This is a genomic window from Vibrio sp. EJY3, from assembly GCF_000241385.1.
In the GTDB taxonomy this organism is placed as follows: domain Bacteria; phylum Pseudomonadota; class Gammaproteobacteria; order Enterobacterales; family Vibrionaceae; genus Vibrio; species Vibrio natriegens.
Map to the genome: position 1 here is coordinate 1497307 of NC_016614.1, position 230686 is coordinate 1727992.

Here is a 230686-nt window from a genome sequence, read left to right on the forward strand (position 1 = left end):
TATAACGTCTGCCTATTTTTTTACCTTCTACTTCAACATCGATTGGTAAATGTTGTCCCGGCAGATAATTAGGTAACTTGCCTTTGCTTGGTTCCAGCCAAAATGTCACAAAATCTTGTGCTATTTCTTCACGTTCGACGCAAGTTAACGTTAAACGCGCTGGAGAGTTATCCTCATAAAACTCCGGTTCCTTATATTCAAGCACTTCAACTTTGTCACCTTGGCGGATAATGCCCTCGTTACGCGCTACAAGGTTTTGCCCAAAAAAGACCCCGCCTCGCTCATTCGCGCGGAACTGTTGTAGTGTTTTCAGCGGCTCTTTACTCTCGCGGAACGTGCCTCTTTGCGTATTGACCGTCGTAAGAATGCAACGCTCACAAGGCTTAAGTGACTCGAATTCCACCTCGCCTATGCGAATTCGTTTCCAAGAATCCTCTTCAAACGGCGTCGTGTCTGCCACTACCAGATTAGTGCGAAACTGATCCATTGAGTGCTGCTCAGAGCTTCGCTTGTTCAACTCATCGAGAGAAGCCTGACTGATGACCAATACCGGATAACCGTCAGCAAAGCTCACATTATGACCAAACTTATCTCGTACTCGATTCGATTGCTCACCACAGAAAAGCAGTTCGACTCGTTGCCCTAAAACACGGGTAAACCAGTCGTCGGCTTCGTCCGTTGTGGTATAGGCGGTAAACGTGTCACTCCAAACCGTTGCCGACGTTTCCTGCATTTTGAAATCTTGATAACGGATTTTAAGCGGCTCCATACCTAAGGAGCTAAACACAACACCATCGGCGAGTATCGCAGATTTCACGGTGACCATTTGTGGGTACTTCCTTGCGGTGATCATCGAGCCATCTGCTTTGGCAATCATAAAACGGCGGTCAAAGCTCAAGCCTTGCTTTTCTACCCACGCAGACGAGAGAGCAACCCCTCCGACTGATTTAACCGGAAAGACATTTATTTGGGATAAGATGGGTTGTGACATGGCTTTCTTCCTGCAGTGCTTTTATTTGTTGCACTATTGTAAGGAGAAGTCTTAACTAATGTAAGGCATTGACTTAACTAAATCTAACCGTTGCGTTTTTTACAACACGCTGACCAAACGCTGATTGATAAAATGTGATACAAGACACATAATTCGCCACTCTTTTGACAACAACGACAAATTGACTAGAGGCTTATCATGGATACTAGAAAACTCGTTCTCATTTTACTGTGTATCTTTCTTCCACCTGTCGCGGTGTTCATGGAAAGAGGTTTCAATAAAGATTTCTTCATCAACTTAATTCTGACCTTTTTCTTCTTCCTGCCAGGTACGATTCATGCACTTTGGTTGACGATGAAATAACTTATCGCGCTTCCACAATCGTAGAAAAGTGAAAAATGGGATGAAATGTGAAGTCAATTCCTCTATCATCCTGTCGCCTAAGCGCAAGCGTTTGCTAACAATGCCAGTGCTTCGTTTAGGCTCCAATCAGACAACTTTTTCAATGGTGGGAGCAATTAATGACAACACTGACTATTACTCGTCCTGACGACTGGCACGTTCACTTACGCGATGGGGATGTTCTTAAAGACACCGTTCGCGATATCAGCCGCTACAACGGTCGCGCACTGATCATGCCAAACACCGTCCCACCTGTTACCAACACTGAAATGGCGTTAGCCTACCGCGATAGAATCCTTAAAGAACAGCACGGCGAGCAATTTGAACCTTTGATGTCGCTGTACCTAACCGATAACACCACTCCAGACGAAATTCGTGCCGCAAAAGCAACTGGCAAAATTGTTGCTGCAAAACTTTACCCAGCAGGCGCAACCACCAACTCAGACTCTGGCGTGACCAATGCAAAGAACATCTACCACGTTCTGGAAGCGATGGAAGAAGTCGGCATGCTACTGTTGGTTCATGGCGAAGTCACACATCACGACGTTGACATCTTCGACCGTGAAAAAGAGTTCCTTGATACGGTTCTTGCTCCTATCGTTAATGATTTTCCAAATCTAAAAATTGTTCTGGAACACATCACCACCGCTGACGCAGCTAACTTCGTTAAAAACGCGTCTGATAACGTTGCGGCGACAATCACTGCTCACCACCTACTTTTCAACCGCAACCACATGCTTGTCGGTGGCATTAAGCCACATTTCTACTGTCTGCCAATCCTAAAGCGTAATACCCACCAGCAAGCGCTGATTGAAGCGGCAACAAGCGGCAGTAAGAAGTTCTTCCTAGGTACAGATTCAGCGCCACATGCAAAAGGTGCAAAAGAATCAGCGTGTGGCTGTGCGGGTTCATACACCGCACACGCAGCCGTTGAGCTTTATGCTGAGGTATTCGACAAAGAAGGTAAACTGGAAAACCTGGAAGCATTTGCAAGCTTCAATGGCCCAGACTTCTACGGTATTGCTCGTAACACCGACACAATTACCTTAGAAAAAGCCGCTTGGGATGTGCCAGAAACAATGCCGTTTGGCAATGACATCGTTGTGCCTATCCGCGCGAACGAACAGATTGAATGGCAAGTTAAATAAGTACTTCACTTAAATAACTCAAATAAAAAAGGGTCATGACTTTCTATCAATAAAAGAAGTCATGACCCTTGTTGTTTTTTTGGTGATCTTAATTCCCACGCACCTTTTCTATCACTGTCCAGGCACCAACGACAAGCAAACCGGCAACAAACCCAATAAGACCGTTGAGTAAAATCGGTAACACTGCGGTGGCAAAAGAGTGACCACTAAAGTCCATCAGAATTGGCTCTACAAAGTGATGAATAGCTGGCACATTGTGCACAATGATGCCCCCACCAACCAAAAACATCGCTGCCGTACCCACTATGGTTAGCAATCTCATCAACTTCGGCGCAAAGGTTACCAGTGCGTTACCGACTTTTGCCATGAAGCCTTTTCCTTTCGCGCGCACCTCAAGGTACAAACCCAAGTCATCCAGCTTAACTATCCCAGCAACTAAGCCATAAACACCAATGGTCATCACTATCGCAATCAGGCTGACCACAATAACCTGAGTGACAAAACTGGCTTCTGAAACCGTACCTAAAGCTATCACGATGATTTCAGCAGAGAGAATAAAGTCGGTACGAATCGCCCCATTGACTTTCCGTTTCTCGAACTCTTCTACTGACTCTCCTTTATCCAACATCTCTTCTTTGTCTTCATGTGAGTGAGCATGGGGGAAGAGTTTCTCTAGTACTTTCTCTGTGCCTTCAAAGCAGAGGAAGAGACCACCAAGCAGAAGCAATGGCATGATCAACCACGGAATAATGGCGCTAATGAGTAGTGCAGAGGGCACCAAAATCAATTTATTCTTAAACGATCCCTTGGCAACTGCCCACACCACTGGTATTTCACGTTCAGAGGCAACACCTTGTACCTGCTGGGCGTTCAATGCTAAATCATCTCCTAACACACCTGCTGTCTTTTTTGCCGCCACTTTTGACATCACCGCGATGTCATCGAGTACCGTGGCAATGTCATCTAACAGTGTGAGTAAACTTGCTCCAGCCATTTTTTATCTCTTTAAATGCAATTAGTTACATTAAATCTAGTAAAAATTAAAATGTATCACCACAAATATGCTCAGCAAAGTGATTATCTGGCAAAGATTATGATAACGGACGGTATTTTATATTGCTGTCGAGATAAGACACGTCTAGTCTTGTCTTACCTTTGAGTAAACAAAAGAAAAAGTATAGATGAAAAGCGGATACACTTACCCAATTGGTACCCCAGGTCAACCTTGGGGCGCAGCTGAACGTAAAGCCTGGTTAGCAGAACGCGATGTAAAACGCAGCTATCAGGAAGAAGTCGTCAGTAAAATCGACGCACTTCGCGACCGTTTTGATGTCGAGCAATACGGCGCGCTCTCATATGACGAAGATCGTTTCCCACTATTTTGCATCAAAACACGCAACTGGGATTCAGTAAAACCTGTTGTTCTTGTCACCGGTGGCGTGCACGGCTACGAAACCAGTGGTGTACATGGAGCATTAAAATTCGTGGACACAGAAGCGGAGCGTTACGCAGAGCACTTCAATATCGTTGTTGCGCCATGCGTGAGCCCTTGGGGTTATGAGGTGATTAACCGTTGGAACCCAAACGCGATAGACCCGAACCGCTCTTTCTACGCAAACAGCCCTGCGGAAGAGTCCGCGAACCTTATCCAGCTGGTTGCGACACTGGGTGATGTATTGATGCACATTGATCTTCACGAGACAACTGACTCGGATGAAACAGAATTCCGCCCAGCTTTAGCCGCTCGCGATGGTATTGAATACATCGAAGGTTTGATTCCAGACGGCTTTTACACCGTCGGAGACACTGAGAATCCGCAACCAGAGTTCCAAAAAGCAGTGATTGAATCGGTAGCAAAAGTGACGCACATTGCCCCTGCGGACGATCAAGGCGAAATCATCGGATCACCTGTTGTTCAGTTTGGCGTGATCAACTACCCGATGGTGAAACTGGGATTATGTGGCGGTGTGACTAACTGCCAATATGGTACGACAACTGAAGTCTACCCAGACAGCCCAAAAGTCACTGACGAAGAATGTAATGACGCTCAGGTTGCAGCGATTGTTGGCGGACTGGATTACGTTCTGTCACAACTCAAGCCCGCTGTGTAAGCCGCTCATATCTTAATTTCATTCCAATAAGTTACCGCTTTCACTTTCATACAGTGCCCTACTATGAAAGTGGAAGCTTTCCTTTTATCAGTCTAAGACTACAACGCATTATTCAATGCCAGAAAGACACCCAGCGTACGTTCATCGCAGTGCATCGCCTTTATTTTTCTAGCGCTTTCTAGGATACTCTGCACATTATTTTTTAGTTGGAAAACTTCATGCCTCAAGCAAATTCCGTGGTTGTGCTCGACTTTGAAACCACTGGCCTCTCTCCTAACCTGGGTGACCGCGCAATTGAAATTGGAGCAGTAAAATTAGTTGATGGTGAGGTTGTCGATAGTTTTCAGCAGCTCATGAATCCGGGCTTCAGAGTAAGCTCATTCATTGAAAGTTATACTGGCATCACCAATAACATGTTACGCACCGCACCAAGCTGCGATGAGGTGATGGCATCGTTTAGTGAATTTATTGCCAATGAAAACCTCATCGCTCACAACGCCTCATTCGATAAACGATTTCTAGACGCGGAGCTTGAGAGAGTCAACAAAGGCTATTCAGGTGAGTTCGCTTGTTCGTTACTGGTGGCAAGACGACTGATTCAAGATGCGCCGTCACACAAACTTGGTGAGCTCGTTCGCTACAAAAACATCGAAAACGACGGTGTTTTTCACCGTGCGTTAGCAGATGCACAAATGACAGCTAAACTTTGGCTTCAAATGGTCGCGGAGTTAGAGCAATCAGGAATCAACAAGCCAAGCTTTCAGTTTATGCAAACCGTTAGTAAGACAGCAAAAGGCAAAGTGGATCTGCTACTCGCTAAAAGTCGTATTTAACGCGTCTAATTGAATGCATTTTTGGACAACGAAGAGAGTGACATTCGTTCTAAGTAGCCATTGCTTGTCAAATGAGAAAAGGCATAGGCGGTGACCACCTATGCCTTTAGAGCGAGGTTCAATTAACCGATCAGAGCGGGAATACCCGGAAGCTGACCAACTACAGCAAGGGAGCCGGCACAAACGACAAAGGCAACACCAGGAATCAGGTATTTATCTTTGCCCGATAGCTCGTTGGCGCGCTCATGGTCGCCGATAAGTCCGAGGTTATCCAGCAGCATAGTTATTGCCCAACCAAAGACTGGGTTAACGAATGCACAGGCAAAAATACAGATACCTGCACTGAGTGAATCTTTATGCTTATGTATCATCTGCATACCCGCTTCAAGAAGTGGTAAGAATACACCGACAATCAGCGCTACGCGCAGAACAGGCTCCCACATTGCTAGATCCATCGGGTACCCAATTACTGCTGCGGCAATACACATTAAACCCGTTAACAGCGCGCCTCCTGGAATAGGACGTTTGGCAATTGCCGCCGGAATCATGTACGTACCCCAAGAAGACGCTAGATTACCGCCACCTAATAGTGAGCCAACGCCCTGACGAATAGACGCTCCGACCATAGTGTCGTCGACATCCATTAGTACGCCTTTTGCTTCTTTTGGATAGTTAAGTTCTTGAAAAACACGATGACCAAGATAGTCAGGAGACCACATAGCGACGGCTAGTAGAGCAAATGGCGTAACGGCAATAAAGTGCTCCAGGGTTGGCCAGCCTAGTTGCCAGCCGGTATCTTCACCCCACCAGTAGAATGGACTGAAATTAGGCAGGCCCGGCTCCGTGGTAAAAGCAAACTCGGCGCCCATTGCATAAGCGACAATGCCCGCTAGTGCAGAACACAACGGGATGGCCAGCCAACGTTTGTTGATCTTGGCTAAGTAGGCATAAACCAACACCGTTAGACCAATGACCACAAACGAAATGTAACTTTGGTCCGTACTCGCAGCCCACACTTCAGTCTTATTAATCTGTCCGATCAACCCAACTGCGCCGAGGTAAATCAGCAACCCACCTCGAACCCCAATGCCAGTGAGGGTCATGAGTTTAGAACCACCCTTGGTAAAAGCGAGAATTAAACCAAAAGCACATACCATCAAGCCGAGAGCCAGTGGATGGCCCCCTGCTGCTGCAATCATTGGAATCAGCGGTATCATGGGGCCGTGAGTACCGGCTAAGTTTGCGTTCGGGTTTAGGATGGCAGAAAACAGGATAACGAACAGAGCGCCCGCGATAAGCAGTTCGTAACGCACGTTTTCTGCGACAAACTCAGGAGATAAACCGAACTGAGCAGCAAAGGCGGCAACCATAGCGGTTACCATAACCACTTTACCAATGGTTGCGGCTAATGCAGGTACCCAGTCTTCGATTTCAATACTGTAATCACGAGATGGTAAATGAATACCCCAGCGGCGAAAGCTCATGATGGTTAAATCATGGTTTAGAAAGTCTTCTCGATTTTCAAATTCATGCGGTTTTTTGCGCACATCCCTGTAAAAAGTCTTACTTGTGTCAGACATTTAGTTATCCTTTGTTATGTTTCGAAGTTGAACTATGTCAACCAGAGTTTCGCTTGGTATACAGACCTTCGACCAATACGAGACAACACCCTAAGTGCTACCGAGCACATTTATTGATTTCATAAACGAAGAAAACATGGATTTACTTCGCTAGTGAAAACAAGAAAACTGAAAAGTATCTTGCCAAACATTCACATCAAACATCGACGCCACACTAAGAAAGAGGTTTGGAGCCAATTTTTGAACTGAGCTTATTAAGCATGTATTGCTATCGGTAGGAATATTAGACATTAGTAAAAGAACAACAAAAATCTCACTTATTGCACAAAGATTTAACATCTCATTAGGACGTGCTGATCTTTCGTGAGTGATTTTTAAACAAAAAGCCAAGGGGGAACGCTCCAAGAGAAGCTATCTAGTGTCTACTGACGCGGAGGCTATTCAGTGTATTTTATTTCAGCCGTCTTGGAATAAACCGCAGGATGACTAAGCCAATGAAAACAAGCAGGATCAGAATGGCAATACGCCAGAAGATATGGTCCAGCACGTTGGTAGATAACCTTTCCAATTCATTGATATCGCGTTGTAGATGCGAGATTAGCTGCTGTAACTGATTGGCAAGATCGCTGGACGCCTGAATTAGCTCCAGTGGGTTGACTGGAGGTCCTCCTGCTAAATCAGTTGAACTCTCATCAAAGCGCGCTAATAAACGGTCAATATTGATACTCGCTTGGTTGGTTTTGTCAGCCAAATCCGAAGACGCCTTAACTAACTCTAGTGTCGCAGGCAACATCTGTTCTGCTTTGTTGCTACTGTTTGAAACTGACTCAAAGATCTGTTCCCGTTCATAGGCAATGTGTTCAAAAAGTTGGTTGAGCGCGAGCTCACGCTCTTTCTGGATGTCTTCAACAAGCTTATTTTCTAGTTCAGCGAGTGAGGTCGGATACGAAGCCAATGTCGATTGGAGTTCTTCAAACCTCTCTTTCGCTTCATCGTATCGAGCTAGCATCTCCTGAATCTCGGGAGAAGCAAGTATACGGTAAGCCGATAGTTCTACCTGCTCGCCTGCAATATAAGTCAAGCGACTGGAATACCACATTGCACGTTCGCCAAACAGCAATGCTCTATCAACGGTGCTCACAGCAGAATCGATCTCTTCGAGTAAACCTTTGGCTTCTTGTCGGTGCCGATGCTGAGGTATCCAACGAGCATCTGTGAAGGAGTCAAATCGGGTTAGCTCAACGACTAGCCTATCCGGATTTTCTTCGAGCCAAACATCTATCAAGTCACGAAGTACCTGTTGCTGCGAAGGTGTCAACAGCCGAGAGGAGCGCTGCCAAAGGCGATCTTCTGTTTTCTTCAATTGATTTAAAGCATCCTGAGCTCTTTCGACTCCCCATATTTTGGGTATCCAATAATTCTCGAAAGTTGAGCGTTGTAATGTTGATAACACAAGGAGATCGAGTAACGCGATATCGGGGCTTCGTCCTGCAGCTATTTCTGTTGCAGCCCCTAAACTGTTACGCATAAAGGACTGAACTAACACTCGTTCGTGACTATTTTCAGTTTTTGGTCGTAAGTGCAGGAAGGCAACTTCAGAAACAGAAGCGATGTAATCATCGGCCATCGACATGATTAACGATTGTAGTGCTAATTCATCCATTGCCAGTTGATTGGTGGCTTCAGCCTTTGTGAGATGCATTCCTGGGCTCGACATAACTAAGTCTTCAGGGATAATCGCACAGCTTGTTAATAGGAATAGTATGGATGAACTTGATAACAGTTTTAAGGACATGAATTGTCTTAGTAACATCCGCTGTCTCGTTTTATAGAGTTGAACATTTATCTAAGTACATTTACCTACAGCAGATGCTTATTAATTCTACTCAGCTATTAGAGTAAACATCATTTGGCAAAGAACATAAGGTTAACTTAAGTATTAGTTTCAACTGTTTTGAAAAGCCAGAAATTAGCGCTGTCTGTACAATCTCATCAGATTAGTCCGTTAGGAAACATGGTCGTTTTAGCGGTGAAAGTAGCTCAGACTCTTTTAAGAAGAAAAGATCGCTTATACACATTTACCACCCACTTTTTGTATAACCAGTTTATCTTTTCGTTTTTATAGTAATACCCTTCATCGTTCCTCAAAAGTAAACGCTACTGGTTTCACCAGACTAAGTGACTTACTATTCCAAATACTATTAAAGGTTTGTGGACCACTCATGAGCAGTAAAAATAACAAAAACCTCAGCATTCTTCTTAAGCTAAACACCTTTGTTTCTCCTTATAAGTGGCGAGTTACCGCAGCCTTGATCGCACTAGTCGCGACCGCAAGCCTGACGCTATCGGTGGGCTACGGAGTGCGCATGCTGATCGACCAAGGATTTGCTCAGCAGTCATTGCAAGAACTAACGAGTGCGATTCAGTTTATTGTCGGTGTCACTCTGTGTATTGCTATCGGTACTTTCTTTCGTTTCTATCTTGTTTCATCAGTAGGTGAACGCGTTAGCGCTGATATTCGCCTCGCGGTGTTTAACCATGTTATTTCTCTGCACCCGAGTTATTTTGAGACCAACAGCAGTGGCGATATTATGTCGCGTCTCACCACTGACACGACTTTGCTGCAGAGCATTATCGGCTCCTCATTTTCGATGGCCATGCGCAGTGCGTTAATGTGTATTGGCGCGATCATTATGTTGTTTGCGACCAACTTTAAACTCACGCTGATTGTACTGGCTTCTGTGCCATTCGTTTTGGTGCCTATTTTGGTCTATGGTCGACGAGTGCGTGCACTATCCCGCCAAAGCCAAGACTCCATGGCAGATGTGGGCAGCTATGCAGGAGAAGCGATAGAGCATATTAAAACAGTACAAAGCTTTAGCTCAGAACAACATGAGAAAGCCGCCTTTGCCGTGGAGGTAGAAAAAGCATTTGAGGTCGGTAGACAGCGAGTGAAGCAACGCGCGATTTTAATATCAGGTGTCATTGTTATCGTTTTTAGCGCGATTGCCGGCATGCTTTGGGTAGGTGGCAGCGATGTCATCCACGGTAAAATGTCCGCCGGCGACCTAGCAGCATTTGTGTTTTATGCCATTATGGTCGCCTCCTCCACAGCAACCATTTCTGAAGTACTTGGCGAGCTACAAAGGGCCGCTGGTGCCACTGAAAGGTTGATTGAGATTCTCCAAGTTGAAAGCGATATTAGTGCGCCGGACCATGCTTTACCGATAAGCACAACCATCTCAGCAGAGGTGGCATTTAGCTCAGTTAATTTCAACTATCCTTCTCGTCCCGACCAACCGGCCATTAAGGAATTAAATCTCACCGCTGAGCAAGGTAAAGTATTGGCGTTGGTTGGTCCGTCTGGTGCTGGTAAAACGACACTCTTCGAACTACTACAACGTTTTTACGACCCACAACAAGGTCAGGTTCTGTTTGGAGGCGTGGACATTCGCCAGTTTGACCCGAAAGAGCTTCGTCAGCAAATGGCACTCGTTCCTCAGCAACCCGCTTTATTTAGCCACGACGTATTCCACAATATTCGCTACGGCAACCCAGAGGCAACGGACGAACAAGTTATCGAAGCGGCGAAAAAAGCCCATGCACATGAGTTTATTGAAAAGCTGCCTGAAGGCTATCGCAGCTTTTTAGGCGAGCGCGGCGTAAGGCTATCAGGAGGACAAAAACAGCGAATTGCGATTGCGCGTGCCATTCTTAAAGATCCCAAAATCCTACTGCTTGATGAGGCCACCAGCGCCCTCGATAGCGAAAGTGAACATCATGTTCAGCAAGCGCTTGAGGCGCTAATGAAAGGCCGTACCACACTGATCATTGCTCATCGTTTATCGACCATCCAACATGCAGATAAGATAGCGGTTTTAGACAATGGCGCACTGGTTGATATTGGTAACCACCAATCATTGATGCAAAGCTGTGAGCTCTATCAGCGACTGGTGGCGTTGCAGTTTAAGCACTTAGGATAACGCTTACTTAAGCTCGTTATAAATCGTTGCCTGAGTGGGTATGAAATTGATTTCGACAGCTTCTACTTTCAGTGGAGACATGCGAAACCGTATGGATCCAGCTGTGGCTAGGACCATAAGGTGACACCCTTACCTTTTAAAAGTCAGAGCCTTACATGATTATAAGAACCATATAGTGACATTTATGGTTACCATAAAGTGTCATTTACTAAAAATCGGCAACGCCTTAGCAATTTGAATGTAAGAAACATTCTTACAGCTTTGCATGTCTATCATGCTTCAAAATAAGTGATCAGATAATCATGACAATACTAAACTGCTGCTGGGTTAAAAGTGCAGCAGTTTAGTATTAACTTGACTATTTGTTGTTCTCATCAGTTCAAACCAATTCAGCCCCGACACTCTCCCTTGATAGCGATTGCAATGACAAAGTCGCTTGGTAATTAAGGTAAGACAGAATCGCTTGGTGATCACAATACTGCTGTGAAGTATCGTAACTCAGAATTGGACAATTCCGTGTTACGAACAAGATCAATATGTATTCTAATCGGATGAGAAAATATATTGAAAACCTCTATACCCGTAACCAATTCTAATGAACACTACAGACATTCTTATAAAGAATACAGGCATTGCGATTAAGGGATACCTTGTTGACGACCAAAATGCAAATGAACCTCATTTAATTACGAAGTGCTGTATCAAGATGACCAGCTCGTTCGCATTACGCTTGAACATGCGTAATGAACCAAATTCCCTCTTTCAGCACGCTCTTAACAACTATTGGACTCATTTTTTCATTGAAATAGTTCTGCGCAGCATCACATTTCCTCTATCCCTTTGGGGATATGTTAAAACTCTATCAAAAAATAAACAATTCCATAACAAGTTATTGGAAAGGAATCTATTATGGAAGATACAATGCCACGAGTGTTCTTTCGCACGACGCAAATGCCGTGGTTAATTACGCTCTTATGTATGTCTTTAGTTGCGATAGCCAGTCATTACTTTTTTTCGGGCGGAGATGACTTTGGTGCTGCCTCGCTGTTACCCAGCACAATCGTTATTTGTCTTGCTCTAGTCACAAAAAGAACCCTTGAGCCTTTGATCGCAGGTTCGATTGCTGGCTTTCTGATTATCTCTCCTACTTCTGCTATACAAGACTTTACCGGTGCGGCACTTGAAGTTATGCAAGGGCCTGTGATGGGGTGGATACTCTTGCTGACAGGTCTTTTCGGCGGGTTAATCGCTCTGCTTCACCTGTCTGGTGGCACACTGGCGTTCAGTGAGCAGTTGCAGAAACATATCCACTCGCGTCGTCAAGCCTTATTCGCAAGTTGGATACTCGGCCTACTCATTTTTATTGATGACTATCTAAATGCCTTGACGGTCAGTGCTGCGATGAAAAATGTCACCGACAAGCTAAAAATCTCCAGAGAAATGCTAGCCTATATTGTCGACTCAACATCAGCGCCCGTATGCCTGCTTGTGCCGTTCTCTACTTGGGTGATTTACATCTCTGGATTATTAGAAGCAAACAATGTCACTGGAGCTGGCGATGGAATAACTTATTATTTTAGTCTAATCCCCTACTTAATTTACCCATGGATCGCGGTTGCCATTATTCCGATCGTGGCAATGGGGATAATCCCACCGCTTGGTGCGATGAAAAAAGCGGAAGCCAATCAAGTAACACCAAAAGAAGAAGTACAAAAGGACGCCCCAAGCAATCCTAAGGTAATGAATTTTATTCTGCCTATCGTAATCTTAATTACTGCAACCTGGTACTTTGATATCGATGCGTTAATCGGTGTAGGTTGCGCATTAGCAGCTTGCTTTCTGCTCTACACATTACAAGGAATTGCGACATTCAGCCGTCTATTTGATGAGATGATGCGTGGATTACAAAACATGTTGGTTCCCATTGGCATTGTATTCACAGCTTTTATCCTACAAATCGTCAACGAAAAACTAGGACTCACTTCTTTTATCATCAGCACAGTCACACCATATATGACCGCAAGCTGGTTGCCCGCGATCACCTTCGTCGTGTTATCGATCCTCACGTTTTCAACTGGTTCATTTTGGGGGATCTACGCGGTTTCATTTCCAATCATTGTTCCACTCGCCACTGCTCTAGATGCAAATTTACCACTCACTCTAGGGGCACTGATTTCGGCGGGCGCATTTGGCAGTCACGCCTGCTTCTTTGGGGATTCAACCGTAATAGCTGCGAAAGGATGTGGTATTTCCCCAGTACAACACGCCATAACTCAATTGCCATACACCCTCATTGCTGCAGCTGCCAGCTCAGCGCTTTTCGTAATACTTGCGTAAGGATTATATTCTATGAACAAGACTGGTTTTGCTTTTCACGAACACTGTATGTGGCATGATGCTGGCCCGTGTACTGTATTTGATGCTCCGGGAGGGTTCATTCAACCTGGACTCGCGGCCGAAAACCCAGAAACAAAACGCCGCTTCAAAAACCTAATCGAGGTCAGTGGACTTCATGAGGAACTAACTCCCATAACCGGGGAATTAGCAACACACGAAGATTTAAGTCGATTTCATACCCAGACGTATTTGCAAGAGCTGGAAGCAAAAAGTGATCAGCAGTTTGGTGATGCTGGTGTCTGCGCTCCTTTCCGACAGGATGCCTTTTATATAGCGAAACGTTCTACCGGGCTTGCCATCGCCACAATAGAGAGGGTTTTGACAGGCGATGTTGATAACGCTTACTGTCTTACTCGTCCTCCCGGTCATCATGCACAAAGCCACCAAGGGAATGGATTTTGTTTACTCGGCAATATTCCTATCGCGATTAAGGCCGCTCAGGCGAAAGGTTTGGTGAAAAAAGTGGCGGTCATCGATTGGGATGTCCACCATGGAAATGGAACGCAGGAAGCCTTTTATTCCAACCCGAATGTGTTGACGATGTCTATTCATCATGAAAATAACTACCCTGTAAATTCTGGCGCAATAGCAGAACGTGGCGACGGTGACGGTTTCGGATACAACCTAAATATTCCGCTCCCAGCAGGCTCAGGCATTGGGACATATAAGGCAACGATTGAGCAGATTATCGAACCTGCAATACGTCGTTTTAAACCAGAATTGATCGTCATTGCCTGCGGCTTTGATGCAAGTGCAATGGACCCTCTTGGCTGTATGATCTTAAATGCTGAAACGTATGGATGGATGACAAAGCGTATTATGAAACTTGCTGATAGTGTTTGCGACGGAAAGTTAGCGATGATTCACGAGGGCGGGTATTCTGAAGGGTATGTGCCATTTTGTGGCCATGCGGTAATCGAGGCTTTGAGCGGGAGTCAAATCCATGTTCCAGATCCGCTGGGAGCCGATATTGCCAACTGGGGGCAGCAATCTTTGCAGCCACATCAACAGGTGTTACTATCAGAGATCTTTCCGTTGCTGAATGACATCCACTAAGTAGAGAAATCGCCTTAATGTCAGTTTATCCATCCAGTTTGCAGCCGCTCGCCGAACTTGCATCGAAAGTAAGAACGCCTGATTTTTTACCTGCGTTTGGTCGGATGTTGGATGATTACTTCCCGGGGATTAATCTTGCCGTTTTCTTTTATCAGCAAGATCAACGCCCGGTAACTCTTGTTCATAACCTCTCTTATGAGCAGGAAGTGAAGGCGATTATCGCTCTGGATAATCATTATCAGAATGACCCATTTTATTTATATTGGCTCGAACATCGTACCCCAACTCTGAAGACATTAGACGAAGTCGTTTCTGATAGCTTCTATCAAAGCGATTTCTATCTTCAATACTACGCAAGGCTTGGGCTATATGATGAAGCTATGGCCTATTTTTCACTCTCAGAGAACCAGTGCATCTGTGTCTCGTTTGGATTTTACAATCACAGGAAACGGTATAAACGGGACGAAGCGATCTCTCTGATTCTCTACTTATTTCCCGTCCTTCAGGCATTGTTTGAACAGTACTGGCTCAGCAGTTTCCTACATGACAATATGTCGATAAATAACCAGTTATATGTTTCTGATCAATTTGCCGCTGACCTTCTGACTGAACGGGAAAGGCAAGTCGTTCAACTCATTCTTCAGGGGCTATCCAGTAAACAAATTGCGACTCAGTTAGGCATAGTACTGGGGACCGTAAAAAATCACCGCAAGAATATTTATAAGAAATTAAAGATCAACGGTCAGCAGGAGCTTTATCATCTTTTCTGGTTACATCAAAACCAAGAGCAACATAATATGCTCGCCAACGCGTCACCCTAACGTCCCTGCGTAACAGCAAAACCTTTGCACTACTCTATACTGATACAACTTCAACACTAATCAAGCCTGCCTATTTTAGATCTAACTTCACCATCACTTTCGCATCTACCTTATCGCAAATGCACTCTCCGATTGGCATCGCTGAGGTTGCTGCTGGTTATGGAGCATTGCACACATGCAGACTTCTGGCTGTTTCCGCAAACAAAAAATCGTGCACTAATGTGCCATCAGATAGCCGAACGGGCAGTCACAGGGTGCTCACCCGATGTCGTAGCTCAAATCTGGACAAAAATGAGCCAGCAAAGATGCTGGCTTTTAAAAAAACTAGGTAACGTTACGCAAACACTCGCAAGCGGTGTCCATCTGGGTCTAATGCAACAAAGTTAACGCCATATACAGACTCTTCACGTTCCTGAACAAATTCCACATCTAGTTGTTTCCACTGCTCGAACAAGTTATCTAGATCGGCGCGGCTCGTTGCAGGGATAGAAAGCTCTGTGCCGCCTCCTCTAACTAGGCTACTTGGCGTTAGTGCATCAGCTTCTTTCAGAGTAATCTTCACGTTTTCAGCAAACTCTACTACTGCAAAAGTTGGCGATAAAAGCTTTGGTTGACATTCAAATGCTTTCTCATAAAAAGCCATGCTAAGTTGGATGTTTTCTACATAAAGAACTATAGAATCAATAGCTAACATATTAATAAACCTTCATTTCTTGAATTACTAAATTAAGTATAAACAAAGGTACTGACAGTTTTTGTCAGTAGAAATTACGCTTATGTTCGATTTCCTCTAAAGCTTCCCACTCAGTTAGCAATACATGGCGAGAACGTTCGTATCTAGTCTTGAGTTGAGAAAAAGAGTGAATTCTATCCAGCCGGAAGTTACGGTAATCGCTTCGTATTTCGCACCATGCAACCAAAATATTGTGTTGATCAAACATACCTATAAGTATTGGCCACACAACCCTTTTTCTGATAACTCCTTTGGCATCTTCGTAAACAATTTCAGTTTTATTCTCTTTCTGGATCGTTGCTTTCAACTCTGTTAGCGAGACCATTAGCTTCGGAACTTTGAGAGCTGAAGCAACTCTAATGACACTCTCAGTATGCTTAGCTTCGTGCTCAGAGGGCAACACTGCTGAGATTTTAGCAATTGCGTCAATGGCAGCCTCGCTAAATTCTCCGTTAGCTTGCTTTGCCACCCATTCCGCTCCCAATCTGAGGGCTTCAAGCTCTTCTGAGCTAAACATCATTGGTGGTAAATCAAAGCTCGGCTTTAAGATATAACCCAGCCCAGCTTCTCCTTGGATATCTGCTCCTTGAGCTTGTAAAGTAGCAATATCACGATAGATAGTTCTTACACTTACGTTAAGCTGACTAGCCAGTTTCTCAGCTGAGATTGGGTATTTATAGCGTCGTAGTAGTTGAAGAAGATCTAGAAGGCGTTGACTTCGGGACATTGCAAAAACCCATAAAATAAAGAATATGCCTAATGTACTAAAAGAGAATCAACTGATCATTCAATTAAAAGATGTGTGAGCGACTTAATAATTAAATCGTCCACTGCCTTAACTCCTGAAACACGGAATGGGGCAAAGGTGAATCAGTGCAGACCTGGCTTCACCTGATTTGAAAAGGCAGCGACGACCGCTAAGTTACCTTGTGCATAATGATTCTCTATTCCATCAGATAACGTTTTTAAACATCGCAATATTAATCCCGAACTGCTTTCGCTTTGCCGTCCATCGCTGAAACTGTACTAAGTCACCCCTAACCCTTCTTCTACGTTAATCGGAAACACAGCATTCAATCCACCAGCCAATTACGAACGCACTTTTTGCCCCAACATAAGTATACAAAAGACATGCATTGCACACCTTTAGTGCGCAAAGAACACGCAAATAACCATAAGATAATGATTAATAATCATAATTTATAATGGCATTCAAATTGCTTTTGTATACAAGATACTAACCACGGATAGGTATGAGGAATCTCATGAATAACACATTCAAATTTATGTTCAGCACACTGGCTCTTTCGTTATCTGCAATGAGCATGAATGCTTACTCATCGACGCTGATCAAAGTACACAGCGATATGACTGAAGACAGCGCACAACAAGAAGGAATAGAGCGCTTTAAGGAGTTGGTAGAAACACGCTCCAATGGCGATTATGAAGTAAAAATCTACGCTAACAATGCGCTTGGCAATGACGTTGAAGTAGCACAGCAAATGCAGTTTGGTGCGGTACAGGCTGCGCCTATCCCAACCGCGAAGCTGAGTGGGTTTGATAAAGACCTACAGCTGATCGACATGCCTTTCCTATTCCCAAACCGTGAGGTTGCGTACGAGTTTCTTGATGGTGAGATTGGTAAAGAAGTACTGTCCGGTCTGCGTGCTTCCGGTTTCGAACCCGCAATGTTTTGGGAAAGCGGTTTTAAGCAGATGACTTGTAATGATCCAGTGACCACTCCAGAGGACATGAAAGACCGAAAAGTGCGTGTTATGGAGAGCCCACTTCTGATTTCTCAGTACAAAGCACTAGGCTCAAACCCAGTCCCAATCGCGTTCAGCGAAACCTACACCGCACTGCAGCAAGGCGTTGTCGAATGTCAGGAAAACCCTCTGGTATCTATCTCACAGATGAAGTTTTATGAAGTGCAGAAAGATCTGATGCTGACCAATCATGGCTACCTCGGCACTGCCTTCATATTCAGTAAAATTTGGTTTGACAGCCAGTCTGCCGACAACCAGAAATTACTAATCACTGCCGCTCAAGAAGCAGGTCAATACCAGCGTGAACGTTCAATTGCCCGTGAAGAAATCTACCTTAACGGTATTAAGCAGGCTGGCAGCACTCAGGTCACGTCACTAACGCCAGAACAATTAGGTGAGTTCCGCGACGCTATGACACCTGTATATAAAGAGTTTGGCGCGAAGCTGAGCGAGGGACTTTTGGAACGTGCTCAGAACGAACTCTCTGAATTGTCGGAACTGTAAGTTATCAATCGATAAACCTGCAATCAGTTATCCGTCTTTCAACCGACAACAAGGATCTCGGAAGAACGCTTATGTGGAATAGACTCAGTCGCTTACTGGCATTATTCGAAAACACCACAGTAGGTGTACTCATCATTTACTCTTCAGTGATGTTGTTCACCCAAATCATGGCCCGTGCTGTCTTTAATACATCATTCAGCTGGGCCGAGGAAAGCGTGCGGTACGCCATTATTTGGATGGTCTTTATGGCCAGCAGTATCGCCTTTCGAAACAATGCTCACATCAGTATTGATGTTATTAAGCAGATCATTCCAAAAGCACTACAAAAGCCCTTTCAGGTTTTTATTTGTTTGATCTGTCTGACGACGACCTTTCTGCTCGCCTGGTTCGGCTGGCAACTGACTTCTCGCATGATGATGTTTGGTCAACTCTCGTCAGCGATGGAGCTTCCAATGTACTGGTTTTATCTCGCCATTCCAGTGAGCTCTGCCTGTATGTTTATCCGAATCAGTGAATCCTTACTGGCACTGTTTATAAAACCAAAAACAGAGACCGACAACGTCTACGTAGGAGCATAATCATGGGCTACAGTTTTTTTGCATTAACCTCCGGCCTACTGGTTTTAGGGTTACCTATCTTTGTAGCTCTGATCCTTGCGGTCTTTGTCGGCCTTCACCTGAGCGGCAGTACACCATTAATGCTGATTATCCAACGGATGTTCTCCGGCCTGGACAGCTTTCCGCTAATGGCGATTCCGCTATTTATCTTGGCCGGTAACCTGATGAGCACCAGTGGCCTTTCTGCCAGAATACTGAAAGTTGCTCAACTGCTGGTCGGCCCGTTCCGTGGCGGGTTGGCAATGACCACGGTTACCGGTTCGATGTTTTTTGGCGCGATTTCCGGCTCCAGCCCGGCGACAGTGGTTTCGGTCGGCCGCTTAATCCTGCCATCAATGATCCAAGAAGGTTACGATCGTCAGTTCAGTGTAGGTCTGCTAATGGCGACTGGCGCCCTTGGCATCATCATTCCTCCGAGCATTTTCATGATCGTGTACGGTGCAATGGCGGGCGTTTCGATTGGTGCATTATTCATGGCGGGAATCGGGGCTGGTGCAGTTTACGGGATAGTTTTCCTTGCTTACTGCTACTACCGAGCACATCGCGCAGGTATGCAACCACAGCCATTTCCAAAACGCTCAGAACTATTGGCGGCCCTGAGAGAGGCAATCTGGGGGCTGGCAATACCAGTTATCATTTTAGGTGGCATTTACAGTGGTCTGTTTACCCCAACAGAAGCTGCTGCTGTTGCAGTGATCTATTCAGCCGCCGTTGGTTTATTTGTCTATCGCGATCTCACACCAAAAGATATTTGGAAAGTCTGTATTGATAGTGGCGTCGTCACCACTCAGGTCATGATCATTGTCTCTGCCGCCGCGGCATTTTCCTGGTATTTGACGACGTCAAGCCTGACCGACTCACTGTCAGCCTCACTATCTCAGTTGAGCGATAACCCACTAATGCTACTGCTGATCATTAACTGCATTGTACTCGTTGCAGGTATGTTCCTTGACCCGAACTCTATCGTAATCATTCTGGTGCCTTTAATCATTTCGGTCGCTCAATCAGCAGGTATCGACCTGGTGCATCTCGGGGTTATTCTGTGTGTGAACTGTGCGATCGGTATGTTCACCCCACCATTTGGTATGAACCTGTTTGTCGCCAGCAGTCTCGATAACGTCAGTTACGGTGAAGCTGTACGTGGCTCACTGCCGTTAGTCTGGCTTGCCCTGATTGTTCTCGTTCTCATCAATGCTTTTCCAGCTATCAGTTTATGGCTGCCAAGTGTTGTGATGCCTGGTATCTCGGGCTAACTACCAGCAGGAGTCAAAAGAGCAAAACTATGTCAGAACACCCAACCACTGAATCATTGCTGACCGAAAATGAGCAGCCGCTGGCGGACAGTATTCGAGTAACCTTATCCGATGACATCCTAGCCGGAGTTATCGCTGCAGGTACTCGTTTGGATGAGACTATGCTCGCCAGCCGCTTTCAGGTCTCGCGAACACCGATTCGTGAAGCCCTAAAACAACTCACCGCCAGCGGACTGGCAGAGCACCATCACAGACGCGGGGTATTTGTCAGCGAAGTCCCCGTTTCTCGATTGGCGGAAATGTTCGAATATGTGGCGGAAATGGAAGCATTGTGCGTTCGGCTTGCAACGATCAATATGACCCAGCAAGAACGTGAAAGCCTACTCGCCATTCATCTTGACAGCCACAAGCATGTGACCTCAGGGGATATCGACGCTTACGACAAGGCGAATATCAAGCTGCATGAGTCCTTGTTTCACGGCTGCCATAATCAATATGTGGAAGAAGCGGTCCTAAGCGCGAGAGCTAAAGTCGCTCCTTACCGTCGGGCGCAATTTAAGCTCCCTGACAGAGCGAAGTCTTCTTATTTCGAACATGGTGAGATCGTTAAAGCGGTGATAAAAGGGATGATTCACGAAGCCTCAGATTTAATGATCGCACACATTAATCAATCGTATCTTGCGTCCTCACGCTATGTCAGTCAGGAGGAAACGTACACGACGGTTAAGTAAACTATGAACAAAATCTCCACGTCGTGCGGCTGGTATCGTGCTGGTTCAGATATCGTGATAGGTCGCCAACCGTGATCACACTTGCTTCGTTCACACGCTAAAATCACTTTTGGACAAAAGCGTGTTACGAATGTTCTCGCCGACACACTTTTGGACAAAAGTGTGTTTCGGAAAATCTAATATTAGCAATTCTTGAATAACTACAGGTATGGCAAAATGAGTTGAGCAGAGCTAGTGCGATGAGTAAAATCGCACTAGTAAAAAGGTTATGTTTAGTCCAGGTGCGGATTAAGTATCCTTTACGTTAAATACAAAATTAGCAGCGGTGAGTTGCCGTTCGTTCAGCGAGCACCTCTTTGAACGTAAACATCCCATTCAGCGCAGCAGGAAAGCCAGCGTAAACAGACATCTGAATGATCACCTCTTTGAGCTCTTCTTCATTGCAACCCACATTAAGCGCGGCATTCAGATGCACTTTAAGTTGTGGGGCGCAGCTGCCTAATGCCGTTAACGCTGCCACCGTCGCAATTTCACGCGATTTCAAATCCAAGCCTTTGCGCGCATAGATATCTCCGAAAGGATACTCAATGGTGTATTTAGCCAAATCAGGACTGATATCTTGCAAGCTATCGATAACATTTTTCCCTGCTTCACCATCAATCTGTTCAAGTAGTTCAAATCCTTTTTCAAAGCGTGACGCTTCCATTGTATTACTCCTATGTGTTCAATAGGATCGCAGCATACAAGTTAGAGCTCACTCTAAATCAACACACTTTTCCATCTTTATACAGATTAATTTTGTCTTCCAAAGCCGAAAGATGGGATTGTTGTTGCTCAATAGTACCTATACGCACTCCCAAGGCTTTTTGGGAGTGCTTTGCTTTTTTACGCGCTTCTTTGAGGCGCACTGGGATTGGGCTAGTGAAAACCGAGTCTATGTTTTTGATGAGCCGAATTGGCAAGAAAAAAGCGGCCATCTGCATCGGCCGCTTTTGTTTCGTATTTACCAGTATGGCTGAGGTTTAAGATTCCTTAATCGGTAAAAGCTGCTTCACACACTGATCGTATAATGCCTGTCCTTGTTGTTATTCAAACGCTGTTATGACGCGGGTGGAGCATAATAAATATTCGAGAACGCTTCTAATAGTGTTCCTTCGCAATCAAACTCAAATCTAAATCTAATGTAAGGGACGCTACCAAATCTCGTAAATAGCAATGCTATATTAAAATCGTTGCCTTCAGTGAGCCCGTCTCGCTCTTGAATTTCTACGGTTGTCGATAGCTCATCCATTGGTTTCAGAGTATTACTTTCTACATCTAGATAATTGTCTTGATCAATAAATAACTTACAAACGGTATCTCGTCGAATCTTGGTATCATCTTGAGATATAACTTCATATAGACTTATTTGTAAAGGATCAAAGCGCTCCATCTCTGTAATGCCACTCCCTAAAGGAATATCTTGAAAATAAAGAGGGTTATCTTCAGCAATAGACTTACTATTCACCTGAACTATTTTACGAGTCCCTATAACCGTCAATGTAGAGGTATCGCTCAACTCATTGCCATCAATGGTACCCGTTGCTGTGATCGTCACTTCCCCTACAGCTACTCCTGTTGCGATACCATTCGCATCAATCGTCGCGATATCGGTATTGCTGCTTGTCCAACTTAGCACAGCTTCGGTGGTCACATCTTGCGTCGCACCCGTTGACAAAATCGCTGTGGCTTTAAACGGTTTCGTTAAACCCACTGGCGTAGTATCAAGTTCTGGTGTAACAACAAGATTAACAACCTCTGCATTGGTTACCGTCAATGTCGCGGTATCGCTAAATTCATTACCATTAACGGTACCCCTCGCTGTGATCGTCACTTCCCCTTCAGCTACGCCTGTTGCAATACCATTCGCATCAATCGTCGCGATATCGGTATTGCTGCTTGTCCAACTTAGCGCAGTCCTCGGTGGTCACATCTTGCGTCTCACCCGTTGACAAAATTGCTGTGGCTTTAAACGGTTTCGTTAAACCAACGAGAGTTGTATCAAGCTCCGGTGTAACAAGCAGATTAACCACCTCTGCATTGGTTACCGTAACTGTCGCTGTGTCTTTCACGGTCGAACCGTCGTTGTTTACCCCTTCTGCAGTAATCGTGACTGAGCCAGCAACCACACCGGTCACTAAACCGTCGGCGTCAATGGTCGCAATACTTGGGTCCGAAGAACGCCAAGTTAATGCTTCGTTCGTGGTGACATCCACCACTTTACTATTGGCTAGAACAGCATCGGCACGCATTTGTTGGGTCAACCCCACTGGCACTGACGAATTTTTCGGCGTCACTACCAGTGATTCTGCATTGTGAGACCACCCTGAAGGGATGTCTAATAACCCATCATCGCCGTTATTACAGCCCGCTAACAGCAAGCTCAACAACGTGATGGTATAAAACCATAGTTTTTTCATCATTATTATTCCATTCTCGTTATTCTGCCACTGACGACTCGTTCACTGCTTTCGTCTCTTCTACCGTGGTATCAAAGACCACCTCAACTCGGCGGTTTTGAGCACGGCCTTCTGCCGTTTCATTACTCGCGACTGGGCTTGATTCACCTGCTCCGCTAACCGTTAAGCGGGTACGGTCAACCCCTTGCTGCTCGAGATAATTTGCTACTGATTGAGCACGACGCTCTGATAAACGCTGGTTGTACGCTTCAGGTCCTGCACTGTCAGTGTGACCCACAATTCGCACCTTATCTTCTGGGTATTGCGTCAACTGCTCTGCTAACGATGCTAACTCGGCGTTGGCCGTCAGCTCAGACGAATCAAAATCAAATAGTGATCCGGCACTTAAAGATACTGTCGTGGTCGTCGTGACATATTGTGGCTCAGGCTCAACCACTGGGACGGGTTCTACTGGTACTACTTCTGGCTCTGACTGACCAAAGTGGTACGTCAAGCCAATCGAGGTGAAGTGTAAATCAGCCTGACCGATGTCATTATCTTCACCAATACCATCAATAAATTGGTATTCCCCGCGTACAGACCAGCGCTGAGATAAGCGATAGCTCATACCCAGTGACGCCAAGGTATTCCACTCGTGGCTATTCATCGAGTCTGTCGTCATGGACGCACTCTTATCAATGGACTGGTAAGCGCCGCCTAAGCGGGTGAATACATCAACACGCTCAGTCAGTGGGTAGCTCAACTTTACGGCCACTTCACCACCAGTCACCTCAGCAGCCAAGTCACCTTCCGGATAAGACGCATCCGGCTCACCATAAGCGGTGACGCCACCTTCTAATGCCAACCAATGGTTAAACTGGTAACCACCATACGCACCATAACCAAAGGTATCATCATTGCAGTCGTTCGCACTTGAGCCACAGGCGTCTTGATAAGCCGCCCAGCCCATTCGAGCACCAAGGTAAAAATGACCATTCTGATAAGCTGGGAAAGCACTGGATGCCATAACTGACGCGTCAGTCATCTCTTCAGCAGAAGACGGGGCTTCTGCAGCATAGGCAACGGAGCCCATCGCCACTTTGACCGCAACCAGCAAATAAGGAAGCGTTAATTTCATAAACAGTTACCACTCACAATTGATTGTTTAATGACAACAGGGGCCTTATCCGATGTTTTGCTTCTACGAAGCAAGAGCGGAGCGCCCTATTGTGTTTATCTGCGAGTAACGTTTGCAACTCCAAAGGCTAAGACCATGCCATATGCAAACCAGTTACCACTGCGCATTATTCAGTGTAGAAAAAAAAACGAATACTGGTTGAGTATTCGTTGATTTTTAACAATAAAAATTTTGTGTAGATGATACACAACCAGAACGGGCGCAAACACAAACCTCATCTATTTCACACATAAACCAGATTTATCATTTGTTTTTTTTATTCTCTTATTCAGGTTGTTATTGCCTCTTGCCAATGGATTGATTAACTCTCAGAATCGACTGGTCCTATCTATAGTTTCAACTACAGTAAAAGTCCCTTACATCTACACCCTACATCTATCGTTCATTCGCAGGCATATCTAATATTTCTATTTTTTATTCGGACGTACTTTGTTATCAAAATCCTCGAACAGGTTGATAAACCTCAATATACTTAATACTTAATACTTAATACTTAATACTTCTTGAGTCACGTTACTTCGTAGTACAAGTACCAATTGGCTGTAACATAAATAGTGGTAGTTCCCGACGAGTTTCAGATGGGGAATTGAGTCAAGTTATTCGAATTCTGTCGAACAAAGCTGTTTGTGCTCAATTGGTTTTATCGGATTTAACAACGCCATGAGTAACGGTTCACCAAGATCATCTTGCAAAAGGAGCTCCGGAATCACATCCAATACATGAAAAGAAACACCATTTTTCGCTGTCCAAATAACTTCATCGCCAGATTTGATTTCGACCAATATTTGTTTCATTGCTTATCGTTGCTGTGACCTACTTCAGACATGGCATTCATTGAATCTTCATTCTCATGTTATCTGTCTGAGTATTAAAAGTATTAACATTCGCGCGCATTATACATAGGCGGCAAGTATTAATTCATAAATCACACTTTCTTTTAGTATTTGTCAAATTTATAAATCAATGGGGGCACACCATAAACTCTGTAGTTCAAGAATCTATACCCATAACCATTGAAGATGCTTGATTTAAGATGAAATCAGGATATATGCAGACCCCAAGCCAAGCACATCGAACATATCGTTCACGGTAGACCTCATAACCATCGAAGCCAACCTTAATGTATTCAAGCCTTTAAAATGCATAAGAGGTTCTGTGCAAAAGGTGATAATCGAAAAATCATTGCCATTATCTGTGGCAATGTGAAGACAAAATTTGAAGTAGCCTTCCACAGTTCAGACGAGTTAACAAATTGTCGGATATGATTCGCACCACCAATTTTGGCCACCAAGTTTAGTGAGTCTAAAGCGCTTTAACATCCCTATTAGACCCAGCACCCTGATCTAAAAACTCATTTTTAATGCTTAAATATTTACTACACCACATGAGATATATTTGGGCAGATCACGACTGACTGAAAACCCGAATTTGTTCGACGAAACTGAAAATGGGGCATAAATGAGCTAGCTCGTTGGAATTTCTTCTGTGAAATGTCTTCGCCTTGCCTGCTTCGGATAACCTGAGTTTAGTTCAATCAAAGCTGGCGACTTTAATAAAATGCGATTTTAGATTGTGGGCCAAACCACGTCAGTCATGATTGTTGTAGCTATTATCAATTCAAATAATCAACTTGACCAGCTCCCAACTTTCACATCCAACAAGAGGCCAGTGAGTCCTTACAATACTAAGATGACTTTGCAGACATCAGAAAATGTAAGTCAAATTACGTTCGAGCACGATTAGACTGCACCGTAATTACCAGCAATCCTCTTTAGCGGAAAATTCCAAGACTTCGTAGGTTGATATGCAGACTGCCGTTCAGTTAATTAGAATCAGTTTAATTAATCGACAAGGATAAACTAAACAACAGAAATGGAGGCCATATAAATGAAATTGCTACTCCGTACCACTACAGGCCTTGATATTTGCTAATTCATTCCATTTTAACAAATGGGTCATTACAACAAAGGCATAACGCATCTAAAGAAACGGAAGGCTAAATAGCCTCCCGTTATAACTATAAACTTTTCGTCAACAGTACTTTGAAAAGACTAAGCTTCTACTGAAATACTTTCAACGCGTCCATTTGAGTGAGGCTCTTCTTTAATAAAGCCTTCGTGTAAGCGGTAGTAACGTCGGTAAATAATACCGCTGATGATCATCATGATTGCAGGCAAACCAATCATCATAAATTCAAGCCCCATAATCGTGCTTTCTGATTGTTCAACGTTTGGTACATAGCCAACAATCGCTAGACCGACACCAACAATGAAACCACCAGCTGCACCCGCGAATTTCACCAGCATGGTTTGTACTGAGAAAATAACACTTTCACTACGACGGCCTGTTTTGTGCTCACCATAGTCAACGACGTCAGCCAGCATTACCGTTTGCAGTGCGTTTGCAATACCCACACCAAACTTAATCGCAGCCCCAGCCATACCAATCATGAGCGCATTCGCTGGAGCAACAAACCCCATAACGAGCAGTAGTACACAAGAAACAACAGGAAAACCACATGCGATGAGCCATAAGTTTTTACGTGGAAGAGCCGCTGCGATACGAGGAAATAAGAATACACCAGCAACTTCAGCCACACCTGCTACCATCATGTACACGGGGAACAATTCAGCATCACCCAACGCGTAAGAGAAGTAGTAAATTGCAAAGCCACCAACCAAAAGGTTTGCGATTTGGAATGAAAGAACCGTACCGATCAAAGCTTTTAACTGGTCGTTTTTACCAATAATGGCCAGCACATCTTTGAAGTTAAATTTTTCTGCAGTTTTTGCGTTTGTAGGTGCAGCCTTTTCTTTTACGTTACGCGCAATCAGGAATGCACTCATAACAAACAGTACCGCAATCAGCATTGCCACGTTAAAGAAACCATCACCTTGGTTGCCGTTACCTAACTTACCCACAATATGTAAGCCATAAGTACCAGTGATGAACCAAGCAAGACTAGCGAATAAACGCGGCCAAACGACTAACTTTTCTCGTTCCTCGCGAGAGCTAGATAGCGCTGGAATCATTGACCAATAAGGGATGTCCATGATGGTGTAGGTTAGACCCCACAAGATGTAAGCCGCCGCGGCATAGATATACAGTGCCGTACCTTCAAACATGTGAGTACTGAAAAGACCAACCAACACAACTGCGTTTAATAACGTGCCGATCACAATCCATGGGCGGAATTTACCGAATCGAGAGCGGGTGTTATCAACGATCACGCCCATCATCGGGTCGGTGACTGCATCTACGATACGAGCCGCCAGAAAGATAGTACCAACAAATGCTGCGGACAACCCTGCCACATCAGTAAAGTAAAACATTAAGAAGATATAGATAGGAGCACAGGCAAAGTCTTTACCAAGTGCACCAAGACCGTATGAAGCCTTGGTCTGTAGAGTTATTTTATCAGACATAATCGTTCCTTAGTGCCGTACTGCCATGTATTCCCCTAACTAGAATCCATAACGTCGACGTATTGTATTTATATTTCGATGATAATGTTACTCACACACATAATGCCTTACTGTGATCCATAACCACTTCATGGAAACGTTTACAGTTAAGTTTTCAAAATGAGACATAGAGCAATAATTTTGTCTTTTCATTTAGGTGACTATTTAATTAATCATATATTAATCAATAATTTATAAATACAAACAATAAAGAAACCTCATGGATACGTTTTTAAGAGAACGCAAAAAGCCGCACAAACTTTAAGTCTGTACGGCATGAATTAATAAAATTTAAAAAAATAAAGATCTGGCGGTGCTGTGTTATTCGTTTACGCGTTCAAACTTCACCAACATCGCCGTTTCAGCATCTAAAATAGGCATGGTTAATCCCACTTCGGCACACCAATCACCGGAGAGTTCCCAATCAGACTCTGTCCATGGAGGCTGATAATTAACGATATCATCGTAATTCGAAGGCTTATCTAACACAGAGACGCGATATATCCCCTCAGGATCCAACCCAGGAACTCGTAAATGGCCACTGAGTGAATTGGTCGGCATAGCAAGCTGAGCGATCATTACCACGGCCTCGGATTGATCCTCTGAAACAACCGCATGGATTTGATGTGCTTTATCATCCGTTGGTACTCGCCATGTTCTGCCACTGTGTAGCAACGGACGCAATACTTTGTGTAGCCTGATGTAACGCTCAAACCCCTGCTTTTCTTGTAGTTCTTCTTTCACTGGATCGAGCTCGATGCCCATGTGACCAAACAGAGCGGTTAGCCCGCGAAATTCAATACTGTGACGACGACGCGTACTGTGACAATGACTGGCTCCGATATGGCTTCCCATCACTTCAGGTGGGAAGAAGTAGCTCATACCCCGTTGAATGGTTTGACGTTCAAGCGCGTCATTGTTGTCTGAAGCCCAGAACCGATGGGTACGCTTTAGTACTTCATAATCAATACGGCCGCCACCAGCCGCACAAGATTCGATCTCAACTTGTGGATGTTTTTCACGTACTTTATCCACTAACTCATAGTAGCGTCGAGTTTGATTGTGCGCTGCCGCTCGACCAAGGTGACCAGGCTGAACAACTTCACGGTTCATATCCCACTTGATATAAGCAATGTTGTAAGTTGACAGGAAGTGATCCAATCTTTCGAACAAGAAGTTAAAGGCATCATCATTTTGCAGGTTAATCACATACTGGTTGCGACCTGTCGGCTGATCGTATCCATCTACTGCAAGTAACCAGTCTGGATGCGTGCGGTACAAGTCAGAATCTTTGTTGATCATTTCTGGCTCGAACCACAAACCAAATTCCATACCCAGTACATTTACGTGGTCAACAATTGGTTTCAAACCATGTGGATATTTGGATTCACATAAGAACCAATCCCCTAACCCTGCTTTGTCGCCATTGCGGCCTTTGAACCAGCCATCGTCAATAATGAATCGCTCTACCCCCATTTCTGCCGATTGAGTGGCCATCGACATGATGTATTGCGGATCATGATCGAAGTAAATGCCTTCCCAGGTATTCAAGTGAATCGGACGCGGTTTGTCGCTAAAGTTGCGAGGCAAAATTGCATCGCGGACATGAGAATGGAAGTGATGGCTCATGCCATTCAAACCTGCACTACTGTGGCTTGCGTACAACCAAGGCGTAGTCACATTTTCACCTTCTTCTAGCGCGACTTCACCCGGTAGATAAATCACTTCTGCCTGCATGTAGCGGCGTCCATCCGCTTTCACATCCGCGCGCAATCTGTGGTTTCCACTCCAGGCAAGGTGGAATCCCCATACGTCACCATTCATTTCATCAAAGTGAGCCGTACCAGCAACAAATGCAGGGTAATGCTCATGAGAGGTACGACCGCGGCGATTTTCTTGTTGGTAACCACCCTGAGTTAAAGGTTGACGGACAGTCTGGAACTCATGTACCCAACGCCCGTAATACGTTAACAACTCATTTGCTCTTGCTGGCAACGGAAGTGTATTAGCAAGACGATTGACATGATACGTCCCCGCTTTGATGTTGGTTAGCGTGTGACGGGTCTTGACCACATCATGCTCATCCATCTGCAAAATGGTATTTAAGCGCAGGCCAGCAATAGTGTCTTCACTCTCGATAGCAATGCAGTTTTTACTCTGTTCGATTCGAGTAATAACAAATACGGGTGCCCAATCCTGCCCATCGCGATGGCCTTCCACTCCAGGGCTACTGAACACTCCGCGACCAAGCTCAGGATTCAGAGTCATGGATACGTCTTTGTCTAAACGCCCATAAGGGACCGGACGTTGTAAAGTGACACGATAACCTTCTAGGTCACCATTTACTTTCTGTCCCCAATGCAGGATCTCCGCATACTCACCCAACTCTACGATCAGTTGAGTCTCTTTACCTGCTAGCTCAATCAGCGTTTTGTCCGTCATCTTTTCTTACCTTGAAACTGAAATTTACGTCGCATCATAATGAAACGAACAAAATAATCTGTGAGCCAACCCCAAATCATGGAAACGTTTACAGATAAATTTTTCATACTGAGGCGAGCGTCATTTGGCCTAATACCCTCTTATATTTAACTCAAATCAGAAAGAGAATATAAGATTTTATTGTTGTAAAATCGGACAGAAAAACACAATAACCAATTGTAATTAAAGTAAAAAATCCCATGAAACTTACAAGCAAATAAGCCTAAAGACCACGCAGTTAAACCTTCAAACTCTTGCAGTGATCAAGCGACACTCGTATTCTTAATGCTTCGAGATTCATAATGAAGTGTCTCTCTTGGGTCCTAACTTTATATCCCAGCTTGACGATTCAGCATGTAACTGCGTGCATTGTGCCCGCGAACGCTTGTTGTTTATACTTCCTTGTCTCACATGCCCAATTGAGTTCAGTTGGGCTCTCTTTCATCCTATTGCACTCACCAAAACCCTCCCTGATAATTCTCCTTCCTGACAACCCAAGTAACATACGCCCTCACCCCGTAAACGCTTTCACGAAAAATACGGCAAAACCCCATTAAACAAAGCTAATAAGGCGATCTGAATCACACAAAATAACAAACAACCCCAGTTCAGAACAAAAATGCCAACCTCATCATGAAAACGTTTCCAGAGTTTATTTACACTGCACGGCGAGTTAGGACTCAAATAAAAATAAATCCATAAATAAAAATAGAATGGAGACACTTCATGAAACAAAAGACGCTTGTAAGAGCGCTTGGGTTAACCCTTGCCTTAGCACCGCTTGCTAGTATGGCTGCAGTGGAAAATGTGACTTACTTTGGCTACGCCAAATGGGGCAATATCTACACCGATAACGACGAACACAACGATGGTAAAGGCGAACGTAACGACGTGATTCGTGCTGGCCAAGGTTATGGTAACTACCGTTTGGGTAATGAGCTGAACTGGTGGGAAGCGGGTGTAAAAGCTGACGTATGGCAGCAAGGCGATGCGTACTTTGATACCACCCTTTACCTGGGCAGTGGCGAAAGCTGGGGTGACGTGAGTGTGATCCAAATGTGGTCAGCGGGTTACGGACTGTTTGACGGCCAAGCTGACGCTTCAATCTGGGCGGGTGAACGTTTCTACCGCCGTCATGAAGTGCACATGATCGACATTAAATACTGGGATACCTCAAGCACTGGTATCGGTATTGAAAACTGGGATCTCGGTTTTGCCAAAGGCCATTTTGCCTGGATGGCACCAAATTCGAGTGCAGATGGACGTAGCTTACACAATCTGGATGCACGCTTGAGCGGTATCGAACTAAGCGACAGCGCAGATCTTACTGTCGGTCTGAACTATGTTTTCACCCAAAATTCAAGCTACGACGAGAGTGACATCACCACTTCTGGCGCCATGTTTTCTGCACTATATCGTCAAGCCTGGAACTATGGTTCAAACACGTTTGCATTCCAATACGGCACTGATGCGCTTGCGGGTGGTTTAATGAGTGCAGAAGGCGGTTCTAATCGTAAATACAGCACCGGAGTAGAACACGATGGTTACAGCTGGCGAATTTTTAATTCCGGCGATCTGAACGTTAACGAAGATTTCCAAGTGATGTACTCCATTGCCTACCAAGACAATAACCTGGATAACAACGAAGGCGAAAAGTGGTTCAGCGTGGGTGCCCGGCCTCAATACAGCTGGACAGAATATATGGCGACCGCACTGGAAGTGGGTTACGAGTCAGTAGAAGCACAAAACGGTGCCGGCACAAACGATATGTACAAAGTCACGCTGGCGCAGATGTTCCAGGCTGGCAAAGGGGTTTGGGCTCGTCCATCTCTACGTTTATTCGCAACATACTCAGAAAAAACCGATGAATGGAACCGCGGCGGTGACGTTTATGGCGACTCACAAAGCATCAGCAAGAGCGACGTAGATGAAGTGACATTCGGCTTTAACGTCGAAACATGGTGGTAATGCACCAAAGCTACTATTTTGAACGCAATGGGGTGAGAGATTTGCTCACCCCGTAAAAGGACAAAACCGATGAAACTAAAACCGTTGGCAACTCTACTCATGGCAATGTCTCTTGGCGCATGCAGTAGCTTACCAGAACAAGCTTTTAATACTGATTTGAACACGCAGGCGTGCTGCTCAACATTAGACGCGTTACGTCTGACGACATTATCGACGCCTTTCCACCAGCAAGTGGTTATGGACGCCAATTTGCCAACACTGAGTAACGCGGTTTTATCGGGTTCAGAAACCGCTTCTTCACAAGCACTTCCTGTAACAAGCTACCGAATTACAGCAGATATGCCTTTCTCGCTATTAGTTCGTTCTTATATCGATAATAACGCGCTATTTGCTGCGAACATTCGTATTTATGATGGCAATTGGCAGCTAATTTCCAGCTACTCAGCAGAAACTTTCGACTATCAAACGACAGGAATGCGTGGATTAGAACGTATTGAGAGAGTCGTCACTATCAATCCACAACTTAATGGTGCGAAATACATTGTTATCGCGTCAGATAGTGCCCTGCTTGGTAAAGAGTTAACCCGAATTCATCCCGAACAAGTCTACGCAGATTCACAAAATATCATAGGCAACAAGCAATTACCTCTTACGGCGGAATACCAACCGTTTGGCGTGATTGACGTAACCACCAGTGCGTCAGACAACAATGCGGTACTGACACTCTTGGCTGAACTCGGCAAGAAGAATCCTGATACCCAACCACAAATGTCAGTACCACAAGCGACATCAACAGAGTCACCACAGGTATGGTCGCACTACCGGGAACAAATTGATGCGGCTCTTAAAGAGAGCAACGTAAAACAAGCAGCAGAAATCGCCAATAAAGCCGAAGAGCAAGGCATGACCCAAGCAAAAGACTATCTCGTGCAGCACTTAGCTAAATAGCGAGACAAATACAGAGATTTATCATTACGCGCGTGATGGACGTAGTGAAACAAGATTAGTTATAAAAAATTAAGTAGGAAACATGATGGCATTTTCAGATATTATTCAACGACGCGATTGGGAAAACCCACAATCAGTGAACATTCACTGCATGAAAGCACATAGTCCGCTTTCTAGCTATCGCAATATTGACCATGCCCGTGACGATATTCAAGCTCAGCGACAATCTCTCAATGGTCAGTGGAAGTTTAAGCTGTTCGAAGCGCCAGAGCAGGTCGACGGAGAGTTTATTGAAGCGCACTTCAATGATACCCACTGGGATGAAATTACTGTTCCTTCAAACTGGCAGATGCAAGGTTACGACAAGCCTATTTATGCCAACGTCAAATATCCATTTGAGGTGAACCCTCCGTTTGTACCAGCAGACAACCCAACCGGATGTTACCGCACAACGATTTCTGTTACTGAAGAAGAACTTACAAATACACAACGCATCATTTTTGACGGCGTTAACTCAGCTTTCCATTTATGGTGTAACGGTAAATGGGTTGGCTACAGCCAAGATAGCCGCCTTCCAGCTGAATTCGACCTAACACCTCATTTGGTCGCAGGAGAGAATGCTCTCGCAGTCATGGTGATCCGCTGGAGTGATGGCAGTTACTTAGAAGATCAGGATATGTGGTGGTTAAGCGGTATTTTCCGCGATGTGACTTTATTATCTAAACCACAACACTGTATTGAAGATGTGTTCATCACTCCGGATCTGGACGCCTGCTATCGCGACGGTTCTTTGTCTGTCGTGACCCATATTTCAGCGCCAGACACATACCAAGTTCAGGTTCAGTTATTTGATGGCGAGCAAGCCGTCACGAAACCTCGTATCGACACGCCAAATAATCGCCGGATTGACGAGCGCGGTTCATGGAATGACGTTGTGTTTCAAACCCTGCACGTTAATGATCCGCAAAAGTGGACAGCAGAAACACCAAACCTATATCGCCTTGTTGTCTCTCTACTGGACGAAAACGGTACACATCAGGAAAGCGAAGCCTATCAGGTAGGTTTCCGTAAAGTTGAGATCACCGATGGGCAACTGAAGTTAAATGGTCAACCACTGTTGATTCGCGGCGTGAACCGCCATGAACATCACCCAGAGCTCGGACATGTGATGACCGAGGAAGACATGGTTCGCGACATCTGTTTAATGAAACAGCATAACTTTAATGCGGTACGTACTTCCCACTACCCGAACCACCCTCGTTGGTACGAGTTGTGTGACCAATACGGCTTATATGTATGTGATGAAGCAAACATTGAGACTCATGGCATGCAGCCGATGAACCGTCTGTCGAGCGATCCTCAGTGGGCAAACGCCTACATGAGCCGCTACACGCAAATGGTCATGCGCGATAAGAACCACGCATCTATCATTATCTGGTCTTTGGGTAATGAATCTGGTCATGGCAGCAACCATAACGCCATATACGCTTGGTCTAAGCACTACGACCCATCACGTCCTATCCAGTACGAAGGTGGCGGCTCAAATACTACGGCTACCGACATCATTGCGCCAATGTATGCACGTGTTAATACGGTAATCGAAGACGAAGCGGTACCTAAGTGGCCGATCAAAAAATGGATTTCATTACCAAATGAAACACGTCCTCTTATCTTGTGTGAATACGCTCATGCGATGGGCAACAGTTTAGGTAGCTTTAACGAATACTGGGATGCTTTCCGCGAGTTTCCTCGCCTACAAGGCGGCTTCATCTGGGATTGGGTAGACCAAGGCTTGAGTCAATGGGATGAAAATGGCAAGCACTTCTGGGCATACGGCGGTGACTTCGGCGATGAAATAAATGACCGCCAGTTTTGTATTAACGGGCTGATATTCCCTGATCGCACCGTGCATCCAACATTAGAAGAAGCAAAATATTGCCAGCGCATGATCACAGTATCTCTCCAAGAGCAAACAAAAGAGCGTTGTAATCTGCTAGTCAACAATGAAAACCTTTTCCGCTCCACAGATAATGAACAGCTGAACTGGTCACTATTGGAAGACGGCAAAGTGATTAAGTCTGGCTCAGCACAGCTTGATATCGAAGCCAATAGCCAAGCCCTGTTGGAAATCGAACTAAGCTTCGAACCAAAAGCAGGCGCTGTGTATCACTTAAACACGGACATTACCTTAATCAAAGAGACACCATGGTCTCCTGCGGGTCATGTTTGCGCGACAGAACAATTTTCTGTGCGTAACTACGCGGGTCTGGTGATACCTAAACTGGAACCCAAACTAATTCCGTCTTTGATTCAACAAGATAACGCAATTTTGGTGGTTAGCTTAGACGAGAAGTATCAATGGCGCTGGGATCTCCACACTGGCTTACTGGTTGATTGGCAAGTAGAAGGCAAAGCGCAGATGCTGGCAGCGCCGCAAGACAACTTCTTCCGTGCGCCGCTGGATAACGACATTGGCGTCAGTGAAGTTGACAACGTCGATCCTGACGCTTGGATATGCCGATGGGACATGGCTGGTATTGGTCAGTGGGAACGTGAATGTGTCTCCTGCCAAAGCGAGACACTTGAGCAGGCCGTACAAGTGACCTCTATCTATGCCTACCACTTCAATGGAGACGTGCAGGCTATCACAACCTGGGTTCATACCCTAAACAATGATGGCAAAATGCAACTGGACGTGGAGGTTAAACTAGCGGATAACTTACCGCCTATGCCACGTATTGGTTTGGAAATGCAATTGCCACTACAAGAGCAAAATACCACGGTAACGTGGCAAGGTTTAGGTCCGTTTGAGAACTATCCGGATCGTTTAGCTGCTGCGCGATTCGGTCTTCATACTCAAACATTGGACCAAATGCACACACCTTATATTTTTCCTACCGACAGTGGCTTGCGCTGTGGTACCCGGAATTTAGAAATTAACGAGCTGATCATTTCTGGTGATTTTCAGTTTAGCGTTAGCCAATATGCACAGCACGCTTTGGCAGAAGCGAAGCACACCAATGAAATAGACAAAGAAGAACAGGTTTATCTGCGCCTGGATCATAAACATATGGGTGTAGGTGGTGATGACTCTTGGAGCCCGAGTGTACATAAGGAGTTCCAGCTTACAGACAATCACTATGCATACCGAGTATCGTTTCAGCCCGCTTAATAAGCCGATCTAGACCCTTTATCGTGTCAATCCCCAAACTCTGGTTTGGGGATTTTTTATTCAAATCACCCCGTAATCAGTACAAAACCTTTAAACACCGTCACTATTCTTATCTCACTAATTGAGTTCCTACTGCCTTCATAGTTAAATAGCTGAAATTAAAGATTCTGAGTTCCCTATGGCTACCATTAAAGACGTCGCAAAAGAAGCTGGTGTTTCGATTGCGACCGCATCACGCGTTATAAATAACGCCCCTCACACCAGTGAAGCTGCCATTGTTGCAGTGAAAGAAGCAATGGAAAAACTGGGTTATCGTCCGAATGCCAATGCTCGAGCTTTGGTCAGTAAATCTTCGAATGCGATTGGTGTGTTAGTCAACGACGTTTCCGCCCCTTTCTTTGGCACGATGGTTAAAGCCATCGATACCATCGCTAGTGAACAAGAAAAACAACTTCTCATCGGCAGTGGCTATCACGATGCGACCAAAGAGCGGAACGCAATAAACTTGCTGATTAACAGCCAATGTGAGTCTTTAGTCGTTCACAGTAAAGGGATGAGCGACTCAGAGCTCTGCAAGTTAGCAAAGGAAATTCCGGGTATGGTGTTAATCAACCGTATTGTTCCGGAGATTGCCTCTCGCTGTATTGCATTAGATAACCGTAAAGGCTCTTACATCGCTACCGAGCATTTGATTCGTAATGGTCACAGGCATATCGGCTACATTTGCTCCAGTCACGATATTGAAGATGCTCGCGACAGACGAGAAGGTTATCTGGACGCTCTGCGTGACAATGGCCTCGAAATCCGTGAAGAATATATTGAATATGGTGAACCCGATGAAACCGGTGGTGAACAAGCCATGGTGAATCTAGTGGCGAAGAACCTTCCAATCACTGCCGTCGCTACCTACAACGATTACATGGCTGCAGGCTGTATGACTCTGCTACAAGAGAATGGCATTCGCATCCCCGAAGATATGTCTGTAATTGGTTTCGATGATGGTCACATCGCCCGTTACATATACCCTCGCCTTACGACTATCCGTTACCCGATTCAGGTTATGGCAAACGAAGCTGTAAAGCTTTCGCTGAAGTTAATCAACAAGGAATCCATAGAAAGTACAGAATTTAAACTGTTTATACCAATATTAGTGAAGCGCTCTTCTGTAAGCTGTATAGAGAGCTAATATCACCGAGCAATTTCATCAATGTTGATCACTGTTTTTCGTACTTATCTCTACCTAACATGACCTCATATACCTGAAAAGTGATCAAGATTTATTTTTCACCGACACTATAATGTAAACGCTACCACAACATTAGCTATTTAAAATATAAGTGATAAAATCCAAAGCTTACAACCCAAACCTACTGGTTAATTTAAGTTGTTACATAACGGGGTTTCATACTTCCAGTTAAAATTTTTAACCACTAAAGGTTCTATATGGCAACGATTAAGGATGTGGCGAAAGAAGCACGAGTTTCGGTCGCAACCGTTTCACGTGTGTTAAACAAGTCACCTAAAGCAAGTCAATCATCAATCGATGCAGTGACCAAAGCGATGGGCAAGTTAGGCTACCGACCCAATGCAGCAGCCCGTGCACTGGTAAGCCAAAGCACTGATACGATGGGTGTGTTAGTCAGTGATGTGTCCGACCCATTCTTCGGCACACTGGTCAAATCAGTCGATAACGTCGCGCGTGAAAATGGCAAACATATCCTTATTGGTAACGGTTACCACAATCCTGAAGATGAGCGCCAAGCCCTGGAATTGCTAATCAATAGTCGTTGTGATGCAATCGTCATCCACTCCAAAGGACTGTCTGATAAAGAACTGATTGGTTACGCCAAAGAGGTAAAAGGCATGGTGCTGATCAATCGGCATATTCCCGAGTTAGCCAGTCGTTGTATTTCCCTTGATAACCGCAAAGGCGCATTCTTAGCAACGGAATATTTGATTCGTCACGGGCATCGAAAAATAGCTTGTATCACCTCTGCTCAGGATATTGAAGATACCGATGAACGCCTGCAAGGTTATCTGGATGCACTAAAAGAACATGGCATTGAGCTATCAAAAAATTATATCGAGTACGGTGAGCCAAACAGTGATGGCGGTGAAGTTGCGATGACGAATCTGTTAACCAAATCTTTGGAGATGACTGGCGTTGTCGCCTACAACGACTATATGGCAGCGGGTGCGTTGTCAGCATTAGATCAAAACGGCATTGAAGTACCCAGTAAGATATCGATGGTGGGGTTTGATGATGGCTTAATTGCACGCTTTGTTCATCCTCGCCTCACAACAGTTCGTTATCCAATCGAGATGATGGCTGAACGTGCTGCCCGCTTAGCTTTAGCACTGTCACGTGATGAACAGGTTGAAGATGAAACTATTATTTTCAGCCCAACATTAGTGCGCAGAAATTCTGTTGAGCGTTGTTGATTGTCTATATCTAATTGGCTACGAATCAAAAAAAGGTGGGCATAAAGCCCACCAAAAATGCTATCTAAAATTCAAACTGATACACGGTTCGATGCTGATAGCAATCCCCTGAGCTCAACGTCCCCTTGTTGAGTCCCCATTCTGGTTTATTTGGTCCATCAGGAAAGTATTGCGTTTCCAAGGCAAGGCCGTCATAAAGCGCGTAAGTTTTGCTTGCGCCCGGCACACCTGCTAAAAAGTTTCCAGAATAGAACTGTATGGCTGGTTTAGTGGTTTTGACCTTCATCACCACATCTTCTTTGGGTGCAATAAGAACCGCGGCAACAGACACACAATCGGTCACTTTAGGCTTGAACACAAAGGCGTGATCGTAGCCACCAGCGTTTTTCTGATCCTGCTCGCTAAGAAATGCCTGGCCAATAAGTTTTGGCTCAGTGAAATCAAAACTGGTACCAGAGACAGGTTTTTGTTCACCCGTAGGAATTAAACCCGCATCCGTTGGCAAGTAATGCTCTGCACTAAGCTGCAACGTATGGTCCAAACTTTTCGCGTTGCTCGCCTCGCCCGCCAAGTTAAAGTAAGCGTGGTTAGTTAAATTCACCGGAGAGGTTTTATCGGTATTCGCTTCATAGGCAATAACGAGTTCATTCTCGTCGGTTAACGTGTATGTGACTTTGACATCGAGATTGCCAGGATAACCTTGGTCACCATCAGGCGATCGAAGCGTAAAAACAACTTGTCGATCACTTTGTTCGGCAATCTTCCAGCGGCGTTTATCGAACCCATCTAAGCCACCGTGGAGCGAGTTTTCACCATTGTTAACACCAAGTTGATAATGCTCTCCATCGATCGCAAATTGACCGTTTGCAATACGGTTGGCAAAACGACCGACGATGGCACCAAAATAGGCGTCTTGCTTCATGTGTTCTGCCATATTTGGCGAGCGCAATAGCACTTCACGGTGTTCACCATCTAACGGCAGCGTGCAACTCAACCAAGTCGCACCAATATCCATAAACGATGCCGTCATACCATTTGCATTAGTAAGCTGGAGCAGATTCGCCGCTTGACCGTCAAACGATGGCGTTTGCATCATCGCTTGTTCTAATTGTTCAAAATATTCTTTCATCGCCTGCCCTTACAACGCTTCGATCAGACCTGCGCCATCCTGGGCTTTACAAACATAAATCGACGCTGTTAAACCTGTCGCAGCTTCATATTTAGCTTCTACCGTCGATTTCACTTCATCCACTAATGCAGGTGGAACCAACGTCACAATACAACCACCGAAGCCACCGCCGGTCATGCGCACACCTCCTTCTTCGCCAATCACCTCTTTCACCATCTCAACTAGGAGGTCGATTTCTTTGACGGTAATTTCGAAATCATCACGCATTGATGCATGAGACTGAGCCATCAGTTCACTCATTCGTTTAATATCATGCGAACGGAGCGCTTTTGCCGCTTCGACTGTGCGATCGTTTTCAGTGATCACGTGACGCGCACGTTTTGCCACCAATTCATCCAACTCAGAAACTTTCTCGTTGAACTGCTCAATGGTGACATCGCGTAGAGCTTTAACACCAAAGATTCGTGCCGCTTCTTCACACTGTTCACGACGAGTGTTGTATTCGCTGTCAACCAGACCACGTTTTTTATTCGAGTTAATGATCACGACTGCCATGTCCTCAGGCATAGAAACCGCTTGTGTTTCCAGGCTGCGGCAGTCCAATAACATGGCGTGGTTTTCACGGCCTTCTGCCGAAATCATTTGATCCATGATGCCGCAGTTACAACCAACAAATTCGTTCTCGGCTTGCTGACCATTTAATGCGATTTCCGACTGGCTTATTTCCAGGTTGAAGAGCACTTTGAACGTCTGACCAATCACGACTTCCAGTGCCGCTGATGAGCTCAACCCCGCACCTTGAGGAACATTGCCGCTGACAGAGATATCAGCACCGGTAAACTGGTAGCCACGAGCCAACAGACACTTCACGACACCGCGAATGTAGTTTGCCCACATTTTGTCTTCTTGGAATGTGATTTCTTGAGTGATATCGAATTCATCAATCGCGTTGGCGTAATCAACCGATATTACGCGTACTAGGTTGTCGTCACGCTTTGCCGCTGCAACAACCGTTTGGTAGTTGATCGCACATGGCAGTACAAAACCATCGTTGTAGTCGGTGTGTTCACCAATCAGGTTTACACGACCAGGTGCTTGGATAATGTGGCTTGGCGCATAGCCCAACACGTTCTCAAAAGACGCTTTCACATTTTGGATTAAATCAGACATAGGACGTACTCTTAAAACTTAAAGTTAATGTTGGGATAACGCGCTGAACCTAACTTTTTATCTATATCGTCGCGCCATCCCGTTGTTCGTTATCAGCCTAAATTTGAGGGCTTATTGTTCTTTGTAGTGCAAGTCACTGAGATCACGCAGACGCTGTGCCGCTTGCTCTGCGGTTAAGTCGCGTTGACTTTCGGCCAGCATTTCGTAACCCACCATAAACTTACGAACTGTCGCGCTGCGTAAAAGTGGCGGGTAGAACAATGCGTGAAGCTGCCAATGGTCGATGTCTGTGCCCTGTTCGAAGAAAGGGGCGTAGTGCCAGCCCATTGAGTAAGGGAAAGAACATTGGAATAGATTGTCATAACGGCTGGTCAGCTTTTTGATAGCAACAGCAAGATCGTCACGCTGCTCATTACTTAACTCGCTCATACGGCGAATGTGTGTTTTCGGTAGCAGCATGGTTTCGAATGGCCACGCCGCCCAGTACGGGACAACCGCAACCCAATGTTCGGTTTCAACGACGATACGGGAGCCATCTTTTAGCTCAGCTTGAACGTAATCCACCAGCAGGTTGCTACCGTGTTCCTGGTAGTAAGCCTTTAGGTTTTGCTCTTTACGTTCAATCTCGTTTGGTAAGAAGCTGTTCGCCCAGATTTGACCATGTGGGTGAGGCTGAGAACAGCCCATGGTTTCACCCTTATTCTCAAACGCTTGGACCCAAACATACTCTTTACCTAGCTCTTCAATTTGCTCATTCCACGTATCAATCACGCCACGGATTTTGTCTACCGGTAGTTCAGGTAAGGTTTTGCTGTGGTCAGGAGAGAAACAAATCACTCGGCTCAAACCGCGTACACCTTGGGTTTTGAATAGTGGGTTGTCTGATTCTGGCGCATCTGGTGAATCCACCATCAGAGCAGCGAAGTCGTTATTAAACACGTACGTGCCCTGATAATCTGGGTTAGCATCGCCAGAGATACGCTCATTTGTCGGACACAGGAAACACTTCTCATCGTAGCTTGGTAACTCATCAATCGCCGCTTTCTCATCCGCCCCACTCCAAGGACGTTTTGCACGGTGTGGTGAAACTAAAATCCATTGACCCGTTAGTGGGTTGTAACGGCGGTGTGGGTGATCCACTGGGTTAAATTCAACGTTCGACATTTTACTTACTCAACTTATTCTTCTTACTAGTCCGGCGCACTGCACCGGATGAAAATTAGTAACCTTGTGGGTTGTTAGATTGCCAATTCCAAGTATCGGCCGTCATTTCAGCAACGCTGCGTGTTGCTTTCCAACCAAGCTCGCGCTCTGCCTTGTCCGTGCTCGCCCAACATTCGGCGATATCACCCGGACGACGCGGGCACAATTCGTAAGGCACAGGTTTACCGCAGGCGGCACCGAAAGCTTCCACCATTTCAAGTACGCTAGAACCTTTACCTGTCCCTAGGTTGTATATGTGCAAGCCCGCTTTCTGCCCCACAGCTTTCAGTGCCGCAATGTGGCCATCAGCCAGGTCCATTACATGGACGTAATCACGCACACCTGTACCGTCCGGCGTTGGGTAGTCGTTACCAAATACGGAGAGCTTTTCACGACGACCAACCGCGACTTGTGCAATAAACGGCATCAAGTTGTTTGGAATGCCTTGCGGGTCTTCGCCCATGGTGCCTGATGGATGCGCACCAACAGGATTAAAGTAGCGCAGCAAAGTGATGCTCCAATCGCTTTCAGCATTGAACAAATCACTCAAACACGCTTCCACCATGTGTTTACTACTACCGTATGGGTTAGTGGTTGCACCTGTTGGTGAGTCTTCTGTAATCGGAACGATTTCTGGATCGCCGTAGACGGTTGCTGAGGAACTAAATACGATGCTCTTCACACCCGCTTTACGCATACTACGCGCCAACACCAATGAGCCATTGACATTGTTATCGTAATATTCCAATGGCTTGACAACTGACTCACCTACCGCTTTCAGACCTGCAAAGTGAATGACCGCTTGGATATCATGCTCAGCGAATACCGAATCCAAAAACGCTTCATCACGAATATCGCCTTGATAAAAAGTTGGCTGTTTGCCAGTTAGCGCTTCAATACGGCTCAATACTTCTGTTTTGGCGTTACACAAGTTATCGACAATGATGGGCTCCATGCCCGCCTCAATCATCTGAACGCATGTGTGACTGCCGATGTAACCCATACCACCTGTGACAAGTACTCTCACTTTTGCTTCTCCGCTGTTGCTGCTTCCTGCTCGTTACCGGACCTGATGCTCACTGAGCCAGCGTTATTCACACCAAGTCGATACGCCCAATTCTTCAATGGTTAAAAGTCTATCAACCAACACCGATTCAGTTCCGTGATCAAACTCAAATTAGTGTAAACGTTTCCATTAAATAAAAAGAAACATTTTAAGTTTTTTGTAGAAAAAGCGGGCGCAATCTGGCTAATTCACGAAAATCTAACAGTAATCACACGCAAATGACAAAATATAACTTACATAGCATCCAAAAGTCGCCACGAATATTGTAATCGTTACCACTAAGATTAACTGTCTGAAACTGCCAAGTGTCGTTTGAAGCAACTACTCGGAGCACCGCTGACTCTTCGTAGTTACAACGCACAAGTTGTGGGGACGTCACGATTAACGTGTTAAAAAGCTTACAAGGCTAGGTATGCTCGAAACTCAGTATATTGCTTAGAAACAGGCTATTTAGATACCATTACTCTTAAACTAAATTCGGCAACGAAGTCAGTAGCCTATGAGGCAGCTGTAATCGGCGGCCTCTTTCCACTTCTTGCGAGATCCATATTGTTTCTGGTGATCCAAGGCAATTTCTACCACTTCCATTCAGGAACAGACCAACAACGTTTGTCGGAGGACAATAAACTTTGATCGGAAACGTGCCTTTTCAAGCGATTCGTAGGCTATAAAAAGCTAAAGTTTGATCATTTTTAAGGAGCATTGCTACCAGAATCACTGTGGAAATGACAATAAAGTCTGATCAATCTCTAGCAAGCTTCTGGACAGTTCCGAGTTACGACCGATAGAGCATTCTGACTTTTCGGATTACTTCTAGTAGTACAACCATACAACCAGCCTACATGAGGCTTGTCAAAAAGGAGATAAGGCAGGCATGATAGTGCCACCACGGTAACTCCAACGCCTCTACTCTAATTTTATTCCATTATTGATATTTTCATTAAACTTATGGTTTTTGGCACCCAACGCTCTGAACCGGTTAAAGCTCAGGCAGACGTTGAATATATAATTTCCTGCAACTACCTATAATCAACTTCGAGGCAGCCTTCATAGCAAAAAAACCGTACAAAACAATATCTTGCTGTTTTGAATCTTGTATTAAAAGATATTTAGTTGCATAATTAAATTATATAACCTTCTGATTTTTTTATAAAAAACAATGACAAAAAACACTAATCGAAAACACCCAATCGCAAAACTTATCAATTTGATTATTTTACTGTTTGTCGTAGTTGCTATGACATTTGCAACTATTGAGTTCTTTGCTAGAGGTTGGTGTCAAAAGGCTCACGGCACTCCTGTTGATAAAAATTCAATCTGGGAATTAAGAACTTGCGCTAAGTACTATTGGGATATGGACTTAGAGAACCCTAACGGTTGGTAAATCAACTCTAAAAAAACGATTTCAAGCAACGTTCAAACTGGCTTGAGAGAAAAATAACCGGAGATACCCATGTCAGACGATTACGAGTACATTTCAATAAAAGACCGAATGAAAAGCTTTGCGGTTGGTCTAGGCGTCACGATGGTCATTGCCTTCTTACTTCTGAAGGGTTTTGACTTGCTCGGATACCTCGCAGTTCGCTACAACTGGTAAGAAAAAGAAGAACAACGAGCCTCCATTAATATGGGGGCTTTTTTATGGGGAGGCGATTTAAACATACACGGAACGCTTACGCAGCGATATTGCAGAATTATCTTTAGTCAAGTATTCCTATATACAGCTACGATACAGTCCCCCAGAATAATTATGACTTTTGCTCGTTAATCTGGGAGCCCCCCTCCTAAGCAACATTTCGGATAACTAAAAGTAATTTAATGGCAATCTTAAACCAAATCGTTTTGGGGCGTGCGACGTGAAGTCGTATGAAGCGCTGTTCACCGCTAAACGAGTGAACCATCTGTATCACCAGATGAACCTAGGAGCCTGAATAAAGTAGCGGCTCTGACAATGTAACGAAGGTTGGTATTTGCCAATCGGGATCGAAATCGCGAGAAGACGACCCTCCTGATAACCACAATCGGGTGAGTGCTAGGTAGTCAGCATGATGAACATAAGTGAATCCGCATAAGGTGCGTTATATGATGAATCAGCGGAAGTGGTTTAATACGCTGTGGCCAAAAGGCATGAGAGTCGGAAAGAGATTGCCCCATGCTCTTTCGTGATCATTGAACTCTCCGCACTATAGCGGGCATCTACACTGACATTGCGCGACATACGGAACACGGTAAACCTGTATCACTCCCTCTGGGAAAGTCTCTGCGACCGATAGTGATGCAGGCAGAGGATGTTGGAAAAAGCGAAGGCTGCATTGTAACGATGCAGATACAGATTCATATCTGATCACGAAAGTGAGCTGACTTCCGACTGGTCTTCCGTTGCAAGATAATTTGAAGAACTTTATTCAAGGAGAAACGCAAATGTTGATTTCAAAAGAGATTAGTGCCTCTCCTGACAGTGCTCAATGGCAATCCATCAATTGGAAAGCCGTTGAATCCCATGTTTTAAAGCTTCAGATGCGTATTGCAAAGGCAACACGAGAAGGTAAACACGGCAAAGCGAAAGCGTTGCAGTGGATACTGACTCACTCGCGTTCGGCAAAACTTCTTGCTGTTAAGCGGGTATCACAAAACAAAGGCAGTAAAACGCCTGGAATCGACGGCGTTATCTGGAACACAGATACGCGCCGCATGAAAGCAGTCAATCAATTGAGCAGAAAAGCTTATCAAGCCAAGCCGCTCAAACGTATCTACATCCCAAAGAAAAACGGCAAGCTCAGACCACTGGGTATCCCCTGCATGGTCGATAGAGCGCAACAAGCGCTTCATCTTCTTGCTCTGGAGCCAGTATCAGAAACATTTGCCGACCCTAACAGCTATGGTTTTAGGCCAAACCGCAGTACTGCCGATGCTATAGCGCAGTGCTTCAAGTGCTTGGCTATGAAACGATCTGCTCAATGGGTTCTTGAGGGTGACATCAAAGCCTGTTTCGATAAGATCGGACATCAATGGCTAATGGATAACATTGCCATCGATAAACGTATGTTGGAACAATGGTTAAAGTCTGGTTTTATGGACAAAGGGCTGTTCTATCGCACTGACGAGGGAACACCACAAGGCGGGGTCATATCCCCAACCTTGATGCTCATGACGCTTGCAGGACTTGAGCAGCGCATAAAGTCGACTGCACTCAAAAAGGGTGCTAGAGCCAACTTTATTGGATACGCCGACGATTTCGTCGTCACCTGTGCTTCAAAGGAAGTGCTGGAGAACGATATCAAACCGTTGATTGCTGATTTCTTAGCAGAAAGAGGCTTAACACTATCCGAAGAGAAAACGCATATTACTCATATCAGTAATGGTTTTGACTTCCTAGGTTTTAACCATAGAAAGTACAAAGGGAAATTGCTCATTAAACCGAGCAAATCCAACACACTACTGTTCTTGAGCAACTTGCGCGAACTCATCAAAAAGCACGCAACCATCCCTGTTAACGATTTAATCAAGTTGATAAATCCGAAACTCAGGGGCTGGTCGAATTACTATCGACACTGCGTGGCTAAACAGGTATTCGGATATGTAGGTCACAAGCTATTCCATACGTTATGGCATTGGGCTAAAAGGCGTCATCCAACAAAATCAAGAACTTGGATCGCGCTTAAATACTTCATCAACCGTCAAGGTCAATGGCAATTTCACGGTTGGCAGAAGATCATGAATATGGATTGTCAGTTCAATCTGTTTCAAATAGCTAAGGTGCCAATAGAGAGACATGTCAAAATCAGGAGTGCCGCTACGCCTTTTGATCCTCAATACCAAGAATACTTGGCAAAGAGAAAATCAAAGAAGCAATGCCGTAACTCTTGGCATGAACCTGCTCTCACTGCTTTATAAGTTGCTGGGTGCCAATCGGTGCCTTCGTGAAGGCTTGAGCCTAGTGCGGTGAAAGTTGCACGCTGGGTTCTTAGAGGGACGACACTTGGTAACAGGTGTCGTCTACTCGACAAAAGCAAGTTTAAGACAAGAAATTCACACTACCCTGCTGTCTCAAGTTGACGATAATGAGCCTCACGATCGCAGCTTCCGTTAAAACGATAATAATTTTGTTTGAAAATAAAATCACTTAGATACATTAAACTCTCTAGCTATGTGCAAAACGCAAGTTTTCTATGTTACGTATCCCCCCTTATATGCACATCAATTTGGGGATAAGCGATTTCAACATTATTCTCTTTGAACAGTTGATTGATTTTTTTGTTTACCAAGTGAAGAGTCGGCAAACGATCATCAATTGAGTTGATATGGAGCCGAAGTTCGAACTCCAGACTGCTGTCGCCAAAGGTCAGGAAATAAACTTGTGGTGCCGGAATGCTTAAGACAAGTGGAGTGTCTTCGACAGCCCGATACAGTAAGTCTTCAACGAGGTCTATATCTGAGTCATAGGCTACGCCAACAGGAATTACCACCCTTGTGACTGAATCAGTTAAGGACCAGTTGATAAGCTTATCGGTGATAAACACTTTGTTAGGAACGACAATCTCTTTATTGTCCCAGTCGATTATGGTTGTTGAACGGGTTTGAATTTTGCTGACGGTTCCCGAAAGCTCATTAATCGTAACTGTGTCCCCTATCCTTATTGGTCTCTCAAAGAGAAGTATTAAACCAGATATAAAGTTGGCGAAAATCTCCTGCAGACCAAAGCCTAAACCAACACCTATCGCTGCGACTAACCATTGCAATCGATCCCACTCAATACCGATAGTCGTAAACGAAATAACAATACCAAGCACCAAAATTATGTATCGTAGTAATGTGGTAATTGTATAGCCAGTACCAGGTGATAAGTTCATCCTACGTAAAATCAACAACTCTAACAGGCCTGGAATATTACGAATACTCACAAAGGAAATGACTAAAGTGAGTAGCGCATACATAAGAGATTTCAACGTGATATCAACCGCTTCTGCACCGCTACTTGCAGACGAAGTCGCTTGCCACAAGAGAATATTATCCATCCAGTTAGTTAGCTCCAACTGATTTGACCATATTGCAGAGAGCGTAATTACTAACAAGACCAAACAAAGTCCTTTCAATAGTGTCATTGACTGCTCGCTGATGGACTCCTTGTCTAAACCCTGCTCTTCCACATCAAATGCTGGCGCCTCTTCCGATAGCCCTTCATTTTCGCGCGCGATCTTTTCTTCTCGCTTTGCAAGAAAGCGTTGATAGCTCAGCTGCCTCTGCTCAAGTATCAACCAACGTTCACCGAGCTGATAAATCAAGAATATGCCGATTAGCGCGAATATATTCAGTTGTTGAAGTACGAGTATTTTCCATGATGCGACATACAACCCCAACATAGCCGTCATTATGACGACAAAAAAAGACCCGAGTACTGAATAATAAATAACAAAGAATCCGACACCGGATTGGAAATACGAGGGCAGATGAGCATTTACTTCCTCTATATTTAACGCACTTCGGTAAAGGATAAAAAGAAAAATGACCATCGTAAGATAGAGGATACGTAGGATTTCGGCATCCCCTTCCTGAGCGAATAAACGGCAAAAATGGAAGAAAACCAGGATCACAAGTAAAGGAAACATTATCACTCTTATTCGATGATGAATCGTATGGCACATTGCCTTTGACCATCGGAAATGCAACTCAAGCATTCCTTTCTTTCGGCTCAAATGATAGAGAAAACCCACACTCCACAAGAGGGCGAAACTCGCAATCATGGCTTCATCAAACAAAATCGATGGATGACGAGCCCAATTGAAATCGAGAAACCAAACACAAGTGAAGAAAAAGGCTGGAAGAATTGAAGACGCGACGAATGTAATCGTTAAGACTATGATGCTGTTAGAAAAGCTGTCTTTTAACGGGTGGCCAAATACCTTTTCTTGACGTAATGAGACAAGATCAAGTTTTAACCTCGACCACCAATTTAAAAAGAGCAATATCAGTGAGAGCGCACCGAAATACACTGATGAAAGTCGAACCTTCGCTAAGTCTAGATTTTGTGAAATTGAACTGACCAAGGATGTCACACCAAATAACTTTTTGGTGTCGAGGTTAAAAATGTTTTCCCAAATCGGCGAGTTACTGTAGGTCCAGACTTGGCGCTCTTTGAGAAAAACCCTGGCCTCCTCTAGCGCAACAGAATAATCACCAGAAACAGAAATTAACGTGTTTATCTGAGTTAAGAGTGCCTTATATAAAGACATTAACTCCTCAAGTTTCTCTAAGTCCACTTTTTCCAATGAGGTCGAATTATCAGGGTTAAGTATACTCTCCGCCCTTTCGGCCTTGGCAATCTCGTAAATTCGAATGTTTACCTGTGAGCGATAGTCCTGAAGACTTTCAATGTTTATTCTTTGAGGTAACGCTTGCAACATTTCCCTCGTATACGAACTGAATGCCGTCGTTTTACTCAGCCAATCTAGGTTGCTTTTTATCACCTCCATTTCATCCACAAGTTGGGCGTAATCTAGACTCTGCCTCTCCAAATCCGATGACATTTTGACGATTTCTCGTTTTACATTATCAATTTCTAATCCAAGTTTATGAGCGTTTGAAAAGTTCTTTTGGTTATATACGATTTCCTTCTCTATAAAGCTGTTACTACTGAACACTCTGGAATATGCCGTGTCATCCTCGCTGGTGAGTAAATAGACGGTAATCGACGTGACGATCATTACCATAAATGCAATGATATACGAGTAGATTTCCTTTTTTCTAATCACAAACACCTCTCACCAGTACGCAGACTCAGAAGACTCCATCTATTACAAATAGATTTACATTCCTCTGTTTTATCCCTGACTGAGCTCCTCAGCCAACTCTTCAAAAATTTCGGTCAGCGCGACGCCCAATCCCTTAGCCAGCGCTTCAGGTGTTTTTTCTGATAACTCAACTTTGCTTAATATTTTCTTATCAAAGATGATGCTTGGCCGAACACTAGTACTGTCCACTAAAATAAATTGTATTTCCATGATGGCTGTGGGTGCCTGCTCTTTTCTGAAGTCGCCAAATAATTTGGTCACCACAGTTTTGAGGACAAAATTGCTTGCGACTCCAGCGCTGTAGGGAACGGTATTCCCAACCACGCCAGAGCGAGTAAGCGCGGTTGGTATTTGATTTTCAATGATAGCACTCGGCTCAGTGATATAGCGGTTGTAATAGTCGCTTTCGAAACTAACGTCAGACAGCCGGAATACCATTTGAGTATCATTAAAAGGGCTATCAATACGCACGGCATCGATGAGTAACGTTTCGTATTTTTTCGAATAAGTCTTAGCTGTAAAATCAGCTACAATGGCGTAGTTCTTTGGGGCTTCTACAGGCTGACTCATGCTACAGCCAAATAATACAAGAAGACTAAAAATCAGTAGAAGGTATTTATTTTTATTCATATCTGACCACACTTGAATTGGATTAGTGATATTCATTGCCTTAATTAATTTTTAACTTCTCAGGCTCAGAACTGAATATGATACTGGATGGTTGATTCTTCAGAGTCTCAGAAAAGCTTTTTAAGTTCTCGACAGTGACCCTCAAGTCTTTAATGACATAATTAACATCTGACTGGTTGTCCGCCATAATCACATCTAACCTCACAGCCGCTCGATCCAAGTCTTTTATTAACCTATTGATATCGCCTTCATCATTGAGTGACGTATTCAGGTTTTTAGTGATTTGTGCAACGGAAGAGATGATCGCTTTCACTTCAGGATCCGAGACGACACCATTCACGTTCTTAACCATCTGATTAGTGTTAATCAACAGCTCTATCAATTGCATATTTAGACTTTCAGCGTCGACCTGCTCTATCTTGCTGTTAAGAGTGCCAATAAGTGTATTGATGTTACTTACGAGTGTATTGATATCAGCCTCATCCAGACGGTCAATTAAGTCCTGTATCCCTGAAACGATTTTGCCTGTAGAGCTTTTTGTTGATGGCACATATGGGTATTCAGGGACCCAGTCGAAGCTTAATCCTTCATCTGCGGTTGTGTAGTCAAAGGATAAGTACTGTTGCCCTGTAATACCGGCTAACTGTGTTGTCGCTCTAAGTCCTCGGTCAACCGAGATTTCAATACTTTTGTTCCACTCTTCGAGCGTCCTCTTTGACCCTGTAATCTCACTACGAACGACAACATAGGACTTCCTGTTTTCTCTTGGTACAGAGGATTCGTAAAAGACATCTGACAATTCTATTGAAACCACTTCACCAGCAGTGATTCCGCGATAGCGAACAGGAGCGCCAACCTCAAGACCGGACACTGACGCATCAAAATAGGTCTCAACGATCATCTTGGGTTCAAACAACGATCGCCCTCCCAAAATGAACAGAACGACAAATAATGAGACCAACGCTGAGACTACAAACAGCCCCAATTTATAACTGCTTTTTGAATCATCCATTACTTAGCTCACTCTCTTCTTTTAATGCATCTGGCTGCCGGTTGAAAAACTGGCGAACTCTCATGTCTCTACTTTCATCTCGTAAATCTTTAGGGCGTCCCTCTGCAATAATACTTTTAGATACCGGATCTAGCATGATTGCCCTATCGGCTATGGAGAAAATACTTTGTAACTCATGCGTCACTATGATGAATGTGTATCCCAGACTCTCTCTTAAATTTAATATGGTTTGGTCCAAGTTGGCGGCCGTGATCGGATCCAACCCGGCAGAAGGCTCATCCAACATCAAAATATTTGCGCCTATAGCCATAGCTCTGGCAATGCCCGCTCGCTTTAACATGCCTCCAGATAACTGGCTCGGCATAAGCTCCGCTGAATGCCCCATCTCCAGAAGTTCCAATAATGTTCGGGAAATTTTATTTTTTTCTTCAAGGCCGAGATTCGTAAACTCATCCAATGGGAAACGAACATTTTCCAGTATGTTTAACGATCCAAACAAAGCGCCACTTTGATACATGACCCCTAGCTCGCGTTGTATTGATGCCTTCTCGGATTCTCCTGCATGAACAATGCTCCTACCGTTAATTGAGATATCCCCGGAAATGGGCTCATAGAGACCGATAATGTGTTTCATCAAGCTGGATTTACCGCAACCTGAGCCACCTAAGATAACGAGGATTTCACCTCTGTTGACTCTAAAGGATGCGTTCTCTAACAGGATATTTTCGCCATATCCCATTTTTAAGTCCGCCACTACTACCGCATCACCTTTTTGTTGGTTATTTAATTTCGAGTTCATCAAGCTTCCTTAAGTTAGCAACACGGTAAAAAAACCATCAATAACCACTATCCAAATGATGCTACTCACTACTGCGCTTGTTGCCGCTAAGCCTACCGAAGTAGAACCTTGTCCAGTGGCCAGCCCTCTTTCACAGCCTATGACGGCGACAATGAACCCAAAAGTGGTGGCCTTAATCAAACCGAAAGCCAAATCCCAAACAGAAAGTGAGTTTAATAGTTGGTGATAATACTGAACAAAACTGATATCGAACTTCAGCAAGACAAGAGCGCCTCCCAGAACACCGATAATATTGGCAAGTACCGTCAATAGTGGCAGGACAAGAACAGAAGCATAAATCCGGGGTATAACCAGAAACTCGACGGGACTGATCCCGAAGGTACGCAACGCGTTTATCTCTTCATTCACTTTTTGAGTGCCTATTTCAGCGGCAAACGCAGCGCCAGTTCGACCTGCAAAGACGATTGCTGTCATAAGTGGGCCGAGTTCCCTAAACATAGAGATACCTATCCCATCAGCCACAAACAGAACGGCTCCAAATTGTTGAGCAACTAAGCCAATTTCAAATGCGATAATGACGCCCATTAGGAAACCAATTAACAAAATGATTGGGACTGCATCCGCCCCTGCCCTTGTCGCTATATTCGTGACCGTCGCCCAGTTAATATTTTTCCTTCGGTTGATTCCTAATTTAAAAACCAGGACACACTCTTTGATAAACCGAGCCACAGAACCAACATAAACAAGCATTTCCTTTGTTGTGTGTCCCACACGCTCGAAAAAGCTGATTTCTCTGCCCATATTATTAGGCGCGGTCTCTACTGGTGCTGGCGGTATAAGTTCGGCCAAACTGGGCTTAAGACCAATGATTGTAATTTCAGCACCAGGAGTTCTAAATCGGGTTTGTAAATCTGATAAAAACGCGACGCCCGATATATCTATAAAGGTTAAGTTGCTTGCATTCACCACAATGGGAGAATCTGGGTAAGTTTCCAATATCTTGTTCGCTTTATCCCACAAGTCGCCAACAATCGCAGAAGTAATGCTTTCAGCTAACTCAATTTCCAAATTGCTTTGATCCATAGACTTCCACTCGCCACCAAATAAAATCTTACATACTCAAAGATTCAGAACCTTTTAAGGACAGTATCCCCATAGTCACCTCGATTAAGCTTAGTCAAAATTTAAAGTTTTCAAGCGTGAATATGAGGCTAATTTGTTAATTAATGTGGATAAATCATTATCTGTTGCTCTGTATCAACTTTATCCACTTTGACATCACCACTCACCCAAACAAGCGTGTATAGTTCACTCCCTTCAGAAACCTGATATGGTTTACCGGAAGAGAATACGGGAAGATGCCCGGCACAATTGGGGCCGACTCATCAATTGCAAACACTATTTTGTCGTAGCGTGTCTCAATTAAATCTGCCGCATGTTTTGCACCTTATGGACCACCTACTTATTTATCGTGACCAAAGCCAAATAGATTGGTGCGCTCTGGCTGAAAACCCTCTTTGATTTTCATTTCCGCCGCTTCAAGAATTGCATGGATTTGGTCATCATTATCGAAAAACGCTCCCTCGACCAATCGCTTATGTAGGACGCGCTCCTACAAAATGTTTCGTCGAATAGGGACAAGTCTGCCCAAAATAAAAGACTCGCTTGCAGTGACAGTGACTCCTACGTTTTCTATGGCTTCACTTCATCTTTAAACGCTGGAGAATGGATAATACTTTTGGCAAAGATTCACGTCATTGTTGAATGTACTCAATTAATTAATATCCAAGGCTGCTCAATATCAACCTTTCTGACTGGGAAATATCCATGCACCATGGTATCTTGAAAATCTCACATTTCTCTGGTGTCTATCTTTATGAACTTTAGCTTAGAACAATTATTGGCTTTTATTGCTGTTTACAATGAGCTTTCATTCAGTAAAGCAGCAGTTAAACTCAATAAGCACAGAACAACGGTCGGTCAGGTAATTACAAATTTGGAAGACCAGTTAGCGGTGACGCTTTTTGAACGTGTTGGACGCTCTGTTAAGCCAACAGAAGAAGGCCAGTTGTTATACCACTATGCAAAGCAGACTGTTGAGCAAGCTCGGATCCTCGATAAGGTAGCACTTAGCCTTTCGTATGGAGGCCTAGAAAACATCACTATCGCGTACCCAAGTTTTATTCCACATAAAGTGTTGTCCGATCTCCGTGCCGAGCTAGCACAAGATTTTCCCTTGATGAGAGTGAACTTTATTGTTCGTAATAAGAATGAAATTAAGGATGGTATTGTTAGTGGAAGCATTCATTTCGGTATTGTCAATATTCACGAAAGCCAAGCAATTCATAGTTTAGATGCAACATTCCTAGGACATGTGGAGTTTGTCCCTTTTGTTAAAAAAGGAGGGAGGTTATCTAAAGTTAGCTCTCAAGAGGCTTATTCAGTATTAGCTAGGGAGCGTCAGTTTATATTACGGACTTTTGTTGAAGAAAACTTAAAAGAAAAAATTGTATTCAGTTCAGAGCACGAAGAAATAGACCAACTAGCACTCGCCATTAAGTTGGTTGGCGAAGATCTTGGCTGGGCTCTACTACCTAAAATTCTTTCTGAATCAGAGTATGCTACCGACCGTATAGAAGAACTCAAAATAGATCAAATATTAGAAGGACTCAAGTTTGGTGTTGCGTTGTGGTCCCCTCACTCTAAACAGGTCATGGACGTTAGGAAGTCAATTCTCACTGTACTAAATCGCTATGTGAATAAAATTAAAAATCAGTATAAGTGACTTATCAAATTGCGAGCCTGAATAAAGACCAAAGGCTCGCATAAAACCCTACTTTTAATTAAATTTCAACGCGTTAACCTATATGCTCAAACATCAAACATCAAACACATGAGTTATACACTACCTTGCCCGTGTTAGGTTCTCTGTTGATTCAAAAAATTTCTATTGAGTGATATTAAAAATTGCACTGGTCTAACTTAATGATGTCTTCAAACTAAATGATTTTCATCACCTTAGTAGAAGTTAAATGACTATGCATATCAAACGCCATTTATATGAAAATATCTTTTAATCAATCACTTAAGGAATTAAACCTACACTTAAAATCATTATCTAACTCTCCATTACACTCTTGGTGAGGATTTGATCATACATATGCGATTGTTCGTTAGTCGCATATTTAAATATTATGCCTTCAGACAACAAAAACACTCTCCCATTAACGGGGAATAGTATTTCTTTTTGGAGACATAATATGAAAAAATTCGCAGCAGCTTCAGCTATCATTCTTGCAACAATGGCCGCATCACCTGTATTCGCCGCTGACACCGACTGGTTCGCAGGTGTGGGTGTGGGTTACCAAAATGATCACCTATCTCATGACCAAAATGGTGAAGACGTAACGACTCAACTTCGTGGTGGTGCAATCATCAATGACCATCATCGTGTGATGGGGACTTATGGCTACATGGATAAATCTGAACAGCACTCTTTTCTAGCTTCTTATGACTACATGGTTCCAGTATACAAAGACATCAGTGTTTTTGTGGGTGCGTCAGCCGGCGTAGCGAAGAACGATATTAACGACCATAGCTCAACAGATTTTGTTTATGGTGGACAAGTAGGTGCTACTTATAAAATCAATGAAAACTGGTCAACAGATTTAACTTATCGCTACCTAGAGCAAGACTACGACGAAAAAAATACAAAAGTGGATAACTCTCAACAAGTATTCCTAACAGTTGATTACCATTTTTAATTTACTGAATTACTCTGATATTAAGCCACCATTTAGGTGGCTTTTTTATTGCCTGCTATAAACCTTAAGTGAGCAGCTTGTGTAGTGGTCAACAAATTCCGGACACAGATTTAAGCCGATTTTCGGCATTGACTGGAGACAGCCCATCATTGGCTTGATGAGGCCGTTGCCGATTGTAGTAGTCCATCAAATAGTAGCTGATATCTTTCTTCGCTTGAGTTTGGGTCAAGTAACCCGTTGCTGGTACCCATTCAGTTTTCAGGCTTCTAAATAGCCTCTCCATTGGAGCGTTGTCCCAACAGTTACCTCGACGACTCATGCTTTGGGTTATGCGATATCGCCAAAGTCTTTGACGAAATTTACGACTGCTGTACTGGCATCCCTGGTCTGAATGGAACATCACGTTTTGAGGCCGACCTCTTTGCTCCCAGGCCATATCTAGGGCTTTAGATGCTAATTCGGCATCAGGCTTATCCGATAGAGACCACCCCACAACGCGTCGGCTAAAGAGGTCAAGTACCACGGCGAGATAACTCCACTTCGAACCTGACCAGATATAAGTAATATCGCCGCACCACACTCGATTTGGAGCAACCACAGAGAATTCACGCTTCAGCAGATTCGGGATATCCAGCCGCTCTGATTTGGCCTGCTTATATCGATGCGAGCCTGGCTGTTTGCTCATCAGACCGGCTTCTTGCATTATCTTCCGCACCTTAAATCGCCCGATGTCGATGTTTTCTGAACGTAACATGGATACAAGGGCACGACTGCCAGCAGCACCTCGGCTCATGTTGAAGAGCTCTTTAATTCGGCTTGATAGCCGAATACGATTAGCATCCGGCTTTCTCTGTTTAAACTCGTAGTAACAGGAAGAAGCCACATTGAACAGTTCGCAAAGCATCTTGACCGGCTCATGCTCCCTTAACTGATCAATTAACGAGAACGTTCGAGTTCGTCCGACATTAAGAGAGCGGTGGCCTTTTTTAGTATGGCTTTCTCTCTTTCTAACCGACTAATTCTGGCTTCTAATTCCTGGATTTTTTGTTGTTCAGGCGTAAGGGCCTTGGCCGTCGGAGTTGTACCACCACGCTCAATCTTGAGTTGGTCGACCCACCGTCGTAAAGCTGTTTCACCCACATTCATGGAGCGTGCTGCTTCAGGTACTGAATATCCTTGGTCAAGAACCAAACTTGCAGCATCCATTTTGAATTCAGCAGAAAATGTACGTCGTTGTCGTTTTGTCATGGAACACCTCATTTATGGTGGAGACTTTACCACCTAATTTGGTGTCCGGGATCATTAAACCACTACATTGCCTAGCACAAAAGGTTTTTATAATAAGGTGTTTATAAAATAGATATAAATACCACATTCTATCGTTGTATTTAATAAATCTCGCTTTCAAAACATATCGGTTAAAGAGGCACCAATACCTATTATTTTCTGACTATGATTATAATAAATTAAGATCTCACTATAACCATTTTAGTATTTGCATAGCCTTGCAGAAGTGACAAAAATGGCACTGTAATTCTAGTATACACATAGCCATAAGGATCAATTCCCTAACTCCCTCGCGACATAACAATGAAATAAGGGCTAAAATTGCCCGTAGAGTTTTCTGTGATGAGATTATCGGACTCTGTAATAATGGTAAGGAAAGAATTTATACGCTTGATAGTCTAGATACGCACGAAGTTCAGCGAAAGGAGCCAGTTACGCAATCGTTCTATATTTAGAGAGTGTGAAGTTACTGCGGATATTAATGTCAGAGCATTACTAGGTATGAAAGGAAGAAATACGTCGGCGAACCGCTATTTTTGAGCTTTTGATTATGTGCATTCCAGTTGGTGATTTTTACTTCTGATGTACCCATCTGCTTTAGCCTATACTCTGCTCTCAAAGTAGCAGAGTAAGGGCTATTAGGAGCTTCCATCAATTGAGTCAACACCACCCTATGTATTACTTATATTCTATAACTCTCGCTAAATAGTTAAATTGACCTGAGTTACCGTGATAATTTCTATAAACGTCAACACTAAAGTAGTTAGGCAACGTCACATCTAAGTGTTCGAGAATCCCCTCTTCTAATGAGTCAAGAGTATCTCCAGTATGCGAATAAACGAATTGTTTATTTACCACTTCTAAGTTCAGTACCTTTGATTCCTTACGTGATACGTAGTTGTTTCTATCAACCCAAATCCCAAAAAATTCAACTATTTCATACCTTGAATCTTTATCTATCATAATAAAGGTTGCACCTTTTTCATATATATGATGCAGTTGTCTCATATCACTATCTATTTTCTGTTGGTCAAGAGATACACCATTTTGCGCCATTACACCGGCAGAAGCAGTTAACAAGACTAGTGATAATAAATTCTTATTCATTTATTTACCTACTTAAATTTATTTCGGGACTACTAAATCGATAGTAATAAATATTCTCACAGATGTTTCTATTCTACGAAACTCTCTGAACTAATCGAACTGCCAATATAATGGTTGCTCGAGAAATAGCATTACATATCAGATAGTATCTTAACTATAATATTTTCATTTCTATATGAAATTCTCAAAGCACTACATATCCAAAACTTAACTCACAATTTAATTAAAAATTTAAGAGTTTTATTTATTAGTGCAAAAGATGCAAGTGTTGCTCATAACCTAAATATATGGAAGTACTCTACTATCAAATATATTTAGGTATAAAAATGTTAAGCGATTTTGATCACGTTAAACTCATGCGTTGGCTCAACAAACTCGTATTGAGCACTGATTGTCTGAAGTTCCCATGTGTCGCAATCTTTAGTGACCTCTAAGACACCATAAACTGCGTTGTTTGTATGTTGAAATGCGGCTACTGGGGACATTCCTTTCATCAAGCACGCGGTGAAAACGGCTGAGATAAGATCTCCAACTCCGACAGGTTGCTTCGTGAACTCGATATTCGGCCTTTGCGTTAAATAACAAGCCTTCGGCGTCGCAAGTATCATTTGGAATTCATCAGATGCCGGTGTATGAAGGTGCTTAACTAAAACGGCTTTTGGCCCCATTTCCAACGCTTTTTTGCATGCGGTCACCGCATCATACAGTGTATTTATTTCCACGCCGGTTATCGCTGTGAGCTCGTACTGGTTTGGAACAATCACATCAGCGACAGGCACCAAAGAGCGGATGATTTCCTCTTGAACACCAGCTTCAACAATACAGCCTTTATCAGGGTCCCCCATGACAGGGTCACAAACATAAATAGCATTGTGGTTACGCTCTTTGATCAACGTCACTGCATCCACGACGGCTTTGCACTGATTAGCACTGCTTTGATAACCAGAAAGAACCGCATTACACTCTTCTAACTTTCCAATGTTATCTATACCTTTAATAAGCGTGCGAATATCATCTGAGCTTAACTTTTGTCCAGTCCATCCCTGTTCGTATTGAGTGTGATTAGAAAATTGTACTGTATTAATGGGCCATACCTCTAACCCCATACGTTGGATTGGAAATACAGCAGAACTGTTACCTGCATGCCCATAAACAACATGACTTTGAATTGAAATAATACCGCTCATAATTACTTTTTGACCTACGTAAATCTAGTTAGGCCTATATTAATTTTAATTTCAGAGTAACTGTTAATCGCATATGTAGGATCAAACTCTCTTTAAAGAACGTGTTCGAATTTGGGCAACTTACGTTAGTTCATGTCCTAATTGAGCTAAGTGTTATAACTAACTAAAAGTGAGTGAAATACGCCCCAAAAGCTGGCTTTCAGCGATTGGGGCGTTGTAAAAGGACTATAATGGACTATTTCAAACACAGCACACAGTATGTGCCATTTTCTATTTCAGCCCCTTCTACTTCATGCTCAAAGCCAGGGAATCGACTGTCCCACTCGCCCAGTTTAACTAGGTAGTCAATCTGAGGGCTGTTTTGTACATCAAACTTCTCACCTGACATCATCATTGGAATGCCCGGTGGGTATGGCATTACCGCATTCGCCGCAATACGGCCATGTAGTTGATCCGCTGGTACAAGCTCTACCTCATCTTTTACAAGACGCTGGAACGTCTCGCGAGGCGTGAATACTGGCTCAGGGAGTGATGAGTACGCACGGTTTAGTGAAGTACCTGGATCTTCATTCTTGATAAAATCAAACATTTGGTCACCCAAGTCTTTCAAGCCGAGACCTGCGTATCGCTCTGGGTTTGCTTTCACCAATTTTGGAATGGCTTGCTCTAACGGCGTGTTCTCATCGTACATGCGTTTGAAATCCAGCATAGTGTTCACCAATGTCGCCCATTTACCACGCGTGACACCAATACTGAACAGGAACATCACCTGGAAGTCTGTGGTACGTGTTGGAACAATGCCAAACTGACCTGCATAAGCAGTAAACAGTTCAGCAGGAACCCCTGACTCTTGCAAGTTTCCATCTTCATCCATCCCTGGAGTTAGTAGGCTGACTTTAACCGGATCAAGCATCACCCAGTTATCTTCTAACTCTGTAAAGCCGTGCCACTTGTCTTCAGGGTTTAAACGCCAGCAACCCTGCTCTGTTGACAAGAGTTCGAGCGGCGCTTCTTCAAAGTTGAAGGTTTCACCGGTCGCAGGATCAGTCACTACCTCGGCGTTCCATGGTTTAAAGAACCAGTCGCCTTCAGCAGCATGCTTCTTATGCACACGACCAATCGCTTGACGGAAACCAATCGCTTCTTCAATCGCTTCATTGGTCAGTAACTTACCACCATTGCCGTCCATCATTGCTGAGGCAATGTCATTTGACGCAACAATCGAGTACAGCGGAGACGTCGTCGCATGCATCATGTATGACTGGTTGAAACGATCGTGTGGGATAGAATCACGACCTTCACGCATGTGGATGTATGATGCTTGCGATAGTGCCGCTAACAACTTGTGCGTTGAGTGGGTCGCAAATACGGTTGGCGCATTTTCATCACTTTTTGCATCGTCACGCATCGCAAAGTGCTTATCGTAAATCGGGTTGAAACGCGCATAGCCGTACCATGCCTCATCCATGTGTACACGTGGCGAGCTTTGACCAAGTAGGTGCTCTGCTTTTTCTGCGTTATAGCACAGGCCGTCGTAAGTACAGCTCGTTAATACAGAATAAACCGCGTCTTTGTTATCTAAGTCTTTGGTTAATGGGCTTGTATTGACTTTATGTTGAATACTTTCTGCCGACATATCGCTGGCCGGTACTGGGCCGATAATGCCGTACTGGTTACGGGTCGGGACTAGGTATACTGGGCGAGCACCTGTTAGCATAAGTCCTTGTTCAACCGATTTATGACAGTTTCGGTCACAGATCGCAACTTCATCTTCAACCATACACGCTTGCATAATGGTACGGTTTGATTCAGATGTACCACCTACCACGTTGTAAGACCGATCAGCGCCAAAGACTTTAGCTGCGTATTTTTCGCTCTCCGCGATAGGACCAGAGTGATCAAGCAGTGAACCCAATTCACCACGCTCGATCCCCATATCGGTACGGAACAGGTTTTCACCATAAAAATCAAAGAACGCACGACCAACCGGTAGCTTAGTGAAAGCGATACCACCTTGGTGACCAGGTGCAGACCAAGAGTGCTCTTTACGCTGTGAGTACTTCGCCAATGCAGCTGCAAATGGAGGAAGTAGCTGATCACGGTAACGTGTTACCGCTGCAATCATACGGCCAGCGATAAAATCAGCAGTGTCTTGTAACATCCAAACGAACTCTGTGGTTTTCTTCATCACATCTTCGTTGATCGTTTTCACTTTATCGCTGTGTGTTGCCATTAGGAACACGGGAATATTGGCATGACGATTAGACAGTTCATCTAGAATGAGCTTCGCCGCAGCGTGGTCATCAGCGCCATTTTGCAGTTCCCAGTTCAAAAAGACACCGTGGATAGAAGCATCTGAAGAAGCCGTAGCGATACCATCATCAAAAGACGTGGCATGTGTAACGATCACATCGCGCATGTTTAGCTCTTCAATCAGTGCAGAAACGTTACGAAACATACTTGTGTTGAAAGCACTATCATCAATCACTAGCACTTTACTTTTTACTGGCTTATAACCTGTAGAAATCATGTTTTTTCCTCTATGCGCTCCTAGATTATGGAGCGAATTAAAAATTTATATCGTTTAAGTACGGTGAGGCCGAAAGCCCCACCATCGAACTCTTATTTCAAACAGTACAGGCTGTAATAAGCCTCACCCTGCTCGTTAGTTTCAATTTCAACGCCGTGAGTATCATGCTCAAAGCCCGGGAATAAGGCGTCGAAGTCTTGCAGAGCGAGCAAATAATCGATGACTGCGGTATTACCCGCTTCAACTTTTTCACCAGGCATCATCAACGGTATACCTGGCGGGTAAGGAACAACCTGCACGGCCACGACACGACCAACCATTTCTTCTACAGGCACGCGCTCTACATTCCCTTTAACCAACTGTCCGTAAGTTTCACGAGGGCTTTTAACGACATCTGGAAGTTGCGTAAATGCACTGTCCATATGCGTTAACATACCTGTGCCCGATATAGCGTTATGCATTTGCTGAGCAAGGTCTTTAATCCCCATATCCGCATAGCGCTGTGGATGTTCTTCAACCAAGTTTGGCAATACGATACTGAGTGGTGTGTTGGCATCGTAGTGACGCTTGAACTCCACTAAACCAGAGATCAACGAGCCCCACTTTCCTTTGGTTGCACCAATAGAAAATAAAACTAAGAATGAATAAGGCTCGGTTTTCTCAACCACAATACCTCTGCTAGACAGGAACGATGACACTAACGTCGCCGGGATACCGGTCTCCTCTAGTTCACCGCCAATATTCATGCCAGGAGTCAGTACGGTGGCTTTAATCGGATCAAGCATGCAGTAATCATCGCCTAGGTCGTCAAAGCCATGCCATTGTTCGTTCGGCTTTAGATACCAACAGCTTGCATCTGTTTTTAACTTCTTATCATCCACTTGAACGAACGGGACACCTTCAACCGCATCGGGTTGCCACATGTCAAACCACCAGTCGCTCTCATCACGCTCAAGGATTTGATCTTTGATACTGACGATGGCTTTACGAAACGCGATGGCTTCGCTGATGCACTCATCTGTAAGATATTCACCGGAATCGTCCATCATTTTGGCCGACACATCGGTCGACGCGATAATGCTGTATTGTGGCGAGGTCGACGTGTGCATCATAAACGCTTCATTAAACAGCGCAGGATCTACAGGAACCTTGCCTGAACGTAAGTGGATCATTGAAGCCTGTGAGAGAGCCGCGAGCAACTTGTGTGTTGAATGCGTCACGGAGATCGTAGCGTCATCTGGATGACGTTCGCCGCGGTGCATACCATAACGGCCTTCATAAAGCTCATTAAAGCGAGCATACGCATACCATGCCTCATCGTAGTGGATACGAGGTACTGACTCGCTTAATAGGCGCGTTGTGGTTTCAACGTTGTAGCACAAACCGTCATAGGTCGAGTTGGTTAATGCAGCAAGTACTGGCAGTGTCTCTTTGTCTGTGACAATTGGGCTTTCATCCATTTTCTGTTTGATAGCATCTTGTGTCATTTGATTGGAAGGTACCGGGCCAATCACACCACGAGCATTACGCTTAGGCACCATATAAATTGGCATTGCCCCGGACATATTTAATGCATAGTTCAATGACTTATGGCAGTTTCGGTCAACCAAAACCGTATCGCCATCTGTGACAGCGGAATGTAGGATAATTTCATTACTTGATGAACTCCCACCCACAGAAAAGTATGTATGGTCTGCGCCAAATACTCGAGCCGCATTTTTCTCCGCTTCTCCAACAGGACCGTTATGATCATTAAGGGAACCAAGCTCGCCGACCGATATAGAGAGGTCTGAACGCAGCATTTGCTCACCATAGAAATCAACAAAGGCTTTACCGACAGGCGTTTTCATGAAAGCCGTGCCACCTGTGTGGCCAGGGGTATGCCAAGAGTATTCATGCGAATCGTCAAAATTCACCATGGCACCAAAAAAAGGCGGTAGGATAGTGTCGAGATAACGCTTAGCGGCCGCCTTAATTCGTCCTGCTATAAACTTAGGGCTATCTTCAGGGACGTAGATAACACCATCCATAGCTTCAACAAATCTAAGTGGGATCGAAGATGAATGGTGTTTAGACATTCCAAGCAAAATGGGAATCCCCGAGCAACGCAAACGGATATTTTCAATGACTTGTAATGCTATCTCTTGATTTGACTGACATAGGTGCCAACTAATAATCACCGCGCTGTATGCAGGATTTGAAGAAGCATAAGTTGCAAAATCATCTAATGTTTTGCACACCTCTATATTAATATTATCTTGTTTTAGATAATTAGTAATTGATTCGACACTTTTTGCATTTGCATTGTTGTCACTTAAATCAGCGACTAACAATACAGGAAACTGATTTGCCAAACGCTCTGGTAGGTTGTGGGAATTCTTATTCACAGTTCCTCCTTAATAAGGATTAATTTAAGATTGTTGTTTCACATCAGGACGCCATTATGTTCTCTAACGCAAGGATATTTAAATCGCTTATGACGGATCAGATCATTCAAATAATCAATAAATAATCAATAAATAAAAACACTCATTAGATAATTGAACTTTTGTTTATCCTCTCATTAATTCCTAAGCATCCAATTTAGTACCCCTCACTCCAAAAAAAATTAAATCATTGATATTAATATAATAAAAACTCAACCTGTGTCCACCCCCCCCCTTCCAAAACCGACTAAGCTTCAGGTTTTGACGGACGCAATCATCCAAATGCGATTATGATAGCCGTCTAATTACTACTAATATCCCCACTCGATTTAAATCAACGTCGTAGTTTTCATACTGTTTAATTTTTAATATCAGTAATCAATAAAACTAGTCGAAATTTTAATTTGTATTGATTTAATCATTTTTAATCTATAACCATTTTCAATTTTTTGTGAGTTAAAAATAGAAATACGTGTAAATAAAAACACGTAAATTTCCATTTACACACAGAAAATAAATCTTTCAAAATTAAAACTTAACTCTAGGAGTTTAAAATGGCCGATTCTAATAACAAAAAGATGACGCTTACCGGGCTAACGACGTTAGTTGCGGTAAATATGATGGGCTCTGGCATTATCATGCTTCCATCATCTATGGCACAAATAGGAGCAATTTCACTCCTTTCGTGGATTGTTACCGCAATTGGCTCCATGGCAATCGCTTACTCATTTGCGCAACTTGGTGTGTTTTGTAACCGCTCAGGTGGCATGTCTGCCTACTCTGAGGAAGCGCATGGGAAATCCAGCTTTTTCATGGCGTCATTTCTTTATTACCTTTCTCTAGCAATTGGTAACGTTGCTATTGCTATTTCAGCGGTGGGATACTTGACACCATTTTTCCCCTGGCTGGGTACCGGAGCAACGCCACTGTTTGTCGGCGTAGTAGGTTTAATTTGGCTGACCATTGTTGCTAACTTTGGCGGGGCACGTTTAACCGGTAAAATTGGTGCAATTACAGTTTGGGGCGTCATCATCCCTGTTGCTGGTTTGGGTATTATCGGTTGGTTCTGGTTCTCGGCAGATACTTTTGCTCAAGCGTGGAACCCACAAAACCTGAAAATGTCAGATGCAATCGCGCAAAGTATTCCACTAACACTATGGGCATTCCTCGGTATGGAGTCTGCTGCGCAAAACTCCGACGCAGTCGAAAACCCTAAGAAAAATGTACCACTTGCGTGTCTGTTAGGTACGCTGGGCGCTGCAGTTATCTATGTTCTATCTACTGCCGTCATTCAAGGTATTGTTCCTAATGCTGAGTTAGCTAACTCTAGTGCGCCTTTTGCTTACGTTTACGCTCAAATGTTTAACCCATTCGTGGGTAATATCATCATGGCTCTAGCGGTAATTGCGTGTGTAGGCTCTCTGCTTGGCTGGCAGTTCACGCTGGCAGAAACAGCGAAATTTACGGCTGATTTCCGTATGTTCCCTAAAGTGTTTGCAAAACTAAACAAAGCTGGCGCGCCTGTAATTGGTATGGTGATTGCTGGTGTGATTCAAACACTGTTCGCGGTAACCACTATGTCTCCTGACGCAGCGGCGCAGTTTGGTAAATTGGTTGACCTTGCAGCCGTAACAAACATTGTTCCTTACATCACCGCAATCTCTGCACTGGTTATTGTCATGAAGAAAGCAAACGTAACGGGTAAAGCATTTACGCTGAACATCATTTGCATGCTGGTTGCGATTCTTTACAGCGCTTACGCACTTTACGCTTCAGGAATGGAAGCGGTATTTGGCGGCATGGTCGTGATGATGCTTTCTTATCTTCTTTACGGCTTCATTGCTTACCGTTTTGATAAAAAAGACACAACTCAAGCATCAGCCGAATCAAATAACTAATCAGTGGCAACACACCACTCATATTGATTAAAGAATTAGGAACATAGATATGTTAAATAAAAAATCATTGGTACAGAGTGCATTAGCACTATCCGTACTACTTCCTGTGACAATGAACGTTGCCTTTGCCAACGAAAACAGCCTAACGTTTGGCTACCTTGCTGATGAAGCACCGTTCTCATCTTTAAGCCAGGTAACCGGCCAACCAGAGGGCTACGCGATTGATCTTTGTAAAGCGGTTGCCAATTCGATGGACGTAGAGAGCAATAGTATTCAGTTTGTCCCTGTTACTCTAGACTCTGGACTACAAAAGCTTTCTAACAGCGAAATCGACATCTTATGTAGCGCGATCACACCAACGGCAGAGCGTCGTCAGCTGGCGAGCTTCTCGCTTCCCATCTTCCAAGGTGGCGTTAGCGCAGTGTTGAATCAAGATGCACAGCAAGACTTAAAACGTGTACTCGAAGGTAAACCTGCACACGAAGGTCCTAAATGGCGTGCCACTGTCAACCGTGGCCTTGCGAATCACACTTACGTCGTCCACAAGCAAACGGTGACAGAAGCCTGGGTTAAAGAGCAAGTTAAACGCCTTGGTGTTATTGCTAAGGTTGTCAGTGTTGATACTCACGAGCAAGGACTCGACATGGTTAACTCTGGTAAAGCAGACGCTTACTTCGCTGAAGTAGACTCTTTAAGCAGTGAAATGGCGAAAGGCGGTTTTGACAACCTAGAACTTTCAGGCCGTGTCTATGAGACAGCACTTCAATCACTAGCGGTTCCACGTAACAACGATGATTTTAGACTAAGCGTGGATAAGGCATTAAGTGCCGCATACCAAACTAACGAGTTCTCTGAACTGTTCCAACGTTACTTTGGTCAACAGCAAAGTCAGGACGTAATTCAATCTTACTCATTGAAGTAACTGACTCTGAACAATAAGCCCACTGTTGGAGATAACTTCCGGTGGGCTTGTTTACTCCCCTCAAATATTTGTTGAATTGACACACCAATGAAGGTTTATGATGACTGATAACACACCCGCCAAAACAAAGTCTTTAGGGTTTTGGACCTGTACGGCTTTGATCATTGGTAATATGATTGGCTCCGGTTTCTTCATAGCTCCTGCCGCACTCGCCCCTTACGGATCGGTTGCGATTATTGGTTGGGGCCTAATGGCAATGGCTGCGGTTTGTCTTGGCATTGTATTTGCCCGACTAGCACGAATTTCCCCATCAACAGGTGGACCCTATGCCTACACACGACTAGGTTTTGGCCGATTTACTGGCTTTTTAGTGGCCTGGGGTTACTGGATTTCCATTTGGGCCTCTTTACCCGCCATGGCTGCTGGTTTGGTTGGATATCTCAATAATCTTTTCCCTTTCCTTCATGAGTTGCGTGGCGTTAACGTTCTAATTGGCCTCGGCGCTATATGGTTAATTGCTGCGATTAATATCAAGGGTGTCAAAGAAGCCGGTATGTTTCAGGCGGTCACCGTCTACACCAAGCTGATCCCGTTTATTGGTATTAGTATCTTTGGGTTATTCTGGGTGGACTGGAGTCACTTTGCCGTATTAAACCCAAGTGACAAGCCGTTCTTTAGCGCTCTAGCGGCAACCGCTCCGTTGACGATGTTTGCTTTCTTGGGTATTGAATCAGCGACCGTGCCTGCTGGCGATGTAGAAAATGCCGATAAAACCATTCCACGCGCCACCATTGTCGGTACCTTGGTGTCTTCTCTAATTTATATTTTGGGGACAACCGTAGTACTGGGGGTACTGCCAAGAGAGTTTCTGATTCATTCCACTGCGCCGTTTGCCGATGCTGCTCACGTCATGTGGGGACCAACGGCGGCTACCATTATATCGATTGCCGCAGTTATTTCTTCCTTAGGTGCCATCAATGGCTGGACGTTACTCATGGGTCAGGTTCCTATGGCGGCAGCACGAGACGGTGCCATGCCCAAAGTGTTTGCGAAAGTGAACCGTGCTGGTTCTCCTAAGTACGGCATTTTAATTTCAGCTACCCTATCGAGCTTGCTGTTAATCGTCGATGTGTCAGGCGGCCAGGCAATGGCCACGTTTTACAATCTCATTGTCGACCTGTCGACTGATGCGGCCATGATCCCTTATGTATTCTGTTGTGTGGTAGAAGGCATTTTGTTTGTCAAAAAAGATAAGCTTTCTCGTGTGCTAAATATAAACGCTTATATTCCGATTGGCGCCATCGCATTCGTATTTTCTGTTGCGACTATTTACGGAAGTGGTCCTACTGCGGGGATGTGGAGCTTACTACTTCTGATGTGTGCAGTTCCGGTTTGGTTGATCATAGAAAAAGAAACACAAGATTCAAATAATGAGTAGTAACAGTACAAATGACAAAAAACTTATCCAATTTTCCATAACGATGGGTTGTCTCTATACGACGGCAGGAGTGGTATGGGGACTCCTCATACAATCGGGGATCATTCTTTTCGATGCGATATATTCTGGCGTGTCGATATTGCTCTCGATGATGACGATGTACGCACTGGTTATGATAAGTAAAGACAATAGCTTTGACTCAAACCAATTCCATCAGAGCAGTTTTCATATGGGTAGAACCGCTGTTGAACCGTTAGTGAACCTGGTTAAATCGTTCGTCATTATTTCTATCTGCCTCTATGGGTTTGTGAGCGCCGTATTGGTTTTGCATAACGGAGGCGCAGAAAATAATGAAAGCTTCTCGGGCATTGCTTATGGTCTCATCACCGCATTAATTTGTTTAAGCAGTTGGGGCTACTTAAAGTACTGCAGTCAGGAGCAGAACGACCTCATACAAGCCGAGTGTGAACAATGGTTAGTCGATGCGATATTCAGTCTTCTGGTGGTCGTTTCTTTTGTCATTAGCCACCTGATGATGACAACTGATTCTCTGAAGCACCTTGCTTCTTACGTCGACCCAATATCCGTGATTCTTGCTACGCTCTATTTTATTAAGGTTCCTATCACAAGATTGGTTAAGAGCATCAAAGAACTACTTGTCATGGCACCCGATGAGTCGGTTCAACAGGAAATCGAGGACATATTGCGCCCACTTTCGTCACGCTATTCATTTGACGATCATGTCGCGCGTATCACAAAAACCGGTCGACAGCTCTTCGTCGATATTACCTTTATCGATACCACCCCTTCTCGAATGTTTGAGATACAGGAACTGGACAAAATCCGTGTTGATGTCGAGTCGTGCCTAAAGCCACTGAGTAACCATCTTTGGCTCACTATCTCGTTTACTCATGATCGCTATTGGGCTTAGTCCGCCTTTTCTACACATCACGTAGAGGTTATAAAATGCAGAACAAAAAGATAGGTACTCTCTATGCCCTTTGTGGTGTGTTTATATTGAGTTTCGACAGTCTTCTGGTTAGGTTAGTCGACAGTTCACCGTGGAATCTGGTCTTCTGGAGAGGACTTTTCTTATCGGCAACCATTATCACACTCAAATATTTTGCATCGAGTAAGCATACATACGATGCTAAGCGATCACTTTCCATTGTGGACCTTATCGGTGGGTCTTCGTTTGCGATAGCAACCATCTTCTTTGTTCTGGCGATGAACAACACAGACGCGACAAGCACTTTAGCGATATTTAATACTGCCCCGCTGTTTGCCTCTTTCATCGCCTTCATCGTACTCCATGAAAAACTATCAACAGCTTTACTGGTTGCCATGATGGTTTCCATGTTGGGAATAGGAATAATTTTTCAACATGGTTTAGGTGTAGGTCAAGCCAAAGGGGATTATTACGCGCTCATTGCCGCTGTGGGATCGGCTTCTTATCTCGTAGCATTGAGAAAAAATCGTGGTGTAAACGGTCTCAGAATGCTCGTGATTGGAGGTTTAGTTATGTCCGCTGTCGCAATGATGAATGGTGCGGTGCCTGGCTCTCTAGGCGCTTTACAATTTATTTATATGGCTCTACTTGGCTGTGTAGTAGTTCCACTGTCTGGCTTTTTGATCTCTAAGTCATCCAATTATTTACCAGCAGGACAAACGTCCTTAGTGCTCTTGCTAGAGCTATTACTTGGTCCTCTTTGGCTGTTTTTAGTTCTCAACGAGCGCCCCGTCAAAGAGAACTTAATCGGAGGGAGCATTGTTTTGATAACGCTTATAGCTCATCGCCGTTGGGAACGACGCATTGAAAATACGCGCAGCAACAATGCCTTACCCATCATAAAATAGACACATATCTATAAATTTTGGCTTTTGATGGATACTGTCATACAAAAGCGATTACCTCTTCTATTCTGATTGCCTTATCTTTTCATTCATCAAGAAAACAGAGATAAACGCAATGAGCATAATGCCACATGAACTTGTCTGGGGAGAGGTCTATTTCCCTCCGCTACTACTGGTTATCGCATTGGCTTACATACTAACGCTGTTAGTGGGATCGATAGCAACCAAACTGGGGCTTCATAAGTACATTGCCTTCCCAGCGTTAGCCGAGATAAGTCTGATAGTTATTTTTACAGGCCTCGTTGGTCAGTTCATCACCATATTTTAAGGCGATCCCCGTGATTAAACGTTATTTCATCACTCTACTATTACTTTGTACCGCTGGTACTGTGTTTTACAGCTACTACCAAACATACGAAAATAACCCTTGGACCCGAGATGGCCAAGTTAGTGCTTATATTGTCTCAATAACGCCTCGCGTAACCGGACAAGTCACCGATATTTACGTGACTGACAACTCAAAGGTTAAAAAAGGCGATCTATTGTTTGAGATTGATCCGAGTATTTATCAAGCGACCTACAACAAAGCGTTAGCAAGTCAGAAACAAGCAGTCGCACTGTTATCTAAAGCGAAAAATGAAGAGCAACGTGCCTTAAAACTACAAAAGCGTACTCCCGGCGCAGTGCCAGTGCTGACTCTGAATAATTTAAGTAATGCGGTCGAAACGGCGATGGCGAATGTGGAGCTAGCAAAAGCCACTGTAGAAGAAGCGCATCTAAATCTCGATTTTACCAAAGTTTATGCACCTACCGATGGCTATATTACCAATCTAAACCTGCGCGTTGGTTCACAAGTAGTAGCTAACTCACCAGTGGTCGCTTTGATTGATGAAAATAGCTTTTGGATAGAGGGTTACTTCAAAGAGACTGATTTAGTTGGTGTCGACCCACAAGACAAAGCGTACGTCACCTTGCTCATGCACGATGACGTGGTATTAAAGGGTAAAATCAAGAGTATTGGATACGGCATCGCTAAGCAAGATGGCAGTACAGGTAACGATCTACTGCCTAACGTAAACCCTAATTTTCAATGGATACGTTTAGCTCAGCGCATTCCGATCAAAGTGACGCTAGACAAAATCCCCGAAAATCTACAGTTACGCGTGGGTATGACGGCTTCCGTTAAAATCATCAAAAACTAATTAGGTAGATTGCTATGTTTAATGCCTCGACGAAAGAAGCGATAAAAGCAGCACTCTCTATTGTTATCGCCATTTGCCTCGCCCTGTGGTTTCAATGGGAAAAACCATACTGGGCGGCGATTGCGGTTGCCGTCATGGCATTAAACGAGAGCTTCGCGCATTCACTGAACAAAGGCTACAACCGATTACTTGGGACTGTCGTAGGTATCGGATACGCTTTTTTTCTCATTGCTATGTTCTCTCAAGATCAGTTTTTGTTCTTAACCTTTTTTACCCTATTTCTTGGGGTATGTATTTTCATGTCAAGTGATGCCAAATATGGTTATGTATTTACGATGGGGTTTTCTGTCTGCTCCATCATCGCTTGTATGGGTGGGTTTGATAACCAAGCAACATTCCATTTTGCGTTGTTACGGGTACAAGAAACCATATTAGGCGTGATTACTTTTTCTGTGGTTTATCGACTCGTATGGCCAGTTAATACTGAACAACACTTCCTCAAATGTTTTGAGGCCGTTCGCTCTACATTACTCGAATCGGTCACAAATCCAGGCTCAGTCTTCACTGAATCTTTGGAGTCGAATACAGCAAACATTGAAAAGCTGTACCAACTCTTAAATCTACCACTTACAGGCAGTTATCGTTTAAAACAACATAGGAAAGTTTGGCGCAATCGAGTAGATGAACTCGCTCATATTCAAGCAACCTTGGTTGAATGTTCCGAGTCCAATACAAAACATAACCTCGACGACGAAAAGCTGATAGAACGACTAAAGAACTTTGATGCAAACAAGCCACAATACTCACTAGTTGATAACCAGAACGATCTTGTGATTCAACACGTTCAGACATCTTGGGAGCAAGAAAAACGCAGTTTTCTCCAGCACCTTAATGAAGATGGTCGTAAAGTTCTCCAAGGTGTGATCATGTTTGTCACATCTACATTAATTTGGATATATCTACCGATACCTGGAGGCTTTATATTCCCGTTGCTAGCTGGGGTATTCTCGTGTGTTTTACCCACAATGCCCCCTAGCGTTCTCAAAGACGGTTTTTTGGGCGTAATTGGGACCGGAACGGTCATTTTACTTCAATACGTATTTTTAATGCCATTATTGACCGAGTTGTGGCAACTGGCATTATTCTATTTCATTAACGTCATCGTTATCTGGAACATCTTTTCAACGCCAAAACTGATGATACATCGAGTTCTGGGTATTAACTTGTTAGTCGTACTTACGTCTGGAGCTTTAAACCTAACGCCGGTATATAAAATAGAAACACCGCTTCTTATGCTGACAAATATCTTGCTCACTCTGATGATAGCCAAAGTATTCAGCGACTTATTCAGAGTGCCTAGCAAAGCGTAAACACCCGAAATATCTGCCTCGTTAAATGCAATGTTTAATGAGGTTTTTATTTATTACAACGCTCCTTTCTATAGCCAATATTTCTCTAGCTTTCATCAGCAAACAACACCCTCACAGTTCACTCACACTCGCTGTATTGTCAATAAAAACCCGCTTAAAACTCTCAGGCTCATATATTCACACATCTCTTTAGAAAACAAGTTAAACAGGAGAACATTGAACGCTAAACCTTCATCAATCTAGTATCCTTTTAAGAATAAGAAATTGTTAAAATAGTATTTTACACACTAAAAATGAAAACTTTAAAAAATCATCAACGATATTTTACTATAGATTTTGTCTATTTCGTCAAATTAAGACCAGTGTGAATTTCATAAGTCAATGATTTATAGTGATTTAAGTGTAATGAGCAAATCAGGTTATTTACTTCCAATTACCACAGAGGATTGGATCATACATATGCGATTGTTCATTAGTCACATATTTAAATATTATGACCTCAGACAGCAAAAATAGCCTCCCGTTAGCGGGACAAAATATTCTTTTTGGAGACATAATATGAAAAAATTCGCAGCAGCTTCAGCTATCATTCTTGCAACAATGGCCGCATCACCTGTATTCGCCGCTGACACCGACTGGTTCGCAGGTGTGGGTGTGGGTTACCAAAATGATCACCTATCTCATGACCAAAATGGTGAAGACGTAACGACTCAACTTCGTGGTGGTGCAATCATCAATGACCATCATCGTGTAATGGGGACTTATGGCTACATGGATAAATCTGAACAGCACTCTTTTCTAGCTTCTTATGACTACATGGTTCCAGTATACAAAGACATCAGTGTTTTTGTGGGTGCGTCAGCCGGCGTAGCGAAGAACGATATTAACGACCATAGCTCAACAGATTTTGTTTATGGTGGACAAGTAGGTGCTACCTATAAAATCAATGAAAACTGGTCAACAGATTTAACTTATCGCTACCTAGAGCAAGACTACGACGAAAAAAATACAAAAGTGGATAACTCTCAACAAGTATTCCTAACAGTTGATTACCATTTTTAATTCGATTAGTTACTAAGAGTTAAGCCACCTTGGGGTGGCTTTTATTTAAAGTTAGAGAATTAAAAGTGGTCAACATAATGTCGACAAACAAGCTCTAGTTCTTTTGCCACTGAAATCTCCAATTTCTGAAAGTGCGAAGAGTATTTTTTACTGGACATTTTTTGTATAAGTTTGTAGAAAATGCCGAGTTAATGTATGTATCACTTTGTTTTATTTGGTAAGAATAAATGAAAATCCAAATTACAAATAGTTTTACACAACAGCCTGTGGCTCAAGACCTTCGCACACAAAGATATTAGAAAAGGTAGGTCAAAAGATGCTTTTGGCACGAAGGTAATAGTTTTGTTGAAACTCATCTTGGGGCACGAACGTGCCAGAACAGATCGACCTGATATGCTTTTGATGAATTTTTCACCAAATCATTAATTTGTGGTAAGTTGTGGTAATTCGTTTACCACAACTTACCAAAAGCCATTTTGGAGCAAAGGCTTTTGAGCGGTTGAATAGCCACCAACTTGATAGACACCTTTTAGTTAGACATTGGACCGCCACCGATCTCCTAGACAAATTTCGCCTATTCTTTATAGTGCCACTAAATAGTAGTTTTCCTCTCAATCAGCTTTACAGGCACCATCATTTTTACCAAGCTACTATTTTTATTGTTGATTTGATCGACAATGATCTTTACACACTCACGAGCCAATCGGCGGAAATCTTGGCGGAAGGTCGTTAACTGATAACTCAACCATTCAGTTTGTGGAATATTGTCGAAGCCAATGACTTTCAGATCTTGTGGAATACAAATGCCACATTCAATTCGAGCAATATCCATTACAGCCATCGCTAAGTTATCCGTCGCGCAAAATACTGCCTCTGGACGCTTATTATCTGTCAGCATTTCACGAATCTTATCCAGCGAACTTGAATAGTCGTAACTTGCTTCAATGATACGTGGCGTTTTACCAGTTAAATCTTCAAACTCAGAAACAAACCCGCTTTGGCGCTCATCATTAGTGAAGGTCGGCACTTCGCCAGTTAGATATACTACATTCTTCACGCCACTTGCATGAAGCAATTGAGCCGCTTGTTGCCCTGCTTCGTAATTATCACTGATAACATAACTACTTTTAGTACCTTCCACGACACGTGCATACTGAACGATAGGGATATTGAACTCTTCGCATTCTTCATAGAGTGACTTGTTAAACGTTGCCGAAGCAGCAATTACTCCATCCACGCGGTACTGGAAGATATTAGGGATCGAGTGATTATCTTTGTCGTCCACTTGCCAAGGAATCAACACTGCAGAGTATCCCTGCTTCTGCAATTCTGTTGAAATCAGTTGCAGTGTTTTCATGTGGATCGGGTAGTCCGCATCTGGAAATACCAAGCCAATCAACTTAGATTCGTTGGTGGTCAAGCTACGTGCAAAAGCATTGGGACGATAGTTTAGGGCTTTTGCGGCCTCGAATACCTTTTTCTTGGTCTTTTCTGACACAGAGCTACCCGGAACAAATACTCGTGATACGGTAGATTGTGAAACGCCAGCCAGTTTAGCGACGTCCTTCGATGTGACAGTTTGCTTTTCAGGATTCATTTAAGCTAATTCATAAGTCAGTTTAACTTTAATCAGGTTAACACATATAGTTACGTAGTCATAAAACGAATTAACTAGATATAAGAAAATAAAGGAGTAAGGTTTCCTTAAGAGCGTAAATTGGGTTGTACCCAAGCAGTGTATCACTTTCGGATGCGAAAAAGCCTTACCAAAAAAGGTAAGGCTGACTTATCGTTGCCATGCTCAATAATCCAGATGGGTTACATAACCGAAATCACTTGTCGAACAATGCTCAGAAGTAGTAGCGAATACCCGCCGCGAATTGATCGTCTCGGTTTTCAAATTTATTGCCATCGTATTGATCATTGCCTAAATCAAATTGGTACTCAGTCCAAACTAGGAATTTGTTTTTCTTGAAGTGATATTCGACACCAGGAATCAACAGGTTACGCTCGAAACCATTCGTTTCGTCACCACGATCTTTCAAGTAGTTATAGTTGATAGTCGGACGAAAGCCATTTACGAAATGGTAATAGGCAAAGAACTCACCGCCAAGTGTATCGAACAGGACATCACTTGACCCTTGACTAGCCGCTTCCCAGTTTTCGCCTATGTGGATAGTAAAACCAGTGTAGAACCCTTCATTACTGTAGTTGGTACCAACTAACAAAACACGCATGTGATCGCCGTCTTTCACCCCTACGGTAGCAGCGCTAAGGTCATCTAGTTCATTTTGGTGATAAGCAGCACCAAGTGTCAGGCCATCAACGGGCTTGTAGATGATTGACGCGCCAAGACCGTTTTTCAAAGAAGCAGTTGAGTTGCTGGCTAATGCAACATTTTCACGTGTAGTTTGGTAAGTAAAGCCGTAACTAATTCTCTCGTTAATTGAATTCCGGTAGGTGATGGAGTTTTCCGCTCGACCTGTACCAGATGAGATCCCCCAATCTGCGAGGTTATATACGCCTGAACCTCGTGAACCAAAGATACGGCCCATATCCGTAAACCATGCAATGTCATAAAAGGTTGACCATTGCTTAGTGCCCGCTGCTATTTTGCCGTATTTTTCATGCTGTACACCTGCATACAATAAGCGGTCATAAATATTGTCACCATTTGCGCCAGAGTTGTATCCCCACTCCGCGTGACCAAAGCCTACCCAGTCATTATCTAAACCCATTTGGCCTTTCAAACCAAAACGCGAGCTGCCGCTGTTCCACTCACCTTCATCATTGCCACCACGATCTTGGTAACGAGCTTCAAAACGACCGTCGAGGGTTAAACTGTCACCCGCGTCATTAGTAAAAGTGTGTGCAGCAAAGGTATTGCCAGAAGTCAGTGTGGTTAGGATCAGCGCAGAAAGAGCAGTTTTCTTCATCGTAATCTCCATATTTAGGTACTAGAAAGCCTCCAAGAGGCTTTATTCTCGGTAATAGTTTTATGTAAATAGGATGTACCCCATCCCTGAGGTACTAGTTGGGAGCATATCCCCTAAAGCGAGAAGACATTCAGGGGATACATCAGGGCAGATGACCGCCCTAAATACTTCTTAAAGAGAAGGGTTTAAGATTTTCTGAGTACGTTCGAATACGTCTAGCCCCTGCTGCTTTAACCAGTAAGGCAGGTCGATCAGAACCCAGTTTTCAGATAACTTGTCACCGTCGCGGTAGTAAACATCGACTACTTGCATATCTGCACGTACTTCACCACCTGTCATACCTAAGAAACCACCAATAGGCGTATTAGATAGGTTTGGCCAACCAAAGAAACAAGAGAAATTACCTTCTGCAAAACGACAAACGTGGCCGTTAAACTTCTTGTCTTTTAGGTTGTTACGGAACGGTAGCTGGTGCTGTTGTTGGTAGCGAGGGATCGTGTAAGAAGCACCGATACCACATGGGCCGTACCAGATCATATCTTTAGACCAACTCTTTTCTAATACTTCTGGTGGGCAACCCATTGCGCCACTATCATTAAGCGCAGATAAGTCATCAACCATCTTGTTGACTAAGGCCAGTGTTGCTACGCCTTCTTTTGGATCCGCATCTTCAAAAAGTAGACCATCGTGATTACGAGGACCCGGGTAAACGAAATGCTTACCGGTAGACGGTGGAAGTGGGTAACAACCTGCTTGGTCCATTGCACCTAAAAGGTCAAGGAAAAGACCCGTTTTAGTGATCTTGCCGTTTTCGACACAATTGAACTCTGCGTAACGGATGTTCATGATCTTGCCAGTTGGACGCATTCCTAAGTACTCGGCGTCGAATAGCCCCATGAAGTGTCCCATACTCATTACCCAGATTTCTCCAGCCGTTACTTCGTTCTCACCTCCGATAAAGATATCTTGACGACGCTGCATGCGAGTCATTGATTTCATTAAAGGAACCCAGAAAACATCAGCGGCTGCTTTAGCACCTTGTTGCTCTCGAAATGGATAAACGCCTCGCCATAGGTAGTTTTCTGAAGTGTGCGCTTTTAGTACTTCAGCAACGTTTTCATGAGTTGCATTTTCCATAGCGTCGAAGTATTGACGAACAACTCGTTTTGCTTCTTGGTATTTAGACATAATAAATCTCTCTTTATGCTGTCGAGTCAGCGTTGGGAACAGGACTCAAGTTTATTTTTTCATCCGGCTGGGCTGCCAGCCGGATATATATAATTTGATTAAGCGTTTGCTGATTCGGATGTTTTGTTCTTATCGAACAATCCGCCTTTTAGAGTCTCTGGCAATGAGAGCCATAGAAGAGCAGCAACAATCCATACGATTGGTGATCCCCACATCGCAGTTTGAAGATCGGTACGCTCTTGAATAAATATAAGCACCATAGGAGCGAACATGCCGATGATACGGCCACCGTGGAATAAAGCGGCGCCGAAACTGCGTAGATGCGATGGAAATAATTCTGAGAAATATCCCCCCCATACCGCAGAAGCTGAAAGGCCAAAGTTATAAATAAGGCCTAGTAGCGCTAACATGTTCAAGCTGCCAATCATCACATCACTTGGTGCAACAAAGAAAATAGACACCATAGTACCCGCGAGAATGAAGCCGAACGCGTTCACCTTACGACCAAATTTGTCCGCGATCGCCCCCCAAACCCATGCACCAAATAGCGAACCGAATGCAGAGATAGAAAAGATAAGGCCGATCGTTGCTCCATCAAACTGACGCACTTCTTTGAGGTATGTGGTGACAAAGCCTGAGAAAAATTGGTAACCATAAAAGTTAAGACCAGCGAGTAATAAACAGGTGATAGTAATCTTGCGGTAAGGTTGACTTAACATCTCACCCCACGACCCTTTTTTTACACTTGCTCCAGACGCTTCGTTGGCTGACTCTTCTTCACCATAAGCAATGGTCTTTTTGTCACTTGGTAAAATAAAAACCATGACAATAGCCGCCACTAGAGGAGGTACGCCACCAACCCACATTAGGCTCTGCCAAGGCGCATCAATGCTTGAAATAAACGCGGCATACGCACCCATGACCATCAAAGCAACGGAAAACATAGAAGAAGCAAAAGCGGTTAATTTTCCGCGTACTGTTGGCTGGAAAAGACCAATCATCATACTTACAGCGACTGTAAAGTAACCACCTAGAGAGATACCAACGATGAATCGCATTGCTGCCCATGTCGCGTAATCACTAAACATCATGTTCATAATCGTTGCGCCACCATTGAGCACGGTGATGACAATTAGCGTATTCTTTTTACCAAAGTTGGTTGCAAACCAAGCACATGACAATGCACCGATGAGCGCTCCTAGTGATTGCCAAGTATAAAACTGGGCAGTATCCGATAAACTAATGCCTTCATAAGCCTCTACAATGTATGGGCGTACGTAGTCAATAATTACAAAGTTGTAACAATAAAAAAAGTAACCAACCAATATCGCAAGATAAGCTGCCACCCTTTGAATCATAGGAACTTCGCTCATGTGTTTTTTAGCATTCATGACCGATAAACCTCTATTTATATTAATATATTTTCTATTTAAGTTAAATTTACACGATCGTTTTGTTGGATGTCTCCGAATTCGTGTCGTGGCTAATCATAAGGTTATCCATCACATTTGATCTGTGATCAAAGTCAATTTAAAAATGAATACGCACCCATTTGTTGATTTTTAGTGACATAGATCTCGTAAAATAGACTGCCTTGATAAATTTCAGACCATGTAAGTGATAAACATCACAGTTATCACGCGGTGATATCATAAAAAGTCTATTTTAAAGTAGTATCTCAGGATAATAACTAATCAACCAAAGCAGGAAAACCTCAAAATGGTTACGTACTCAAGCCTTGCGGTAATTATGTTATACATAGTAACTACCCTATTAATCAGCTACTTAGTAAATAAGCGTTACAGTATAGGTGGCGACTTTTCTACGGGGGGGAAGCAATTTGGCTGGTTTACTGCCGGGGTATCAATACTCGCGACTTACATTAGTGCAATGACTTTCGTAGGGATGCCTGGATGGGTTTACAGCTCTGGCATGGAAGCGATGAGTATTCACTTAAATTATCCTATCGTGATCTTTTTTACCGTTATTTTCTTTGTACCCGTTTTCTACAGATTGAAGTTAACCTCCATCTATGAGTACCTTGAGCACCGCTTTGGCGTTATCGCAAGAACCATCAATTCGACGGTGTTTCTTGTAGTCCAATGCATTTCGGCGGGCGTAATTCTATATGCTGTCGCACTGATTATTGTTCAGGTCCTGCCGATCAGTATTTCAGAAGCAATTATCTACATTAGTATTTTTACCGCTTGCTACACCTATTCAGGTGGTATCTCAACGGTGATTTGGACCGATATGTTGCAATCAGCGGTTTTAGTAGCCGCCAGTATTGCGATTTTTGCTACTTTGCTGACAGAGATAAATGCTTCAAGTCACCTATCGCAAGAGCATTTAAATATTATTAATTTCAACTTTGATTTAGGCGTCGATACTACCTTTTGGGCAGGGATTGTAGCGGTTAGTTTTCTTCACTTAAGTGTATATGGTACCAATCAACTGATTATCCAACGCACGCTGGCAACAAAATGTGAGAAGACGGCACAGAAGTCGATGTTGCTTTGTGGGTACGGTGCTTTTTTTATTTATCTGTTCTTTGCAGTCCTTGGGGTTTTACTCAGCGTTTTCTATCAGGATCAATCGATTGAAAATAGTAACGAAGTGATTTTGGATTTCGTATTCAATCATACCAATCCACTTGTCGTTGGGTTGGTCATCTCTGGTTTAAGTGCTGCCGCGATGTCAACCCTTGATTCAACTTATAACTCCATGGCGACGGTAGCAACGTTCGATATCTACAAACGTTTTATCCGCAAAGGAGCTAATGATGAACACTATGAAAAAGTAGCGAGGAAATTCAGCCTACTTGCCGCAGGGATAGTTGTTGTGCCAGCACTACTTGCGGTCTCAAATGAGTCTGTCCTCAAAACTATTGCCAGCTTGACCTCTATCTTTGTCGGAATTCGTTTGGGGTCATTCGTACTTGGATTGTTCTCGAGCAAAGCAAATGAGAAGGGTGTAATTATTGGTAGCCTCATGAGTATCATTGTGGTGTTTTCTGCAAGATACTTTGATATAGCGTGGCCTTGGTTTGCACCTATCGGTACATTTGTTTTCCTTTTGTTTGGTGTGTTGGTAAGTCTTCGTTGGGGCTCAGTCACGACCGAGCAACAAACCTTTATTAATCATCAAAAACATCTTTTTGCAAAGCCAACCACAAGCCATTATGGATTGCTGGTGTTTGCGGTAGCGACCATCATTGTTTGTATGGTCCTCCCCGACTGGCTCTATGCTGCATTGTCATAGCGAGTAAATTTATGCTGTCCATCTTTGATATATACAAAATTGGTGTAGGCCCTTCCAGCTCTCATACTAATGGTCCTATGATCGCGGGTTACCACTTTACACGTTTGATAGAATCAAACTTGGCAAAAGTGAAGCGTATTCAAGTTGATTTGTACGGATCACTTTCGTTAACAGGGATTGGCCACCATACAGACCGAGCCACCATATTAGGGCTATTGGGTAACAAACCTGACACTATTAATATTGCGTCTGCCAACAGCGCGATGCGCAAGGCGATTGACGAAGGCATGTTATCTGTCGATGGTCGCCATGACATCGAATTCAACTATAAAACCGATATGCTATTTCATGAGGAGAATCTTCCTCTACACGAAAATGGCATGACGATTACCGCATTCGATGAGCTAGGTAATCATGTTAGTTTTGAAACGTACTATTCAATTGGTGGTGGTTTTATTGTGACTGCCGACGAGTTGAATAATGGCAGTACAACCACATCTGTGAAAGTTGAGTTTCCATTCTCAACGGCTGATGAAATGCTAGCACAAGCTGACAAATATGGTATGAGCCTAGGTGGCATGATTCTGAAAAATGAACAAGCGTTTCAGGATATAGAGGCCATTAATCGTCGCGCCGATCAGATATGGGATGTAATGACAGGTTGTATGGAACGTGGCTTTGAGACAGAAGGCATTTTGGAGGGCGGTTTGAATGTTACCCGCCGAGCTCCAAACTTATTGAAAAAGCTCGAAGCGAACGCTGCCATAGAAAACGATCCTATGGAAATCATGGATTGGATAAACCTCTTCGCCTTTGCGGTCAGTGAAGAAAATGCAGCAGGAGGACAGGTTGTAACATCTCCAACTAATGGTGCGGCAGGCGTGATCCCAGCAGTATTGATGTACTATCACCGCTTTATCAACAAGCTAGATACTAAACAATTAATCGATTTCCTGGCCGTCTCTGGCGCAATTGGCATTTTGTACAAAACAAATGCCTCGATATCTGGTGCAGAAGTAGGTTGTCAGGGCGAAGTCGGAGTGTCTTCTTCAATGGCAGCAGCAGGCTTGACGGCGCTTCGCGGTGGAAGTAATGAGCAAATCTGTATTGCCGCTGAAATCGCAATGGAGCATTCACTAGGCATGACCTGTGATCCTATTGGTGGCTTGGTGCAAGTTCCTTGCATTGAACGCAATGCGATGGGGGCAATGAAGGCGATCAATGCATCACGGATGGCGCTCAAGCGTAATAGTAAATGCTTGATCTCGTTGGATAAGGTTATCGCAACCATGTACCAAACCGGTAAAGATATGAATAAGAAGTACCGTGAAACATCACTGGGTGGATTAGCTTTGATTCACTTAGCCCCACCTTGTGAATGATCCCTGCTTGTAAAATGCTAGCGTTGATAACGCTAGCATTTTACGAGGCAATCTATCCCTGAGATATAAGTATCTGTTTATGTATCGCCACTTCATCAATCAGAGTGAATTCCCTTCTTATTCCCCTAGGTCCAAACTCTACATGAGATATTCCCATAATATAGACTCGCTGCTGAGTAGGTTTACCCAACATACCATACCCCGAATGTGTGCCATTCAACGACCACCGGATTGCGGCTCTTGGCGACATCATAGGATCATTATTCCCCATCACATGTTCAATTTTAAACTCCGCATCAGGAACTGACGCGCGTAAGCTCATCCAAAACTGATCAATTTCTTTATGTGATAAGGCTCCTTGATTACCCGAATATTCGCCAATACAGGCTCGATCATAATTGCTAGGAATCACTGAAAATTCAGAATTCATAATGCGGTTCAGAATATCGCGGTACTTTTCTCCCCACTCAGTTTGATTACCAATACCGCGATACGGGCCTTGAATATCATTTTCGGGGAGAAACGGTTTAACGCAATGCGCTATTCCACCTTCTAACTCAATCAACTCTCTTGCATACTCTCTGGGTGTTTTTCCTAGTTGCATTGCAATGGCCGCTTGGTCTCTTACGAGCCACTCGTCATTAATTTGATCATTGACTGCATGGCAATCGGCCAAGATCCGATATTTTATTTGTTTTCCTGTCGGCTCACCATAAGCACCGTAGTGGCTATGTGTTGCAGTACAAATAAGACGATGCGAAGAAAGCATTCCTTGTTCAGGAGTTCCGGTCCAAATTACGTCTTCAGCATAAAGTTGACGATCCGGCAACTCCGCAAGTGTTGACATCGTGGCAGCTATCACTCCCTCATTACCTTTTACTATTGAAGCCGGCGAACGCACAATAATATCGGGGGCGTAATAGTGATTGAGCGTATGTACCCCTCTATCTTCCCAGATCGCTTTGGTGACACCGATGATATAGTCTGGGAAATCTTTCCATTTAGCGTTAAAACCTTTCATCATATCCTTGATATCCATCGTTAAAGACAAGTACTAGCCTTTTACTGCACCAGCGGTAAGACCGGATACAATTTGTTTTTGGAACACGATGACCAGCAAGAAGAGCGGCGCGGTAATTGATACGGCAGCGGCAACGGCTTCGACCTGATCTGTCATCGTGGTTTCTCTATTAAAATATTGAGTGATCGCAGGAACCATCGTTTGTGACTGCGCATCCAACAACAGTGAGGTAACTAAAAAGTCGTTGTACCCCAACAAGAATGAGAACAATCCGGCCGTAATGATACCTGGCCACGCCACCGGTAATACGGCACGTCGAAACGCTTCGAAACGAGTACAGCCATCCACCATTGCCGCTTCATCAAGATCTTGAGGGATATTTTGAAAGAATGAGCGGAGCATCCAAATTGTAAACGGTTGGTTTATGGCAACTAACACAATGATGATTGCCATTGGTTTGCCATATAGTGTTGGCGCTACCTCACTAAATAGACTAAAGAACCACCCAGTCCAAGCGCTTTCCCACAGTGGGGCAAGAATTTCGCTGGAATTAACAAACGCAGGTAGATAGCCAGCCACAAGCACAGAGTGCGGTAGTGCTCTTAATATCAACGCGATGATTAACAACCAAAATGCAAGACTAGAGTTGGTTCTTGACAGCGCGTAACCAGCTAAGGTTCCAATAGAGAGCGATATACAGACCACGCCCGCGGTCACCACCATCGAGTTGGTAAATTGGTTGTAGAAACCGTTTTCAATCCATACGGCCTGATAGTGCTGCCAAGTAAACCCTATCACTGGCTCAACTACTCCACCCAATAGTGGGATCTCCACCAATAAAAACGTCACTAGCTGGTTCACCGCTGGTACGACAATAAACGCGCATCCAACAATAGCCAAAGCATAAACTCCGACGGCAAAGAGCTTACTTACAGCCTCCGTTCTATGTTTGGAAAAATAGTGAACGACATCACTTCCGTATCGAGTAGGAGCCCTAAATACCAAATAACCAAAGGTAGCCCAGAGCATAAATTCAAATGTCGAGATGCCTCCAACCGATTCCAACGTTTCAAAACCCATCAAAACCTGCAGTGGATTAGTCGCAAAAGAGTCCATTGGCAATTTAAATGACATTACCGCAATCCAGACTAATGGAAATGAAGCAATTAGTACCCAGACCGCAAGCAGAATATTGGTGGTCAATTTAAGGCTTATCGGCTGGCGAAATGCCCTAGGGACGTCTGAAGTAATCATGATTTTATTCCTTAAATTTCTCAATTAGCTTCGTTTGTGATCACGCCAGGTACGACGCAAGACGGGTATCAAAAGGATAATAATCCCGACAAGAGTGAGCATGGACGAAGCAGATGCTCTTGAAATAGAGCGATTCCCCGTATTATCTGGAGTGAGCAGATCAAACGTGAGCCACTGCAGTGATATAACATGCGCTTCACTACTAAAACCGATAACTTCTTCAAACACTCGATACGCATCCATTAGATGCACCATTGAAACAAAAATGATGAGTGGCATTAGATGTGGGATGATCACTGAACGCGTTCTCTCCCAACGTGAGGCACCATCAACAATTGCCGCGTCTAACGTATCCTGGTTTACTGATTGCAGACCCGCATAAAAAATAATGAAAGCAAAAGGGGCGACGTGCCAAACACGATAAAACATCATCAATGTTTCGATTGTCCAAGACTGAGCAAACATCGAAAACTCGTAGCCTAGTAGATTCGATAAACCTGCACTAAGAATACCGTTACTTTCAAACAACCAACGGATTGATAACGCACCAATAACTGGCGTGATAATAAAAGGGAGTAGAGAGACAAATATTATAGGGCCTCTTAGTGACTTGACGGTATTGTGTACAGCAATCGCAAGCGCAAGGCCTAAGCCTAAGACCAAAGGTAAAGTTATCAAAGTGAAAGTTAAGGTGAAACGAAGCGCTTTATAGAAATCTATCGACAAAATACTTGATAAACTTTCACCGTCTCCCGTCAGCGCAGATATCACTCGAGACGGTTGTAGCATTTCCCAATAGCTACCCAAACCAACAAACTCTGTCACTTCAATCGCATTACCTTGGCTATCAAACGTAGGGCGACTGGTCACTTCCGTTGTACAAGTCTGGACTAAAAAACCGGGAGAACATTGTTCTATTTTAACTTCTTCATAAACAGGTTTCGTTACATGCAAGCTTTGCCAGAAAACACTTATCAAAGGGGCTGCAATAAAAAAAACCATCATAAAAATTGAGGGGGCAATAAATGCCAAAAAGGTACTGCGGCGCATTACTTTCTCCTAAATTAATGTATTCACACTATGTACCCACCACCTATCAGTAGATATGACCGTCCAAAGCGGGAAAGCTCGTGCTATAAATTCGCGATCATTAGAATTCAAGTGATGAGGTTTTTGTCTCCCCCATATTTACAATGATGAGGAAGACAACGTCATAGTGATTTACAGCAACCCTGACTCTTTTGCCGATGTAAGATATTTGGATTCAATTTCCTGCAGTGTGGCTTCCAGAGACAGATCTCCAATTAGGTAGCCTGATACTGTAGTCCCAAGCGCAGATTGCATCAGCCCCATAGGTGTGGAGGCCGGGTATGCAGGTGTTCCCGCTTGCGCATTCGCGATGGAACCCATCGAGTATTTACTTGGTTCAAAGCCTTTGATTAACCAAGTCGCAACCTCTTTGTTTTTATTCGCCATCTCTGGTGTTAGTGAAGATATGGCGGTACGAAATGCTGCTTCGGCTTCTTGGTCGGTAATATTGGCGGCAATCGTCACCCCATCCCACCACAGTGTTGACGCAGGTTTACCATTTGGCACAGCGGAAGGCGCCGCCGCAAACCCAACTTTTCCTGCGACTAAAGATTCGGTTTCATCATCAACCGCACTTGCTCTCGATGCCCATAAGTTTGCGATCGCCGCTTTATTCTGTTGAAGATTTTTCTGTACTATTGTTGAGTCTGCAATTAAGAACTCAGGATCCATATATTCGGAAAGTGCTTTCAGCATTTTAAGTGTTTTTTTGCCAGCTTCGCTGTTCACCATAGGCTGATTTGATTGGTCAAAAAACGCTCCACCGTAGCTAAGATATAGATTGCTAAACTCCATACCTAGATTCCAGCCCGTTTTATAAGTGCCAGTTAACGGATAGCGCATAATGCCAGCATCACGAATTTTTTGTGCAGCCTCTAATACTTCATCATAATTTTTTGGTGTGGAGATATTGAGTTGCTCCAGGATATCTTGGCGATAAACTAAATGTTGGGTGTTGATCATCATTGCAATCGCCATGATTTTACCATCGACTTTTATCAGCTGATTAGGCGATAAGTTTTGACCATATTTTGCGACTAACTCATCTAAAGGACGAATCGTTTTCTCATTAAGTAATGGTAACAGTGTTTCGTTTGACACCCCTGCAATATGGTAGAGTGCGGGGTTCGTAGCGAGAGCGGCAGGTTGTTTAACCTTAAATTCATTGTCGAGTTCTGCATGGAACTTTCCACATTTACTCATCTCGGTAGTCACCACTTTCCATGCTTGAAAACTGGCTGATAACGACTTAATTTCCGATTGATTCGAAAAATTGCAATCAGCGAATACGGAAGTTGTAACTAAGCTGGAGCTTAATACTACTAAACTAGCTATCTTTCTGAACATAATAAAATCCCTTTTACTTATCTACATCGGTTAAATACGTTGGCCTGTTTCTTTGTCAAACAGGTGGCAATGAGAAACATCGAGCTGGAAACTGACTGGCTGGGCAATATCTATACGAAAATGCTTATCGGCTTTCGCTGCAAATAAAGAACCTCCGGCTTTCACCGTAACCATAGTGGCATCACCGAGCAATTCCATGCTGTAAACCGGTGCGCTCACCGCAACTTGAGGTTCAATTTCTTGTCGTTTACGAGCCGCCGTTCCAAGTTCACTGTATGTGTTATAAATAGGAACAGAACTTAATGATTGATACTCCGTGACCACAGCATCCTCGGCCCGGTAACCTAGAATAACGTCGCCCTTAATATCGGGATTAAAACCGCCCAGGCGAATATTATCTGATTCGAATACGCCATCTTTGATTTTCCCTTCAATCAAGTTCATCGCGGGTGAGCCAATAAAACTCGCAACAAAAATATTGGCTGGATTGTTGTAGATTTCCGTCGGCGTTCCGACTTGCTGAATCTCTCCGCCGTTCATGACCACGACACGATCAGCAAGCGTCATTGCTTCTATCTGATCATGAGTAACGTAAATTGTGGTGACTTTAAGTTCATGCTGTAAGTGTTTGAGCTGAGCACGAGTGGATACGCGAAGTTTGGCGTCCAAGTTTGATAGTGGTTCATCCATGAGGAAAACGGTGGGTTCGCGTACGACCGCACGTGCTAAAGCAACGCGTTGGCGCTGGCCACCAGACAACTCCCTCGGATAGCGTTCGAGTAGATCACCTAGCTCAACCATGTCAGCGGCACGCTTAATCCTTTCATCATGAGTTTTAGGATCAACTTTTCTTACTTTGAGTGGAAAACGAATATTTTCATAGATGGTTAGATTTGGGTATAAGCCATAACTTTGAAACACCATAGCGACATCTCTGTCTTTTGGGTCAAGTTCATTTACCACTCGATCACCAATGTAAATTTCGCCACTTGAGGGATCCTCCAAACCCGCAATCATTCGCATTGTAGTTGTTTTCCCGCAACCTGAGGGACCAAGGAACACAACAAACTCTTGGTCTTTTATATCAAGGTTAACATTATTTACACCATAGACTTTCCCCCACTTTTTAGTCAGGGATTTCAGTTGAATTCTCGCCACACTTCCTCCGGAGTAACATTTTAGTAACATTCAAACAAACATTTCACACAATGCATACGAATGCAAAGAGTCTTGGAAATAAATTGTGAACAATGAGACATCCGACAAAAAACAAACAATAGATTAAATAACTATATACTGGCAATTATTACAAATAAAAAACCAACTTTAGATTGATTGACAAATTAGAATCACAAAAATTAACCTTAATTTAATCAAAAATACTTTTTACATGTAATTAAAAACTCCAATAAAATATGAAAAGTTCTTTTAAAACTCTTAAATATTGACTAGTTTTCGCTTATTAAATGATTGGATATGTATGCAAAAGACCGGTTTGAACAAATTAAGCTTGCCATACCCATGGAAGTTACAATGCCACTTTGTCGACCAGAAGCGTCTTGAAAACCAGCGATATAACTCGATAGCATTGGAATATGAAGAGCCCGCTCTTAACCTCTCCTGCCGTTTAATATGGAGCGTTCAACAAACAAGTTGTTAACAATCAAACCACCTTATTTTTATGGAGTATGAAATGACCTCGCATGTGTCAAATAAAGAACTGATCAATACACTTAACCAAGCTCTATATAATCATGAACCTGAACAGTTTGTTCACTTGTTAAACGAAACAATCTCACCGGATGCGCAGATCAACATGTGCTTCCCATTTGAAACCATTCATGGTCCTAAAGAGTACTACAACAAAGTATTCACGCCGCTTATTCAAGCAATTCCAGATCTCGAAAAGCGTGCTTATATCTTAATGGCCAATGAAGCAAATGGCGCTGAATGGGTCGGTGCTGGGGGTTACTACACCGGGACATTTGAACAATCCTGGCTAGGTATTCCACCAACAGGGAAACAAGTGTCCATGCGTTTTCATGAATTTTATCGCATACAAGAAGGAAAAGTTGTTGAAATACAGGCACTTTTGGACATTCCAGAACTAATGATACAAGCCGAATCCTGGCCAATGTCTCCTAGCCTTGGTCGAGAGTGGCATGTTCCATCCCCAGCAACACATGATGGTGTCATGCTAGGTCAAGCGGATAAGGGATTAACACAAGAAGCATTTGATGTGGTTAACAATATGCTACATGGTTTACTCAAACACGCTGAAGGTGGTGCAAAGGCAATGGGATTAGAGTCATACTGGCACCCTCGTTGCAGCTGGTATGGCCCCTCAACCATAGGCACTGCCAGAGGTATCCAAGGCTTTCGAAAGCATCATCAAATCCCTTTCTTAAACGCAATGCCAGATAGAACGACAATCTGGGAAAATGGCGTACTATTTGCCGAAAACAATTACGTGGCATTTACTGCTTGGCCTGGTATGAGTATGTCTCTCTCTGGCGATGGCTGGCTAGGCATCGCGCCGAGTGGAAAAGAAATCACAATGCGAAGTCTCGATTTTTGGCGCTGTGAAGGTTCACTTATTCGTGAAAACTGGGTACTGGTTGATATCCTAGATGCCTACAACCAATTGGGCGTAGATGTGTTTGCTCGTATGCGTGAATTAAATCAATCTCGTTTCCCACATTTATACCATTAAGCACAGTAAATAAATCTTAGTGAGAAGCTACTACAAATATATCACTCCTGAGGTATTTTTAACCAAGCAATGGCCGCGGTCTCTTAGGTTGAGTATTCTTCAATTATCTTTTTAATACAAAAAATTGGTGAGGCGTAAAGAGCCTCACCAATGAGCCTACTTTCAGGAACATGATTGGGGGTTATGCTTTTATAAGTTGACTCATATCTTCACGTACTTGTGGCACCGTCAGGCCTACAATAATCTGGAAACTCTCTTTATTGCGCACAACATTTACCGCTCCATACTGAGTAAAGAAGGCATTATCTTTGACCAAAGAAGTATCTTTAACTTTTACACGTAAACGTGTTGCACAATTGGTCAGTAGATCAATGTTGTCCTTACCTCCCAACCCTTCAACAAACGCAGACGCTTGAGATTTATCTTCTGACTCATTCGTTACTTCCTTAGCGTCTTTATAATCCGCTTTTGAGTAAAGCTTATTTTCAGCGCCATCTCGTCCAGGAGTAAGAATATTAAACTTCAAAATTAGCGTACGGAAAGTGACAAAATAAATTGCGGTAAATGTTAAACCCACCAAAATTTGAAGTGTATAAGTCATGGCATGATTTCCTGCCAAAGGTAGCCAGTTTTGGAAAACGAAATCTATCAAGCCAGTTTGGAAGTTACCTGAAACACCAAGCATAAAAGCAATAGTCGCCATTGTTGCGGACAACACTGCATGCAGAGCAAAAAGAGCAGGTGCAATAAACAAGAACGTAAATTCAATCGGCTCTGTGATACCTGTCAAGATGGCTGTAATCGCGGCACCTAGTACCAAACCCATCACCATTTTCTTATTTTCCTTCTTGGCCACAGAATACAGAGCTAACGCAATACCAGTACAACCAAATACCTTACCCATACCCGTTAGCATTAAGCCGCCTTGTGGGAACTGACTGGTTAAACTTTCTGGGTTTTGAGCAAACGTTTGCATATTTTCTATCCAATACGCCACTGTGCCACCATCCACAGCGACTGGACCATAGAACACGGGACCATAAACAAAGTGGTGTAACCCTGTCGGGATCATGATCCGCTCAAGGAATGTAAACAACCAAACACCTAACGAGCCCGCATCCACCAAGTACGCCTGTAAGTTATTGATACCATGTTGGATACTAGGCCAAGTGAAGCAAGTCACAACCGCCATTGCCACCATTAAAGGGAAACTGATGATAACAACCAAAGGCGTTCCACCAAATACCGCAGCCCAATCAGCCAGTTTTTTATCAAAAAAGCGATTGTGAACCCAAACCGAAATACTGGCGATGAGAATCGCCCCCAATAAATTGGTATCTAGGGTAAGGATACCACCAACTTCTGTTAGTCCACGCTCTCCTGCAACGTAATTCACGCCTAAGTCAGTTCCCCAAAACTGCAAAATGCCTCCGATGACATAGTTAAAGGTAATATAGGATACTAACGTTGCGAGAACTGCACGTCCTGAAGCTTTCTTTGCCAGTGCAATAGGAAGACCTACGGCAAAAATCAACGCCATATTCTTGAATACGGCTAGCGATGCCTGAAGAATGATCGTGGAGATTTTCGTCCAGGTACTGCCTTCTTGTGCCCAAGGAAAAACATCTTGGTTTAGTAGTACTACCGAAAATCCAAGTAGCATACCCGCGGCAGGGAAGAGTAAGACGGGGACAAACATCGCTGCCCCAAAACGTTGGATAATGTCTTTCATGTCAACCTCTTGTTATAGTCAAGAGCCTACAATTAGGCTCCCGTCATCCATTCGTTACTGAAAAAATTGTGGTAGATAAACTTTATTTTCTTCTAATAGTTGTTCGGTGATCGCTTTCGCTTTAGGGACGTTGATCACCGTACGGTTAAGCGTTAGTGCGTTGATAAGTTTTTGCTTACTACCTTCGTACCACGCATCGACCACCAGCTTCTCGTATCCCAATTGGCTTTCGATCATCGCTTTTTGGAAAGTTGGAATCGTCCCAACAGAGAACGCTTTTGGGCCATCGCAAGTCAATGCGGCAGGTACTTCCACCATCGCATCATCTTGCAGGTTAGAAATAGCACCATTGTTAGGTACAATAACTAGGTACACGTCACTCAAGTTGTAAGCCAGTGAAGCAGCAACGCGCACCATATACCTACCATGAATATCAGCATGTAAAGTTTCATACCTTGTTGTACCTGCTTCAATGATGCGATTGTTTAGGTCAAAGACGCGTTTTTCTCGGCCGTTGATAACTTGTCTTGCTCGCGTATTATTGATGTCTTCTTTAGCCACCATTTTTTCAGGATAAAGGTAATACTGAAGATAAGTATTTGGCAGGTACTCTGGGTTATCCTCAAGCATGACTTGCATATTCTTAAAGGTCGCCTGCCATGAAGGATCATCTGCAATCTCTGCATCAACGGCACTGATCCCTTCCTCTAATATGATTTCCTTAATACGCCCGGTAAGATCTTCGCCTTGCTTGTTGCGAATTTTTGTAAACCAACCGTAATGATTTAGTCCGAAGTACTCTGGAACAAAGTCCCAAATTTCACAGCCAAGAAGTTGAGCATAACTGACCATGATCGCCGCTGGCATATCACAAATATTGAGGATCTTTTTATCGTTAGGGAACTCACGATTGAGCGCCTCTGCGACGATAGCAGCAGGGTTGGTGTAGTTTAAAATCCACGCATCAGGGCAAGATTGACGAATATCATTGACCAGCTTAATCATATCGCCGATAGAACGCAGACCGTAAGCCATGCCACCTGCACCACACGTTTCCTGGCCTACACATGAGTTTGACAGCGGTATTTGCTCATCACGCTCACGCATGGCTAAGCCTCCGGTACGGATTTGGATAAAGAAAAAATCTGAATCTGCAAACGCTACTGACTTTTCAGTGGTGTAAACGAACTCTTCCACCTCAGGGTAATGCTCACGAAGTAAAATTTCTGTCGCTAAAGCATTAGACTGCTGGCGCTCTTCATCAATGTCATAGAACACTACTTTCTTAAGTGGAAAGTTTTCTTTTTCAGCAATTAAGCTGTTCATCATACCGAGTGTATAGGTGCTACCCGCACCAACGATAGTAAGATTTTGGCGTTTCATTAAATGCCCCTCTTATGCAATGCTTCAGTTAATAGGTCTGAGTTAAGTATTAATACTTTTAAGATACTTTTAAACTCAAAAAGTGTACAAAGAGATCTTGAATCACAAAATTAGTCTTACTAAAGATCTAAATACCTCTTCAGATCACATAATTTTGTTATCATGAATAGGTCAACCTGAGAGGGATTATGAAACCAAAGTATATTGAGATTGCCGAGTATTTAGAGCAGCAGATCAAAGAAGGTGTACTCGAGCCAAAATCCATGCTGCCCAAAGAGAGTGTTTTACAGGAGCAGTTTTCTGTCAGTAGAGTAACGATTAGAAAAAGCCTCAAAATACTGGTTGATAATGGACTGATATCACGTTCACGAGGCAGTGGCACCTATATCAATGATCCAAAAGCTCAGCATGATGCCTTGCATCTATTAGGATTTATTGAGGAAGTAAGCCGTCAAGGTAAATCTCCCAGCTCACAAGTGGTCAAGTTTGAACTTAAAAAGCCCTCACCACGTATTGCAGAAAAGCTCGGAGTCGATTTACGTGATGATACATATGAGATACATAGATTACGTTGTATCAACGATGAGCCCGAAATCTACGAAATAACTCATATGCCAGCGGATCTATTTCCAGATTTAAGTGTCGCAATTATGAGTGGGTCGAAGTATGAGTATATAGAAAAAGAAAAGGGTCTAACGATCACCAAAAGTCGACAATCGGTTAAACCCTATATTTTAGATGAAACTCTCGCAAAGCAGCTCAATGAAAAAGCTGAATCGGCAATTTTACAAGTTGAGTCCACAGGCTATTTAAGTTGTGGAAGACCCTTTGAGTATACCGTCAACTTTTTTAGACTACATCAATATAGCTTTGATTTTACGTCTACGCGTTCAAGCTGAACTAATGATTACTAGCGACAGACCGAGTAGAATTCGAGATTATTGAGCGCTTTCGTTGGAAGGAAGTATCCTTAAATGCGAGCCCTTTGTGAGCTCATTCATCAATTGTAATGGACTGAAAGCCAGTCTGATATATGAACGCCAACTCGCTTTGGATGCTCCATGGAAGATAGATGACCACACTCTGGTATGACATGGAGTGTCACGTCTGGAATATGCTCCGCCATAAGCAGATGATTTTCTATGGGGCACAGTAAGTCTTGCTTGCCCGTGATCACCAAAGTTGGCACAGTAATATCCGACAACAGTGGTCTAGAGTCTGGACGAGTTGCTAATGCATTAGCGTGCGCCTTAAATGCCTCAATACCAACTTTGAGAGCCATCCGTTCAATTCGTTCCGTTAACTCCTGTTGTGCGAGACGAGTTGGATGTATCAAAACTGGCATTAATACTTCTGGGGTAATTTGGTCAAACTCTCCTTCAACAGCACGTTTAACCAAAGCATCTCGCTTATCCGTTACCGCTTGTTTTTCATCTGCCGCATTTGTGTCCATCAAAATCAAACCTTTCACTCGCTCTGGCGCTTGCCGGTAAACTTCGAAAGCGAGTATTCCTCCCATTGATAGTCCACCCAACACAAACTCACTCGGCGCTTTTTGCAACATATCCTGGGCTAATTCTGACATGGTAGGTAGTGGCGCTAGTTCAATAGTAGAAGGAGCTACCCAATCGGGCAGCTCCTTATTTACCTCTTCAAACAGCGCATCATCACACAACAACCCAGGTAGCCAGATTAATGGTAAAGCTTGCGTCATGTTACACCCCTTATAACTTCTTAGGCTGATCCGAACCGAGGATACTGTATGTCAAACTGTTCCCACGCAGGTTTTTCAGTGAGTAAGATGTTCCTTTTGGTACATTCAGCACATCACCTCGTGTTAAAACCACTCTCGCTTGCTCACTTTCATGAGTGAGCTCAACTTCGGTGTCGCCATCAAAATTGATCAACACTTGCTTTTCTTCACGGTGATGCTGAGGAATTGAGCCACCCTCACACAATTCATAAGCCATGATGCTCACTTTATCTTCACTTTTCACTTGGAAGTCGTAATCTGCTAACGGGTGTCCTGTCAAAGCGTATTGCTTAACATTTTTAGAACCAAATTCGCTTGTGATCTCACGATAGTCTTTACGCAGCGCGACGAACGGCATCATTTCTTCAGCCGTGTAAGTATCAAATGTCGCCAACTCTTCGTTAGTTAGCAGTGGCATTAACTCGGAATCTTCTGGAACAGCATCACCATCAATCGTATCTACTAGTGTGCCATCGGCTTTAAGATATAAACCGTAACCTTGACTGTCCTTGATAACATTCGGGTGCCAAATTACGCCGCCGCCCGAATCATCACCACCTAATACCGAGAACATAAAACCGTAATCACGTCCGACGACTTCAAAACCTCGGAATAAATTGGTTGGAATAGAAATGACATCACCATGAGAAAGCACTGCTTCGTGCTCACCATCGTTGCCCCAGTAAAAGCGGAACTGACCTCTAAAAACGATAAACAATTCAGCTGTACGATGAGAATGCAGTGAATTTTTAATACCCGGAGGTTGACCCGCCGCACCGATGTTAAAACCTGCGGTTTCACGGATGTGTACGTGCTGGCGGCTACTTTCAGCCACACCGGCACCAATAATACAGAAGTTATCTTTCAGATCGCTTCCCGGAGTTCGGGCATCAATAAACGCACTTGTTCCTGGGATCAGCTCCATATAACGAACTAGGTTTTCATTTACTCTTTGTTGTAGAGACATCGTATTTGTCCTTTAAATCTTTCTAAACTGCCTAGCCAAAGGCTCTCCTAGCTTTTTATAAGCTCAGTGGGCGTCCACCATCGACTGCAATGGTATTGCCAGTTGAAAAGGTAAGTACATCGGCAGCAGCGTAAACCGCATTGGCGACTTCTTCATCATTGGCTAAACGTTTAAGTGGTGTTGATTGTTCTTGTTGGTTACGCCAATCATCATCCAAACCTTTCACAAACTCAGTATCTACCAGCCCAGGAGCGACCGCCAAAACACGAATATCTGGTGACAATGCACGAGCAAGCGAGCGGGTCATGTTCTCTGCGGCCGACTTACTAGCGCAGTAGGCAACATTACTGCCCATTGCGGTTTGCGCTGCAATAGAAGTAATATTCACAACGCAGCCTTTGGCTAGGCGCAGCGGTTTTTCAAACGCTCGGACCATAGCGAAAGGCGCTCGAACATTCACTTGGAAGATTTTATCAAACAGTGCGTCATCCAAGCCGTTTAGGTCTGAGTGAGCAACGAACTTTGTCATACCTGCGCAGTTGACCAACAAATCAAGCTTGTTACTGATTTCGCTGATTTGATTGGCAAATGAACTAATCGCTTGAGAGTTCGCAACATTAAGTTGGTAAGCATAATGGCCTCCCCCTTCCAGTTGATTGAGCACTTGCTCCGCGGCATCAGCATTGCTGTTGTAAGTAAGCACAACTTGATAGCCACTTTCTGCAAGTTTTTTACAGATGGCGGCCCCTAAACCGCCACTGCCGCCCGTAACTAAGGCGAGTTTTGTCATATTATGCCTCTTCTACTTTACCTTTGTATCGACGTACTCGAATGTCCGCTTGCTCTTTGTGGCCAGCAAAACCTTCAAGTGCACAGAGACGTGAGCAATACTCACCTACTTTCAACGATGCAGCCTCTGTAACGCGCTGATAAGTACAGGTTTTAATGAATTTACCAACCCATAAGCCACCTGTGTAACGCGCCGCTTTTTTAGTCGGTAGAGTGTGGTTAGTACCGATACACTTATCACCGTATGAAACGTTGGTTTCGCGCCCCAGGAATAGCGCACCGTAATTGGTCATATTCTCTAGGAAGTAGTTAGGATCTTGTGTCATCACCTGAACATGCTCAGAAGCGATATCATCTGCCACTTCGACCATCTCTTCATAAGAGTCACACACAATCACTTGACCATAATCTGCCCAAGCTTTACCTGCTACCTCCGCAGTCGGAAGAATCGTAAGCTGACGCTCTACTTCTTTAATAGTTTCATGCGCGAACTGCTCACTATTGGTTAGTAGCACAGCTGGAGAGTTGTAGCCATGCTCTGCCTGACCTAGCAAGTCTGCTGCCGCAAGTTCTGGATCACACCCTTTTTCGTCTGCAATAACCAGTGTCTCTGTAGGTCCTGCAAACAAATCAATACCGACACGACCAAATAGCTGGCGTTTTGCTTCAGCAACAAAGGCGTTACCTGGACCAACAATCATATCGACAGGTGCAATGGTTTCTGTCCCTAGCGCCATTGCGCCAACCGCTTGAACACCACCAAAACAGTAGATTTCATCGGCTCCTGCTAGCGCCATTGCAGCCACAATAGCAACGTTAGGTTGACCATTAAATGGTGGTGCACAAGCAATAACACGCTTCACCCCAGCCACTTTCGCCGTAAGAACACTCATATGTGCAGAAGCCACCAGTGGGTACTTGCCGCCAGGAATGTAACAACCAACGCTGTTAACCGGAATATTTTTGTGACCCAGAATCACACCAGGCATGGTTTCAACTTCGACATCTTTCATTGAGTCACGCTGGATTTGCGCGAAGTTACGTACTTGTGTTTGCGCAAATTCAATATCGTGACGAGTTGATTCGTCCAATGCATCGACACAAGCTTGGATTTGTTCATCGGTAAGACGGAATTGATCTGGAGACCAGTTATCAAATTTTTCTGATAATTCGCGAACAGCCTGATCACCTTTCGATTCAATACTCGCTAAAATATCCTCTACGATTTGACGTACTTTTGCATCATTCGATGCCGATAATTCTTCTGTAATTCCGTTTTTGATAAAGCGTGCCATGTGTGCTTCTCCTAGATAGTTTGATACTTACTTCGTTTTCCCATGCTTTTGGATACGAATGCAAAATCAGACTAAACACTATTTTAACATTTGACAAGTCATATCAACACAATGAGAATAACCACCTAAGGCACTGTAAAAAATGAATAAAAATAAAAATAAACGAAAAATATCATCGTTTTTATTTCACTTTTTAATCAAAAATGAGTTTTAGATCACATCAGTTTTACTCTTATTTTACATTTTGACGTGTTAGCTTTTGCATACCTTTGCAATGGAGCCATATATGACTACTTTCAAACAATCTCTGAATAAAGAAATTCTATTAGGTACATTTGTCAAAACGCCTCACCCGCACATTATTGAGGTACTCGCTCTGGCAGACTTATCATTTATCGTGTTGGATGCAGAACATGCGCCTTTCGATAGATCGTCGTTAGATACCTGCATCATGGCGGCAAGAGCAGATGAATTGGCTTGTATTGTCAGAGTTCAAGACACCGCACCTTCGACCATTCTGAATGCGTTAGATTGTGGAGCCACGGGTGTACAGATCCCTCATGTTTGTACTGCAGAACAAGCCGAGCAACTCGCCAGGATTTGCCATTATGGTGAGGGTGGTCGTGGCTACGCAGGATCAAGCCGCGCGGCAAAGTACGCGACTAAACCAATGGCACAGCACTTAAAAGACAGCCGTGCTAACACGGTCGTCATCGCACAAATAGAAGACCCTCAAGGCGTTGATAATGTTGAAGAGATTGCCTCCGTAGACGGCATTGACGCGCTGTTTATAGGTCAAGTCGATCTTACTGTTGCCTACGGTGCGAAAAGTGTCAACGAGGACATAGTCCGTGACGCGAGTATCAAGGTGATTCGAGCTGCAAAACTCGCCAATAAACCCGTTGGGATGTTTCTATCGACAGCAGAGCAAATAAAGGACTGGAAAGAGTTAGGGGTGAATTTTTTCTGCGTAGGTTCTGAGCATAAAATGATCATTGATGGTTTCAAACATGAAAGAAATGTGATGAATTCTTAAGTTTTCCCCGATAGTTAAATCATATTAATGATCTGGGCTAGACACGTAAATCGTCTAGCCCATAAACTCCTCTTGCATAAGGTTCTCATACCGATTTTTAAGGAGTATCACTATTAAAGCGAAAGTCACTTCGATTGACGTAGCAAAAATGCTTGGCGTCTCTCAATCGACAGTATCAAGAGCGTTTAGTCCTACAGCCAGCATCAGTGAAAAGAAACGCAAGATGGTTATGGATGCAGCAGCTAAACTTGGCTATACACCTAACGCTATTGCTCGCAGTTTGATTTCTAATCGCTCAGGGCTGATTGCTATTGCTCTGGATAGTGAACCCAACCCAATGTATGACATGCAATCGCGAGCGCTAGCCATGGAGATTCAGCGTCGTGGCGGCCAAGTCGTACTTTGCCCAATCGATAAAGGGGATTTGGATCTTGCTATATCCAGAGCAATCGAGTACCAGGTCGATGGTTTGATCATCGCCACCAGCCGCCTCACTTCGAGAGCCTTCGCTCAATGCGAAAAATTTGGCGTTCATTTAAGCCTGATTAACCGGTATGCCGAAGGTACCAATGCCAATAGTGCGGGCATCGACAACCGACTGGCTGGCATTCAAGCTGCACAATACCTATTTGACAAAGGCGTAAAGCAATGTGCCTATGTTAGTGGGGATGCCGGTACAATGACTAGTGAAGAGCGTTGGCTAGGTTTTTCTTCACAGCTTCAAGCACTAGGTGCCGCTTCACCAATCTTCATTCAAGCGAAATACAGCTTTGAGGCAGGCTTAGAAGCAGCAAAACTAATCTTAGGTCACTCCACCAAAGCGGAAGCCATTTTTTGTGCCAACGATATCCTCGCTATGGGAGTAATGGATGGTCTGCGCCAGGCTGGAGCTAGAATCCCACAAGATTACGCAATAATTGGTGTCGATAATATTCCTATGTCGGCATGGCCAAGTTATAGCTTAACTACCATTGCTCAGCCCGTGGATAAAATCGTCCAACGCGCAGTAGAAGATCTGATGAATCGTATCAACGGCAATAAAGACGCGACAGGCGAATATCTTCTGGAGCAAGGCACCTTGATTGAGCGCAGCAGTACTTCGTTGTAGATTGTAGTCCTATCCGAACTCAAAGACGAAAGTGCCCCTTAATCAAATAGGGCATTTTCTGTTTCAGCCACCCTACTCTTTAAGTAGCATTTACCTTCATAACCCTATAGTTACGCTCAAACCTGCCTGTGGCTATCCACATCCTTTGTCCTAAATGTATCTCATACCGTAACGGTAGCAACTAGGTAACGCTTTGCTAATGGCTTTCATTATTCTAACAGATCCATCCATCAAAGCACCAAAACGCATTCGTATGCAAAGAGGTGGTGATACTCACTACATTTTATACGCTCTTGGTGATTCTACCGAGCAAATATCCTTCATAACATAAGTTAACCTTAACTAGTGATGCTGCCTTCAATAGACGATTCATCCTGACAATTAAGCGGCTCCCATATACTTCCTATCTAGGTTTATTAATCGCAAAATTGTTAAAAACCTGATCCGCACCACGATCTTTGCACACAACGAGAACAATTCATTGACACAATCGCAACAAAACACGATTTTGGATACGTAATCAAAAACAATTCAACACAACATCATTTTACGCAGGAGGTGATTTATGGCCATGGTTGGCTTTGATGATAAGTGGCAAGACTTTCCCGATTACATTTTAGGTATTACCAAAGAAATTTGGGAAGATAGAGGGCTGCATACACTACACCATTATTATGCCCCTGACATTATTGTCCGTACACCACTTTCCATTGTAGAGGGGAACAAAAACGTCATCAGCGCAACGATGGGAACACTAGCTGAATTCCCTAACCGCACATTACTAGGTGAAGACGTAATTTGGTCGGGTACTCCAGAGCAAGGTATGCTCTCGTCGCACCGAATTATCTCGACTGCAACCCATGCTAGAGATGGCGTTTTTGGTAAGGCTACCAACAAAGAGCTTAAATTCCGTATCATCGCAGATTGTCACGCTATCAATAATCAAATCAACGATGAATGGATGATCCGCGACGTTGCAGCCATTGCAAACCAGTTGGGTATGACATCAGAACAGTTTGCTCGTAAACAAATTGAAGCAGAAGGTGGAATCGAGCTAAGCCCATTCCCTTTCACTCCTAAAGTGGACATTCAAGGCCCCTACCATGGTGTTGGCAATGACAATGAACACGGCTACCGCTATGAAGATATTCTTCGCAGCATCATGAACGCGGAATTCTCAGTGATCCCAACCGAGTATGACAGAGCGTGTGTTGGCGAATATACTGGCGGTCAAACGGCACTTTCTCACCATCAAATTGATCAGTTCTGGATGTCTCTACGCTCTTCATTTCCTAATGCCGAATTTAAAATTCATCACCGTATAGGCCGCAATGACGAGATGATGTCACCACGTGCGGCTATTCGCTGGTCGTTACAAGGTAAGCATGAAGGTTACGGCATGTTTGGAAAACCGACTGGAAAAGAAGTTTACATCATGGGTATCAGCCATGCAGAGTTTGGCCCATGGGGGCTACGTAGAGAGTTCACCCTACTTGATGAAAGCGCGATCTGGAAACAGATTTTGTTACAAGTTGGTTAAACTTGAAGGAAACAGCATGTCTCTGAACTTAATAGAGGATTTCTATAAACGTTACTTTAGTGCTAACTCACAACAGCGCACTAGAGTGGCGCATGAAATGCTAAATACTAAAGTGAAGTGGTGCGTCGCCCACCCGATTAATGATGTCGCTGGTATAGAAGCAACGAAACAAGCATTTCTCGAACCACTTTTAGCGTCAATGCCTGACGTAGAGCGTCGTCCAGCGATCATTATACATGGCAAATATCAAGGCCGTTCTTGGATTAACTCAACCGGATACTTTGTTGGTACGTTTTCAAAACCACTGTTTGGCATCCCATCGACAGGGAAGACGCTTTATCTACGTTACACTGAAATGGTGTGCGTAGAAGATAATCAAATCACCGAATCCTATATGATTCCGGATTTTATTGACGTAATGAACCAGGTGGGTGTTAACCCGTTAAGAAAAAGCCTTGGGCATGATGGATTGGTTCCAGCGCCAGCTACTCAAGACGGATTACTTCTCGCACAAGCTTCAGAGGAAGAAAGCAATAAAAGCCAACAGCTGGTACTCGATATGCTGGATTGCTTGGGCGGTTTTGATGGAAAAAATTTGAGTTCGATGGACTTAGAAAATTACTGGCACCCTGACTTCATGTGGTATGGTCCCGCAGGAATTGGCACCACGCGAGGTATCCAAGGATTTCGTGACCACCACCAAGGGCCATTTGTCTTTGCTTTCCCAGACAGGATTGTAGACAGCAAGCTAAATATTTTAGCCAAAAATGACTACGTATCCACTGGTGGTTGGCCACATATGCATGGAACCCATTCTGGAGATAGTGGCTGGTTGGGGCTTACACCCACAGGTAAGCACATTGAACTTCGCGTAATCGATATCTGGCGACGCGAAGGCGAATTACTCAAAGAGAATTGGGTAGCTATCGACATCGCGCATATTTTACTACAGCTCGGCTACGATCTATTTGGTCAGATGAAGGAACAATTAAAAGGACTTAACTATGTATGAGTTTGGAGCATTAAACTGGACAATTTTAGGAACTTATATTGTCCTAACGCTTGTCATGGGGGCATTAATCGGTAAACGAGTCACCTCCGCTAATCAATTTGCCCTAGGCGATAAAAGCATCCCTTGGTGGGCAATCGGTATTTCCGTTGTCTGTACTTATGTTAGCGCTATGTCTTTCTTAGGTGGACCGGCTTGGTCGTACAAAGAAGGTCTTTCCGTTATTGCAATACATCTAAACTATCCGCTGGTTATCTTCTTGATCGTCGCAGTGTTTATGCCATTTTTCTATAACAGCGGCTTAACCTCGATTTACGAGTATCAGGAGCGACGCTTCGGCAAAGCCTCTCGTATTACTTTGTCGTTTATCTTCTTGATTAAACAGGCTGTAAGTTCGGCTGCGGTATTGTATGCCACAGCGCTAATATTAGAGTTCATTACTGGTATAGATGTAATGTATTGCATCATGATTGTCACAGCAATCGCTCTAATTTATACGGTAATGGGCGGGATTGCGGCCGTTATCTGGACGGATGTTATTCAAGCCGTGATCTTATTCGTTGGGGCGTTCATTATCATTGAAGCAGTATGGAACGGCATGCCTCAGCCAATGACAGAAGTAATGGCTGAACTCAAATCAAAAGGCATGACTGATGCACTTCAAACGAGCTTTGATTTAAGCCAAGTAACGACTGTTTGGGCTGGTGTTATTGCGATGACGATGTTCCATACTACGGTGTATGGCGGCAACCAAATGATGGTGCAACGCTGTATGGCAGCGAAAAGCATGGGAGACGCGAAGAAATCCATGTTAATGATGGGTTATGTCGCTTTCTTTATCTACTTTGTATTTATTCTACTCGGCGTGCTGTTTAACGCTTATTACGATGGTAAAGAATTTGAAAACGGCAATACCATCATTCTGCATTATGCCAGTGAATATGGTATGCCAGGGCTAATGGGGATTATTGCAGCGGCTATTCTTGCTGCGAGTATGTCGAGCCTCGACTCTGCATTTAATTCAATGGCAACCGTTTCGGTAGCAGATTTTTATAAACGCTTCTTTAAGCCGAATGAGTCCGAAGAACATTACCTGAAAGCATCGCGCTTCTTCACCGTTATGTGGGCAATCTTAATCATCATTCCGGCATTCATGTTTGCTACCAGCACTGGTTCAGTTTTAGAGGTGCTAAGTAAAGCGGGTTCTTACTTTGTTGGTGCAAGCTTTTGTATGTTTGTTCTTGGCTTCTACTCTAAACATATTACTGAAAAAGGCCTTCTGATTGGTGTTGCTGCTAGCTTCCTGGCAATTTGGTATGTTGCTGTTGCCACTGACGTTTCATGGCCTTGGTACTGCGTGATCGGGGTTATCGTAAACGCAGTAGTCGCGTATGTTGCAAGCCTAGTATTAACGGGTAAACAACGCGAAATGCACCTATACACAATCAAAGGGCAACAAGCTGAATATGCTCGTCTAAACAAACCAATTAAAGAAGATGGTTGGTATGTGGTACCGGGTAAAATTGACGCGCCTTGCTACGGATTACTGGTCATGTTTGTTTTCTCACTGGTTCTGCTTTGGGGAATCAATGAATTTATCGACAACGCTCCGGTGCTGATTAACTTTATCCGAGTTTGCTCTGTGATCGTTGCTGGTAGTGTTGTTGGGTATGCAATCTATTCTTTCAAGCGACCAAACACGTCAAAAAAGACTGAGCAAATAAATTAAGTACTCTCTATAAAATGCGAACCAGAAAAGCTGAGTCCACTCAGCTTTTCTGGTTTAATAGTTAGCACCCAGCTAGTTAGATAGAGTGAATATTTTAAACCGCGATATACGTACTAAATGAGAGTTTTTTCAAATCAGTCTACCTACAGTAATTAGTACACTAAGGCTGCTGCTACCTCATTTAAGATAGTTTGATCAGAACCGTAGTCAGTTCTACTTCGAAAAAGCAGCGTAAAACGGTGAAGACACGACAGAATCGCTTGGTGATCACACAAACGAAAGTGCATCTGTAACTCGTTTTTGGACAAAAGTTGGTTAGGCAATTTAGACTATTAGGTATTAGGAAAAGTATAGGTGTTGCACCATGTATTTTGTTTATTCCCCCCCCCCTCAAGGCATGCTCAATATTTGCCCATAGAAAGACCGTGCTCTTCAATAGATAATCTCTAAGTATCATTAGCACCCACGACATGTCTGGGAGGGACATCATAGCAAGAGCGGCGTTAAGTTGCTTAAACAATGGTGGGCGATGACAAATGTCAGTCATAGTGCGCGTTGGTTTGTGGATTTGGAGCGTACAGCGAGAGCCGAACCCGCATCATCATATTGTAAGGATGAGAAGTAGGCTTTGCGTTCATATTTCTTGATAATCAGTGAGTTGACTAGTCAATTTTAATCAAGAAGGCTAAGTCAGTTAGAACGCTATAGCATGAAAAAGTGCTATATTGAAAGCATCACATCTTCACGCCCCCACAGAAGGAATAATACTATGCCGACCTACCAGGTCACTTACTTCAACGTGAGACACGCTGTGATGGATAGCGAAGCTATCTTCATGAAAAACCTAACCAACGCTAAGCGCTCAGCAGAGCATCATGCGCCAGAGGGTACTGACCAAATTGAAATCAAAGATTTAATGGATCAAGTGCTGACTCGATTGACGCCTGAGCAAGGCTGGGTTGATAGCATCGAACAGTGATATTGCCTAGCAATCACGGTTCGTTTGGAGTGTCATCAATAAATACACAGGCTTGATTAGTTTTTCGTATTAGCCTTTGACACAGTTTAATTTGTTTGTCTGTCAAAGCCTGTTCACAATAGAGTTGATCGAGTAAACCAGCAAGCATGTCTCTTTCCAAGTTACTCAGTTTTTCAGAATGCATGAGGAGTGTCGTATTGATAAGTTCAGAGAGGTTTCTTGAACTCACAATCCCCATTCCTTATCCCACGTCTTTTGTTCCTCAATATATTCTATTCGTTTGTGGACATCCTTTCTCTTCAACTCTTCTGGTATCCGCTTAATCCTTTTTCCTTTCGGATTAAGACCAAGTTGTTTCTGCTTTTGTGTCGGTTTAGGTAACTTGCCCACATATAATCCTATTTTGATGGTTAACTGCATTTCGTACCGCATCCACATTGGCTATGAAAGAAACAATGATACTACACAAGTCAGCATAAAATAGACAAAAGTGAGTAACAGCACTAGTTAAATTAGCAAATTGTTAATTATTGTAAGTGTCGCAAATACCAGCTTGTTGCAACTTCGGCTATTTGCTCTCAGTCGGCATAAAGTCATTTTTTGTTAGCTAACGCATTAGAAACTTACTGATATTTTTAAAATCATAACCTTACAACCAAATTAAAATATGACCGAAGACTAAACTAACTATTTTCAATTTAAGGCTTATACTTAAAGTAGCTCCGCGAATTTGAGTTATTTTTTCATTATAAAACAAGTTTCCTTTCACAGTTATTTTCGAAATTTTTCGTTTAACTTCTGCGACAGCCCTCTTGAGTGACTATGAAATGGCTCGAGTTATCAGAGCCTTAACCTATAGGATTAGTCGAGGTATATATGTCTGACAGAGAAACTGGATCAGTAAAATGGTTTAACGAGAATAAAGGCTTTGGATTTATCACCAAAGATAGTGATGGCAAGGATATTTTTGTCCATTTCCGTTCGATTTCGTCTGATGGGTTTAAGACCCTTTTGGAAGGACAAAAAGTAAGTTTTGAAGTTGAACCAGGTGAGAAAGGACCGCACGCAACAAACGTGGCTCTCATCTAGATACGGCTGAAGGCATAACAATCAAAAGCTTTGCCTTCATTTTTTGTCTAGTTATTGTTTGATGGTAAAAGTCCATTCCAACTTCTTCCTTCTTTTCGAAATTCAACTCTGATCCTTTCAGGTTATAGATTTTCAGCTGATCAAAGCTATTTGGATATGGGAAATATAAAAATGTCCCAGAAAACAGTCTATGACAAGGAGGTGCCTTTTATAAAGGTCAACCATCATTGAAAGGAGACAAATCATGATACCCACTAACGAGAAAACATGGCGCCAAACATATCTAAGGTCACTGAATTTAAAAGGTACAGAATATAGATACTGGTCATTAAAAAAACTTGCCCAAGATTATCAAGTAAACCTGTCCAAAATTCCCGTAACTAAACGTCTGCTTATTGAAAATGTAATGCGACAAACCTCTGATTTAAAAGAGTCATCTCGAATTATTGAAGCATTGCTCTTTAAAAATAAGGCTCTCGACTCAGAGAACAACGGTCATTCATCAGAATTGAGCTTCTATCCTAGTAGAGTACTGATGCAGGACTATACTGGGATACCTGCTTTAGTCGATTTAGCCGCAATAAGAGATGCAGTAGCTCAAGAAGGCGGAGATCCGAGTTATGTAACACCTAAATGTCCGGTTGATCTTGTCATTGACCATTCGTTAATTGTTTATCAATCAGGTTCAGAATCTTCGATACAAACAAATCGTGCACATGAAATGGCACGAAATAGAGAGCGTTATACATTTCTAAAGTGGGCACAAAACAACTTCCGTAACTTGACAGTGATCCCTCCCGGTAAGGGGATATGCCATCAAGTTAATCTGGAATATCTATCTCAAGTTGTGCGCGAAGACGAAAAAAGAGTGTTAACACCAGACACGGTAATAGGAACCGATAGCCACACCACTATGATAAACGGGTTAGGCGTGTTGGGTTGGGGAGTGGGAGGCATAGAAGCCGAAGCTGCAATGCTTGGTCAGCCACTAAATATCGCTATCCCACGAGTTGTCGGAGTACGTCTTGATGGGCAATTGCGTCCCGGTGTGACTGCGACCGATTTGGTTTTGACGATCACAGAAAGGTTAAGGTCTCATGGCGTGGTCGGTAAGTTCGTTGAGTACTATGGTGACGGCTTAGCCACTCTATCGGTGGCAGACCGAGCAACGCTTGCCAATATGGCACCAGAGTATGGAGCCACTTGCGGATTTTTCCCAATTGATGAAAATACTATCGCCTATTTAACCCTAACAAACCGCCCTTCTTCACTGATTGATAGAGTGCGGGCGTACGCTCTAGAGCAAGAGCTATGGTGGGATACAAACTGCCCTTCACCAGAGTATGACGAAAATGTTGTAGTCGATTTATCTGCCATCGGTACCTCAATAGCAGGGCCCAAACGACCTCAAGACAGACTTAATATCAGCGCCATTAAGCAAGCGACTCTTGACCAATGTGCTATTGAAGGTGCCGTAAACTCAAACCAGCCAGGCTCATCCAGACCCTTACATCATGGTGATGTCGTCATTGCAGCTATCACCTCGTGCACTAACACGTCAAACCCCGCTGTTATGCTGACTGCGGGTTTGGTGGCTAAGGCAGCAGTTAAAAAAGGGTTAACCGTTCCTAGCTACGTCAAAACTTCTCTCGCCCCCGGTTCATTAGCTGTCGCTCGATATCTCAATGATACGGGTTTGCAAGACTACCTCGACCTATTGGGATTTCATCGAGTTGGATACGGTTGCACAACATGCATTGGTAACTCTGGCCCATTAAAAAACAATCTTGAAACTGAGATCTCGGAAAACAGCCTGAATGTATCGTCGGTATTATCAGGTAATCGCAACTTTGAAGGTAGAGTACACCCCTCTGTTAGCCTAAACTGGCTTGCCTCGCCACCTTTAGTCGTCGCATTTGCGTTAGCGGGTACGACCTGTATTGACTTAGAAAAAGACCCAATTGCGCTCAATAGTAACAACGAGCCCGTCTATCTAAAAGATCTGTGGCCAAGCCAAGCCATGCTGGATGAAATGCTAAATCAAGTCCATGAGAGCCACTTTAGATTGAGCTACAGCGACATTACTGAAGGTGATGAAGAGTGGGAACAATTGTCAATGAAAGATAGCCCCTGCTACCCTTGGGACGAAGGCTCTACTTACATACAACGCCCTCCTTTTTTGGAAATACCACCGCCGACTTTTCCTGTTGAATCAGCGCGTGTATTAGCCATTTTGGGGGATTCAATTACAACCGACCATATTTCACCAGCAGGCCGCATTTCAGAACATAGTCCGGCGGGTCAATATCTACTTTCAAAAAACATCACACCCGAAGAGTTTAATAGCTATGGTTCACGCCGAGGAAATCATCACATCATGGTTCGTGGGACTTTTTCAAATGTACGTTTGGAAAACAAAATCGCCTCCCCGACGATAGGCGGTGTCACGCGATGTTACGGCGATACCAAACTGGATGACTGTAACATGTCAACCACTGAGAAAGCGCCTCCCATCATTCCTATTTACGACGCCAGCAGGAGGTCAATCGAACTTAACGTTCCGTTGGTAATATTTGCAGGCAAAGACTATGGTTCAGGCTCTAGTCGTGACTGGGCGGCAAAAGGTTGTTTGTTATTGAATGTGAAAGCGGTCATCGCGGAATCGTTTGAGCGAATTCATCGTAGTAATTTAGTCGGTATGGGCATACTGCCTCTTCAACTGATGCGACCAGATGAATTAAATTCACTGACTTTAGAGGGTAATGAGACTGTTTTTATTGCCCCCCATGAACCTATAAAGCCGTTATTGGAGCTCAATATTATCGTAGTAACAGCGCAAGGTGCTGAACTCACCATACCTGTTACTGCTCGTATAGATAACCCTAAGGAACTGGAGTATTTTAACTCGGGGGGTATTCTTCAATATGTTCTGAAGCAACTGACAGCTAATATTCCTAAAATGTCATAGTGAAGTCTCGCGTCTTAGATTACGGGGTAGCAGTCTGCGGTAGTTTTTCACCGCAGACTGTCTACACATTTCAGATTCAGATGTTGTTCTGTTTTGTTCTCACAGAGAAATAACGTAAAAAAGTGAGACCGAGTAAAGCTGAACAGATGGAAGCTGAGAAAATTCCAAGTTTTGCAGCATTAATTTGGTCAGGACTATAAGCCAACTCCGATATGAACAATGCCATCGTAAAACCAATACCAGCCAACATCCCGCTCCCCAAGAGCATTCCCCAATTGAGATTTTCTGGCAGTATCGCTAAACCGAGTCTTAATGAAATCCAACTGAACAACACAATACCTATCGGCTTTCCAAAAACAAAACCCAAAAATACGGCAAGAGAAATTGGAGACGTTAGATTTGCCCCTGTTAACGAAACCCCCGCATTGGCTAAGGCAAACAGCGGCAGGATGATAAACCCGACCCAAGGATGAAGTAACATTTCTAAACGCTCAACCGGTGAGAGTGTTTCACGAGCTGCAGCTGCTGCAGTCCGCAAAGCGACTCCCTCTGCGGTATCGCCACTCCACTGCATCTTAGTAGACGATTTCATCACGGTATCAATAATAATGGAAAGATGTTGTTTGCTCACCCATTTACTCGTTGGTGTTAATAGTCCAATAATGACACCAGTAATCGTCGGATGTATGCCAGACATATCAACAGCTAGCCAGGTCATTCCCCCCACAACAGAAAAAAGGACAAGACTACGAATCCCTAAAAAACCCATGATTCGAATAACAACAAAGCCTATCAATGCACAAGTGATAGATAACCAATCAATCTCACTACCGTAACCAATGGCAACAACAACGATAGCACCGATATCATCCACCACAGCCATTGATAACATGAATATGCGTAAGCTATTTGGAATCCTTTGTCCTAACAGAGCTAAACATCCGATCACAAATGCGGTGTCCGTTGCCATGACCGTGCCCCAACCACGCTGCCCGGGCTCACCAAATTGTAAAAGCAAATAGAAAAAAGAGGGAATCAGCATACCGCCTAGGGCGGCAGCAATAGAAAGGACGGCTAATTTAGGATTACGGAGTTCACCTAACATCAACTCGCGCTTGAGTTCCAATGCAATGAGAAAGAAGAACAAGGTCATTCCTGCATCATTGATCCATGTGTGTATTGAACGCTCAAACAATAAATCCCCGACAGTAATTCCCAACTGAATCTGCCAGAATTGAGAAAACGCCTCACCTAAACTCGAGTTGGCGAGCACAACAGCAAGCAACGTGGAAATAAACAGCACAACACCCGAAGCAGATTCAATATGTGTAAAACGGGTTACAGGCTGAGACAGCCAATCAATATATTCTCTCGGTAGTTGAATCCGATTGATAGTTGTTTTTTCTCGTTTACTCATTGCTTGTCGACTGTGGTATTTAAGTTTCCTTCGATGTTATTCAAAAACTTGAATAAATCGCTATGCGTAGATAAAACAAGCGTGGTGTTTTCTGAAATGACGGTCGAGTAAGCCTGCATCGTTCGTGTAAACTCATAAAGATGTCTCGCTTCAGAGCTTTTATTGTAGGCTAGCGAGTAAACCTCGGCAGCTTGGGCATCGGCTTGCCCGCGAATCTCTTCAACTTTACGATAGGCCTCGGACTGAATTTTATTTAAATCTCTAATTCGGTCACCACGAACCCTCGCAGCCTCACCATTCCCTTCAGATAAAAAACGTTCCGCAATTTGCCGACGTTCACTAATCATTCGCTCGTAAATTTTAGGGCGGACACTTTCATTATAATTAATACGTTTAAATCGAATATCGAGTAATTCAATACCAAAGATTTTTATTTTTTCTGATGCTGCAGAGAATATTTCTTGCTCGACTAATTGACGACCTTTTTGAATAGGCACTAGGGCGCCAATTTTCAATTCGCCTTCAACATCACTCAATAAGGGATCTCGTAACGGTTTTCGATTTTTATTTGTACGAATTATTTCGATCAATTCATGTTTTGCCACAGCATTTCGCGTCTCACTCCCTAAAATATCATCAAGCCTAGATTGAGCACTACGTTCATCTTTAAGACGTAAAAAGTATTGAAGTGGATCGGTAATTCGCCACCGAGCAAATAAATCAACAGAAATATACAGCTTATCTTTTGTTGGCATGTCGGAAGGGTTGCCATCCCACTCCAACACTCGCTTATCTATTGTGTTAGTTTCCTGAATGAACGGTATTTTTATCTTCAACCCGGCATCCACCACAGGTTCGCCTATCGGTTTCCCAAACTGTGTAATAATGACCTGTTGTACTTCACTCACCGTATAAAGTGCGCTGTATAGGCTAAGAGAGACACCTAAGGCTAATGCGATTATGACTCCTAATTTAATCGGTCTCATTGTGCATCTCCTTGCGTATCGTTGAGATTGAGCAAAGGCAAAATATTGTTTGTTCGCTCATCAATGATAATTTTGGCACGAATATTCGGTAATACAGCTTGCATTGTTTCTAGATAGATTCTTCGCTTAGTCACTTCCGGTGCTTTAACGTATTCGAACAATAATGCATTGAAGCGAGCTGTATCCCCTTCAGCCTCATTAATTCGTTTTAAACGATAACCATCAGCCTCTCTGATCCGTTGATCTTTTTCTCCTAAAGCTAAAGGGATCACTTTGTTGTAATCTCGGCGAGCTTCATTAATAAGCTTTTCTTTTTCCTGTTGGGCTTGGTTCACTTCGTTAAATGATGCCTGGACAGGTTGAGGAGGGTTGATGTTTTTCAATTGCACTTGGTCAATACTTATTCCTAAGGCATATTTCGTTGAGAGCGCCTGCATTTTTGAAAGCGCTTCATATTCAATTTCTTGTCGACCTATTGTGAACACTTCATCCACAGTTCTATCCCCGACAACTTCACGCATTACGGATTCAGAAACATATCGAAGTGTTTCACTAGGTTTCCGGACTTCGAACAAAAACTTAATGGGTTCAGAAATTCGATATTGAACTACCCACTCCACAAGGGCAGCATTTAAATCACCAGTGACCATTTGTGTCTCTTGGCGACGATCGTTCACTCTTGGACTTTGGTGAGGATCATTAGCTTCTGGCGTCGTAAAACCAAACTCTTGTTTTAGCTGCCGTTTAACTGGAACTATTTTTACCGTATCAATACCAAGTGGAACCTTGATGTGGAGCCCCGCAGGAACATTATTTACATACTTACCAAAGCGTTGTATGACAGCGACAGAATCACTTGGAACGGTATAAAATGTTGACCATAAAATGAGAGCTAAAAATATAATAATAAATGGAGAAAAAAATCTCGACGGTCCGCCACCGATAAGAATTTTCTTGAAGTGCTGAAGAATCGTATGAAAAGCTTTTTTCAAATGTGGAGGATCTTGCTGTCCTCCGCCCCAGGGGTTTCCTGAAGAATTGTTACTTGGGAGCATGAGCATGCCCTCCGATATAGGCAAGAATTTTTGACCTATATAAATTGAATGAGGTAGGAATCACTCAATCAACTCGAGGCAATTGTGCAGAATTTACCATTAATTATTGAGCGTTACCTTAAGGTGGGAAGTCTATCTCAACTTCTCATAAAATAGAATTCAACAACACGCATAACTCCTTTCTGTAGTATCTACAGTAGACCTTGAATAAGCTCTTTGTGTTACAAATACAACACGACGCATCATTATATGAAATTATACAAGTTCACCTATTTATTATAGGTTATATAGTCCCGTATGAAGGCAATTTTATTAGTTTTTCCATACTGCTATAACTTATACGCTGGAAAGAACGCTTTGAAAGGTTTAGAGGTATGAGCTTACCTGTTGAAAAAAGCTGAATAGCCACCAGTGTCGTAGTCGTAGCCACTTTTACAGTACACATTAGATCATAAGTAAGGAAAGCTTTGTATCTGCCCTAAGCAACGATACTAATCTACCTGAAGAATTGGAACCTTGTCATAGTTGAATCAATTCCAAAAATGACACTTCGTTATTCAATCATCTGATCACCATCACTCCAACCATGCCAAGCACAAAACCTAGCACCGCGCCCATCGGGGGCAACCAATGTTTTGCGAGTTTTACTCTTGGAGCGATATCTTGAAACACGGAATATAAAATACCTCCTGAAGCCACAAGCACAATCACAGCAATGGCAATAGCTTGGTTTTGCATCCACAAATAGCTGGACACCCCGCAAACAGGACCGAGAAATGCCATTAAAAAGAAAATGGCCATGATTTTTTTCGGACCAAAATGATAAGAGTTGTTTAACTCACGATATGCGTTAAAACCCTCTGGGATATTTTGCAATGTGATTAGCGCCGCAAGCAACACCGCATCTGTACTTCCGATTGCAAATGCAGTTCCAAGCGCCATGGATTCAGGGATGAAATCAAGGAGCATCGCAACGAGTTGACTAGCAGGTGTCTCAAATTTTAGAAGATACACGTCAAGCATCATGAAAATGACCCCACCAACCAGGAGGCAAGTCGATGCTATCAACGGGTCAAGCTTGGCAATACCATAAGGAACTAATACGAGAGCTACAGCAGACAATAGAGCACCACCACCAAATGCTGTGATGCTGTGACTGAACTCGGCCTCGAACAATCGTGACTTAAATTTTCCGATGCTGGCCAGAAGCGCGCCGAAAGGCATAGCTAGTCCCGCTGCCAATGTGAGCCCAACAAGAATTACGAGGTTATTCACGTGATGTACCGCATAGACATAATGCTTCCCTACACTGCGTAAGCTTCCTGGACAAGTCGTGGTGTAGACGGTTAGGGAAAGCCATTAAATGCATAATATGTAAATTAGACAAATACCCTAGTATGTCTGAAGCAAATGTTATGGGGTATCCCACATTACGTCACATTGAGCATCTATCGCAGACTTTAATAGTTCTATTAATGGAACAGCGCGGAGATTGAGGCTTACTACCTGTTCAGATAGAGCTTCCTCTTCATCATCTCCAGTGGCAGAGGTGTTTTTTTGAGCCGCTGTACTTTCTGCAGCGAGTGAAAACGTTAATTTAGAAAGTGCTTCAGGGATATCTGGGGAAAGAATAGCACCGGGTACTGTACCACTATGACCCATCATCTTTATCAGTTGCAGCCCAATGCCACCGAACATTGTGACGTTAGCATGGCTTTTGCAGCGAAATGTAATAAGCATGTACAGCTCCTGTTTTTACTTGATTCTTTTGAAAAGAATTACGCTCTTATCCTAGGTAAAGTCAACGGTGACGACTGATCCTGCTCTATCCAAAGTAGAGTCGCGAAGTAGTATCGAAGGTAAAACCTAAATCATCGTCGGTTTATTCATTCTCTATTATCGGCTTTCCACCCGAAATGATGAATCTTAGATAGTACTTTTGTAAAGGGGTAGGTAGTATTCCCGCTATCCGCTTTTTCTAGCACTTTTTAAGTGATTGATTATCAATGATGAACAACCACCTACCAATAAATGGCGTCATGTAGATGGCATTTGTTACCAGTGATTGCGTTTTCTTACGTTGACCCAAACAGTATAGTCGGACTCAGTATTTAAAAATGCTTTTCTCGCTTGCATTGATGTTCTTCCGACTAGTGGTGCTTTTAAGTAGTTCATTGCTCCAGTTTGCGCCTCCGTTCATAGGAATGAGAAATGCAAGTCAAATCATCAAAGTTACTGGGTGTTGTTACATTTTTAACATTTAATCTAGAAGATTAAAATGAATCGTAACTTATTTGGCAGACACATTTGAATAAGATAATTTTTGCATACGATGGGATTCACGAGCAGCTTGTTTGTTAGCTCTATCTATTGCTTTAACAACCTTTATTGCCGTTCGTAAACCACTACCTCGTCTAGCCAATGATTTCTCCTTTAATGTGTTGTAATGCATGACTTTTTGGATGCTAGCACAATCGAATATGTGCAACTGATGCACATATCAAATAGATGGCATATTTTTAGGGTTTATAGGGTGTAAAAGGGATTACTTTTAGTAGGTCAAACACATGGAGCATCAGTCGTATAGAGTACTGGCTCTAAACGATTTTGGGGCATAAGTTTGCTAGCCTGAAATTCTGTGTGGTGTGATCACCAAGCGATTCTGTCGTACCTTAACTACCAACCGATTTTGTCGGTGAACTAATTACCAAGGGAAAATGACGGATCCATTTCTATACCTAACCCTTTGAATAGGTCAACTCACCATTCAGGGGTTAGTAAGGATGATCATCATGGACTCTCGCTCCCAGCTTACTGTTGATGTGATCGCTAAAGTCACTCAAGGTAAGATCAGCTTTAACAGTGCTTTCAAGTTCAGGCGTACGAAATGAGTGTTCTCAATCACCGAAATACGCACTTGGTTAGTTATCCATTCAAATGAACGTTTTATAATTTACATGCATTCTGATACGCTGAAAATACTGATTTGGTTGTAACCGTTAACGGTTTAGCTGTTTGAGATCCGAGAAACAAAAAAGGCAGAACCACTATATCTGCCTTATAAATGGTAAAATTCAAACTACCTATTCGGCAGGGTTTTACCTGAGTATTTTTTTAACATTTTCTTAGCTGCCTACTCGGCAGGTCACATCCTATTACTAAGCGGGTAAGAAAACACCGATTTCTTAGCTGCCTACTCGGCAGGTCACTATAAATTCTAGACTATAAGTTAATGATTTTCCTATTAGAACAAACAACAATTCGTATATTACCCTTTTCTTGCCTCTTATTGTAACCCACTGTTTTATCTTAAAATAAATGGGAACTTCAAAAAGATGGTCAAATATACAGCGCAGGGACCGTCCCTCTTTTTTCTTGCTTTGTCGCTAAGCCATAGCTACTAAAATCTTGCTGCCCTCTTGATTCGACGCGTTCTTTTTGAATATGTAATATATAATCCTGGCCAGATGAGCCACTAGAAATTGGAATGCGGTGATAATGTTCCACAACACGTTCCTCAACAGCAACCGGGGTATGCTCAAAATCCAATAATTCAGCTCTCGTCATGCTTCGTTTTATCCTTCGTTTTTTAGAAGCAATAAAACTCTTGCCAATCGCTTGATTTCTTACAAACCTCACTTCAGAAGACGATTTTGGAACCTCATCAACTTTCGAAAGTTCAAATACGCCTTCTTTTGTCATCCTGGAAAAGTAAGGTTGGAAAGCTAGCCCCAATAGCGCTTCTTTATCTTCCATAACAAAGGCGATCATGTCACCAACATCCTTCGAATTCCAGCGAGGAAAACAAACTCCCACTTTATTTTTCACCTCAGGATTGTTAACTGAAAACAAGTGCATCTGGTATATACAGCGACCAGCCAAGAGTCCAAAATCCGCATATGATGGAACATAGCGAATCGAAAAGTAATATCTTCTTTCCATCAGTATCCCCCTCATTTAGATTTAGATTTGGATTTAGATTTGGTTTTCGAGCAATTGAATAAACCACCTTTAATAAGCACCGACAAAATAAAATGAACATCATTAGGTATCGATTTAGATTTATCCATCTCTTCTATCCACTTTTCAGTACGACGAATCAACTGATAAAAATCGTTACCTAATAGTGAATGACGTCTTGCAATTACATATTCCCTGTCAGCCCCATACTCATTCACTCTTAACGGCTTATCTGCATTTTCATGCCACCAATCATCGATTGACTGTAATGCTGCACCAATTTTTTGAGCATGAAATGCAGCTGTCTCTTGTTCATAGTTCAAAGGCACCTTAGCTAACTGCCTTGTGGGAATTCCCTCTTGTTTAACATCTATAAACTCTTGGCTTGGATAGACCTCATCCCCTCGTCCGACTGACATTACAGCTTTCACGTCCATATAGAAGCATTGAGATCTGTCAGACAATGCTCTCGACAAATAGCTCGTTAATTGTTCTAGGCTTTGTGTTGATTGCTCATCCCAGTGACCATACCAAGAAAGCTTTGTTGCATCATAGACTTCAATGGATTCACCATCACTCGTCATCACTTGGATTGTAACTCCACGGCAATCTTTATTTCTCCATAACCAACTCCCGAGCAGTATATTTTTCGCATAACGATAAGCAAGTTCTTGATAACCGTTCAGCTCTTTATAAACTTTGGCAAGCGACATTAATTGCTCGCGCACTTTTTCATCACTACATACATCAGGATGTAACGAGTTAGCTCTGATTCGAAGTGAAAACTCACAGATGATTTCATTGGTCAATGGTGGAACATAGCATTCTTCAATAAATTGAGGATTGGAATAAGATAAGTCCTGAGGTGCAACATTTTTTTTGACAAATGAACTACCTTGATAAGCTTCCGCATACCCGCCTTTTGGTGCCCGTATGTGAGTTTTATCAATCGCTAAAGGGCACCTATCTCCATTCGAAGCCAAGTAGTAAAAATACGCTTTCCCTGGAGAGATAGACCGCAAATAATTGAGTTGACGACACAGTTCCATACCCTATTCCTTGTATTTTTTTACAAGAATAGTTGTTGAACTGCATTCTAGCGACCAAAAAGCCTCCTGAAAAAACTGTTTGCTTCCGGCAAAACGCATCTCTATAGGAATAACCTGTTTAGCTACAGTCAATGTATTTTCGGCATAAGTGTGTAACGCAGTGAGGGCATTATTTCGATGTATAGGAATCTCTAAAAAGTGGTATCCATTTGAGACTGGTAGACAGCCACTATTCTGATCCAAAGTCGATTCCAATTCATCAAAACTATCAGGTTGCAGCTCACAGGGGTATAACCACCGTCCATAAGCTGGTAAGCCCTTTAATGCATGAAACAAACTAGATTGACTATCGAACGTTCTCAGCCAGTCGATTTTTGATGAGATGAGAGGTTGGAACAAAGAGCCTCCGGCCAAAGAAAGCGGGAGTACAGACTTAAGTGCTGCGCGGTAATCCGATAATCTGCCATTGCTTTTTACGCATATAACTAAATCTATTTCTAAGTCAGCAAACCTATCAGTTCGAATCGTTGGACGCTTTGCATTTGAAAGGGTTCGGACTTTTTCTACTGAATTGGGCTCCGTCAACTTCGCGCCCACAGTAATGCTTTGACTTCGCACATATATCGAAAAGCCGGCAAACTCATAAAACACATCACTGTTAATCGATCTATTGAACTCTCTTTGATAGTGATGAACAAAGCCCCAAATAGCCGTTAGTGATGGAACACCACATAAGTATGGACAACTCATCGCCAGGGAGTCTTGCACCCGCAGTGAAGAAAGGTAGATATACTGTTCACCCTGGCCACTAACTTCATCTTCCTGAGGCTTGCTCAGTTTGTTAAGAACCCAAACTATCTGAGATTTAACAACTTGTAGCAGTTTAGGATGATAAGCAAATTTTCTGGTAAATTTATTCTCTTGAAATACATAATGTAAGCGCTGATTGAACTGGCTTACCAGCACGGGTAGATCTGATTCAGATAGCGTTAGAAAGTCTTGAACCAAGCTTTCATGCTCCTCAATAACGCCCTCTCGTTCATCGCTATCGAAACGATCGCGCAGTTCAATTAACGGTAGCATCCACAAGGCAACCTGCTTTCTCAAAATTCTACTTTGATCTTTTCGCGATTTAATTCTTCGTTTGTGTGTTGTAGATGTTTCTGTTCCAGTCAAACGACTTAGAACTTTACATATTCTTTCATTCGTTAGCTGGAAATCATCAAAATACCGACCACTCGCTAACCTGCTGTCGGCTAGTGTTTTTCTTAATGTTGACCTATTTGTCGATGACGGCACATCTAATGGGTAATTCAGTACTTGCATGTTACCACCCACACTACCACATAAATTCCCGATACTTGCTGAGTTAGGGAATGACAAAGTCACAAACTTGAGATGACTCTCTGCGTTTCTATAACGATGTTCCAATTCCCGTTGCATCGCATGGCTCACAACGGGAGTAACCGATAAATAATCTCCGTTCCAAGGGAAACGCAGCTGCTTAGAGTACGAATCAACATAGCGAGGAAACGATTGTGAGGAAAGCTGCAACTCAATTTCGGTTCTAAGGAGTTCAAGCGACTTTTCGCGCAAACCAAAGGCCCTCAGCAAGTCTAGCCAAATTGGGTTTTGTTGCTCTATTAAGGTAAGAATATTGGTGGGTTGAGACTGCCAAATAAAAGAATTCAGCAACCAAATCGTGTAGCGATAAGCAGCCGAATTATGCGCCCAGCCTAAGATTGGCTTCAACGTAGCACTTGAAATGAAAACGTCATCTGCAGGAAGAGGTTCACCAATAATCTTCTGCTTACTTACTCGGCAATCTGGGTATTTTAGGTTATGGGTGTGGAACCATTGTACCTCTGCCAGCGAGGCTGTTAGGTTGTCTTGCTCTGTGAGATAATCTAGCGCTCGTTCATCATCCAGCCAGTTAATATGCTTCGTTCCTTTGGGGTAGTAACTTAAGTTAAGCAGTATGATTAAAGCTTCTTTTTCACAGCCATCAATTTCGATATCTTCACTATAAGGCATGAATACTTTTTTGAACGTCGTCTGCTTGAGCACTTCATCTTCAATTCGCAATACATCACTTAGCTTCATCGTTATTACTTTCCTGAATTACCAGTTCGAGAGATAGACACTAAGGCCATCACTCTCGGAACACATACGAACCAACTTTGTCTCTATCATTCCTCTCAAAGTAAATACTGGTTCGTGGCGAGCTAGTTTAGTGTGTATTTTCGGTCGAAATGCTGCTTGAATCTCACCGAAATTATACAAACGATATACTTCATCTGTACTACATGAAAGCAACGTAGACGCTTCAAACGGGCTCAACAAAACATCTGCGATATTTCCTTTAGGCGACGAGGAACTGTCGGCAACTAAACGAGTGAGATAATGTAAAATCTCAACTAACACAATATTCTTACTTAACTGGCGACTTGGGAGTTCGCGGCACTCTTTCAACAATTCCCCAAACACTTCTCTGAAAAATACCTTTCTCCATTGCTTCACTCGAATTACATCAGCTTTATCTACCAGCTTATCCAGTTCGTGGTGTAATGGTTTTGGCCACTCTGCACAATATTTTACAAAGGCATGAAAGCTGATATCTTCTAGATCGCCATAGCGGTTCACGTACCAAAGCAAAAAACCATAGCGCTCTGAGGTTGTCATATCTTTGCTCATGACGCCCTCTTCCATAGGTGACTTTCCGGCTAGCCAGCGAGCTACCATCAACTCGCTTTCAAACGATACTTTTGCCTCAGCTTCGGCAAGGTTAGAACCACATTCACAATATTGAATGCGCTCTGAATTCTGATACTCAAGTCGGCAACCGCATTCTGGGCATTGATGGAGCAACTTGCAGCCGTGCTCCGCACATGATTGAACAGGTATAAACTGCCAATTCTGTCGTATATACGGCGCATCACCCAAACACATAGGACAAATTGGTGTAAATCTCTTTCTCAGAAAGGAAAAGGGATAATCCATACCGAAACGATGCACAGCTTTGAATTTTGGTGAAAAATTGGCTTTTGAGTGCATTAAGGCCAAACGTAAAACACCAAAGTCGTTGAGTTTAATTCGGCGTTCTAGGTCAATGAGGACACGCGCTCTCATTTCGCTGGTTGTATGCCCGTGATAAATGTTGATGCAATTAAGCTCTAGTGGGAAAGCACCTGACATCGCCTCATTTTCATTAAGTGTTTGATACCAGATGTCTTCTGCAAAATGGGAAAATCGCTCGTACCCTTGCTCTTGCGATAGTCGCAACAGAAAGCTTTCGAGCGATTCATCAGGGTATAGTTGAATATTTGTAATCACAAGCCACCACTAAAACTTAGAATAACTAAGTTTTAGTATTGCTGATGAGGTGTATAAATCAAGGTGAATAATATTTTTCTTGATTACATAAAGGCAGCAAGAACTCTTTGTTTAAAATCACCTAAATGCAGTTCATCGTAACCCACGACTGGAAGGGTGGCCGTATTAGAAAAAGGGCTAATCCTGGACCAATTGATACTGGATATAGCCTCCTTAGGCTCCAAGGTCTTATCGACTAAACGCTCTGTAGAAATAGCGTTCATTTCTTGTTTATTATATTCCTCACTGCACTTGTTAAGTTTGATTAACTGGCATGACTCTGGAATGTCTTGTTCAATCCTTTCAGCAAACCCAATTAAGCTCTCCTCGGCAAAGGTATAAAGCCAGGCTTCTTGGTTCGGCGAGTCATTGATTCTAAGTATTCGTCCTAATACCTGTCTAAAATAGAGCTCTGTTTTAACCGCACTCATATGACAACATACTTGTAATCTAGGGATATCGGTTCCTTCACTTATCATCCCCACACTGACTATCCACTGTGTATCTGAATGCCGAAATGATTCAATTTCCTGTAGCGGGTTGTTAAGGTGATAAGTAACAACGCAGGCTGATTGATTGAAGCGTTCAATAAGTCTCTGCTGAATATCTTTCGCATGTCTAACCGAAGCAGCAACAACTAACCCACCTGCATTTGGTGATTCTTTTCTTACCTGTGCTAACTTTTTGCAGCCACTCTCCAAAATATAGTTCATGGCATCTTCATTGTGGATGACACTCTGGTAAGAAACATCTGATTGTTTAAGGCAATCCAAAATGGAGGTAAAGTGCTGATTTGTACTCCCCTTAGAAATACTCAGATGCTCATTGTCTATTAATACAATTTGAGGACGACGACATACCCTGTCCTCAACAGCCTGTTTTAATCCATACTGATAATCACAAATAACCATTCCATCTGGGTCAGAATACTCAGCCATTACAATGGGTGACTGATCTGATCGCCAGGGTGTTCCAGATAACGCCAGTGTATATTGTGCAAGCCCTTGGAGTTTACTTATAATTTCTAACCCCCACGAATTAGAACGACCGTCTTCATCAAATGAACAATGATGAATCTCGTCAAATACGACTAGCACTCGATATTTTCTGACCGTTTTCCAAAAACTTTCACCCAAAAATCGGATGGATTGGTACGTATAAGATCCCCCCAAAGAGCCCAACCCTCCGTTGAAAGAACATTCTAACTTCCAAGAAAATGTACTTCTCATTCCTTGAGCAACTGAGAGGGATGGCGAAAAACAAAGAACCAAATCGATCATGTCATTTTCAAATAAGCACTTTGCAACCTCTGCGGCCATAACTGTTTTGCCAGCTCCAGGAGTCGCTTGACAGAAGAAATGGGAATGGCTGGCTGACGTAAACTTTTTCAGAACTTGAGTTACACACTCGCTTTGCCAAACCCTTAGCATTTTTGCGCCTTATCTTTTGCTATATGAACATAATTGTTCAATGCATTGATTTTACCCAATAGTTTCGCTGAGTGTTCTTTTGCAGCGTCATAGAGTGGTTGCAGATCTTTCTTGTTACTTGGAAACCGAGACAACAACGATTGATATTCTTCAATCTCGCCCAAAGTAATCGCTAACTCTCCTTTATACAGCTTCTTCTCTTTCACCAACGTATTTAGAGCAGATTCCGTTAGATTAGCCTTTGAATCCACTCTCCCATTTTTATCGCTGAGGGTTCGAGGCTCTACTGCTAACGCTTTAAATTCCGCAGTAAGGTGGTAACGTTTATCTCGGCGCAGCCCATCTGCTAGTAGCCATCCTTTGTTCTCAAATGATAGAAGTTGCCTATACACATACTTTCGAGCATCCTCTTTGCTTGGTAACAATACACCGCTTTCAAGTAACGCATCCCTAGCTTCTGTTACAGAGAAATCATCCATTCCTCTTTCAATCAATAAGTTAAACATGTGTGGGTTAATTTTGGTAATTCTGTTCATGTGGCTATAACAATCAATAAAAAACTTAGGATTGCTAAGTATACAAAAATCAGTAAAACTTAGACAATCTAAGTTATCGATAGGTTTGTTAGAAATGAGCAAGTGCAAAACCACAACCCAATCCCAGAGAGGCTCAAAGCTGCACGTAAAAAAGCCAAAATCACCCAAAAAGATCTAGGGGTGAGAATAGGCATGGAAGAAAGCTCGGCAAGTGGTCGCATGAACCACTATGAAAAAGGTCGTCATGTTCCCGATATAGGAACGTTAACCCGTATGGCTGAAGAGTTGGACGTACCGTTGAATTACTTTTTCTGTCGTAACGAATTAAGTGCAGAGCTGGCATGCTTAGTAGATAAACTAAGTGATGAGGATAAAGCGGCATTGATTGCGAAATTGGGGGGAAGTAGCGAGAGCTAGCGTTTACTGAGTAACTTATTGATAGGAATTTGCTGCAATGCTGTAAAAGCACGATCAAACCTCTCTCTTCTGCCAGTTTTATCATCTAGCTCAAAACGTGTGTACTGCTGAATCGTCTGAATTTGAATCATATTGACTTTTTCATCGAATGGATTTTCGCCTTCGACAGAAAACTTGGCAGCCTCTTGTAAATGATATCTCGTTAGTTCCTTTGCGCCTTCGTTAAGAGCTATTTCGAGAGCATCGGATAAAATATCTTTCAGTGCTCGCATTTCTCCCCTCGAGTAAGCCAGAAGTGGGAAACTGAACTCAGGAAGCTCTAATTGGGGTTGTTTATCTAATGGCATCAACTTTGATATCTCCATTAAACTCAGAGCAAATCGCTTCATCTCTTTTTTGTTATTACTACCATTCTCATTGATCACTTTGAAGTAAGGGATTTCTCGAACTAAACGTATTCTGGACTCCCACTGACTATCTCTGGTGATTTCTTTTGACCAAGGCATACCAACAAATATCATTGAGACAGAAGCTTCTTCGCTGATCATTTTCAATCGAATACTTATTTCTTTTTTGTCATCATTCGAACGAATTTCTACAAACTCTTGGCATTCATCAATAATCATAATGCCTATGTTTGCTTGTTTAAGTTCGCGGATAAGCATGTCGGTTAAGCCAATTTCAGATGCATTTTTTACAAATCGATTATTTCTCCGGAGAGGATTTAGAACATGAAGTGTCCAGCTAAGAGTCTCTTGCAGTGAAGGCCTCACTCTTGTTCTCAGTACCTTACGGCCTGTTTTGGATTTGCTCTCCTTAGTGAAATGCTCAAGTAATGCAGACTTACCTGCACCTGTATCTCCATAGATCAACATCGATGGTTTAAACCCTTCTCTTGCACTTTTGTTTCGTAGTTTTTCCAGATCACTAAGAATTGCATCGAATGGAGGAAACAGAGCAAAAGACTGATTAAAGTTGGAAACAAGACGTTGAACGTTCTCAGAGTTGCTAGTCATCACTTAAATCTCCGAGTATCGCCTCCCAATCATCCAAAAAATTGGCAATATCCTTTGGTTCTTCGGCGTTGCTTTTTCTCGATGACATTTTATCCAAAGCTGGTGACTTCGATTCAATAGCTGCACTGCTTAGTCCCGAATACTCAGCCATCTTTTTAATGTTTTTCGGCGGCTTACGCTTTCTCTTGAAAGAACGCAACTCTTCTGTTTCTTCTTCCATTCTCGCTGCCAAAGCTAGACGTGCTTTCGCAAGCGACAAGGTATCAACGTGCCCTTTGATATACTGTTTATGGGCTCGTTTGATAATAATGTGTTCATGAAGTGAAAGATGTTTTGTGTATCCTTCGGGGTCATCACAGGGAACTTTGATATAACCATTAAGTTCCTCCAAAAAGATAAAAATTCTCGACAGATCATCGGGGTCTACTTTGATGGTTTTTATCGCTGATTCTTTCGTCTGTGGGAACCTTGCTCGGTAATCGGCAAGGGCTTGACTACGATAAAATAAGTCTTCGTATTGAATACCTTTCTCCGTGAGTTTTCGCTTCACCAATATACCCATAATAATAGACAGTTGTTCGCTGTCTTTAATTGGGAGTCTAGCTGGAGGAAGTGTTTTGACGCCTTGGCTCCAATATAAGTTAGGCAAGCGATTGTTTCTCGAGTCAGGTTTGGCATTATGTACATCGATGATCCAACGATGAAGTTCTTCAACAAACGTAGAGAACTTCATTACAGCTTTATTGGCTGCATCATAGTCCCCCTTTTCAAGAACATTTGAAAACGTCTTTCCCGGAATAGTGGAGAGTAACGTTTTGTTTAGAATACCGAATGACCTTTCAATAAAGGGTTTTAACCAAGGCTTTTTGACTGGATTGTATTGAACAGCAATGTTGAGTTCTTTACAGGCATCGTCAATACTTTTCGACCAGAACTCAGCCCCATTGTCCATGACCAATTTTTCAATTTTTCCTTCACAAATCCATTCATTATTTAACTCTATAGGTAAATCTTTTACGTAATCTTTAGGCTTCATCGCATTTAACAATGCCTTTGCTACCGTTGCATAACCCGGTGCATGAAAACCAAGATGAAAGCCAATGATACAACCGCTAAATACATCGATAAGCATCGTCAAGCAGGGGCGTCCAATAGGAACAAGATACTCATCATGGAGTAACATCAAATCCAGTTGTGTATGATCAATTTCAACTCGCTCCAGAATACGTGTAGGCGGCTTGTGCTTAGCGTTGTGTCTGAACCAAAGATCAGCAAAATATTTTCCATGTCTTTGTAGAGCAACAGCATAGGGAGGGAGTTGTTTAAGTCGCCTTGAGAATGATTTGTAGCTAGCGCTAGGTATTTTACCCACAACAATTGATTCGTTAGCTACTTCAATTGAGTCACAGTAACGTTCATACGCACGGGTGATGTTCGGTCTTTCAGCCTCGAGCCAACTTTGCACGGCTAAATCAAAGTAATATTCATCACCTATGATCTTTGGTTTACGATTACCTTTAGCATAATTTCTAACAATAAGAGATTTTAAGTCGCCGTTACTCTTCTCATAACGTTCCCTCCAACGCTGAACCGTTCTTGGGCTAGGAGTTGGAATAGAAACGTCATTTTTGTACTTTTCAATTAACTTTTGTATCTGTTTAAATGGCCAAGGACCATCGAACTCTTTGCCAATAAGTGACAGAAGCTTAAATCGCTCTAAAGCTTCATTTTTAAGCTCTTCAGGAAAACTGTCTAAGTCTCGTTCGTAAACCGTTAAAGTATTTAGAGGGCGGTAACAAAGATCAGAAGAGTCTGTTGTAACATCACCAATATTTACATCTTGTACTAGACCACCTTCACCATTATTAGGCGGTTCACCTTTAGATTCGTCAACAAATGGACCACTCATACTTGTTCACTCACCCAAATTGCAGTTCTCTCATCGAACATGGATGTTTCAAAATGGGCAGAAACAAGGCCAAGGCTCATTAGCTCTAACAATTCTCTGTTCATAAAGCCTATGGACTTACCAAATATACCGGCGAGTTTTTCAGATGACGACAACCCTTGGTTTTGAATGACTTCTAAAAGTGATTGTTTGAAAGAACAAATGTGCTTTGAACCTGCATAACGGTGGATCAATTTAAGGTTATCTAAGATGAAGGCTTTGCGAATTTGTCTTTCTGTAACGAGATAAAGGGGAAATCCAATATCTTCACTACCTCTTTGCATTGCTTCGAAAACATGAAGATATTCAGGCGTAAGACATAACTTGGAATTTTTGACTTCTTGTAGGTATTTCTTACCATCATTCAGCGTTACAAGAAAGTCAGGAGTGTAGCTATGTGAACCATCTTCTAACTGGTATTCCAAGTAAAACGGCTGGCTCTCAAAAGATGCAACGTCAGGATGGTATTCAAGGTGAAAACAAGCATCAAATTCAAGTGATGATTCGCACATGATAATGGCTTTATTTTTCACACTAATGAACTTGAAGATATTTTTCTTAGCGTGTGGCTTATCTATGGTATGTGGGTACATGGCCTAGCCCTAAGTAGTAAATTTACAACCTAAAAGTAGACCATGACAACTTATCTGTCCAAAATGACAACTATTGTGTCTAAAATGTCATCTTATGGTTCCAGCCACACCAGCCACATCAGTTATAACAAACGATTCTTATATTGCTCCGGTGTCATGCCGGAGTATTTCTTAAACATTGCAATAAAAGGGCTCGCCTGATTGTAACCTAGGGTCAATGCGACTTCTTTTACCGTTTGTCCCTTGCGTAGCAGCTCCATAGAATGCAGGTAGCGGACACGTAATCGCCATTCTGTAAAACTCATCCCTAGTTCACTCTGGCAATGACGCGCTAGCGTTCTCTCGGTGGTGTGCACCTTTACGGCCCACTCTGCCAAACTGATTTCATCCGTGGGAGATTCTTCTACCGCTTTAAGGATAGGTTCCAGATACTTGTTATCGGTAGTCGGTAAGAAATGGTGCTCCACTTCTTGTTTTGCCAGTTGATCGAGAAGTACCTGCACTAGACGTTTGTCTTCATCACTATGCGCGACATTGATATCTCGTTGGCGAAAATCCTCAATAATCGCAGCTATGACTGGCGTAACCTTAATCAAACTGGTTTTGGTCGGGAAATGTGCCGTCAATTCCGGCGAAATATTTAGCGAGCAATACTCGATCGGTTTTCTGTTATAACTGGTATGACGAATTCCCGCAGGCACCCAGATAGCCAAGTGAGGTGGTGCTAAAAAGCGTGTGTCTTCTGCATCAATTTCTAAGATGCCGCCACTGATCAACTGTACCTGCCCCCAGGGATGGCTGTGAATTCGAGTCTCTGTATTCGACAAAAACGCTTCGAAATTCATAAATACATCGGATGGTGCCCTATCAATTGATAATGAAGGGTGGAGGTTTCGCGAACTCTTTTTCAAAATTGTCTTCCTATCGCTCACTATGTCTTTTAGGAGATACTTTTCATTATAAAGACCTGCCAGACTATCGTCATCAATTATTGTGCGATAGGATTTTTATGGTTTATTTACTTCCGTTTTTTACCGTCATGATTTGGGGTGGAAATGCTAACGTCAACAAAATGGCAGCCAGCGCAATTGAACCGAGTGCAATGAGTTTCTACCGCTGGTTTATCGCATTGCTGATACTGACACCGTTTTGTCTGCCAGCTGTGATTAAGCAGCGTCACGTTATTCGCCCTTATCTCAGCAAATTGGCTTGTCTTGCTCTGCTCGGTATGGTTTTAAACCAGTCACTTGGTTATTACGCTGGTTTAACGACCACGGCTTCTAACATGGCACTGATTACGTCATTGGTTCCGCTTATTAGCGTCTTTCTGAGTGTGCCTTTGTTAGGTAAGTCGATTTCTAAATTGAGTATCGTTGGCGGCTTAATTTCATTGTTAGGGTTAGCCTTTATGCTTGGCCACGGAGACATCACCTATTTCTTCCATCAGGACATGACTCAAGGTGACAGTTTGATGTTACTTGCCGCCTTGGTTTACGCAACTTACTGCGTGCTACTTAAACGCTGGAAGATGCCATTTAACAGCCTGACTTTGGTTTACATGCAAGGATTTTTCTCAGTGATCATGCTGGCACCATTGTGGTTGACCAGTGATCATCTTCTCCCTAGCCAAGAAGCGCTCCCGATGATTGCTTACGCAGGCATTGCAGCCTCAATTTTCGCTCCGCTAATGTGGGTGAAAGCGATAGATTTAATCGGTGCTGACTCCAGCGCCATGTTCATGAATTTAATGCCTGTGGTCGCAGTGGCGCTAGCATCGACATTACTAGGCGAACAAGTTCATCTCTACCATATTGTTGGCGGCTTATTTGTTATTTCCGGTGTTGTTCTCTCGCAGATCAAAGTGCGCCGTAAAAGCAGCAAACACACCCAAGAGTTATCTTCAGCGACCATTTCATAAACGAATTAGATTGTAGAGAAGTTCGTGCTGAACTGAGGGAGTAGCATTTAACCTTCGACGCGTAATAACAGAAGCGCCTAAAAGGGCTTTTTGATTCATCCTATCGCTAACATTGCAGCACAAACTTGAATGAATTGGACCATTATACACAGACTAATAAGAACGAGATTAGATAGCGCTCAACCACGGCTCTGGTGGGCGCTATGTTTGGGCACAAAAAGATGTGCTTTTCGGAAAACATAAACCTGATCGCAATCTAACAATATACTAAAAAACCTATTAAATTTACTAACATCTTTGTACTATGCCCCTACTGTCATAATCTATTTTTTAAAGTTTTAGAGGCTAGCGTTTGTCGCCACGAAATACGCCTAAATTTTCTCGGTTAACACCCCATAAATTAACCACCCGCTATGCTGCACTTGGCCTCTTTTTGGTCTCCTTATTCATTTTGCTCTTCGACAGCTATCACGAGCAGAAATCAACTATCCTTAACAACTATTCCACAACGTTTGAATCCAAAGTTCAGTCGAGTATTGGTGTATATCGCAAGTTTTCTCACTATGTCTTTAAACAAATCGAGAGAGATAAGGAAATCGTCCCTTTATTCGCGGCTGCAGCTTATTCTGGCGAAGAAGTTCGGGACAAAAACAGACAGAGGATCTACCAGTTGTTGAAAAAAGACTACGCCTTGTTAAAGGAGTACAATTTCAGGCAACTGCATTTTCACTTCAAAAATGGCGACAGTTTCTTAAGAGTTCATAAACCAGAAAAGTTTGGCGATAATCTATTCTCCATAAGAGAATCCGTCAGATTAGCGAATGTCGAAGAACGCTTTGTCGAAGGCTTCGAAGAAGGCCGGATATTTAATGGTTACCGATTCGTGTACCCAGTTGTCGATCACGATAAACAAGTTGGCACATTAGAAGTGTCTCTTTCCATGGGTAGCATCGTCGACTTACTGTTTGAATTGTACCCCGATGATGATTTCCATTTTATCATCAACAAATCGACCGTAGAGTCTAAGCTCTTCGACGACATGGCATACAATTATCTAAACAGCTTTTTATCCGATAACTACTATTTTGATAAAGCCGTATTCGAACAACATTTACCGAAAATAAAATACAGAGACTTGTTAGACAACGCGGACACGCTCAAAAAGTCTTTAAGCTCACTAACCCTATACGAACATAGCTTCTCCCACGATATTACTATCAGTGACAATACATACATACTGAGCTTTTTATCCATTAAAAATATCAAGGGTGAACATGTTGCGTACTTAATCTCTAGTACGCAAGACGCGAGGCTGAAAGAGCTTTGCAATAGCTATCTGATATACTTATTACTTATCTTGTTGGTTTCTGCCGTGACCGCTTGGAGCATATTCGCTAGCCACAGACATAATCAAAGACTCACTACTGCTTCGAATACCGACTTTCTTACTCAAGTATTCAACCGCAACAAGTTCACCGAGCACTTACAATATGAATTTGTACAGGGTAAAAACCTCACCTCTACTTTTAGCATCATCCTGTTTGATGTTGACCATTTCAAATCCATTAATGATCAGTTTGGGCATAATGTCGGTGATGTCTACCTCAAAGAATTGAGTGGGCTTGTGTCAAATCGAATAAGGCATAGTGATATTTTGGCACGATGGGGGGGCGAAGAGTTCATTATTCTACTGCCCAACACATCGGAAGATAACGGGGTGAAAGTGGCTGAGTCGATACGAAAAGAAACAGAGTCATTCCTATTCAGTCCGGGTCAACCACTTACAATCAGTCTGGGTGTGGCCGAATTACATCCAAGTGATAAGAACATAGATAGCATTGTAGACAGAGCAGATGAAGCGCTTTATACATCTAAAAGGCAGGGGCGAAATCAAACAACAAAATGGTCTGAGATTAAGTAGTAGGACGTTTTTTTGAGAGCTAAAAACCTCCCGCTGAATATTTGATATTTATCAAACAGAGCAGTAATTTTTCCTGAAAATTCGCACGCCCGAATTACACTTATAGTGATGTTAGGAAAGAGTGAATTAGGAGGTACTTATGAGCTTGGTTCCTCGTGATAGCTGGGCAGATTTCTCCCGGTTCATTGACAATTCATTTCCTGCATTGAGGACACGATTCGAAGAAGGGTCTTTTTCACCACGAGTTGATATCGTCGAGAAAGACCAAGCTTTCGAAGTCACTGCCGATTTGCCGGGAGTGAAAAAAGAAGATATCAAACTTAGCTGCCAGCAAGGTGTGTTATCCATCGAAGCCAGTATCGAAACTAAAAAAGAGACAGAAAAAGAAGGTAAAGTAGTCCACAGTGAACGCTACAGTGGCAAAATGTCTCGAAGTTTTACGCTCGGTAACAACATTAATGTCGAAGAAATTAGCGCTGATTTTTCCGACGGTGTTTTGACTGTCGTGGTACCTAAACTAGCCGGACACAGCGAAGAAGAACACAAGATTCCAATTCGCTAGCTAAGAGTAAACAAAATGCCCTCCTATAACAGGAGGGCATTTTTCAAACATGCAGTTCAATGTACAAACGCTGTATTTACGCGGCGATATGTATTTGTTCATCAAGCCAGTCAAAGATCACCGATGTAACGTGGGGTAAATTGCTTCCCCCTATTGTCCAGTGACATACCTCTGGTAATTCGACCAGAGTAGCCTGTTGCCCATACTTTTTCGCGATCTCGCGTTGCACCTTGATAGGCGTAATACGATCTGCGGTTCCGCCCAGTACCAGTATTGGGCACGTCACCTGCTTTGCATCAACCCGTGAAAAACCACTTTTGAAAAAGCCACCAACGCCAATCTGAAACGTTGCCATGCCCGACTCAAAGGTCATATTGTCTAGGATTTGCTCTTGAACAGAGTCACTTTGAGAGTTAGCAATGCCATAGCGGACATTACTCTCGCCAACTTCCGTGACTTTACGCCAAAGTGGAAATACCAATAAGTTGAGCCCAAATGTACGAATAACCGAGCAACTCCAACCATTAATGCCACCAGGAGAGGCAGATGAGAGCAGCACTAATTTACTGACTGGCACCCTAACCGCCACTAATTGTGCTAACAATCCTCCCATTGAATGCCCAACCAAAATAGGGGCAAGATCGTGCGACTTAACTCTGGCAACGATGAAATCCACGTAGTCTTGTAATGTAGTCGTAGCAAGTCGGCTTTTATCCGCTTGACTGTATTCGAGCTTGTTCTTGTGCTCAGGAAGACAAAGAGAATCCACCTCATAACCTTGCGCTTCAAAAGCCTGCTGTACTTCTGATAAGGTTTCTCCCGTACTCCACATTCCGGGAATAAGTACCACCGGCGGCTTAGTGCTATCAGGTATTTTCATATTCAAGTCCTTCACTTAAGGTAAGTCGTCTTATGCTGTCGCTTCAACTTCCTGAACCATTGCTTTATCTTGATTTACAGCAGGAGAAAACTGTAAAACGCCATCTTCGATAGGATCCTCAGTCAACGCTTTTTTGTCTTTTCCATAGTGCATAGTGACAACCCAAGGACCTTCTTTTCCTTGTCTCGGCATTCTTTCTTTGGCCCGCTCCATATAACCCGGCGCAAAGCCATCTAGCATGCTGACACCCGTGTTGGCATTATCGTTGTCCACTGGTCGAACAGCGGCAAAACCATGTTGTTCCATATGACTAAACAAGTGACACAAATAACGTCCGCCGATATCCGCTTTTAACGTCCATGGCGCATTAGTATAGCCAAATATCCAACCATAATTCGGCACCCCTTCAATCATGATCCCTTTATATATCATGCGATTCGGAACGTTGATTGGCTCGCCATTTAGCAAAAACTCCATGCCCCCCATTAACTGGATATCCAAACCTGTTGCGGTCACAATCACATCAGCCTCTAGGTACTGTCCAGATTTCAGCTTAATGCCTTTTTCCGTAAAGTGTTCGATATGATCAGTGACGATATTCGCCTTACCTGAACGCAAGGTTTTGAAAAAATCACCGTCTGGCGCTGCACACAAGCGCTGCTCCCATGGGTTGTAATTCGGCGTGAAGTGACTCATATCAAATTCGGGACCAACTTGCTTACGAACATGCGATAGCAACACTTTACGCATTCTTTCTGGCCATTTTCTACACGCCAGATACATACCTCGTTGCATGAGAATGTTGCGTTTTCTGATCAGATTGAATACCCACTTTTTCGGTAAAAAACGATTAAGGAAAACAGAAATATTATCCGTATTCGGAACCGCCATAATGTAGCTTGGCGAGCGCTGGAGCATAGTCACACCCGCAGCTTTTTCCGCCATACTTGGCAAAAGTGTTATGGCTGTTGCACCACTACCAATTACGACCACTTTCTTGTTCGAATAATCAAAATCCTCTGGCCAAAACTGAGGATGAACAATATCGCCCTTAAACGACTCCTCTCCTTCGAAATGTGGTCGATGCCCTTTATCAAAATTGTAGTAGCCAGCGCAGTTGATCAAAAACGAGCAAGTAAATGTTCTTTCCTCACCTGACGACTCGTGCGTAGCGGTCACAGTCCATCGCTGTTTAGCGTCAGACCAGTCTGCACAAGTGATTGCCAAACCGTATTGCACCTTGTCGTCAAAGCCAAACTCTTCAGCCGTTTCCGCAACATACTCCCGGATGCTTGTTCCTTCTGCCAGAACTTTATCGGAATACCAAGGTTTAAAGTCAAACCCGAAACTCGCCATATCTGAATCAGAACGAATTCCTGGGTAGCGAAATAAATCCCAGGTACCTCCCATTCGTTCCCTTCTTTCTAAAATCGCCAATGTTTTATCAGGGTGCTCAGAGGCTAGGTGGCAAGCGGTTCCAATCCCTGAAAGTCCGGCTCCGATGATGATAGTGTCGTAGTGCGCAGCGGTCATAACGTTTTCCTTTTGTCGTTATTATTGACTAAACATTGCTCAATATTTCAGAAAGTAAGGCAAACAATATTGATGAATGACGACTATTTTTTGATAAAACACGACAATGTTACTAAAATGTTAATTCCACATTTTTGACTGAACTGTATCAGCGATAGAATGGAAATATAGAGACAAGGGAGTCATGGTGCATATTCTAATTAGAGCGACAAACCTTCGCGGATACGACAATCTCACGCAATCTTTGGGTGGAGATCCTCTCTATCTGCTGTCGAAATATCACATCCCTAGTGCAGACAAACGGGATGAGGATTCCTTCCTCATCTTTCGTAATATGATTGCTTTGCTGGAAGACACGGTAACCGCTCTCAATTGCCCGGACTTCGGCCTGAGACTCGCTGAATATCAGGGTATGGGCATTCTTGGCCCGATTTCGGTGATTGCACGCAGTTCGGCGACGGTTGGTGATGCACTGGAAAATATTTCCAATTATTTACACCTGCATTGTTCAGCATTAACGACAAAACACATCGTTCAAACAAAGGGACAAGCCAGAACAATAAAGTTGGAATACTGCGTGCAGGGTCGTGGCATTGACTACTCTGTACAGTGCTATGAGCTGGGATTGGCGAATGCGATGCAGGTGATTAAGTTATTATGCGGAAACGACTTTAAACCCATCTCTGCGCACTTTATGCACTCTCGGCTGGGAGATGAGGCGTCGTATCAAAACGTATTTGGCTGTCCGGTCGAGTTTAATCAGAACTGGTGCGGATTTATTCTCCCAGAGTCGGCGTTCGCGACTCCACTATCCAGCGAAGATGAGCAAACCTGTAAACTGGCAAGGCACTACCTGGAATCACAACCCATTCCCTTTGCCAGTTCCGTTTCTGATGATGTAAGAAGACTCATTAGAGGTCTTCTTCCCACAGGCCAATGTAGCAGTGAAAACATCGCTTCTCACCTTTCTATGCACAAGCGAACACTGCAACGAAAACTCGCCCAAGAGAGTACTACCTACGAGCAAATATTAGTGAGTGAGCGGCAAGTTATCGTGACCAAGTATTTGAAAGATCCGAACCTTAAATTAAGTCAAATTAGCGGTCTACTAGGCTACTCAGAACAAGCCACATTTAACCGCGCCTGTCGGGTTTGGTTTGGAGTCACTCCGCGAGCTTACCGAGCCCAGCTTCTGGAAGAGCTTGATTTTAAATAGCTATCCGAACATAAAAGAAAAGTCATCCAACACATGCGTTGGATGACTTGGTATTTGTTTTGGCTAAACTAAATCTCTAATTAGTCTCAGCCTCTGCACTTGCAGTCGCACTGGCCGAAGCTTGAGAACAGTCTAAAGCAAGGCTACCACCTCCCACGACTTCCAATAAATCTTCGGTGCCAGGTAAATTCTCATAATGAACCATCATATTCATGTTAACGGAAGAACCACCTAAAGCGCTTGCAGAAGAGGTAGCGGCAGCTTGCGCATACGAAATGATCTCTTGAGTGGCATCTGCTATTCGTTGCGCGACATCAGCCGCAGAGTCAAAAGCGGTTACAATGGGTAACGAACCTGTCCCTAAAACAGGTAAGTCCCATTCAAAAGTAAGCTTGCCAGCGGCCTGTGCTTGAGCTGATGCTTCTGCCATGGCGTAAACGAATGATGTTGCCATCGCGTCAGCGTATACTTGCGCAAGAGCTGAAGTCTGAACATTGAATACAGTACCGCTTGCAACACCCAGTTGTGTTGTAAACTCTTCGATATTGGCTCCTTGTACGTAGAATGAAGATCCACTCGACGATATACCTCCGCCAGTTGCACTTGCAGAAGCAGAACTATCGCCATCCGCACTAGCTTCAGACTCTGCGACTGCTTCGCTCTCTGCTGAGCCTTCAACTCCGGCAACAGCTGATGCTGTCGCTTCGGTACCAATCTTAATGGTGATCTCTGTTACTACGAGATCAATATCCTCATTAATACCTTGGAATACACTCATGTAAGCTTGTGCAATCATCGTAGCTGCGGCTTCCGCTTCTGCACTAGTATAAGCAGAGGCCTCTGAATCCCCTTCTGTGTCGGACTCAGCCACTTGGGCAAAAAGAGTACCACTTCCCATACTCGCGTTTAACTCGACCTGGTGTACAGCGCCATTGTTTCCGTGCCTTGTTAAGTCTAGAGTCACGCCCCCAGAATAACTGATGTCGATATATGAAGAAGCCTCGGACATCGCGTAAGCTAAAGCATCAGCTGATACATCGCTATCAGAATCATTTGCCATGGCAGAAGTTGGATTTATGCATGTATCCGCTCCTAGAATACTCTCAGATACCGAAATCGTTGTACTACCATGCGTATTTTCTCCCGGCGGACCAGCCCATGCGCCAGTGCTCAACAGTGAACTTATTAAAACAAAAAGCATTGTCTTGTTCATAGCTGCTCTTCCTTGTTTTGTGGTGACTAAAATGGCTCGACATTGAACCATTTAATTTGTTAAGCATTTGTAAAAGTGTAGTGACCTATATGCATATGCATCAGATCAAATAGTAATAACAAGATGAAACTTACCGTCTCGTAAACGGTTAAATGTAAACATACGATGTGCTAGTCAGGAGAAGCGCTTCAATTCTCATAAAACAAAGAACACGATAGGATGGCATGCAAAAGTTTCAAGCCAAAGTAGCCGTTGGAGCAAACGAGGGTGGCTAATTGGTCAGATTCACCTTTAGCTGCAAAAGGTTAGTGAGATATTCATTAAAGTATGCCCCGAGTAGACGGCGATAAACCGGACCTAAAAGAGATAGATTTTTAACGATATGAGAAGGGTTTTGAACTCCAAAATTTTAGACTTTAAACTAATAGTAATTATTCTTTTTGGCTATATAGATGCTGATAGATTTATTAATATTACTTCATAAGCCCGAGATAACTATCTGAATTGTTTTCAGGCAAGGGTATCAGGGGATAATATACACTTCGCTAACAGCATAAAAAAACACCCAAGCAACTTAAGAGTACTTGGGTGTATATTCTTAATCTAATGTCTTATTAAACAGCAGCAAATGCTTCAGCAACTCGTGCAACATTTTGCTCGTTCAGACCCGCTAGACACATACGGCCACTGTTGATCAGATAGATACCGTGCTCTTCACGAAGCTTTTCAACGGTCGCTTGCGAGAAACCCGTGTAGCTGAACATGCCTTTTTGTTTGATTAGAAAGCTGAAGTCTTTTTCAGGACGTAACGCTTTTAGCTGTTCGTGCAAGGTTTCACGCATCGTCAGAATACGGCTACGCATGCCTTCTACTTCGCCAAACCACTGAGTTTTTAGTTCTTCCGTATTGAGCACGTTAGAAACCACAACCGCACCGTGTTTTGCCGGGCTTGAGTAATTACGGCGAACCGTCGCTTTTAACTGCCCAAGCACGCGGGATGCTTCTTCATCGTTACCACATACGACAGACAGGCCACCAACTCGCTCACCGTAAAGTGAGAAAGTTTTAGAAAATGAGTTACTTACAAAGCTCACTACGTCTTTTTCCAGAGAAATCTGACGAATAACGTAAGCGTCTTCAGCAATCCCTTCACCATATCCTTGATAAGCCATATCGAAAAATGGGATCAGCTTTTGTGCTTTAACCACTTCGAGCACTTTGTCCCATTGTTGATTAGTAAGATCAACGCCCGTAGGGTTATGACAACAAGGATGAAGCAGAACAATACTCTCTGCAGGTAGCGCTTCTAACTGAGAAACCATGCCATCGAAATCGAGCATTTTCGTTTCTGGGTTAAAGTACGGGTAAGTACCTACTTCGAATCCAGCACCTGCAAAAATGGCATTGTGGTTTTCCCATGTAGGATTGCTCACCCACACTTTCGAATTTGGGAAATAGTGATTAAGGAAATCCGCACCGATCATCAGCGCACCAGAACCACCGAGTGATTGAATCGTCGCTACTCGCTTTTCTTCCAACGCAGGGTGACTTTCACCAAAAACAAGAGCTTGAACCGCTTCACGATATGGTGCTAAGCCTTCCATTGGCAAGTAAATACAAGGCTGACTTTCTTCTGCGGCTAGCTGCTGCTGCGAAGTTGCAACAGATGGTAGCGTTGGAATTTTTCCATTTTCATCGTAGTACAGGCCGATACTTAAATTCACTTTTTCAGAACGTTCATCCGCCATAAATTGTTCCATCAGAGACAATATTGGGTCTCCGGCATAGGCTGTTACATGATTAAGCACTGAAATTCTCCTTGTTAATTATTAACTTGATAACGGTCTGCACGGTGATTTAAACCAATGATAAAGTTCAATATGACACCACAGAGTATTGATAGAGCCAGTTCGACATAACCGACAACGGATAGAGACACTAACATAATTGTCACATCTACGCCCATTAAGAACCAGCCTGCGCGTAAACCAATTTTGTCCTGAAGGTATAACGCTAGAATATTAAAGCCACCCAAGCTGGCTTTGTGACGAAATAAGATGATAAACCCAGTACCAAATAAAAACCCGCCAAAAATCGCCCCATATAGTGGGTGCACATTGCTGATTTCAACAAAGTTGGATTGTGTATTGGTGATAAATGAGACCAAACCGACTGCAGTAAAGGTTTTCAGGCAGAACAACCAACCCATACGACGGATAGCCAAATAGTAAAACGGTAGGTTTACCAAAAAGAAGATGGTGCCAAACTCTAATTGAAAGTTGTAGCTGAGGAACAGAGATAGTCCAGCAGTGCCGCCTGTCACCATTCCCACTTGTTTTAAAAACAACACGCCAAACGATACTAAGCTTGTTCCCATAAAAAGAGCGAACACGTCTTCAAACCACTTATGGCCTGTGTTCGTCATTGTCGCCTCTGACACCTTATTAATCCCTTAACTAACACTTACACCCCAGCAATCAATCTATTCCTTGATCACTGTCCTCGCACAACAACATGCGTAATTTGTGCATTATTAATAACACAACAAATATATCGTGCAAGTAAAAACACAAAAATGACAATTTCATGCATAGTTTGAAAATTAATTGCACCAAACCCGCAGGGGCGAGCTATTTTGGTGCAATCATTTATCAAGATTGGAGGGTGGTGCCGTACTCTTTTACACGCTCAAGCACGACTGAAGTCTTAATATGGGAAATAAGTTGAGTAGTGAAGATGCGGTTGATCAAATCGTTTAACGTGTTCAGGTCAGCGACCAAGCACTTTATCAGATAGTCCGCATCTCCCGTGGTTTTAAAGACTTCAACAATGCACGCTTCATTATCGATAAAGTTCAAGAAGTTATGAGTTTTCTCAGCTTCGTGATTAAGCAGTTTCACCTCTATCATCGCTATCACTTCCTGCTTTAGCGCTTTTGGTGATAAGCGAGCATGATAGCCAAGTATGAGGTTATTGTTTTCTAATGTGATGCGACGGCGGGAACATTGCGATGCTGACAACCCAACCAACTCACTAAGTTCTTGATTTGTCAGACGTCCATTATCTTGCAATAACTGCAGAATTTTTACGTCGTAGTCATCCAGGTCATTGGCCATGTAAAGCTTACTCCTTTTTAGCGGCTCGTGAGTGTAACAACTCCTCACAATCTCGACTACTTTTGGGTTCGTAATTGCTGGATTTGTGAATGGAAATGACTTAAACATAAAGAATTTAGAATGTGTGCACTTTCACCAAATCACCATTATTTTGGTTTCGTGGGCAATCCCTACATCAGCTAAAATAATTTTCATTACCTTTAGGACTATATGAAGAAAGTTAAGTAAAAGAGAGAACATCTTTTACTTAACTTTTAGATTGGTTACTTAGTTTACAAAGGCATCTGATGCCGCAGTAGCCTTATCTTGAATAACGTTGTCTTTCATATCTTTACCATAACGAGGATGATACTCACCAACAGGAAGAGATTGGGTAGTAATCTCATTTACTTGTCGAGCAATTGGAATGTAATCTGTTGCAGCTGTAGCTATTGCTGTAGCAATTAGATCTACAAGTAAGCTACCACTGCTCGTACTCGTGTCCACCACAAGGTTATTTTGATACGACCATACGATTTCCGAAGTTTCTGTAGAAACCATTACGTATTTCAAGCCAACTTCCACGTTACCAGCTACAACTAAATAGTTGGTATCCCAGTTTGAGATGGTTATAAATAGCACTACATCCGCACCGAACTGGTCTCTATAACGACTGAATGGAACACCTTGAAGCTCTTTCCCATCAACAATACCTATATCTTTAAAAATGTCTGCGGTAATCGGTACAGGCAAGACATAATAGCCTTTGTTTACAAATGGCTCCGCCAGCGTTGAATTTAGGTATTCGGCAGCTTCAGCCGAAGTCGTTTCATTAATTATTGGAGCAATTAAAATCTTTTGGTGGTTGCGCTCAGCTTCGTACATTTTAGGAAAAAGTTCCTGCTTTGATTGAGTAGTGACACAGCCTGAAACCATAAAAACGAGCACCAATGCAGAACAAATGTTTACTAACTTAGTTTTCACTACTAATTTCCTTTTACAAATAGCTTTTCAACGAATGTCTTAGATTCTGGGTAAAGTTGAAGCTCCTGATTGTAAAAGTCTTTTGCTTCTTGATTATTTCCCTGCTTTTGCTTGATGTAAGCCATTTCTGCGTAGATTCCTGGAGGGCACTTAAGACCTTTCTCATCAGAAACTTTTACAATATCGGTTAGTGATGAGAAATGTTGCTCTGCAGTTTCTTTAGACGGATTTTCTAGGTACGCATAATAAGTATCTGAGTAAGTGCCCCAGTAGTAGCCCGACTCTGAGACTTGATGAGCACATCCAGTAAGAGTAATAAAAAGCATCACAACAATGGATTTATACAACTTGTGCATTCTGAGTTGTCCTATAAGTTAATGGTTATCGATTGGCCAGCAGAGAGATATATTTTCTTTCTGTATATAACATCCCCATTTGGATTTTTTAGCTCTAACAGGTTTTCTCCTATTAACGCTTTTATTTGGATAACTTCTGACTTTTGAAAGTCTGAGTTCGCAGACGTCGCGACTTTCAAGCTATTACTCAATAGGTCGCTACGAGATATTTTATGATTATCTAAAGAACCTAATGAAACGGAATATCCTACAAGCTCGTCAGAAACTATATAAATAGATTGGTTTTCTACAATACCGCTTTGATGGTTCACTACAGGTGACCCACAGGCTGAAAGTAGTAAAGCAGACATCATCAAGAAAAAACTTTTGTACATAATTTCGACCTACTTTGCGCTCACGTAATATTTGGAAAGATCTGAAGAAATTTTACCGCTGGTTAAAGATGTGAAACTGATTTGATTCCACTCATCTTCACCGTAAGTCATGTCAACAGAGAGAGTTGCTACCTTTTTTCCTGGCAATTCTACGACACCACCTGTCTGAGGGTTTTTAACTTGTTTACCACGCTTAAAAACCATTAGGTCTAAACCTTGATGCAGGCCTTGTGATTCACCACCCGCAATCAAATATGAGCCATCTTCGACTGACAAAATATAAGACCGCCAAGGTTGAGCCGTCATTTGCTGTGTTAAATTGGTTATCAATTGAGAAATTGCTTCTGACAAAGCCTTGTCGGTGAGGGATTGGTCATAGCCTGCATCAGTACCAGAACCGAATGTCTTTTTCGTAGAAGTAGTTGCTTCTCCTGCACCTTCGACTGAGTCAACAATTCGACCTGTTGAAGTATCAATTAAACGAACGTTGACTTTGGCATAAGCTTTCTGAGTCTTAGCTCGCGAAAATAGACCAGTATCGCTCTCTGTAGAACGACCAAATTCGCTTACAGAGCCGACAATAAGGTAATCAACTGCAACCCCACTATCTTGAAGGCCTTTTAGTGCCGCTTCTGAATCTACGTAATTTTTATCTTGACGTTCGAACATCAAAAACTTGCCAGTTGACGTTAATCTAGCACTGAGGATATCTGCTGCTTGCTTACCAATTCGGTCATCATTCTCATCCAGCAAAAAACTGTTAGATGCACGTGTTTCATTGGTAAAACGAGCTATTGCGACCTTTTTTTTCAAACTCATTTCCTGCACATCGATATTTTCAACGGTAGGTTTAGTCGCATCTAAAGCGGCGTATGAAGGCATCCCCATCGCTGCCATCAATAAAGTGGGAAAAAATACACTTATTTTCATCTTGTAAGCCATAAAAATTGAAAAATCTAAAACAATAACCTGATACTTTACATGCATTTCAACAAAGAGCATATAAGATCTTTTGCACATGTATAAAAAATCAATTTAACTTCAAATAATTATTTAAATGATGTTTGTTTTTTCCTGATAAGGGTGTGAAGTTCCAATTAACTACGCGTGACTAAACGGAAAAGAGACGAGGCAATTTTAAGACTGTGGGAGTTGCGGTTAAAATGCTGTAATTATTCATACCTAGAATCAATCAAATAGAGAATAAAAGCGAGTCCCACGCTCGCTTTATTAAGAGGTCACAAACAACTTACAGCGCTTCTGCCTGCTCTTCTAATTGTTTCGTGGTCTTCTGGCTAACAAACTCTTTATAAAGAGACGCTTTATCGGTTGGATCGATAGATGACACTGTTAACGCACTATTAAACAGCTTTTCAGATTCAACTTCTGGCATGACAACCAAAGCACATACCTGCTTCGCACCGTCAATTTCAACCAGTGAGATCTGCTCTACTTCACTATGATGGATTGAAGTATTCGAGACCTGTTTCGCGATCTGCTCAAAAGAAGTGCCCGCAGATTGTCCGTCTACAGAGCTGCTGATCTTTTGATAGTTTTTCTCCAGCACACTCACTTTGATATCTAAGTTTTGTGCGAGTGTATTACGAGCTAAAGAAACCGCGTGATTACGCTCAGTTGAAAGGTTTCTTAACAACGAAAAGGGGCGTACCCTCGCGGATACGCCCCTTGCTTAATGGATGAATGTGCCCTTACTTTTGGGCTCTTGGCTCGTTCATTAACCCTAAAATCAGCGAGAATGTGGCAATTAATAAGACAATTGTGAATGGGAAACCTGTCGTCACTGCCATCGCTTGCGCAGCGGCTAGTCCCCCTCCCAGCAATAATGCAATCGCCACTAAGCCTTCAAACGTACACCAAAATACGCGCTGTGGTGTCGGTGCATCGACTTTACCACCAGCTGCAATAGTGTCGATAACCAACGAACCCGAGTCCGATGATGTAATGAAGAACACCACAACCAGAATGATACCAACAAAAGAGGTAATGCTTGATAAAGGCATCACTTCCAGCATCTCAAACAACTTCAACGGAAGCTCGGCATCTTTAACGGCTTCATAACCATCATTTACAAACTGGCTAATTGCTGTTCCACCAAAGGCCGTCATCCAGAAAACACAGACTGTTGAAGGGACAATGAGTACGCAGAAAATAAATTCACGAACGGTACGTCCGCGCGATACACGTGCGATAAACATACCAACAAATGGCGACCATGAAATCCACCAAGCCCAGTAGAATGAAGTCCAGCCTTGAGAGTAGTTAACGTCTTCGCGATTAAATGGCATCGACAATGCTGGGAAGTTTTCCATATACGACAAAATGTTGTCGAAAAAGCCAGTCAAGATAAACAAGGTTGGCCCAACAATAACAATAAAGAACAGCAATAATGCCGCCAATACCATGTTAATTTCGGAAAGTCGTTTAACACCACCGTCCAATCCCGCAAGTACGGATATCAACGCAAATGCGGTGATAACAATAATCAGGACAATTTGTGTCGTGTCTGTTAGCGGAACGCCAAACAGAAAATTCAAACCAGTTGCTGCTTGAGAAGCACCATAACCCAATGAAGTAGCAAGACCAAATACTGTCGCTACTACCGCAAGAATATCAATAATGTGCCCTGGCCAGCCCCAAATACGTTCACCGAAAACCGGGTAAAAAACCGAACGCATCGTCAGCGGTAGACCTTTGTTATACGAGAATATGGCGAGACCCAATGCCAGCAAGGCGTAAATGGCCCATGGATGCAAAGCCCAGTGATAAATCGTTGCGGCCATACCCAATGACTGAGCCGCTTCGATATCACCTAAAGCACCGCCGAGAGGTGCCCAATCTGTTCGGACTCCATTTTCCAGCACAGGCCCTGCGAGCGAAGAACTGAAGTGAGACATTGGCTCCGATACACCAAAGAATACCAGCCCGATACCCATACCTGCGGCAAACAGCATTGCCAACCAGCCAGCATAACTATAGTCAGGTAAAGCCTCCGTCCCGCCTATCCTAACTTTACCCAGTGGAGAGATGGCCAAACCAATACAAACTAAAACAAATATGTTACCGGAAAGGATGAAAAACCAATCAAGGCTGGAGGTTAGCCAGGATCGCATATGGACAAAAATCGGCTCTACTTGTTCCCTGAAAATTAAGGTAGCAAATACGAATATCACAATTGCTAACCCAGAGACCGCAAACACTCGGTTATGAATATCTAAACCAAAAGGTCCAACGGATAACACGACGTTGTCCTGACCGACTTGATAATCGGTATCTATAGGGTTGGCTTTTCCGCTGTGTTTAGGAATACCACCATTATCTTTACTCATTGAATGTTCCTTTATCTTTACACAACCTAAATAGGTGAAAGGTATGGATCAATTAACAACTACTTATTAGCCATAAGTATAAGTCTTAATAAATGAAAACATCTCGAATGCGTTCAAAACCAACTGAAAAAGTCGAAAATAAACGGCATGTGTTAGACACCTAAATGCAAGCACGCAAAGCAAAAATGTGACGTATTTCAGTAACAAAGTGCTTTAAGTAACGTGTCTAAACGAGAGTATAAAAGCTCTCTTTTATACATTTCAAATATGACGATTTATGAAGTCGATAATCTATTTACGACTTATCCACTGCAGTAATGTTAGAAAGCATATCCATTTTGACTAATGATGCACCCTGTCAATTTTGGAATGGAGATCACTATAAGTTGAAGGCCATCACTATATGTAACAAAGAGTTATGATACTTTAGGTGCAACTAATATAAAAAATAATAGTGCAAGATCATTAAGTGATTATTGACACAAATATTAAGCACTAATTGGCAATTTGCCGTATTGCTGCCAAAAGGAGAACGGATGTTCGATTTTTCTTCATCCAAGCCAACGGTGTTGGTTATCGACGATATCCCTGAGAACCTCACGTTGATGTACCAATTACTTAAAGATGATTACAAAGTAAAAGGTGCAAATAGCGGTGAGCGAGGACTAGCACTTGCAGAAACCGCTAACCCCGATTTGATCTTGCTCGACATTATGATGCCGGAAATAGACGGTTATCAGGTATGTGAGAAACTAAAATCAAACCCAGCAACCAGTGATATCCCAATCATATTCCTCACAGCGAAAGCTGAAAGAGTCGATGAGCATAAAGGACTAAAACTGGGTGCCGTTGACTACATAACCAAACCGATTAACCCAGAGATCGTGAAAGCACGTGTCCACACTCATGTGTCTCTCAAAGTGGCTTCCGATATTTTAAAAGACAAGAATCAAGTGCTAGAGCAAGAAGTCGAGAGACGAACCACTGAAGCTCTGCGCCAAAAAGAACAGCTTCACGCAATTCAGGATGTTGCCTTTTATGCAATGGTATCGTTGGCTGAAACCCGCGATAACGAAACGGGTAACCACATCAAACGTACCCAAGCCTACATAAAACGGTTAGCCGAACAATTGCGAAAAAGCACGCGATATGTATCAGAACTAAACGATGAATATATTGATTTATTATATAAATCAGCGCCGCTGCACGATATCGGAAAAATAGGTATTCCAGACATTATCTTGTTGAAAGAAGGCCCGCTAACACACGATGAGTTTCAGGTGATGAAAACTCACACCACCATCGGTTATGAAGCGATTAAAAACGCAGAGAAAGTAAGCGATCAGCCAATGAAATTTTTGACTGTCGCAAAAGAGATCGCCTACTCGCATCATGAGCGCTGGGATGGTAAAGGATACCCATTAGGTCTTGCTGGAGAGCAAATTCCGTTGTCAGCCAGACTCATGGCGATAGCCGACGTCTATGATGCGCTGATCAGCAAGCGAGTTTATAAGCCTGCTTTTACTCATTTAGATGCAGTAAACATCATTTTGTCGGGCAAAGGCACTCAATTTGACCCTGCTATCATCGATGCCTTCGCTGAAATTACAGATGAACTCGATGCCATTGCTCAAGCATACACGAACTAGATAAGACAAGTACTTATAGCCGTTTCTGGGAAAAACATGAAAGACAACAAAATCACCACACAATCGTGGGTGTGGCGTTCAATGGTCAAAACCGGAATCATTCCACTTATTCTGGTGGAATCGGTTCTTATTGCCGTTTACTTGATAAGTAACCACTTTATCAGTACCGACAACATGGAATACATTTACACACAAGTAAATGAAGAATTGAAAATTTCATCGGACAGAGAAGCGGCAATCATTCGAGAAAAATTGCTCTCAATAGAAAGTTTAACAACCGTATACAGAAACGAAACCGAACGTGTTTTATCAGAAGAACACACCATTGACCGCTCTGAAAAAGATAATCTTGCCGTTAGCAAAGATGGCGTCTTGTATTCTAAACAAGATTTAGGGGGCTCCGCTTCCTTCTACTCTGGTCTAACCGCGGAGAAAGATTGGGAGAAGGTGTATAGACTTGCTCACCTCGATCCACTTATGAAACAAATCGAAAATAACAGCGAATTAGTTGCGTCAATTTATTTTAATTCCTGGGATTCATACAACCGAATCTACCCATGGTTTTCTACCGTCGCTCAGTATCCTGTTAAAATGGATATCCCTAATTACAATTTTTACTATCTGGCAAACGCTGAGAACAATCCTGACAAAAAGACAGTTTGGACAGATGTTTACATTGATCCTGCGGGTCACGGCTGGATGGCATCGGCTATCGCTCCGGTCTACAACCAAGGTTTTCTCGAAGGGGTTGTCGGGCTTGATATCAAAGTCAGTGACATTATAGAGAGCATTCAAAATCTTGTCATTCCTTGGGGCGGCTACGCTATTTTAGCGAGTAGTAACGGCACAATTATGGCTTTGCCACCACAAGGCGAACACGATTTTGGCTTGAAAGAACTCACTGAGCACAGCTACCAGCAAGCAATCACGAAAGAGATTTTTAAGCCTGACGCGTTTAACCTGTATAAACGTGATGACACCGCTGACTTGAGCATGCGTTTACTCAAGAACACCAATGGATTTATGCAGCTCAAACTGAATGGTGAAAATAAACTGCTATCGTGGTCGACCATACCAGAAACCCAGTGGCGCTTACTGATGATTGTTGGTGAGAAGGAAATGTACGCGACTTCTCGTTCGCTAGAACAAAAGTACCAAAACATTGGTTACATTCTGATCTTCGGTTTAGTGGCATTCTACACCTTGTTCTTCATCCTCATCTGGCGTTCATCTAAGAAGATGAGCGAATTTATTGCTAAGCCATTAAATCAGATCCAGAGCATGGTCAATCGAGTCGGGCTGGGTGATTTTAACTTAGCTCATGAAGGCTTCCGCTTAAAAGAGCTCAATGAAACAGCAAACGCGATCATCAACATGGGTGGCAAGTTGGATAGGCTCACTTCCGAACTGACTGAGGCAAAATTAACGGCTGAACATGCTAACCTAGCCAAGAGCCAGTTTATTTCAAATGTCAGCCATGAAATCCGCACGCCGATGAATTCGATTCTCGGGTTATCTCACATACTGTTAAGTTCGGACCTCACGTCCGAGCAAAAAGATAACCTGTTGAAAATAGATAAGTCAGGCAAGCACTTGCTGACACTGATTAACGACATTCTAGACCTTTCTAAGCTTGAAGCAAATAAGGTTGATATTGAGAAGGTCCCATTCGACATCCGAGCGACAATTCAGGATGTGCACGACCTTGTTGAGCACAAATCCAGAAAAAACAATGTTCATCTTATGACTAAAGTTGATCAGTCCATTCCTCAGGTCGTTGGCGATCAACTTCGTATTAAGCAAATCCTCCTGAACTATGTGAGTAACGCCATCAAGTTTTCTAAAGGAGGAGATGTAACCATCGCAGTCAGTGTCGTACAAAGAAGTGAAAACCATATTGACCTGCTATTTAGTGTCATGGATACGGGGATTGGTTTATCTGAGCACGATCAGGCCGTCGTATTTGACAGCTACCAGCAGGCAGACGCCTCAACGACCAGAAAATACGGAGGTACTGGCCTTGGCCTTGCGATTTCTAAGCACTTCGCAGAGTTAATGGGCGGTCATGTTGGTGTCGACAGTGAGCTAGATAAAGGGAGCAATTTCTGGTTTACCATCAAACTCGATATTGACCACTCCGGTATATCAGTAATTCCTAAGTACACAGAGCTTCCAGAACCTGTGCTTGTTGATACCACGCATCTTCAACACGAGTGTGATATCAAATCAGTCGAGGAGTTTGAGTCTAAAGTGAACCACCTGACAGCGCTTCTTGAAGAGTGCGACTTAGAGTCTGAATTTTATTATTCCAAGCATAAGTCGTGTTTTGAAAAACTTAATCCGGAACTGAGCTACGCTCTGTCTGAAGCAGTATCAACCTATCATTTTGACGACGCTCTGAAGCTAATGGAGCAAGTCAAAGTCGAGTTAAGTCAATTCAAAGAGACCATGGTTCCAAGTGAATAAAGACGTTTGCCTAGCACTAAAAAGCAGGCACTGCGACCAAACTCAGGGCCTGCTTTTTTATGTGAATTGTAGGCTCTTGACTTGGTGTCTAAAACTAGTGGTGTCGATCATTTTTTCAAGGTATGGTTGTAACAACAAATTCACAAAGGAATAACAGATGAGCAGTGGTCAAAGAGATATTACCCTTCGCTTTTTAGCAGAACCTGGCGACGTAAATTTTGGTGGTAAAGTCCACGGCGGCGCAGTAATGAAATGGATAGACTTAGCTGCTTATGCCTGCTCTGCCGCCTGGAGTGGCAAATACTGTATTACCGCTTACGCGGGTGGGATTCGATTTGTTGCACCGATCCATGTGGGTAACCTAGTTGAAGTCAGTGCAAAAGTGATTTACACCGGTCGCACCTCGATGCACATCGCCATTGATGTACAGGCGAGCGATCCCAAAGAAATGAAAAACCGTTTAACCACTCACTGTATTGTGATCATGGTTGCGGTAGACGAAGACGGCAAGCCAACAGATATTCCTAAGTGGGTTCCTGAATCCGATGAGGACAAAGCGTTAGAGCGGTCTGCCATTGCGCTGATGAACATGCGTAAAGAAATCGGCGAAGAGATGGAAGCTCACGTTAAATACCTCAAGTAACCACCTACAACGAGCGTTCAAATCTGCAGCCCCAATTGTTGTGTGAAGCAATGTCATGCTTCTGCCATTTGTTTCACACACTCTCCTGCCTTGTCATAAATCTTTCATCTTGATTTGCTTAAATCCCTGCACTAATTTGGAAATGAATGAGTGTGGATCTTGGGAACTGTAAAAACCACCTTAAGTGAAGAAACGCTGACCAATTTAAAGGCAGTCGAATATCAATGGGTAAGAACCATGTATGTCGAGGGTTACAACGAGACTGAAATCAACCATTATATTCAAACGTGTTTTGGTGGAGACGTAACCTTTGCCAACCTTTTTCGTCGTGTCGCACTGCAGCAAGAGAGCTTATATACCTTGCTCCAGTATGTAGGATGTGCGCCTTCCAGCCGTGAGTTTTGACGGCTAACCCGCCTAGCTACCCCTCTCCCCCAGCGCTTTTGCGCGATATTTTTATGTGAAGTGCTACGCAGGCCATTTCCAAGGCTCTATGTAATCCATACAAAGCCGATAGTCTTGGGCTGCATCATCAATATCTATTTACTCATTATTGGCAATAAACATCATCACCGTATTCTACGATTGTTTAAATACGTAAAGATCTGATTTTACAGACATAAAAAAACCTGAGTCTGAACTCAGGTTATGGTTACAAGAACTGTTAGTGATTGTGTCGTAAGGAACTAAGCTAACAGCCAGCTATGCGTAACGCCAATAAAAGCAAGATATTACTGATCGGCGGCCAAACCAAAAGTGTAATATCAGTGCTAAGTATAAGGGCGACCATTTGGTCGCCCTTTTCTAGTTATTCTTGTCAATCTCAAAGACCAGTTGAGATTATCCTTTCACACCACCAGCGGTTAGGCCACCAACCAACCAGCGTTGAGCAAGTAAGAATACTGCAGTGATTGGCACTGCTGATAGTACTGCAGCAGCTGCGAAATCGCCCCACAAGTAGTTCTGTGGGTATAGGTATTGCTGCATACCTACTGCTAATGTGTAAGAGTTTACATCAGAAAGTAGGAGTGACGCTACAGGAACTTCACCGATTACCATGATGAACGACAGGATAAATACTACAGCCAGGATTGGCACTGACAGTGGAAGCAATACCAAACGGAACGCTTGCCATGGTGTCGCACCATCGAGTGCTGCCGCCTCTTCCAGAGATGAATCGATACTTTCAAAGTAACCTTTAATCGTCCAAACGTGCAGGGCGATACCACCCAAGTAAGCAAAGATCAAACCACCGTGAGTATTCAAACCCAGGAACGGAATGTACTGACCAAGCTTGTCGAACAGAGCGTATAGAGCAACCAGTGCCAACACTGCCGGGAACATTTGGAAGATCATCATCGCTTTTAGGATGGTGTTCTTACCTTTAAACTTCATACGAGCAAACGCGTAAGCAGAAGTCGTCGATAGCGCTACAATCAGAACCGCAGAGATACCACCTACTTTTACCGAGTTCCATAACCACGTCATTACCGGGAATGGAGGCGGTGTTACGGTGCCGTCGGCATTAGTCACAGAGAAACCTAAAGCCAGTTTCCAGTGATCCAATGTCGGGTTATCTGGGATCAAGCTACCCGTTGCAAAGTTACCTTCACGGAATGAGATCGCGATGATCATCAGCAAAGGGAAAATGATCAGTGCCAAGAACGCCCACATTGCAATATGAGTAGCCCAAACACGATACTTTAATGACTTACCTTGTACCATTGCCATTATAATGTCTCCTTAATCTTGAGCTACTTTAGTTACACGTAGGTTTAGTAGAGCCAACGCGCCAACCAACAGGAAGATAAGTGTTGCTACCGCACTTGCCAGACCGAAGTCTTGACCACCAGCACCTTCGAATGCGATACGGTAGGTGTAGCTAACCAATAGGTCTGTGTAACCTGCAGGCTCTGAAGTACCAATCATGTTTGGACCACCACCTGTTAACAACTGGATAAGCACGAAGTTGTTGAAGTTAAACGCAAAGCTTGCAATCAACAGCGGTGTCAGCGGTTTAAGCATCATTGGTAACGTAATGCGCGTAAAGTTAGACACGAAGTTCGCACCATCGATAGCAGAAGCCTCATAAAGGTCATCAGGAATCGCTTTAAGCAGACCCATACATAGAATCATCATGTAAGGGAAACCAAGCCAAGTGTTTACAATCAAGATCATGCTTTTCGCCATGAATGGGTCAGAGAACCAAGCAGGGCTAATACCAAACAGACCTTCAAGTAGCATGTTGATCTCACCAAAGCTTTGGTTAAACAAACCTTTAAAGATCAGGATAGAAATAAACGCTGGAACCGCATAAGGCAGAATAAGTAGAAGTCGGTAAACAGAGCGGCCTTTTAGCTCTTCCCACTGAACCACACTCGCCAAAACCAAACCGATGATTAGAGTAAATAGTACGGTTAGTGCAGAGAAAACAATCGTCCAGATAAAGATGCTAATAAATGGTTCTTTGATACCGTCATCTTTCCAAACTCGTTCAAAGTTATGGCTACCAATGCCAACCACAAAACCCGGTGATACGGTACTGCCGACAAACTGACCATTTTCATCAATCGGCTGGTAGTAACCCGTTTCCATGTTTGGCAGGAGGGTTTCTTGAGTACGGTTGTTAAATAGTGCCTCACCATCCTCTTGTAGCGTGTACAAAGGTACAACCGCTGCGAACTTACGCAGACCGCTCATACGGATGTCATCACCGCTTGGCAGATGAAGGTCAACACTACTTAGTGCGTCGCGATTACTCACGATGGTTTTGATTTGCTCTTTCTCACCAGTCACTTCTTGGATTGGTGCAAGATCTAAATCCGTTGCAGAGAAACCTTGTAGTTGGAAAGTCGGCGTAGCCAGTAACTCGCCATCTTTATCAATGACAATTTGATGGCCCTGTTCAGTTTTGTATAACGTGAACGGATAGCTATCACCACTTTGATACGTCCTGTCCAAAAGTACAGTTTGGGCTCGCTCGAAAGAGAGCTGGTTTTTCGCGCTGTAGTTAGTAAATGCCAGACCTACGGTATATGCCAATGGGAAAAGAATGAACAAAATCATCCCTGCAATACCAGGATAGATGTAACGGTGAGCGTAAGTCTTTTTACTACCAAAAATGTACAGTGCTAAAGCAGTAAGAATAATCGTAAGAAGTGCAAACGCAATCTCACCGCGCGAATACATAAGAATTGTTGCGTAACCATTAAGAATGCCGACTGTGCCTAAAAGCGCCCATTTAATAAACACTTTTTTGCTGCTCGGAAGGTTGGCTGCTGGTGCTGTCATAGCTTTTGTACCTTGAACTGACTGCATAGGGAACCTGCTAGCGAATATAGAATAAGTATAGAAAAGTAAGGAGGAGTTACCCCCTCCTTAAAAAGGTATTACAGAATTATTTAGTCATTTGTTTTTCTGCATCAGCAAGCGCTGCATCTACAGTTTGACGACCGTCAACAACGTTGATGATTGCGTTCTTAGCCGCACCCCAGAATGCATTCATTTGAGGGATGTTTGGCATGATTTCGCCGTTCATTGCGTTATCCATTGTTGCCGCGATTCGTGCATCAGAATCTAGCTCACGTTGGAATGAGTTAAGTGCTACCGCGCCCAATGGCTTGTCATCATTAACTTTACGCAGACCGTCGTTAGTTAGCAGGTAGTTTTCTAGGAATTCTACCGCTAGGTCTTTGTTTGGTGACGCAGTGCTGATACCTGCTGTTAGAACACCAACGAATGGCTTAGAAGACTGACCTTGGAATTTAGGTAGTGTAGTTACACCGTAGTTGATGCCAGACTTCTCGATGTTGCCCCAAGACCACGGACCGTTGATAGTCATCGCAGTTTCACCTTGGTTAAACGCAGACTCAGATACTGAGTAATCCATATCTGCAGAAATTACGCCTTTGTCTACAAGACCTTTAACGAAAGACATAGAATCTTTCACACCTTGCTTAGCGATACCCGCGTCTTTAACGTCGTAGCCTTCAGAAGTGTATTTGAACGCGTAACCGCCATCAGCAGCCATTAATGGCCAAGTGAAGTACGGTTCTTTTAGGTTCCACATGATTGCAGATTTGCCGTCTTTCTTAAGTTTCGCGTCAAGCTCTGCAACTTCTTCCCAGCTCTTAGGTGGGTTAGGAACAAGATCTTTGTTGTAAATTAGAGATAGAGACTCAACCGCTACAGGGTAGCCGATAAGTTTGCCGTCGTAACGCACTGCATCCCATGCGAAATCAACGATGCCTTCCTGAATTTCTTTAGAAGGTTTGATTTCTGCCAAAAGACCAGCTTCTGCGTAACCACCAAAACGGTCGTGAGCCCAGAATACGATATCAGGACCGTCACCAGTCGCTGCTGTTTGTGGGAATCTATCTTGAAGGCCATCAGGGTGAGCCACTGTTACTTTAATACCAGTGTCTTCTTCAAACTTCTTACCAACTTCAGCAAGGCCGTTGTAACCTTTGTCGCCATTGATCCAGATAGTTAGTTGTCCTTCTTCGATGGCAGCATGAGCACCAAATGACCCCAAAGCAACAAGAGTACCTAGTGCTACAGCGCTTAACTTTTTCATGTTCGTATCCTTTGTTATATTTTTGATGTAGGGCTAGTCCATTGAGGTTCAGCCGTATTTCGACATATATCATCTGAAATAATCCAGTATGTCTCATCCTCCTAATCCCTACGCCCTATCAATTATGGCGTATTTTCGTGATCTATATCGTCAAGCATAGGAGACCCAAATCACAAAAAGGGCTTTTGTCGTGATCCACTTCAACTTTAGGTGGTGTGATAATGTGATTTCCGCCCAACTCCTTCATTACTCCTCCTTTTTTACTCCTCCCCGTCTACTCCCCCCACAATTATTTCGATTAGGAGGATGTGACAAAAGGAACAATCTTAGAAACTGCACCCATCCAAGAGTGGATGGTAAGAACCCTTTCCCAGCTATACCTATTAGTTAGGTGAAAATAGGCTGGTTTTGCATTGCCATACGAGTGGAATGTCATTGATTGGTGTTGTTTGTGGTTATTTTTTCACGGGGGAGACAACGCTATTAATGTGGGGGAGAGAAACTCGTACTTGGCTGTGACGGGTAGCACTTCTTAGGACAATTTATTGAAGTGCTACCCTACTTTTCTTATCAACCACCTTTACTTACCGATTCCTACTGTTACTGCTCGCTAGATAATTCATATAATGATGAGTGGTGAAAAATAAAAATTTGATCGAGGACGAGCTAAATGGCGAGTGTCACGTTAAAAAATGTTTGTAAAGCGTATGGCGACGTATTGATTTCTAAAAACGTAGATCTGGAAATTAACGAAGGTGAATTCGTTGTTTTCGTAGGTCCATCAGGTTGTGGTAAATCTACCCTTCTACGTTGTATTGCCGGTCTAGAAGACATTACTTCAGGTGATTTATATATTGGTGACGAGCGCATGAATGACGTTGAACCATCCAAACGTGGTGTTGGTATGGTATTCCAGTCTTATGCTCTATACCCACACTTAAACCTTTATGACAACATGTCATTCGGTCTTAAGCTGGCTAAAGCAGACAAAGCTGAGATTGACAAACGTGTTGAACACGCAGCAGAAATCCTACAGCTAGGTCACCTGCTTGAACGTCAACCTAAAGCACTTTCAGGCGGTCAACGCCAACGTGTAGCGATTGGTCGAACTCTGGTTTCACAGCCAAACGTATTCCTGTTGGATGAGCCTCTGTCTAACCTTGACGCGGCACTGCGTGTAAACATGCGTTCTCAAATCACTAAACTACAGCGCCAGCTGGGTTGTACGATGATTTACGTAACGCACGACCAGGTAGAAGCGATGACAATGGCAGATAAGATCGTCGTTTTGGATGGTGGTTATGTTTCTCAGGTTGGTAAGCCACTGGAGCTATACCATTACCCACAAAACCGCTTCGTTGCAGGCTTTATCGGTTCTCCAAAAATGAACTTCATGAGTGTATTTATTGAAGAAGCCGAAGCAGAACGCGTAAAAGTTCAGCTATCTAACGGCGTATCATTCTGGATTCCTGTTGACGGCACAACTGTTAACCGCGGTGACCGTATGTCTTTGGGTATCCGTCCAGAGCACTTACTATCCGCTTCTGAAGCAGATGCAAGCATTCACGGTGAAGTGATGATTGTGGAGAAGCTAGGTAACGAAACTCAGGTATACCTAAACCTTGAAGGTGCAGATGCTGACGTTATTTTCCGTCAACCAGATACGCTAGCTGTCGACCTGGGTGATAAATTGGAAATTGGTATCCCGGCACACCGTTGTCACCTATTCCACAGCGATGGTCGCGCATGTCGTCGCCTATTTAAAGAGAATGGCGTAGACGTCGAATAATTAGTTCACCTCTAATTACTAAAAATCCCTCTCCTCAATCGAGAGGGATTTTTATATCCGGCCAATAAAGCAAAAATATTCATCAAAACCACTCATAGCAATACGTCTAATTAAAAATAACCACAACTAATCCATTATTTTTCTGCTCAAAAGCTAGTTCATTAGGCCACTAGCTATATAAACCTTAGTCTAAATTTTCAGTCTACTTTCATCATACTTTTACTCATCCCTTGCTTCTAAGTACCAGCTTTATCCTAAATAAGAAGCTGAGCACCAAGTTTAAATTTCATTCTTAATTCCACTTACCTTTGCGCAACGAATTTTTAAACTTACTACCGAATTTAAGTGTTTTCGCAGTACAAAAGTTCGTTGAAAAATCTGTTCACTAATTAAAACGTTTACGGCACAACCTCTGGACAATAACTCCATTGGCGGTAGCGTGTCAGAAGGGAATCTAGGTAATGAAATACAAAGGACTTATTCGTTCTCATGAAGCAGAGTTCGCTTTTTTATATCGCATCGCCGATCTTACCGTCATTGTCTTCTTTATGCTGTTTCTGGTATTCAGAGGAACGCATACCACAATGGACAAGGACTACGTCATACTCTCATTTGTCGCTGGCATCTCATTTTTGTTGATGGCTGAGAGCGGCAACCTTTATCGCTCGTGGCGTACCAGCTCATTTAAAGCACAAGCATTCATCACCTGTATGTCGTGGCTGATAACCATCACATTGCTGTTTGCGGTTATTTATTTTTCTGAAGTGTATCCATTGTTTGATCGCAGCATTTTAGGATTTTGGGTGATCATTACACCGCTTTTACTTTTAACGTGGAGACTGGCCTTCCGCACGGGCTTAGCGTATTTGCGAACAATGGGTTTAAACACTCGTACAGCCATCATTATCGGTCAAACCCCACACGGTATTACCCTAGCGAACGAAATACAATCTCATACCGAGCATGGTGTCTTGTTTGATGGTTTCTACGACGAACGCTCCAAAGACAGACTCCCTCACTCCCAATACCCAATAAAAGGTCCTGTTGACCAAGCACTAGAACGCGCTAAAAAGGGCGACGTTGATTATGTTTATATCGCGATGCCAATGCATGCGAATGAGCGTATCGCATCGCTTCTTAATCAGTTCTCCGACACCACCGCGAACACATACCTCATACCAGATTTCTTTACCTATAACTTGTTGCATTCTCGCTGGGATCAAATCGGGCAGGTTCAGACTCTCAGCGTTTTCGACACGCCTTTCGCTGGTGTTTCATCCTGGATAAAACGTCTTGAAGATATCATTTTCTCAAGTCTGATCTTGCTCTTAATCTCGCCAATACTCATTGCGATAGCTATCGGCATCAAAGCAACGTCCAAAGGACCAGTCATCTTTAAGCAGCACCGCTATGGTTTGGATGGTCGCAAAATTGCCGTTTGGAAATTCCGTTCCATGACCACCATGGATCAAGGTAGCCACATTAAACAGGCAACAAAAAACGACCCTCGAATTACCCCGTTTGGTGGGTTTCTACGCCGCACATCACTCGACGAGTTGCCGCAGTTTTTTAACGTATTGCAAGGCACCATGTCCATCGTAGGACCGCGTCCTCACGCCGTTGCCCACAACGAAGAGTATCGTCAAATTGTCGACCGTTACATGCTGCGACATAAAGTAAAACCCGGCATTACTGGCTGGGCTCAAATTAACGGTTACCGAGGCGAAACCGATACTCTCGATAAAATGGAAAAACGCGTCGAGTTTGATTTGGAATACATCCACCAATGGTCGGTATGGATGGATATAAAAATCATATTCCTGACCGTATTTAAAGGATTCACCGGCGCTAACGCTTACTAAGGTAGAGACGATGAAGACGGCAACTCCAATCATTTCGCTACTCTTTTTGCCAATGTTCACTTTGGCAGAACCAATGGCGTATACAACCAGCTCAGGTATTGAATTTATTCCGCAAGTGAAAGCCTTTTATGAAGGCGACGACAACGTGAATAAAGACGAAGAGAACGCGAAGTCCATTAATACTTGGGGAGTAGAGCCAAGCCTGCTTGCCCGAATCGAGCGAAATCAATATCGCGCTAACCTTATGTACAAATTGAAATCGGGCTTCTCATCGGATGACAGTAATGATTACGATGATCATACCTTTCAATTCACCAATTTCTTTGAATTTAACCACCGGAATCGTCTGGTCGTCGATTATCAATTCCGTGCCCAGCATGAATTGAGAGGTGAAAACATCACAGAAGGCAATGGTGACGCGGTTGACTCGCCAATTAGATTCCACCGTAACGATCTAAAAACCAATTACATTTTTGGTTCCGAGGGGGCCAAAGGACGTTTCGAGTTCGGTATCAACTTTAGCGACAAAACCTACCAAAACTATCGCGACGGCTTAACGTTCGCACCAAATGCGAAAACAAAATACAACGACTTTAGAGCACCCAGTGCTCACGCTGAGTTTTATTTGCGAGCAACGCCAAGAACTTACTGGTTGATAGGCAGCAGACAAATTCAAACCGATTATCAGCACAGCAACCCAGCCATGGCACCCAGAGACAGTACAGCGGGCTTTTACTATACCGGGGCACAGTGGGAAGTAACCGGAAAAACACAGGGTATTGCTCGACTTGGCTACCAAATAAAAGACTTTGATAGCAATGAGCGAGAAACTTTTAAAGGCTTCAGTTGGGATATCGGCTTCGAGTGGTTACCTCAAGAGCAAACGCTGATTACGGTAAAAACAACTCAAGCTGCGGTGAATCCAGATCAAGATGGCGACTACAACCTGCAAACACGCTATCGAATTGATTTTAAGCATGACTGGAATAGCTACCTCGCCACAGAGTTAGGATTCCTATACCAAGAAGATGACTACACCGGGGAGCTTCCGGGAATGACTTCAAGAGATAGCGAACGTTACTCGCTGTCTGCCGGTATCGACTATCAAATCAAACGTTGGATTCTACTGCAGGCCAACTGGCAATACCAAGATAAAACGTCAGACCGAACAGGCTATAGCTTCCAACAGAATGTTTGGACACTAAGCACTCAATTTTCGCTGTAAAAAGGATTTTTAATGAACCCATTAACGACGCTTATTAGCCTGGTTTTATTGCTATTTAGCACGTTCGCCACGGCTACAACGAATGAACAAGACTACCTACTTGATACCGGGGATACCATTTCGATACAAGTTTATGGCGAAGAAGATTTGTCGATTTTGAACATACAGATCACGTCTGACGGCTACTTTGATTACCCTTATCTCGGCAGAATTAAAGCGATCCAGAAAACGCCAAAACAGATTAAAGATGAAATTGAAACCGGACTTAAAGGCGATTACCTGATAGATCCAAAAGTCATGGTTACGATCAATAACTTCCGCCTTTTCTACGTCAATGGCGAAGTACGTAAACCCGGTGGTTTTGAGTATCGTCCGGGGCTGACGATAGAAAAAGCGATCGCTCTCGCGGGTGGGCTCACTGACAGAGCATCACGCAAGGGAATTAACCTCACCAAACACAAAACCGGTAAAACGGTAGAAAATGTCGATATGCACCTGAATGTTGAGCCTGGTGACATTGTATTTATTGATCAAAGCTTCTTCTAAGTGACAGGTAATCAAATGAACGGAACTCACCCAAGCACCTTCCCGATGAACAAAGTAGAACTGATTCGTTTTGGTCATCACTATAATACGCTCAAAAAGAACTGGTTGAGTATTGCTGCTTTTACCTTAATTTTCTCTTTGGCCTGCACTTGGTATATCTACTCCAAAACTTCTATATACCAAGCAACAGCAACACTTTTGATTCAAGAAGAGCAAAAAAGCGCTTTGTCCATAGAAGAAGTCTATGGCGTGGATACGACCAAGAAAGAGTACTTCCAGACTCAAGTGGCGATTTTACAGTCGAACCACATCGCGGATAAGGTTATCCAAGGCCTTAACTTGACTCAGTATCCCGAGTTCACGAGTACAGGTGGGCTAAAACAAACCATTGATAACATAAAATCAATTCCACTGGTTCAAGACTTACTCAACGTTACGCCAAACCCAACAGAAACAGCGCAGTATTCCGATACCTATTATCGAGCACTGCAAACGTTTAAAGACAAGCTAGAAATAGAACCTGTCCGCAATACGCAAATGGTTAAAATCCGTTTTCGATCGGTGGATCCTAAACTAGCAACACAAGTCGCCAATGCGGTGGGTCAAGCCTACATCGACACAAACTTTGAAGCGAAATTAGTCGTCACACAAAATGCCGCAACCTGGCTGACCAACAACTCGCAAAAGTTAGAAGAGCGTTTGAGAGATTCAGAACAGGCTCTGCAAGACTTCTTATTGCAAGAGGGACTGATTGATATCAACGGTATCGATGAAATCTACGCTAATGAGCTGGAAGAGCTCAACCGAAAACTCAACACCGCTGTTAACAACCGTATTGAAGCGCAATCGTTGATTCAGCTTCTGAGACGCAAATCATCGCAAAGCTTAGATAGCCTGCTGTCGATAGATGAGTTCGCCAACCAAGTACAGATCCGTGATCTGAAACTCTCGGAGGCTCAGGCGGAGAAGAACTTGTCCGAACTGGCGCAGCGTTACGGACCTAAGCACGATCGTATGATTCAGGCGAAAGCCCAATTAGATTCGATCCAAACCAGAACCCAACAGCTAATTCGCGAAATTTCGTTCAGTAAACAGCAAGACTTACTGTCAGCAAAATCTCAGGAAGACATGCTGCGTGCTGAGTTGAATCGCAAGAAAACAGAGTTCCAATCATTGGGTTCACAAAAAGCGCGCTATGAACAACTCAAGCGAGAAGTTGAATCCAACAAAGCGCTTTACGAAGCGTTCTTAAACCGAGAGAAGGAAACCAGTGCGACCAGCGACTACAAAAATGTCACCGCTCGTTTCACAGATAAAGCCATTATTCCTCTGTTTCCCGTTGCGCCACAGAGAATGAAGCTGGTTCTTATTGCAACAGTATTCGGGTTTGCGATTGCCTGTGCGCTCGTCATCATTTTAGAAACATTGCGTGAGGTGATAAGAACCGCATCGGATGTTGAAGAAAAACTAGGCGTGACCTGCTTGGGCACTATCCCACTCGTCAAAAGCCGTCGCTTGCGTAAAAATGGACTCAGCTACACAGCTTACTTAGATAAGAATGAAAAACTGTTTAGTGAAGCGTGTCGCTCCGTCAGAACCTCTCTGTTACTCAGACTCACCAACGCAAAACAGAAAGTTCTGCCCTTTACTTCTGCTATCCCGGAAGAAGGGAAAACGTCCACCAGCATTAATATGGCCGTGTCTTTTTCTACCATGGAAAAGGTATTGATCATTGACTGTGACCTTCGCCAACCTTCATTGGCCAAAAGATTCGACATTGCCGAATCTCAACCGGGATTAACCAACATACTTACGATGGATACGTCCATTAAAGACTGCATTGTGAGAGTGGAAGAAGCAAAGCTGGATGTTTTGCCAGCAGGATTAATTCCGCCAAATCCGCAGGAACTGTTAGCCTCGGCACGATTTAAGAAGCTATTGGATTACCTTCAAGAAAAATACGACCGCATCATTATTGACACACCACCATTACTGTCAGTGAGCGATGCTCTGATTTTGGGTCAGTATGCGAATGGTCTGATTACCGTTATTCGTGCAGAGTCAACCAAAGCACAACTGGTTAACGTTGCGTTATCTAAACAATTACAACATTCCGTACCATCTCTTGGTGTGCTTATTACACAGGCAAAATCTAAGGAAGGGGAAGCGTTATATGTCCACAAATACGCCTACTAAACAAGTGTCTTGGTACCAAACGCTGAAGCGTCAGGAACAGCCCGTATTGATATACCAAATGGGAAAAGTGGGTTCGAGTGCACTAGAAAAGTCGATTGAGGGATCGATCCATCTGCATGACCTGATGTCCATTTCGGCGTCAAAACAGATCTCCCCTGTGCGAGCACAGTTATACAAACCAAAAACCAACTACGTCAAGCGGCTACTGAAACGGGCCATTATGATCAACATGCTAAAACGTAAACAGCATGTGCGTATTATCTCGCTGGTCAGAGAGCCTATTGGCAGAAACATATCCATGCTCTTTCAGTCACTCCCTTTTTGGGTCGCGGATAAATACCTCAAAGATGACAGTGCCGTCCGTTCAGAACGTCCTCAACTGCTTCATGAAGCGTTTGAGGAGCATGTGAATCATCACTATCCGCTTGAGTGGTTTGACAACGAAATCAAAGCACTCACAGGAATAGATGTTTTTATTCATCCGTTTGATCATGAGCTTGGTTATCAAACCTATCAAAAGGGCAATTTCTCTTTGATGGTGATTAGAACCGACAAACTGGACCAGTCACAGCAGGCGATCAGTGAATTCTTGCAGCAAGACATCCAAGTGACTCATGACAACCAATCGGAAAACAAGTGGTACTCGCCACTTGCCACTGAGTTCAAGAGCTCTTACCAACTCAAACCAGAGTTTGTTGAGGACATGCTTTCTTCAAAGCTTGCTATGCATTTCTTTACGAGCTCAGAAATTGACAACATCAAGAACAAATACACACAGAAACAGCATGGTAGATAAATGAAGATACTGCATATAATTAATGACTTATCTAACAACGGGGGAGCGCAACGCTTTCTGGTTGACCTTGTTGTTAAGCATAAGCCCCACTACGAAGTAAAGATACTGGTTCTGAATAAAGACAATGACTTCGAGACCCAGCTAAATGAAAACGGGGTCAGTTTCTATTACTGGCCTTCCCTGTCGATAAAAGAAAAGTGGAGGCTGTTGCGCTGGCCAAACCTGATCCACAGCCATTTATTTCCTTCGATATACGTCGCTTTACTGGCGATTGGTAAGAAACGGGTACAAACCGAACACAATACGACGAATAGACGCAGAGATTACCCTGCCTTGAAGTTTATGGAGTATCTGATGTACCAAAAACATCAGAAAACGATTTGTATCACCAATAAAGTAAGAGAAGAGTTAGTCAGGTTCTTGCCGATATACAAGGATCGCTACGACGTTATTTACAATGGCGTCGACTTAAATCGTTTCTCCAGAAAAGCCAAATCGTATAGCAGAATTCAACCAGACAGCCCAATCAATATCGGGATGGCAGGCAGACTTCATGGCTATAAAGATCACCCGACGCTCATAAAGGCCATCGCTAAATTACCGGAACACTACCACCTTCATTTAGCGGGTGACGGTGATAAAAAACAACAGCTGCAAGATTTAGCGCAACAATTAAATTGCGCTCACCGTGTGCACTGGCATGGTGTCATCTCAGATGTGCCGACTTTTTTATCCAATCTTGATGTGTATGTTCAATCTTCAATTATTGAAGGCTTTGGGCTGGCCGCCGTGGAAGCGATGGCTGAAGGGTTGCCCGTTTTAGGCTCGAATGTTCCGGGATTAGATGAAGTGATTGGTAACGACTCCTACTTATTTGAACTAGGAAACGAACAGGAATTAGCCGATAAGATTGAGATAATTTTCAGTAGCCAAGCCCATTATGAAATGGCTACCCAATTTTTTGTCGAACGTTGTAAATCTTTCACTCTGGAACAATTCAGAGAGAGCTATTACAGGGCTTATGATGAACTCTATGCCAGTAAGTAATCACATCCCTTTGCTGGCTGCGTTTACCCTAGCGCTCTTTTTTGTGCCGGTGAAAATTCAAGCTGGAAGTATTGCGCTAGCGCCGAGTGATATCGCAAGTCTTCTCTCTCTGGGATTAAGTGCGCTTGTTGTTATGGAAAGTAAAACACGCAAGCTGCTGCATCCGTGTATCGGATTTGTATTGCTGTTCACCGGTTATGTGTTTATTAACGGCCTGCTTAATCGTGTGCCCTTGATGCCTCTCATTACCGAAACCGTTCAGTGGGTAGCGATTCTTAGTCTGCTCGGATTACTGTTCGCCTATGGAGCTTTCGAAGATGAACGAGTCATGGTGTACTTTTCTTATATTCTCTTCGTTATTTGCTGTCTGGTTGCCGCTTGGCATTTTGCCCAAGGTTATCAAAGTGGATTCAAGCTTCTTGGGGTCAGTAAGTATGGTTTTGGCCTGCTCTGCTCGTTGCTCTATTTATATCGAGACAAAATTCGCGCCTTCCATATTTTAATGCTGATAGCACTGGTCTTACTGGTTTTATCGCAAGAGCGCAAAGCCCTGCTTGGCTTTTGTTTATTGTTTCTTTTGGATCAGCTTTTCATTAAAAGTTTGATGAGAAAAACCGTCAGTGAAACATATACCTGGACCATATTACTGACCCTGAGTTTCGCGGTGTTGGCTGCGGTGTCCATCACTTCATATGTGGGCTTCGACACGTTAGCCGATCAGCTAGAGTTCACCCAAGAAGACATCTTGTTTGCCAATCAGAGTGAAGCGAGGTGGGTATCCAATTTGCACCGAAAACTTTTACTCGCCAATGGTTTCGACATTCTCCAACAGCATCCCATCTTAGGTGTGGGAGCCAAAATGTTGCCTAGCTTCATGGTCAATTACTTTAACTATCAAGAGCTGGCGATTTACACCCATAACTTTGTTCTAGATACCGCCATCGAGTATGGGTTACTGGGTATTGCGCTGTTGTTCGGTGGATACTTTTTTTTCATCAAATTTTGCTTCTATAGCTTAAATGAGAACCGCAAAAGCCTGCTACTCGCAGCGTACGCGCTCATTATGGTCTGCTTCGTTGCGGTAAATACCACGATTATTTTAATCCTGTTACTACCGGTAATGCTCAGCATAAAACGCACGGATGAATCCAGCCGCATGCCTTCATGTTCGGGAATTAAAGCCACCAATTTTAATAATCAAGGACTTGATCAATGAAATATTCAATCGCTCGACAATTTGAAAAGAACCGAGAGCTTCGAGCTGACAACTTTGTCTTGGTTTACCAGATGGGCAAAGTCGGCTCATCTTCCATTGAACACACATTGGGAGAGCGTAATATTCCCAGTTACCACATCCATACCTTTGATGATCATGAGGAGTTCCACATGTATCACAACAAACGCGATGTGAAGAAATTCTTCGATTTCAAAAACCGTGCGATTTACCGTTTGGTCCTTAACCAAAGAAAACGAATTCTGCAAAAACGCGAACAGATAAAAATCGTCACTTTAGTGCGTGACCCTATCGCTACTGTATTGTCTCGCTTTTTCCAGGACCTTCATTTTCAGTTTATCGAAGGTAAAAAAAACGAAGCGATCCACAACGACATGGACGTGACCTATCAGCACTTGGAACACTGCTTCGACAACTACATTAACCTCAACTATTTTGCCGACTGGTTCGACAACGAACTGAAACGTAACTTCAACATCGACGTAATGGACCAGAAGGTTGATAACACCCAACCTTTCTTCACCTTTAGCAACAGTCAGGCAGAAGTACTGTTAATTAAGTGCGAAAAGCTCAGCTCGCTAGACCGAGAGATTGGCCTGTTTTTGAATGTCGACAATTTTGAGTTGAAGAATAGCAACGAAGCGAAAAACAAATGGTATTCAAACATCTATCAGTACTTTAAGCAGCAATACGATTTTTCTAAGTTGTTCTACATGTACGACTTGCCGCTTTATCAGCATGTTTACTCAGTTCAAGAGCGAGACGCATTTAAGTCCAAATGGCAGCAAACTCCGGGAACCAAGTCATCATGAAAAAAGTACTGCATATAACCGAATCTTTTGGTGGTGGTGTTCAAACGGCACTTTACAGTTACACGCACTCTTCCCGTCATGAACCTTATCAGCATTTTCTGGTTGCCAGAGCTCGCGAAAATGATTTAACCAATGACAGCGACCACAATGTATTTTCACGTGTTCAATGGGTAAAGGGTGGACTGCTGCAGTTCATCAAAGATGCGAATAAAACAATCGATGAAGTCAAACCAGATATTGTCCACCTACACTCGAGCAAAGCAGGCTTTTTGGGGCGTTTTTTGCGACTCAACAACGCACGATTAGTTTACACGCCCCACTGCTACGCATTTGAGCGGGAGGATATTTCAGGCTTTGCTCGACAACTCTATAAAACGTTAGAGCGCTTGCGGTTAGATAGAATCGATATCGTGGCGGGATGCAGCCAACGTGAATGTGACTTAGCCATCAGCATCGGCGCCAAGCAGGCTGAGTTACTTAATAACTACGTATCTTATCAAAGTGAAGAGCGCGAAAGCCGAGATAAAGCCGCCGCATTAAAACTGGTGGTACTTGGCCGGGTCGCACCTCAGAAAGACCCTCAGTTTCTGATTGATACTCTTTCCCACCTTGATGTTGCGACACTCAATCGTCAGTTTGAGATCACCTGGATTGGTGGTGGCGACCAAGAGCTTGAACAGCGTTTAATAGACCAAGGCGTACACGTGACTGGCATGCTTCCTCGTAGTGAAGTTATGAAGCAATTAAAAGCGTCGGATATTTATCTGCACACTGCCGCTTGGGAAGGCATGCCACTAACGATTCTCGAGGCCGCTAAGCTGCATCTCCCAATGGTGATTCGCAAGATTGGCGCGACAGAAGCTCTGAACTATCCATTTTTGGCGCAAACGCCGCAAGAAATGGCAAAACAGCTGACCCACTGTATCAACCACTATCACGATATTGATTTTGGCCAATACACGACTGAATTGAACGACACATTCAGTGAAGAAAAACAGCGTCTCGCTTTGAACAGCATCTACCGTTAGAGAGATTACATGTTTCACGCCTTTCATCAAAAAAGACTGTCTGCGCCCAGCGAACAAAAAAGCTTGTTCTCACTTGGCTTAAAAACCGCGCTTACCCGAGTGTTCAGCGCATTGTTTGCATTTTTGCTTGCAGTCATGGTGTCCCGAACCACAGATGCCTCGATAGCAGGTCAGTTTTTCTTCTTATTTAATCTAGTATCACTGACCGCGATTATTTCTCAGTTGGGCTTTGACGTGGCTTTGGTGAGATACAACGCCATAGCCTTTAACAGTCACAATGCTCAGCAACAAAGCGATAATTACAAAACAGCGTTATCCCGAAGCTTCGCATTTTGCGTCCCGGCCGGACTGGTCATTTTTGCCGGATTCTATCTATTCCCCGAGACAGTCAATCAGACCAATGCCCCTCTACCAGCCGTTGCACTCGCGTTACTCTGTGTTCCTTTCTTAGTACTTGGACAAACCAATAGCCGAGTCTTGCAAGCGAGCAAAAAAGTGGTCTCTTCGCTATTCGCTTTGCAATTGGGTGTGAGTATGCTGATGGTGTTTGCCATTGCTGCTTTAGCCATGTTTGGCCTGCAAAGTCTCAACTATCTCATGGCAGCTCTACTGCTAACATGCGTGATTGTTGCCACGACATCGACAACAAACTGGGTGAGATCGGGGCAATTTCGCAAACCAACGTCAACGCCTAATCTCCAACTGACGGCTTCAGCCAAACAAGTCTGGATTGGGAGCATATTTAACAACGTTCTTCAGTGGGGAAGTCTCGTCATCGCAGGGTTCTTCATTTCAGCTTCAGAGATTGGCTTGTTAGCCGCAGCCCAACGGACCTCACTATTGATCGGCTTTGTGTTAATCACTATTAACTTTGTCGTCGCTCCAATGTTTGCGTCACTTTACAAAGAAGGTGAGATGGACAAATTACGCAATTTGAGCCGGATGGCCTGTCGAATGAACATTGCAGCCGCATTAATTCCAGTGTTGATTTGTACACTGTACCCTGTATTTGTACTAAATTTTTTTGGCGAAGAGTTTGTCGCTGCCGCGCCTCTTCTTGTGGTGCTGTCCCTCGGTCAATTGGTCAACGTTGCCACTGGCTCGGTCGGGTTTCTGCTTTTAATGAGCGGACATGAAAAAACAATGAAATACATCACCATTGGCTCTGGAACCATCTCGATTTTGCTGCTGCTCGTCTTGTGCCACATTCACGGTGTTATTGGCGCAGCTTGGGCTATGGCAATCGGAATGGCGATACAGAACCTTGCCGCACTGTACTTTGTTAAACGTTATTTAGGCTTCTTTCCAGTGGGTTAATTATGTCATCGATAATTGCACGTATAACTTTAGGCTTGGTGTCTCTACTGACCGTTAGCCTTTCACTGTGGAAAAGTTCTGATTTGAGTCATGCGACTTATCTCAATATGGAGCACTATGTCGGCGGATCAACGACGCTCCACTTTACCTTCAGTCTGCTGATTAGCCTCTGTGCCGTATTTGCATTTCCCCGCCATGCCAGACCAAACAAAGCAGATACTTTTGGAATTCGCCTTTTGCTGTGTCTGCTGTTAATAATTTCACTCGAGGAGTTTAGTCAGCTTTTTATCCCCAACCGCACATTTAGCGTTGCGGATCTCAGTACCAACTGGAGCGGCATGTTACTTGGTTACTTTGCCGCTAAGGTATGGCTTAGCATACGAAATCACTAAGCTGTCGGTTTTAGCCAACTGAGGATTAATAAGCGACGTGCACTGAAATAAGCACCTCGAGGTTATTCAGGTATCGCTATATAATGCATTTACATAACCTTGAGAAGCGAGTGCTGCATGTCATCTCATCCAACAACCATCACCTTTTTTGAATTTCTGACCCCTTTGATCACATCGGGCAAAAAAACCATCACGATACGAGATAAGTCAGAAAGTCACTACATCCCAAATACCGAAGTGGAAGTCTTTACTTTAGAGACTAACCGCAAGGTCTGTGACATCAAGATCCTATCGGTAAATCCACTTAACTTTAATGAAATCAACGAGTTCCACGCAGAACAAGAAGCCATGGAGTTACCAAAGTTAAAGCAGCTGATTAGGGAGATTTACCCTGATACTGACACACTTTTCGTTATTGAATACGAGTTGATCAAAACAAACTAGACGACTGGTCTAATTTTAATTATAGTACGTCCCATGAACGCTAAGACTAACGACACACGCCAACATATTCTCGAGGTCGGATACGAGTTAATCGTAACCCGAGGCTTTACGAGCGTTGGACTTTCCGAGCTTCTAAAAACGGCAGCAGTGCCAAAGGGCTCGTTTTATCATTACTTTAAATCCAAAGAGCAGTTTGGTGAGGCTTTGATTGAGGCTTACTTCGATCGCTATTTCCACAAGTTAGATGAGCTCTTTACCAATACTGATCGCAACGGATACCAACGTCTGATGAGCTACTTTGAGGAATTGGCAAAAGTTGAACAAGATGTATGTAATGCGAACAAATGTCTGTTAGTCAAACTTAGCGCGGAAGTTTCTGACCTTTCCGAACCAATGCGACTTGCACTACGTCGCGGAGCCGACAAATCAATTCAAGCCATCGCGAACTGTATTGATGTTGGCATTCAAGACGGATCAATTGCAAATGGTGACAGTGCATTGTTAGCAAGGCAACTCTACTACCTTTGGAATGGTGCAAGCTTACTCAACAAGCTGTATCAAGATCAGACGGCACTGACGCAGAGTCTGACCTATACTCAAGATCTATTGCAGAATACACGCACTTTATCGTAAGTGGCTTCAACGCAGTAAGAGAACAACCCTATAAGTGTCTGTTTAAGGCTAGCCTTCTGCAGACACAAAATACTGTCCCGCTCTCAGAGCGGGATATTTTGCAACAAAAACTAGACGACCGGTCTAATTTAAGGTGAAAATAACATGACAGACGCACTTAACCGCAGAATCGTACTTGCATCACGTCCACACGGCGCACCAACAACTGAAAACTTTAGACTGGAAGAAGTGGCAAAGCCAGTACCAAAAGATGGTGAAATGTTGTTAAGAACCGTCTACCTATCACTAGACCCTTATATGCGTGGTCGCATGAGTGATGCAAAATCTTACGCAGAACCAGTTGCAATTGATGACGTAATGGTTGCAGGAACCGTGTGTCAGGTTGAAGTATCAAACCACCCAGATTACGAGGCGGGTGAATGGGTACTCGCTTACACTGTGGGTTGGCAAGACTACGCGATTTCAACCGGTGAAATGGTCATCAAGCTGGGTAAAAATCCACAAAACCCTTCGTATGCACTAGGCGTAGCAGGTATGCCTGGCTTTACGGCATACATGGGATTGCTTGATATCGGCCAGCCAAAACCAGGGGAAACTATCGTCGTTGCTTCGGCAACCGGCCCCGTTGGCTCAACGGTCGGTCAAATTGCAAAACTTAAAGGCTGTCGCGTAGTCGGTATTGCCGGTGGTGAAGAGAAATGTCGCTATGCAAAAGAAGAGTTGGGCTTCGATGAGTGTATTGATCATAAAGCCGACGATTTCGCGCAACAATTGAAAAATGCATGTGACAATGGCATCGATGTCTACTTCGAAAACGTAGGCGGCAAGGTATTCGATGCGGTACTTCCGCTGCTTAATACAAACGCCCGTATTCCTGTATGTGGTTTGATTTCTCAATACAATGCGACCGAGCTTCCACAAGGCACAGACCCCCTGCCACTACTGATGGTTAACATTCTGACAAAGAGAATCAAAGTTCAAGGATTCATCATTTTTGATGACTACGGACACCGTTACGATGAATTTGCGCAAGACATGAACCAGTGGTTGGCAGAAGGAAAGATCCAATACCGTGAACAACTCGTACAAGGCCTGGAAAATGCACCTGATGCGTTCATCGGTCTGCTCGAAGGAAAAAACTTCGGCAAAGTTGTTGTTCAGGTAAACAACCCTCTGTAAATATAGGATAAAGAATGATTAAACTTCACCATCTCAATCAGTCTCGCTCGAAACGCATTATCTGGTTACTCGAAGAGCTCAACGTGGACTATGAAGTCGTACCGTATACACGTGACAAAGTGACTTTTTTGGCTCCTCCAGAGCTTAAAAGTGTACATCCACTAGGCAAGTCACCAGTTCTGGAAGATGACGGTGAAATCATCATTGAATCAGGCGCAATTACAGAGTATCTGATCGAAAAATACGGCGACGGTCAACTTGCTCCAGAACGCGGAACGAAAGCTCATACGCAGTACTTGCAGTGGATGCACTTTGCTGAAAGCTCGGCGATTTTACCAATATTGCTGAAAGTCTTTGTAAGCAAAGAACCCTCTCAAACAGAGTTCTTATCAGGCTACGCAGATAAAGAAACCATGAGTGTTTTGAATTACTTCGAGCAAGCTTTGGAAGAGAAAACCTATCTGGTAGAGGAGCGCTTAACCGGAGCAGACATCATGATGTCTTTCATCGTGGAATTGGTACATAAGTTTGGCATGAGCAAACATTTCCCTAATATTGAAAGTTATGGAAACCAACTTGCCACTCACGAGGGGTTCTCGAAAGCAGAACAGCTCGAAGTCAAATACGCTTAACTTTGGCCTTTTGGTGTAAGCGACACACCTAACAGGCTCATAATCAATCATCACCGAGATGCTTGGTTCACAGAAACGCACTGCCTCACAAAAGCAACAGCTCTCTGAATCAAGCACTCGTTTTTAGCAACTGGCAATCTTTACGCTTCAACATCCATTTCGTTCTTAAATTCAAGCAGTTCAACGTAGTACTTTTCTGATTTCATCAAGTTCTGGAACATAGTCACCGACTATCGATTCAATAAGTACAATCCGCTTTCCACCAGAATCTATCCATAATAATCTTCCCTACAAGCCCTGAGTTAATACCAATAAAAAGAGGCGCATTACGCACCTCTAATTCGTAAGGAGATAAGTATGATTAGCTTCGACTTCTTTAAGCTCTTCGATACTCAAGAGTTGTTTATCTATTACTGATTCTTAGCCACGGCTTTGATAAGTACCGAGGTATCCATACGCCCAAGACCGTCAAGCTGTAGGTCAGCGTATTGTTGATCAACCATTTGGGTTAACGGAAGCTGCAAACCAACACGCTCAGCTTCTTTAAGGCAGAACCCAAGATCTTTGCGCATCCAGTCAATCGCAAAGCCAAAGTCGAATTTATCTTGCGCCATGGTCTTGGCACGGTTTTCCATTTGCCATGACCCAGCAGCACCATGTTTCAGTGTTTCGACAACTTGTTCAATATCTAAACCAGATTTTTGAGCCAGTAGCAGTGCTTCACTCAAGCCTTGCAGTACGCCGGCAATACAAATTTGATTGACCATTTTGCATCGTTGCCCCTGGCCATTCTCACCCAGCAACGTAATTTGTTTTGCGTAGACGTCCATCGCAGGCGCAACCTGTTCAAAGACATTCGAGTCACCACCACACATAATGGTTAGGACACCATTTTCAGCACCCGCCTGACCACCAGAAACTGGGGCATCGATAAAATGATTACCAACCTTAGTGCAAGCGTCCGCCAGTTCAACAGCCAAATCTGCGGAAGTCGTGGTGTGATCGACTAATACCGCGCCCGGCTTAAGACCAACCAGAAGCCCTTCTTCGCCATAAACAACACTACGAACGTCATCATCATTGCCTACGCAAGTAAATACGATGTCACATCCTTCTGCCGCTTGTGCAGGTGTTTCACAGGCAACACCGTTGTATTCTTCTGCCCACTGGTCAGCTTTTGCTTTTGTGCGGTTGTATACTTTGGTTTCGTAGCCAGCTTTACTTAAATAGCCTGCCATTGGGTAGCCCATTACACCCAAACCAATAAATGCTACACGTTGTTTTTCCATTGCCTGCTTCCCTAATCAACTGAATTTAAATCTTTTGTAACATGCTACTAAAGAATTCTGCTTTTTACTCGTAATTTATCTCTGATTTTCACAAAGGAAACTGCATGATTGAAGGACAGAATCAATGCTGTAAACACGCGACCAGTTTAAATTCGCGAGAAATAAAGTGTGACTTATGTCAGAATACCCCATCACTCAACAAACCGGCAAAGTAATGAATTATCACGCTGCTATTTTTGATATGGACGGTTTGCTTCTTGATACTGAGCGTGTCTGTATGCGCGTGTTCCAAGAAGCCTGCGAAGTACAACAACTTCCTTTTTACAAGGAAGTATACCTGTCAATCATTGGGCGTAATGCCGCAGGTATTGAAGCCATTTTCCGCAAAGCTTATGGAAATGATCTGGACCGCCTGCATCAAGAATGGCGAACCCGTTACAACGCTGTAGTCAAGCACCAGGCGATTCCTGTAAAGGAGGGCGTCGTAGAACTGCTAGAATGGCTGAAAGAGCAGAGTTTACCTATCGCCGTTGCGACATCGACAGCTAAGGATGTCGCTAAGATCAAACTTGAACTGGCAGGATTGAGCAAATATATCGACAACCTGACGACAGGCTGTGAAGTAAGCAATGGTAAACCTGACCCGGAAATCTACTTACTTGCTGCCAACAGACTGAATGTTGAACCGACTAAGTGCCTGGCGTTTGAAGATTCAAACAATGGTGTGCGTGCCGCTGTCGCCGCTAATATGTCGACTTATCAGATCCCAGATTTGGTAGAGCCATGTGACGAAGTACGCCAATTCGGTCATTCTATCGTCCCTTCGCTACACGATGTGCTGAAAGAATTGAAACAAACTCGATAACACACCTGCTCTTCACAATAAGCTCAGCCTAATGGTTGAGCTTTTTTCATTTTTCGCTTAATACCAAATCGCCTGCTATTTTTTATCTGTCTCTTATTTTGTGCAGTTTCCACTCGCAATGCGTCATGTGATCAATCATAGAGATGAATGAGTATAAGTTTGCAACAAAGTGTCAACGTACCGCTCACAGCACAGTTTTACGCTATTAACTCGTTGATAATGAGAACTATTGGTTCATATGAAACCAGTCAGCCAAAAATATAAAATGGAGAGTGTTATATGTCTTTACGTTTATTAGCAGCAACCTTTGCACTTGTTGGAGTAAGCTTTGGCGCACAAGCCAGTGCCGAGTGTGAAGTATCTCTGGATGCTAACGATATGATGCAGTTTTCTAGCAAAACTCTGAGTGTTCCGGCAACGTGTAGCGAAGTAACGTTGACTCTGAACCACACTGGTAAAATGCCAGCACAGTCAATGGGTCACAACGTTGTTATTGCAGATACAGCGAACATTCAAGCCGTCGGCACCGATGGTATGAACGCAGGTGCGGATAATAACTACGTGAAGCCTGATGACGAGCGTGTCTATGCTCACACCGAGGTCGTTGGTGGCGGCGAAAGTACAAGTATCACCTTCAGCACAGAAAAAATGACCGCGGGCGGTGACTACTCTTTCTTCTGTTCATTCCCTGGCCACTGGGCAGTCATGCAAGGCAAGTTTGAATTCAAATAAAATCTTGTGCCCTAGCGTGATGTAAAGATTTAAGGGAAGCTCAGGCTTCCCGTTTTAATCAAAACTCAATGTTAGTTCTCAGTTTAGCAGTCTAAGAACATGAAAAGTCATGCCTAAAAACCTCTGCTCGTGTTATTCGATACCGTGCAGTTCCTTCCAGTTTCCCGGGTGTACAACATAACCAAATAACGCGTGTCCGCCATAAACTAACTCGGTACCTTCAGGAATCCAAAGCATTTGTCCGGGGCGAACAAAATGGGTTTCTCCATTTGCGGTCAGTTCAAAACACCCTTCTATGACGAAAACCACTTCATCATAAAGTACTGTCCACGCAACTTCTGCGCCTTCCCACTTTGCAAATCCAACACCAATATTTGGTGAAATCTCAGGGCTGAGCGCTCTTGCTACATAAGCCATGCCAGGAGTATCACCGCGCACGTTGAAGTCGAGTGTTTTGCTATCTACGAGTTTTACTTGCTTCATAATTCACTCCGGCTTTGCCACTTAGCTAATTGAATACGACTCCTCACTCCCATACCCAAAAACGGCTCTGGCGGATTCAGGCTAGGCATACCGGTTACTTGTTGAATGTCATCAAGAAGTTTGGAGGTCGCCCCTACTGCATAATCCGCAAGTAAAGTGCCGGAAACTGTTCCCCATGCGGCCCCAACGCCATTGTCACAAGCACTGGCATACACCCCTTTGTCGAGTTGACCAAAGAAATTGGTGAAATTTCGGGAGATGGCATAAACACCGCCCCACGTGTGAGTAAAAGGTACATCGGCAAGTTCTGGGTAACGGGCCAAGAACACTTGACGATGATCTTCTTGAATACTCTGCCTCATTTTGTCACTCACACTTGAGCCATACTTAGGTACGTGTTTGTAAGTATTACGAATCAGTATTCGGCGATCCGCTGTCATACGAAGCGTCGTCCCCGCATGGTCAGCCGGAGTCAGCCCCCAGTTCAGTTCACCACCATAACGCTGCATTTCGGCGTCCGTCAGAGGACGAGTCCAACTCGCGAACGTCATCACCGGAAGCAGTCGATTTTTCAGGTAGCCAAACTCTCGAGTAAAAATGCTGGTTCCTAGTAACAATTCTGGTGTGCGAACTGAGCCTTTATCGCCATGCAACACCCAATTGTCATTCTCTTTACTCAAGCGGCGAATAGGAGAGTTTTCTAGCACTTCTACGTTATCAGGCAAGCTCTCACCCAAGCCGTGAACTAGTGCTGCTGGCTGCATTAAATAGCCACCTGGAGTGTAAATGGCTCGGCTGTAATAATTTGTACCGAGCACTTTTGCAAGTTCTGCTCGATCTACGTGGAAATATGGTTCGCCCAAGTCTTTCATCAAGTGCTCAAAGTGATCGAGATAAGCCTCGCCCCTTTCTCCAACCGCGCCCTGATATTTACCTTTTGCTGACCACTGGCAATCGATATTGTATTTGCTGATCAAACAATCTAATTGACCGATCGCAGAACGGTTTAACGCCAGTAACTTCTGCTTGTGAGCTGGGTCCGGATGCTCTAAAGAAAACTTATGCGGTAAGTCGATCACAAATCCAGAATTTCTCCCGGAGGCTCCCTGACCTATGCGCTGCGCATCAATCAAGAGAATTCGTGCATCAGGTTCATGCTCAGCTAAACGTCTCGCCATCGCAAGACCCGCAAACCCAGCGCCCAATACCACGTAATCTGCATTTATATTCCCTTGCAACGAAGGTTTTGCTGGCGTTTTTGGTAGCGCGTGATACCAGCCACATGTTGCATCATCGTTTGGTAAATGAATCATTATCGGCCTCCGTTACGCCGCAGATTGTTTTAGTGATAATTGTTCGAGCCAAGGCGAGCGCAGAGACTGGACTTTTCGGCCTAGTAGCGCAAATCCAATCATTGAACCTTCCACCGAGTAACACGCTGCTGTTAATTCCTCACCCTGCTTTTCTATGTGCCACTGTCCTTGTGCATTAGGTGAGACAGGGAAGATGGTCAACGGAAGAATCGGTGTTTTCACAATCACTGGTGTTGGCGTTAACGTAATAGGCGTCATTTCACCCAATAGGCTCTTCGCCAGAGACGGAATCATTTGGTTGATAGGCGCAATATATGGCTGCCAGCCTTGTTCGGTTTCAACACAGTCCCCTAACGAGTAAATGTTTTCATCACTTGTCTGGGCAAATTGGTTTACTTTAATGCCGCGGCCAATTTCCAGCCCTGCTTGCTCAGCCAGAGAAACATTAGGTTTAAGCCCCACAGCACTAAGGACCAAGTCCGCGGTGATCTTTTTCCCGCTCGTCAGGTGGAGTTCCGCGCTGGTGTCAGCCATTGGCTCAATTTTCGCAATGCTGTCTTGCAGTAACCACTGTACGCCACGTTCACTTAGGGCATTTTGTAGTGATTCGCCCAACTGCTGTGGGATCATGCGCTCCATTGGCCACTGCCCTAAACCAATGACACTGACTTCAACACCACTTTCAATCAGGTCGTTAGCAAACTCACAGCCAATTAAGCCATCACCCAGAATAGCGATGCGCTTTTTGCCTTGAAGTTGAGATCTAAAACGACGGTAATCGACCAGATCATTGACGCTAACCATGTACGAACGGTCACCTTCAATAGGAATTTCAATAGGTGATGCTCCCGTCGCTAGCACCAGGCGGCTATAACGGTACTGACCAATCGATGTGTGTAATGTTGAGTTAGCGCGATCAATATGCTCGACACGGGTATGTGGGTAAACTCGAATATTTAAACGATGCTCCCACTCCAATGCACTTTCCGTTTGCAATGCATCACCGTTTTTGCCCATTGCCAGAGCATTCGAAAGCGCTGGTTTACTGTACAGAGCACCGTCATCACAGGTAAAGACGGTAATTGGAACATTGGCAGACTGGGCTCGAAGCGCCGAAGCCAACTGATAACCACTATGTCCACTGCCAATAATGACAATAGGATCCGTCGAAAAGACTGGCTGGCTCACTGCAGGAGGAAGTGGTTGATCCAATGGCGTTGAACCCGTACCCGATAAAACAGGCGCAACAGCCTCTTCGTCAATCACATCACCCGTGATTTCAATCATTTCGAAATCAGCCTTTCCAACCAAGCAATCTGGGCATAACCAATCATCCGGCACATCTTCCCATGCCGTTCCTGGTGCAATCCCATCAGCAGGCCAACCTTGGGCTTCATCGTAAATTAAGCCACAAATAATACAGAGCCACTTTTTCATCACTTTTTCTCCAACTACCTTGTTCCAATTTCCCTTGCCTGTTCACTACTTACTCATAGAAAAGTGAAAGTTTCATCGCACTCACACCATCTTGTGGTCTGAAATCCAAGAAGGTGTGAGGCGAAGAAATCAGTTACACGTCGGCTAAGCGTCGCTCTATTGCTGCAAACGAATAGCGATGTTGCGCGTATGGACATAGCTATAAATCGCTTCTTGCCCTTTTTCTCGTCCAAAACCGGACAGCCCAACACCGCCAAATGGGGTTTCTATGCCACCAGCAAACCACTCGTTAATGAACACTTGTCCGCCACGTAGCTGTTGAGCAACGCGCAAGGTTTGATTCATGCTCTCACCAAATACGCCAGCAACTAAGCCAAACTCTGTACCATTGGCCATTGCCACAGCTTCTTGCTCGGTTTCAAATGGCATGACCACCAGTACAGGACCAAACACTTCTTCCTGCGCAATACGCATGTCTGGTGTGGCTTCAATGACTGTCGGCGCGACAAAGTAGCCAGACAAATCTGGTGCATAACCACCTGTAAGGATGTTCGCGCCATCTGCTCGTGCTTGCTCGATCATTTCCAGCACTCGTACTTGCTGATCAGCAGAAACCAACGGTGTGATATCAGGCTGGCTTTCGCCTTGACCAATTGAAAGTCCTTCAGCCATTGATACCACTGCGGCTTTCACTTCTTCATAGCGGTCTTTGTGAACCAGCAATCGAGACATAGCCGAACAAACCTGACCGGCATTAAAGTAGATACCGACCTGAACGCTTTTCAGTAGTAAGTCCAGATTGACATCTTTCAGCGCGATAGCCGCAGATTTACCACCCAGTTCCATTACCGATGGCGTTGCTCTGTGCGCCGAATCTTTTAGAATTCGCTGGCCAGTTGGAACCGAACCAGTAAAGACGATTTGGTCGACCTCCTGGTGCTGCACTAAGTGACTACCAATCACAGAGCCTTTACCACAAAGCAAGTTGATGGTGCCTTTCGGAAAACCGGCTTTTTCGATGGCTTTTATCAGTAAGGTCATTGCCAGTGGTGAAATCTCTGGCGATTTAATCACTACTGCGTTACCGGCAGCTAAAGCGGGCGCGAGCGAACGCGCACAAATGGATACCGGAAAATTCCAAGGAACTATCTGTACACTTACGCCAAACGGCACATATTGAGTGAAGTCGACATAATCTTTCCCCAGTGGGATTGAAGTGCCTTCTAGTTTGTCCGCCATGCCTGCGTAGTATTCGAAGTAACGTGCCGATTCGATGAATTCATCTTTCGCATCTTGTAGTGATTTGCCATTTTCACGACATGCCACTAACCCGCCTTCATCGACCATTTCACGAATAGCCGCCGCCGCTTTTAGCATCCACTCAGTTCTTACTGCTGGACGAACATCCGAAAGGAGCCCTTGATTCACAACTCGACGAGCTGCTGCCATCGCACGATCAGCGTCAGCAATATTAGCTTCAGCTATCGTCGCGTACGGTTCCGCTGTACCTGGGTTGATAACCGTGAGGGTTTGCTCTGAGTCACACCACTCACCATCAATGTAATTTAGGTAATGAGTCATACTACTGCTCCATTGCCGACTTAACTTGTTTTGCTAACCATGTTTGGAAGAAGTGAGTTGGGACATCCATTTCTGGAGAAAACACACCGCCACCAAACCCTGGTGAATGACGACCTTGCTGCATACCTTCAACAGCACCGATGTCCTCGCCGAATACCACACGCCAAGATTCAACCGTGGCAGTACGGCAAGCTGCAAATTCGTCTTTGGTTGCTTCATCACCGACATAGAAAACACGCAGATGCTCAATGCTCTTACCAGCGCTAATTGGTTCAATCATCATCGCAAACGCGTGATCAGCCTGAATGCCTAACAACACGTTCGGGAATAGTGCAACGTATTCTGCATGGCGAAGTTTGTCTTCTGGCCAGCTAGGGAACTTAGGCAAATGCGTACCAGCAGTATCCGACAGGTTGTAAGCAAGACTGCCTTGGCCTGCAAATCGCTCTTCAAACATGATGTTGTAGTGATCTTCCAGGCGCGAGTAGCTGTTCAAGCTCGGGTGAACCCAAGGCAAATGGTAAGCTTCACAGTAGTTTTCTACTGCCAGCTTCCAGTTACTGTTTACTTCGATCTCTAGATTGCCGCCCATGTTCACACGGCGCAAAAGGCCCATACCGTCTTCGCCTAAAAATGGTTTCCAACGCTCCTCTAGCGGTGCGATATGTTCTTCAAAACTTGGCGCATCACCTGAAAGGTTTACGAACACCATGTCCATCCAAATTGCTGAACGCAGTGGCTTCAACCCGTGCTTTTCGCACTTGAAGCGGTCATCTTTGTGCTGTGCGATACCACCAATATGCGGCGTACCTTTCAGGTTACCGTCTAGATCGTAAGTCCATGAGTGGTAAGGACAACGAATCATGCCCTGCACTTCACCTGCCTCATGTACCAGCTTCATGCCACGGTGACTACACACATTATGAAAGACCTGAACTTCACCCTGACGATTTCTCATCATTAGCAGCGGTAGGTTCATAAAGTCTATCGGCATCACGTAACCGTCTTTAAGAAGGTCAGAGGCAAAACCAATACACACCCATGTGTTACCAAATACCTGATCACGTTCAAACGTAAAGTAGTCTTCATTTATGTAGGCATCGTTTGGCATCCCAGTCGCTTCACTGATTGGGTTAAGAACCTTATCGACGAGTTCAACAGGAATTAGGGTTTGGTTGACATTGCTCATATTCTTATCTCCGAAAGTCGAGTTGCATCCATTGCGGACAACATCGTGTTGTGTCAATGGAGCTGATTCTGATTAACAAACCAGCAACAAACAAACGACTTTTTTGGAGGGTATGGATGAGTTTTTATCATTCATGCATTGATCTGGGACAAGAATGCATCTTTAAAAATTGCACAAATATTAATGGCATGACTAAAAATCATTAATTGATGAGTATTAATCAGTTGAAACAACGCATAGCTCTCTCTAATCTCCCAGAAAAATTAACAATAAAACAACAAACGATAACGCTGCATACAAAAAACACTGTGAGGGACGCCTATGAGAGCAACAACAGGGATACTAAAAGGACTCAATCCGACTGTGACGATCGCATCTAAGATCATCGTCATCGGTTTTGTACTTTTCTGCGCCATTCTAGCTAACCAAGCGGGTCAATATTTCGAATCTATTTCCGGTATTCTGTTGCAGAATATGAAATGGTTTTATATCGGACTCGTTTCTTTAGTCGTCGGTTTTCTGCTCTATTTGATGATTAGCCGCTATGGGCATATTCGATTAGGTAAGGACGACGAAAAGCCCGAGTTCAGTTACCTGTCATGGGTATCTATGCTGTTTTCTGGCGGTATGGGGATTGGTTTGATCTTCTGGTCAGTCGCTGAGCCAATGTGGCACTACGCGGACAACCCTTTCACGCAGGGTTTAACCAATGAGGCTGCCACGACATCGATGAAACTGACTTTCTTCCATTGGGGACTACACCCTTGGTCAGTTTTTATTATTGTTGCGCTTGCTCTGGCCTACTTTTCTTACCGTAAAGATCTGCCGTTTACCTTACGATCTATTCTGTATCCCCTTATTGGCAACCGTATTTATGGTCCAATCGGCCATACTGTCGATATTCTTACTGTCGCAGTCACGGCCTTTGGTATCTCCCAGACACTTGGTATGGGCGTGATTCAAATCAACTCAGGGCTAAATCAAACATTTGGTTTAGATATCGGGTTAGGCACACAGCTGATCATTATCGTTTCTTTATGTACCTGTGCGGTAGCCTCGGTTCTGTCTGGCGTCGGTAAAGGAATTCGTCGCCTTTCTGAATGGAATATGTTGCTCTCTTTGCTGCTGGTACTTGTTGTGCTTTACATTGGTCCAACACGCTACATTCTGAACACACTTTTAGAGAGCACCGGTCTTTACGTGCAAAATATTGTTGGCATGAGCTTATGGAGTGACGCCCAAAATGACTCAGGTTGGCAAAACTGGTGGACAGCATACTACTGGCCATGGTGGATGACTTGGGCGCCATTTGTTGGCATGTTCATCGCGCGAATTTCTAAAGGGAGAACGATCCGTGAACTGATAGGTGGCGCTTTAATCGTACCAACACTAATCACTTTCTTATGGATCTCAGTTTTCGGTGGTGCCGCACTGAAAGTTGAGCAAGATGCTCGCGTAGTGTATGAAACTCAAGTGGTTGCAGCTCAAGAAACTGGCCAAACGCCACCAGACGCATTTACGGGCGGAGTCATTCTCGAAGCAACGAAAGCGGATACCACTCGCGCATTATTTACGTTGTTCGATAACCTAGATACCGGTCTGTTTGGCAAAATACTGAGTGTATTAGCGTGTTTGCTGCTGGGTACCTATTTCATTACCTCCGCTGACTCAGGAACTTTGGTTCTTTGTACCTTAGATGCGGCAGGTGACAGTGAACCTCCCAAATCCATTCGTGTACTTTGGGGAATAATGATCGCCGCGATAGCTGGTGTACTGCTGTACGCAGGCGGACTGAAAGCAATGCAAACTGCGTCAATCATTGCAGGCTTTCCAATTGCAATATTTATTGCGGTAATGAGTTTGACGCTATTTCATAGTATTCGACGTGAACCGAAACCATGGGCGATGTTGCCAGAACACGTCCACCCGGAAGAGACCAAGCTTGATGGCCCAGTAGAGCCACTTGTAGAAAGTAAGACAGCGATTCAGCAAACCATAACCGCTGATTCAACGGCTGCTAAAAATCCAACGCTTGATCAGAAACCAGCGTTAACGTAGCAAAGTCGGTTTAATGATAACCACCTACTCAAGTAGGTGGTTTAGAGCTGAAAATAAAAAGTGGGAGTTACGCTCCCACTTTTTATATCTACTACTTTTTGTCTCTAAGAATTGGACGATTCGACTGTTTCGGCTAATCCGCGATCACCGACTTCATCCGGTAATTGCTGCAACAACCAACCGCGAAAGCGTTTCACACTCGCTGGGATTAAGCCTCTGTCTTTAGGCTCCAACATACAGAAATTCGATGGTGTTGCCAGAACATGCTCGACAGGCCTTACCAACGCACCGCTTTGCAAATAGTCATCAACTAATGAGCCCCAAGCTAAGGCAATACCCTGACCATTAATGGCTGCTTGCAACAACATAGGGTAGTTATTAATGTTCATTCGATTACGAGGCACAATATTCGGTAAATTTACGCCTGCAAACCACTCTTCCCAATTGACCCAATCCCTTTGCGACTCTTCGAGATAAAGAAGCGTTTTATTAAAAACCTCTTCAGCCTCAGTCGGTTGACCAATCTTTTCTAAATACAGTGGGCTGCAAACCGGAAAAACTTCTTCCGAGAAAAGTGTCGTCACTTCCATTTCGGCGGGTGGTGTTTTGCAGTAAAACAGTGCGATATCGCAATCTAGGCGTCTTAAATCCAGTACGTTATCAGACGCCAGAATTCGTATATCGATATCATCATGCTCATTTTGAAACTCCGCCACTTTTGGCAATAGCCACAGAGCAGCCATTGCATTAGTCGTAGCGACGGTAATTTTCTGCTCCCCTTGCCACTTTTTCACTTCTCCGGTGATTTGCGCGATATCGAGTAAAGACTGACTGATCGATTGATAATATTGCAGACCTGTCGGCGTTAGGTTGATGCTGCGATTGGCACGGGTGAACATCGCTTTACCTAAATACTCTTCTAATTGTCTAATTTGTCGGCTGATTGCGCCTTGAGTCACATTGAGCTCTTCAGCTGCGAGCGTAAAGCTCAAATGTCGAGCCGACGCTTCAAACGCCACTAGGCTGTTTAAAGGTGGGAGGGGTTTGATTTTCATGTTTCTTCCAGTATGGCAGCATTGTAATTATTGTTATTCCCGGCAATCTTCTGTTGCACGTGGATAACCGCCATTGTGGACAACCATCGTCAAACGACAATTTATAAATAATAAAAAATAGAGATGAATCATAAATTGCTCCACCTCAGCGGGATATATAGTGTGCGACTGCATGTTTGTTGGAATAAAAAAGGGAAGCCTGCGCTTCCCCTTTTAACCCGAGATTGATGTGATTCCAGATCAACCAATATTACTCTGTCAGAAAGCCACCGGTCTGGTGTTTCCACAACTGAGCATAAACCCCGTTAAGTTTTAATAGTTCCTGATGCGAGCCTTGTTCGATAACCTGACCATCATCCATCACGATTAAACGGTCCATCGCAGCGATCGTCGATAAGCGGTGAGCAATAGCAATCACCGTCTTCCCTTCCATCAATACTTCAAGGTTTTCTTGAATCGCAGACTCCACTTCAGAATCCAGCGCAGACGTTGCTTCATCCATAATGAGAATCGGCGCATTTTTAAGAAGTACACGCGCAATAGCGACACGTTGACGCTGGCCGCCAGACAGTTTTACACCACGCTCACCAACTTCAACATCGTAGCCAACATTACCTTGCTCATCTTTCAGAGTCTGAATAAATTCGTGCGCATGTGCCTTCTCAGCCGCAGCTATAACGGATTCCATAGAGGCTGCTGGATCACCATATAGAATGTTTTCTTTGATTGAGCGGTGCAGCAAAGAGGTATCCTGAGTGATCATTCCAATGTGTTGACGCAAAGACTCTTGCTCTACCTGTGAGATGTCCTGTCCATCAATGCAGATTTTACCGGAATTCACATCGTAAAAACGCAATAGTAAGTTAACCAGTGTTGACTTACCCGCACCAGAACGCCCAACAATGCCGACTTTTTCGCCCGGTTTAATCGTCATGTTCAGATTGTCAAATACGGCTTTTTCTTCGCTGTAGTTGAAACCAACGTGATCGAAGCAGATTTCACCTTGTCGAATTTGCAACGGCTTTGCATTCGGTACGTCTTTCACTTCAACGTCGTTCGAAATAGTGCTGATACCATCTACAACGGTACCAATATTTTCAAACAGTGTACTGACTTCCCACATGATCCATTTCGACATGCCCTGTACACGCAGCGCAATGCTGATACCGATAGCAATCGCACCAATCGTTACTGCCGCATCCAGCCACAAATAAACGGAAATCACGCCAATAGACAACAGCAGTAAGTAGTTGATCGCATCGACACTAAACAGCAAGCAAGTCACCATTCGCATCTGACGGTATACCGTAACCAAGAACTGCTTCATGCTGCTTTCTGCATACTCAAGTTCGCGCTGAGAATGGGCAAACAACTTGACCGTAGAGATGTTGGTGTAAGAATCGACAATACGTCCTGTCATCACAGAGCGTGCATCCGCCTGCTCAGTCGCCACGCGCTTCATTTTCGGAATGAAGTAGAGCTGGATCAGTACATACAATGCAAGCCAGATAACGATAGGTAGCATGAGCAAACCGTCTGCCTCACCCATCATCCATATCATCGACACAAAATAAACGCTGATGTAGACCAGTACATCCAGCAGCTTCATCACCGTTTCTCGAACTGCCAACGCACTTTGCATCACTTTTGTTGCAACACGGCCTGCAAAATCTCGCTGGAAGAATCCAACTGCTTGCTTAAGTAAATAACGGTGAATCAGCCAGCGAATCGACATTGGGTAGTTACCCAGCAGTGTTTGGTGCATCACCATCGAATGTACAAAGCCTAATGCCGGCATGACGACGACAACCAGAAAAAGCATCATCAACATCTGATCGCCCTGATCTTGCCAGAAAGTAGCACGATCCTGGTTAGACAATATATCGACTAGCTCACCCATGTAGCGCAACAGGGTGACTTCAGTGATCGCAATCAGCGCACTGAACACCGCCATGATAATAAGCGGCACTTCAAATCCACGCGTATAGAAACGACAAAAGCCAAACAAGGTCTTGGGTGGCTTTTCGGTTTCATGCAGGGGAAACGGTTGGGTTAGTTTTTCAAACCAATTAAACATAACAACTACTTTGGTTAGATCGATCAAATTTGCAGACGTTTTACTATCTTTTGATGCAAAAGTCAGTAAAATACGTAAACAATAGTTTAAATGATAATAATTACAATTAAGCTTTTTGTTTAAAATAATTGTCGGGAATGTATTAATGACAAATCATAACTCTCTCACCATCGCTGTTCGTAAAGCGTTGGTTTGTGCTATCGCGCCCGCTGCAGTGGTTTCGTTTATGGCTCACGCACAAGATGATTCAACTGAGATGGAAACCATCACAGTCACCGCACAAGCACTTAAAGTCGAAACGCCAGCCAAAGAAACACCACGCAGCGTTTCCATTATCTCTGAAGATGAATTGCGCGTCCGCGCACCACAAAAGCTAGATGAAGCGTTGCGTTATACATCTGGTGTCACGTCTCAGCCGTATGGCGCTGATAACGACACAGATTGGTTTAAAGTACGTGGCTTCGATGCCGCAACTTACTTGAATGGCAACCGTTTGTTCCGTGACGGCTACTACACCTGGCTCGTTGAACCATACGGTTTGGAAAGCGTTGAAGTCGTAAAAGGCCCATCAGCCATACTATTCGGTGAATCGGCACCAGGTGGCGTAGTAAACGCCGTTCAGAAAAAGCCAACGTTCACACCACAAGGTGAAGTAAAGGTTGAAGTCGGCAACAACAATCATCAGTCAATAGGCTTTGACATTGCTGACGAAGCTAATGATTCAGGTACGATGCGTTACCGCTTGGTTGGCTTGATGACCAGTCAGGATGGTGAATTGGACGATACAGAAAATGAACGTTTCTACATCGCTCCGAGCCTGGAAATCGATGTTTCAGATCGTACCATGCTGACCCTGATGGCGACCTATCTAAAAGATGATGGTGTGCCAACTAACCCATTCTTCCCAGCTGCAGGTACGCTCGTCGACTCGGAATACGGCAAGATCGATCCATCAACTAACTTAGGTGAGCCAGATTACGACAAGTATGAACGTACTCAAATCTCACTTGGTTACTTGCTTGAACACGATATAAACGACACTTGGACATTCTCACAGAACGCAAACTACGGTTCTAACGAGCTCTTTCTGCGTAGCGTTTACAGCATGCCATCTCCAGGCTGGGATTTAAACGACGACTCGCTTTACTATCGTGGAATTGTATTCCGTGACGGCAAAAACCAAAGTTTCACCTTCGACAACAATGCGGTTGGTAACTGGATGACGGACAATGCCGAGCATACAGTTTTAGTCGGTGTTGATCTGCAATATCACAACACGAAGGGTGACGAACAAGACAACTATTCATTTGGTACCGTAAACCCATTTAATCCAAGCTACGGAAACTACACACCACTGGACTCCGCGGACAACATCAAGCGCGAGATCGACAAGTATCAGGCCAGTGTGTACTCGCAATACCAACTTAAATTCCACGAACAATGGATTGGTAATGTTGGCGCCCGTTACGATTGGGTGAAAACAGAAAACAGTGGTAAAGGAGCAAGCGTCGATCAGAATGAGTCTCGCGATGATGGCGAACTGTCTCTGAGCGCAGGCCTAATGTACCTTGCGGACAACGGTCTTTCTCCATACGCCAACTACTCTCAATCGTTTGAAGTGATCAGCACCATCGACACAGCAACCGGTAAGCTCTACAAACCACTTGAGGGTGAGCAAGTTGAAGTGGGTGTGAAATATGAACCAAGCTTTATGGATGGCTTTGTTAACATCGCATGGTTCGATATCACGCAGAAAAATGCACTGGTAACTAACCCATCAACTTGGGTGGCAACTCAGACTGGTGAAGTGACATCAACTGGTGTCGAAGTTGAAGGTACTGCTCAGTTAACTGACGACGTTAAATTACTGGCTAGCTACACCTACACTAAAGCAGAAACTGACGAGACTTATGGCAAGGGCACGCAACAAGCAGGGCTTATTCCTAAACATCAGGCGTCTGCGTGGGTAGATTACAGCGCATACCGCCTAATTCCTGGCCTGAACGTTGGAACAGGTGTTCGTTACGTGGGTGAATCTAAAGACAACCCGGCGAGCTCGGATCTAACGGTTCCATCTGTGACACTTTGGGACGCATCTGTGACTTATGACATTTCTTCACAATGGCAGGCACAGCTTAATGTGAACAACATTCTGGACAAAGAGTTTATCTCTGGCTGCGATTACTACTGTTACTTCGGTCAGTCTCGCTCTGTGATGCTAAACGCTAACTACCGCTGGTAATTGTTCTTCCAACTCCCCTCTTATGAGGGGAGTATCATCTTGAGACCTATCCATGTTTCAACTATCTAATATTCAGATCGTTCGAGGTGGACGTCAAATCCTCGGTATCGATCAACTCAATATCCCAACCAATGAACTCACCGTGGTGCTGGGGCATAACGGCTCAGGGAAATCGACCTTGGTTAACTTGCTTTCCGGGCAAATGTCACCAGATAAAGGCTCTGTCGAGCTCAACGGTCAAAACCTCTCATCTCTCAAAACCAAAGAACTGGCAAAACAAATCGCCTACTTACCGCAAAAACTTCCGGCTTCGGCAGGGTTAACGGTAGAAGAATTGGTTCGTTTGGGGCGTTTCCCATGGCGCGGGGCGCTCGGTCGCTGGAACGCGGAAGATAAACAGATCATCTCTCAAGCGATGCAGCGTACAGGGGTCACGCCGTTCGCTCAGGCTCTGGCAGATGATTTATCCGGTGGTGAGCGTCAACGCGCTTGGGTATCCATGTTGCTTGCTCAGCAATCACCGATTTTGATTCTCGATGAACCGACTTCTGCGCTAGATGTGCACCATCAGTTTCAGTTGATGGCATTACTGTCAGAGTTAAATAAGACGGAGAATGTCGGGATCATTGTTATTTTGCATGACTTGAACCTGGCCCTTCGCTACGCCACTCACATCGTTGCTCTGAAAAAAGGGCAAATCGCTTTTGAAGGTAAAGCAGACATGCTTCTCGATGAAGCACGTTTGTCGGAACTCTATGAGTCACCAATCACACTGATCGATCATCCGACTCCGGCGGACACCCTTGCCAGCCGTAAGGTAGCCGTTGTATGCGCTTAGTCAGACGTTTACTTCAGCGCCTTGCTGCCATTGCCATTCTTGTCGGGGGAATGCTTTCTCAAGCTCATGCTGCCATTACCATTAGTGACGATTATGGCAGTCACTCTTTTGCGCAAACACCGCAACGGGTGGTCGCATTAAACTGGGATATACTCGAGCAGGTTCTTGCGCTAGACGTTGAGCCGATAGCTGCACCGAACTTATCGGGCTATCGTCAGTGGGTAGTCAATCCCTATGCGCCAGAAACCATTGAAGATATTGGCACTCGCGCTGAACCGAATTTAGAAAAAATCGCCAGCTTGAACCCTGATGTCATTTTGGCTGCGTCACCACAGCAGGATCTCATTCCATTATTGTCTCAAATAGCGCCTGTGATTTATCTACCAAACTTTTCAGAAAACGAAGCGGCCGCTGAAACGGCAATCCGTCATTTTCGTACGTTGGGAAAACTGTTGGATAAGCAAGATCTTGTCGAAAAAAAACTAACCGCTTTAGATCAATCGTTTGACCAAATGCGTTTACGCATCCACCAGCATTATCCCGATCCGCTTGAAGTACTCGTCATGCGCTTTTCCACTCCGAATACGGTGTTTCTGTCTACGGAAAACTCAACCACAGATTACGTGGTTAAACACCTGGGCTTAAACAACCCGATACATGAGTCACCTAAAGCTTGGGGCGTGAAACAAGATCGCATTAATCGTCTGCAGAATCTTGAAGACAGCTACATCTTATATGTGCAGCCGTTTCCACAAGAAGACAAGTTAAAGGACTCCCCTCTTTGGCAAGCCATGCCTTTTGTGAAAAAGCACAGAGTTAATTCAGTCAGAGCCGTTTGGGCATATGGTGGGGCAATGTCTTTACAATACATGGCTGAAGCCATCACTGATAGTTTAATTGAGTTGGCACCAGAACAATGAGAATAAAACATTACATCGGTTACTTAGCACTGATTCTGTTGCTCAGTATTTTTAGCCTGCAATTAGACACAAGCTTGTCATTAGGCGCGCAGTGGGGGCTACTGATTCAAGCAGATCTCGCCAGTGAGTTTCGTGACGTTTTCTTTCTTCAGTCTCAACTGCCGAGGCTATGTATCACCCTACTCGTCGGAGCAATGCTTGGACTAACCGGCAGTTTGATGCAACAGCTAACGCAGAACCACTTAACCTCTCCTCTGACACTAGGCACCTCCTCTGGTGCCTGGCTAGCATTGGTCGTGGTGAATATCTGGTTTGTAGATTGGGTGGCAGATTACTCCGCTTTAGCCGCAATGGCAGGCGCACTTATCGCGTTTGGATTGATCATTTCTATCGCGGGTATTCGAAATATGACCGGCTTACCGCTCGTGGTATCAGGCATGGTCATTAACATACTGCTTGGGTCCGTCGCGACCGCGATTATCATCCTAAATGCTCAGTTCGCGCAAAATATCTTCATGTGGGGTGCCGGGGATCTTTCTCAATACAGTTGGGAATGGTTTGAGTGGTTGCTGCCACGTTCTGCAATCGCACTCATTATTGTTCTGATTGCACCGCGAATATTAACACTCTTAAAACTCGGCCAGGAAGGTGCTGCCGCACGAGGGCTAGCCGTACTCCCAGCATTTGGCGCTTTAATGGTCATGGGAATCTGGCTCGTATCAGTGTCCATTACCGCTGTCGGCATCATCAGCTTTATTGGTTTACTGACCCCGAATATTGCTCGTGCGATGGGCGCAAGAACGCCTCGTGACGAACTGATAAGTAGCCTGTTATTGGGCGCAACGCTGTTACTTGTTACCGATTCACTCGCCATCTCATTAAGCTTATGGCTGGAAGAAACAATTCCGAGTGGCGTTGCAGCTGCCGCAATCGGAGCACCTGCTTTAATTTGGTTTACTCGTAAAAAGCTCACCGCAACGGATCAGCTCAACCTTTCGATGAGTCAGGGCAAAGCGCAGCTATCAAAAGTCACGGTCGCGAGCTTAATCATCATGAGCTTTGCTGGAATGCTGGTCTACTCACTGATTACTCATGGAGCGAATGGTATTCAAGTTGCACTACCAGGAGAGTTTCAATGGCAACTGCGCTGGCCTCGCATGATTACTGCGCTCGCTGTCGGCATCGCGCTCTCGGTTGCGGGAATCATTTTACAGCGTATTGTCTATAACCCGTTAGCCAGCCCAGATATTCTCGGTGTTTCTTCTGGTGCGACATTTGCGATCATAATCACTGGCGTAATTTCCGGATCATTGCTTGCGTCATTCAACTGGGGCGTGGCTTTTTTAGGTAGTTTGACGGTCTTGCTGTTGTTGCTTCTAATTGGTAAAAGAAGCCAGTTTAACCCTTCGAACTTCGTATTGTCGGGTATTGCGCTTTCTGCTCTGCTAGAAGCGTTAGTTCAATTTGCTTTGGCTCAAGGCTCTGGTGAAAGCTATAAGATCCTGCTGTGGTTAACAGGTTCGATTTATCGTGTTACCTCCCAGACGGCGGTCATGTTGACCATCGCGGTCATGATCCTTTTCGCCGGTGTATTCGCAATTTCACGCTGGTTAACACTCATTTCTATTGGCCGCGCCTTTTCTAATGCTAGAGGACTTAACCCTTCAGTTGCCAATACGATAATGCTGACCATTGTGGCCCTACTTTGCGCATTTTCAACGGCTACAGTCGGCCCCGTTTCTTTTGTTGGTCTGGTCGCTCCTCACATGGCGATGATGCTGGGCGCCAGAAAGGTAAAAGAGCAATTGCTGGTCGGAAGTTTAATTGGTGCGACACTAATGCTTTGGGCTGATTGGCTGGGCCAGATAGCCATCTATCCTAGCCAAGTCGCCGCCGGCACTTTAGTCGCAATTATAGGTAGTACTTACTTCTTATTCCTGATGCTTAAAAGTAAGTTCAACTAAATAAACAAAACCCGCTATCAAAGTAGCGGGTTTTGTTTTCGTTTTTATTGGTAAACAGCGCTTAAAAAGCTATTGAGTTTCTACCGGGAAGCGTTGTTCATAAAGGTCCATAAAGTCCTGACGAATCAAATGTTCCAAGTGATTCGCTTTATCCGTTGGACAAAAAATCATGACGTGAACAATCTGCTCACCAGTCGCATTGCTAGAAATATGAATATGCGGCTCTGCACCCGGCAGGTCGACACCAGCGTGTTTTTCAATCATCGCGTTATAACGATGTGCAACGTCGCTGAAGTAACTGCAATGTTCGTCAATTTTCTCTGTTAATGGCGTTAAAAGTGGATATAAGTTAACAAAGTCCCTCACAACAACCGAGAAATTATGATAAACATACCGCTTCATAAAATTCAGGTTCTTTACCGGATAAGTAAAAAACATACTGTTTGGCAAAGTGGCCGTTTTCCCGGTGTAATGATACTGACCATGATGAAGGTCAATCTCTTGGATTACGGTAGCCATCATATTGTGGTCAATCACTTCACCACATAATTTCCCGACTTCTATCCAGTCCCCCACGCGAAAAGAGCGTGAGCTGGCACGCTGAATAGACCCCGTAAAACAAAGAATGATCTCCTTTGAGGCCACGACTATCGCCACCGCAATCGCAGTCACACTTAATGCAAACTCACTGATTTCAGACTGCCAAAGAACGAACAGAATCAACAGCGTGATGGTAAAGGTGCCATTTTTCGTTCTCGACATCCAACTACGCTGCTTCTCAGAAAGGAGCGTGTGATCACCACGAATCATAGAGAGAATGGTCCGACGCGTTAACCACGCGGCAATAAGAATTAATGTGGTAAACAGCATTTTATGGGCCAGTAGAAAACTGACGACCAACTGCACTTTTTCCATTCTCAACTTCCTGCTATTGAACTACTGATAAATCTTTCTCGGAGCAGGCAACAATAGCAAAAAAATCTACAACTTGTCCGACTCAGCCTCTCTAAATGATACAAAAACAGCAAGGATTCGGAACAGACTGGCCGAATCCTAACCAGTTTGAAGTCAAAACGTCTTTTTACGGTACTTAATCTTCTCGAAATGCTCTATTCATACTATCTGTGATAGGTTTAACGAGATAGCTTAGCGGTGTGCGCGGCTCAGAGAGAATAAGAACTTCTGCATTCATCCCCGAGGTTAAGTGGTATTTTGCGACGTCATCTTGAGAAACAGCAATTCTGGCCAGATAGAAATCTTCGCGATCTTGCTGTGTGAGCTTGTCGGCAGAGATGGTCAGAACCGTTCCGTCCAGAGGTGCTAAGTTTCTCGCATTTAATGCGGTTACTCTGATACGAGCTTGCTGGCCTGGGTTCACTAAATCGATATCCTGCGGATTCACTCTCGCTTCTACCAGTAATTGGTCATTTTGAGGTACCAGTTCTAGCAGCGTTTCTCCCGAACCGATAACCCCCCTTTCGGTAAAGACCTGCATATTGACCACACGGCCTGAGATTGGTGCATTGATAGACGTTCTGGTTACCACGTCCTGTGCAGAGCGGTACTCTTCTCGAATGCTGACAATTTCTTTCTGGGTGTCTCTTAACTCTTCAACGACTTCATTCAGCCGTTCCAATTTTAACTCTTCTACCTGAGATTGGTTTTCTTCTAGCCGTTTATTCACCGTAAGAGACTGTCGATCCAATTGACTAAGCGTACTTCTCACTTCGGCCGCGAGACGCTTTAGCTGGAGCAAAGTTGACTTGCCGGAGAAGCCTTTCTGTACCAAGGCTTGATTACTCGCAATCTCTTCCTCAATAAAGTTTAATCTTTCTCTTTCAATCACTTTAGTTTGCTGAAGGTTTTGCAGTTCTAAATTTGCACCGGAAATACTTTGTTCAATGATCCCTAGCTGACTTTGAAAGTAACGCTGTCTGGCTTCAAATATTTTACTTTGCACCAGCTGTGCTTCTCGAACGATTTCAACACGAGGTAGATTGTTAAGATCGTCAGACCATACAATTGAAGGCAGTTCATCCAACTCTGCGCTCAGACGATTCTCTTTAGCGAGTGTGTGGATAAACTGTCCGCTCAATGAGTCTAATCTTGCCATTGCCTGATGTTTGGACAGTTGAATCAGTGGCTGACCCTTTTGAACCAAATCACCTTCCTGAACAAACAGCTTTTCGATGATCCCGCCCTCTAAATGCTGGATGGCTTGTCGGTTACTCAGCACCGAAAAATCCCCATAGGCGATGGCTGCACTTTCCAGTTTCGCTGTTGCTGCCCAAAAACCGACACCGCCTAAAAATACGCAAGTGGCAATAACGGCCAGCAGAATAGGTTTTTTGAAACTCAGTTGGAGCTCGGGAGAAAAGCGATAAACACTGTCAGTGGATGGTCTATTGACTGTTGGCAGTTGATTGCTCATTTGTCACCCTCGGTATATCCGTTTTGTCTTTACCCATTAAGCGTTTCAGTACTTCATCCCGAGCGCCGTATAACTTCACTCTCCCATCCGACAAATAAAGTAACCGATCCATCTGCCTTAGCGTACTCGCATTGTGAGCGATCACGATAATGCTCGTTCCTTGCTGTTTTAAATGTGCTATCAGGCGTTGAAATGCGGCCTCACCTTCTCCATCTAGGTTCGCATTAGCTTCATCAAATACCACAATAGAAGGCTCACCATATATGGCCCGAGCAAGTGCTATTCTTTGACGTTCACCTCCGGATAAACCACGGCCACGCTCTCCGATAACAAAGTCATAGCCTTTGTTCTTTTTGAGGATCAACTCATGGCATCCGGCCAGTTGTGCAGCGCGAATCACTTTGGCTGGGTCTTCATCTTTAAAACGCGCGATATTCTCCCTGATGGTCCCGGGGAATAACTCGACTTCTTGCGCCAGGTATCCGAAATGAGCACCGCGATCTTCCGCCGCCCAGGTGGATACCTCCATACCATCTAACGTTACCTTGCCTGCAGAAGGTTTGATGTTTCCGAGCATCAACCGCGCTAACGTCGACTTACCCGTTCCGGAAGGACCAATCAAGCCAACAGAAACACCTGCGGGAATAGACAATGAAACCGCCGAAAGTACTGGTTCAGTTGCGCCAAAGTGCCGGTAAGTTAGCCCGATGAGTTCATAGTTCCCTTGCGGTTTAGGTAATGGCATATCAGACTCATCGAGCTTGATGACAGCGTCGATATCCTTTAAACGTTGATAGGAGTTTCTGGCAGACATCGCGCCCCGCCACGTGCCAATCGCTTGTTCCATCGGCGCTAACGCTCGGCTCATCAGAATAGAGCTGGCGATCATTGCTCCGGCGGTAATTTCATGTTGAATCACCAACCATGCTCCACCACCAAGTAGCGAAACCTGTAATGTGCTACGCACGAATTTGGACAAGTTACTTATATAAATGGTTTTTCCTGCCACGTTCTCTTCTAACGAGTTGACGTGAGTCATACGTGATTGCCATTTTTCTAAAAACGCATTCATCATGCCCATCGCAAGGATCGAATTAGAGTTTTGTGTTGCCAGCTCGGCATCATTGATTTGGGAGAGCGCTTTCACTTCACTTTCTTGAATTACTTTTCTGGCTAAAACTTCATTGAGAATGCCCAGCCCCAAAAGCACAATCGACCCGACTAATGCGATGTGACCCAACAAAGGGTGTAACAGATAAACAAATAAGATAAAGAGTGGCGTCCAAGGGGCATCCAACAGAGGATAAGGCGCTTGACTGCTTAAAAAGCCTTTAATGTTTTGAATATCTCTGAGTACTTGAGAAGTAAAACTTGTGCCAGTATGAGACTGATATTGGATACTGCGCTTGAGCATAAACACAGACAGTTTGGTATCCATCCAGTAACCAAAAGATTTGCTTACTTGTGCTCGGGCAATATCAACAATAGACATCGTAAAAAGTGCAGCAACCACAATGACGGTGAGCAAAACGAGTGTATCTATTGAGTATGATGAGAGGACACGGTTATACACTTGCAGCATGTACAAGGGTATAGAAAGAATGAGTAAGTTGATGAAGAGGCTAAACCCAACCAACAAGCCTATAAGCGCGAATAGCTTTTGTCGCACCTCTTTGAAAACCGTTTTCTGCACGATAACTTCCGTTTAATCAAAAACGCAGGCACTAGACGACGTCGCCTAGCACCTGGCTTGACTGCCTATTTAGTATTTAGATAATAAATAAATCTGCACCATAAGTAGTGATGTCTGTTTCAGTAACACCAATAAGCTTAACGGTTAAATCAGCGCCATCGGTAAAGACGGCATTACCTGCCGCATCGTAACTAAAGGTCAAATCAGCGAAATCGGTCACTGTAGAGCTATTAATACGAATCATATCTTCACCGATAGTAAAGTCGGCAATTTTTGCCTCGCCGTGACCATCAAACTTATCGGTAAATAGAAATAAGTCACTGCCTTCACCACCAACCATGAAGTTGTCACCAGAGCCAGCAACTAATACGTCATTACCGGTACTACCATTTAGCGTGTTATTGCCCTGCAGCCCGAGGAGGATATCATCCCCAAAGCCACCGCCGAGATAGTCATCACCGGTACCCGCTTTAAGAACATCATTACCAGCGCCGCCGATTAGGCGATCATTACCAGCACCACCGATTATGAAGTCGCTACCGCCACCGCCAACAATAAAGTCATCGCCACCGTATCCAATGAACAGATCATAAGTGCCATCAAAATCGGAGAGCTCATCTGCCCCTGGTGTACCATTATAAATAGTCATTTTTCTCACTCCCTTTGCTTTGGCTAAACAATTGAGCACATCAATTAATTATCTCTATTGTTTTCGGCCTGATTAGATTATTTCCAGACACCGAAAGTCTAGTAGGCATGCATGTGTTTAAGAGTTTGAATAAGGAGTGATATTAAAATCTAATACTAATTTAATAAAATATCAGATGCAGTCACCTAATCAGTATGAGAAAAAACTAATATTGAATCAGATTACAATTCAATATTACTATAGATTCCTTTTAGCCCAGCTTGTCGCTTGAGTTCTATTCTTTACATCTAACTTTCTAAAAATATTATATAAATGAGATTTAATGGTATGTTCGCTGATAAATAATGAATCAGCGATTTCCATGTTTGAGCCACCGTCTTTTAACATTGTCAAAACTTGTATCTCGCGTCTGGTGAGTTCGACCTCTATCGCTGGTTCTACAATAGGTATCAATTCTTTTTCTTTGTAGTATCTCACCATTTGCTCTAGCAGCCTACGAGGTAACCAGTTATCTCCATTCATAATGGCAATAAGGCCATCGCACACCTTCTCCATCGAATCTCTGGGTCCAAATATACCTTTTACCGCAGGCCAAGCCGCTAATTCTTCGATATTGAGCTCATGTCCTTGGTTGATCATTATTGTACCTAGCACTTTATTACTACTCTTTAAGTAATCTAAAGTTTCGGAGTTCATATCCACCGAAAAATCCACCAATAAAAAATACCGAGTTGGAATGCATTCATGATAACTTGGGTTTCTAGAGTCTAAGATCGTTATTTTTGTTTCGGTGTTTTTAGAAAGCATTTCCTTAAAGTTTTCACTTTGTAAGCTTTGCTGCGTGATCATTAGGACTTCTGGCTTTTCCATATGCTGTTCCATAATGTTTCTCATACTTTCATTGACTTAATGTTTATGAATTAGTAGTTACTCACTAGCGATATAATTCACCCCTAAGTATTAAGAATGATAGATTACGGCTATTTTTCTTTTTTTAAAATTATAAAATAAATAAAAATATAAACAAAAAAAGTGTTTCTCATAAAAGAAACACTTTTCTCATTATTTAAATTACACCCAATAAATATAAGTCATCACTAAATTAGGACGTTGATGTTTTTATCTATTTAGACAGACATCGAATACTCGGTAATATTTTCTTTGGCCCAGATAAGCGCCTGAACTCTATTTTTCACTTCAATCTTCTTAAAGATGTTGTGTAAATGAGTCTTCACTGTATTTTCGCTCACAAACAATTGTTCCGCGATTTCTTGATTCGACGCTCCCATTGCAAGAAAAGTGATTATTTGCATCTCTCTTCTCGTTAAAATGCTTGGGGCATGCTTGTATACTGGCTTGCTGTTCTGACGAAGGTGAGTAATGTACTGCTGGGAAAACTTGCGGCTAAACCACATGTCACCTTGCAAGATCTTATCTATACCGACTTGCAGAGTTTGGACGTCATCTGAAGTATAAAAAATGCCGACTAAACTATTCCAGATGAAGAGATCTTCTGTAGAAATGGCTCTGTCACAGTTAATCAGGATTTCCTGGACACTCTTAAGTTGTGACTCTTTGAAGTCTCGATATAGCGATAACGTTTCTTCTGTCAGAATACTAAAGTCTAAAATAATGGCTGAAATGGGCAGACCTTTAAGAGATCGGCTGGTAAGGTTTTCTGGAATTATCAAAATAACGCTTATACCGAGTTCCGTTTCCAACACATCCTTCAACAACGATGATTGTAGACTTCTCTCAGTAATTAAAATGATATCCCCTGTAGTGTGATACTCCATTCCCTAAACATTCCTCTAGCCGTATAGATTGAACTACACAATAGATTTGGTTAGAGCGTCAAAAATGTCAAGTATGAAAATGACTAATACGAGCCACCTAACATATTGATATAGAATGGTTTTAGTTGCAAATTGGCGGCTAAGCATGAAAAAGGGAGTAAACACTCCCTTTTCCCAGAGAATTTAGTGAATTGGCACGGCATTCTTTTGATTAAACTTGCCGAAATACTGCTCTAGAATCTCAGGAGTCAGTTTGCCTTCCGCTTCCAGCTTCTTAAGCTCAGCTGCAATCGCCTTCTGCTCTTCCAGCGAAGGTAGCTTCACTTCTTCTTCCTGAGAGACCTCTTGAGACATTTGCTCTAGCTCTTGTTCGAAATCATTCATAGTACTTACCTAAATATATTCATTGAACTATTAACTGTCTTTATTCTATCTAAGTCTACGGCTTCACGCTACCAAGCATCTCATTACCGCCATTCCTCTGCACGGCTAACCCAGCTTAAAGCTTGTAATACTTGTCAATGACCCAATATTGAAAAGATAAGTTTCAAGGTCTTACTGGGAACTTTTTCTACAAAGTAAATGACCAATACTGATAATCAACTCAAATGGATATCGAGAGTCCACAACATGCATAAATCTAACTTCGAAACGCTTCAACGATACCTCGAGTCTCAAATCATTGGCCAACAGGACTTGGTTAAACAGCTGTTGATTGCCCTGCTCGCTGACGGGCACATTTTGGTTGAAGGGCCTCCAGGGCTCGCGAAAACCCGAGCAGTCAAATCATTGTCCGACTGCGTAGAAGGTGATTTCCACCGTATTCAGTTCACCCCAGATTTGTTGCCTGCCGATTTAACCGGCACTGATATCTTCCGACCAGAAACTGGAGAATTTACGTTTCAGTCTGGTCCTATCTTCAACTCACTCATTCTGGCCGACGAGATTAACCGTGCGCCCGCAAAAGTTCAGGCCGCCATGCTTGAAGCCATGGCCGAGAAACAAGTAACCGCCGGGCGCCACACCTATGCTTTGCCTGAACTATTCTTAGTCATGGCAACGCAGAACCCGATCGAACAAGAAGGGACTTACCCACTTCCGGAAGCCCAGTTAGACCGATTCTTATTGCATCTGGAAGTGAATTATCCGGATGCCGAACACGAACTGGCAATATTGCGTATCAACCGTGGGGAAGCAAAAGGCGAAGCCGCAATCGAACGTCCAAGTATTAGCCAACAAGATATCTTCACCGCGCGTAAAGAGGTGCTCGATATTCATATGGCAGAAACCATCGAGCAATACATCGTGCGTCTGGTAATGGCGACACGTCAAGCCAGCGAGTATGACAGCGAACTGGATAAGTGGTTAGCGATGGGTGTCAGCCCCCGAGCAACGATTGCGTTAGACCGATGTGCTCGTGCTCATGCATGGTTAAAAGGACGAGACTTTGTTTCTCCCGAAGACGTACAAACGATGGCATACCCAGTGCTGCGTCACCGTTTGCTACTGAGCTACCACGCACAAGCCGAAGGCATAAGTGCCAATCAGGTCATTGATAAGCTACTTAACCTTGTTGGCAGCGCATAAAGTTGGGTGAGTAATATGTCAGCAAAAGAACCATTGCCACCCCATGCGAATGGAGTGACATTAACCTTAGAAGAACTGCTGCATCATCGGACCCAATCGATCCGATGGTTACCACCAGCGCAAAGTATTTGGTCACAGATGAGCGGTAGCCATACCAGTCGACAGAAAGGTCGTGGTATGGACTTTATGGAAGTACGCCAATATCAAGCCGGAGATGACATTCGCAGTATTGATTGGCGTGTCACCGCACGCACTGGCAAAGCGCACACTAAATTGTTCGCCGAAGACAAAGAGCAAGCGGTGATTTTATACATCGACTTGAGCTCAAGTCTTTATTTTGGCTCAAAGTATGTACTGAAGTCCGTTCAACTGGCCCATTTTGCCAGTGTATTAATCTGGCTAACGCTGGCGAAGAAAGACCGCATTGGGGCTGTCATTGATGACGGGCATCAATGCCTGGAGTTTCGTCCGTCTTCCCTACAAAAACAGGGCTTGCGGATCCTTCATGCCATTCTAAACATACATAATGAACAGCTGTCGCTCTTAGAAGAAAATGGAAGCCGTTCGATGCCTTATTCACAAGTATTCGAAACACTCCACACGCTCACACCTAAAGGCAGTGAGCTAATTTTGCTGAGTGATTTCTCACAAACGGGTGAAAAAGAACTGACTCAATTGCGTCGGCTGAAACAACACAACTCTGTTCGAGCCATTCAGTTTTTTGACCCATTAGAAAAGGGAGAAACGGACTTCCGAGGGCAAGTAAAAGCGTCTGATGGTCGTCGTAGTCAGTGGTTCAACTTTGGTTCCAAAGGAGAGAGAAGTGAGCTCGAATCGCACTTTACTGCTCATCAGGAATTCATCAAACAACTATGCCATTCGATGGCGATTCCATTTAACAGCCTCTCTAGTGGCTCTCCATTAATCCAGCAACTAAGCTAGCAGCCTTCTTCTAATAGCAGTAATAACAATGACAACAAATAACCAAAGCTTAAACCTAGAACCTTTAATTTTACCTAATGCGCCGGATTGGTTGCCACTCGCTTGGGGGTGGTGGGCACTGATGACAGGTATTATGTTAACGATTTTGGGCGTATATCTCTATTTCAAATGGCGTACTAAGCGTCTGCTCGCTAAACGAACAGCACTGAAGCTTCTGACAAACTCAGTCACGCCTCATACCCCATCTTCTGCTTTAGAGATCTTACGTCAAGCAGCATTGAGTTACTTTCCTCGCGAAGATATTGCACCGCTCACTGGCGCAGCTTGGTATGAATTTCTTGATAACCATACCGAAGAGAGTCGATTCTTAGATAAACAACAACAGTGGCAGGCCGCCTTATATCAGAAATCCCCTCAGGGAGAGCACCAGGATTTAATTGAAGACTGTGTTTTCTGGGTCAGCCACGCTTTGCCACCGAAGAAAAAGGCCAACACCCGTGACTGAGCAAACCTTAGCAACCGGCCTTAGCCAATGGTTGAATATTGAATTCGTCTGGTGGTGGGCACTGATTTTACTGCCCCTACCTTTGCTTGTTTACAAGCTGCTGCCACGAGAAAGCCAGCAAGCAGAGATTAAACTGGCTTATTTACCAGACAATACACACAGCAACAAGCCGAAACAAAAGCTGCAAAAGACCTTGTCCATTGCTATATGGACGTTACTAATCATTGCCTGTGCACGACCAGTTTGGTTTGGCGATCCAATAGAGTTTCAACCGAAATATCGAGACTTAATGTTGGTCGTTGACCTTTCAGGTTCAATGCAAAAAGAAGACATGAATTTGGACGGTGAGTTTACCGACCGGCTTACCGCTGTAAAAAAAGTCTTATCTGATTTCGTCGCGAAGCGTAAAGGCGATCGCTTGGGTGTTGTATTGTTTGGCGATCATGCCTATTTACAAACACCCCTTACCGCAGATCGACAAGCAGTCATACAACAAATCAACCAAACCGTTATTGGATTAGTTGGGCAAAGCACCGCAATGGGTGACGGCATTGGTTTAGGGACCAAAACATTTGTCGATAGTAACGCACCTCAGCGCGTGATGGTTTTGCTCAGTGACGGCGGAAATACCGCAGGCGTATTAGACCCTATTGAGGCGGCGGAAATCGCCAAGAAATACAACGCGACGATTTATACCGTGGGCGTGGGTGCGGGTGAAATGATGGTCAAAGAGTTTTTTATGACTCGAAAAGTCGATACCGCAGCCGATCTCGATGAAAAGACCCTGACCCAAATTGCCGAAGTCACGGGTGGTCAATACTTCCGCGCAAGAGATACAGAACAGCTAGAAAACATCTACGAAACCATTAACCAATTAGAACCTGTCTCCAGCGACACACAAACGTGGCGTCCTCAATCCGAATGGTTCCGCTACCCACTGAGCGCAGCATTGGGACTATCTGTGTTGTTATTCTTGCTAAGGAGAAAACATGGCTGAGTTTATTTTCCTCCACCCACTTTGGCTGACTGGACTGATCGCGATCCCCATCGCGCTCACGCTAAATAAAAAATTGACGGACAAAAGAACAACGCTTATTGCTCCTCATTTAGCGAAAGTGTTGGGAAACGCTGTGCAATCAAAGCACACCTTTACCGTTTGGGGAGTCACCTGGGCCATAGCTTGTATTGCACTGGCAGGCCCAAGTTGGCAATCGAATGAACGCCCAAGCTTTAAATTGAGTCAAAACCGCATTTTGGTTCTCGATATGTCGCGATCCATGTATGCAACGGATGTCAAACCAGACCGATTAGCGCAAACTCGCTATAAAGCTCTAGACTTGCTGCCTAACTGGAAAGAAGGTGCAACTGGGCTTGTCGCCTACGCTGGTGATGCGTACAGCTTGAGCCCGCTCACAACCGACTCAAACACGTTAGCTGGCATTATCGAGAACTTATCCCCTGACTTGATGCCTTTTCAAGGGTCTAACCTGCCATCTGCAATTCAGTTGGCGTTAAATCAGTTTTCGCAAGCAGGAACCAATCAAGGTGACATTATTGTATTAGCCGACGATCTTGACGATGCTGAACTAACCAACTCACTTAACCTGCTAAAAGGTAAAAAATTCCGTGTATCTGTCCTTGCAATAGGCACAGCAAATGGTGCACCAATTGCGCTGCCAAATGGCTCCCTACTCAAGAATAGCCAAGGGACAACGGTAGTCGCAAAAACAAATTTAAAAAACCTGCAGACGCTCGCCAATCAAACTGGTGGACTATTTATTCCGATTCAATATAACAACCGGGATGTCGAAACTATCGCTGATTTTACCAATCAAATGGGCAATAGCTTTGCCGCGAAACAAAACGACGAGGTGCAAACTGGCTCGAGAATGAATAATGGTTTTTGGTTATTGCCGTTGCTGTTACTTCCTGCGGCTCTGCTTTTCCGTCGCGGCGTCATTTGGCTATTTATCGCCGGACTTACGCCGTTGACCTGGACTGCTAAGGTTGAAGCAAACCCCTTCTTAAATGAAAACCAGCAAGGTGCCGAGCTCTATCAAAAAGGCGAATTTGAGAAGGCCAAAAGCGTGTTTACCGATCCAAATTGGAAAGGTGCAGCGAGTTACCAAAGCGGAGATTATGAAATGGCAATCAAAGCGTTTTCTGACAATCCATCATTTGAAGGGCGTTATAACCTCGCGAATGCTCTGGCGCAAAATGGTCAGCTCGAAGAAGCTGCGGACCTATACAAAGAATTGATCAAAGAAAAACCCGATTTCGACTCAGCGAAGAAAAACCTCTCGGTAGTAGAGGAGAAATTGAAGCAACAGCAGCAACAGCAGCAACAGCAGCAACAGCAGCAACAGCAGCAACAGCAGCAACAGCAGCAGCAACAGCAACAGCAACAGCAACAGCAACAGCAACAGCAACAGCAACAGCAACAGCAACAGCAACAGTCTCAAAATGATCAGGATCAGGAGCAAGGACAACAATCACAAAATCGTCAAGAGACTGAAAATAAAAAGAAAAGCCAACAAAAAGAGTCAAAAAGCGACCATCAAAAAGACGACAATACGTCTGAGCAAGACGGTCAGCCGATGAAGGTACAGGCTCAACCAGACCAATCAAAACATGATGATCCTGAATTCCGCCGCCTGGAGGCAGTAGAAAGCGCGCGCGATCCAAGCTTTCTGATTCGTGCACAAATGCAGCTGCAAGCGCAGCAAAAACAACGTCCGCAACAATCGCAAAAGGAGTGGTAAGCCTGTGATGAAAAAAGGCGTAATGCTGGTTTTTATTTTTTTGACCAGCCTGTTATCGAGTATTTCAGCAATGGCTCAAAGTCTCGAAGCGAGTGTCAACAAAACTCAAGCCGTGAAAAACGAAGTCATCAACCTGAGAATCATGGCTGACACGGAGTTGAGTTCCGATGCGATCGATTTCAGTGTATTAGATAAAGACTTTTTCTTAGGGCAACCTCGCTACGGCCGCTCCAGCAATAATATTAATGGTCGTAAATATTTACGTACCGAGTGGAGCATCTCTATCGCTCCGATGAAAGAAGGAGTGTTAACCATTCCTAGCTTTACCGTGGACGGAATGAGTACTGAGCCAATTAAATTGCGAGTAACCGCGAGTCAAACGGAGCCTGATCTCGACGATCTGTTCAGCTTCTCAATGAGCGTCGACAACCATACTTTATACCCGCAGCAATCGGCGAACTTACGTATGCGGCTCATTATCAAAGCGGATACTCGTCGCTTGGACAACCCTAAGATCATTCCTCCTAGCATTGACGGGATGAAACTCGAACCCGTTGGAGAAATGCAACAAGGTCAGCAAGTCATGGATGGGCTTGAAGTGACGGTTGTAGAGCAATCTTTTCGTTTGACCGCGGATACTGCCGGCACTTACACGTTAAATGGTCCACAGCTGACAGGTTCGTACATTTACGGTGATAGCCTGACGGGTTCGACCCAGGTCATGCCAATCAAAACCAACATTGAACAAATGCCGATTACGATCAAAGCCATTCCTGCGGAGTTTCAGGGGAAATGGTTGCCAGCCTCAGCGTTAGAGATGACGCAAAGTTGGCAAGACGACCAGGGTAACAAGTTATCGCCAAATGAACTGAATAAAGTAAAGCAAGGCTCTTCCATCACTCGCACTATTCAAATCAAGGCGCGTGGAACCCAAGCAGAGTTCTTACCTCGAATTGATATGGATTACCCAACGTCACTGCGTGTGTATCCAGAACAGCCGCAGTTTGCAACGACGCGAGATGGCACTCTGGTCATGACGGTGAAACAAGTGATCATACCAACGGAAGTAGGCACTTATTCCCTGCCCGGTTATACACTAAACTGGTGGAACAGCATTCAGGACGAAGCCAAAAAGGCGACGATAGAAGCCATTGAACTGGATGTAGAGCAAAGTGATATGGGCTTGATCACCTTGCCAGAAACGACTCTGCCACAAACGCCAGCAACGACAGCGACTCCTCCTGATCAAGGTGGCGTCAGTGAACTATGGCGAGTGCTCACTTTTGTCTTCGCAGGACTGTGGGTAATAACATCTATCATCACGATTGTGGTTTGGAAAAAGCGCCCTTACGAAAGTAAAAATCAAGAGATAAATTCTCAAACTCAATTGAACGTTGACGGGCTTAAGGCTGTTATCAAGCAAGGCGATGCCGCCAAAATCGAAAGAGCCATTAACGAATATTTAGATGCAAACCGTGAATCGTTGAATTCAGAAGTCGTGGAAGCAGTGAAGCACGATCTAGAAGTGATGAATCAAGCCCGCTTCAGTGCCGAGCAGCAACCTTGGAATTCAGATTCTTTACTCGACAATATTAATAAGCTGTCAAAGGCGAAAAAAATTCAATCTAGCCCTCAGCTTGAAAAGCTATAAAAAAAGCCCCTCATATAGAGGGGCAAAGTTACCATCGCTTATAGTTATGTATTTATGCCAATAAATATTGTTGATTAACCGAAGTCACCGTTTACGTAACCTTGAGTTCGGTCATCTTGTGGGCTGCTGAAGATCACTTGCGTATCGTTGTGCTCAACCAGTTCTCCCATCAGGAAGAACGCAGTGCGGTCAGAAATACGACGCGCCTGTTGCATTGAGTGAGTCACGATAACGATGGTGTAGTTCTTCTTCAGCTCTTCCATCAATTCTTCGATTTTGTGCGTTGCAATTGGGTCAAGTGCTGAAGTTGGCTCGTCCATCAGGATCACATCAGGTTCCATCGCGATCGTGCGTGCGATACACAGGCGCTGTTGCTGACCACCAGAAAGACCAAAAGCGTGCGACTTAAGACGATCTTTCACTTCATCCCAAAGTGCTGCGCCACGCAGTGAACGCTCAACCACTTCATCAATGTACTTTTTGTCTTTAACACCTTGAGCACGTAAGCCATAAGCCACGTTCTCGTAAATGCTCATTGGGAATGGATTTGGCTTCTGGAATACCATACCGACTTTAATACGAAGATCCGCGACATCAATATTGCCGTAGATGTCTTCACCATCCATCGCCAGCTTACCAGTAATGGTTACGCCTTCAATCAGGTCGTTCATACGGTTCAAACAACGCAGAAGTGTTGACTTACCACAACCTGACGGGCCGATTAGTGCCGTTACCTGACGAACTGGAATAGGCAGGTTGATTGATTTCAGTGCTTGGTTTTCACCGTAAAATAGGTCTAGGTTTTCAATATCAAACTTGTTCATGTTCTTAATCTCTTAAATCTTAAATTCGTGTCTTTTAACGTGCGTTCTTAATTTGTTTTGTTAGTAAGTTGCAGTGTTAAAACGTCTTGCAATCAGTTTAGTCACCATGTTGATCAAAAGAACAACCACAATAAGCACCGTTGCCGTACCGTAAGCCTGATTCCATTCCTCAACGGTAAACAGTTCGGTAGTGAGTTTGTAAAGGTGAACGGTTAGCGTACGACCTGAATCGAGTAAAGAATCAGGAATACGAGCCACCATACCTGCTGTCAGGAATACTGGAGCAGACTCACCAATGACACGACCAATACTAAGAATGACCGAGGTTAAGATACCTGGCATTGCGCTCGGAAGAATCAAACGCCAGATAGTGTAAATTTTAGAAGCGCCAAGGCCGTACGAGCCTTCACGATACGTTTGTGGCACTGCCATTAGCGCTTCTTCCGTGGTACGGATGATAACTGGAAGAATCAGAATACTTAGTGTCAGTGCACCCGATAGAATCGAGAAACCAAGACCAAGAATTGCCACGAAGAAAGTCATACCAAACAGACCGAAGATGATCGACGGGATACCTGCCAGGGATTCAGTACAGAATCGAATCACTTTCACCAAACGGCTACCGACTTTTGCGTATTCAGTCAGATAGATTGCCGTCATGATACCGAGTGGCGCAGCCACAGCGATAGATGCGATAACCATATAGATGGTTGACACGATCATCGGGAAGATACCGTGTTCATCACCTGTACGAGTGTAGTTATCAGTAATGAATTTCCAATCTACGTGTTGCAGACCGTTTGATAGGATGTACCAGATAATCCAGAACAAAAAACCTACCGTTAATCCTGCCGAGATCCAAACGAAAGCGTTAAAGACGTTATCTTTGAACTGGCGAGCTTGTTTTAGTTTTGCGCGATCCATAATTGTCACCTTTAACGAGCGATTACTTCGCTTTTTCTCGGTTTAGGTAAAGAAGTACAGCGTTCAACGACATGATGAAGACCAGCAGTACCACACCAGTAGCGTAAAGTGCGTTCGCGTGAACACCACTTGCGTAAGACATCTCAATAGCAATGTTCGCGGTTAGCGTACGTGCAGAGTCCAGAATGCCTTCTGGCATTGCCGGTGCGTTACCCATCACCATGATGATTGCCATCGTCTCACCCAAAGCACGACCGATACCAAGAATCACACCGGTCATAATCCCTGAACGAGCCGCAGGAACGAGCAATTTGAAAATCGTGTAGATTTTAGATGCGCCTAGAGCCAGTGAGCCCTCTTTGTAAGCACGAGGTACAGCACGGATAGACGTTTCAGATACGGTAATTACCGTTGGTAGAATCATAACACCAAGAACGATGATACCCGCAAGAATCGTGTTACCTGCTGGTACGTTAAAGATGTTTTGGATCAAAGGTACGATGATAACCAAACCAAAGAAACCATATACCACCGAAGGGATACCCGCCAACAGCTCTACAGCCGGACGAATGACGTCAGCTAAACGCTTAGGCGCGATTTCAGCGATAAAGATTGCAGTCAAAACACCAACCGGAACACCAACCATTACTGCGCCAGCTGTCGAAACAACGGAAGCAACAATCATGGTTGCAACACCGTAAAGTGCAGGTGGTAGCCAGTTTTGACCTAAAACAATGCCCGAGACCCCAACTTCTTGAAATGCAGGAATACTCTCTCGAACAATAAAGTAAGCAATTACTGCCAATGATACGATGCCGATAACGGCACTGGTGAGGAACAAGCCGTGGAAGATACGCTCTTTCCAGTCTACACGACGTTTCTCGCGCAGGCCTGGCTTGCTGATAGCTTTAGCGTCAGTATTCATAAGCTTTTCACTATTTGTTGCGATGGTCATTTAAAAATCTCACGGTTCTGGTTGTTAGCCAATGAACGCTATGGATGAAAAGGCTCAGCCCTAAACAGTGGGCTGAGCAAACTTAAGTGTCACGATAAGATTAGTGAACTGAGATGTAACCGTTTTGGTCAACTAGCTTTTGAGCATCTTCAGTTAGCATCCAATCTAGGAATTTTTGCGTTTCAGCAGATGGTTTGCCTTCTTTGTAAAGAACAAGGAATGGGCGAGCTACTTTGTAAGAACCGTTTTTAACGTTAGCAACTGTTGCATCTACACTGTCGATTGCTAGTGCGTGAACTGTGTTGTCTACAGTACCTAGTGAGATGTAGCCGATTGCGTATGGGTTAGAAGCAACCATAGTTTTTAGTGCGCCGTTACCGTTAGCAACTTGAGCACGTTGAGAGATAGCAGAAACTTTCTTACCAGAAACTTTCATTTTTAGAGACATGATGTCTTCGAATGCACCACGAGTACCAGAAGCTGTATCACGAGTGATTGCAACGATTGGCTTGTCTTCGCCACCAACTTCTTTCCAGTTTGATACTTCGCCTTTGTAGATTGCAGTTACTTGCTCAGCAGTTAGACCTGCTAGCTTGTTTTGTGGGTTAACAACAACCGCGATACCGTCACGAGCAACAACTTCTTCGATAAGAGTTGGTTCTTTTTCTGAGTCTTTTAGGTTACGAGAAGACATACCTAGGTCAGCCGAACCATTTTTTGCTGCTTTAACACCAGCAGAAGAACCAGGACCCTGAACTTCGATAAATACTTCAGGGTTCGTCTTCATGTATGTTTCAGAGAAAACTTCCATCAGTGGAGTTACGCTGCTAGAACCCACTGCAGAGATAGTTTCTTTAGCAGAAACAGGAGTCACTGCCATTGCGCCTAGAAGTGCGATTGCACCGATTACTGTCTTTTTCATCACAATTTCCTTAAAGTGGCTTTATTGCCGTTGTGTTTCACTTGAACGGTGCTCACTTTAGAACTCAAATGTGACAGTTGTGTTTCACTTAATTGAAGCCTCTATGACAGATTATCCATTTCGTAGGGGAAATGAACGATTAATCTGGCGCTTACATGCACCTCTGATTCATCTTTACCAATTACCTACATTTTAATTACCAATTGAATAATTATTTCTAACTTAAACTTTTCTTATAGCATTAAGGCATAGATAAAAACCACTAACCTATTGATTTCAAAAAGATAGCAATTAGAATCCAAATCTAATAATAAAAAACATAATAATTCATTCAGATTGAGGGTAATTATGCGTCAATTTCTAAGCACGCTATCTATTAAGTTACAGGTATTTTTACCTGTTTTATTTACTGTTGTTTTACTTGTTGTAGGACTCACTGTCGGGATAAGTAAGCTAGATCAAGCATTTAATAAGGTTTCGACGTCCACACACTCTCTTATCGTTCATAAAGATGACCTGAGCGCCATTGTCGATAACACCTATGCAATGCGCATTAAAGCCATTTACAGCCTATTTCGTGCAGAAGATGTTCAATCCCTTAATCAAGAGTTGTCGCAGCGACAGGCTGAAAGCCGTGAATTCTTAGATTCCATTAATGATCTGCCGGGAGTGCAGTCAGAAGTGAACGCCATGCGCGAAGCCATGAACCATTATGTGGATTTCACACGTCTCACTATGACGCCATTACTTACCCAAAAGCACGCGAGCCAATACACCACTGCCGAGTTCAACCAGAATTTCGAAGCAGCCATGGTAAATTATCGCGTCGCGGGTGAAGAGATGATCAACGCCATCGACAACCTTTCAGAAAAGCTCAATCAGACCGTAATCAGCGACGTCCAAGCCAACGGAAAGGTGCATTCTGACACCTTAACTCAAAGTGCCATTTCCATCGCATTGATACTGTTAGTCGCATCTCTGATTAGCTGGATCTTAGCCAACTATATTGTGACACCAATTCGTAACTTGCAAAACACGATGCGTGAAGTAGCAAAAGGCAACCTGCTCGTAAACGCTGAGGAAATTGGCAACAACGAAGTATCCCAGCTTGCTCAAGATGTGAATCAGACTATCGAACAGCTGCGTAACACGGTCAGATCACTAGTGCGTATCAGCGAAGATGTCGCTTCCGCATCTACCGAGCTAGCCACGGTCATGACACAAAGCAGTGTCAATTCCGATCATGAAAAGCAGGAAGTCGAACAAGTGGCCTCAGCGATTAACCAATTGGAATCGGCGGCGACTGAAGTATCCAACAATGCCCAGTCGGCTGACACCGCGTCAACAGAAGCTCGACAGCTTGCCACAGAAAGCTTAAACATGTTCGAAGAGAGCACGCGTGCAAGCGCAAAAATGGCTGAACAACTCAATGCTGCAGCAGTAGTTGTCACTTCGTTAAAAGAACAGTCAGAGCAAATTGGACGCGTTATAGAGGTAATAGAAGGCATTTCTGAGCAAACGAATTTACTGGCACTAAATGCCGCGATAGAAGCCGCTCGTGCAGGGGCAAGTGGACGTGGTTTTGCAGTCGTGGCGGATGAAGTGCGAATGCTCGCGGCCAGAACTCAAGAATCCACCAAAGAAATCCAGGTCATCATTGAGGAACTTCAGCAACAATCCGGGACAGCAAACGAAAGCATGCACTCTAGCCTGGCTATGTTAAAAGACAACCAAGCTATCGCTGAAGAAGTCAGCCTATCATTAAATAACATCAGTCAGTCTATCTCTGAACTGAACACCATTAACACGCACGTAGCGACAGCCTCAGAAGAACAGAAACAGGTTACAACAGACATCAACAATAACCTGTCAAACATCTATCAGCTGGTCAGCGAGAACGTCACAGGCATTACTCAGTCAGCGGCAGCGGCGCAAGAGCTGTCTGGCTTAGCAGAAAAGCAGCAACAGGAACTGAAACAATTCCAGATCTAGGCACTGATGCTTTCAAATTCGTAATATCAAAAAGCTCCGCGATTGCGGAGCTTTTTCTTGCTTAAAACAGCATTAAGAATCTAGAAATTAATCTTCTGCTTTAGGTTCTGCTGGCTTCTTTTTAGGGATGAAAACATCATCACCAACAGACACAGTTTTATAGAAAGTCTTGTCGCGCTTAACTGGCTTCTTCGCAACTTTCTTAGCTTGAGGACGTGCTTTTTTCGTCGCGCCTTTCTTATTACGCATATCAGGCTTGCGTGGCTTCAGCCCTTTGAACTTGCCTTTTAAGTCTTCGAAAACGGAGAACGACAAATCTTGCTGCAGGTATGCTTCAACACGTTTAAAGCTATCCCAGTCTTTTGGACCAACAAGAGAAATCGCATCACCTTTATTACCTGCACGGCCAGTACGGCCAACACGGTGAACGTATTCTTCCGTGTGCTTCGGCATATCAAAGTTAATAACGTGCGTCACTGTCGCAATGTCCAAACCACGAGAGGCTACGTCAGTGGTGACAAGAATCTTAAACACCGCGCGCTCAAACTGGCTCATAATGGTATTACGTTGCGTCTGGTTTAAGTTGCCGCTCAGTGCTACTGCCTTAAGTTTTTTCTCGTTCAGCTTCGCTGTAAGACGCTCAGTATCATCTCGTGTTGCGGTAAAGATGATGACCTGACGGTATTCGGCTTCAGCAAGGACACGTTCAAGAATCGCTTCTTTATGATCTAGGTGATCACACAAGTAGAATTTCTGCGTGATATCTTTGTGCTCTTCGTTAGAAACACCGATAGAAATACGTTTTGGTGCATTCAGCATCTCAGAGGCAATGCTGTTTACTTCCGCGTGATCGAGCGTAGCCGAGAACATCAAAGTCTGACGACGACGGTGTTTAGCGGCATTATGAATACGACGAAGCTCTGGTGCGAAGCCCAGATCCAACATACGGTCCGCTTCATCCAGAATCAGGGTTTCTAAACCTTCAAGGTATAAAGAACGGTGCTCTAAGTGGTCAGCTAAACGCCCTGGTGTTGCCACGATGAATTTAGGGTAACGACGCAGCGCTTTCACCTGATCGTTAAAGTTTTCGCCACCAAGAATTAAGGCTGCTTCGTAAGACAAGCCAGCAAGCATCGAGCGAAGCTCACCATATACTTGTTTAGCCAATTCACGCGTTGGCGCCAGAATGACAGCTCGAGGGTCTTTCGCAGAAAATGATTTTGTCTTAAGTGACTTGTGAAGCATCGGCAATACAAACGCCAAAGTCTTGCCCGAACCCGTTTTCGAAGATGCCAATAGATCCTTGCCTGCAATCGCAACAGGAATTGCTTGCTGTTGGATCTCAGTCGCTTTTTTGAAATCGTAGTGTTTTAGGTTCTTCAACAATCGGTTGTCTAGGCCTAGATCTTTAAATTGCAAAGTATTCTCCAATAAATCAGTCAATATGAGCGCTCTGTAATGTCATTCCGCTCTAACGTAGCAATAAATAAAAGCCCTCTATAATACCGCAAATCATAGGAGTATAGATAGAGATCACACAAACTAATTATTGAAGAAAAAATAGAGTTACTTTTGAGACTCATTCAAGTTCGGGCGGCACAGCTTCAATCTATGCCCTAAACTTATGTTCATCAATATACGGCTGTCATGGCGAATACGCGGATTATTAAGGCTTATCCATGCATATTGCGTTTATTTGCGGAGAGAAGCTTTCATTTGCGTCAATATCGTCTAAATTATTGATATCAGGAACGTGGCAAAAATACCTGCCATGAAGACTGTTGTTGGAGTCAATGAAGGGTTGAATACTGCCTTTTGTTAGGCTCAGGTAAAAGTTAACGTCAGGTACTCCATGAAATTCTTGGATTTTTTTGACTTTTGCTACATCATGTACTGATACAATGTATCCACATTTAACCTCGCCTCTAACAAAAACTATGGAGCGAGACTTTCACTATAAGCAAGGAGTTCTTATATGAACAAAACGTTGATCGCAGCTGCAGCAACTTCAGTACTTCTACTAGCAGGTTGTGCTTCTTCTGATGACGCAACTACAGCTAAACTAGACGAACTAAGCAATCAAGTTAGCATGCTAAGCCAAGACGTACAAACTCTTCAATCTGACGTTCAAATGTCTAAAGACGCAGCAATGTCTGCTCAAGAAGAAGCTGCACGTGCTAATGAGCGTATCGACAACATCGCTCAATCTTACACTAAGTAAGTTATAGTGTTATGCCGCGCCTCACGGCGCGGTTATTTCTACTGGTACTCCATTCTGCGCGGCAATCACTGCTTTTGCCTTCACATCCTTCATACCAAATTCACTTAACCACCAACCTAACTCTTTCGGTAGTTCCAATTCATCTTTCTTACCGTTGCTGCGAGTTAATGGTTCGTGAGCTTCAATAAAGACACTTCTGTCTGGTTCTAACGCCACTTTAACCGGTTGGTTAATGACTGTGACTTTTTCGCCTCGACGTACTTGTTCAAACAGCCATTCAATGTCGCTTGGCTCCATACGGATACAACCTGCGCTGACACGCATACCAATACCAAAATCTTTGTTGGTACCATGAATAAGGTACTCGCCGTTCCCGTAAGCTAAACGCAATGCAAACATACCCAACGGGTTATCAGGGCCAGAAGGGACAACTGCGGGTAAGTTAATGCCTTTTGCTTTGTATTCAGCACGAATAGAAGCCGGTGGTGTCCACGTCGGATTAGGACGCTTCTGACTGACACTGGTTGACATCACCGGAGTGTCACGCCCTATACGTCCAATCCCAACCGGGAATACGTGCACGACGTTCTCGTTAGCCGGGAAATAGTACAGGCGTAACTCGGCCAGATTGATAACGATACCTTGGTGAGCAACGTCCGGAAGAATGAGTTGGGTAGGAACCGTCAGAACATGCCCTTCTTGAGGAAGAAAAGGGTCTACGCCTTTATTCGCGGCCATTAAACCCAGCATACCGACGTCATATAACTTAGCAATATTGGCCATGGTTTCCCCGTTTTGCACAACGTGGTTTTCAATACGACCAATAAGACGACTGCTGTCTGAAGGTAACTCATACATCTTAGCGAATGACAATCCACTCACTAATGACAATGAGACTGATAACAGGGTTCGTTTCGCGATACTCATCGACCGCTTCTTGCTAAGCATTTCACTCTATTCCTTGGCACTTTTAAAGAGCCGTAAGGTTATCTCTCTTTCTGCTTTATGATCAACCATCGGAGTGTGATAATCCAGTAAAGAAAAGCCTTCCCAAGTCCATGGTTTATGGAGGAACTTGTTCGGTACGCTCTTTATTTCTGGCACCCAATGACGCACAAAGCATCCATCAGCATCGAACTTTTCTCCCTGACTAACAGGATTAAAAATTCGGAAATAAGGCTGACCATCACAACCGGTCGACGCAGACCATTGCCACCCTCCATTATTGGCTGCAAAATCACCATCTACAAGCTGACTCATGAAGTACTTTTCACCCCAGCGCCAATCAATGTGAAGATCTTTGGTCAGGAAGCTCGCGACTATCATGCGTAAGCGATTGTGCATCCAGCCAGTTTGGTTCAACTGACGCATTGCGGCGTCGACAATTGGGTAACCTGTAGTGCCGGTCTTCCAGCGCTCAAACGCCTTCTCGTCGTAAGACCACTGAATCTTGTCTTCCCAATCAATAAACCCTTTGCCTTTGACAAGCTTTGGTTCAAACACCAACAAGTGTTGGTAGAACTCACGCCAAATAATTTCACTTAACCATGTTGCTTTGCCTTCGGTTAAATCCGATTGCTCATTCTCAGCAAACAATCTGGCAATACATTGTCTCGGAGATAAAGCGCCAATGGCCAAATAAGGGGAGAGTTGACTGGTGCCATCAGTGGCCGGGAAGTCACGCTGTTCGCGGTATTCATCACTTCGCTCACGAGCAAACGTTCTTAACTGATTCAGTATGTCACTCGTTGAAGCAAACCAATGCTCGCTAGATTCACGTGGGTAATTGAACGTAAAATCATCATCAAAACACTCACCCTCTATCTCTTTCAATACTTGCGGTGAAAGCGGTGATTGGGGATAAGGTTTTGCAACTCTTGGTAATTGAAACTTCTGCAACCAGGCTCGTTTGAAGGGACTGAACACCTTAAAGTAGTCGCCCTGCTTGTTCAAAACCGTCGTTGGTGCATGAACGCACTTATCATGGAACAACTCAAAGCGCACACCTGATTGGTTTAATGCATCAGAGACTTCTCGATCAAGCTCCTGCTCGTTCACTTCATAATGGATATTTGCCATGACGCTCGTGGCATTTAGGGCTTTCACCCAACGGCCGATCACGGCGCTGCAACCGGAGAAATTGTCGACTTCTGCATACAAAAACGGAATGTTAAGCTCTGCTAGCTCTTGATTCAGGTGCTCTAAGCGACGAGCAATCAAATCCGCCTGCATCGGAGCCATATCGTGCGATTGCCACTGCTGAGGCGTCGCAATAAAACAGGCGACAACAGGCTGCCCAGAGTCCAGGGCCGCTTGCAAAGCCGTGTGGTCTAACGTTCTTACATCACGTCGAAACCATACCAGAATCATGATGTCTCCTTAGCTATTCTCTGCCTGTTCAAAATGAAGCTTCTCTATGACTTCTGAACATTGAATCTGGTGGGGGAATTGCGTTCGCATCGCTTTTAACACCTCAACCTGTTTGGCTGGTAGTGCTTTATTAGAAAACAAAAATATACGTTGATAACGATCGACAACCTGATGTTCTGCCAAGCCTGAAATGTCATTAACGTTAGCAATTAAGGTTGTGTGATAACCTTGCTCACAACGTATTGCGGCTTGAATCCAACTCTCTGCTTCTCGGGTTTGTTCAAAGCAAACCAGCAAACACTTTCCTTTTGAAGATGCCTTGTTTTCAGAGTCAACGATAAGGGCCAACCGTTTGATCAGGCATGTCTGGAACAACCCCATCTGTATTGAGCGCAGCGATCCTTTCACGAGATCTAATGCTTCAAATACCGGCTCAATAAACTGCTCAACGACTAAATTGAGAGGATATTCCTTCATTACCGATGACAGTACACTCTCCGTCTTGGCATGATTCAGATCAGATAATGCAGACAGCAGCGTTTCCACTTCTTCCAAAGTCGCAGGTTCAGCGCTCATGTCTAACTCATCGGCTTTGCCCAGCAGGCCTTTCACCTTGCCAATTGCGATGCCTTTCGCCAGCCAACTTTGTATCTCTTTAATCGTGTCAATATCCTGCTGGCGATACAAACGATGTCCTTTATCTGTCCGCTGCGGCTGAATCAAATTGTATCGCCTTTGCCAAGCTCGCAAAGTGACGGGCTTTACTCCGGTTATCTCTGCAACATCTCTAATTGCGTACAGTTTTCCTTCTGAACTACAAACCATAACGTAATCTCATCTCCTGCGGGTGCGGCTCTAAAAATTTTTGTTTCTGTAAATACTCGTCTGGGTAAGTATTTAAATAGTGTTTAATCAGTGTTAGCGGTGCGAGCAAAGGCAATAGGCCCGTGCGATAATCGTGAATAACCGTCGCTAACTCTTCTTTTTCGTCTTTTGTTAAGGCACGTTTAAAGTAACCCTGAAGGTGCATCAATACGTTAGTGTTATTTTTTCGACTGGCACGGTTTGAAAGTGCTTTCATTAGCCCCAAACGATACCCTGCATAAAAATCTTCAATCTCGTAGTTGGCAACTTCTGCCACTAAACGGCCCAACGCTCGGTATGATTCTGGGTGATGGGCCATTAGCGTTAACTTATAACGAGAGTGGAAATCAATAATTTTGCCACGGGTCGGCTCACCGGCCATGGATTGATAAAAGTCATTCAGGCAGTAAACGCGAGTGATAAAATTCTCTTTAAGCACAGGATCATTTAAGCGGCCATCTTCTTCAACTGGCAACCATGGCATCTTTTGCATCAGCGTTTGCGTGTAAAGCCCCACCCCTTCCTTAGAAGCATTATTCTTGCTGTAAACTTTAACTCGCTCCATGCCACAAGTCGGCGACTTGGCACACACAATGTAGCCACATAGCTGCTGCTCCTGTAACTCATCCACTTTATTAGCCGAATACGCCAGCATGTTGTCCGTGTGGTCATTCTCAGGATTTTTTGTTTCAACCAACGCGACTCGTTCTGCATCAGAAATCAGACGAATAGTAGGTCGAGGTACAGGCATGCCAACGCCAACTTCTGGACAAACAGAAACGAAATCGAAGTAATTGCTGAGCTCTTTAGTCACAAAGTTGCTGACCTTATGGCCAGAATCAAAACGAACACGCTCACCAAGTACACAAGAACTAATACCAACTTTGATTGAAGATTCCATAATAGCGCCATCCCTATACAAAAGGTTTTGTTGTATAACTTATAGCAAGTTAGTTTTCATTGTACAAGAAAATAAATTGTACAATTTAATCGTTTTACTTGGCTAATTTGAATTTCGATCACCGAGAATCAAAAAAGAATTTCCGCTCAAACCAGCAATTCTGTGTGCGCCGTCAACAAACCTGCGTCAAGCAAATCGATTGCCTTTTTGCTTTCAACAGATTTAGTTATAATGATTGATGCTGGCTTCCATAAGGGCGCTTTTTGTGACCAACCTCTCAAGGGTAAGGTGTACTCCCCGATATTATTGCCTCAACGAAAACGAACGAATTCAACAGAATTGGTAACAGGCATCTATACTAGGGTCTGTTTTATCAAACAAAACTTTGGAGAGCACTTATGGCAACCCCACACATCAACGCACAACCAGGTGATTTCGCTGAAACAGTTCTAATGCCTGGCGATCCTTTGCGAGCTAAATACATTGCAGAAACGTTCCTGGAAGATGTGAAGCAAGTTTGTGACGTTCGAAACATGTTCGGCTTCACTGGCACTTACAAAGGCAAAAAAGTATCAGTTATGGGCCACGGTATGGGTATCCCATCATGCTGCATCTACGTACACGAGTTGATCGCTGAGTACGGCGTGAAAAACGTTATCCGTGTTGGTAGCTGTGGTGCTGTCCGTGACGATGTAAACCTGATGGACGTTGTTATCGGTATGGGTGCTTCTACAGACTCAAAAGTTAACCGTATCCGTTTCAACAACCACGACTTCGCGGCAATTGCTGACTACGGTCTGCTAGAAGAAGCGGTAAAACAAGCTCGCCAGCAAGAAGTTCCAGTTAAAGTGGGTAACGTGTTCTCTGCTGACCTGTTCTACACACCAGAAGCAGACATCTTCGAGAAGATGGAAAAACTGGGTATCCTAGGTGTAGATATGGAAGCGGCAGGTATCTACGGCGTAGCTGCTGATTTAGGTGCTAAAGCACTGACTATCCTAACGGTTTCTGACCACATCATCCGTGGTGAAAAACTAAGTTCTGAAGAGCGTCAAAAGTCATTCAACGACATGATGAAAGTTGCACTAGAAACCGCAATCAACATCTAAGTCATTTGTTATTTGCAGCCAGTGCCTGACTGGCTGCCCGAATTACCCAGAGGGGGCGATCGTGTCTAACGGCGAACTGCCAAAAGATGCAGATGGGTTACAACTCAACTTTTGTAAAACATTGGCGTGTGACAACTTTGGATTGAGTGATGCAAAACGTTACGTTCTGCAACATGCTAACCCCAAGCGTCCGGCGATGGTATGCCGTGAATGTGGAGCTTTCCCCCCCTTACTTAACAATCGCGATGTCGTGAACGAACTTCATCGTCTGCGGCACGTTCATAGTGACGGCCTACCTGCTTGTCGCAATAATGACTGCGATAACTTCGGGCTATCTGTCCATACTCATAAACACCTCTACCACGCGTTCGGTTACAGTGGCGATCGCCAGCGTTACCGTTGTAAAGCGTGTCAAAGTACGTTCGTCGATAAGTGGTCCGGTGCGAACAAAAAGCTACAGTTCCAAGAGAACCTGATGGCGCTGCTATTCACAGGTTACTCTGTCCGCGAAATTTGCCGCAAACTCAGTATCAACCCGAAAACGTTTTATGATCATGTAGATCATATTGCGAGTCGCTGTCGCCGTAAATTAGCGACGATTGATGCACGCTGGGTAAACCATGCAAATCGCTACGAATTAGCGTCAAATTACATCGCTTTGCAGCCGAAGAGTAACAACGGCGTATACTGGATCGTCTCCGGTGAAGCGCATTCCGGTTATATTCTCTGCCAACACGTTAACTACGCTTCTGATGAAGAGCCAACGGGCAGCGTTGATCATAACCCGTACGATCAGGTATCTCGTTTTGTCTCACAAGAGTACACGGCAGAAGCCAGCGAGCCACCAGCTGCGCCCTCAAGCAAACTTCGTGAACGCATCGACCAGAAATATCAGACCATTTTGGCTCGCGGTAATGTGGAAGATCCGCTGGGGAATCTGGCCGTATTTCATTACCCATCAAAAGGCGCGATTATTCGACCACCTTATACTTCGTACGCGCATTATTTACATGTCCTCGATATGTGCAGCCCAAGCAAACGCGTGTCTATCTACATGCCTCAGGATCCGCTACTTCGCTCTGCGGCATTGAGCGTCTGTTTGTCTCGCATTAAAGAAAAAAATATCGATTTAATGTACGTCGACGAAGATCCGGCATGGGACATGCGATTACCATTCGGTAAAATTGATATTGCTTATATGAGTTGGTGGCGAGACCGTTGGGCTATCTCAAACCAAGGAGATAACAGCAAGGGCATTTGTTACCTCGCAGGTGATCATAATGAGCCTGAAAAATGGTTCAATGTTGCAACAACACGACAAGTGCAATTCTACCAAAATCGATTCCAGCTACTTTTTGAAAGCTTCATCAACGAGCCGCGTCGCAAATTAAGACCTGGAGGTCTATTACCTCTTTTAGACATCTTCAGAGCTTGGCATAATTTGTGCTATCAAGATAAAGAAGGTCTCACAGCGGCACAAAGGCTCGAAGTTACTGACGCTCCTTTGACGATTAAACAGCTCCTATCCTAACCATCTAAATCATTAGGAGTGCTTACGATATCAATGAGATCTCCTGATGATTTATGAAGTAGTACTTGATCTGCTCTCGTAATGAAATGCGCACCTAGCGATAAAGTTAAGGTGTAAATTCCTGCTCGATGGTCATGGATGTAAACGTTGGATAGAAGCAAAACTCAGCTAGCATGTGAGCTAGCACTGCTTAAAGAGCAAGTTAGTTCTCAACCCAAATCCACTCTGCGTAAAGCTGAGCAGTTTCGCGTTACCGCGGAACAAATGCTGTTTAGCGAAGGCGAAATCCAAGCCTTACTTATCATGTCACACTGTTGCTGGTGTGCTATGGATTATCGTCAAGGGCTTAAGCTTATAAAGACCGCTTACGATAAGCAGAGCCAGCTTGAAAACGACGACCACCTTCCAGAGATTCTTCACACCTTTGCGCTTCAGTACTGGGGGCAAGCCAAATATTTCTCAGCTCAGAAATACTGGATTAATGCACTCGAACAGTCCGTCCTGAACAATAACATCGAAGTCCAACTTGAATCTCTGATTGGGCTCGGTAACGTTTGGCGTATCACCAATCAACACAAACTTGCCACATCAACGCATGAGCTAGCCGTAAAAGTGGCGAACAATGTCCGTATCTCCAGCCTGGAAGGAAAAGCCCGTATCTTACTAGCATGGGATTACTACCTGCAGAAGGATTACGTCAAGATGTTAACTGTGCTTGATGGCGCAGCCGAAGTGCTAAAAGATCATCAAGACTCGACTTGGCATGCAGAAATATGGGACTTCAAAGGGCTGGCTTTACTTGGGTTAGAGAGATTAGATGCCGCAGAAGTTGCAACGAAAAAAGCGCATCAGATAGCTATGGAGCATGATCTAACCTGGATGAAAGCCCATTCGTCCATTAGCAGAGCTCGTCTGGAACTTCTGCATAACAATACCGAAAATGCGACAAGATTGTTAATTGCCGCCGAAGAGTCCGCCCGGCATTTTGATAAGGGTGAGTTACTTAGTCAGATTTGCTACCAGCAATCACGCGTTGCAGAAGAACAAGGTCAGTTTGAAGCCGCATTCCACGCTTTCCAAAAATACCGGAAACACTCGCTTCAAACGATAAAAGATCAAAGGCATCAACTCAGTCAGGATAAAGCGCACAGCTCCAAGCGCAAACTTGAACAGCGGGCTCGTAAACTGATCAATCATATTCGTTCTCAACATGAATACGATCCTGAAAAGAATCTTTCTAACGTTGTCTCTGAAACCTACTGGTGGGAGCAACTCGTTCTGTTCAAAAGTGAACTTACACAGTCTAATCACGCGATTATCATGATTCATCACTCCAATCCGGCTTTTTTGGATGCCTGTACTGAACTCGTTCACTCTTTAACCGCACCAACCGATTTAGTATCCCGGCTTTCTACTGACAGGCTCGCCATGTTAATAGCGGACAAAGGTCAGGCGGCCGAATCGCTATATAAAACGGTCCAGTCCATGATGAACCTTTACCCATGGGAGAGACGAGGTCTGAAAGGACCAACGCCCACCCTATATTTACAAGATATTCTGACTTTCCCGTTCACATTAGAGCAATTAGAAGAAAGCCATGCAGAGGTAGTAGAAAATGGAACAATTGCTTAATAAAGTGACTCAGGCTGGCATTGACCCTTCATCGGTGACTGGTGAAGATGCGATAGCACTGTGGAAACATATTCGAGATCACATCGCCGAAAACCCTCTCGAAAAAGCACATTGTTATATTATCAGTGCAGAGTATCGCCAAGAGATAAGACAGCTAAGCGACAGTATTGCCGAGCTCAGACAAGCCTTGGAACATCTCACCCTACCTGCGAATGCTGAAGATATTTTGTCGGTTAAGTCGAGTTTATGTGAACATCTGGTTGATGTCGGTGATTATGATTCAGCGATGATCGAGTATATTAAATCAACAAATATCGCGGTTGATTACGGTTTTATAGACGAGTATGTATTAGCGATAGTCGGTATGGGTAACTTGTGTGATGCCTATGGTGATCACGAACGTGCGCTGCGTTTTTATAAAAAAATCGAGGCAATAGACCATGCGATCAGCAGCCGTTCCTTGCGTTTACGCTACAAGCTATACATGCTCGCGTGTTACATCAGTCTAAAATACACAGATGATGCTATGGAGCTACTCACTGAATGTGAAGAGCTCAGTATTCTGGTCAGCGATAAAAACCTCGCTGGTCAAATTCACCTTTACCGAGCCAAACTGCATCAATTGAACCATGACTATTCAAACGCTTTACTTGCACTTTCTAGTGTTCAGTATACGTCGGGCAGCTCCACAACGTTTTGGTTGTCTGCGATGGTCAAAATGGAGACGGCATACTGTCTGAATGGGAGTGGCAATACCGCTTTAGCCAACTTAATTATGGATTCCGTTGCTAAGCGAATTAAGAAACACTCTTCCGCGATGCTTGCCCGCACATTTTATAATATGATGAGTAACATTAGTGCTTCTCAAGGTCAGTTTGAGCTCGCACTTGATTGCGAAAAACGTGCATTTAATATTGAGTCTGAACTGGTTAGGCAAATACCTATCAGTGAGCTAGGTTCTGCTCAGTTACATCGTCTGGATCGCTTTGAATTACAGCTCAAACTTATCTTGTCAGAGATCGAGAACAAAGAGCTCAAAGAGACGACAAAACAACACAAGAATACCGTTGCTCAATTGCAGCAGGATGTTTTTACCGACCCCTTAACGTCTTTACACAATCGTCGCTGGTTAGAAGTGAAGCTGAAAGACTTGCTGCTTCGCGATACAACTTTTGCTCTTATGGTGATTGATATTGACCACTTCAAATCCATCAATGATGAACTGAGCCATTTAGTCGGTGACAAAGCAATCCAGAGCGTTTCAACACATTTATCCAACTACTTTAACTTTTCAGGCGCTTCATGCATCCGCTTTGGTGGTGAAGAGTTTCTCGTCATACTTGAAAACGACAAACTAGAACATGCCGAGATACACGCAGACCATTACCGGGAGCAAATTTATCACTACAACTGGCGTGATATTTTAGGTGAGCGCGGCCTCACGGTTTCTATCGGTATTACTGTTCACCGAGAGGGTGAAAATACACAGCGTACTTTTTACCGTGCCGATAAAGCGCTTTACCGCGCGAAAGCCAATGGCCGCAACCAAGTTTGTACCGAGTTATAAATGATCCCAAGCTTTTGAGCGACAAAACGGTTAACGTTTAAGTAATCGCCAGCATAGCAGCAGTAATTTTCTCTGCTGCTTCTCCTAAGTACTGCAATTCGTTTCCATTCCTTCCCATATAGGTCTATTACTTAACTATTCAGGGGCCAAGTTGTTTTAAACAGCCGGCGTATAAAAAGGCTGTAATTCTTCCAGACAATTGATGAATGCAATCCCTATGTAATAGGACAAAAACTTTAAACTACTTTGTCTCTCAATGTGCACTATTTGAGACAGAACAAAGCATCTTGGAAGTAGCGGAGCATAAGCGTCAAAAATACTTGATTCATTTATAATTGTATCAAATACTTAAGCAACTCATTTACGTAACTTTTTTCATATAGCAACAAGCACGGGTAAATAAGATGTTTCTAGACTATTTTGCACTTGGGATACTCATTTTCGTTGCTTTGGTTATTTTCTACGGAATCATCGTCATTCACGATATTCCCTATGAAATTGCTAAAGAACGTGAACACCCACATCAAGATGCGATTCATTACGCTGGCTGGGTAAGTTTGTTCACACTTCACGCTTTGTGGCCTTTCCTGTGGATTTGGGCAACATTATGGCGCAAAGAGCGAGGCTGGGGCTTTAAACAACTGGAACAAGAAACACACGATATTCATCATCGTCTTGAAGAGCTCATTGACGAAGTAAACGAGCTAAAAAATGAAGTATCAGTATTAAAGAAACAAACTCAGCAAAATCCTACCGCTGACCTAAGTAAAGAGGAAAAATAATGGATTTATTGTTGATCCTGACTTACACAGCCTTTTGTATCGCGATTTTCAAAATTTTTAAGATCCCTCTTAACAAATGGTCGGTTCCAACCGCTGTCCTTGGTGGCGTTGTACTGATAGGCACGCTCGTGCTTCTTATGAACTACAACCATCCCTTTACTCAGATAGGTAATCAGATTTACCCGACCACACCTATCGTTTCTGGTGTTCGTGGCCGTGTAATCGAAGTGCCGGTACAACCAAACGAACCATTAAAGACGGGCGATATACTATTTAGAATCGATCCGACACCTTTTGAGGCCGAAGTTGCGCGTCTTGAAGCAAAAGTAAAAGAAGCGAGCCAAGGGGCTTTAGGTTTAGAATCTGGGGTTCAAGAGGCACAGGCAGGCATTATCAAGGCGCAAGCAGAACGAGATAAAGCGAAGCGAGAGTTCGACCGCTACCAACGAGGGTTTGATCGTGGCGCATTTACTGAACAAGACCTAGATACTCGTCGTCAGGCTTACAAAGCGGCAGAAGCCACGCTAGAAGTCGCATTGCAACAAAGAGAACAAGCCCAAATTGCGCTAGATTCAGAAGTAGGCGGAGAGAATACCCAAGTTGCTCAATTGCTTGCCGAATTACGCAAAGCTGAGTTCAATTTAGATCAAACGGTGGTTCGTGCTCCGACCGACGGCTACGTGACCCAACTTGCTTTACGTCCTGGCGTGATGGCGGTACCTCTACCACTGGCTCCGGCAATGACCTTTGTTCATACAGAAGCCAACCAGTTCTACACAGCGGCCTTCCGACAAAACTCACTACAACGACTAGAGCCTGGCTTTGAAGCTGAATTCATGTTCCGTGCGATCCCAGGCCGAGTATTCCGTGGTGAAGTGGTTGAAGTTATCCCAGCAATCGGTGAAAGCCAATTCCAGGCACGTGGGTCTCTGTTAGGCACAGACGCACTTCGTACGAGTGGACGAGTGTTTGTCAAACTCAAAATTACCGATGACTTGAGTGAGTTCCATCTTCCGATGGGTACAGCTGTTGAAGTCGCGGTTTATTCAGACAGCTTCCACCATGTTTCTATCATGCGTAAAGTACTTATCCGCATGAAGAGCTGGCAAAACTATCTGTACTTAGACCATTAATACATGGACTTTGCTACATACTCACAAAGGGGCGGATATCCGCTCCTTTTTTGTTTCTGCACCCTTCGTATACGTGAGTTTTATCACACACTGTTTTCAAACCGACCTCGTCCAAAGCCCAATCAATTGGGTTACTGCTAAGCTGTAATAAACAGCAAAATTATCGATAATTCAAAGTAATGTAAGTGAACGATATTCAACGCTGACTATTAAGCAGAGGCTATCTATGAATCTTTTCGGCAAAACTCTCATCGTTATCGCTAGCGGCGCTTTACTCTACGGTATCGGCGGCCTTCCTATGTTTGGCGTCCCTGTCTTTGCTAACACAACCCTAAAACCAGCCATGGCGATACTAGCCGTGTACTCGGTGTTATTCGGCCCTATTGTCGGTTTTTTGGTGGGCATTATCGGCCACTGGATCACGGATCAGTTCGCGGGTTGGGGCTTATGGTTAACTTGGGTGGCGGGTTCTGGCGTTGTCGGCCTGATTATGGGACTCTTCCCCTACCTGACTCGTCACCGCTTAGACGACGGAGGCTTCGACAGGCAAGACGTTATACTTTTCGTGGTACTCGCACTGATTGGTAATATTCTGGGCTATGGCTGCTCAGCCTATCTTGACACCATCTTTTATGCTGAACCTTTTAATAAAGTCCTAACGCAGATGCTCATCATCGCCACAGGCAACACGGTACTTATTTCTATTATTGGCTACTTCATCATCCGAACTATAGCTAAACGCAATAAGGGCAGCGACAAGCTAACAGAGACTTAATCACACTAGCACTAAGCTTTATATCGTTCTATTCGGACACAAAAATGGGATGCCAGTGCATCCCATTGTTAAATCAGATCATCGTGAGCAGATGACTTAATAAATCTTAACTCCATCTCAGCACACGAGTTTCATTGCCTTCTTCTGGCTTGGCAGGAATGTTGAGCGAAAACAACAAACTCACTGCCGCCATACCAGCACCAATGTAGAAAACACTTGAAGGTGAAACCAGCCAGATAACACCAAACGTAACTGGAATGACAACCGCAGCAATATGGTTGATGGTGAATGCTACGCCCGCCGTCGATGCCATATCCGCCGGATCAGCTATCTTTTGGAAGTACGTTTTAATCGCTAGTGCCAAAGCGAAGAACAGATGATCAACCACGTATAGCGCTGCTGCCCATTCCGCAGTTTGAACTAATCCGTAGCCAACAAACACAAAGATCAAACCGACGTATTCAAACATCAACGCCTTACGCTCTCCGACAACACCAATAAATCGGCCAATTCGTTTAGCAAACAGGAAATTAAATAAGTAGTTAATCAAAAACAGTAAGGTGATATCCGCCGCTGAATAACCGAACTTCTCCACCATTAAGAACCCTGCAAAAACGGTGAAGATCTGACGACGAGCACCACTCATAAACGTCAACGCGTAGTAGAGCCAATAGCGTTTACGCAATACCAACTTCTTGTTCTGCGGTACTGTAGATTTAAACTGAGGGAAAGCAAATGCCATCACCAAGATAAGCACAAAGCCTATCCCTCCCATAACCATATAAACCGTTTTAAAATCCAGTTTTAGTTGCTCTAGCATCACCCACAACGCGCCATAGGTAACCAGAGAGGCCAACGCACCTACCGAAATGAACTTACCTAGCATTTCTGGGGCTTCGTCTTTAGACAACCACTGTAACGAGAGAGACTGTTTCAGCGTTTCGAAATAATGGAATCCGGTGGACATTAACAAGGTCGTAAAAAGTAAACCGTACAGAGTGGGAAAATAACCTGTTATTGCCGTACCCAATGTCAGCATGGCCAGAGAGACCAGCATGAAGCGTTGCTCGCGAATAAACAGCAGCACAAATACGGCGGTAAACGACAAAAAGCCCGGCACTTCACGTACACTTTGTAACAAACCGATGTCTGAGCCATCAAAGTTTGCTTTTTCAATAACGAAATTGTTAAGCAGCGCCATCCAAGTTGAAAAGGCGATAGGCACAATAATGGAGATGAGCAATAAGAAGTTTTGCGGTGTTCTCCAGCCTTGAGATGAGGTATTCATGATGCATCCTTTAGATATGAAGGCATCATCATAGCCCTAAATGTAACAAATTCGCAATATCATTCTAATTTGACGCAAAAGTAAAATAACGCTTAATCGATATTCTTTACGCTCAGGCGATTTTTAAATTCAAAGACGTGTTCCGGACACACATCCAAACAACGTCCGCAGCTGATGCAGTTTTGATCCATCACCCGGCGATCCCCTTCTTTTAACGGTAACCTCAAAACTTCTGGTTCTGGGCAGACGTAAAAACAATCCATGCATTTGGTGCAAGCTTCTCGTCGTACAGCGGTAACTCTGAGAATACTCTTTCTGCCGATGACACCGTAGGTTGCTCCTAAAGGACACAGGTGACCACACCACCCATGCTCCACCAGTAACAGATCCAGAACAAAAACGAGCCCAACTAAAACCCACCCCGCTCCCATGCCAAACACAAGCCCTCGGTGCAACGCGGCCACTGGGTCTATCCATGTCCAGAGAATCGTGCCTGAGAATGCACTGCCTAACATCAAAACTGGAATTAACCAGTAGCGCAGTGATGGAGACCAGCGATAACTCGCTTTAATATTCAGTTTTCGCCGCAGCCAGGCAGCAAAGTCTGTCACCACATTCAAAGGACAAACCCATGCGCAAAACGCTCGTGGCGCAAGAATCGCATAAAACACAATAACGATGGCTACCCCTAACAAGACATTAAACTCCGGTACATGCCCAGTAGCCAATGCCTGCAATACGATCAGCGGATCGCTCATGGGAACCGTATCGAGCAACATGCTAGAGGAAAGATTACCCGAAAAAACACCTAGCGTTGGCCCAGCCATAAATAGCGCGATAATGGTAAGTTGACAAAGCCTGCGTAAGATTAGGAATCGGTGTGCTCGCCACCAGCCAAGCTTTTCTATTGCCTCTTTGCCTGCATCTTGAGCTAAGTTTTTAGCCATTACTTACCTCCTTTTAGAGACTCAAGTGCACCTGTCGGTACAGGGTTCTCTTCTGGAAGCACGTTCTCTAAAGGTTTATCTATTTCCTGCCAACCGAAGTTGTAATGGCTGCCCACTTTGCCTTTAGCTAAGTCCGTAGGCACAACCTTAATTGCAGAAACATCCAGTACACATGCCTGCTCACATTTACCACAGCCTGTACAGACCTCAGAATTAACGGTTGGGATTAGCTTGGCGTGGTAGCCTGTGCGGTCGTTGTGAATTTTTTCTAGAGTAATTGCCTCGTCAATAAGAGGACAGACTCGATAGCATACATCACAACGTAGGCCTTGCCAGTTAAGGCACGTTTCGTGATCGATGAGGACGGCGGTTCCCATGCGAGCATCATCAATGTTGGTTAATTCAGGATCGAGAGCCCCACTCGGACACGCGACCACACACGGAATGTCATCACACATTTCGCAGGGTATGTCGCGTGCAGTGAAATACGGTGAGCCAGTAGCGACTGGAGACAGTAACGTGGCAAGTTTTAACGTATCGTATGGGCATGCTTGTACGCACAACCCACAACGTATGCAGGCAGATTCAAAGTCGCCCTCTGGCAGAGCACCCGGTGGCCTGATTGGGACCCCTTTGGTTTCGCGAGCTTGACTTTGCAAGGACTGTAGCCCCAATACACAGGCTGCAGCACCAACGCCCATTGCTGTTCGAGCAGTATCACGCAAAAATCGGCGACGACTTTGGGACATTTTTGACGGGAAAGATTTCATCACGTTTCCTCAAAGAAGCTCCTTTATCAAGTTAAGCATAAATAGCCCGAAACGTACGTCTTCCCCATACCTCATAAGAGGTAACTCCAACCTCTCTTGATTCAAATCAACTCTAGACGGCTACCCACTTCACAGTTTGAAAACCCTCTTTCTCCGCTAAAAACGAATTCACCACAATTGCCTATAAACGCGTAAAGTTTCAGTATAAAAATCCAACACATTTTCAATCTTGTCGGTATTTTCTGCCCTAAAACACTATATAAACTCAAAACACCACTAACATAACCCACTAATTTTAAAAGTATAAATTCACTAAATTCTAAAAAATGCTATTCAAAAACCAAAACAGTGGTTAGATTAAGGTAAAACAAATACATAGGAGAGAAGCATGGAAATAATCGTACGTCCAACCATGGTTGAAGACGCAGCAGCGCTCGTTGAAATCTATTCCCAGCCTAAAGCGCAACGTGAAACCCTGCAGCTCCCTAACCCGTCTGTTGCCATGTGGGTGGAAAGGTTATCTAACATGCCTGCTGGCGTTTACAGCTATGTCGCTGAAGTTGATGGCAAAGTGGTCGGCAATATCGGCTTTCATCACTCACAACGTCCAAGAACGTCACATACGGCTTCTTTTGGGATTGGTGTTCACGACCATTTTCACGGCCTTGGTGTCGGCAGTAAGTTGATTGAGGCAGTGACAGAGTTAGCCGATAACTGGCTCAACGTGAGACGCATTCAAATAGAGGTGAACGCCGACAACGACGCAGCCATCGGCCTGTACAAAAAGCATGGCTTCGAGATCGAAGGCGAAGCAATTGATGGTTCCTTCCGCGATGGTGAGTTCATCAATACCTATTACATGGCACGTATAAGACCGAGTAAGAATTAGAATTTAGCCTCCACATGGAGGCTTTTTCATTCAGATTGGCCTTTCAGATAAGCAATCGCTCTCGCGGTCAGCGCTTCAGTGTAGGGATTAATTTTCCAATGCTTTGGGCTCCAGCCTTTTACAAAACGCTGAAAGTCA

The 230686-nt window shown here is 43.8% G+C and carries 190 protein-coding genes and 5 pseudogenes (2 of these 195 running past the window's edge); 91 read left to right on the forward strand and 104 right to left on the reverse strand.

The window, feature by feature from the left end; translation table 11 throughout:
* A protein-coding gene (locus tag VEJY3_RS22545; protein ID WP_014234743.1) for a hybrid-cluster NAD(P)-dependent oxidoreductase crosses the window boundary here: on the reverse strand, positions 1–991 show its 5' portion. The gene continues 827 nt to the left of window position 1, outside the view; the window shows 991 of its 1818 coding nt (coding positions 1–991); it begins with the start codon at positions 989–991; the stop codon falls past the left edge of the window.
* A 198-nt stretch (positions 992–1189) separates the two neighbouring features.
* On the opposite strand from VEJY3_RS22545, the gene VEJY3_RS25115 reads away from it, so the two are divergent.
* The gene (locus VEJY3_RS25115) at positions 1190–1354 is read left to right on the forward strand and encodes a YqaE/Pmp3 family membrane protein (RefSeq protein WP_014234744.1); all 165 of its coding nucleotides are present in this window, start codon (positions 1190–1192) and stop codon (positions 1352–1354) included.
* A gap of 158 nt (positions 1355–1512) precedes the next feature.
* Positions 1513–2541 (forward strand): dihydroorotase, encoded by a 1029-nt coding sequence (pyrC, locus tag VEJY3_RS22555; RefSeq protein WP_014234745.1) that lies wholly within the window; start codon positions 1513–1515, stop codon positions 2539–2541.
* 88 nt (positions 2542–2629) lie between these two features.
* Here the strand turns inward: pyrC and VEJY3_RS22560 are convergent, their stop codons facing one another.
* On the reverse strand, positions 2630–3535 hold the full coding sequence (locus VEJY3_RS22560) for a DUF808 domain-containing protein (protein WP_014234746.1): 906 nt from the start codon (positions 3533–3535) through the stop codon (positions 2630–2632).
* Between the two features lie 187 nt (positions 3536–3722).
* Here VEJY3_RS22560 and VEJY3_RS22565 point away from each other — a divergent pair, with 187 nt between their 5' ends.
* Positions 3723–4652, forward strand: coding sequence for a M14 family metallocarboxypeptidase (locus VEJY3_RS22565; protein WP_014234747.1), 930 nt, complete (start codon positions 3723–3725; stop codon positions 4650–4652).
* A 218-nt stretch (positions 4653–4870) separates the two neighbouring features.
* Positions 4871–5485, forward strand: coding sequence for a PolC-type DNA polymerase III (locus VEJY3_RS22570; RefSeq protein ID WP_014234748.1), 615 nt, complete (start codon positions 4871–4873; stop codon positions 5483–5485).
* A gap of 122 nt (positions 5486–5607) precedes the next feature.
* Here the strand turns inward: VEJY3_RS22570 and VEJY3_RS22575 are convergent, their stop codons facing one another.
* Both VEJY3_RS22575 and VEJY3_RS22580 read right to left on the reverse strand, forming a co-directional pair.
* Positions 5608–7065, reverse strand: a complete 1458-nt coding sequence (locus VEJY3_RS22575) for a DUF3360 domain-containing protein (RefSeq protein WP_014234749.1) — start codon at positions 7063–7065, stop codon at positions 5608–5610.
* A gap of 451 nt (positions 7066–7516) precedes the next feature.
* Positions 7517–8860, reverse strand: coding sequence for a hypothetical protein (locus VEJY3_RS22580; protein WP_237708187.1), 1344 nt, complete (start codon positions 8858–8860; stop codon positions 7517–7519).
* A gap of 427 nt (positions 8861–9287) precedes the next feature.
* On the opposite strand from VEJY3_RS22580, the gene VEJY3_RS22585 reads away from it, so the two are divergent.
* The 4 genes from VEJY3_RS22585 to VEJY3_RS22600 all read left to right on the forward strand — a co-directional run bounded on the left by VEJY3_RS22585 (position 9288) and on the right by VEJY3_RS22600 (position 15322).
* Complete coding sequence (locus VEJY3_RS22585; RefSeq protein WP_014234751.1) at positions 9288–11048, forward strand: ABC transporter ATP-binding protein/permease; 1761 nt, start codon at positions 9288–9290, stop codon at positions 11046–11048.
* A 909-nt stretch (positions 11049–11957) separates the two neighbouring features.
* Positions 11958–13385 (forward strand): Na+/H+ antiporter NhaC family protein, encoded by a 1428-nt coding sequence (locus tag VEJY3_RS22590; RefSeq protein ID WP_014234752.1) that lies wholly within the window; start codon positions 11958–11960, stop codon positions 13383–13385.
* Positions 13386–13397: 12 nt separating this feature from the next.
* Positions 13398–14501: a class II histone deacetylase gene (locus tag VEJY3_RS22595; RefSeq protein ID WP_014234753.1), complete on the forward strand. Its 1104-nt coding sequence runs from the start codon at positions 13398–13400 to the stop codon at positions 14499–14501.
* A gap of 17 nt (positions 14502–14518) precedes the next feature.
* A complete protein-coding gene (locus VEJY3_RS22600) occupies positions 14519–15322 on the forward strand; it encodes a helix-turn-helix transcriptional regulator (RefSeq protein WP_014234754.1) in 804 nt (267 codons plus the stop codon).
* 70 nt (positions 15323–15392) lie between these two features.
* Here VEJY3_RS22600 and VEJY3_RS26225 read toward each other — a convergent pair.
* The 3 genes and pseudogenes from VEJY3_RS26225 to VEJY3_RS22610 all read right to left on the reverse strand — a co-directional run.
* Positions 15393–15557 (reverse strand): annotated as a pseudogene (locus VEJY3_RS26225) (L-2-hydroxyglutarate oxidase); the annotation flags it as partial.
* Between the two features lie 99 nt (positions 15558–15656).
* Complete coding sequence (locus VEJY3_RS22605; protein WP_014234755.1) at positions 15657–16016, reverse strand: VOC family protein; 360 nt, start codon at positions 16014–16016, stop codon at positions 15657–15659.
* Between the two features lie 64 nt (positions 16017–16080).
* A complete protein-coding gene (locus VEJY3_RS22610) occupies positions 16081–16782 on the reverse strand; it encodes a YafY family protein (RefSeq protein WP_014234756.1) in 702 nt (233 codons plus the stop codon).
* 538 nt (positions 16783–17320) lie between these two features.
* Here VEJY3_RS22610 and VEJY3_RS22615 point away from each other — a divergent pair.
* From VEJY3_RS22615 to VEJY3_RS22630, 4 genes are all read left to right on the forward strand, one after another.
* Positions 17321–18325 (forward strand): TRAP transporter substrate-binding protein, encoded by a 1005-nt coding sequence (locus tag VEJY3_RS22615; protein WP_014234757.1) that lies wholly within the window; start codon positions 17321–17323, stop codon positions 18323–18325.
* Between the two features lie 71 nt (positions 18326–18396).
* Positions 18397–18903: a TRAP transporter small permease gene (locus VEJY3_RS22620; RefSeq protein WP_014234758.1), complete on the forward strand. Its 507-nt coding sequence runs from the start codon at positions 18397–18399 to the stop codon at positions 18901–18903.
* 2 nt (positions 18904–18905) lie between these two features.
* A complete protein-coding gene (locus VEJY3_RS22625) occupies positions 18906–20195 on the forward strand; it encodes a TRAP transporter large permease (RefSeq protein ID WP_014234759.1) in 1290 nt (429 codons plus the stop codon).
* A gap of 29 nt (positions 20196–20224) precedes the next feature.
* Positions 20225–20926, forward strand: coding sequence for a GntR family transcriptional regulator (locus tag VEJY3_RS22630; protein WP_014234760.1), 702 nt, complete (start codon positions 20225–20227; stop codon positions 20924–20926).
* Positions 20927–21242: 316 nt separating this feature from the next.
* Here the strand turns inward: VEJY3_RS22630 and VEJY3_RS22635 are convergent, their stop codons facing one another.
* From VEJY3_RS22635 to VEJY3_RS22670, 8 genes and pseudogenes are all read right to left on the reverse strand, one after another.
* Positions 21243–21632, reverse strand: coding sequence for a carboxymuconolactone decarboxylase family protein (locus VEJY3_RS22635; protein ID WP_014234761.1), 390 nt, complete (start codon positions 21630–21632; stop codon positions 21243–21245).
* A 67-nt stretch (positions 21633–21699) separates the two neighbouring features.
* Positions 21700–21903, reverse strand: a pseudogene (locus VEJY3_RS26230) (hypothetical protein); the annotation flags it as partial.
* 122 nt (positions 21904–22025) lie between these two features.
* Positions 22026–22799, reverse strand: coding sequence for an Ig-like domain-containing protein (locus VEJY3_RS22645; protein ID WP_041170429.1), 774 nt, complete (start codon positions 22797–22799; stop codon positions 22026–22028).
* Positions 22800–22836: 37 nt separating this feature from the next.
* Positions 22837–23388, reverse strand: a complete 552-nt coding sequence (locus tag VEJY3_RS22650; protein ID WP_041170430.1) for an Ig-like domain-containing protein — start codon at positions 23386–23388, stop codon at positions 22837–22839.
* A gap of 16 nt (positions 23389–23404) precedes the next feature.
* Positions 23405–24502, reverse strand: a complete 1098-nt coding sequence (locus tag VEJY3_RS22655) for an OmpA family protein (RefSeq protein ID WP_014234763.1) — start codon at positions 24500–24502, stop codon at positions 23405–23407.
* Positions 24503–25158: 656 nt separating this feature from the next.
* Positions 25159–25356, reverse strand: a complete 198-nt coding sequence (locus VEJY3_RS22660; RefSeq protein ID WP_014234764.1) for a hypothetical protein — start codon at positions 25354–25356, stop codon at positions 25159–25161.
* Between the two features lie 1257 nt (positions 25357–26613).
* On the reverse strand, positions 26614–27987 hold the full coding sequence (melB, locus tag VEJY3_RS22665; RefSeq protein ID WP_014234765.1) for a melibiose:sodium transporter MelB: 1374 nt from the start codon (positions 27985–27987) through the stop codon (positions 26614–26616).
* A 360-nt stretch (positions 27988–28347) separates the two neighbouring features.
* Complete coding sequence (locus VEJY3_RS22670) at positions 28348–30468, reverse strand: alpha-galactosidase (protein WP_014234766.1); 2121 nt, start codon at positions 30466–30468, stop codon at positions 28348–28350.
* A gap of 765 nt (positions 30469–31233) precedes the next feature.
* Between VEJY3_RS22670 and VEJY3_RS22675 the strand changes: the two genes are divergently transcribed.
* From VEJY3_RS22675 to VEJY3_RS22695, 5 genes are all read left to right on the forward strand, one after another.
* Positions 31234–32475 (forward strand): carbohydrate porin, encoded by a 1242-nt coding sequence (locus VEJY3_RS22675; RefSeq protein ID WP_014234767.1) that lies wholly within the window; start codon positions 31234–31236, stop codon positions 32473–32475.
* A 69-nt stretch (positions 32476–32544) separates the two neighbouring features.
* Entirely contained in the window at positions 32545–33423 is an 879-nt protein-coding gene (locus tag VEJY3_RS22680) for a MalM family protein (RefSeq protein ID WP_014234768.1), read from the forward strand.
* 82 nt (positions 33424–33505) lie between these two features.
* Positions 33506–36595, forward strand: a complete 3090-nt coding sequence (locus VEJY3_RS22685; protein ID WP_041170431.1) for a beta-galactosidase — start codon at positions 33506–33508, stop codon at positions 36593–36595.
* A 178-nt stretch (positions 36596–36773) separates the two neighbouring features.
* Positions 36774–37781: a substrate-binding domain-containing protein gene (locus VEJY3_RS22690; RefSeq protein ID WP_014234770.1), complete on the forward strand. Its 1008-nt coding sequence runs from the start codon at positions 36774–36776 to the stop codon at positions 37779–37781.
* A 257-nt stretch (positions 37782–38038) separates the two neighbouring features.
* Positions 38039–39037 carry a substrate-binding domain-containing protein gene (locus tag VEJY3_RS22695; protein ID WP_014234771.1) on the forward strand — a complete coding sequence of 333 codons (999 nt, stop codon included), beginning with the start codon at positions 38039–38041 and terminating at the stop codon, positions 39035–39037.
* A gap of 64 nt (positions 39038–39101) precedes the next feature.
* On the opposite strand, the gene galM is transcribed toward VEJY3_RS22695, so the two are convergent.
* The 4 genes from galM to galE all read right to left on the reverse strand — a co-directional run bounded on the left by galM (position 39102) and on the right by galE (position 43566).
* Entirely contained in the window at positions 39102–40166 is a 1065-nt protein-coding gene (gene galM / locus VEJY3_RS22700; RefSeq protein ID WP_014234772.1) for a galactose-1-epimerase, read from the reverse strand.
* Between the two features lie 9 nt (positions 40167–40175).
* Positions 40176–41336 carry a galactokinase gene (gene galK, locus VEJY3_RS22705; protein ID WP_041170432.1) on the reverse strand — a complete coding sequence of 387 codons (1161 nt, stop codon included), beginning with the start codon at positions 41334–41336 and terminating at the stop codon, positions 40176–40178.
* A gap of 111 nt (positions 41337–41447) precedes the next feature.
* Positions 41448–42500, reverse strand: coding sequence for a UDP-glucose--hexose-1-phosphate uridylyltransferase (locus tag VEJY3_RS22710; RefSeq protein ID WP_014234773.1), 1053 nt, complete (start codon positions 42498–42500; stop codon positions 41448–41450).
* A gap of 55 nt (positions 42501–42555) precedes the next feature.
* Positions 42556–43566, reverse strand: coding sequence for a UDP-glucose 4-epimerase GalE (gene galE, locus VEJY3_RS22715; protein ID WP_014234774.1), 1011 nt, complete (start codon positions 43564–43566; stop codon positions 42556–42558).
* 327 nt (positions 43567–43893) lie between these two features.
* Between galE and VEJY3_RS26050 the strand changes: the two are divergent.
* The 3 genes and pseudogenes from VEJY3_RS26050 to ltrA form a co-directional block, all read left to right on the forward strand.
* Positions 43894–44044, forward strand: a pseudogene (locus tag VEJY3_RS26050) (IS5/IS1182 family transposase); the annotation flags it as partial.
* 1014 nt (positions 44045–45058) lie between these two features.
* On the forward strand, positions 45059–45202 hold the full coding sequence (locus VEJY3_RS25760; RefSeq protein ID WP_158308265.1) for a hypothetical protein: 144 nt from the start codon (positions 45059–45061) through the stop codon (positions 45200–45202).
* 824 nt (positions 45203–46026) lie between these two features.
* Positions 46027–47499: a group II intron reverse transcriptase/maturase gene (ltrA, locus tag VEJY3_RS22720; RefSeq protein WP_014234776.1), complete on the forward strand. Its 1473-nt coding sequence runs from the start codon at positions 46027–46029 to the stop codon at positions 47497–47499.
* A 278-nt stretch (positions 47500–47777) separates the two neighbouring features.
* Here ltrA and VEJY3_RS22725 read toward each other — a convergent pair whose 3' ends face one another.
* The 6 genes and pseudogenes from VEJY3_RS22725 to VEJY3_RS26155 form a co-directional block, all read right to left on the reverse strand.
* Positions 47778–50354, reverse strand: a complete 2577-nt coding sequence (locus tag VEJY3_RS22725; RefSeq protein WP_014234777.1) for a mechanosensitive ion channel domain-containing protein — start codon at positions 50352–50354, stop codon at positions 47778–47780.
* 69 nt (positions 50355–50423) lie between these two features.
* Positions 50424–51023 carry a hypothetical protein gene (locus VEJY3_RS22730; RefSeq protein ID WP_041170505.1) on the reverse strand — a complete coding sequence of 200 codons (600 nt, stop codon included), beginning with the start codon at positions 51021–51023 and terminating at the stop codon, positions 50424–50426.
* A 40-nt stretch (positions 51024–51063) separates the two neighbouring features.
* The gene (locus VEJY3_RS22735) at positions 51064–52035 is read right to left on the reverse strand and encodes an MlaD family protein (protein ID WP_014234779.1); all 972 of its coding nucleotides are present in this window, start codon (positions 52033–52035) and stop codon (positions 51064–51066) included.
* Entirely contained in the window at positions 52028–52834 is an 807-nt protein-coding gene (locus VEJY3_RS22740) for an ABC transporter ATP-binding protein (protein ID WP_014234780.1), read from the reverse strand. The genes VEJY3_RS22735 and VEJY3_RS22740 overlap by 8 nt, the downstream gene beginning before the upstream one ends.
* Positions 52835–52843: 9 nt before the next feature.
* Entirely contained in the window at positions 52844–53902 is a 1059-nt protein-coding gene (locus tag VEJY3_RS22745) for an MlaE family lipid ABC transporter permease subunit (RefSeq protein ID WP_237708188.1), read from the reverse strand.
* Positions 53903–54185: 283 nt separating this feature from the next.
* Positions 54186–54386: pseudogene (locus tag VEJY3_RS26155) on the reverse strand (peptidase M20); the annotation flags it as partial.
* Between the two features lie 324 nt (positions 54387–54710).
* Between VEJY3_RS26155 and VEJY3_RS22750 the strand changes: the two are divergent.
* The gene (locus tag VEJY3_RS22750) at positions 54711–55619 is read left to right on the forward strand and encodes a LysR family transcriptional regulator (RefSeq protein ID WP_014234783.1); all 909 of its coding nucleotides are present in this window, start codon (positions 54711–54713) and stop codon (positions 55617–55619) included.
* Between the two features lie 475 nt (positions 55620–56094).
* Positions 56095–56598, forward strand: a complete 504-nt coding sequence (locus tag VEJY3_RS22755; protein ID WP_014234784.1) for a porin family protein — start codon at positions 56095–56097, stop codon at positions 56596–56598.
* Between the two features lie 88 nt (positions 56599–56686).
* On the opposite strand, the gene VEJY3_RS22760 is transcribed toward VEJY3_RS22755, so the two are convergent.
* The 5 genes from VEJY3_RS22760 to VEJY3_RS22785 all read right to left on the reverse strand — a co-directional run bounded on the left by VEJY3_RS22760 (position 56687) and on the right by VEJY3_RS22785 (position 65096).
* A protein-coding gene (locus VEJY3_RS22760; RefSeq protein WP_086027224.1) for an IS3 family transposase occupies positions 56687–57846 on the reverse strand; the annotation gives its coding sequence in 2 pieces (ribosomal slippage) (positions 56687–57588 and positions 57588–57846; 1161 coding nt in all).
* A 717-nt stretch (positions 57847–58563) separates the two neighbouring features.
* Positions 58564–58992 (reverse strand): hypothetical protein, encoded by a 429-nt coding sequence (locus tag VEJY3_RS22770; RefSeq protein ID WP_014234787.1) that lies wholly within the window; start codon positions 58990–58992, stop codon positions 58564–58566.
* 329 nt (positions 58993–59321) lie between these two features.
* The gene (gene pdxY / locus VEJY3_RS22775) at positions 59322–60179 is read right to left on the reverse strand and encodes a pyridoxal kinase PdxY (protein ID WP_014234788.1); all 858 of its coding nucleotides are present in this window, start codon (positions 60177–60179) and stop codon (positions 59322–59324) included.
* 235 nt (positions 60180–60414) lie between these two features.
* Positions 60415–62709 (reverse strand): arginine decarboxylase, encoded by a 2295-nt coding sequence (adiA, locus tag VEJY3_RS22780; RefSeq protein WP_014234789.1) that lies wholly within the window; start codon positions 62707–62709, stop codon positions 60415–60417.
* A 92-nt stretch (positions 62710–62801) separates the two neighbouring features.
* Positions 62802–65096 carry an Orn/Lys/Arg decarboxylase N-terminal domain-containing protein gene (locus VEJY3_RS22785; protein ID WP_014234790.1) on the reverse strand — a complete coding sequence of 765 codons (2295 nt, stop codon included), beginning with the start codon at positions 65094–65096 and terminating at the stop codon, positions 62802–62804.
* A 593-nt stretch (positions 65097–65689) separates the two neighbouring features.
* Between VEJY3_RS22785 and potE the strand changes: the two genes are divergently transcribed.
* From potE to VEJY3_RS22830, 9 genes are all read left to right on the forward strand, one after another.
* The gene (gene potE, locus VEJY3_RS22790) at positions 65690–67033 is read left to right on the forward strand and encodes a putrescine-ornithine antiporter (protein WP_014234791.1); all 1344 of its coding nucleotides are present in this window, start codon (positions 65690–65692) and stop codon (positions 67031–67033) included.
* A 49-nt stretch (positions 67034–67082) separates the two neighbouring features.
* Positions 67083–67955 (forward strand): transporter substrate-binding domain-containing protein, encoded by an 873-nt coding sequence (locus tag VEJY3_RS22795; RefSeq protein WP_014234792.1) that lies wholly within the window; start codon positions 67083–67085, stop codon positions 67953–67955.
* A 97-nt stretch (positions 67956–68052) separates the two neighbouring features.
* Positions 68053–69393: an amino acid permease gene (locus tag VEJY3_RS22800; protein WP_202796687.1), complete on the forward strand. Its 1341-nt coding sequence runs from the start codon at positions 68053–68055 to the stop codon at positions 69391–69393.
* The gene (locus VEJY3_RS22805; RefSeq protein ID WP_014234794.1) at positions 69386–70324 is read left to right on the forward strand and encodes a cation diffusion facilitator family transporter; all 939 of its coding nucleotides are present in this window, start codon (positions 69386–69388) and stop codon (positions 70322–70324) included. The genes VEJY3_RS22800 and VEJY3_RS22805 overlap by 8 nt, the downstream gene beginning before the upstream one ends.
* 35 nt (positions 70325–70359) lie before the next feature.
* On the forward strand, positions 70360–71250 hold the full coding sequence (locus VEJY3_RS25135; RefSeq protein WP_014234795.1) for a DMT family transporter: 891 nt from the start codon (positions 70360–70362) through the stop codon (positions 71248–71250).
* A 112-nt stretch (positions 71251–71362) separates the two neighbouring features.
* The gene (locus VEJY3_RS22815) at positions 71363–71575 is read left to right on the forward strand and encodes a DUF1656 domain-containing protein (protein WP_014234796.1); all 213 of its coding nucleotides are present in this window, start codon (positions 71363–71365) and stop codon (positions 71573–71575) included.
* 10 nt (positions 71576–71585) lie between these two features.
* Positions 71586–72449, forward strand: a complete 864-nt coding sequence (locus tag VEJY3_RS22820) for an HlyD family secretion protein (protein ID WP_014234797.1) — start codon at positions 71586–71588, stop codon at positions 72447–72449.
* A 14-nt stretch (positions 72450–72463) separates the two neighbouring features.
* Complete coding sequence (locus tag VEJY3_RS22825) at positions 72464–73819, forward strand: FUSC family protein (RefSeq protein WP_014234798.1); 1356 nt, start codon at positions 72464–72466, stop codon at positions 73817–73819.
* A gap of 558 nt (positions 73820–74377) precedes the next feature.
* Positions 74378–74881, forward strand: a complete 504-nt coding sequence (locus VEJY3_RS22830; RefSeq protein WP_014234784.1) for a porin family protein — start codon at positions 74378–74380, stop codon at positions 74879–74881.
* 592 nt (positions 74882–75473) lie between these two features.
* Here VEJY3_RS22830 and VEJY3_RS22835 read toward each other — a convergent pair.
* The 4 genes from VEJY3_RS22835 to VEJY3_RS22850 all read right to left on the reverse strand — a co-directional run bounded on the left by VEJY3_RS22835 (position 75474) and on the right by VEJY3_RS22850 (position 80396).
* Positions 75474–76478, reverse strand: a complete 1005-nt coding sequence (locus VEJY3_RS22835) for a LacI family DNA-binding transcriptional regulator (RefSeq protein ID WP_014234799.1) — start codon at positions 76476–76478, stop codon at positions 75474–75476.
* A gap of 253 nt (positions 76479–76731) precedes the next feature.
* Positions 76732–77817, reverse strand: a complete 1086-nt coding sequence (locus VEJY3_RS22840) for a porin (protein WP_014234800.1) — start codon at positions 77815–77817, stop codon at positions 76732–76734.
* A gap of 171 nt (positions 77818–77988) precedes the next feature.
* A complete protein-coding gene (locus VEJY3_RS22845) occupies positions 77989–79005 on the reverse strand; it encodes an ester cyclase (RefSeq protein WP_014234801.1) in 1017 nt (338 codons plus the stop codon).
* Positions 79006–79103: 98 nt separating this feature from the next.
* Complete coding sequence (locus VEJY3_RS22850; RefSeq protein ID WP_014234802.1) at positions 79104–80396, reverse strand: MFS transporter; 1293 nt, start codon at positions 80394–80396, stop codon at positions 79104–79106.
* 328 nt (positions 80397–80724) lie between these two features.
* Between VEJY3_RS22850 and VEJY3_RS22855 the strand changes: the two genes are divergently transcribed.
* Complete coding sequence (locus VEJY3_RS22855) at positions 80725–82266, forward strand: sodium:solute symporter (RefSeq protein WP_014234803.1); 1542 nt, start codon at positions 80725–80727, stop codon at positions 82264–82266.
* A gap of 11 nt (positions 82267–82277) precedes the next feature.
* On the forward strand, positions 82278–83648 hold the full coding sequence (locus VEJY3_RS22860) for an L-serine ammonia-lyase (RefSeq protein WP_014234804.1): 1371 nt from the start codon (positions 82278–82280) through the stop codon (positions 83646–83648).
* Positions 83649–83700: 52 nt separating this feature from the next.
* Here the strand turns inward: VEJY3_RS22860 and VEJY3_RS22865 are convergent, their stop codons facing one another.
* The 5 genes from VEJY3_RS22865 to VEJY3_RS22885 all read right to left on the reverse strand — a co-directional run bounded on the left by VEJY3_RS22865 (position 83701) and on the right by VEJY3_RS22885 (position 89517).
* On the reverse strand, positions 83701–84672 hold the full coding sequence (locus VEJY3_RS22865; protein WP_014234805.1) for an ester cyclase: 972 nt from the start codon (positions 84670–84672) through the stop codon (positions 83701–83703).
* Between the two features lie 30 nt (positions 84673–84702).
* Positions 84703–85923 carry a carbohydrate ABC transporter permease gene (locus VEJY3_RS22870; protein ID WP_014234806.1) on the reverse strand — a complete coding sequence of 407 codons (1221 nt, stop codon included), beginning with the start codon at positions 85921–85923 and terminating at the stop codon, positions 84703–84705.
* A 24-nt stretch (positions 85924–85947) separates the two neighbouring features.
* Entirely contained in the window at positions 85948–86973 is a 1026-nt protein-coding gene (locus VEJY3_RS22875) for a carbohydrate ABC transporter permease (RefSeq protein ID WP_014234807.1), read from the reverse strand.
* Positions 86974–87144: 171 nt separating this feature from the next.
* Positions 87145–88215 (reverse strand): ABC transporter substrate-binding protein, encoded by a 1071-nt coding sequence (locus VEJY3_RS22880; protein WP_014234808.1) that lies wholly within the window; start codon positions 88213–88215, stop codon positions 87145–87147.
* Positions 88216–88389: 174 nt separating this feature from the next.
* Positions 88390–89517 carry an ABC transporter ATP-binding protein gene (locus VEJY3_RS22885; protein ID WP_041170435.1) on the reverse strand — a complete coding sequence of 376 codons (1128 nt, stop codon included), beginning with the start codon at positions 89515–89517 and terminating at the stop codon, positions 88390–88392.
* 535 nt (positions 89518–90052) lie between these two features.
* On the opposite strand from VEJY3_RS22885, the gene VEJY3_RS22890 reads away from it, so the two are divergent.
* Entirely contained in the window at positions 90053–91072 is a 1020-nt protein-coding gene (locus VEJY3_RS22890) for an ester cyclase (RefSeq protein ID WP_014234810.1), read from the forward strand.
* Between the two features lie 181 nt (positions 91073–91253).
* On the opposite strand, the gene VEJY3_RS22895 is transcribed toward VEJY3_RS22890, so the two are convergent.
* Together VEJY3_RS22895 and VEJY3_RS22900 are read right to left on the reverse strand one after the other, a co-directional pair.
* Entirely contained in the window at positions 91254–92804 is a 1551-nt protein-coding gene (locus VEJY3_RS22895) for an alpha-glucoside-specific PTS transporter subunit IIBC (RefSeq protein ID WP_014234811.1), read from the reverse strand.
* A 54-nt stretch (positions 92805–92858) separates the two neighbouring features.
* Positions 92859–94187: a 6-phospho-alpha-glucosidase gene (locus VEJY3_RS22900; protein ID WP_014234812.1), complete on the reverse strand. Its 1329-nt coding sequence runs from the start codon at positions 94185–94187 to the stop codon at positions 92859–92861.
* A gap of 188 nt (positions 94188–94375) precedes the next feature.
* Between VEJY3_RS22900 and VEJY3_RS22905 the strand changes: the two genes are divergently transcribed.
* Positions 94376–95086: a GntR family transcriptional regulator gene (locus tag VEJY3_RS22905; RefSeq protein WP_014234813.1), complete on the forward strand. Its 711-nt coding sequence runs from the start codon at positions 94376–94378 to the stop codon at positions 95084–95086.
* Positions 95087–95187: 101 nt separating this feature from the next.
* Here the strand turns inward: VEJY3_RS22905 and VEJY3_RS22910 are convergent, their stop codons facing one another.
* From VEJY3_RS22910 to hisD, 4 genes are read right to left on the reverse strand one after another with little or no spacing between them, the layout of a single operon-like run.
* The gene (locus VEJY3_RS22910; protein WP_014234814.1) at positions 95188–95901 is read right to left on the reverse strand and encodes an alpha/beta fold hydrolase; all 714 of its coding nucleotides are present in this window, start codon (positions 95899–95901) and stop codon (positions 95188–95190) included.
* A gap of 10 nt (positions 95902–95911) precedes the next feature.
* Positions 95912–96907 carry a cupin gene (locus VEJY3_RS22915; protein ID WP_014234815.1) on the reverse strand — a complete coding sequence of 332 codons (996 nt, stop codon included), beginning with the start codon at positions 96905–96907 and terminating at the stop codon, positions 95912–95914.
* A gap of 55 nt (positions 96908–96962) precedes the next feature.
* Positions 96963–97697 (reverse strand): SDR family NAD(P)-dependent oxidoreductase, encoded by a 735-nt coding sequence (locus tag VEJY3_RS22920; protein WP_014234816.1) that lies wholly within the window; start codon positions 97695–97697, stop codon positions 96963–96965.
* 1 nt (position 97698) lies between these two features.
* Positions 97699–98991, reverse strand: a complete 1293-nt coding sequence (gene hisD, locus VEJY3_RS22925) for a histidinol dehydrogenase (protein ID WP_014234817.1) — start codon at positions 98989–98991, stop codon at positions 97699–97701.
* A gap of 286 nt (positions 98992–99277) precedes the next feature.
* Here hisD and VEJY3_RS22930 point away from each other — a divergent pair, with 286 nt between their 5' ends.
* The 8 genes from VEJY3_RS22930 to acnA all read left to right on the forward strand — a co-directional run bounded on the left by VEJY3_RS22930 (position 99278) and on the right by acnA (position 110449).
* Positions 99278–100027, forward strand: coding sequence for an HpcH/HpaI aldolase/citrate lyase family protein (locus VEJY3_RS22930; protein WP_014234818.1), 750 nt, complete (start codon positions 99278–99280; stop codon positions 100025–100027).
* Between the two features lie 148 nt (positions 100028–100175).
* Positions 100176–101135: a LacI family DNA-binding transcriptional regulator gene (locus VEJY3_RS22935; RefSeq protein ID WP_041170436.1), complete on the forward strand. Its 960-nt coding sequence runs from the start codon at positions 100176–100178 to the stop codon at positions 101133–101135.
* A gap of 565 nt (positions 101136–101700) precedes the next feature.
* Positions 101701–102675, forward strand: coding sequence for a polyketide cyclase (locus tag VEJY3_RS22940; protein WP_014234820.1), 975 nt, complete (start codon positions 101701–101703; stop codon positions 102673–102675).
* A 16-nt stretch (positions 102676–102691) separates the two neighbouring features.
* Complete coding sequence (locus VEJY3_RS22945) at positions 102692–103687, forward strand: ester cyclase (protein ID WP_014234821.1); 996 nt, start codon at positions 102692–102694, stop codon at positions 103685–103687.
* Positions 103680–105413: a sodium/solute symporter gene (locus tag VEJY3_RS22950; protein ID WP_014234822.1), complete on the forward strand. Its 1734-nt coding sequence runs from the start codon at positions 103680–103682 to the stop codon at positions 105411–105413. Before VEJY3_RS22945 ends, VEJY3_RS22950 begins: the two co-directional genes overlap by 8 nt.
* Positions 105414–106182: 769 nt before the next feature.
* Complete coding sequence (locus VEJY3_RS22955) at positions 106183–106392, forward strand: hypothetical protein (RefSeq protein WP_014234823.1); 210 nt, start codon at positions 106183–106185, stop codon at positions 106390–106392.
* Between the two features lie 876 nt (positions 106393–107268).
* Positions 107269–107481: a cold-shock protein gene (locus VEJY3_RS22970; protein WP_005378997.1), complete on the forward strand. Its 213-nt coding sequence runs from the start codon at positions 107269–107271 to the stop codon at positions 107479–107481.
* 244 nt (positions 107482–107725) lie between these two features.
* A complete protein-coding gene (gene acnA / locus VEJY3_RS22975) occupies positions 107726–110449 on the forward strand; it encodes an aconitate hydratase AcnA (RefSeq protein WP_014234825.1) in 2724 nt (907 codons plus the stop codon).
* Positions 110450–110525: 76 nt separating this feature from the next.
* Here the strand turns inward: acnA and nhaA are convergent, their stop codons facing one another.
* From nhaA to VEJY3_RS23030, 11 genes are all read right to left on the reverse strand, one after another.
* A complete protein-coding gene (gene nhaA / locus VEJY3_RS22980; protein WP_014234826.1) occupies positions 110526–111866 on the reverse strand; it encodes a Na+/H+ antiporter NhaA in 1341 nt (446 codons plus the stop codon).
* A complete protein-coding gene (hflC, locus tag VEJY3_RS22985; protein ID WP_014234827.1) occupies positions 111863–112852 on the reverse strand; it encodes a protease modulator HflC in 990 nt (329 codons plus the stop codon). Before hflC ends, nhaA begins: the two co-directional genes overlap by 4 nt.
* Positions 112849–113907, reverse strand: coding sequence for an FtsH protease activity modulator HflK (hflK, locus tag VEJY3_RS22990; RefSeq protein ID WP_014234828.1), 1059 nt, complete (start codon positions 113905–113907; stop codon positions 112849–112851). The genes hflC and hflK overlap by 4 nt, the downstream gene beginning before the upstream one ends.
* Before the next feature lie 561 nt (positions 113908–114468).
* Positions 114469–115182 carry a ZIP family metal transporter gene (locus tag VEJY3_RS22995; protein ID WP_041170437.1) on the reverse strand — a complete coding sequence of 238 codons (714 nt, stop codon included), beginning with the start codon at positions 115180–115182 and terminating at the stop codon, positions 114469–114471.
* A gap of 138 nt (positions 115183–115320) precedes the next feature.
* Positions 115321–115647, reverse strand: coding sequence for a DUF1840 domain-containing protein (locus VEJY3_RS23000; RefSeq protein WP_014234830.1), 327 nt, complete (start codon positions 115645–115647; stop codon positions 115321–115323).
* 1599 nt (positions 115648–117246) lie between these two features.
* Positions 117247–117849, reverse strand: a complete 603-nt coding sequence (gene cas6f / locus VEJY3_RS23005; RefSeq protein WP_014234831.1) for a type I-F CRISPR-associated endoribonuclease Cas6/Csy4 — start codon at positions 117847–117849, stop codon at positions 117247–117249.
* Between the two features lie 11 nt (positions 117850–117860).
* Entirely contained in the window at positions 117861–118916 is a 1056-nt protein-coding gene (gene csy3 / locus VEJY3_RS23010; protein WP_014234832.1) for a type I-F CRISPR-associated protein Csy3, read from the reverse strand.
* Positions 118917–118919: 3 nt separating this feature from the next.
* On the reverse strand, positions 118920–121019 hold the full coding sequence (locus VEJY3_RS23015) for a type I-F CRISPR-associated protein Csy2 (RefSeq protein ID WP_014234833.1): 2100 nt from the start codon (positions 121017–121019) through the stop codon (positions 118920–118922).
* Positions 121020–121037: 18 nt separating this feature from the next.
* Positions 121038–122249 (reverse strand): TniQ family protein, encoded by a 1212-nt coding sequence (locus VEJY3_RS23020; RefSeq protein ID WP_014234834.1) that lies wholly within the window; start codon positions 122247–122249, stop codon positions 121038–121040.
* Positions 122250–122332: 83 nt separating this feature from the next.
* Complete coding sequence (locus tag VEJY3_RS23025; RefSeq protein WP_014234835.1) at positions 122333–123718, reverse strand: DEAD/DEAH box helicase; 1386 nt, start codon at positions 123716–123718, stop codon at positions 122333–122335.
* Complete coding sequence (locus tag VEJY3_RS23030) at positions 123712–124254, reverse strand: hypothetical protein (protein WP_041170438.1); 543 nt, start codon at positions 124252–124254, stop codon at positions 123712–123714. Before VEJY3_RS23030 ends, VEJY3_RS23025 begins: the two co-directional genes overlap by 7 nt.
* Before the next feature lie 102 nt (positions 124255–124356).
* Between VEJY3_RS23030 and VEJY3_RS23035 the strand changes: the two genes are divergently transcribed.
* Positions 124357–124671: a helix-turn-helix domain-containing protein gene (locus tag VEJY3_RS23035; protein ID WP_014234837.1), complete on the forward strand. Its 315-nt coding sequence runs from the start codon at positions 124357–124359 to the stop codon at positions 124669–124671.
* Here VEJY3_RS23035 and VEJY3_RS23040 read toward each other — a convergent pair.
* The 4 genes from VEJY3_RS23040 to VEJY3_RS23055 all read right to left on the reverse strand — a co-directional run bounded on the left by VEJY3_RS23040 (position 124668) and on the right by VEJY3_RS23055 (position 129139).
* A complete protein-coding gene (locus tag VEJY3_RS23040) occupies positions 124668–125687 on the reverse strand; it encodes a TniB family NTP-binding protein (protein ID WP_014234838.1) in 1020 nt (339 codons plus the stop codon). The two genes, VEJY3_RS23035 and VEJY3_RS23040, sit on opposite strands and share 4 nt — an antisense overlap.
* The gene (locus VEJY3_RS23045) at positions 125680–127596 is read right to left on the reverse strand and encodes a Mu transposase C-terminal domain-containing protein (protein WP_014234839.1); all 1917 of its coding nucleotides are present in this window, start codon (positions 127594–127596) and stop codon (positions 125680–125682) included. Before VEJY3_RS23045 ends, VEJY3_RS23040 begins: the two co-directional genes overlap by 8 nt.
* Positions 127593–128228, reverse strand: coding sequence for a TnsA endonuclease N-terminal domain-containing protein (locus tag VEJY3_RS23050; protein ID WP_014234840.1), 636 nt, complete (start codon positions 128226–128228; stop codon positions 127593–127595). Before VEJY3_RS23050 ends, VEJY3_RS23045 begins: the two co-directional genes overlap by 4 nt.
* Positions 128229–128350: 122 nt before the next feature.
* Positions 128351–129139, reverse strand: a complete 789-nt coding sequence (locus VEJY3_RS23055) for a helix-turn-helix domain-containing protein (protein WP_014234841.1) — start codon at positions 129137–129139, stop codon at positions 128351–128353.
* Positions 129140–129237: 98 nt separating this feature from the next.
* Between VEJY3_RS23055 and VEJY3_RS23060 the strand changes: the two genes are divergently transcribed.
* From VEJY3_RS23060 to VEJY3_RS23070, 3 genes are all read left to right on the forward strand, one after another.
* Positions 129238–130146 (forward strand): DMT family transporter, encoded by a 909-nt coding sequence (locus VEJY3_RS23060; protein WP_014234842.1) that lies wholly within the window; start codon positions 129238–129240, stop codon positions 130144–130146.
* A 670-nt stretch (positions 130147–130816) separates the two neighbouring features.
* Complete coding sequence (locus VEJY3_RS23065) at positions 130817–132067, forward strand: diguanylate cyclase (RefSeq protein ID WP_237708189.1); 1251 nt, start codon at positions 130817–130819, stop codon at positions 132065–132067.
* A gap of 139 nt (positions 132068–132206) precedes the next feature.
* Positions 132207–132629, forward strand: a complete 423-nt coding sequence (locus VEJY3_RS23070; protein WP_014234844.1) for an Hsp20/alpha crystallin family protein — start codon at positions 132207–132209, stop codon at positions 132627–132629.
* A gap of 76 nt (positions 132630–132705) precedes the next feature.
* Here the strand turns inward: VEJY3_RS23070 and VEJY3_RS23075 are convergent, their stop codons facing one another.
* Both VEJY3_RS23075 and VEJY3_RS23080 read right to left on the reverse strand, forming a co-directional pair.
* Positions 132706–133509: an alpha/beta hydrolase gene (locus tag VEJY3_RS23075; protein WP_014234845.1), complete on the reverse strand. Its 804-nt coding sequence runs from the start codon at positions 133507–133509 to the stop codon at positions 132706–132708.
* Between the two features lie 30 nt (positions 133510–133539).
* Positions 133540–135042: an NAD(P)/FAD-dependent oxidoreductase gene (locus VEJY3_RS23080; RefSeq protein WP_014234846.1), complete on the reverse strand. Its 1503-nt coding sequence runs from the start codon at positions 135040–135042 to the stop codon at positions 133540–133542.
* Positions 135043–135226: 184 nt separating this feature from the next.
* Here VEJY3_RS23080 and VEJY3_RS23085 point away from each other — a divergent pair, with 184 nt between their 5' ends.
* Positions 135227–136258: an AraC family transcriptional regulator gene (locus tag VEJY3_RS23085; RefSeq protein ID WP_014234847.1), complete on the forward strand. Its 1032-nt coding sequence runs from the start codon at positions 135227–135229 to the stop codon at positions 136256–136258.
* A 76-nt stretch (positions 136259–136334) separates the two neighbouring features.
* Here the strand turns inward: VEJY3_RS23085 and VEJY3_RS23090 are convergent, their stop codons facing one another.
* The 10 genes from VEJY3_RS23090 to VEJY3_RS23135 form a co-directional block, all read right to left on the reverse strand.
* Positions 136335–137471 (reverse strand): hypothetical protein, encoded by a 1137-nt coding sequence (locus tag VEJY3_RS23090; RefSeq protein ID WP_014234848.1) that lies wholly within the window; start codon positions 137469–137471, stop codon positions 136335–136337.
* A 614-nt stretch (positions 137472–138085) separates the two neighbouring features.
* Complete coding sequence (locus VEJY3_RS23095) at positions 138086–139279, reverse strand: amino acid aminotransferase (RefSeq protein WP_014234849.1); 1194 nt, start codon at positions 139277–139279, stop codon at positions 138086–138088.
* A gap of 14 nt (positions 139280–139293) precedes the next feature.
* Complete coding sequence (locus VEJY3_RS23100) at positions 139294–139896, reverse strand: YitT family protein (protein ID WP_014234850.1); 603 nt, start codon at positions 139894–139896, stop codon at positions 139294–139296.
* A gap of 226 nt (positions 139897–140122) precedes the next feature.
* Entirely contained in the window at positions 140123–140587 is a 465-nt protein-coding gene (locus tag VEJY3_RS23105) for an Lrp/AsnC family transcriptional regulator (RefSeq protein WP_014234851.1), read from the reverse strand.
* A gap of 267 nt (positions 140588–140854) precedes the next feature.
* Positions 140855–141550 (reverse strand): GNA1162 family protein, encoded by a 696-nt coding sequence (locus VEJY3_RS23110; protein WP_014234852.1) that lies wholly within the window; start codon positions 141548–141550, stop codon positions 140855–140857.
* A 2-nt stretch (positions 141551–141552) separates the two neighbouring features.
* On the reverse strand, positions 141553–141906 hold the full coding sequence (locus tag VEJY3_RS23115) for a DUF4810 domain-containing protein (protein ID WP_014234853.1): 354 nt from the start codon (positions 141904–141906) through the stop codon (positions 141553–141555).
* 11 nt (positions 141907–141917) lie between these two features.
* On the reverse strand, positions 141918–142280 hold the full coding sequence (locus VEJY3_RS23120; RefSeq protein WP_014234854.1) for a hypothetical protein: 363 nt from the start codon (positions 142278–142280) through the stop codon (positions 141918–141920).
* A 9-nt stretch (positions 142281–142289) separates the two neighbouring features.
* Positions 142290–143282, reverse strand: a complete 993-nt coding sequence (locus tag VEJY3_RS23125; RefSeq protein WP_014234855.1) for a CsgG/HfaB family protein — start codon at positions 143280–143282, stop codon at positions 142290–142292.
* Between the two features lie 247 nt (positions 143283–143529).
* Positions 143530–143934 (reverse strand): hypothetical protein, encoded by a 405-nt coding sequence (locus VEJY3_RS23130; RefSeq protein ID WP_014234856.1) that lies wholly within the window; start codon positions 143932–143934, stop codon positions 143530–143532.
* Positions 143935–143989: 55 nt separating this feature from the next.
* Positions 143990–145627 (reverse strand): BCCT family transporter, encoded by a 1638-nt coding sequence (locus VEJY3_RS23135; protein WP_014234857.1) that lies wholly within the window; start codon positions 145625–145627, stop codon positions 143990–143992.
* A gap of 536 nt (positions 145628–146163) precedes the next feature.
* On the opposite strand from VEJY3_RS23135, the gene VEJY3_RS23140 reads away from it, so the two are divergent.
* From VEJY3_RS23140 to VEJY3_RS23155, 4 genes are all read left to right on the forward strand, one after another.
* The gene (locus tag VEJY3_RS23140; RefSeq protein ID WP_014234858.1) at positions 146164–147276 is read left to right on the forward strand and encodes a two-component system response regulator; all 1113 of its coding nucleotides are present in this window, start codon (positions 146164–146166) and stop codon (positions 147274–147276) included.
* Between the two features lie 36 nt (positions 147277–147312).
* Complete coding sequence (locus VEJY3_RS23145; RefSeq protein WP_014234859.1) at positions 147313–149742, forward strand: ATP-binding protein; 2430 nt, start codon at positions 147313–147315, stop codon at positions 149740–149742.
* Between the two features lie 157 nt (positions 149743–149899).
* Positions 149900–150385, forward strand: a complete 486-nt coding sequence (locus tag VEJY3_RS23150) for an acyl-CoA thioesterase (protein ID WP_014234860.1) — start codon at positions 149900–149902, stop codon at positions 150383–150385.
* A 150-nt stretch (positions 150386–150535) separates the two neighbouring features.
* Entirely contained in the window at positions 150536–150790 is a 255-nt protein-coding gene (locus VEJY3_RS23155) for a hypothetical protein (protein ID WP_014234861.1), read from the forward strand.
* 435 nt (positions 150791–151225) lie between these two features.
* Here VEJY3_RS23155 and malG read toward each other — a convergent pair whose 3' ends face one another.
* From malG to malE, 3 genes are all read right to left on the reverse strand, one after another.
* Positions 151226–152116: a maltose ABC transporter permease MalG gene (malG, locus tag VEJY3_RS23160; RefSeq protein ID WP_014234862.1), complete on the reverse strand. Its 891-nt coding sequence runs from the start codon at positions 152114–152116 to the stop codon at positions 151226–151228.
* A gap of 12 nt (positions 152117–152128) precedes the next feature.
* Positions 152129–153703, reverse strand: coding sequence for a maltose ABC transporter permease MalF (gene malF, locus VEJY3_RS23165; RefSeq protein ID WP_014234863.1), 1575 nt, complete (start codon positions 153701–153703; stop codon positions 152129–152131).
* Between the two features lie 79 nt (positions 153704–153782).
* A complete protein-coding gene (gene malE / locus VEJY3_RS23170; protein ID WP_014234864.1) occupies positions 153783–154961 on the reverse strand; it encodes a maltose/maltodextrin ABC transporter substrate-binding protein MalE in 1179 nt (392 codons plus the stop codon).
* A 670-nt stretch (positions 154962–155631) separates the two neighbouring features.
* On the opposite strand from malE, the gene malK reads away from it, so the two are divergent.
* The 16 genes from malK (at position 155632) to VEJY3_RS23245 (ending at position 172093) form a co-directional block, all read left to right on the forward strand.
* The gene (malK, locus tag VEJY3_RS23175) at positions 155632–156750 is read left to right on the forward strand and encodes a maltose/maltodextrin ABC transporter ATP-binding protein MalK (protein ID WP_014234865.1); all 1119 of its coding nucleotides are present in this window, start codon (positions 155632–155634) and stop codon (positions 156748–156750) included.
* Between the two features lie 461 nt (positions 156751–157211).
* Positions 157212–158612: an undecaprenyl-phosphate glucose phosphotransferase gene (locus VEJY3_RS23180; RefSeq protein ID WP_014234866.1), complete on the forward strand. Its 1401-nt coding sequence runs from the start codon at positions 157212–157214 to the stop codon at positions 158610–158612.
* A 10-nt stretch (positions 158613–158622) separates the two neighbouring features.
* Positions 158623–159837: an outer membrane beta-barrel protein gene (locus VEJY3_RS23185; RefSeq protein WP_014234867.1), complete on the forward strand. Its 1215-nt coding sequence runs from the start codon at positions 158623–158625 to the stop codon at positions 159835–159837.
* A 12-nt stretch (positions 159838–159849) separates the two neighbouring features.
* Complete coding sequence (locus VEJY3_RS23190) at positions 159850–160383, forward strand: polysaccharide biosynthesis/export family protein (protein ID WP_014234868.1); 534 nt, start codon at positions 159850–159852, stop codon at positions 160381–160383.
* Between the two features lie 15 nt (positions 160384–160398).
* Complete coding sequence (locus tag VEJY3_RS23195) at positions 160399–162579, forward strand: polysaccharide biosynthesis tyrosine autokinase (RefSeq protein WP_014234869.1); 2181 nt, start codon at positions 160399–160401, stop codon at positions 162577–162579.
* The gene (locus VEJY3_RS23200) at positions 162557–163375 is read left to right on the forward strand and encodes a putative capsular polysaccharide synthesis family protein (protein WP_014234870.1); all 819 of its coding nucleotides are present in this window, start codon (positions 162557–162559) and stop codon (positions 163373–163375) included. Before VEJY3_RS23195 ends, VEJY3_RS23200 begins: the two co-directional genes overlap by 23 nt.
* A complete protein-coding gene (locus VEJY3_RS23205; protein ID WP_014234871.1) occupies positions 163376–164422 on the forward strand; it encodes a glycosyltransferase in 1047 nt (348 codons plus the stop codon).
* Entirely contained in the window at positions 164400–165638 is a 1239-nt protein-coding gene (locus VEJY3_RS23210; protein ID WP_041170512.1) for an O-antigen ligase, read from the forward strand. The genes VEJY3_RS23205 and VEJY3_RS23210 overlap by 23 nt, the downstream gene beginning before the upstream one ends.
* Positions 165635–166468, forward strand: a complete 834-nt coding sequence (locus tag VEJY3_RS23215) for a putative capsular polysaccharide synthesis family protein (RefSeq protein WP_014234873.1) — start codon at positions 165635–165637, stop codon at positions 166466–166468. The genes VEJY3_RS23210 and VEJY3_RS23215 overlap by 4 nt, the downstream gene beginning before the upstream one ends.
* On the forward strand, positions 166465–167496 hold the full coding sequence (locus VEJY3_RS23220) for a glycosyltransferase (RefSeq protein WP_014234874.1): 1032 nt from the start codon (positions 166465–166467) through the stop codon (positions 167494–167496). Before VEJY3_RS23215 ends, VEJY3_RS23220 begins: the two co-directional genes overlap by 4 nt.
* Before the next feature lie 9 nt (positions 167497–167505).
* Positions 167506–168813, forward strand: coding sequence for an oligosaccharide flippase family protein (locus tag VEJY3_RS23225; RefSeq protein WP_014234875.1), 1308 nt, complete (start codon positions 167506–167508; stop codon positions 168811–168813).
* A 2-nt stretch (positions 168814–168815) separates the two neighbouring features.
* Positions 168816–169205 (forward strand): VanZ family protein, encoded by a 390-nt coding sequence (locus VEJY3_RS25140; RefSeq protein ID WP_014234876.1) that lies wholly within the window; start codon positions 168816–168818, stop codon positions 169203–169205.
* A gap of 117 nt (positions 169206–169322) precedes the next feature.
* Positions 169323–169649 (forward strand): N(4)-acetylcytidine aminohydrolase, encoded by a 327-nt coding sequence (yqfB, locus tag VEJY3_RS23230; RefSeq protein WP_014234877.1) that lies wholly within the window; start codon positions 169323–169325, stop codon positions 169647–169649.
* A gap of 33 nt (positions 169650–169682) precedes the next feature.
* Positions 169683–170282, forward strand: a complete 600-nt coding sequence (locus VEJY3_RS23235) for a TetR/AcrR family transcriptional regulator (RefSeq protein ID WP_014234878.1) — start codon at positions 169683–169685, stop codon at positions 170280–170282.
* Between the two features lie 144 nt (positions 170283–170426).
* Positions 170427–171461, forward strand: a complete 1035-nt coding sequence (locus VEJY3_RS23240) for an NADP-dependent oxidoreductase (protein ID WP_014234879.1) — start codon at positions 170427–170429, stop codon at positions 171459–171461.
* Positions 171462–171475: 14 nt separating this feature from the next.
* A complete protein-coding gene (locus VEJY3_RS23245; protein ID WP_014234880.1) occupies positions 171476–172093 on the forward strand; it encodes a glutathione S-transferase family protein in 618 nt (205 codons plus the stop codon).
* Positions 172094–172503: 410 nt separating this feature from the next.
* Here VEJY3_RS23245 and VEJY3_RS23250 read toward each other — a convergent pair whose 3' ends face one another.
* Positions 172504–173382, reverse strand: a complete 879-nt coding sequence (locus VEJY3_RS23250) for an NAD(P)-dependent oxidoreductase (RefSeq protein ID WP_014234881.1) — start codon at positions 173380–173382, stop codon at positions 172504–172506.
* Between the two features lie 214 nt (positions 173383–173596).
* Between VEJY3_RS23250 and VEJY3_RS23255 the strand changes: the two genes are divergently transcribed.
* Together VEJY3_RS23255 and azu are read left to right on the forward strand one after the other, a co-directional pair.
* Positions 173597–174247: an HAD family phosphatase gene (locus VEJY3_RS23255; protein WP_014234882.1), complete on the forward strand. Its 651-nt coding sequence runs from the start codon at positions 173597–173599 to the stop codon at positions 174245–174247.
* A gap of 279 nt (positions 174248–174526) precedes the next feature.
* On the forward strand, positions 174527–174979 hold the full coding sequence (gene azu / locus VEJY3_RS23260; RefSeq protein WP_014234883.1) for an azurin: 453 nt from the start codon (positions 174527–174529) through the stop codon (positions 174977–174979).
* Between the two features lie 132 nt (positions 174980–175111).
* Here azu and VEJY3_RS23265 read toward each other — a convergent pair whose 3' ends face one another.
* From VEJY3_RS23265 to VEJY3_RS23285, 6 genes and pseudogenes are all read right to left on the reverse strand, one after another.
* Positions 175112–175462 (reverse strand): cupin domain-containing protein, encoded by a 351-nt coding sequence (locus VEJY3_RS23265; RefSeq protein ID WP_014234884.1) that lies wholly within the window; start codon positions 175460–175462, stop codon positions 175112–175114.
* Positions 175459–176775 (reverse strand): FAD-binding oxidoreductase, encoded by a 1317-nt coding sequence (locus VEJY3_RS23270; protein ID WP_014234885.1) that lies wholly within the window; start codon positions 176773–176775, stop codon positions 175459–175461. The genes VEJY3_RS23265 and VEJY3_RS23270 overlap by 4 nt, the downstream gene beginning before the upstream one ends.
* 12 nt (positions 176776–176787) lie before the next feature.
* Complete coding sequence (locus VEJY3_RS23275) at positions 176788–178062, reverse strand: NAD(P)/FAD-dependent oxidoreductase (protein WP_237708206.1); 1275 nt, start codon at positions 178060–178062, stop codon at positions 176788–176790.
* A pseudogene (locus tag VEJY3_RS26055) lies at positions 178051–178212 on the reverse strand (rubredoxin); the annotation flags it as partial. The gene VEJY3_RS23275 and the pseudogene VEJY3_RS26055, both read right to left, overlap by 12 nt.
* Before the next feature lie 156 nt (positions 178213–178368).
* The gene (locus tag VEJY3_RS23280) at positions 178369–179793 is read right to left on the reverse strand and encodes an aldehyde dehydrogenase family protein (protein ID WP_014234887.1); all 1425 of its coding nucleotides are present in this window, start codon (positions 179791–179793) and stop codon (positions 178369–178371) included.
* Position 179794: 1 nt separating this feature from the next.
* Positions 179795–180982, reverse strand: a complete 1188-nt coding sequence (locus tag VEJY3_RS23285) for an aromatic ring-hydroxylating dioxygenase subunit alpha (protein WP_014234888.1) — start codon at positions 180980–180982, stop codon at positions 179795–179797.
* Between the two features lie 321 nt (positions 180983–181303).
* On the opposite strand from VEJY3_RS23285, the gene VEJY3_RS23290 reads away from it, so the two are divergent.
* Positions 181304–183040, forward strand: coding sequence for a BCCT family transporter (locus tag VEJY3_RS23290; RefSeq protein ID WP_041170440.1), 1737 nt, complete (start codon positions 181304–181306; stop codon positions 183038–183040).
* 104 nt (positions 183041–183144) lie between these two features.
* On the opposite strand, the gene VEJY3_RS23295 is transcribed toward VEJY3_RS23290, so the two are convergent.
* Both VEJY3_RS23295 and VEJY3_RS23300 read right to left on the reverse strand, forming a co-directional pair.
* Complete coding sequence (locus tag VEJY3_RS23295) at positions 183145–184095, reverse strand: LysR substrate-binding domain-containing protein (RefSeq protein ID WP_014234890.1); 951 nt, start codon at positions 184093–184095, stop codon at positions 183145–183147.
* A 250-nt stretch (positions 184096–184345) separates the two neighbouring features.
* Positions 184346–186172 (reverse strand): ABC transporter ATP-binding protein, encoded by a 1827-nt coding sequence (locus VEJY3_RS23300; RefSeq protein ID WP_014234891.1) that lies wholly within the window; start codon positions 186170–186172, stop codon positions 184346–184348.
* A 145-nt stretch (positions 186173–186317) separates the two neighbouring features.
* Here VEJY3_RS23300 and VEJY3_RS23305 point away from each other — a divergent pair, with 145 nt between their 5' ends.
* The 4 genes from VEJY3_RS23305 to fhuB are packed head-to-tail and all read left to right on the forward strand — an operon-like array spanning position 186318 to position 192136.
* Complete coding sequence (locus VEJY3_RS23305; protein WP_014234892.1) at positions 186318–188414, forward strand: TonB-dependent siderophore receptor; 2097 nt, start codon at positions 186318–186320, stop codon at positions 188412–188414.
* Between the two features lie 52 nt (positions 188415–188466).
* On the forward strand, positions 188467–189252 hold the full coding sequence (locus VEJY3_RS23310) for an ABC transporter ATP-binding protein (RefSeq protein ID WP_014234893.1): 786 nt from the start codon (positions 188467–188469) through the stop codon (positions 189250–189252).
* Positions 189243–190172, forward strand: a complete 930-nt coding sequence (locus VEJY3_RS23315; RefSeq protein ID WP_014234894.1) for an iron-siderophore ABC transporter substrate-binding protein — start codon at positions 189243–189245, stop codon at positions 190170–190172. Before VEJY3_RS23310 ends, VEJY3_RS23315 begins: the two co-directional genes overlap by 10 nt.
* Entirely contained in the window at positions 190169–192136 is a 1968-nt protein-coding gene (fhuB, locus tag VEJY3_RS23320) for a Fe(3+)-hydroxamate ABC transporter permease FhuB (protein WP_014234895.1), read from the forward strand. Before VEJY3_RS23315 ends, fhuB begins: the two co-directional genes overlap by 4 nt.
* Before the next feature lie 69 nt (positions 192137–192205).
* On the opposite strand, the gene VEJY3_RS23325 is transcribed toward fhuB, so the two are convergent.
* From VEJY3_RS23325 to VEJY3_RS23355, 7 genes are all read right to left on the reverse strand, one after another.
* A complete protein-coding gene (locus tag VEJY3_RS23325) occupies positions 192206–193051 on the reverse strand; it encodes a mechanosensitive ion channel family protein (protein ID WP_014234896.1) in 846 nt (281 codons plus the stop codon).
* Between the two features lie 175 nt (positions 193052–193226).
* Complete coding sequence (locus VEJY3_RS23330; protein WP_014234897.1) at positions 193227–194567, reverse strand: HlyD family type I secretion periplasmic adaptor subunit; 1341 nt, start codon at positions 194565–194567, stop codon at positions 193227–193229.
* The gene (locus tag VEJY3_RS23335; protein ID WP_014234898.1) at positions 194539–196260 is read right to left on the reverse strand and encodes a type I secretion system permease/ATPase; all 1722 of its coding nucleotides are present in this window, start codon (positions 196258–196260) and stop codon (positions 194539–194541) included. Before VEJY3_RS23335 ends, VEJY3_RS23330 begins: the two co-directional genes overlap by 29 nt.
* 76 nt (positions 196261–196336) lie before the next feature.
* Positions 196337–196909: a calcium-binding protein gene (locus tag VEJY3_RS23340; RefSeq protein WP_014234899.1), complete on the reverse strand. Its 573-nt coding sequence runs from the start codon at positions 196907–196909 to the stop codon at positions 196337–196339.
* 237 nt (positions 196910–197146) lie between these two features.
* The gene (locus VEJY3_RS23345) at positions 197147–197803 is read right to left on the reverse strand and encodes a LuxR C-terminal-related transcriptional regulator (protein ID WP_041170441.1); all 657 of its coding nucleotides are present in this window, start codon (positions 197801–197803) and stop codon (positions 197147–197149) included.
* A gap of 233 nt (positions 197804–198036) precedes the next feature.
* The gene (locus VEJY3_RS23350; RefSeq protein WP_014234901.1) at positions 198037–198705 is read right to left on the reverse strand and encodes a LuxR C-terminal-related transcriptional regulator; all 669 of its coding nucleotides are present in this window, start codon (positions 198703–198705) and stop codon (positions 198037–198039) included.
* A 183-nt stretch (positions 198706–198888) separates the two neighbouring features.
* Complete coding sequence (locus tag VEJY3_RS23355) at positions 198889–199089, reverse strand: chromosome segregation ATPase (RefSeq protein ID WP_014234902.1); 201 nt, start codon at positions 199087–199089, stop codon at positions 198889–198891.
* A gap of 246 nt (positions 199090–199335) precedes the next feature.
* Between VEJY3_RS23355 and VEJY3_RS23360 the strand changes: the two genes are divergently transcribed.
* The 6 genes from VEJY3_RS23360 to VEJY3_RS23385 are packed head-to-tail and all read left to right on the forward strand — an operon-like array spanning position 199336 to position 206152.
* Complete coding sequence (locus VEJY3_RS23360) at positions 199336–200292, forward strand: MoxR family ATPase (RefSeq protein WP_014234903.1); 957 nt, start codon at positions 199336–199338, stop codon at positions 200290–200292.
* 15 nt (positions 200293–200307) lie between these two features.
* Positions 200308–201234, forward strand: coding sequence for a DUF58 domain-containing protein (locus tag VEJY3_RS23365; protein WP_014234904.1), 927 nt, complete (start codon positions 200308–200310; stop codon positions 201232–201234).
* 28 nt (positions 201235–201262) lie between these two features.
* Positions 201263–201739 carry a DUF4381 domain-containing protein gene (locus tag VEJY3_RS23370; protein ID WP_014234905.1) on the forward strand — a complete coding sequence of 159 codons (477 nt, stop codon included), beginning with the start codon at positions 201263–201265 and terminating at the stop codon, positions 201737–201739.
* A complete protein-coding gene (locus VEJY3_RS23375) occupies positions 201732–202736 on the forward strand; it encodes a VWA domain-containing protein (protein WP_014234906.1) in 1005 nt (334 codons plus the stop codon). The genes VEJY3_RS23370 and VEJY3_RS23375 overlap by 8 nt, the downstream gene beginning before the upstream one ends.
* Complete coding sequence (locus VEJY3_RS23380) at positions 202729–204501, forward strand: VWA domain-containing protein (RefSeq protein WP_014234907.1); 1773 nt, start codon at positions 202729–202731, stop codon at positions 204499–204501. Before VEJY3_RS23375 ends, VEJY3_RS23380 begins: the two co-directional genes overlap by 8 nt.
* A 7-nt stretch (positions 204502–204508) precedes the next feature.
* Positions 204509–206152, forward strand: a complete 1644-nt coding sequence (locus tag VEJY3_RS23385) for a BatD family protein (protein ID WP_014234908.1) — start codon at positions 204509–204511, stop codon at positions 206150–206152.
* A gap of 74 nt (positions 206153–206226) precedes the next feature.
* On the opposite strand, the gene pstB is transcribed toward VEJY3_RS23385, so the two are convergent.
* From pstB to VEJY3_RS23405, 4 genes are all read right to left on the reverse strand, one after another.
* Positions 206227–206976, reverse strand: a complete 750-nt coding sequence (gene pstB / locus VEJY3_RS23390) for a phosphate ABC transporter ATP-binding protein PstB (RefSeq protein ID WP_014234909.1) — start codon at positions 206974–206976, stop codon at positions 206227–206229.
* A 60-nt stretch (positions 206977–207036) separates the two neighbouring features.
* Positions 207037–207900 (reverse strand): phosphate ABC transporter permease PstA, encoded by an 864-nt coding sequence (pstA, locus tag VEJY3_RS23395; RefSeq protein ID WP_014234910.1) that lies wholly within the window; start codon positions 207898–207900, stop codon positions 207037–207039.
* Positions 207901–207922: 22 nt separating this feature from the next.
* Entirely contained in the window at positions 207923–208855 is a 933-nt protein-coding gene (pstC, locus tag VEJY3_RS23400; protein ID WP_014234911.1) for a phosphate ABC transporter permease subunit PstC, read from the reverse strand.
* A 100-nt stretch (positions 208856–208955) separates the two neighbouring features.
* Positions 208956–209777, reverse strand: coding sequence for a phosphate ABC transporter substrate-binding protein (locus VEJY3_RS23405; protein WP_014234912.1), 822 nt, complete (start codon positions 209775–209777; stop codon positions 208956–208958).
* A 348-nt stretch (positions 209778–210125) separates the two neighbouring features.
* Between VEJY3_RS23405 and VEJY3_RS23410 the strand changes: the two genes are divergently transcribed.
* The gene (locus VEJY3_RS23410; protein ID WP_014234913.1) at positions 210126–211769 is read left to right on the forward strand and encodes a methyl-accepting chemotaxis protein; all 1644 of its coding nucleotides are present in this window, start codon (positions 210126–210128) and stop codon (positions 211767–211769) included.
* Positions 211770–211856: 87 nt separating this feature from the next.
* Here the strand turns inward: VEJY3_RS23410 and VEJY3_RS23415 are convergent, their stop codons facing one another.
* Positions 211857–213200 (reverse strand): DEAD/DEAH box helicase, encoded by a 1344-nt coding sequence (locus VEJY3_RS23415; protein ID WP_014234914.1) that lies wholly within the window; start codon positions 213198–213200, stop codon positions 211857–211859.
* Between the two features lie 544 nt (positions 213201–213744).
* Between VEJY3_RS23415 and VEJY3_RS23420 the strand changes: the two genes are divergently transcribed.
* Positions 213745–213990 carry an Lpp/OprI family alanine-zipper lipoprotein gene (locus VEJY3_RS23420; RefSeq protein ID WP_014234915.1) on the forward strand — a complete coding sequence of 82 codons (246 nt, stop codon included), beginning with the start codon at positions 213745–213747 and terminating at the stop codon, positions 213988–213990.
* A gap of 21 nt (positions 213991–214011) precedes the next feature.
* Here the strand turns inward: VEJY3_RS23420 and VEJY3_RS23425 are convergent, their stop codons facing one another.
* From VEJY3_RS23425 to VEJY3_RS23440, 4 genes are read right to left on the reverse strand one after another with little or no spacing between them, the layout of a single operon-like run.
* Entirely contained in the window at positions 214012–214938 is a 927-nt protein-coding gene (locus VEJY3_RS23425; protein WP_024372651.1) for a L,D-transpeptidase family protein, read from the reverse strand.
* 6 nt (positions 214939–214944) lie between these two features.
* Positions 214945–216360 carry a deoxyribodipyrimidine photo-lyase gene (gene phrB, locus VEJY3_RS23430; protein ID WP_014234917.1) on the reverse strand — a complete coding sequence of 472 codons (1416 nt, stop codon included), beginning with the start codon at positions 216358–216360 and terminating at the stop codon, positions 214945–214947.
* A gap of 9 nt (positions 216361–216369) precedes the next feature.
* Positions 216370–217185 carry a MerR family transcriptional regulator gene (locus tag VEJY3_RS23435; RefSeq protein WP_014234918.1) on the reverse strand — a complete coding sequence of 272 codons (816 nt, stop codon included), beginning with the start codon at positions 217183–217185 and terminating at the stop codon, positions 216370–216372.
* Entirely contained in the window at positions 217175–218125 is a 951-nt protein-coding gene (locus VEJY3_RS23440) for a DUF523 and DUF1722 domain-containing protein (RefSeq protein WP_014234919.1), read from the reverse strand. The genes VEJY3_RS23435 and VEJY3_RS23440 overlap by 11 nt, the downstream gene beginning before the upstream one ends.
* 398 nt (positions 218126–218523) lie before the next feature.
* Here VEJY3_RS23440 and deoD point away from each other — a divergent pair, with 398 nt between their 5' ends.
* From deoD to VEJY3_RS23475, 7 genes are all read left to right on the forward strand, one after another.
* Positions 218524–219234 (forward strand): purine-nucleoside phosphorylase, encoded by a 711-nt coding sequence (deoD, locus tag VEJY3_RS23445; protein WP_014234920.1) that lies wholly within the window; start codon positions 218524–218526, stop codon positions 219232–219234.
* Positions 219235–219295: 61 nt separating this feature from the next.
* Complete coding sequence (locus tag VEJY3_RS23450) at positions 219296–220765, forward strand: hypothetical protein (protein WP_014234921.1); 1470 nt, start codon at positions 219296–219298, stop codon at positions 220763–220765.
* A 147-nt stretch (positions 220766–220912) separates the two neighbouring features.
* Positions 220913–222397: a hypothetical protein gene (locus tag VEJY3_RS23455; RefSeq protein WP_014234922.1), complete on the forward strand. Its 1485-nt coding sequence runs from the start codon at positions 220913–220915 to the stop codon at positions 222395–222397.
* A complete protein-coding gene (locus tag VEJY3_RS23460; RefSeq protein ID WP_014234923.1) occupies positions 222381–223964 on the forward strand; it encodes a GGDEF domain-containing protein in 1584 nt (527 codons plus the stop codon). The genes VEJY3_RS23455 and VEJY3_RS23460 overlap by 17 nt, the downstream gene beginning before the upstream one ends.
* Positions 223965–224368: 404 nt before the next feature.
* Positions 224369–224746 (forward strand): DUF3302 domain-containing protein, encoded by a 378-nt coding sequence (locus tag VEJY3_RS23465; RefSeq protein ID WP_014234924.1) that lies wholly within the window; start codon positions 224369–224371, stop codon positions 224744–224746.
* Positions 224746–225879, forward strand: a complete 1134-nt coding sequence (locus tag VEJY3_RS23470) for an HlyD family secretion protein (RefSeq protein ID WP_014234925.1) — start codon at positions 224746–224748, stop codon at positions 225877–225879. The genes VEJY3_RS23465 and VEJY3_RS23470 overlap by 1 nt, the downstream gene beginning before the upstream one ends.
* A 226-nt stretch (positions 225880–226105) precedes the next feature.
* Positions 226106–226654 carry an ECF-type riboflavin transporter substrate-binding protein gene (locus VEJY3_RS23475; RefSeq protein ID WP_014234926.1) on the forward strand — a complete coding sequence of 183 codons (549 nt, stop codon included), beginning with the start codon at positions 226106–226108 and terminating at the stop codon, positions 226652–226654.
* Between the two features lie 106 nt (positions 226655–226760).
* Here VEJY3_RS23475 and VEJY3_RS23480 read toward each other — a convergent pair whose 3' ends face one another.
* From VEJY3_RS23480 to napG, 3 genes are all read right to left on the reverse strand, one after another.
* Complete coding sequence (locus tag VEJY3_RS23480) at positions 226761–227942, reverse strand: MFS transporter (RefSeq protein ID WP_014234927.1); 1182 nt, start codon at positions 227940–227942, stop codon at positions 226761–226763.
* 92 nt (positions 227943–228034) lie between these two features.
* Entirely contained in the window at positions 228035–228889 is an 855-nt protein-coding gene (gene napH, locus VEJY3_RS23485) for a quinol dehydrogenase ferredoxin subunit NapH (RefSeq protein WP_014234928.1), read from the reverse strand.
* Positions 228889–229659, reverse strand: a complete 771-nt coding sequence (gene napG, locus VEJY3_RS23490; RefSeq protein WP_014234929.1) for a ferredoxin-type protein NapG — start codon at positions 229657–229659, stop codon at positions 228889–228891. The genes napH and napG overlap by 1 nt, the downstream gene beginning before the upstream one ends.
* A 388-nt stretch (positions 229660–230047) precedes the next feature.
* Between napG and VEJY3_RS23495 the strand changes: the two genes are divergently transcribed.
* Positions 230048–230548, forward strand: coding sequence for a GNAT family N-acetyltransferase (locus tag VEJY3_RS23495; protein ID WP_014234930.1), 501 nt, complete (start codon positions 230048–230050; stop codon positions 230546–230548).
* 26 nt (positions 230549–230574) lie between these two features.
* On the opposite strand, the gene VEJY3_RS23500 is transcribed toward VEJY3_RS23495, so the two are convergent.
* On the reverse strand, positions 230575–230686 hold the final stretch of the coding sequence (locus VEJY3_RS23500) for a phosphotransferase (protein ID WP_014234931.1). Its footprint extends 866 nt past the window's final position; 112 of the gene's 978 nt are visible here — the last part of the coding sequence; the start codon falls outside the window, past its right edge — the gene reads right to left on this strand; the stop codon is at positions 230575–230577.

Excerpts from the sequence above, each read along its gene's own strand:
- VEJY3_RS23365 (WP_014234904.1), top strand. The coding sequence starts at position 200,308 with ATGTCAGCAAAAGAACCATTGCCACCCCATGCGAATGGAGTGACATTA.
- VEJY3_RS22635 (WP_014234761.1), bottom strand. The coding sequence starts at position 21,632 with ATGGAAGCGTCACGCTTTGAAAAAGGATTTGAACTACTTGAACAGATT.
- VEJY3_RS23145 (WP_014234859.1), top strand. The coding sequence starts at position 147,313 with ATGAAAGACAACAAAATCACCACACAATCGTGGGTGTGGCGTTCAATG.
- VEJY3_RS22950 (WP_014234822.1), top strand. The coding sequence starts at position 103,680 with ATGTATGAGTTTGGAGCATTAAACTGGACAATTTTAGGAACTTATATT.
- VEJY3_RS22835 (WP_014234799.1), bottom strand. The coding sequence starts at position 76,478 with ATGAATCCTGAAAAGCAAACTGTCACATCGAAGGACGTCGCTAAACTG.
- VEJY3_RS22945 (WP_014234821.1), top strand. The coding sequence starts at position 102,692 with ATGTCTCTGAACTTAATAGAGGATTTCTATAAACGTTACTTTAGTGCT.
- VEJY3_RS22660 (WP_014234764.1), bottom strand. The coding sequence starts at position 25,356 with ATGAAACAAATATTGGTCGAAATCAAATCTGGCGATGAAGTTATTTGG.
- VEJY3_RS23250 (WP_014234881.1), bottom strand. The coding sequence starts at position 173,382 with ATGGAAAAACAACGTGTAGCATTTATTGGTTTGGGTGTAATGGGCTAC.
- VEJY3_RS22795 (WP_014234792.1), top strand. The coding sequence starts at position 67,083 with ATGTTAAATAAAAAATCATTGGTACAGAGTGCATTAGCACTATCCGTA.
- fhuB (WP_014234895.1), top strand. The coding sequence starts at position 190,169 with ATGAGAATAAAACATTACATCGGTTACTTAGCACTGATTCTGTTGCTC.
- VEJY3_RS22580 (WP_237708187.1), bottom strand. The coding sequence starts at position 8,860 with ATGTCCTTAAAACTGTTATCAAGTTCATCCATACTATTCCTATTAACA.
- VEJY3_RS23105 (WP_014234851.1), bottom strand. The coding sequence starts at position 140,587 with ATGGCCAATGACCTGGATGACTACGACGTAAAAATTCTGCAGTTATTG.
- VEJY3_RS23275 (WP_237708206.1), bottom strand. The coding sequence starts at position 178,062 with ATGATTGAAATCACGGGTGATGTGATTGACGAAGAGGCTGTTGCGCCT.
- VEJY3_RS23340 (WP_014234899.1), bottom strand. The coding sequence starts at position 196,909 with ATGACTATTTATAATGGTACACCAGGGGCAGATGAGCTCTCCGATTTT.
- VEJY3_RS22595 (WP_014234753.1), top strand. The coding sequence starts at position 13,398 with ATGAACAAGACTGGTTTTGCTTTTCACGAACACTGTATGTGGCATGAT.
- potE (WP_014234791.1), top strand. The coding sequence starts at position 65,690 with ATGGCCGATTCTAATAACAAAAAGATGACGCTTACCGGGCTAACGACG.
- VEJY3_RS22800 (WP_202796687.1), top strand. The coding sequence starts at position 68,053 with ATGATGACTGATAACACACCCGCCAAAACAAAGTCTTTAGGGTTTTGG.
- VEJY3_RS23190 (WP_014234868.1), top strand. The coding sequence starts at position 159,850 with ATGAACCCATTAACGACGCTTATTAGCCTGGTTTTATTGCTATTTAGC.
- VEJY3_RS23215 (WP_014234873.1), top strand. The coding sequence starts at position 165,635 with ATGAAATATTCAATCGCTCGACAATTTGAAAAGAACCGAGAGCTTCGA.
- VEJY3_RS23480 (WP_014234927.1), bottom strand. The coding sequence starts at position 227,942 with ATGAATACCTCATCTCAAGGCTGGAGAACACCGCAAAACTTCTTATTG.
- VEJY3_RS23015 (WP_014234833.1), bottom strand. The coding sequence starts at position 121,019 with ATGAAGCTAAGTGATGTATTGCGAATTGAAGATGAAGTGCTCAAGCAG.
- VEJY3_RS22695 (WP_014234771.1), top strand. The coding sequence starts at position 38,039 with ATGGCAACGATTAAGGATGTGGCGAAAGAAGCACGAGTTTCGGTCGCA.
- VEJY3_RS22600 (WP_014234754.1), top strand. The coding sequence starts at position 14,519 with ATGTCAGTTTATCCATCCAGTTTGCAGCCGCTCGCCGAACTTGCATCG.
- VEJY3_RS22570 (WP_014234748.1), top strand. The coding sequence starts at position 4,871 with ATGCCTCAAGCAAATTCCGTGGTTGTGCTCGACTTTGAAACCACTGGC.
- VEJY3_RS23220 (WP_014234874.1), top strand. The coding sequence starts at position 166,465 with ATGAAAAAAGTACTGCATATAACCGAATCTTTTGGTGGTGGTGTTCAA.
- phrB (WP_014234917.1), bottom strand. The coding sequence starts at position 216,360 with ATGATTCTGGTATGGTTTCGACGTGATGTAAGAACGTTAGACCACACG.
- VEJY3_RS23265 (WP_014234884.1), bottom strand. The coding sequence starts at position 175,462 with ATGAAGCAAGTAAAACTCGTAGATAGCAAAACACTCGACTTCAACGTG.
- VEJY3_RS22905 (WP_014234813.1), top strand. The coding sequence starts at position 94,376 with ATGAAACCAAAGTATATTGAGATTGCCGAGTATTTAGAGCAGCAGATC.
- VEJY3_RS23315 (WP_014234894.1), top strand. The coding sequence starts at position 189,243 with ATGCGCTTAGTCAGACGTTTACTTCAGCGCCTTGCTGCCATTGCCATT.
- VEJY3_RS23180 (WP_014234866.1), top strand. The coding sequence starts at position 157,212 with ATGAAATACAAAGGACTTATTCGTTCTCATGAAGCAGAGTTCGCTTTT.
- VEJY3_RS23085 (WP_014234847.1), top strand. The coding sequence starts at position 135,227 with ATGGTGCATATTCTAATTAGAGCGACAAACCTTCGCGGATACGACAAT.
- VEJY3_RS22685 (WP_041170431.1), top strand. The coding sequence starts at position 33,506 with ATGATGGCATTTTCAGATATTATTCAACGACGCGATTGGGAAAACCCA.
- VEJY3_RS23440 (WP_014234919.1), bottom strand. The coding sequence starts at position 218,125 with ATGGAATCTTCAATCAAAGTTGGTATTAGTTCTTGTGTACTTGGTGAG.
- VEJY3_RS23050 (WP_014234840.1), bottom strand. The coding sequence starts at position 128,228 with ATGTACCCACATACCATAGATAAGCCACACGCTAAGAAAAATATCTTC.
- VEJY3_RS22895 (WP_014234811.1), bottom strand. The coding sequence starts at position 92,804 with ATGAAAGACATTATCCAACGTTTTGGGGCAGCGATGTTTGTCCCCGTC.
- VEJY3_RS23135 (WP_014234857.1), bottom strand. The coding sequence starts at position 145,627 with ATGAGTAAAGATAATGGTGGTATTCCTAAACACAGCGGAAAAGCCAAC.
- VEJY3_RS23305 (WP_014234892.1), top strand. The coding sequence starts at position 186,318 with ATGACAAATCATAACTCTCTCACCATCGCTGTTCGTAAAGCGTTGGTT.
- VEJY3_RS23025 (WP_014234835.1), bottom strand. The coding sequence starts at position 123,718 with ATGCTAAGGGTTTGGCAAAGCGAGTGTGTAACTCAAGTTCTGAAAAAG.
- VEJY3_RS23280 (WP_014234887.1), bottom strand. The coding sequence starts at position 179,793 with ATGACTCATTACCTAAATTACATTGATGGTGAGTGGTGTGACTCAGAG.
- VEJY3_RS22870 (WP_014234806.1), bottom strand. The coding sequence starts at position 85,923 with ATGATTACTTCAGACGTCCCTAGGGCATTTCGCCAGCCGATAAGCCTT.
- nhaA (WP_014234826.1), bottom strand. The coding sequence starts at position 111,866 with ATGAGTAAACGAGAAAAAACAACTATCAATCGGATTCAACTACCGAGA.
- VEJY3_RS22825 (WP_014234798.1), top strand. The coding sequence starts at position 72,464 with ATGTTTAATGCCTCGACGAAAGAAGCGATAAAAGCAGCACTCTCTATT.
- deoD (WP_014234920.1), top strand. The coding sequence starts at position 218,524 with ATGGCAACCCCACACATCAACGCACAACCAGGTGATTTCGCTGAAACA.
- VEJY3_RS23410 (WP_014234913.1), top strand. The coding sequence starts at position 210,126 with ATGCGTCAATTTCTAAGCACGCTATCTATTAAGTTACAGGTATTTTTA.
- VEJY3_RS22590 (WP_014234752.1), top strand. The coding sequence starts at position 11,958 with ATGGAAGATACAATGCCACGAGTGTTCTTTCGCACGACGCAAATGCCG.
- VEJY3_RS22565 (WP_014234747.1), top strand. The coding sequence starts at position 3,723 with ATGAAAAGCGGATACACTTACCCAATTGGTACCCCAGGTCAACCTTGG.
- malE (WP_014234864.1), bottom strand. The coding sequence starts at position 154,961 with ATGAAAAAGTTAAGCGCTGTAGCACTAGGTACTCTTGTTGCTTTGGGG.
- VEJY3_RS23000 (WP_014234830.1), bottom strand. The coding sequence starts at position 115,647 with ATGCTTATTACATTTCGCTGCAAAAGCCATGCTAACGTCACAATGTTC.
- VEJY3_RS22755 (WP_014234784.1), top strand. The coding sequence starts at position 56,095 with ATGAAAAAATTCGCAGCAGCTTCAGCTATCATTCTTGCAACAATGGCC.
- VEJY3_RS23235 (WP_014234878.1), top strand. The coding sequence starts at position 169,683 with ATGAACGCTAAGACTAACGACACACGCCAACATATTCTCGAGGTCGGA.
- VEJY3_RS23290 (WP_041170440.1), top strand. The coding sequence starts at position 181,304 with ATGAGAGCAACAACAGGGATACTAAAAGGACTCAATCCGACTGTGACG.
- VEJY3_RS23370 (WP_014234905.1), top strand. The coding sequence starts at position 201,263 with ATGACAACAAATAACCAAAGCTTAAACCTAGAACCTTTAATTTTACCT.
- VEJY3_RS22770 (WP_014234787.1), bottom strand. The coding sequence starts at position 58,992 with ATGAATAAGAATTTATTATCACTAGTCTTGTTAACTGCTTCTGCCGGT.
- galM (WP_014234772.1), bottom strand. The coding sequence starts at position 40,166 with ATGAAAGAATATTTTGAACAATTAGAACAAGCGATGATGCAAACGCCA.
- VEJY3_RS23140 (WP_014234858.1), top strand. The coding sequence starts at position 146,164 with ATGTTCGATTTTTCTTCATCCAAGCCAACGGTGTTGGTTATCGACGAT.
- VEJY3_RS23200 (WP_014234870.1), top strand. The coding sequence starts at position 162,557 with ATGTCCACAAATACGCCTACTAAACAAGTGTCTTGGTACCAAACGCTG.
- VEJY3_RS22855 (WP_014234803.1), top strand. The coding sequence starts at position 80,725 with ATGGTTACGTACTCAAGCCTTGCGGTAATTATGTTATACATAGTAACT.
- VEJY3_RS23030 (WP_041170438.1), bottom strand. The coding sequence starts at position 124,254 with ATGAACAGAATTACCAAAATTAACCCACACATGTTTAACTTATTGATT.
- VEJY3_RS23495 (WP_014234930.1), top strand. The coding sequence starts at position 230,048 with ATGGAAATAATCGTACGTCCAACCATGGTTGAAGACGCAGCAGCGCTC.
- VEJY3_RS22940 (WP_014234820.1), top strand. The coding sequence starts at position 101,701 with ATGGCCATGGTTGGCTTTGATGATAAGTGGCAAGACTTTCCCGATTAC.
- VEJY3_RS23405 (WP_014234912.1), bottom strand. The coding sequence starts at position 209,777 with ATGAAAAAGACAGTAATCGGTGCAATCGCACTTCTAGGCGCAATGGCA.
- VEJY3_RS23345 (WP_041170441.1), bottom strand. The coding sequence starts at position 197,803 with ATGAGAAACATTATGGAACAGCATATGGAAAAGCCAGAAGTCCTAATG.
- VEJY3_RS22585 (WP_014234751.1), top strand. The coding sequence starts at position 9,288 with ATGAGCAGTAAAAATAACAAAAACCTCAGCATTCTTCTTAAGCTAAAC.
- VEJY3_RS22840 (WP_014234800.1), bottom strand. The coding sequence starts at position 77,817 with ATGAAGAAAACTGCTCTTTCTGCGCTGATCCTAACCACACTGACTTCT.
- VEJY3_RS23295 (WP_014234890.1), bottom strand. The coding sequence starts at position 184,095 with ATGAAAATCAAACCCCTCCCACCTTTAAACAGCCTAGTGGCGTTTGAA.
- VEJY3_RS22880 (WP_014234808.1), bottom strand. The coding sequence starts at position 88,215 with ATGAGTAAATGTGGAAAGTTCCATGCAGAACTCGACAATGAATTTAAG.
- pstA (WP_014234910.1), bottom strand. The coding sequence starts at position 207,900 with ATGGATCGCGCAAAACTAAAACAAGCTCGCCAGTTCAAAGATAACGTC.
- VEJY3_RS23465 (WP_014234924.1), top strand. The coding sequence starts at position 224,369 with ATGTTTCTAGACTATTTTGCACTTGGGATACTCATTTTCGTTGCTTTG.
- VEJY3_RS22920 (WP_014234816.1), bottom strand. The coding sequence starts at position 97,697 with ATGACAAAACTCGCCTTAGTTACGGGCGGCAGTGGCGGTTTAGGGGCC.
- VEJY3_RS23425 (WP_024372651.1), bottom strand. The coding sequence starts at position 214,938 with ATGCTTAGCAAGAAGCGGTCGATGAGTATCGCGAAACGAACCCTGTTA.
- VEJY3_RS23270 (WP_014234885.1), bottom strand. The coding sequence starts at position 176,775 with ATGATTCATTTACCAAACGATGATGCAACATGTGGCTGGTATCACGCG.
- VEJY3_RS22930 (WP_014234818.1), top strand. The coding sequence starts at position 99,278 with ATGACTACTTTCAAACAATCTCTGAATAAAGAAATTCTATTAGGTACA.
- malG (WP_014234862.1), bottom strand. The coding sequence starts at position 152,116 with ATGGCAATGGTACAAGGTAAGTCATTAAAGTATCGTGTTTGGGCTACT.
- VEJY3_RS25140 (WP_014234876.1), top strand. The coding sequence starts at position 168,816 with ATGTCATCGATAATTGCACGTATAACTTTAGGCTTGGTGTCTCTACTG.
- VEJY3_RS22710 (WP_014234773.1), bottom strand. The coding sequence starts at position 42,500 with ATGTCGAACGTTGAATTTAACCCAGTGGATCACCCACACCGCCGTTAC.
- VEJY3_RS23045 (WP_014234839.1), bottom strand. The coding sequence starts at position 127,596 with ATGAGTGGTCCATTTGTTGACGAATCTAAAGGTGAACCGCCTAATAAT.
- VEJY3_RS25760 (WP_158308265.1), top strand. The coding sequence starts at position 45,059 with ATGTCAGACGATTACGAGTACATTTCAATAAAAGACCGAATGAAAAGC.
- VEJY3_RS23330 (WP_014234897.1), bottom strand. The coding sequence starts at position 194,567 with ATGAGCAATCAACTGCCAACAGTCAATAGACCATCCACTGACAGTGTT.
- VEJY3_RS23115 (WP_014234853.1), bottom strand. The coding sequence starts at position 141,906 with ATGCACAAGTTGTATAAATCCATTGTTGTGATGCTTTTTATTACTCTT.
- VEJY3_RS23080 (WP_014234846.1), bottom strand. The coding sequence starts at position 135,042 with ATGACCGCTGCGCACTACGACACTATCATCATCGGAGCCGGACTTTCA.
- VEJY3_RS23350 (WP_014234901.1), bottom strand. The coding sequence starts at position 198,705 with ATGGAGTATCACACTACAGGGGATATCATTTTAATTACTGAGAGAAGT.
- VEJY3_RS22730 (WP_041170505.1), bottom strand. The coding sequence starts at position 51,023 with ATGAATAAAAATAAATACCTTCTACTGATTTTTAGTCTTCTTGTATTA.
- VEJY3_RS22605 (WP_014234755.1), bottom strand. The coding sequence starts at position 16,016 with ATGTTAGCTATTGATTCTATAGTTCTTTATGTAGAAAACATCCAACTT.
- VEJY3_RS22805 (WP_014234794.1), top strand. The coding sequence starts at position 69,386 with ATGAGTAGTAACAGTACAAATGACAAAAAACTTATCCAATTTTCCATA.
- VEJY3_RS22935 (WP_041170436.1), top strand. The coding sequence starts at position 100,176 with ATGCTTGGCGTCTCTCAATCGACAGTATCAAGAGCGTTTAGTCCTACA.
- napG (WP_014234929.1), bottom strand. The coding sequence starts at position 229,659 with ATGAAATCTTTCCCGTCAAAAATGTCCCAAAGTCGTCGCCGATTTTTG.
- VEJY3_RS23195 (WP_014234869.1), top strand. The coding sequence starts at position 160,399 with ATGAACGGAACTCACCCAAGCACCTTCCCGATGAACAAAGTAGAACTG.
- VEJY3_RS23255 (WP_014234882.1), top strand. The coding sequence starts at position 173,597 with ATGAATTATCACGCTGCTATTTTTGATATGGACGGTTTGCTTCTTGAT.
- VEJY3_RS22955 (WP_014234823.1), top strand. The coding sequence starts at position 106,183 with ATGCCGACCTACCAGGTCACTTACTTCAACGTGAGACACGCTGTGATG.
- VEJY3_RS23380 (WP_014234907.1), top strand. The coding sequence starts at position 202,729 with ATGGCTGAGTTTATTTTCCTCCACCCACTTTGGCTGACTGGACTGATC.
- VEJY3_RS23060 (WP_014234842.1), top strand. The coding sequence starts at position 129,238 with ATGGTTTATTTACTTCCGTTTTTTACCGTCATGATTTGGGGTGGAAAT.
- VEJY3_RS22860 (WP_014234804.1), top strand. The coding sequence starts at position 82,278 with ATGCTGTCCATCTTTGATATATACAAAATTGGTGTAGGCCCTTCCAGC.
- VEJY3_RS22740 (WP_014234780.1), bottom strand. The coding sequence starts at position 52,834 with ATGAACTCGAAATTAAATAACCAACAAAAAGGTGATGCGGTAGTAGTG.
- VEJY3_RS22890 (WP_014234810.1), top strand. The coding sequence starts at position 90,053 with ATGACCTCGCATGTGTCAAATAAAGAACTGATCAATACACTTAACCAA.
- VEJY3_RS22915 (WP_014234815.1), bottom strand. The coding sequence starts at position 96,907 with ATGTCTCTACAACAAAGAGTAAATGAAAACCTAGTTCGTTATATGGAG.
- VEJY3_RS25115 (WP_014234744.1), top strand. The coding sequence starts at position 1,190 with ATGGATACTAGAAAACTCGTTCTCATTTTACTGTGTATCTTTCTTCCA.
- VEJY3_RS23090 (WP_014234848.1), bottom strand. The coding sequence starts at position 137,471 with ATGAACAAGACAATGCTTTTTGTTTTAATAAGTTCACTGTTGAGCACT.
- VEJY3_RS22680 (WP_014234768.1), top strand. The coding sequence starts at position 32,545 with ATGAAACTAAAACCGTTGGCAACTCTACTCATGGCAATGTCTCTTGGC.
- VEJY3_RS23185 (WP_014234867.1), top strand. The coding sequence starts at position 158,623 with ATGAAGACGGCAACTCCAATCATTTCGCTACTCTTTTTGCCAATGTTC.
- VEJY3_RS22655 (WP_014234763.1), bottom strand. The coding sequence starts at position 24,502 with ATGAAATTAACGCTTCCTTATTTGCTGGTTGCGGTCAAAGTGGCGATG.
- VEJY3_RS23245 (WP_014234880.1), top strand. The coding sequence starts at position 171,476 with ATGATTAAACTTCACCATCTCAATCAGTCTCGCTCGAAACGCATTATC.
- hflK (WP_014234828.1), bottom strand. The coding sequence starts at position 113,907 with ATGCTCCCAAGTAACAATTCTTCAGGAAACCCCTGGGGCGGAGGACAG.
- VEJY3_RS23225 (WP_014234875.1), top strand. The coding sequence starts at position 167,506 with ATGTTTCACGCCTTTCATCAAAAAAGACTGTCTGCGCCCAGCGAACAA.
- acnA (WP_014234825.1), top strand. The coding sequence starts at position 107,726 with ATGATACCCACTAACGAGAAAACATGGCGCCAAACATATCTAAGGTCA.
- VEJY3_RS23120 (WP_014234854.1), bottom strand. The coding sequence starts at position 142,280 with ATGTACAAAAGTTTTTTCTTGATGATGTCTGCTTTACTACTTTCAGCC.
- VEJY3_RS22650 (WP_041170430.1), bottom strand. The coding sequence starts at position 23,388 with ATGATGAAAAAACTATGGTTTTATACCATCACGTTGTTGAGCTTGCTG.
- VEJY3_RS23325 (WP_014234896.1), bottom strand. The coding sequence starts at position 193,051 with ATGGAAAAAGTGCAGTTGGTCGTCAGTTTTCTACTGGCCCATAAAATG.
- pstB (WP_014234909.1), bottom strand. The coding sequence starts at position 206,976 with ATGAACAAGTTTGATATTGAAAACCTAGACCTATTTTACGGTGAAAAC.
- VEJY3_RS23310 (WP_014234893.1), top strand. The coding sequence starts at position 188,467 with ATGTTTCAACTATCTAATATTCAGATCGTTCGAGGTGGACGTCAAATC.
- VEJY3_RS22910 (WP_014234814.1), bottom strand. The coding sequence starts at position 95,901 with ATGACGCAAGCTTTACCATTAATCTGGCTACCTGGGTTGTTGTGTGAT.
- VEJY3_RS22830 (WP_014234784.1), top strand. The coding sequence starts at position 74,378 with ATGAAAAAATTCGCAGCAGCTTCAGCTATCATTCTTGCAACAATGGCC.
- VEJY3_RS23040 (WP_014234838.1), bottom strand. The coding sequence starts at position 125,687 with ATGACTAGCAACTCTGAGAACGTTCAACGTCTTGTTTCCAACTTTAAT.
- malK (WP_014234865.1), top strand. The coding sequence starts at position 155,632 with ATGGCGAGTGTCACGTTAAAAAATGTTTGTAAAGCGTATGGCGACGTA.
- malF (WP_014234863.1), bottom strand. The coding sequence starts at position 153,703 with ATGCAGTCAGTTCAAGGTACAAAAGCTATGACAGCACCAGCAGCCAAC.
- ltrA (WP_014234776.1), top strand. The coding sequence starts at position 46,027 with ATGTTGATTTCAAAAGAGATTAGTGCCTCTCCTGACAGTGCTCAATGG.
- VEJY3_RS22815 (WP_014234796.1), top strand. The coding sequence starts at position 71,363 with ATGAGCATAATGCCACATGAACTTGTCTGGGGAGAGGTCTATTTCCCT.
- pyrC (WP_014234745.1), top strand. The coding sequence starts at position 1,513 with ATGACAACACTGACTATTACTCGTCCTGACGACTGGCACGTTCACTTA.
- galK (WP_041170432.1), bottom strand. The coding sequence starts at position 41,336 with ATGTCTGATTTAATCCAAAATGTGAAAGCGTCTTTTGAGAACGTGTTG.
- VEJY3_RS22560 (WP_014234746.1), bottom strand. The coding sequence starts at position 3,535 with ATGGCTGGAGCAAGTTTACTCACACTGTTAGATGACATTGCCACGGTA.
- VEJY3_RS22675 (WP_014234767.1), top strand. The coding sequence starts at position 31,234 with ATGAAACAAAAGACGCTTGTAAGAGCGCTTGGGTTAACCCTTGCCTTA.
- VEJY3_RS22750 (WP_014234783.1), top strand. The coding sequence starts at position 54,711 with ATGAACTTTAGCTTAGAACAATTATTGGCTTTTATTGCTGTTTACAAT.
- VEJY3_RS23355 (WP_014234902.1), bottom strand. The coding sequence starts at position 199,089 with ATGAATGATTTCGAACAAGAGCTAGAGCAAATGTCTCAAGAGGTCTCT.
- VEJY3_RS23360 (WP_014234903.1), top strand. The coding sequence starts at position 199,336 with ATGCATAAATCTAACTTCGAAACGCTTCAACGATACCTCGAGTCTCAA.
- yqfB (WP_014234877.1), top strand. The coding sequence starts at position 169,323 with ATGTCATCTCATCCAACAACCATCACCTTTTTTGAATTTCTGACCCCT.
- VEJY3_RS22900 (WP_014234812.1), bottom strand. The coding sequence starts at position 94,187 with ATGAAACGCCAAAATCTTACTATCGTTGGTGCGGGTAGCACCTATACA.
- VEJY3_RS22610 (WP_014234756.1), bottom strand. The coding sequence starts at position 16,782 with ATGTCCCGAAGTCAACGCCTTCTAGATCTTCTTCAACTACTACGACGC.
- VEJY3_RS22875 (WP_014234807.1), bottom strand. The coding sequence starts at position 86,973 with ATGCGCCGCAGTACCTTTTTGGCATTTATTGCCCCCTCAATTTTTATG.
- VEJY3_RS23385 (WP_014234908.1), top strand. The coding sequence starts at position 204,509 with ATGAAAAAAGGCGTAATGCTGGTTTTTATTTTTTTGACCAGCCTGTTA.
- adiA (WP_014234789.1), bottom strand. The coding sequence starts at position 62,709 with ATGATTTCTACAGGTTATAAGCCAGTAAAAAGTAAAGTGCTAGTGATT.
- VEJY3_RS22865 (WP_014234805.1), bottom strand. The coding sequence starts at position 84,672 with ATGATGAAAGGTTTTAACGCTAAATGGAAAGATTTCCCAGACTATATC.
- VEJY3_RS22670 (WP_014234766.1), bottom strand. The coding sequence starts at position 30,468 with ATGACGGACAAAACGCTGATTGAGCTAGCAGGTAAAGAGACTCAACTG.
- VEJY3_RS23285 (WP_014234888.1), bottom strand. The coding sequence starts at position 180,982 with ATGAGCAATGTCAACCAAACCCTAATTCCTGTTGAACTCGTCGATAAG.
- VEJY3_RS23205 (WP_014234871.1), top strand. The coding sequence starts at position 163,376 with ATGAAGATACTGCATATAATTAATGACTTATCTAACAACGGGGGAGCG.
- VEJY3_RS22735 (WP_014234779.1), bottom strand. The coding sequence starts at position 52,035 with ATGGATGATTCAAAAAGCAGTTATAAATTGGGGCTGTTTGTAGTCTCA.
- VEJY3_RS22970 (WP_005378997.1), top strand. The coding sequence starts at position 107,269 with ATGTCTGACAGAGAAACTGGATCAGTAAAATGGTTTAACGAGAATAAA.
- VEJY3_RS23210 (WP_041170512.1), top strand. The coding sequence starts at position 164,400 with ATGAACTCTATGCCAGTAAGTAATCACATCCCTTTGCTGGCTGCGTTT.
- VEJY3_RS22625 (WP_014234759.1), top strand. The coding sequence starts at position 18,906 with ATGGGCTACAGTTTTTTTGCATTAACCTCCGGCCTACTGGTTTTAGGG.
- VEJY3_RS22615 (WP_014234757.1), top strand. The coding sequence starts at position 17,321 with ATGAATAACACATTCAAATTTATGTTCAGCACACTGGCTCTTTCGTTA.
- VEJY3_RS23420 (WP_014234915.1), top strand. The coding sequence starts at position 213,745 with ATGAACAAAACGTTGATCGCAGCTGCAGCAACTTCAGTACTTCTACTA.
- pdxY (WP_014234788.1), bottom strand. The coding sequence starts at position 60,179 with ATGAGCGGTATTATTTCAATTCAAAGTCATGTTGTTTATGGGCATGCA.
- VEJY3_RS23435 (WP_014234918.1), bottom strand. The coding sequence starts at position 217,185 with ATGGTTTGTAGTTCAGAAGGAAAACTGTACGCAATTAGAGATGTTGCA.
- VEJY3_RS23460 (WP_014234923.1), top strand. The coding sequence starts at position 222,381 with ATGGAACAATTGCTTAATAAAGTGACTCAGGCTGGCATTGACCCTTCA.
- VEJY3_RS23475 (WP_014234926.1), top strand. The coding sequence starts at position 226,106 with ATGAATCTTTTCGGCAAAACTCTCATCGTTATCGCTAGCGGCGCTTTA.
- hflC (WP_014234827.1), bottom strand. The coding sequence starts at position 112,852 with ATGAGACCGATTAAATTAGGAGTCATAATCGCATTAGCCTTAGGTGTC.
- VEJY3_RS25135 (WP_014234795.1), top strand. The coding sequence starts at position 70,360 with ATGCAGAACAAAAAGATAGGTACTCTCTATGCCCTTTGTGGTGTGTTT.
- VEJY3_RS23125 (WP_014234855.1), bottom strand. The coding sequence starts at position 143,282 with ATGCTCTTTGTTGAAATGCATGTAAAGTATCAGGTTATTGTTTTAGAT.
- VEJY3_RS22620 (WP_014234758.1), top strand. The coding sequence starts at position 18,397 with ATGTGGAATAGACTCAGTCGCTTACTGGCATTATTCGAAAACACCACA.
- csy3 (WP_014234832.1), bottom strand. The coding sequence starts at position 118,916 with ATGGAACTGTGTCGTCAACTCAATTATTTGCGGTCTATCTCTCCAGGG.
- pstC (WP_014234911.1), bottom strand. The coding sequence starts at position 208,855 with ATGACCATCGCAACAAATAGTGAAAAGCTTATGAATACTGACGCTAAA.
- VEJY3_RS23300 (WP_014234891.1), bottom strand. The coding sequence starts at position 186,172 with ATGTTTAATTGGTTTGAAAAACTAACCCAACCGTTTCCCCTGCATGAA.
- VEJY3_RS22575 (WP_014234749.1), bottom strand. The coding sequence starts at position 7,065 with ATGTCTGACACAAGTAAGACTTTTTACAGGGATGTGCGCAAAAAACCG.
- VEJY3_RS22850 (WP_014234802.1), bottom strand. The coding sequence starts at position 80,396 with ATGAATGCTAAAAAACACATGAGCGAAGTTCCTATGATTCAAAGGGTG.
- cas6f (WP_014234831.1), bottom strand. The coding sequence starts at position 117,849 with ATGGAAAGAAGATATTACTTTTCGATTCGCTATGTTCCATCATATGCG.
- VEJY3_RS22630 (WP_014234760.1), top strand. The coding sequence starts at position 20,225 with ATGTCAGAACACCCAACCACTGAATCATTGCTGACCGAAAATGAGCAG.
- VEJY3_RS23150 (WP_014234860.1), top strand. The coding sequence starts at position 149,900 with ATGAGCAGTGGTCAAAGAGATATTACCCTTCGCTTTTTAGCAGAACCT.
- VEJY3_RS23075 (WP_014234845.1), bottom strand. The coding sequence starts at position 133,509 with ATGAAAATACCTGATAGCACTAAGCCGCCGGTGGTACTTATTCCCGGA.
- VEJY3_RS22845 (WP_014234801.1), bottom strand. The coding sequence starts at position 79,005 with ATGTCTAAATACCAAGAAGCAAAACGAGTTGTTCGTCAATACTTCGAC.
- napH (WP_014234928.1), bottom strand. The coding sequence starts at position 228,889 with ATGGCTAAAAACTTAGCTCAAGATGCAGGCAAAGAGGCAATAGAAAAG.
- VEJY3_RS23240 (WP_014234879.1), top strand. The coding sequence starts at position 170,427 with ATGACAGACGCACTTAACCGCAGAATCGTACTTGCATCACGTCCACAC.
- VEJY3_RS23470 (WP_014234925.1), top strand. The coding sequence starts at position 224,746 with ATGGATTTATTGTTGATCCTGACTTACACAGCCTTTTGTATCGCGATT.
- azu (WP_014234883.1), top strand. The coding sequence starts at position 174,527 with ATGTCTTTACGTTTATTAGCAGCAACCTTTGCACTTGTTGGAGTAAGC.
- hisD (WP_014234817.1), bottom strand. The coding sequence starts at position 98,991 with ATGGCACGCTTTATCAAAAACGGAATTACAGAAGAATTATCGGCATCG.
- VEJY3_RS23100 (WP_014234850.1), bottom strand. The coding sequence starts at position 139,896 with ATGACGAACACAGGCCATAAGTGGTTTGAAGACGTGTTCGCTCTTTTT.
- VEJY3_RS22690 (WP_014234770.1), top strand. The coding sequence starts at position 36,774 with ATGGCTACCATTAAAGACGTCGCAAAAGAAGCTGGTGTTTCGATTGCG.
- melB (WP_014234765.1), bottom strand. The coding sequence starts at position 27,987 with ATGTCTGATAAAATAACTCTACAGACCAAGGCTTCATACGGTCTTGGT.
- VEJY3_RS23070 (WP_014234844.1), top strand. The coding sequence starts at position 132,207 with ATGAGCTTGGTTCCTCGTGATAGCTGGGCAGATTTCTCCCGGTTCATT.